A 222,633-nucleotide genomic window follows, 5' to 3' on the forward strand; every position below is an offset into this window, starting at 1 on the left:
TCTCGCAGCCCGGCGATGCGCGGCGCTTGGCCGGGCTTTACGAGATCATGCAGACGCTCGAGATCGTGCCGCCCGAGGGGGCGCGCGGGCTCGACGCGCGCAGCTTCGTGATCGAAGGCGCGGACGAGACCCGCGCCACCCATGTCGAGGCGACTTTGGAGGGTGGCGCGATCAAGGGTTTCGCCTTGGTCTGGCCTGCCGGTGACGAGGCGCGCCGCTCGCGCGTGGTCTCGCGCATGGCGGCGAGCTTCGAGAGCCTGCCCGAGGTGCTGGAGCCCGGCGAGGTTCCCGCCGACGAGGCGCAATCGGTCGATCTCGTCTCGGGGTTGCAGGTGCGTCGGCCGTTGCGCGAACGCGCGGGCGTCTTCGTCGATGAGGCGGGCAGCGTCGCCACCACGGTCGAGGCGATCGCGGAGTGCGGCGATATCGCGATCGACGGCATGCGCGGCGCGACCGTGGTGATGCAGGATGCGGGCTCGGGGCTGGCGCTGCTGCGCCCCGCTTCGCCGCTCGCGCCGCGCGGTGTCGCCACATTCCAGACCGGCGTGCCGCGGATCGACGACAAGATCGCCGTGGCGGGCTTTCCCTATGGCGGCGCGATCTCGGTCGCGGCGACCACCTTCGGCCGGCTGGCCGATATTCGCGGCCCGGGCGGCGAGGAGGATCTCAAGCGGCTCGCGCTGAGCGCGCAGCCCGGCGATGCGGGCGGGCCGGTGCTCGACATGGGCGGCGCGGTGCTGGGGCTCTTGCTGCCGGGCGACCGGCAGGAGGGGCGGATGCTGCCCCCCGGCGTCGCGCTCGCGCTCGAAAGCGAGGCGGTGGTCGCGGCGCTCGAAGCCGAAGGCATAGCGCCGCAACGCACCGAGGCGCGGGGCCAGAACACGGTCGAGGCCGTGGCGCGGCGCGCGGGCGAGATGACGGCGCTGGTGAGCTGCTGGGAGTGAGGCTCAGGCCAGATCCGGCGTGAGCCGGATCAGCGTCGGCGTCTGGGCGGCAAAGGCGCGCTCCAGCGCCGGGGCGATCGCATCGAGGCTCTCGGGCGTCTCGGCCCCCGCCCCCCAGGCGCGGGCCAGCGCGCAGAAATCGGGGTTGCGCTGATGCACCGCATGCGGCGCGATCTGCGCCGCGCGCATGCTGGCCTCGATCTCGCCCAGGCGCTCGTTGTCCCACACGATGAGCGGCAGCGGCAGGCCCAGCTCGACCGCGGTGCCCAGCTCCTGGATCGTGTATTGCACGCCGTAATCGCCCGCCAGCGCCACCACCGGCACGTCGGGCCGCCCCACCGCCGCGCCGATCGCGGCGGGCAGCGCATAGCCCAGCGTGCCGAAGCCCGATGGGTGATGCCACAGCCCCGGCGCGGGCGCGGGCCAGGCCTCGACCGCGGCATAGGCGATCTGGGTCATGTCCGAGAACACCATGGCCTCGGGCGGCAGCGCCTCGCGCAGCGCGTCGATCACCGCCAGAAGGCCCGGGCGCTCGGCGTCGATCTCCGCGAACCAGCGGCGGCGCGCGGCCTCGATCCGCTCGGGCCGCCAGCCCGCTGCCGGCGCGCCCGGCCCCAGCGCCTCGGTCAGCATCGCCATCCCCGCCGCCGCATCGCCCGCCAGCCGCAGCTCGGAGCGCGCATCGGCAGCAAGGATCGCGGGATCGAGATCGAGCCGGATCACCCGCGCCTGCTCGTCGAAACCGGGCGCGGCGCGCCACAGATCGGTCTCGGACAGGGCGCAGCCCGCCACCAGCACCACGTCGGCATGGGCGATCTCGCGGGCGCTGTCGGGCCGGGCGAGAAAGCTGCCGAAATGCAGCGGATCGCCGGGTGCTATGACACCCCGCCCGGCGGTGGTCACGAAGCTCGCCGCCCCCAGCCGCGCGGCCAGGGCGCGCGCCTCGCGCGCGGCCCCCGCGCAGCCGCCGCCGAGGATCATCAGCGGGCGGCGCGCCTCGGCCAGAAGCCGCGCGGCGCGGGTGACGAGGCCGGGATCGGGGGCGGAGGGGCTTTGCGGCCGCAGGGCGGGCGGCGGCTCGGGCGCGTCCCCCTCCAGCAGCGGGATCGGCAGCTGCAGATGCACCGGGCGCGGGCGCCGCTCGCCGAAGCCCGTGAAGGCCCGGTCGAGCAGCGCATAGGCGTGCTCGGCATCGCGCGCCTCCTCGGACCAGGCCGTGACCGCCGCCGCCGCGCCGCGCTGGTCGCGCATCTCGTGCAGCCGGTGATCGGCCGCACCGCCATTCGGCAGGCAAGAGGAAATGGCCAGCACCGAGACGCTGTCCGACCAGCTCTGCCCCAAGGGTGTCATCAGGTTGCACAGCCCCGGCCCCGAGATCACGCAGGCCACGCCCGGCCGCCCGGTGGCGCGGGCATAGCCGTCGGCCATGAAGCCCGCCCCCTGCTCGTGGCGCGCCAGCACGTGGCGCAGCCCGGCCGCATCGAGCCCGCGATAGATTTCCTGGTTGTGGACGCCCGGGATGCCGAACACCAGCTCGACGCCGCGCTCGGCCAGGGCCCGGGCCAGTTGCACCCCGAGGGGGCGGCGGATCTGCTGCATCACGATCTCCAGAATTCGCGGGTGACGACGACCAGAACCACCAGCAGTTCGAGCCGGCCGATGAACATGGCCATGATGAGAATCCACTTCGAAGCATCCGGCAGCGGCGCGAAATTGCCCGCCGGGCCGATGATCGGGCCGAGGCCGGGGCCGACATTGGCGATCGAGGTCGCCGCCCCCGAGACGCTGGTGATGAAATCGAGCCCGGTGAGCGACAACAGCACCGAGGTGATGCCGATCGAAACGATGAACACCACGAAGAAGGACATGACCGAGGAGAGCACGTCCACCGGCACGGGCCGGCCGTCATAGCGCGGGGTGAAGACGCCATGCGGCTGGTGGATCTTGCGGATCTGCGCCGCGATCGAGGCGAAGAGGATCTGGTAGCGGAAGATCTTGACCGAGCAGGCGGTCGAGCCGGCGCAACCGCCGATCAGCCCCAGAAAGAAGAACATCGCCACCGGGAACGGCCCCCAGCCCATGTAGTCGGCATTGGCGTAGCCGGTGCCGGACATGATCGAGATCACGTTGAACAGGGATTCGCGGAAGGCCGTCTCGGTGAAGCCGTGGCTGTAATCGGCCAGCGAGAGCGAGATCAGCAGCACGCTCGCCATGATCGTCAGGAAGAAGTCGCGCACCTGCGTGTCGCGCAGCAAGGGCCGCGCTTGGCCCGCGGCCAGCTGCACGTAGCGCACGAAGGGCAAGGCCGCGAGAAACATGAAGACCGAGGCCACGTAATGCACCCCGGCGCCGTAGCCCGAGAAGGAGGCGTCCGAATTGGCGAAGCCGCCGGTGGCGATGGTGGTCATCGCGTGCACCGCCGCGTCGAAGGGCTCCATCCCGGCGGTGATGTAGGCCAGCATGCAGGCCAGCGTCATGCCGACATAGATCCCCGCGATGCCGCTGGCGATCTCGGCGGCGCGCGGCAGGATCTTGCCCATCGTCTCGAAGGCCTCGGAGCGGAACACCTGCATGCCGCCGACCTTCAGCTCGGGCAGGAACACCATCGCCACGACGATGATGCCGATGCCGCCGAGCCATTGCAGGATGCCGCGCCACAGCAGGATGCCGCGCGGCAGATCGTCGAGCCCGTTGAGCACGGTGCCGCCCGTCGTGGTGATGCCCGACATCGCCTCGAACACCGCGTCTGTGACGCTGGCCCCGGTGGCGCCGAGGATGAAGGGCAGCGCCCCGAAGAAAGGCAGCGCGATCCAGACCGACGAGGTCAGCAGGAAGGTCTGGCGCAGGGTCAGCTTGGGCTTCACGCCGTTCTGGCACGACAGCGCCATCAGGATGCCGGTGAGCAGCGTCAGCACCGCGCTTTCGAGAAAGACCGGCCAATGGCCGTTCTGCGCCGCGATATCGGCCAGCATCGGGCCCAGCATGGTCAGGCCCAGCACTGCCAGAAGCAGGCCGTTCACATATCCGACGGGGCGCAGGTCGATCATGCCGGAGCGTTGGCCCAGCCCCCCTGCCCTGTCAAGCGAAGGGCGCGGCGAGGCCGCGGAACGTGGCGCGCCTGCCGCGTCGGCGGCAGGCGCGCGGCCTCAGCCGGCGTGCAGCAGGCTGGCGAAGAGCTGCGGGTCGAGGCTTTCCTGGGCGAAGGTCGGCCCCTCGGTCAGCAGGCTCACCGCGTCGTGGCTGTGCAGGCTTTCCTGGTGGCTGGCCATGATGCGGAAATCGCCGATGCGCGGATCGGCCATCAGCTGCTCGGCAAAGAGCCGCGCCGCATCCTCGACGAAGATCGGGTTGGCGGCGTTGAGTTCGGCAAAGGCCTGCTCGTCCTCGCGCTTGACCATCACCTGCGTCTCGGTCGGCACGGCGGCGCGCGCCATCTCGACGAGATCCTCGAACCACAGCACCGGACCGGGCTGGGCCACGACCGAAAGCCGCGCCACCGAGCGCTGCGAATGCGGCGTGGCAAGCTGGCCGCGGCTCTGGCGCGCATGCTCGGAAAGTTCGAGCGAACACGGGCAGGTCGAGGAATAGACATAATCGAGATGGATGATCTTCTTGGCCACACCGGCCTGTTCCACCAGCTCGAGCGTGAGGTCGTAATATTGATAGCCCGACAGGCCGGAGCGCAGCGAGGGGCGTAGCATCGGGAAGCGCACGCGCATCTGGATGCGCGCGTCGAAGCTCTCGAGATCGGTGATGTAATCGGCCAGCGCCGCCTCGATCACGTCGAAGGAGAAGGTCTTGTCGGCATGGCGGTAGAAGGACCGCATGATGCGCGACATGTTGATGCCCTTCTTCTCGGCCTCGAGGCTGACCGTGCCGGTCACGCTGGCCTCGAGCGCAAGATCGCCGCCGTCGCGGGTGTGGAACCTGATCGGCAGGCGGAAATTCGAGATCCCGACATGCTGGATCGCACGGGCCGCGCCGCGGATCAGGCTGGAGGGGCCGTTCTGCAGGTCGGGCAGCATCGCGCGGTAGGCCTCGTCGACGACGAAATCCTCCGGGTAGGCGCGGGCCAGCGCCGGGTAGTTCGACACGTCCTGCCCGGGCACCAGCCGCCCGACCATCGGGTCGAGCGCGGCGACTTCCTCGGGCGTGGCATGCGCCGCCCAGCTGCGCAGCAGGCGCAGCGCCGTGGCCGCGTCATCGCGGTCGGGAACGGGTTGAGAGGTCTGGGCGCGATGCAGATCGCGGGTGGCTTGCGTCACGAGGGAAATCCTCCGGTCGGGTCGACCCCCACCATATAGGAGGTCTGCGAGTGATGTTCAGGCCCCCGGCCATCCGCCCGGCCCGGTTCGTCCGGGCTCAGATGGCCGCGATGGCATGCCTCAGATCCTCGATCAGATCCTCGGCATCCTCGAGCCCGACAGACAACCGGATCAGACCCGGTGTGATTCCAAGTGCCGCTTTCTGAGGCTCCGGCAGCCTTTGATGCGTGGTCGAGGCCGGATGGGTGGCGATTGACTTGGCATCGCCAAGGTTGTTCGAAATGATCACGATGTCGAGAGAATTCAGAAGCTTGAACGCGGCTTCGCGCGAACCTGCGTCAAATACGACAACGGTGCCGCCCGCCCCCATCTGCCGCATCGCCAGATCGTGCTGCGGATGCGCGGGCAACCCCGGATAGGCGACATGGGCGAGCTTGTCTTCCTGCGACAGCGCCTCGGCGATGCGCTGCGCGCTCTCGGTCTGCGCCTTGACGCGCAGCTCGATCGTCTCGAGCCCCTTGAGCATCAGCCAGGCGCTGAAGGGCGAGAGCGAGCCGCCGGTGTGCTTCATGTAGGGCTCGACCGTGCCGCGGATATGCTCCTCGGTGCCCAGGATCACGCCGCCCAGCGCCCGGCCCTGGCCGTCGATATGCTTGGTGGCCGAATAGACCACCACGTCGGCCCCCTGGGCGATCGCGTCGGAATAGACCGGCGTGGCAAAGACGTTGTCGCAGACCACCTTGGCGCCGACCGCATGGGCCAGCTCGGCCACGGCGGCGATGTCGACCACCTCCAGCGCCGGGTTCGAGACGCTCTCGAAGAACACCGCGGCGGTGTCCTCGCGGATGGCGTCCTTCCATTCGTCGATGTTCTTGCCGTCGACGAAGGTGACCTCGACGCCGTAGCGCGGCAGGATCTCCTCGAGGATGTAGAGGCAGGAGCCGAACAGCGCGCGGGCCGAGACCACGTGATCGCCGGCCTTGAGCATCGAGGTCAGCGCGCCGTTGACGGCGGCCATGCCGGAGGCACAGGCAAAGGCGGCCTCGGCCCCTTCGAGGCTCGCCAGCCGGTCCTCGAACATCTTGACCGTCGGGTTGCCGTAGCGGGCATAGATGAACTCGTCGCCCTCGATCTTGAGAAAGCGCTGCTCGGCGGCCTCGGCGGTCTCGTAGACGAAGCCCTGCGTCATGAAGATCGCCTCGCTCACCTCGCCATACTGGCTGCGGCGCGAGCCTGCGTGAACGGCGCGGGTGCGTTTGCGATACTCGGTCATGTCTCGGCCTCCGGGCCCGGTTGTTGCGGCGCGCCCCCCGGGAAGAGACGCCCTGTCTGACGCCGCGATAGCCCCCGCCCCGGTTTCGGTCAAGCGGGCCATCCGCCGCCGAGCGCGCGCTTGCAATCGCGGCCTCAACTGCCAGTCTCGCCCCGTCACAGCAGGAGACCCGTCCATGCCCGCCCCCATCGATCTGCATTACTGGCCGACGCCGAACGGCTGGAAGGTCTCCATCGCGCTCGAGGAGATGGGCCTGCCCTATGCGGTGCATCTCGTCGATATCGGCGCGGGCGACCAGCGCCGGCCCGACTTCCTCGCGATCTCGCCCAATGGCCGCATGCCCGCGATCACCGATCCCGAGGGCCCCGATGGCGCGCCGGTCTCGCTCTTCGAGAGCGGCGCGATCCTGCAATATCTCGCCCGCAAGACCGGCCGTTTCTGCGGCGCGACCGAGCGGGAGCGCATCGCGGTGGACCAGTGGCTGATGTGGCAGATGGGGGGGCTGGGGCCGATGGCGGGACAGGCGCATCACTTCCTGCACTACGCCCCCGCCATGTCGCCGCCCCAGGACATCCCCTATGCCAAGGACCGCTACCGCGCCGAGGTCGCCCGGCTCTACGGTGTGCTCGACCGGCAGCTCGCGGCGAATGAATTCGTGGCCGGGGCGGAGTTCACCATCGCCGACATGGCCTGTTTCCCATGGGCGCGGCTCTGGGCACGGCAGGAGCAGAAGATCGAGGATTTCCCGCATATGCGCCGCTGGCTCGACACGCTGGAGGCCCGCCCCGCCTGCGCGCGCGGCGTCGCGCTGCATCTCGACAAGCGGCAGGGCACGGCCAGCCCCGACCAGCAGAAACACATGTTCGGGCAGCGTTAGACACGCGAAACGCCGGGCGCCATGGCGCCCGGCGGTCGATCGCTTTCGGAACGGCGCAGCCCGCGCGGCTACTCCTCGGGCTGGATCATGTAGCTCTGCAACGCCGCAATCTGCAGCCACAGGAAGACGAAGAGCACCGCCGGAAAGGCGAAGGTCTCGATCTTGACCCACATCTCCTCGGACTGGGTGCGCCAGACGAACTCGTTGGCCAGCGCCAGCGCCGCGAACATCGCCGCCAGCCTCCGGGTCAGCTTGAGCCAGCCCTCGTGGCGCATCGGCAGCGCCTCGCCCATCATCCATTCGAGCGGGCTGCGGCCCAGCGCCAGCCCGGCCCCGAGGATCGCGGCGAAGAGGCCGTAGACGATGGTGGTCTTCATCATGAAGAACCGCTCGTCGTTGAACCACGCGGTCAGCCCGCCGAAGAAGATCACCATGAAGGCGGTGAAGACCTGCATCCGGCTCAGCGCCCCGGTCAGCGCCCAGAGCGCCGCCATCGCGGCGAGCAGGATCGGGATGAAGATCAGCGTGGCGAGGATGAAGCCCGAATACTCGGTCCCCGCGATCACGAAGCTGTCCTCCTTGAGCCGCAGATAGACGAGGAAGAAGGCCAGCGTCGGGCCCAGTTCCAGCGCCTGCTTGAGCCAGGGGCTGATGTTGCGTTGCGCCATCCACGGTCTCCTTGGTCCTGCCGGCACCAGCGCGCCGATCGCGGCCAGACATAGGCATTCGCGCGCCCGGGGGCCAGTCTCAGGCACCGCGACGCGCCCGGAACGCGGCCCGGTGATCCGCCGTTGTCACACAAACGTCAGAGGAGTCCCGCCCCATGTTCGAAGCGTTGCAAGCCGATCTCGCCTCCGGTTTTAAGGCCACCGGCCCATGGGTGGCGGCAATGCGCCTGATGGCGGCGATCGTGCTGGCCGGGCTGATCGGCGTGGAGCGCGAATGGCGCGGCAAGCCCGCGGGCCTCAGGACCCACATCCTCGTGGGCCTCGCCGCCGCGCTCTTCGTGATGCTGGGACAGGAGGTCACGCAGCTCGATTTCGGCGGCACCGACGACAAGCGGATCGACCCGCTGCGCCTGATCGAGGCGGTGACCTCGGGCGTGGCCTTTCTCGCGGCGGGCATCATCTTCACCACCAAGGGCGAGGTGCGCAACATCACCACCGGCGCGTCACTGTGGCTCGCCGGCGCGGTGGGCCTGGGCTGCGGCGCGGGACAGATCCCGCTCGCCGCGATGGCGAGCGTGATGGTGGTGGTGGTGCTGATGCTCCTGCGCGAGGTCGAGCGGATGCTCGGCTGGCACGACTAGGCCAGATCGCCCTCCGCCCCGGTGAGCGCGCGGGCGAATTCCTCGGGGTCGAAGGGTGCCAGATCGTCGATCTGCTCGCCCACCCCGATCGCATGGATCGGCAGGCCGAAGCGGTCGGCCAGCGCCACGAGAACGCCGCCGCGCGCCGTGCCGTCGAGCTTGGTCATCACCAGCCCCGAGACATCGGCGATGTTGCGGAAGATCTCGACCTGCGAGAGCGCGTTCTGCCCCGTCGTGGCGTCGAGCACCAGCAGCGTGTTGTGCGGCGCGTCCGGGTCCTTCTTGCGGATCACCCGGACGATCTTCGACAGCTCCTCCATCAGGTCGGAGCGGTTCTGCAGGCGTCCGGCGGTGTCGATCAGCAGAAGATCCGCGCCATCGGCCTGCGCCTTGGCCATCGCGTCATAGGCGAGGCTGGCGGGGTCGGTGCCCTGTGGCGCGGTCATCACCGGCACGCCGGCGCGGTCGCCCCAGATCTGAAGCTGTTCGACGGCCGCCGCGCGGAAGGTATCGCCCGCGGCGATCACCACCGACTTGCCCGCCGCGCGGAACTGGCTCGCGAGCTTGCCGATCGTCGTGGTCTTGCCAGAGCCGTTGACGCCGACGACCAGCACCACCTGCGGCGTCTTGGCATAAAGCGGCATGGGGCGCGCCACCGGCTCCATGATCCGGGTGATCTCGCCCGCCAGAAGATCCTTGAGCTCGGGCACCGAGAGCTTCCGGCCCATCCGCCCCTCGGCGATGTTGGCGGTGACGCGCAGCGCCGTCTCGACGCCCATGTCGGACTGGATCAGCAGCTCTTCGAGCCGCTCCAGCATTGCGTCGTCGAGCTCCCGGCGCGGCGCGGCGGCGCTGCCCTTGCCGAAGAGGCGGCCCAGCAGGCCGGGCTTTTCGGGCTCGGGCGCTGCCGGAGCAGGCTCCGGTTCGGACGCGGGTTCAGATGCGGGTTCGGGCACAGGTTCCGGCGCGGGCGTCTCGGGCACCGCCGGTTCGGGCGGCGTCACCGGGGCGGCGGGCATGCCCGGCGTCACCGGCGGGGCGACGGGCGGCTCGGCATCCGGCGTCGCCGGGCGCGGCCCGGCGGGGGCGCTGGGCTCGGGGCGCGGATCGGGCTCCGGTTCGGCCGTCGTCTCGGGCGCGGGTGTGGGTGCGGCCTCCTGCCGGGGCGCCTCCGTCTCCGGCGCTTCGGCCTCGGCCCCCTCCTCGACGATTTCCTCGAGCCCGCGATCGAGCTTGGAGGAGGAGGTGAAGAGCCGGTCTTTGAGTTTTCCGAAAAAGGACATGCGCCGCCCGGTCCTGCTGTCTTTGGATATACGCTTTCCCACCTAACGCTTGCGGTGGGTCTTGGAAAGGGAGGCGCGCGCGGGCGAGACTGCCCGGTGTCGCCATATCGGATTCGCCATGCCGCTCGCCTTCGCCACGGCCACGCTTCTGCCGCTGCCGCTGATCGCGGCGGCGATGCTGTGGGGCGGCGCTTGGGCGCTTGCCGCCCCGCTGGCGCTGGCGCTGCTGACGGCGGCGCTCGACGAGATCGGCGCGCGGCTGGCGCCGCCGCGGCCGGGGGCCGAGTTTCCCGCCTCCGCCGCGCTCACCCTCGCGATCGGCCTGTCGCATTTCGCGCTGCTGGGCGGGGCGGTCTGGGCGCTGTCGGGCGGCTGGCTCACCCTTGGGGAAAAGGCCGGTCTCTTCGCCGCCGCCGGGCTCTGGCTCGGGCAGGTGAGCAACGCCAACGCCCATGAGCTGATCCACGCGCCTGCGCGCGGCCCCCGCCGTCTCGGCATCGCGGTCTATGTCTCCTTGCTGTTCGGCCATCACGCCTCGGCCCATCCGCTGGTGCATCATGTCCGGGTCGCCACGCGCGACGATCCGGCCACGGCCCGGCGCGGCGAAGGGTTCTGGCGCTATGCGCCGCGCGCCTGGCGCGGCGGGTTTCGCGAGGGGCTGCGTATGGAAAGCGCAAGGCGGCGCGGGCATCCGCGCTGGCGTCACCCTTATCTTCTTTACGCAGGCGGCGCGGCGCTGGCGCTCGGCCTTTCGGCGCTGCTGGCCGGCTGGCGCGGGGTGGCTGCGCATCTGGCATTGGCGGGCTTTGCCCAGCTTCAGCTGCTCCTGTCGGATTATGTCCAGCATTACGGGCTGGAGCGCGCGCGCGGCGAAGGTGGCCGGATCGAGCCGGTCGGGGCGCGGCACAGCTGGAACAGCCCGCATCCCGTCTCCTCATGGATGATGCTGAACGCGCCGCGCCATTCCGATCACCACGCCCGCCCCGCCCGGCCCTACCCGGCGCTCGATCTGCCCGAAGCCGCGCCGATGCTGCCGCGCAGCCTGCCGGTGATGGCCTGCCTCGCTTTGTGGCCGCGCTTCTGGCGGCGGGTGATGGACCCGCGCGTCGCGGCATGGCGCGCCGCCGGTCGCGAGGGGCTGGCGGCACGGGCCGCGGAATGAGACGATGCGGCATGAGCATCCGCCGAGTCAGCGCCCCCCTCCTGCTCGCGCTTTGCATGGCCCAGCCCGGCGCCGCGCAGGAGCGGCAGCCGCTCGACGCCGATGAGTTCGAGGCGCGGGTGGTCGGGCGCACCCTCACCTATCACAGCCGCGGCGCGCCCTACGGCATGGAGCGCTACGGCCCCGACCGGCAGGTGACGTGGTCCTTTCTCGACGGGCGCTGCCTCGACGGGACATGGTATCCCGAGGCCGATGCGATCTGTTTCGCCTATGAGGACGGGACCGGCCCGGAATGCTGGCGCTTCTTCGACGAGAACGGGCGGCTGAGCGCCGAATTCGTCAACGATCCCGAAATGCCGCAGCTCTACGAGATGCAGGACAGCGAGACGCCGCTGTCGTGCCAGCCGCGCGTCGGCGTCTGAAAGCGGCGCGGCGGAGCGCGCGGGCCTACTCCTCCAGCACCGAGATGGCGCCATTGCGCTCGATATAGGCGCAAGGCACGTCCTCGATGCGCGCATAGCCCTGCATGCGCAGCTTCTGCTCAAGGTCGCGCCGCCCCATATGGGCGTGCTTCAGCACCGCCTCGTCGAGCGTGCCGTCGCGGATCACCTCGAGCGGCCTTCCCTTCACGAGATTGGAGAACCCCTCGCTGCGTACCGCGAGCTGCCCCAGCAGGATCCAGAGCAGGCCGAGCACCACGCAAGCCGCCAGAACCGGGCCGATCGGCGCGTTGCCGGTCAGGGCCCGGCTCAGGCTGGAGCCGATCAGCAGGGTCAGGATCAGGTCGATCACCGTCGTGTCGGCGAGCGATTTGCGCGGCAGGCAACGAAACAGCGCCGTGGCAAAGACAAAGACCACGACCGCGCGCAGGCTCACCTGCAGCACGGTCAGGTCGGATGAGGCGTCGCCGAGTATGTTCGTGAGATCCATCTGCCCTGCCCCGTCTTGCGCCGCTACAGCAACGTGCCCTGCTCGGGCGGCGGTGGCGCGGGCTTGGAGCCGCGCTTGGGCCGCGCGGCCGCCCCGGCCTGCACCCGCCCGTCGGCGAACTCGATCTCGAGCACCGTCGCCGCCTGCGCCGCCGCGACGCCGGTGACCACCGCGCCGTCGCCGCGCACCACCGCGTAGCCGCGCGCCAGCGTCGCCTCGTAGCCCAGCGTGTCGCGCAGCCGCTCCAGCGCCATGAGACGCTCGCGCTGCCGCTCGATCCGGGTGGTGACGAGATCGGGGCGCAGCCGCGCCGCGAGCCGGTCGAAATCGCGCCGTTCGCGCCCGATCGCGGCATCGAGCGCCGTGGCGCTGAGCCGCAGCCCCTGCAGCCGCAGCCGCTTTTGCGCGAGGCCTGCGCGATGCGCGCCCGGCAGCCGCGCGGCGGAAGAGCCGAGCCGGTCGCGCCCGCGCTCCACGGCGCGGGCGACGAGACCGGGGCGCAGCGGATGGTCCGACAGCTCGATCCGCTTCTTCGCGATGGCCGCGCGCAGCGCGCCGGGCAGCCGCGTGTCGAGCGCGTCGAGCCGTTGCGCCGGCCCCATCAGCAGCGCATCGGGGCGCGGCAGGGCGCGCGACAGATCGCGCAGCCGCTCGGCCCGCCGGTCGAGCCCGGCGCGGGCGGACTGCGCCAGCCGCGCGCCGAACTGCGCCAGATCGGCCTGCAGCTCGGCGCGCACCGGCACCGCCATCTCGGCGGCGGCGGTGGGCGTCGGCGCGCGCCGGTCGCTGGCATGGTCGATCAGCGTGGTGTCGGTCTCGTGCCCCACCGCCGAGATCAGCGGGATCGCGCTTTCGGCGGCGGCGCGCACCACGATCTCCTCGTTGAAGCCCCACAGATCCTCGATCGAGCCGCCGCCGCGCGCGACGATCAGAAGGTCGGGGCGCGGCAGCGCGCCGCCCGGGGTCATCGCGTTGAAGCCGCGGATCGCGGCGGCGACCTCGGCGGCCGAGGCCTTGCCTTGCACCGCCACCGGCCAGACCAGCACCTTGCGCGGGAAGCGGTCGCGCAGCCGGTGCAGGATGTCGCGGATCACCGCGCCGGTGGGCGATGTCACCACGCCGATGATCTCGGGCAAATAGGGGATGGGCCGCTTGCGCCCCTCGTCGAACAGCCCCTCGGCGGCCAGCGCCTGACGCCGCTTTTCCAGCATCGCCATCAGCGCGCCCGCCCCCGCGGGCACCACCTCCTCGACATTGAGCTGGTAGCGCGATTGCGAGCCGAAAGTGGTCATCCGCCCGGTGGCGATGACCTCCATCCCCTCCTCGGGGCGATGCGCCAGCTTGGAGACCTGCCCCTTCCAGCTCACGGCGGAGAGCACGGAGCGGTCGTCCTTGAGGTCGAAATACATGTGCCCGGTGCGCGCCACGGTCACCCTTCCGACCTCGCCGCGCACGCGGACATGGCCGAATTCGCCCTCGATGGTCTTCTTCACCGCGCCCGAGATCTCGGACACGGTGAACTCATGCGCGTTACCGCCCGGCGCGGGGCCGTCATCTTCGAACAGGTCCATGCCCCTTACCTGCACCATGCCGCGCGGGGGGGCAACGGGTCAGAACCCGTCGCTGCCCTCACTGCCCTCGCCGTAGAGCCAAGCCGAGTATTCCCGCGCGGCGAGGCCGGTCATGAAGGTCTGCACGCCGCGCGCGGAGCTCAGATCCGGCTGGATGCGGCCGCGCGAATTCTGTTCGAGATATTGCGCGGCGGAGATCAGCCCGCGGCGCGTGCCCGGCCCCCAGGCCGCATCGATCGCGCTGTCGTAGAAGCCGCCGAAGCTCAGCTCTTCCTGCAAAGCGCGCCGGGTGCGGGGGGAGAGCTGCATGAAGATCGCGCCCAAAGGATCGTCCTGCGCCATCGCGGCGGTGGCACCCAGCCCGAGACCGAACGGGATCATGGCGAGAAAATGGCGTCTTTGCATAAGGTTACTCTCCCTGTTAAACCAAGAGTTGCATCCCATATCGCTGTTGCCCGCGCCAGTCGCGAGGGCCTTTGCGCGCCGGCCCCGGCCCGCGGCGTGTCCGATCGGCCACAGCGCATATGCGCCCCCCGCGCCATTGCCCCGAAGCGCGGGCGCGCCTAAAAGCGCCCCGACGGCAAGCTTGCGGGAGACGCGCCATGAACATCCTCATCCTCGGGTCCGGCGGGCGCGAACATTCCATCGCCTGGGCCGTGCTGCAGAACCCCAAATGCGACCGGCTGATCGTCGCACCCGGCAATGCCGGGATCGCGCGGATCGCCGAATGCGCCGATCTCGACATTCTCGATGGCGACGCGGTGGCGGGCTTTGCCGCCGAGAACGCGGTGGATCTGGTCATCATCGGCCCCGAAGCGCCGCTGGCCGTCGGCGTGGCCGATGCCTGCCGCGCCGCCGGGCTGAAGGTTTTCGGCCCCTCCGCCGCGGCCGCGCGGCTCGAAAGCTCGAAGAGCTTCACCAAGGCGATCTGCGACGCTGCGGGCGCGCCGACCGCGGGCCATGCGCATTTCACCGATCTGGCCACCGCGCGCACCTATCTCGAACGCCAGCCCATGCCGATCGTGATCAAGGCCGACGGGCTGGCCGCGGGCAAGGGCGTGGTCGTGGCGACCGAGCGCGATCAGGCGCAGGCCGCGCTCGATCACATGTTCGGCGGCGAATTCGGCGCCGCCGGCTCCGAGGTGGTGATCGAGGAGTTCATGGAAGGCGAGGAGGCGAGCTTCTTCGTCCTCGTCGATGGCGAGACCGTGCTGCCGATCGGCACGGCGCAGGACCACAAGCGCGTGGGCGATGGCGACACCGGCCCCAACACCGGCGGCATGGGCGCCTATTCCCCCGCGCCGATCCTCGATGAAAGCGTCGCGCAAAAGGCGCTCGACGAGATCATCCGCCCCACCATGCGCGAGATGGCGCGGCGCGGCACGCCCTATTCGGGCGTGCTCTATGCCGGGCTGATGATCCAGAACGGCCAGCCGCGCCTCGTCGAATACAATGCCCGCTTCGGCGATCCCGAATGCCAGGTGCTGATGATGCGGCTCGGCGGGCAGGCGCTCGACCTGATCCAGGCCTGCGCCGAGGGGCGGCTTGATGGCATGGAGGCGCATTGGGCCGATGATCACGCGCTGACCGTCGTGCTCGCGGCGAAAGGCTATCCGGGCAGCTACGACAAGGGCTCCGTGATCGGCGGGCTCGACGCGCTGGAGGGCAGCGCCTCGGCCATGGTGTTCCATGCCGGCACGGCGCTGCGCGAGGGCAAGGTCACGGCCAATGGCGGGCGGGTGCTCAACGTCACCGCGCGCGGCGAGACGCTGGCCGAGGCCCGCGCGGCGGCCTACCGCATGGTCGAGGCGATCGACTGGCCCGAGGGCTTCTGCCGAAGCGACATCGGCTGGCGGGCGCTGCCCGAGAGGGTCTGAACGCCCTCGCCCACGGCCGGACAGGCAACGAAAAGGGCCGCACCTTCAAGGTGCGGCCTTTTTCGCATCGGTCCCGACGCTTCGGCTCAGGCCCTTGACCTCAGGCGGCGGCGGCGCGGCTCACCAGAACGCCGTCGATCTCGCGCGCGGCGGCGGTCTCGTCGCTGCCGGAAACGGCGGCGATCTCGCGGATCAACCGCTCGAGCGCGGCCTCGTAGAGCTGGCGCTCGGAATAGGACTGCTCGCGCTGGTCATCGGCGCGGTGCAGGTCGCGGACCACCTCGGCGATGGCGATCAGGTCGCCCGAGTTGATCTTCTGCTCGTATTCCTGCGCCCGGCGCGACCACATCGCCTTCTTGACCTTGGCCTTGCCCTTGAGCGTCTTCATGGCATGGGCCACGACATCGGGCGAGGAGAGCGAGCGCAGCCCGGCTTCGGTGGCCTTGTGGGTGGGCACGCGCAGCGTCATCTTGTCCTTCTCGAAGGAGATCACGAAGAGCTCGAGCGACATGCCCGCCACTTCCTGCTCCTCGATCGAGACGATCTTGCCGACGCCATGCGCCGGGTAGACGACGAAGTCATCGGGACGGAATTCGTTCTTCTTCTTGCTCATGATGTCCTTCCTGGAAGATTCCACCGGGTGAAGGGCGCGCCGAATACCCGGCGAACCAAAAGGTTCGTCAGGGGCGCGGATGGCCGGCGGGATCTAGGTTTGCAGCAGCATTACCGGATCAATATAGCACAAGTTTCGCCTTCGAGGAAGCGTCATGCCGCAGCGCAAAGAAACGCCTTGTCGCCAAGGCGTTCGAGATCGTGTAATGCGCGGCCTCGGCGCGGGGCCGCGAATCAGCCGCCCTCGCCGGGGGCCTCGGAGAACAACTCCATCTTGCCCTCCTTGCCGTCCATCTCCTCCGCCTTGGGCAGCGGGTCCTTCTTGGTGACGATGACGGGCCAGATCTCGGAATATTTCCGATTGAACTCGACCCATTTCTCGACATCCGGCTCGGTGTCGGGGCGGATCGCGTCGGCCGGGCATTCGGGCTCGCAGACGCCGCAATCGATGCATTCGTCGGGATGGATGACGAGCATGTTCTCGCCTTCATAGAAGCAGTCGACGGGGCAGACCTCGACGCAATCCGTGTATTTGCAGGCGATGCAGTTGTCCTTGACGACATAGGTCATTGGCGGGCCCTCGATGCTTGTTGCGGCCTAGCTAGAGCAGAGCGCGGGGTCATTCAAGCGCTCGCCGGACCCTCCGCCTCGCCCTGCGCCCCCGGCGGGTCGAGATCGTCGTAGAGCCCCTGCGCCTCGCTGGCCGGGCCGCGCCGCTCTCCGAGGGCGCGTATCCGCACCACGCGGATCGCGCGGCCCTGCGGAAAGGTCAGCACGTCGCCCGCCCCCACCCCGCGCGAGGGGCGCGCGGCGGGTTGGCCGTTGACCCGCACCCGCCCCTTGGAGACGAGCGCGGCCGCCAGCGCGCGGGTCTTGAAGAACCGCGCCTGCCAGAGCCACTTGTCGAGGCGCAGCGTCTCGCGCCGCGCCTCGGCCGGGTTCGGCGCGCCCCGGCTCAATCGCGCTTGAAGCCCGCGAGCGCGGCGGCGAAGGGGTTGTCGGGATCGACCTTCTTCTCGCGCGGCGGCTGCGAGGAGAAGTTGCGCGGACGCTGATCGTCGCGCTCGCCCTTGCCGCGGCGCTTGCCGTCGCCCTTGGCCCCCGGCTTGCCCTTGGCACCGCGCGGCGCGCCGCCCTCCTTGCGCGCGCCATCGGGCTTGCCGCCCTGTCGGCGGCCCTTCTGGCCCTCACCGCCCCGGCGCTGCCCGCGCCCGGCCCAGGTGAAGGTGTAGAAGGTCTCCATCTCGGCCACTTCGGCCTCGGCGGTCTCCTGCGCCGTGGCGGGGGCGGTTTCGCCCACGGCGATGGTGCCCGGCGGGATCTCGGTCGGGGTGCCGGCGGGGATGCCCGTGGGCGGGTCGCTGTCGGGCATCTCGTCGGGCGCGGGCGCGGGGCCGCGATCGGGCGAGCCGCCCGGCACCTCGGCGGGCGCGTGATCGGGCTCGGTGCCCGGCACGTCCGTGGGGCTCGCGGGGGCGTTGTCCGGCTGCTCGGGCGCGTCTGGCGTCTCGTTCGGCAGATCGGGCTGCTCGGGCGCGTCGGGCGGCGTGATGCCGGGCGCGTCGGGCTGGTCGGGTGCCTCCTGCGGCGTGTTGCCGGGCACGTCCGGCCCTTCGGGCGCGGGCGGCGTGGTGTCGGGGGTCTCGCCCGGCACCTCCTCGGGCGCGGCGGCGGCCTTGGCGGGCTTGGCCTTGGGCCGCTCGCCCTTCTCGGCCTTGTAGCCCAGCCCCGACATCAGCTCGGCGAACTGCTCCAGCGTCAGCCCGGTGATCGACAGCATGTCGGGCACCGCCTCGAAGCCGCCCTTGCTGTCGCGGTCGCGCAGCATGTCGGCCAGTCGCTCCAGCATGTCGATGCGGATCGCCCGCTCGCCTGCGGCGCGGTAGCCCGCCATGGCGTAGTAGCCCGGCGCAGCACCCCGCGTGGCGGGCACGGTGACGAGGCCCGGCGGCGGCGTCTCGGGGAACTCCTGCAGCCCCTTCGACAGCGCCCAGAGCACGAGGCGGATGCGCGTCGGCGCGGGCTTCAAGAGCGCCGGCATGAAGATGGTGAACTGGCCGAAGCGGATGCCGTGCTTCCTGAGCGCGCCGCGCGCCTCCTGATCGAGCGCGCGCACCTCCTCGGCGACCTCGCCGCGCGGGATGATGCCGAAATTCTCGACCATGCGGTAGGCGAAACCCTTGGCCTGCCCGCTCAGCGTCTCGTCATTGCCCAGCGCCAGCAGCGGCTCCTGCGTCGAGGCGATCTTGCGGTCGATGAAATGCTGCAACCGCCGCTTCACCTTGTCGGTGATCTCGGTGCCCGCTTCCTCGTCCACGTAAGCCACGACCTGCGGCTTGAACGGATCGGCGCCGGAGACGAGCTTGCCCACCGCCGAAGCGCCCCACATCAGCCCGCCCTGCTCGGTCACGTCGATCTCGGTATCGGGCGCGTTGTAAAAGCGGTCCGCGCGCAGGTGGAACTGCGGCGCAAGCGCCTTGTCCGCCGCCTGCCGCAGCGTCTTTGCCTCGTCCGGGCCGCCCGCCTTGTCGGCGCGAAACCGGAATCCTTCCAGCCGTCCGACGAATTCGCCCTCGACCGTCACGTCGCCGTTGTCTGTCACTTCGGCCACCATGACCTCCTTCTGCTTGAGCCGCCGGGCCAGAACGCTGGTCCGCCGATCCACGAATCTTTGAGTCAGCGCGCCGTGAAGCGCATCCGACAGGCGATCTTCTACTCCGCGCGTCACGTCGCGCCAATGGCTTTCATCCCCGACCCAGCCCTTGCGCTGGGCCACGTAGGTCCAGGTGCGGATATAGGCCAGCCGTTTCGACAGCGCGTCGATGTCGCCATCGGTGCGGTCGATCCGCTCGATCCGCCGCGCGAACCAGTCATCGGGGATGCGGCCGCGATCCTGCAGATGCGAAAAGATCTGCCCGACCATCTCGGCATGCTCGCCCCGCCCGATGCCGCGAAAATCCGGCAGGCGGCAGACATCCCACAACAGCCGCACCGAGGAGCCGTCATGCGCGCGGCTGCGGATCACCGGATCGGCGGCGAGCGATTTGAGGGCTGCGAGATCGTCGCTTTCGCGCACACGGCCAAGCCAGGGGTTGTTGGTGCGGCTCTCCAGCGTCTGGATCAGCCGCTTGAGCGAGCCGAACTGCAGGTCGGAATTGCGCCAGAAAAGCCGCGTCACCGGGCGGAAGCGGTGATTCTCGATCGCCTCGACGACCTCCTCCTCCAATGGCGGCGCCTCGCCGGTCACGCCGAAGCTGCCATTGGTGCGGTGCCGCCCGGCGCGGCCCGCGATCTGCGCCAGCTCGTCGGGGGCAAGGTGGCGCATCTTGTGGCCGTCGAACTTGATCAGCGAGGAAAAGGCGACATGCGCCACGTCGAGATTGAGCCCCATGCCGATCGCGTCGGTGGCGACGAGATAATCGACATCGCCGTTCTGGTACATCTCGACCTGCGCGTTGCGGGTGCGGGGGCTGAGCGCCCCCATCACCACCGCCGCCCCGCCCTTCTGGCGGCGGATCAGCTCGGCGATGGCATAGACGCTGTCGACCGAAAAGCCGACGATGGCGGCGCGTTCGGGCATGCGGCTGAGCTTCTTGGAGCCCGCATAGCTCAGCGTCGAAAGCCGGTCGCGGCGCATGGTCTCGGCCTCGGGCACCAGCGCGCGAATCGCGGGCGCCATGGTCTCGGAGCCCAGAAACAGCGTCTCGTGCCGCCCGCGCGCATGCAGCAGCCGGTCGGTGAAGACATGGCCGCGCTCGGGATCGGCGCAAAGCTGGATCTCGTCGACGGCGAGGAAATCGGCATCCATCTCGGGCATCGCCTCGACGGTGCAGACCCAGTAGGCCGCGCGCGGCGGCACGATCCGCTCCTCGCCGGTGACCAGCGCCACGACCGAGGGGCCGCGCGCCTTGACGATGCGGTCATAGACCTCGCGGGCCAGAAGCCTGAGCGGCAGGCCGATGATGCCGGAGCGATAGGCCAGCATCCGCTCGATCGCGTAATGCGTCTTGCCGGTGTTGGTGGGGCCGAGCACGGCGCCGATGCGGGAGGGGGTCATGAAGGGTCCTGTGGTCGCGCCGGGACGGCGTGAAAATTCTACAGCGTGCGGCCGCCGAGCATGATGTCGAGACGGCGCGCGGCCTCTCGGGCCTGCGCGTCCTGCGGCATGAGCGCCAGCACCCGGCCCCAGACCTCGCGCGCGGCCTCGGGGCGCTCCATCTCCTCGAGCAGGGCGGCAAAGCCCTGCAGCGCGCCGAAATGGCGCGGCTCATGCGCCAGCGCCGCGCGCAGATCCTCGATGGCGGGGCCGGTGAGACCGGCGAGATAATAGGCATTGGCGCGCAGCACATGCGCCTCGGCCAGCCCGGGCGCATGGTCGATCGCGGCGGTCAGATGCTCGATCGCCTCCTGCCGATCGCCCGTGCCCAGCGCCTCGCGGCCCCGCTCCACGAGCAGGTCGATCGCGGCGGAGCCGCTGCGCGACCACGTCTCGCGGATCTCGGCGGCGAGCTGCGGCGTTTGCTCGGGGCTGGCCGATTGCAGCGCCTCGAACAGCGGGGCGACCGGATCCCCCTCCTGCGCCTGCGCGGGAAGCGACAGGGCAAGTGCCGCGGCCAGTGCCGTGAGGACAGGTTTGAAGGAAGGAAGTCTTGCACCCATAGTCCCTAGTGTAGGGGCGCGCCCGGGCCGAGACCAGAGGCGCCCCATCACAAGGACCAGATCGGCGGCCATCCCGGCCCGCCGCGAACGCGAAGGACGACAGGATGAGTGAACTGGTGAGCCAGGCAGTGACGGCGCTCAACGCCAAGATGGACGGCGACGGCCTCGAAGGCGGACCGGCCAAGTTCGTGATCTCGGACGAGGGCGCGATCATGATCGACGAGAGCGGCGCGCGCGCCGGCGACGAGCCGGCCGAGGTGACGCTGACCGCCGATGCCGAGACCTTCCAGTCCATCCTCGAAGGCGATCTCGATCCCACCGCCGCCTTCATGCAAGGCAAGCTCGCGGTCGATGGCGACATGGGGCTCGCCATGAAGCTGGCGGCGGTCCTTGGCTGACGGCACGGGCCGCCCGGCCGCGCCCTATTTCGCGGATGTGGCCGGGGGGCCCGCGGCGGCGCATTGGATCGCCGCCCCCGACGGCGTGCGGCTCAGGGCGGTGCATTGGCCCGGCCCGAGCCCTCGCGGCACGGTGCTGATCCTGACGGGCCGCACCGAATATGCCGAGAAATACGGCCGCGTCGCCGCCGATCTGGCGGCGCGCGGCCTTGGCTGCGCCACGATCGACTGGCGCGGACAGGGGCTGTCCGAGCGCGCCCATGACGACGCGCTGCGCGGCCATGTCGCGAGCTTCTCCGAGTATCAGCTCGATCTCGACGCGCTGATCGCCCATGCGCGGGCGCTAAGCCTGCCCGAACCCTACCACATGCTGGCCCATTCGATGGGCGGCTGCATCGGGCTGCGCGCCCTGATGCGCGGCGCGCCCTTCGCGCGCGCCTGCTTCACCGCGCCGATGTGGGGCGTGCTGATGCGGCCCACATTGCGCGTCGCGGCCTGGGGGCTGAGCAGCGCCTCGCGGCTCGTGGGCCTGTCGCACCTGCCCTCGCCGGGGCGCTCGGCGACGCTGGAGGACGCGGCCGAGGCGGCCGAGGCCAACATGCTCACCCGCGACGCGGAGAGCTTCGCCTGGGTGCGCCGACAGGTCGAGGCCCATCCCGAGCTGGGCCTCGCCGCGCCATCGCTGCACTGGGTGCACGAGGCCTTGCGCGAAACGCGGGCGCTGGCGCGGCTGCCCTCGCCCGACACGCCCTGCCTGACCCTGCTCGGCGACGAGGAATGGGTCGTCGATTCGGCCCGCGTGCATGACCGGATGCGGCGCTGGCCCGGCGCGGATTTCGAGATCGTCGAAGGCGGGCGGCACGAGCTGCTGATCGAGGATGCCGCGACGCGGGGCGCGCGGCTCGACCGCATCGCCGCGCATTTCGGCTGAAGGCCGACCCTACTCCGCCGCACCCAGATGCCCGACCCCGGGCAGGCGCGCGTCGCCCGTCGGCAGGCGCATCCGCGCCGGATGCCCGCCCGCCACCGTGTCGTGCAGCCGCTCGGAGGGATCGCGCCCGACGATGCGGCGCCTGCGCGACAAGAACAGCTTGTTCCAGCCGCGCCACGTGCCCACCGAAGGTGCCTCGGGGTCGCAGGGAAACCGCGCGCGCCAGCCCTCGGGCAGCGCCAGGTCGCAGTCTTCCAGCCGCTCCAGCATCCAGACCAGCGGGATGTTCGACAGCTTGCGGCTTTCCAGCAACCCGCCGAGCTGGCCGCCGATATCGCCATGGGTGCCGCGAAACCAGACCTGCTCGACATGGCCCGCGAAGCCCTGCGGCGTCGTCCACAGCACCGGCAGATAGGCGTTGCGCGTCTCGTCGAGCGCCAGCGCGTGAAAGCCGTGCCGCACATGGCGCCCGAGGCGGTGATCGTGGAACATGTGGTTGGGCTCGGACCAGCGCCACAGCACCGGCAGCCTGAGCCCGAGCGAGGCGACCGTGTCCCAGACCGCCACCGCCTCGATCTCGACCCGGTCGTGGCAATGCAGCCGCGAAAAGGCGCGCACCGTCTCGCCCGGTTCGGGCCCGCGGTGGCGGTAGTGGCGGTAGGCGTCGCGCACGTTGCGCTCGGTCGCCTCCTCGGCGCGCAACAGCCCCACCCGGCTGATCGCCCCCGCGAGCGAGCGCACCGCATAGGCGCCGCGCGAATAGCCCACGAGCATGATCCTGTCGCCGGGGCGAAAGCGCGAGGCGAGCACGCCGTAGGCGCGCTGGATCAGCCGGTTGATGCCGCGCCCCATCATCACGTCGGGCGTCTCGGCCCAGCTGCCCCACTGGATGCCCGCCTCGTAATGCACGGTCAGGTTGGCGCTGCGCCCGCTTTCGCGCAGAAGCTTGTAGGTCAGACCGGCATTGGTCTCGAATCCCGGCCTGAGCGTCGACATGGTGCCGTCGAGGATGATGACATGGGTCGCGGGGCCGCGCATGCGCGGCTGGCCCTCGGCCTGCCGCGGGCGGCGCCCGACGAGGCCCAGAAGCCAGTCACGAACGCCCATCGGCGCCTCTCATCCGTGCCCGCGCTCGTCCTGCCCGCCGCATCGCGTTCCTTTCCCTGCCCCTTCACCCTAGGGGGCGGGACGGGTCTGTCCAGAGCCGCGCCACCTCGCCGCGCTCATATGTGCCATATCCGTTGAAACAGGTGGTGACCCCGACGAGATAGGCCCCCGCCGAGCGAAACAGCAGCCAGTCGCCCTCCTCCGCGCAGCCCGGCAGCAGGGTCTCTCCGGGCAGCCGGTCGAGGCTGTCGCAGGTCGGCCCCCAGAGCGCGAAGGGCTGCGGCGCGGCGGTCTCGCGCGCGCCGTCGGTGACGAGATCGACCCGCGGCATCCCGATCGAGGGGCATTCCGACAGCCCGCCATAGATGCCGTCGCCAAGATAGAGCGCGGCCCCGCGCCGGGCCTTGACGCGCACCGCATAGGCCATCGCGTCGGCCACCAGCGCGCGGCCCGGCTCGCAGACCAGATCGGGGGCTTCGTCGAAGGCGGCCCTGCCCTCCGCGATCGCCGCGAAGATCGGCTCCAGCGCGGGCTCGCCCCCGTCGCGGCCCGAGGGAAAGCCGCCGCCGACATTGAGCCGCGCCAGCCGCACACCTGCCTCGCGCGCCGCCTTTGCGCAGGCCCGCATATAGGCGGTCCAGGCGGCCGGATCGCCGCATTGCGTGCCGACATGGAAGGTCATGGAGACGCGGAAGCCCTGCGCGGCGGCGCGCGCCAGCAGCGCCTGCGCGAGGTCGGGCTCGGCCCCGAACTTGGTCCCGAAATCATAGGCCGCCCCCGCCACCGGCAGCTTCAGCCGCACCGCGATCTCGGTGTCCGGCGCCACGCCGCAAGCCACGAGCTTGTCGAGTTCGCCCGCGTCATCGACCGACCACGAGGCCACCCCCGCCGCGATCCCGGCGGCGATCTCGGCGCGCGAGCGCACCGGGTTGTGGTAGTGCAGCGCGGCCCAGGGGCTGATGCCGCGCACCAGCGCCATCTCGGCGGGCGAGGCCACGTCGAAGGCGGTCATGCCGCTTTGCACCAACGCCGCGATCACCCCCGCATCCGGGTTGGCCTTGACCGCATAGGTCACCATGCCGGGAAAGCCGTCCCGGAACCGGGCGTGGCGCGCCGCCAGCGCGCCCGGGCAATGGAGCAGCACGGCGGTCTCGCCGCCATGGCGGGCGAGCCAGTCCTCGGGTGTGTCGGCGCGGGCGCAGTCGATCGGGGCTTGCAGCATGATGGTCCTCCTTGCCCCCATCTTGCGCCTGCCTGCCGCCGGTTCGAAGCGGCGATCCGGTCGATTTGTCTCGACCGACCGGCGAAACGCCGACAGGATCGGCGATATGACCGATGCCACCGATGCCCGCCTGATCGCGCTTCTGACCGAGAACGCCCGCGCGCCCGTGGCGCAGCTGGCGCAGAAGCTCGGCCTTGCCCGCTCGACCGTGCAGGCCCGGCTCGACCGGCTGGAGCGCGCAGGCGTGATCGCGGGCTACACGCTGCGCCTGTCGGACCGCGCCCGTGGCGGGATCTGCGCCACGGTGCTGGTGCAGATGGTCCCGGCGCGGCAGGCCATGGTGCTCGCAGGTCTGAGGCGGATCGCGGAGGTCGAGACGGTGCACACCACCTCCGGGCGCTTCGACCTTGCCTGCCGCCTGCGGGCCGGGACGACCGAGGCGCTCGATGACGCGCTCGACCGGATCGGCGCGCTCGACGGGGTGAAGGCCACCGAGGCGCTCATTCACCTGTCCACCCGCATCGACCGGGGCTGATCCCTTTTCCTCCCCTGCCCGCCGCGCTACAGACGGGACCGATTTCACCGAGGAGTCCGGGACATGGCGATGGAAAAGACGTTCGACGCGGCCGAGGCCGAGGCCCGGCTCTACGAGGCATGGGAAAAGGCGGGGGCCTTCCGCGCGGGCGCCGGCGCGCGCCGCGCCGAGACCTTCTCGATGATGATCCCGCCGCCCAACGTCACCGGCTCCCTGCATATGGGCCATGCCTTCAACAACACGCTGCAGGACATCCTCGTGCGCTGGCACCGGATGCGCGGCTTCGACACGCTGTGGCAGCCCGGCCAGGACCATGCGGGCATCGCCACGCAGATGGTCGTCGAGCGCGAGATGGCCAAGACCGGCGCGCCGAGCCGCCGCGAGATGGGCCGCGAGAAATTCCTCGAAAAGGTCTGGGAGTGGAAGGCGCAGTCGGGCGGGCAGATCGTGGGCCAGCTCAAGCGCTTGGGCGCCTCGCTCGACTGGGAGCGCAACGCCTTCACCATGTCGGGTGCGCCAGGCGCGCCCGAAAGCGAGCAGGGCAATTTCCACGACGCCGTGATCAAGGTCTTCGTCGACATGTACGAGAAGGGCCTGATCTACCGCGGCAAGCGGCTGGTGAACTGGGACCCGCATTTCGAGACGGCGATCTCGGATCTCGAGGTCGAGAACATCGAGCAGCCCGGCAACATGTGGCACTTCAAATACCCGCTCGCGGGCGGCGAGACCTACACCTATGTCGAGCGCGACGAGGACGGAAATGTCGTCTTCGAGGAGGAGCGCGACTACATCGCCATCGCCACCACCCGCCCCGAGACCATGCTCGGCGACGGCGCGGTCGCGGTGCATCCCGATGACGAACGCTACGCGCCGATCGTCGGCAAGCTGTGCGAGATCCCGGTCGGCCCCAAGGAGCAGCGCCGCCTGATCCCGATCATCACCGACGAATACCCGGAGATGGATTTCGGCTCGGGCGCGGTGAAGATCACCGGCGCGCATGACTTCAACGACTACGAGGTCGCCAAGCGCGGCGGCATCCCGATGTATCGCCTCATGGACACCAAGGGCGCGATGCGCGCCGATGGCGCGCCTTACGCCGAAGCCGCGGCACGGGCGCAGGAGGTGGCGCAGGGGGCCGAGATCTCCGTGATGGAGGCCGACGCGCTGAACCTCGTGCCCGAGAAATATCGCGGGCTGGATCGTTTCGAGGCGCGCGCCGCGGTGGTCGAGGACATCACCACCGAGGGCCTCGCCGTCATGGTGCCCGAATGGGACCCGCGGCTCGGCCCCAAGGCCGCCAAGCGCGAGGCCGCCGAGGAAGGCGCCGCCCCGCCCGAGACGCGGCTGGTGCCGCTCGTCGAGCACAAGCCGATCATGCAGCCCTTCGGCGACCGCTCCAAGGTGGTGATCGAGCCGATGCTGACCGACCAGTGGTTCGTCGACACCTCGAAGATCGTCGGCCCCGCGCTTGACGCGGTGCGGTCGGGCGAGACCAAGATCCTGCCCGAGCGCGACGCCAAGGTCTATTTCCACTGGCTTGAGAACATCGAGCCCTGGTGCATCTCGCGCCAGCTCTGGTGGGGCCACCAGATCCCGGTCTGGTACGGGCCGACCCTGACCGACGGGCAGGTCGATCTCGAGGCCGACTGGACGCCGTTCTGCGCCGCGACGCGCGAAGAGGCGCTCGAAAAGATGACCGCCTATTACGGCCATGACGAGATCCGCTTCGTCGAGGATCGCGGCGAGGCGGTCGCGCTGTTCGAGGCGGCGATCGGCAATGTCACCGACGAGGGCGCGATCCGCAGCCCCGACGCGCCGACCGCCATCCCCGTCTGGCGCGACCCCGACGTGCTCGACACCTGGTTCTCCTCCGGCCTCTGGCCGATCGGCACGCTGGGCTGGCCCGAAGAGACGCCGGAGCTGGAGAAGTACTTCCCCACCTCCACGCTGGTCACCGGCTTCGACATCATCTTCTTCTGGGTCGCCCGGATGATGATGATGCAATACGCCGTGGTGGATCAGAAGCCGTTCGACACCGTCTATGTCCACGCGCTGGTGCGCGACGAGAAGGGCAAGAAGATGTCGAAGAGCTTGGGCAACGTGCTCGATCCGCTCGACCTGATCGACCAGTACGGTGCCGATGCCGTGCGCTTCACCCTGACCGCCATGGCCGCGATGGGGCGCGATCTGAAGCTTTCGACCCAGCGCATCCAGGGCTACCGCAACTTCACCACCAAGCTGTGGAACGCCTGCCGCTTTGCCGAGATGAACGGCGCGCTCGCGCCCGAGCGCCACGCCGCCCCCGCCGTGCCGCCCAAGCCCACGGCGACGGTCAACCGCTGGATCGTGTCGGAGACCGCGAAGATCCGCGAGGAGACCGATGCCGCGCTCGAAGCCTACCGCTTCAACGATGCCGCGAACGGGCTCTACGCCTTCGTCTGGGGCAAGGTCTGCGACTGGTATGTGGAGTTCTCCAAGCCGCTTCTGCAGGGCGAGGACGACGCCGCGAAGGCCGAGACGCAGGCGGTGATGGCCTGGGTGCTCGATCAGTGCATGCTGCTGCTGCACCCGATCATGCCCTTCATCACCGAAGAGCTGTGGGGCAACACCGCCCGGCGCGACGGCATGCTCGTCCATGCCGCATGGCCCGAATACACGGCCGCCGAGCTGGCCGATGCGGAGGCCGAGGCGGAGGTGGAGATCGCCATCGCCATGGTCGAAGGGGTGCGCTCGGCGCGCGCGCAGATGAACGTGCCGGCGGGGCTTCAGGTGCCGGTGGTGCTGGTCGGCGCGAATGACGCTGCCCGCACGGCATGGGACCGCAACGCCGCGATGATCTCGCGGCTGGCGCGGATCGATCACCTGACCGAGGCCGAGGAGGCGCCCAAGGGCGCGATCAGCGTGCCGCTGACAGGGGCCACGCTGGCGCTGCCCTTGGCCGACATCATCGACGTCTCGGCCGAAAAGGCGCGGCTGTCCAAGGTGATGGGAAAGCTGGAAAAGGAGATCGGCGGGCTGAAGGGGCGGCTGAACAACCCCAAATTTGCCGAAAGCGCGCCCGATGAGGTGGTCGAGGAGACCCGCCAGAACCTCGCTGCGCGCGAAGCCGAGCAGGCGCAGCTTGCCGCGGCGCTCGACCGGCTGGCCGAAATCGGCTGAAAACAGGGGGTGCGCGGCCATGAAGGGCCGCGCACCGCCTTACGCTGGAAACAGCAGCTTGTAGGTCAGGATCAGCACGATGCCGATCCCCGATGCGAGCAGGATCACCCAGACATGGTCGAAGACCGTTCTTTCTTCGGCAATGGAGGGTAAAAATGCCCTCCGCACGGCGCGGATGGCATGACGCAGATATAAAAGCATTTTCCCCCTCAGGTTGTTGGCCCCACGCTAGCCCTCACGCATGGGCTTCGCAAGCGTTTGTCGCTTGCCGCGGCAACGCCCGCGCGGCATCTTGCAGCCATGACCGATCCGCGCCTCACCCCGCTCGCCGCCTCCCTGCCCGACACGGTGCCCTTTGTCGGGCCCGAGACCCAGCAACGCCGCATGGGGCGGGATTTCACCGCCCGGCTGGGCGCGAATGAAAGCGTCTTCGGCCCCTCGCCCCGCGCCGTCGAGGCGATGCAGGCCGCCGCGCAAAAAGTCTGGATGTATGGCGATCCCGAGGCGCATGAGCTGCGCGAGGCCATCGCGGCGCATCACGGTGTCGCGCCCGAACATATCCGCGTGGGCGAGGGCATCGACGGGCTTCTGGGCCTTCTGGTGCGGCTGACCATCACCCAGGGCGACTGGGTCGTGACCTCCGAGGGCGGCTATCCGACCTTCGACTATCACGTCACCGGCTTTGGCGGGCGCATCGAGCACGTGCCCTATGCGGGCGACCGCGTGGACACAGAGGGGCTGATCGATCGCGCAGGCTGGGCCGGGGCCAAGCTCGCCTACATCTCCAACCCCGACAACCCGATGGGCGGGCTGCACGATGCCGCGACGATCCGGGCCATGATCGAGGCGTTGCCCGCCGGCGCGCTGCTGGTGCTCGACGAAGCCTATGTCGAATTCGTGCCCGAGGCGCAGCTGCTGCCGATCGATGCGGAAGACGACCGGGTGATCCGGCTGCGCAGCTTTTCCAAGGCGCATGGGCTCGCCGGGGCGCGGGTCGGCTATGCGATCGGCCCCGCGCCGCTGATCGCGGCCTTCGACCGGGTGCGCAACCATTTCGGGCTTGGCCGCATCCCGCAGGCCGGGGCGCGCGCGGCGCTGGCGGATCGCGATCACCTCGACCACGTGGTGTCGCAGGTGGCGGCGGCGCGGGCGCGAATCGCGGCCATCGCGCATGACAACGGCCTCGCGCCCCTGCCCTCCTCGACCAACTTCGTCGCCATCGATTGCGGCGGCGACGGCGCCCTTGCCCGGCGCGTGATGACCGGCCTCGCCGCGCGGGGCGTCTTCGTGCGGATGCCCGGCGTCGCCCCGCTCGACCGCTGCATCCGCGTCACCGCCGGGCACGAGGCCGATCTCGACATCTTCGCGGCCGCGCTGCCCGAAGCGCTGGAAGAGGCGCGCGCCGCGCCCTAGATCCCGGGGCGAGGAGATGCGCCATGCGCCAGCCCGCCCCGGATTTCACCACCGCCTTTCTCGCCACGCTCGGCGTGCTGCTCTTCATGGGGCTGCTGACGGCGGCGGCGCTGTGGGGCTGGGCCGGGGTGGTCTTTGGCGCGCTGGGCTTCGACCGCATCGCGCAGCCCCTCGCCCGCCGCGCCCGGCGCTAGGCGCGGGCCGAGACCTCTGCCACGCTTGCCGCGATCAGGTCGAGGCAGTCGGGCGTCGAGAAGCGGTGATCGGCCCCGTCGACCAGCGTCAGCCGCATGTCCGGCCCCTCGGCATGCTCCAGAAGCCGCAGCGCCGTGGCTACCGAGACATCCTCATCCGCCGTGCCTTGCAAAAAGCGCACCGGGAATTTCAGCGCCAGCGGCGTGCGCAGCACGAGGTTGCCCCGCCCCTCCTCGATCAGCCGCCGGGTGATCCTGAGCGGCTCGCCGTAATCCGACGGGTAATCGAGATGGCCCTCCGCCTCGAAGCGCGCGCGCATCTCCCCGGTCATTTCCGCCCAGAACCCGTCTTCGGTGAAATCGGGCGCCGCGGCGATGGTGACGAGGCCCGCGATCTTCTCGGGCGCCGCGCGCGCCAGCAGGAGCGAGATCCAGCCGCCCATCGAGGAGCCGACGAGGATCTGCGGGCCGGTGGTCAGCGACAGCGCCGCCGCCGCATCCTCGGCCCAATCGCCGATCGCGCCCTCCTCGAATACGCCGCCGCTGCTGCCATGGCCGGAATAGTCGAATCGCAGGAAGGCGCGGCCCTCGCGCCTGGCCCAGTCTTCCAAGTGCAGCGCCTTGGTCCCCTCCTTGTCCGAGCGAAAGCCGCCGAGGAACACCACGCCCGGCCCCTCGCCCGGCAGCTGGTCATAGGCGATGCGGCGGCCCTGCGGGCTGGTGAAATCGGGCATGGTCGTCTCCGTCCTTGGTCGGCGCGCAGCATCGAAGCGCGCGGCGCCGATGACAAGCCCCGCGCTTGACAGCCCGGCCCCGCCCGATCATCAAGCCCCTCACGCATATAACCCGCAACCGGGCGTTCCGTGGGCGCCAGACCGACGAGGAGGCCGCATATGGCCCAGATCTCCCTCACCTTTCCCGATGGCAACAGCCGCGACTATCCCGCCGGGGTCACCGCCGCCGAGGTGGCGCAGTCGATCTCGCCGAGCCTCGCCAAGAAGGCCATCTCCGCCGATGTGAACGGCAATCACTGGGATCTCAGCTGGCCGATCCAGCATGACAGCAAGATCGCCATCCATTCGACCAAGGACGAAGCCCCCTCGATCGAGCTGATCCGCCACGCCTTCGCCCATGTCATGGCGCGCGCGGTGCAGGAGATCTGGCCCGACGTGAAGGTCACCATCGGCCCGGTCACCGAGCATGGCTGGTTCTACGATTTCGACCGCGAGGAGCCCTTCACCCCCGAAGATCTCGGCGCGATCGAAAAGAAGATGAAGGAGATCATCGCCAAGTCCGAGCCGATCCGCAACGAGGTGTGGGACCGGGCGCAGGCGCGCGCCTACTACCAGGAGCGCGGCGAGACCTTCAAGATCGAGCTTCTGGACCGCATCCCCGAGGACGCGCCCATCCGCATGTACTGGCATGGCGACTGGCAGGATCTCTGCCGCGGCCCGCATCTGCAGCACATGGGCCAGCTGCCCGCCGACGCGTTCAAGCTGATGGGCGTCTCGGGCGCCTACTGGTTCGGCGACGTCTCGCGCCCGCAGCTGCAGCGCATCTCGGGCGTCGGCTTCCGCAACCGCGCCGAGCTCAAGGCGCATCTGACCATGCTGGAGGAGGCCGCCAAGCGCGACCACCGCAAGCTGGGCCGCGAGATGGATCTCTACCACCTGCAGGAGGAAGCGCCGGGCATGGTGTTCTGGCACCCGAACGGCTGGACCGTCTACCGCGCGCTCGAAGACTACATGCGCCGCCGCCAGAACGCCGCCGGCTACCGCGAGATCCGCACGCCGCAGGTCGTCGACCGGGTGCTGTGGGAGAAGTCGGGCCACTGGGAAGCCTACCGCGAGAACATGTTCATCGTGGAGGTGGACGAGGAAGGCGCGAAGGAAAAGCGCACCAATGCGCTCAAGCCCATGAACTGCCCCTGCCACGTGCAGGTGTATAACCAGGGGCTCAAATCCTACCGCGACCTGCCGCTCAGGCTCGCCGAATTCGGCTCCTGCCACCGCTACGAATCCTCGGGCTCGATGCACGGGCTGATGCGCGTGCGCGGCTTCGTGCAGGACGACGCGCATATCTTCTGCACCGAGGACCAGCTCGAAGAGGAATGCGCCGACTTCATCACGCTCCTGGCCTCGGTCTACGAGGATCTCGGCTTCGAGAAGTTCGACATCAAGCTCTCCACCCGGCCCGAGACGCGCGTCGGCTCCGACGAGATCTGGGACAAGGCCGAGGCCGCGCTCGAAGGCGCGATCAACAAGGCGGGGGCGGATTACACCGTCGATCCCGGCGAGGGCGCGTTCTATGGCCCCAAGCTCGACTTCAAGCTTACCGACGCGATCGGGCGCGAGTGGCAGTGCGGCACCTTCCAGGCCGATTTCAACCTGCCCGACCGGCTGGATGCGGAGTTCGTCAACGAAAAGGGCGACAAGGCGCGGCCCGTCATGCTGCACCGCGCGATCCTCGGCTCCTTCGAGCGGTTCCTCGGCATCCTGATCGAGAACCATGCCGGCCGCCTGCCGCTGTGGCTGGCACCCCGTCAGGTCGTCGTGGCTTCGATCGTCTCGGATGCGGATGACTACGTGAACGAGGTCGTCGCCACGCTGCGCCGCGCCGGCATCCGCGCCGAGGCCGACACCCGCAACGAGAAGATCAACTACAAGGTCCGCGAGCATTCGGTCGGCAAGGTGCCGGTGATCCTCGCCATCGGTGGCCGCGAGGTCGAGGAGCGCACCGTCAGCCTGCGCCGTCTGGGCGAGAACCGCTCCGAGGTGCTGGGCCTCGACGCGGTGGTCGAGACCCTGAAGGACGAGGCGACGCCGCCGGATCTGCGCCGCGACGCCTGAGGCTCAGAGCCCCTGGCGGTAGACCCCGCCTTCTTCGATCACCGGGCGCTTCAGAAGCGCCGGGTGATCCTCCAGAAGCCCGGCCACAGGCCGGGCTTTTTCGTCCTCGCTGAGCCCGCGCCACGTGGTCGAGGACCGGTTGATCGCGCGGTCGCCAAAGGCCGCGACGATCGCCTCGCGCTCCTGCGTGCCCAGCGGCTCGGCGCGCACGTCGACCAGCACCGGCGCGTGGCCCCCGGCCTTCAGCGCCTTCATCGCGGCGCGTGTCTTGTCACAGGTCTTCAGCCCCAGAACCCGCATCCTGCCCTCCATAAGTGATTTGCCTTTCAGTGACGCGCGCTACTGTCCTTGGCAACCGCAAGGCGTGCGGTCGGACTTCAAGCGACGGGAGACAGTGCCATGCCGAAGGGCACCGTGAAATGGTTCAACACCACCAAGGGCTACGGCTTCATCGCGCCGGAGGATGGCGGCAAGGACATCTTCGTCCACATCTCGGCGGTGGAACGATCGGGCCTCACCGGGTTGGCCGATGACGAGCTGGTGGAGTTCGAGTTGATCGAAGGCCGGGATGGGCGCGAGATGGCGGGGAATTTGCGGAAGGTTTGAAAGTGGGCAGCCGAGGCTACCCACAAACACTCATTTATCTTTTTTTCCATTGTCGTCGTTATAAATCGACCTTCTCGTAGGTTTCCCAGACGGTGGTGGATTGCTAGCCTTATCGTCAGACATTACTTACTCCTTCGAGTATCAGAAAAATCCAAAGCGGCACCTGAAAAACAGCGGCAAATAACCCTCCTCCTAGTAACCAGCGAACGCGACCAATCTTTCTTTCGTTTTCGTCAAAAAATTCGTCCGCGTCTTTAGCGAGCTTTGCATGTAGGTCTGGCAACTTGGTTTCTGTCGTAATTGCGTGAAGTATAGCATCTGGGTTTAACTCAAATGTATACTCCCCCCTTCCTACCAAAACTAGGGAGGACAGGATTATGGAAACCAGCACCGAGCCAAATATAAGCCAGAATGCCAATGGCAGATGTATACCTTCACCTGCTTTCAAGGCAGAAAATTCTGGATATATTACTCGGAAGAACGACGCGAATATTGTCGCCACAAGTCCGGTTATTGCTGCACAATACGAAGCTTGATTTCGAAGCGACTTCAAGTCTTCTTTTTGCCCCCGCAGTTGCGAGTAACTAAGTTCGTAAGCGAACTTAGAGTATTCTGCTTTTAGGTTATCCATTGGCTATTAAACTCCCGCCATTCCCTGGCGCTCATCCCCGACGTCTCCTGAGTCACTTCCTCCCCAGCGAGCATCCGACGCAAGCACTCTACACCGGAAGCTGAAAGCGTCACCCCTCCAAGGCGATACTCCTCGAAGGCGCGGTAGGCGGCGGGGACCCAGTCCTTGACCATCTCGCAGATCGCGTCCGCATAGACCCGGATCTCGTATTGCGCATGGCTGTCCGCCCGGAGCCGCAGGAAGTGGAACAGGTTGTGCAGATCCACCTTCCAGTACCACTGCGTGTAGATGTTGGCGGGCAGGTTCATCCGCGCCAGCTCGCGCGCCACGCCCTGCTGGCCCTCATCCGAGATCATCTGCTCGTAATGATCATAGGCGCGGTGCGCGTCCTCGCGCAGCCAGTCGAGTACGCGGGCCGATTCCTCCGGGCCAAGCACGTCGCCCCGGCCCTGGTTGTTCTGGCTCGACTGCGCGGCGAGGTCTTCGGTGCGCGGGATGTAGAACTCCCGGTCGAGGATCGAGTAGCGGGCGGAGTATTCGTTGACGTTGGCGGTGCGGTGGCGGATCCACTGGCGGGCGACGAAAACGGGCAGCTTCACATGCAGCTTCAGCTCGCACATCTCGAAGGGCGTCGAATGCCAGTGCCGCATCAGGTAGCGGATCAGCCCCTCGTCGTTCTGCACCGACTTGGTGCCGCGCCCGTAGCTGACGCGCGCCGCCTGGCAGATCGCGGCGTCGTCGCCCATGTAGTCGATCATCCGCACGAAGCCGTGATCGAGCACGGGCTTCGGGACATAGAGATGCTGCTCCGCCCCTTCGGAGACGGCGCGCAGCGTGGTGCGGGGGGTGGCGCGCAGATCGGCGATCTCGGCGTCCTGCTCGGGCGTCAGCGGCATGGGGCTCTCCTTGGTCCGGGTGCTGGGGCCTCAATAGCTGCCGCGTGGCAGGAGGGGAACATCCCCTCTCCACGGTGGCGGCCCCGAAAGGCGGCGCGTTGACAGCCCCCTCTCCCGGCGGAACTGTCGGGCCGACACTGACCGAGGACGCCCCGATGACCCGCCTGCTCTCCACCGCCGCGCTCATGGCCCTGCTTACCGCCTGCGGCGACGGGCAGCCCTTCGTCTTCGATGAGGATGCGGTCGCGCAGCCCGGCGACGATGCGGGCGATCCGCCGGAGGACGCCTTCGACGACGAGGAGCCCCCGGCCGACGACGAGGGCTTCGAGGGCGATCTCGACGTGCCGCCCGGCACCGCCTCGCCCTCGCCCGACGCCTCGATCCGGCGGTTCGAGCCGCTGAACGAGACTGGCGGCGGCTTCGTGCGCAGCGTCAGCTACAATGCCGCCGAGGAAAGCTTCACCGTCGACAACCTCGCCTTCGACGGCATCACCCCCTACCGGCGCGACAGTGGCCTGCCGAGCATGGGCGGCTACGCGGTGTTCGAAAGCGACGAGACCGTGCGCGACCCCGTGAATGGCGACGAGATCGGCCAGCTCGACTACCGCGCGATCTATGGCGTCAGCCGCAACAGCACCACCGTCGACGGCGAGCGCATGCCGGTCTCGCGCTTTGCCATCGTGCGCAGCGGCGATTTCGTCGATTACGGCTTCGGCGGCTTTCTCTACGAGCGCAATGGCGGCGTGGAGCTGCCCGAGCGGCGCGACGGCCAGGCGGTGTTCATCGGCGATTATGCCGGCACGCGGGTCTTTTCGGGCCGCGGCGGGCAGGAGCTGACCGAGGCCGGATGCAGATCGCGGTGGATTTCACCGATTTCAACGAGTCCGAGGGCGTCGACGGGATGCTCTATGACCGCCGCGCCTATGATGTCGACAGCGGTGAGGAGGTCGATGCCACTCAAGGCGGCGTGCGGCGGGAGACGGCCGATGGCGTCTTGCTCGACCTGCCGACCGCGCGCTTCACCCTCGCCACCGGCTCGACCACCGCCGATGGCGAGATCCTGGGCAACATCAGCAGCAGCGTCATGGTGGACGGCACCCTCGAGGATTACGAGAGCGGCAGCTATTACGGCATCATCGGCGGCGATCTCGACACCGGCGGCGAGGTGGTCGGCGTGCTCGTCATGACCTCGGACGATCCGCGGTATGACGGTGTGACGGCGCAGGAGACCGGCGGCTTCATCCTCTACCGCGAGGCGCCGTGAGGCTTTTGCGGGCGGCCCTTGCGCCGGTCGCGCTGACGCTCGCGCTGGCCGCGCCGGCCCCGGCCCCGGCGCAGGTGCGGCTCGACGCGACGGAGCTGCGCTCCGTGGCGGTGGCGCGCATGGCGGCGGGCGATCTGGCGCAGGCCGAGGTGATGGCGCGCGCGCTGCTCGCCCGCGACCCCGACGACGCGACCGCGCTCAGCATTTCGGCCGAAGCAGCAACGGCGCGGCGCGACTGGCCTCTTGCGCGCCGCATGGCTGCGCGGGCGCATGGGCGGGTCGAAGGGCCGGCGCGGTTTCGCATGGCACGGCTCGCGGCCTATGCGCTGGCGCAGGAGGGCCGCTATACCCGCGCGCAGATCTGGCTGCGCCGCGCCGCGCCCGACGCCCCCGACGCGCGGGCCGAACGCGGCCTCGTGCGCGACTACCGTCTCGTGGCGGCGCGCAACCCGCTCACGCTGTGCTTCGGCCTCGGCATCGCCCCCTCCTCCAACATCAATGGCGGCAGCCGCGCCGAGACGCTGATCCTGCCCGGCCTGCCCTTCGAGTTCGAGCTGTCGGGCGATGCGCGGGCGCTCTCCGGGGTCACGACCACGGCCAGCTTTGACTTGAGCCACGCGCTGCCGCCCCTGCCGACCGGACCGCTGGTCTTCGATCTGCGGGCGAAGGGGCGCGCCCACCGGCTGAGCGACGCGGCGCGGCGGCAGGCCCCCGAGGCTCGTGGTGCGGATTATGCCCAAGCCGCGCTGAGCCTCGGGCTGCGCCACCGGCTGCGGCAGGCGGGCCTGCCACCGCTCGATCTTTCGGCCGAGCTGGGGCGCGACTGGTATGGCGGCGCGCCCTATTCGGACCGGCTCGGCCTCGGCCTTTCGCGCCTCATGCCGTTGGGGGCCGGGCGGAGGCTCTCCTTCGGCGTCACGCTCGACCGTGTCGCGCGGCGCGACATCGACGCGAGCTGGTGGGCCCCTGCCCTGCACGCGGCGCTGCGCCAGGATCTGGGGGCCGACCGGCTCACCCTCTCGGCGCATCTGCGCGAGACGCGCAGCGACCGGCCCGATACCGGGCATGACGCGCGGGTCGCGCGGCTCGACTACGACATCGGGCGGCGTGTCGGTCCTGCCCTGCTGGGTTTCGGCATCGAGGCGCAATGGCGCGACTACGACAGTTCGCGCTATGTCCGAGGCGGGCGCGAGGATCGCAGCCTCGGGATCGAGGCCCGGTTGGGCCTGCCGAAGGCCGGGCGCTATGGCTTCTACCCCGAGATCGGGCTGACGGGGCGCAGGGTCTGGTCGAATGCCGACCTGTTCGACGCGCAGACGCTGACGCTCGACATCGGGCTGCGCTCCAGCTTCTGAGGGCCGGTGCTGGCCATGGCCGCCGGGCGTGCTAGGCTCCGCGCCAACCGAATATTCACGGATGAGGGAGAGCCGCAATGGCGCTGAAATATCTGCACACCATGGTCCGGGTGAAGGATCTCGAAAAGAGCATGGCCTTCTACGAGCTGCTCGGGCTCAGGGAAACGCGCCGCAAGGAAAGCGAAGGCGGCCGCTTCACCCTCGTCTTCATGGCTCCTCCGGGCCAGGAAGAGTGCCCGGTCGAGCTGACCTGGAACTGGGATGGCGATGATGCGCTGCCCTCGGACAGCCGTCATTTCGGCCATCTCGCCTACAGCGTCGACGACATCTATGCCACCTGCCAGCACCTGCAGGACAACGGCGTGACCATCAACCGCCCCCCGCGCGACGGGCACATGGCCTTCGTGCGCTCGCCCGACAACATCTCGATCGAGTTGCTGCAGGCCGGAGATGCCCTGCCCCCGCAGGAGCCGTGGTCCAGCATGGAGAACACCGGTCACTGGTGACCCGGTATGGCCCCGCCGCCCAGGCGCGGCGGGGTCAGTAGATGTAGCGGATCTGGTCGGTCCAGTAGCGTTCGATCCGGCGCAATGACATGGTGATGTCGTCGATGCCGGACTGGTCGAGCACCCCGCGCGACAGCATGCCCGCGGCATGGCCCTCGAACAGCTTGTCGACGATGTCGCGGATGCGGCGGCCCTGATCGGTCAGCCGCACGCGGACCGAGCGCCGGTCGATCTGGCAGCGCTGGTGGTGCATGTAGCCCGCCTCGACCAGCTTCTTGAGATTGTAGCTGACATTGCTGCCCTGGTAGTAGCCGCGCGATTTCAGCTCGCCGGCCGTCACCTCGTTGTCGCCGACATTGAACAGCAAGAGCGCCTGAACGGCGTTGATCTCGATCACGCCGACGCGCTCGAATTCGTCCTTGATCACGTCGAGCAGAAGCCTGTGCAGCCGCTCCACCAGCGTCAGGCTGTCGAGATAGCTCATCATGAAGGCCACGTCACGCGCGCTGCGCGGTGCCAGCTCGAGAGAGGAATGCACACTCATTATAGGTTCTCCGTTCTGCGCGCCCATCAGGCAGCAATGGGGCAGAATGACGAAGAAACCGTTAAGTTGCGCGGATCCGCCTCAGCCGGGCCGCGTCACCCCGCGCGCGCCTTCGGCGATCTCGGCCACCAGCGCGCGATAGGGCTCGGGGGCCTGCCCGGCCCCGGCGACCCAGGCATAGAGGTCGTGATCGTTCTCCGACAAAAGCCGGTCGTAAAGCGCGAGGTCGGCATCGCTCATATCCGCGAGACGGCGCTGGGCGAAATCCTGCAGGATCAGGTCCATCTCCTTGATGCCGCGCCGCATGGAGCGCATCCGCAGCCGCCGCAGGCGGGTGTCGCGCGGCTCGTTGGCGGGGGCCGCGGGCTCGATCGGCAGCGCGCTCATGCGCCCGCCTCGAGGCTGCGCTTGAGCCGCTTTTCCAGCCGCGCCATGCGTTCGGCGGCCTGCATCATCTCGGTGCGCAGCACGCGCATCTCGGAGAGCACCTCCGACAGGGGCGGCGTCGTCTCGGCCTGCGGCGCCTCGGGGCCGTCGCCGCGCCCGGTCAGCAGCCAGCTGAGAGAGACGTTGAGCATGCCCGCCAGCATCTGCAGCCGGTTGGCGCGCGGCTCGTCCATGTCGTCCTCCCAGGCCTGCAGCGTCGAGATCTCGACCCCGAGCCGCGTCGCCAGCGCCTCCTGGTCGAGCCCCGCGCCCTCGCGCGCGCCCGCCAGCCTGTCGCCGAAGGTGGCGGCCGTCTCGCTGTAATAGCCTTCGTCCTGCATCGCGCGTTCCTCCTGCCCGTGGCGGCCGCTTGATGACGGCCTGCCCCCGCCATATGACATGGGCGGCGCCCCGTTTCCAGAACGGGCGCGACCAGTCCCGCGCAGCCAGCGACATCCCGGAGCCCGTCATGCCGTTTCTCTCCGACACCCTCTCGCGGGTGCAGCCCTCGCCCACCATCGCCATGACCAACAAGGCCGCCGAGCTGAAGGCCGAAGGGCGCGACATCATCGGGCTGTCGGCGGGCGAGCCCGATTTCGACACCCCCGCCCATATCGCCGAGGCCGGGCGCCGCGCCATCGCGGAAGGCAGGACACGCTACACCGCCGTCGACGGCATCCCCGAGCTCAAGCGCGCGATCCGCGCCAAGTTCGCGCGCGACAACGATCTCGACTACGCGCCATCCGAGATCAGCGTCGGCACCGGCGGCAAGCAGGTGCTCTACAACGCACTCATGGCGACGCTCAATCCCGGCGACGAGGTGATCATCCCCGCCCCCTACTGGGTGAGCTATCCCGACATGGTCCGTCTTGCCGGCGGCACGCCCGTCACCGTGGCCTGCGGACTCGATACCGGCTTCAAGATCACGCCCGCGCAGCTCGAAGCCGCGATCACGCCCGCGACCAAGTGGTTCGTGTTCAACTCCCCCTCGAACCCGACCGGCGCGGGCTATGGGTGGGAGGAGCTGGCGGCGCTCGCGCGGGTTCTGCTGCGCCACCCGCATGTCTGGGTGTTGACCGACGACATGTACGAGCATCTGACCTTCGGCGACTTCCGCTTCTGCACGCCCGCGCAGGTCGAGCCCGCCCTCAAGCCGCGCACGCTCACCGTCAACGGCGTCTCCAAGGCCTATGCGATGACCGGCTGGCGCATCGGCTATGCCGCAGGCCCCGAGCCACTGATCCGCGCCATGGCCAAGGTGCAGTCGCAATCGACCTCGAACCCCTCCTCGATCAGCCAATGGGCGGCGGTCGAGGCGCTCGATGGGCCGCAGGATTTCATCGCCGACAACAACGCCATCTTCGCGCGGCGGCGCGATCTGGTGGTCGAGGGGCTGAACGCCTGTCCGGGCGTCACCTGCCCGGTGCCCGACGGCGCCTTCTACGTCTATCCCGACATCTCGGGCTGCATCGGCAAGACGAGCGCGGGCGGCACCGCGATCGCAACGGACGAGGATTTCGCCACGGCGCTTCTGGAGGAGGAAGGCGTCGCGGTGGTGTTCGGCGCGGCCTTCGGCCTTTCGCCGAATTTCCGGGTGAGCTACGCTACATCCGATGCGATGCTGAGCGAGGCCTGCGTCCGAATTCGCCGCTTTTGCGAAGGGTTGCGCTGAACGAGGGGACCCGATGACCGACCTGTCCGGCTATTATTTCCGCGTGAAGGAAACGGGCGGCACCATGTACCGCATCGGCGACGAGACAAGGCACCGCCGGGTCGATCTCGAACAGGTCGCGGTGATCAACACCCGCAATGGCGACATTCGCGGCCCGGGCAACCGCCCCCTCGCGCCCGAGGATCAGGCCGCCGCCGAAAGCTGGCTCGCGCAGCGGCGCGAGATCCTCGCCGCGCGGCAGATCGACGACATCCACCGCGCCATCGACCACATGAACCTCACCGCGCAATGGGTGCAAAGCCAGGCCAGCCCCGAGGATCTCGAAGCGGTGACCGAGCCCCTGCTGCTGGCGATGCATGACCTGCGCACCATCCTCGTGCGCAAGAAGGCCGACCGGGTCGAGGCCGCGCGCGAAGCGGCGGCGCAGGGCTGAGCCTCAGCCCGTCCGCTTGCGCCCCTTGCCGCGAAACACCCGCCACAGGTAGAGCAGCACGATCACCGCGATGATGCCGTTGGTCACCGGGTTGAGCCAGCCCTGCACCCGCTCGTATTGCGATTCCAGCACATAGCCCGCCCCGAACAGCGCGCCGACCCAGATCACGCTGCCCGCGGTGGTATAGACGAGAAACCGGCCCAGCGGCATGTTCTGCAGCCCCGCCGGCACCGAGATCAGCGTGCGCACCGTCGGGATCATGCGCCCGAAGAACACCGCCGCCGCGCCGTGCCGGTCGAACCAGTCCAGCGCATGCTCGATGCTGTGCCGATCGAGGGTCAGCCAGCGCCCGTGCCTGTCGACCCAGTCCATGATGCGTTCGCGCCCGAGCCTGCGGCCGACCTCGTACCACAGCCAGGCGCCGGCGACCGAGCCTATGACCCCGCCGATGAAGGTCAGCACCGGGCCGGAGGAGCCGGTCGCGGCATTGTAGCCCGCAAGCGGCATGACCAGCTCGGAGGGAATCGGCGGAAACACGTTCTCGAGGAACATGAGCGCCGCGACGGCGAATGCGCCGCCCGCGGCGATCCAGGTGGTGATGAAATCGAACATGCCCGGCCAACGTCCGGCGGGCCGGGCGGTTCCTAGACCGCGCCGATCCGCACCGAACGCGACCAGAAGCGCCACAGCAGCATGACCGCCGCAAGGCCGAGACCCACCACGAGGCCGAGCCAGACCCCCGCCGCGCCGAGCCCGGCGGGAAAGCCCAGCAGGTAGCCCGCCGGCATGCCGATGAGCCAATAGCTGATCGCGGCGAGCACCATCGGCACGCCGGTGTCCTGCACCCCGCGAAGCAGGCCCAGCGCCATGACCTGCAGCGCATCGACGACCTGAAACAGCGCCGCCAGCATCAGCAGCGAAATGCCGGTGGCGACCACCGCCCCGCGCGCCGGATCGTCCGGATCGACGAAGGCCGAGACGAAGGGTTCGGGGATGGCGACGAAGACCAGGCCGATCAGCCCCGCCGACACCACGGAAAGCACCACCCCCGACTGGCCGATCATCCGCAGCGCCGTCTCGTCGCGCCGGCCCAGCGCCCGGCCCGCGCGCACCGTCGCCGCCTGGCTCAGGCCGACCTGGATCATGAAGGCGACCGAGGTCACCTGCAGCGCGATGCCATGCGCCGCGAGCGGCACCGCGCCGATCCAGCCGACCATGATGCCGGTCGCGGTGAACAGCCCGCCCTCGGCAAGGCTGGTGAGCCCGATCGGCGCGCCGAGCCGCGCCACCCGGCCCAGCTCCTCCCAATCGGGCCGCCACAGCCGCCGCACGAGATCGTATTCCGGCAGCTTGCGCAGCGCATAGGCCACGAGCGCCACCGCCTGCAGCGCCGCCATGGAGAGCGAGGCGATCGCAGCACCGCGGATGCCCAGCTCGGGCGCCCCCCAGTTGCCGAAGATCAGCGCGTAGTTCAGCAGCGTGTTGCAGACCGCCATGCCCAGCGTCGACCACAGCAGGATGGCGGTGTGCTCCAGCGCCGAAAGGAACGAGCGCATCACCATCGCCACCAGCCCCGGCACCATCGCCCAGGCCGCGATCCGCAGATAGGCCTCGCCCGCCGCGGCCACCTGCGGCTCCTGCCCCAGCGCGAGGAAGATCTCTTGGGTCCACATCAAGGGCGGCACGAAGACCGCGGCATAGATCATGCCCGCCCAGAGCCCCATCCGCGTGACCCGCCGCACCATCACCGCGTCCCCGGCCTCGGCCGCCGTCGCCACCACCGGCATCACCGCCCAGGCAAAGCCGGAACCCACGATGAAGATCAGGAAATAGAGCGAGGTCGCCAGCGTCGCCGCCGCCAGCGCGGTCACGTCGTACCAGCCGAGCATCACCGTGTCGGTGACGTTCATCGCCATCTGCGCGAGGTTCGAGCCGATCAGCGGCAGGGCCAGGGCGAAGAGCTTGCGGCCGTGCTGGGCACGGGTCAGCGCCTCGAAGGGCTTGGCCGGGGCGGTGGAGAGGTCTGCTTGCGTCATTCGATCTGACTACGCCGCCCGCCCCGCCCCCGTCCAGAACGAGATTGTACCCAAGGCGCGCCCGCGCCTTGTCATGAGGGGCGGAGTGTGCCCCCATCCCCGCGCAACCCGGAGGAGAGAGAATGACCAGGATCCTGCTCGCCGCCTCGGCGGCGCTCTGCGCCGCGCCCGCGCTGGCCGAGAACCGCATCGACTTCGTGCGCCCCGACGCGCCCGAACTGGCCGCCCATGGCGATCACGCGGTCGGCGTCACCACCATGCGCTTCACCCGCGAGGAGGTGCCCGACGTGGCCCGCGCCAGCGAGGACGGCGTCGAGAGCTACGACCGCGAGATCACCGTCGAAGTCTGGTATCCCGCGGCCCGAGGCACCGAACCCGGCGGCAGCTACACCGCGCTCCTGCGCGACGGCGTGACCGAGGTGCAGCTGCAGGGCCGCGCCGCGCGCGACGCCGATCCGGCGGCGGAGGGCGAGTTCCCGCTGGTCGTCGTCTCGCATGGCTACCCGGGCAACCGTTTCCTGATGAGCCACCTCGCCGAGAACATCGCCACCAAGGGCTATGTCGTGGCCTCGGTCGACCACCCGGATTCGACCTATGACGACATGGGCGCCTTCGGCTCGACGCTGGTGAACCGCCCGCGCGACCAGGCCTTCGTGCTGGACCGGATGGCCGGGCTCGAAGACGGGATCGGCGCGATCACCGATGGCGACACCGCCGCCGTCATCGGCTACTCCATGGGCGGCTACGGCGCGCTGATCTTCTCGGGCGCGGGGCTGACCGAAGACTTCCGCAGCTCGCGCTACGCGCCGCCGCAGGAGCTTCTGGAGATCAACGCGCATGGGGCCGACAGCATGGCCGATCTGCCCGACGACCGGGTCAGGGCCGTGGTCGCGATCGGCCCATGGGGCCGCAACCGCGACGCCTGGGATGCCGAGAGCCTCTCGGCCATCGACACGCCGCTGATGCTGATCGCGGGCGGGGTGGACGACGTGTCGGGCTACGACGCGATCCGCTCGATCTTCGAGGAGACCACCGGCACCGAGCGCCACCTGCTCACCTTCGAGAACGCCAATCACAACGCCGCCGCGCCGATGCCCGCGCCGATGGAAAGCTGGGAGGTCTCCGAGACGCTCGGTTACGCCCCCTTCGACCACTACGCCGACCCGGTCTGGGACACGACCCGGATGAACAACGTCACCCAGCACTTCGTCACCGCCTTTCTCGACCTGCACCTGAAGGGCGACGCGGCCAAGGCCGATTACCTCGATCTCGTGCCCGACAGCGCCGACGCCGTCTGGGACCGCGCCGAGGACGGCACGCCGAACGAGGCCGACAGCTACTGGACCGGTTTCCCGAACCGCACTGCCAAGGGGCTGCGCTTCGAGACCCTGCCCGCAGGGGAATGACCCAAGCGCCGCGCGTCACGGCGCGCGGCCGCCACCGGCAGAACCGGCACGAAAAGTGAACGCCATCGCCACGCGCCGGCGTTGCCCCCGGCCCCGCCTCCGGGTTATATGGCCGTCACCCCAGAACAAGAGCAGTGCCCATGCCCGACGATCTCCTCTCCGGCGCCGAGCCCGCCTATGACGCCTCCTCCATCGAAGTCCTCGAAGGGCTGGAGCCGGTCCGCAAGCGCCCCGGCATGTATATCGGCGGCACCGACGAGCGGGCGCTGCATCACCTCGTGGCCGAGGTGCTCGACAACTCCATGGACGAGGCCGTGGCGGGCCACGCCAACCGGATCGAGGTCGAGCTTCTGGCCGACTACTCCGTCGTGATCCGCGACAATGGCCGCGGCATCCCGATCGACCCTCACCCCAAGTTCCCCGGCAAGTCGGCGCTGGAGGTGATCCTCTGCACGCTGCATGCGGGCGGCAAGTTCTCAGGGAAAGCCTACCAGACCTCCGGCGGCCTGCACGGCGTCGGCGCCTCGGTCGTCAATGCGCTCTCCGACAGCATGGTCGTTCAGGTCGCGCGCAACCGCGAGCTTTACGAGCAGCGCTTCTCGCGCGGCAAGCCCGAGGGCCCGGTCGCCAAGATCGGCGCCGCCCCCAACCGGCGCGGCACCACCGTCACCTTCCACGCCGACGAGGAGATCTTCGGCCATCACCGCTTCAAGCCCGCGCGGCTGATGAAGATGGTGCGCTCCAAGGCCTATCTCTTCTCGGGCGTCGAGATCCGCTGGAAGTCCGAGATCGACGATGGCGAGACCCCGAAGGAGGCCACCTTCCACTTCCCCGGCGGCCTTGCCGACTACCTCGCCGAAACCTTGGGCAAATCCTCGACCTATGCCGACAAGCCCTTTGCCGGCACCGTCGAGTTCTCCGAGAAGTTCAACGTGCCCGGCAAGGTCGAATGGGCGGTGAACTGGACGCCCTCGCGCGACGGCTTCACCCAGTCCTACTGCAACACCGTGCCGACGCCCGAGGGCGGCACGCATGAGAGCGGCTTCTGGGCCGCGATCCTCAAGGGCATCCGCGCCTATGGTGAACTGGTCAACAACAAGAAGGCGGGCCAGATCACCCGCGAGGACCTGACCACGGGCGGCTGCGCGCTGGTCTCGTGCTTCATCCGCGAGCCGGAATTCGTGGGCCAGACCAAGGACCGGCTGGCCACCACCGAGGCGCAGCGCCTCGTCGAGAACTCGGTGCGCGATCATTTCGACAACTGGCTCGCCTCCGACACCAAGTCCGCGGGCGCGATCCTCGATTTCCTCGTGCTGCGCGCCGAGGAGCGGCTTCGGCGCAAGCAGGAGAAGGAGACGGCCCGCAAGACCGCGACCAAGAAGCTGCGCCTGCCGGGCAAGCTGGTCGACTGCTCCGCCAACAACCGCTCCGGCACCGAGCTTTTCATCGTCGAGGGCGACTCGGCGGGCGGCTCGGCCAAGATGGCGCGCGACCGCAAGACGCAGGCGCTGCTGCCGCTCCGCGGCAAGATCCTCAACGTGCTGGGCGCGGCCTCGTCGAAGCTCGGCTCCAACCAGGAAATCAACGATCTGACGCAGGCGCTGGGCGTCGGGCTCGGGCCGAAGTTCAACGTCGACGATCTGCGCTATGACAAGATCATCATCATGACCGACGCCGATGTCGACGGCGCGCATATCGCGGCGCTCCTGATGACCTTCTTCTTCAGCCAGATGCGCCCGATGATCGACCACGGCCACCTCTACCTCGCCTGCCCGCCGCTCTACCGGCTGACCCAAGGGGCCAGGCGCCTCTATGTCTCCGACGACGCGGAGAAGGACCTGATGATGCAGAAGGGTCTCGGCGGCAAAGGCAAGATCGATGTGCAGCGCTTCAAGGGTCTGGGCGAGATGGACGCCAAGGATCTGAAGGAGACGACGATGGACCCGAACTCGCGCAAGCTGATCCGGGTGTCGATCAGCGACGACGAGCCGGGCGAGACGGCGGATCTGGTCGAGCGGCTGATGGGCAAGAAACCGGAGCTGCGGTTTCAGTATATTCAGGAGAATGCACGATTTGTTGAGGAATTGGATGTCTGATCGGAGGCTATGGCCGATGATCTTGATGATCCCCTAGTCGAAACAGGTGCCTACCCGCGCCAAGACCTGACGCGGGATGGCTATTTTCGAGCAAGTGAGCCATGGAGCGAGGCCGAGGAACGGGTCTTGCTGCAGCTTCACATGGAGCTCCGCCTGTCCGATGAGGGCATGTCCCGGCATCTGGCCCGACCGCCCGGCTCGATTCGGTATCGTCTGCGGCGCTTGCTCGACCCCGATGGTGTTGGGCGCGCCCGGGAGAGGCTGAGGACCGAACACCCTTTGCGCCGTGTGCTGATGGGCAGACATCCGGTCACCGGCAAACCGCTCTCGCCTGATTCCGCGTGGCGGCACCCCGCGATCCTCAACGATCTGCCGATCATCCTGAAGTCATGCGAGGTCGCGGATGCGGCTTCGCATGATCGGGCGCCAATGCCCAATCCGCCAGCATGCAGGCCCACCCGGCGAACCTCCGCCACGCTCCACAGGATGGAGTTGGACGACGACGTTATTGAAGAGGGATGAACCTTGCGCTCAGGCCACCACCCCGTGATCCATCCGCACCACCCGATCCATCCGGCTCGCCAGTTCGAGATTATGCGTCGCGATCAACGCCGAGAGCCCCGTGCCGCGCACCAGTTCCATCAGCGCGCCGAAGACCCTGTCAGACGTGTCGGGATCGAGGTTGCCGGTCGGCTCGTCGGCCAGCAGCAGGCGCGGCGCATTGGCCAGTGCGCGGCAGAAGGCCACGCGCTGCTGCTCGCCCCCCGATAGCGCCGCCGGGCGGTGATCGGCGCGCGGCTCGACGCCGACCTGTGCCAGAAGCTCCCGCGCCCGCGCCTCCGCCTCGCGGCGCGAGACGCCCGCCGCAAGCTGCGGCAGCACGATGTTCTCCAGCGCCGTGAACTCGGGCAGAAGATGGTGGAACTGGTAGATGAAGCCGACATCGGCGCGGCGCACCTGTGTGCGGCGGCGATCCGAGAGCTTGGTCATCTCCTGCCCCGCGATCTCGACATGGCCCGCATCGGGCGTGTCGAGAAGCCCCGCGATGTGCAAAAGCGTCGACTTGCCCGCGCCCGAGGGTGCCACCAGCGCCACGACCTCGCCGGGGCGGATCACCAGATCCGCGCCGCGCAGCACCTGCACCTCGGAGGGCTTGCCCCGGTTGTAGGTCTTGGTGAGGCCCGAGAGCTTCAGGATCGGATCACTCATAGCGCAGCGCCTCGACCGGGTTCATCCGCGCCGCGCGGCGGGCGGGAAACAGGGTGATGACCCATGACAGGGTCAGCGACAGGGCCACGGCGGAGAGCACGTCGCCCAGCTCCAGCTTGGCGGGCAGCGCGTAGATGCCGCGGATCGACGGGTCCCAGACGCCGCCGCCCGAAAGATAGTTCACCGTGGCGAAGATCGGGTCGATCCAGATGGCGAAGGCACAGCCCAAGACCACGCCCGCGAGCGTGCCGATGGTGCCGATGCCCGCGCCGCAGATGAAGAACACCCTGAGCACCGAGCCTTCGGTCAGCCCCATGGTGCGCAATATGCCGATGTCGCGCCCCTTGTTCTTCACCAGCATGATCAGCCCGGAGATGATGTTCATGCTCGCGATCAGCACGAGGATCGACAGGATCACGAACATCACGTTGTCCTCGACCGTGAGCGCGCGCAAAAACGCGCCCGCGCTGTCGCGCCATGTCCAGAGAAACGCCGTCGGCCCCGCCGCTTCCATGATCTCGGGCACGAGATCCTGCACGTTGTCGGGGTCCTCGACCATCACCTCGATCTCGCCCGCGACGCCGTCGCGGTTGAAGAAGAGCTGCGCCTCCGACAGCGGCAGGTAGGCGCGCGTGCGGTCGATGTCGTAGCGCCCGGCGGTGAAGATATAGGTCACTTCATAGGCCGAGACGCGCGGGCTCTGCCCCATCGGGGTGCGCGCGCCGTTGGGCGACAATATCCGCACCTTGTCGCCGATCACCGCGCCCAGCTCGCGCGCCACGCCAGAACCCAGCGCGATCCCCTCCTCGAAGCGCGCGATGTCGCCGATGCCGGTCTCGGGGTCGGCGATGCGCGGCAGGGAGGCGAGATCCTCGGCCCGGATGCCGTAGACCTCGACGCCGGCATTGCCCGCATCGAAGCTCGCCATCACCTGCCCGCGCACCACGGGGGCGGCGCGGGTGACGCCGTCGATCTGCATCAGCCGCTCGGACAGACCCTCGTAATCCTCGATCACCCGGCGGGTGATCTCGGTGCCCTCGATCACGCTGTCCTGATAGACGGTGACATGGGCGTTGGCGCCGAGGATGGTATCGATGAATTCCTCGCGGAAGCCCGCCCGCACCGACAGCGTCGCGATCAGCGCGAAGACGGCAAGGGTGATGCCGACGAGGCTGATCCAGGTCATGACGCTCACCCCGCCCTCGGCGCGGCGGGCGCGGATGTAGCGCCAGGCGATCATCCACTCGAAGGCGGAAAACGGGGCGGTGCGGTTGGCCATGGAGGGTCCCTTGAAATGCGCGCGGACCTTGGGGGGAGGCGCGGGCGGGGTCAAGCCGCGACGCCGCCACCTCACGCCACGGTGCTTGACGAGAACGGCGGCGCCGGGTCAGCTTGGCCCTTGGGGGATGTCATGACCGGCGCGCCGCGCCCGCATGGCCGCATTTGGGGGGAGGAGCGCCGATGCGCGCCGTGATCTGCCGCGCCTATGGCGGCACCGAGCATCTCGAAATCGTCGAGCGCGCCCTGCCAGAGCCGGGGCCGGGCGAGATTCGCGTCGGGCTCTGCGCCGGAACGGTAAGCGCGGGCGACTGGCGCATCCGTTCGCTCAGCGTGCCGCCGGGCTACGGGCTGATGCTGCGCGCCGCCTTCGGCTGGACCGGGCCGCGCCAGCCGGTGCTGGGCACCGCCTTTTCCGGGGTGGTGGAGGCGGTCGGGCAGGACGTGACCCGCTTCGGCCCGGGCGACGAGGTGTTCGGCTCGACCGGCATGAAGATGGGCGCCCATGCCGAGGCGGTGGTGCTGCCCGAGGGGGGCGCGGTGGTCCACAAGCCGCATGTGCTGATCCATTCCCAGGCCGCCGCCCTGCCCTTCGGCGCGACCACGGCGCTGCAGTTCCTGCGCGATCGCGGGCGGCTCAAGCCCAAGCACAGGCTCTGCGTCGTCGGCGCCTCGGGCGCGGTCGGCACGGCGGCGGTGCAGATCGGCCGGGCGATGGGCGCGCATGTGACCGCCGTCTGCTCGGCCGCCAATGCCGATCTGGTGCGCGATCTGGGCGCGCGCGAGGTGATCGCCCATGACGAGGGCGAAGACCCCTTCGCCGAGGAAAACCGCTTCGACGTGATCCTCGACACGGTGGGTCAGGCACCCCTGAAGCGACGGATGCGGGCGCTGCGCCGCCGGGGGCGGCTGCTGCTGGTCTATGCGGGGCTCGGCACCGGGATCGCGTCGTGCTTCGTGGGCCGTGGCGGGCGACGGGCGCGGGGCGGCGTGGCAAATGAAAGCCGCGCCGACATGGAGGAGATCGCCCGGCTCATCGAGGCGGGCGATCTGCGCGCGGTGATCGACAGCCGCTACCGGCTGTCGCAGATCGCGCAGGCCTATGACCGGGTGGCGACGGGCCGCAAGCGCGGCGCCGTGGTGCTGCTGCCCGACGACATCTAGCCTTCAGAGATAGGCGTAGATCCGGGCGATCTTCTCGACCGCCTGCTCGGGCGGCAGCTCCTCGCTTTCGCCGGTGCGGCGCGAGACCAGCTCGACCACGCCGTTCTTGAGCCCCTTGGGCCCCACGGTGATCCGCCACGGCAGGCCGATCAGGTCCATCGTGGCGAACTTGGCGCCCGCCCGCTCGTTGCGGTCGTCATAAAGCGGGTCGAGGCCCAGCGCCTGCAGACCGGCATAGATGCCCGCGCAGGCGGCGTCGGTCTCGGCGTCGCCCTGGCGCAGGTTGACGATGCCCACGTGGAAGGGCGTGACGCCTTCGGGCCAGATGATGCCCTTCTCGTCGTGGCTGGCCTCAATGATCGCGCCGACGAGCCGGCTCACGCCGATGCCGTGGGAGCCCATCTCGACCGGCACGCGCTGGCCTTCGGCATTGGTCACGGTCGCGCCCAGCGCCTTGGAATACTTGGTGCCGAAATAGAAGATCTGGCCGACCTCGATCCCGCGCGAGGAGCGGCGGCGCTCTTCGGGCACCGCGTCGAACAGCGCCGCATCATGCGTCTCGTCGGTCCGCGCATAGGGCGTGGTCCATTCCGAAACGATCTGCTTGAGCTGGTTCGGGTCCTCGTAGTTCACCACCCGGTCGGACAACTCCAGATCGAGGATGGCGCTGTCGTAGAACACCTCGCTCTCGCCGGTGTCGGCCAGCACGAGGAACTCATGCGTGTTCTCGCCGCCGATCGGCCCGGAATCGGCGCGCATCGGGATCGCCTTGAGCCCCATCCGCTCATAGGTGCGCAGGTAGCTCACCATGTGGCGGTCATACGCCTCGAGCGCGCTTTCGCGGTCGACGTCGAAATTGTAGCCGTCCTTCATCAGGAACTCGCGGCCGCGCATCACGCCGAAGCGCGGGCGCATCTCGTCGCGGAACTTCCACTGGATGTGGTAGAGCGTCTTGGGCAGGTCGCGGTAGGAGGAGATGTAGCTGCGGAAGATGTCGGTGATCATCTCCTCGTTGGTGGGGCCATAGAGCAGATCGCGCCCGTGCCGGTCCTTGATGCGCAGCATCTCCTCGCCATACGCCTCGTAGCGCCCGCTTTCGCGCCACAGATCGGCCGATTGCAGCGTCGGCATCAGAAGCGGGATATGCCCGGCCTTCTGCTGCTCCTCGTCGACGATGCGCTCGATGTTCCTGAGCACCTTGAGCCCCAGCGGCAGCCAGGAATAGATGCCGACGGCGGCCTGCTTGATCAGGCCCGCGCGCAGCATGTAGCGGTGGCTGACGATCTGCGCCTCGGCGGGCGTTTCCTTGAGCACGGGCAGGAAATAGCGGGTCAGGCGCATCGAGGAATCCTATTGTCAGAGAGCCGGGTCAGCCGGGGAGCGGACGAATTCCCCTGTAGGGGAGTGCCGCGCACCTGACAAGCGCCGTCCCGCCCTGCCCGCGCGCCGGCTTCGGGGGGCCAAAAGGCTTGCGTGCCACCCGCCGGGCGGCGACATAGGTAGCGCACCCCCCGCAAGGAGCGAATTTCGTGGCACTTCCGATCCAGCAGCAGGCGCGCATCTGGGCCGTCATCGCCGCCGTGGCCTTCGTGCTTTTGTGGCTGTTGGGCGACGTGATCCTGCCCTTTTTGCTCGGCGGCGCGCTGGCCTATCTGCTCGATCCGCTGGCCGACCGGCTGGAGCGGCTGGGGCTGAGCCGGACATGGGCGGTGGCGGTGATCGCGCTCGGCGTGGTGCTGGGCTTCGTGGCCGCCGTGCTCTTGCTGATCCCGACGCTGATCCGGCAGACCAGCCAGCTGGTGCAGACCGCGCCCGAGCTGTTCACCGGGCTGCGCGACTGGCTCGCCGCCCGCTTTCCCGAGCTGATGGACGACAGCTCCACCATCCGCGGTCAGCTCGACGCGATCGGCGCGGGCGTGCAGGCGCGCGGCGGCGAGATCCTCGAAGGCTTGCTCTCTTCGGCGATGGGGCTCCTCAACCTGTTGATGCTGTTCGTGGTGGTCCCCGTCGTCGCGGTCTACCTGCTGGTCGACTGGGACCGGATGGTGGCGCGGATCGACGAGCTTTTGCCGCGCGAGCACGCGCCGACGATCCGCCAGCTCGCGCGCGAGGTCGACCGGACGCTCGCCTCCTTCGTGCGCGGACAGGGGCTCGTCTGCCTGATCCTCGGCACCTATTACGCGGTGGCGCTGGCGCTGGTAGGCTTGAATTTCGGCCTCGTGGTCGGCGCGGTGGCGGGGCTCGTCACCTTCATTCCTTATGTCGGCGCGCTGGTGGGCGGCGTGCTGGCGATCGGGCTGGCGCTGTTCCAGTTCTGGGGCGACTGGGTCTGGATCGGCGCGGTGGCGGGCATCTTCGTCGCGGGCCAGATGATCGAGGGCAACGTCCTGACGCCGCGTCTCGTCGGCGGCTCGGTCGGGCTGCACCCGGTCTGGCTGCTCTTCGCGCTGGCGGTGTTCGGCACGCTGTTCGGCTTCGTCGGCATGCTGGTGGCGGTGCCCTTCGCGGCGAGCCTCGGGGTCTTTGCCCGCTTTGCCGTCGCGCGCTACCAGCAAAGCGCGCTCTACAGCGGCGGCCCCACGGCGATGCCGCCGCCCGTGACGCCGCCCGCCCCGCCCGCGACCCCGCCGGAGCGCGCATGGCGTGGCAACTGAGCCTCGATCTGCCGCTGGCGGTGGCGCTGGGCTCCGAGGATTTCATCCTGTCCGACGCCAACCGCGCCGCGCACCGCATGGTGACGGCGATGGGCTGGCCCGAGGGCAAGCTCGCCCTCACAGGCCCGCCCGGCTCGGGCAAGAGCCACCTCGCCCGCCTCTGGCAGGCGACCAGCGAGGCGATCGTGGTCGAGGACATCCAGCGCCTCTCTCCCGCCGCCGAAGAGACGCTGTTTCACCTGCACAACCGGCTCGCCGCCTCGGGCGGGCGGCTGCTGCTCACCGCCGACCGCGCGCCCGCCCGGCTCGACATCGCGCTGCCCGATCTGGCGTCCCGGCTGCAGGCGACGGCGGTGGCGCGGATCGCCGACCCCGACGACCGGCTCTTGCGCGCCGTGCTGGCCAAGCATTTCGCCGATCGCCAGCTGGTGCCGATGGCCGACGTGATCCCGTTTCTCGCCGCCCGGATCGAGCGCAGCTTCTCGAGCGCCGCCGCCGTGGTCGCCCGGCTCGACCGGCTGGCGCTGGCCGAGGCCCGGCCGGTGAGCCGGGCGCTGGCCCGCCGGGCGCTGGGCACATCGCTGGACATTCCTGCCGGACGGGCGCGATAGTGGGGCGACCCTTCATCCCGACGTTGCAAGAATGCGCCAGACAGCACCCATGACACAGGCCGATTTCCTCACTGCGGGCTTTCCCGAACCGGTGGCGCTCGACGCCGATCTCACGGGGCCTGCGCGTTTCGTCAATCGCGAGCTGAGCTGGCTCGGCTTCAACTTCCGGGTGCTGGAAGAGGCCGAGAACCCCCGCGTGCCGCTGTTGGAGCGGCTGCGTTTCCTGTCGATCTCGGCCACCAATCTCGACGAGTTCTACACCGTGCGCGTAGCCGGGCTGCGCGAGCTGGCGCAGGCCGGCAACGCCACGCCCGCGATGGACGGGCTCACCCCGGCCGAGCAGCTGCGCCAGATCGACCGCGAGGCGCGCGCGCTGATGGCGCGCCAGCAGGAGATCTACAAGACGCTGTGCGACGAGATGGCGGCGCAGGGCATCACCATCCTGAAGCGCTCGGATGTGGCCAAGAAGGACATGGCCTTTCTTTCGGACGCCTTTCTCAACCGCGTCTTTCCGGTGCTCTCGCCGCTGGCGATCGACCCGGCGCACCCCTTCCCCTTCATCCCCAATGAAGGGCTGGCGCTGGCGCTCTCGCTCGAGCGCGCCTCCGACAAGAAGCCGCTGCGCGCGCTCCTGCCGGTGCCTGCGCAGATCGACCGCTTCATCCAGATGCCCTCCGAGGAGGGGCAGCGCTACCTGCCGCTCGAAGAGCTGCTGCTTCTGAATCTCGACCAGCTCTTTCCGGGCTACAGGATGAAGGGGCACTGCACCTTCCGCGTGCTGCGCGACAGCGATCTCGAGGTCGAGGAGGAGGCCGAGGACCTGGTGCGCGAGTTCGAGGTCGCGCTCAAGCGGCGCCGCCGCGGCGAGGTGGTGCGCATGAAGCTCTCGGCCGGCGCGCCGCCCGCGCTCAAGGCCACCATCATGGAGGAGCTGCACATCCGCGACGCGGAGGTGATGGAGGTCGAGGGGTTGATCGGCATCGGCAATCTCAAGGAGTTGGTCACCGATGCCCGGCCCGACCTGTTGTGGCCGCCCTTCACCCCGCGGGTGCCCGAGCGGGTGCAGGACCATGACGGCGACATGTTCGCCGCGATCCGCCAGAAGGACATGCTGCTGCACCACCCCTACGAGACCTTCGACATGGTCAACCGCTTCCTGCAGCAGGCGGCGACCGATCCCGACGTGGTGGCGATCAAGCAGACGCTCTACCGCACCTCGCGCAACTCGCCCATCGTCGAGGCGCTGTGCGAGGCGGCCGAGGACGGCAAGTCGGTCACCGCGCTGGTCGAGCTCAAGGCCCGCTTCGACGAGGCCGCCAACATCCGCCAGTCGCGCCGGCTGGAGCGGGCGGGCGCGCATGTCGTCTACGGCTTCACCCAGTACAAGACCCATGCCAAGATCAGCACCGTGGTCCGGCGCGAGGGCGACGGGCTCGTCACCTACACCCATTTCGGCACCGGCAACTACCATCCCATCACCGCGCGGATCTATACCGATCTCTCCTTCTTCACCTGCGACGCGGCGCTGGGGCGCGACGCGACCAAGGTGTTCAACTATATCGGCGGCTCGGCCGAGCCGCTGGGCCTCGAAAACCTCGCCATCTCGCCGCTGACGCTGAAGACGCGGCTTCTGGAGATGATCGCGGCCGAGGCCGAGCATGCGCGCGCGGGCCGTCCGGCCGAGATCTGGGCCAAGCTGAACTCCATCGTCGAGGCCGAGGTGATCGACGCGCTCTACGAGGCAAGCCGCACGGGCGTGAAGATCTCGCTCGTGGTGCGCGGCATCTGCGGGCTGCGCCCCGGCATCGAGGGGCTCTCGGAGAACATCCGGGTGAAATCCATCGTCGGGCGCTTTCTCGAACACAGCCGCATCGTCTGCTTCGGCAACGGGCGCGGCCTGCCCTCGAAGAAGGCGCGGGTCTTCGTCTCCTCGGCCGACTGGATGGGCCGCAACCTCAACCGCCGGGTCGAGACGCTGGCCGAGATCACCAACCCGACCGTCAAGGCGCAGATCACCGATCAGATCATGGCCGCCAACCTCGCCGATGTGGCGCAAAGCTGGGTCATGGGCCCCGACGGGCGCTTTGCCCGCGCCGACTGGCCCGAGGACGGGCGCGCCTTTTCCTGCCACCGTTTCTTCATGGAAAACCCCTCGCTTTCGGGCCGGGGCACGGCCGGCGCAAGCGACGTGCCGCAGCTGACCCATGCGCATGACGAGGTCGAGCGAACTCTTTCGTAGAGAATTCAAGGCGCCGTCCATTTTTCCTTTGCCCCCGCCGGACAGGCCGTTAAGACCGCGCCCGATGCGGAGCGTTGACTCCGCAAGAGGCCGGGCCACATGCTGCGGCAGGATCATGAGGGGGCTTCATGAACGAACACAGCGACGCGCAGGGCGGCGACTGGGGGCCTTTCGGCCGACCGCTGTTCGACGATCCTACATCCCGCGCGCTCAGCCGGGTCGGCGTGGTCGATGTGGGCTCGAACTCGGTCCGGCTGGTGGTGTTCGACGGCGCGGCCCGCTCGCCCGCTTATTTCTACAACGAAAAGATCATGTGCGCGCTGGGCGAGGGCCTCTCCGAAACGGGCCGCCTGTCGCCCCGGGGTCGCGAGCGGGCGCTCAAGGCGCTCAAGCGCTTTGCCACGCTGGCCGTGGGCATGAACATCACGCCGCTCACCGCCGTTGCCACCGCCGCCGTGCGCGAGGCCGAGGACGGGCCGGAGTTCTGCGAGGAGGTGCTGCGCGAGACCGGGATCGAGATCCACGTCATTTCGGGCGATGAGGAAGCGCGGCTCTCGGCGCAGGGCGTTCTTCTGGGCTGGCCCGGCTCCTACGGCATGGTCTGCGACATCGGCGGCTCCTCGATGGAGCTTGCAGACATCGACGACGGCAAGGTGGGCCGCCGCCTCACCTCGGCGCTGGGCCCATTGAAGCTCAAGGAGGTCAAGGGCGGGGACAAGGGCCTCGAAGACTACATCAGGACCACGATCGACGAGATCCACGCCGAGATGAAGGGCGAGACCGGCATGCGGCTGTTTCTCGTCGGCGGCTCCTGGCGGGCGATCGCGCGCTGCGACATGACGCGGCGCGACTATCCGCTCACCGTGCTGCACGAATACCGCATGACCACCGAGGCCGTGGCCGAGACGCGGGCCTATATCGACGCCGAGGACCCGGAGGATCTGCGCGGCCGCGCCGGGGTCTCGTCGGACCGGATGGCGCTGGTGCCGCTGGCGATCCGGGTGCTCGACCGGCTGGTGAAGGTGTTCCAGCCCAAGGACATCACCATCTCCTCCTATGGCATCCGCGAGGGCATGCTCTACGAGCAGATGCCCCCCGCCCTGCGCGATCGCGATCCGCTGATCGAGGCCTGCCGCTTTGCCGAGGCCAAGGATGCGCGGATGCCCGGCTTCGGGCCGATCCTGTTCGATTTCGTGCGCCCGCTCTTTCCGCATGCCGACTGGCAGCGCAAGCGGATCATCAAGGCCGCTTGCCTCTTGCACGATGTCAGCTGGCGCGCCCATCCCGACTACCGCCCGCAGGTCTGCTTCGACAACGCCACCCGCGCGAACCTTGGCGGGCTCAAGCATTCCGAGCGGATCTTCCTCGGGCTGGCCCTGATGCATCGCTACTCCAACAAGCGCGAGGGCGCGCGCTACAAGCAGATGTTCACGCTGGTCTCCGACGAGGACAAGCGCGAGGCCGCCGTGCTGGGCAAGGCGATGCGGCTGGGCGCGATGCTGTGGCTCGGGGCCGAGACGGTGCCGGGCAACCTCGCTTGGAACGCGGTGGACAAGACGCTGACGCTCGATCTCGATCCGCGCGCGCGCGCGCTTTACGGCGAGGTGGCCGAGCAGCGGTTCAAATCACTGGCCTCGACGCTCGACGCCACCGGCGAGGTGCGCATCCGCGACTAGGCCAGAAGATCCGACAGGCGCGACAGCGGCCGGCTCTCACCTTGCGAAAGCCGGCCCGGCGCGGCCCAGCCGACGCCGCGAAACGCCATGCCCGCCGCCTGCGCCGTCGCCTCGTCGACCTCTGTATCGCCGACATAGATCGCCTCGCGCACGCCCAGATCCCCGATCACCGCGCGCAGATGGCCCGGATCGGGCTTGCGCGCGGGCACCGCATCGGCGCCGCGCACCGCGTCGAAGAAATGGTCGAGGCCGAGCTTTGCCAGCACCGTTTCGGTGAGCGCCTGCGGCTTGTTGGTGCACAGCCCGAGCCGCCAGCCCGCCGCCCGCAGCGCGGCGAGATCCTCGGCGACATGCGGAAAGATCGTCGTGCGCGCGACCGGCGCGTCGGCATAGCTTTCGAGATAGGCCGCCGTCAGCACGTCGATATCCGAAGGTGCCGCGGGAATGCGCTGCCGCCACAGCAGATCGGCCACCAGCCGATGCGCGCCATTGCCGATCAGCCCGATCACCACCGCTTCGTCCGCGGGCTCCAGCCCATGCGCCACGAAGCTCCGGTTCACCGCATGGGCGATGTCCGGCCCGCTGTCGATCAGCGTGCCGTCAAGATCGAAGACAGCGGCGCGCGGGCCGCCTTGCGCTGGCGTCATGAGCGTGTTCCGTGTGGCATTGCAGCAGCTTAGGCGCTGCACCGGCCCCGGCACAAGTCAGATGTCGTATTCGGGCGCGTCCGGGTCGGGCGTGAAGTCGGGCGCCTCGCGCTTGCGGCGGATGATGATGTCGCCATTGTCGAGGATCTCGGGCGCCTCGTAATTGGAGATGTCATCGATCCGGTCGAGCACGCCCATCAGCGCCGGACCCATCTCCGACAAAAGCGCGCGCAGATGCGGCTCGGCCATCTCGGCGAAGCCGCGGAAATCCTCGATGGCGGGCTCCATCTCACCCATGATCCCCTCGAAGAACAGCTCCGCCCCGCGCTGCATCAGGCCAAAACCCTCATCTTCGGGCGGCTCCTCGATCTGGGCGGTGGCGGGGCCGGCGATGAGCGCGGCGGCGATGGCGGCGTGCAGGATCTGTTTCATGCCTCGCAAGCTAGTCGGCCTCGCGCCGCTTTCCAGCCGGGTCGAGATCGAGCGTGACGGGGAAGTGATCGGAGGCGGCGAGCAAAGCCTCGCGCAGATCGGCATCGGCATAGATCTCCGGGTCGTCGAAGGGGTGCCAGATGCGCCAGCGGGGGCCGCATGCGCACAGATCGGGCGAAATCATCGCATAATCGAGCAACGCCGAGAGAATGCGCCAGTCGGGCGGCACGGCAAAGCGCGCGGTGGCGGGCTGGGCCGCCACCGGATGCGCGAGCGCGAGCCGGGCATGCGGATCGAAGAGCCGGCGCTCGGGCGCGTCGTCCTCTCCCAGCACGATCTCGACGCCCGAGCGGCCGAACAGCCGCTCCTGCGCGTCGAGGCCGGGGCCATCGTTGAAATCGCCCATCACCACGAGGCTGTCGCCCGCGTCGAGATGATCCTCGATCCGCGCCCGCAGCCAGCCGCATTGCGCGAGCTGCTTGCGGCGGTTCTCCACCGCGATGCGCTGCATTTCGCGCGCGTCATCGGCCCCATGCGGGGCCTTGGACTTGGCATGCACGCCGATCAGCCGCAGCGTCAGACCCTCCGCCTCGACCATCAATTCCAGCGGCGGCTTGGACCAGGTGATCCGGCTTTCGCCCTTGCCTGCATGCAGATCGAACCGCGGGGCGCTTGCGCTGGCGCGCGGGTCGTGGCGGGGGCGCAGGCGGTCGGGATCGTAAAGGAAGGCGATCTCCTGCTGGGTGTGGCTGCGAAAGCCGATCAGCGCCGCGCGCGTCCCGAGCCCGGCTTCGGCGGCGAAGGTCTCCAGCGCACGGACCCCGTCGCGTTTGCCGCCCGTATCGGGGGCCTCGACCACCACGATCCCGTCGGCGTCGAGCGCGCGCATCACATGGGCGATGGCTTCGAGCCGCCGCGCGCGGATGACGCCGTGGCGGGCGGAATCGCCCGCGTCGTGCTGCGGTCGGCCCGCATCGTCGAACAGCCGGTCGAACCAGGCGACGTTCCACGTCGCCAGCCGCATCAGGCGCGGCCTTCGTCGCCGCCCGGCGCGGCGGTGACGACCCGGCCCGCCCCCTGCCCTTCGGAGATCCGCTCCCAGGCGCGGTTGGCGGCGATGAGACGGCTCTCGGCCATCTTCATCGCCTCTTCAGGCAGGCCGCGCGCGATGAGCCGGTCGGGATGGGTCTCGCGCACGATGCCGCGCCAGGCGTCGCGGATCTCGTCCATGTCGTCATCGGGCGAAACGCCCAGCACGTCGTAGGGGTCGGGCTCGGCATCGGGGACGAAGCGGGCGCGCAGCCGCGCGAAGCTGCGCGAGTCGATCTCGAAGATCTCGGCCACCCGCTGCAGGAAGGCGTTCTCGGCGGGGTGATAGTCGCCATCGGCGAGCGCGATGTGGAACAGCCCCTCCATCAGGTCGCACAAGGGGCCCTTGTCGGCACCGAACATCGCGGCGATCTTGGCGGCGTAATCCTCGAAACCCGCCACGTCGGTGCGCGCCATGTTGAAGACGCGCGCGGCGTTGGCCTCTTCCTCGGGCGGGATGGTGAAGACCTCGCGAAACGCCGCGACCTCGCCGCGCGTCACCCGCCCGTCGGCCTTGGCCATCTTCGCGCCGAGCGCGATGACGGCGATGGCGAAGGCCACCGAGCGTTCCGGCGGGGTGCGCAGCCGGTCGAAGATCGAGGCGAGGCTTTCGCCCTGCCTCAGCGCCGCGATGATCTCAGCTATGCGTGTCCAGATCGACATGGGCCCACCTTAGCGCCGCGTTGCGGCATTGTCAGAGTCGTTTCTGCAGGATGGCAAGATCGAGCCAACGGCCGAACTTGCGCCCGACCTGCGGCATGTATCCGCTCCGCTCGAAGCCCATCCGCTCGTGAAAGGCGATGCCGGCGGTATTCTCGGCCGTGACGCAGGCGACCATGACGTGTTTGTCGGCGGCGCGCGCCGTCTCGAACAGCCGCCCCATCATCGCCCGCCCCGCGCCGCGCCCGTGCAGGCCGGGGGCAAGCAGGATCGTGTGCTCGACCGTGTGGCGGTAACCATCGGTGCCGCGAAAGGGAAACCAGCGGGCAAAGCCCTGCACGCCGTCTTCGTCCCAGACGAAGAAGGGATCGCCATTGCCGATGATCTGCGCGATCTCCGCCTCGCTGCGCTCGGTGGCGTTGAAGATCGAGGTCGTCTCCCGGATCACGCGGTTCCAGATGGCGCCGAGCGCGGGCGCGTCGTCGGGCGTGGCGGGGCGGATCATGTCGGTCTCCGGAAACTGCGTCGGCGCCCGTGATGTCGCGTCCCGCCACGCGCCGCAAGGGTTCTTTGGGATGGGGCGCGAGCCCCGGCGCCGATGCGGGCCGAATGCGCCGGGAGAGGCGACGTTACGCAAGAGCGGGTACGGATTGTCGCGCCGCTCTTCGCGCGCGGGGCAATCATGCCTATGTTGAAGACATGAAACAGTTTCGCCCCCTGCTCGCGCTTATGGCTCTTTTCTGGGCCGCTCCCCTCGTTGCCGCGCAGGAGGCCCCGGACCTTCTCATGCGATGGGCCGAGGAGCCGCGCGCGGCCTATCCCGTGGGCGAGGCGGAGCTCGACGAGTTCGAGTTCGTCGCCCGCCCGATCGTGGTCTTTGCCGACGGGACCACGGACCCGCAATTTCAGCGGCAGATGGGCTTTCTGGCCGAGCGGATCGACGAGCTGGCCGCGCGCGACGTGATCGTGCTGATCGACACCGACCCGGAGGCGCGCAGCCCGATCCGCCGCAGCCTGCGCCCGCGCGGCTTCGCGGTGATCCTGATCGGCAAGGACGGGCGCATCGCGCAGCGCAAGCCCGCCCCTTTCACCGGACGCGAGCTGATCCACGCCATCGACAAGCTGCCGCTGCGCCAGCAGGAGATCCGCGACGCGAACCGCCCGCTCGACGGCGCGGGGGCCCAGGCGCTGCCCTTGCGCTGAGCCAAAGGCGCGCGCAATGCCCGAGACCGCTTCGACCTCATGCGAAAGGGCCGCCGGGGTTTCCCCCGACGGCCCGTCATTTTCCGTGCAACCGGCGAGATGCCGGCTGCGGGCGCGGCTCAGTAGCAGCCGTTCGCGTTCGGGTTGGTCACGCAAGGCGCGATGCCGCCGATCGCACCGCCGACCAGCGCGCCGGTCACGGCGTCTTCGCCGGTGACTTCGGCAGCGGCGGCGCCAGCAAGGGCGCCGGTCGCGGCACGCTCACCGGGGGTCGCGCCGCAGGCAGCGAGGATCGCGGCGACGCCGAGCGCGCCGAGGAGTTTGAACTTGGAAGTCATTTTCGGTCTCCAGAAGTGAAGAATGGTGCCCCAGATGCCTCGATCACTGCCATGCCGACCGGCGCGGCGCAAGAGAACAGGCCGCCATGTCCCCACCGCCCCGGCATCATTGCCACGGCATGGGCGGCAACCCGCCTCCGCGCGGGGCGTAAGGTTCACCAGTCCTCGTCCTCCTCGTCACCCTCCTGCGCGGCCCCGCCGAAGACATCCGGGAAGCTGTGCCGCGCCACCTCGACGTCGATGCGCAAAAGCGCGTCGTAATCCTGCGGGTCGAACGGCTCCTCGGCCGGCACCACCTCGCGCCCGAACAGCCAGCTCAGCCGGGCGGCGTCGAGATTGCCGCGCACGAAAGGCTCCTCGCCGAACTGCGCCCAGAGCGCGGCCATGAAGCCCTCATCGGCGCGGCGATCGGGCGGGCGACGGTCGCGGAAACGCTCGCGGCGGATGATCTTGGTCGGGCCGCCCTTGGCGGCGCGGCGAATGGTGAACTGGAAATCGGTGCCGGGCAGCCGGCTGGGAAATCCGCGATGCTTTTCCATGTCAGTCCTGTCCTCGGGCTGCGCCGCGAGATCCGCGGCAGCCCGTGTGATAGACGGCGCGGGCGCGACGCGCCATACCATCCGGCCCGAAGACGGTCGGCGATGCGGCCCATGCGCCGGGGCAAAACAGGAAGGTCAGCTTCCGGCGTGACGCCAGCCGGCGCGGCGCGCCTCCGCCTCGTTGCAAAACCAGCGCTCGCCCGAGGCGGTGTCGATCTTGGTGCGCCCGTAATAGGGATCGCCGGGCATGTGGTAGATCCGCCCGCCGCCGGAAACATTGCCCTTGATCGCGCAGCCGCCCGCCTCGACCCGCTCCTTCGGCGCGGCCGCGCTGCGTCCTTCGCGCTTGGCGCGCCGCCAGTCCCACGGCGCCTCGACCTCGCCGCGCCAGATGCCGCGCCCCGCCGCGCGGGCCTCGGCTTCGCTGTCGAGGTAATCCTCGGAGTAATCCACATAGGCCAGCGCCAGGCCTTCGGAGACCAGCGTCTCGCCGATATCGGCGCCCGCGACGGCGCAGCGCGCGACGATGCGCTCGTAGCGGTCGATATCGACCGTCTCGCAGACCGCATCCCGACCCGAAAAGCGCAGCGTGGTCTCCTGCGTCACCCAGTCGCCGCAGGCCCAGACCGCGCCGGTGCCCGTGCCGCAGCTTTGCGCCGTCTCGGGCGCATCGACGCCGTGCAGGCGCACCCGCGCCCCGCCGACATCGAGCGTGTCGCCGTCGATCACCGCCACCGGGCCCGCGGGGCCGGTGGGCGGGGCGGGCTCGGGGCTGCACAGGCCGAGAAAGGCGAGAAACGCGAAACAGGACATGACGGGGATGTCGGCGCTATTTCGCGGTTCGGCAAGTGTTGTCTTAACTTAAAGTTAAGGAATTCCTGCTTCCGGCGAGCGTCAGCGCTGCGCCACACGCCATGCGGGGTGAATCCACGGCTTTTCGTCGAGCGGGTCGAGACTGCGGCCGAGGATGTGATCCGAGGCCTTCTCGCCCACCATGATCGACGGCGCGTTGAGATTGCCATTGGTGATGCGCGGAAAGATCGAGCTGTCGGCCACGCGCAGCCCCTCGACCCCGATCACCCGGCATTCGGGATCGACCACCGCGCCCGCATCGTCGCGCGCGCCCATCCGGCAGGTGCCGCAGGGGTGGTAGGCGCTCTCGACATGCTCCTTGATCGCCTCGTCGAGCTCATCGTCGGTCTGGAATGCGTCGCCCGGCAGGATCTCGTGGCCGCGATAGGGGGCAAAGGCGGGCTGGCCGAAGATCTCGCGCGTCAGCCGGATGCAGGCCCGGAAATCGGCCCAGTCCTGCTCGGTCGACATGTAGTTGAACAGGATCTTCGGCGCTTCGGCCGGATCGGCGGAAGCCAGCGTCACATGCCCGCGCGAGCCCGAGCGCATCGGGCCGACATGCGCCTGGAAGCCATGCCCCTCGGCCGCGGCCTGCCCGTCATAGCGCACCGCCATGGGCAGGAAGTGATACTGGATGTCGGGGTATTCCACGCCCGCGCGCGAGCGGATGAAGCCCGCGCTCTCGAACTGGTTCGAAGCGCCGAGCCCGGTGCGCGACAGCATCCACTGCGTGCCGACCATGCCCTTGCCCCAGAGGTTCCAATGGCTGAAGAGCGACACCGGCTGCGTCGCGGCCATCTGGATGTACATCTCGAGGTGGTCCTGCAGGTTCTGGCCTACGCCCGCACGGTCGGCCACGACCTCGATTCCGTGCTCGGCCAGATGCGCGGCGGGGCCTACGCCTGACAGCATCAGAAGCTTGGGCGAGTTGATCGAGGAGGCCGCGACGATCACCTCGGCGCGCGCGCGGATCACCTCGGTCTTCGATCCGCGCACGACCTCGACGCCGGTCGCCCGGCCCTCCTCGATCACCACGCGCTGCGCCAGCGCCCGCACCAGCGTGCAGTTCTCGCGCTTGAGCGCGGGGCGCAGATAGGCATTGGCCGCGGACCAGCGCGTGCCTTGCCAGATCGTCGCCTCCATCGGGCCAAAGCCCTCCTGCTGCTCGCCGTTGTAGTCGTCGGTGAGCTGGTAGCCCGCCTGCCCGCCCGCCTCGACGAAGGCGCGGGTCAGCGGGTTGTCGCGCGGGCCGCGGGTGACATGCAGCGGCCCGTCATGGCCCCTGCGGGCCGGATCGCCGCCATGGCCGCCATCATGCCAGTTCTCCATCCGCTTGAAGTAGGGCAGCACGCCCGCATAGTCCCAGCCCGTCGCCCCCATATCGGACCATGTGTCGAAATCGCGCGCATGGCCGCGCACATAGACCATGCCGTTGATCGAGGACGAGCCGCCGATCACCTTGCCGCGCGGGGTGGCAAGGCGCCGCCCGCCCAGATGCGGCTCGGGCTCGGAGCGGTAGCCCCAATCGTAGCGCGCCATGTTCATCGGGTAGCTGAGCGCGCCCGGCATCTGGATGAACGGCCCCGCATCGGTACCGCCATGCTCGATGACGATGACGCTCTTGCCCGCCTCGGAGAGGCGATAGGCCATGGTACAGCCGGCGCTGCCGGCCCCGACGATCACGTAGTCCGCTTCCATCACACGCATCCCGATTCGTGGGGGGGCACGGCCACCCTCGGCCGCGCCCGGTCGTTACAGATCGCCCCGCGGGGGGCTCAGTAGGGCGCCTCGACCTCGCCCATGGCGACATAGACGGTCTTGAGCTGGCTCCAGTGCTCGATCGCCACCTGCCCGTTCTCGCGGCCCACGCCCGACATCTTCATGCCGCCGAAGGGCGCCTCGACGGGGGTCAGGTTGTAGGTGTTGATCCAGCAGGACCCCGCCTGCAGCTTGCCCACGAAGCGATGCGCGCGCGCCAGATCGCGGGTGAAGACGCCCGCCGACAGCCCGTAGATCGTGGCATTGGCGCGTTCGAGCGCCTCCTCCTCGGTCGCAAAGCCGAAGACCGACATCACGGGGCCGAAGATCTCCTCGCGCGCGATGGTCATCTCGTCGGTGACATCGGCAAAGACGGTGGGTTCGACCCAGTAGCCGTTCTCATCCGACATGCCCGTCGGACGACCGCCGCCCGCGACCAGCCGCGCGCCCTCCTCGCGGCCCCGGGCGATGAAGCCCTCGACGATCTCACGCTGGCGCGCGCTGACCATCGGGCCGAAATTCGTGGCCTCGTCGAGCGGATCGCCCATCTTCACGCCGCCCAGCCGCTCGGAGAGCCGCGCGAGGAACGCCTCGCGGATGCCGTCCTGCACGAAGACGCGGGTACCGTTCGAGCAGACCTGCCCGGTCGAGTAGAAATTGGCGTTGATCGCCGCCGAGACCGCATCCTCGACATTGGCGTCGTCGAAGATCACCAAGGGCGACTTGCCGCCAAGCTCCATCGTCACCGATTTCATGCCCGAGGCGGCGGCGGCATAGACGCGGCGGCCCGTCGGCACCGAGCCGGTGAGCGAGACCTTGGCGACGCGCTCGTCCTCGACCAGCCCGGCGCCGACCTCGCCATAGCCCTGCACCACGTTGAACACGCCATCGGGCAGACCGGCTTCCTTGAGGATCTCGGCCACCTTGAGCGCGCAGAGCGGCGTCGTCTCGGAGGGCTTGAACACCATGGTGTTGCCGCAGGCCAGCGCCGGGGCGGCCTTCCAGCAAGCGATCTGGGTGGGGTAGTTCCACGCGCCGATGCCGACCGTCACGCCCAGCGCCTCGCGGCGGGTGTAGATGAAATCATCGCCCAACTGGATGTGCTCGCCCGAAAGCGTCGCGGCGAGGCCACCGAAATATTCGAGCGCGTCGGCGCCCGATGTGGCGTCGGCCACCAGCGTCTCCTGCAGGGGTTTGCCGGTGTCCTTGGTTTCCAGCTCGGAGAGCGCGCGGTTGCGCTCGCGCATGATGTCGGCGGCGCGGCGCAGGATGCGGCCCCGCTCCGTGCCGGTCATTGCCGCCCATGCGGGCTGGGCGCGCTTTGCCGCCGCGAGTGCCCGGTCGATCAGGGCGGGCGTGGCGGCGTGCAGATCGGCGATGGTCTCGCCGGTGGCCGGGTAGATCACCGGGAGCGCGGCGCCGCTGTCATCCTCGACATAGGCGCCGTCGATGAAGTGGCTGGCCTCGGGCTGGGTCGGATAGGTCATGGCTGCGTACTTTCGGAAAGATGATGGGGGAGGCTCACTCTCCGCGCGGGAAGCGCTGGCTCTCCTCGAGAATGTTCAGGTCCATGTGGTTGCGCATGTAGCGTTCGGAGGCGGCGCGCAGCGGCTGGTAGTCCCACGGGTAGTAGCCGCCCTGCCTCAGCGCCTCGTAGACGACTAAGCGGCGGGCCTGGCTCGCACGGACCTGCGCATCGACCAGATCGAAGTTCCAGCGTTCGGCGGCCATGGCGCGAAACCGCTCCAGCGTCTCGGCATGGGCCGGGTCGGCGGCGAGGTTCGCCCGCTCGCCCGGATCGGCCTCGAGGTCGAAGAGCTGTTCGGGATCGACCGGGCAGGCGGTGTATTTGAATCGCCCCTCGCGCAGACAGATCATCGGCGCGATCGAGCCTTCGGCGGCGTATTCCACCGCCACCGGCGTCTCGCGCCGCGCACCCTGCCCCAAGGGCACGAGGCTTTCGCCGTCGGTCCAGGGCGTGACCTCGGACATGTCGACACCGGCAAGGTCGCACAGCGTCGGCGTCACGTCGATCGCCGAAACCGGATCGGTGACGAGGCCGGGCTCCATTCCATCGGCCGAGATCATCAGCGGCACCCGCGCGGAGCCCTCGTGGAAGCTCATCTTGAACCACAGCCCGCGCTCGCCCAGCATGTCGCCATGGTCCGAGACGAAGACCACGATCGCCTCCTGCCGGGTGTCGCGCAGCACCTGCAGGATCTCGCCCAGCTTGTCGTCGACATAGCTGATATTGGCGAAGTAGCCCTGCCGGGCGCGGCGGATCATCTCGGGCGTGATGTCGAACTTCTCATGATCGGCGGCGTCGAGCAGGCGCTTGGAATGCGGGTCCTGATCCTCATAGGGGATCGGGTCGCTCTCGGGGTCGAGATGCGCGCAATCCTCGTAGAGATCCCAGTATTTGCGCCGCGCGACGTAAGGGTCGTGCGGGTGGGTGAAGCTCACGGTGAGGCACCAGGGCCGCGCGTCATGGCCGCGGGCGAGGTCGTAGAGCTTGGTCTTGGCCTGGTGCGCCACGTCGTCGTCATATTCGAGCTGGTTGGTGATCTCGGCCACCCCGGCGCCGGTGACGGAGCCGAGATTGTGATACCACCAGTCGATCCGCTCGTCGGGCTTGCGCCAGTCCGGGGTCCAGCCGAAATCGGCGGGGTAGATGTCGGTGGTCAGCCGCTCCTCGAAGCCATGCATCTGGTCGGGGCCGACGAAATGCATCTTGCCCGAGAGGCAGGTCTGCCAGCCGGCGCGGCGCAGATGATGCGCGAAGGTCGGGATGTCGGAGGGAAACTCGGCGGCGTTGTCGTAGACGCCGGTGCGGAAGGGCAGCTGCCCCGACATGAACGAGGCCCGCCCGGGCGCGCAGAGCGGGCTGCCGGTATAGGCATTGGCAAAGCGGGTCGAGCGCGCCGCCAGCGCCTTGAGGTTGGGCGCGTGCAGCCAGTCGGCCGGGCCGTCGGGAAACAGCGTGCCGTTCAGCTGGTCGGCCATGACGATGAGAATGTTGCGGTTCGGTGTCATTTCAGCTCCAGTTCAAGCGCGGCGAGCAATTGCCGCGTGGCGGCGGGGCCGTCGGCCGGCCCGCCCGCGAGTCCCTGCTTGAGGTACATCCCGTCGATCAGCGCCGCGAGACGCTCCGCGGCATCCCTGGCCCCCGCCCCCAGAAGCGGCCGCAGATCATGCGCGAGGTTCGAGCGCAGCCTTTGGTGATAGATCCGCAAGAGCCGCGCCGCGGGCGCGGAGGTGCGGGCGAGAACGTAGAAATTCAGCCAGGCCGCCACCACCTCGGGCCGGAAGTTGGAGGGGCCGAAATTGGCGCGCAGGATCGCCGCGACGCGGGCGCGCGGATCGCCCTTGGCCGCGATGAGCGCCTCGCGCACCTCGGTGGAATACTCGGACAGCAGATGCCGCATCGCGGCGAGGAAGATCCTGTCCTTGTTGCCGAAATAGTGATGCGCCAGCGCCGAGGACATGCCCGCGCGCTTCGCGATCCGCGCCACCGTGACGTCGAGCGAGCCATGGGCGCCGATCTCCTCGATCGTCGCTTTGACCAGCGCGGCGCGCCGTATAGGTTCCATCCCGAGCTTGGGCATCAAGGGTCTCCAGATCCGCCCCGGCTCGTCGACCGGGTTGCAACCGCGACCCTAATAGGCTTTTTATTGACGCGTCAATCAAGAACCAGAACCCACAGGAAGGACGACCATGATGTTCCGCACCACGATCAGCGCGCTGGCGCTGACCACCGTCGCCACCGGCGCCCTCGCCCAGGATGCCGCCGAATGCCGCGACATCGTGATGTCCGATGTCGGCTGGACCGACATCACCGCGACAACCGCCACCACCGCCCTCGTGCTCGAGGGGCTGGGCTACGAGCCCGAGATCAAGGTGCTCTCGGTGCCGGTGACCTTCACCTCGATGTCGGATGGCGACATCGACGTCTTCCTTGGCAACTGGATGCCCACCCAGTCGTCCGAGATCGCGCCCTATACCGAGGATGGCAGCATCGAGACGGTGCACAAGAACCTCACCGGCGCGAAATACACGCTGGCCACCAACGCCGCCGGCGCGGCGCTGGGCATCGCGAACTATGCCGACATCGCCGAGCATGCCGATGCGCTCGACAGCACCATCTACGGCATCGAGCCGGGCAATGACGGCAACCAGCTGATCCTCGAGATGATCGAATCCGACGCCTTCGGCCTGTCGGATTTCGAGGTCAAGGAAAGCTCCGAGCAGGGCATGCTGGCGCAGGTCGACCGGGCGTCGAAGCGCGACGAGCCGGTGATCTTCCTCGGCTGGGAGCCGCATCCGATGAACGCCAATTACGAGATGACCTATCTCGAAGGCGGCGATGACTGGTTCGGCCCCAATCTCGGCGGCGCCGAGGTCTATACCGTGACCCGCAAGGGCCTCGTGGAGGACTGCCCGAACCTCGGCGCGTTCCTGCAGAATCTCGAATTCACGCTCGAGATGGAAAACGAGATCATGGGGTCGATCCTCAATGACAACATGGACCCGCGCGACGCCGCGCAGCAGTGGCTCGCGGCCAACCCCGAAGCCGTCGAGCCCTGGCTCGAAGGCGTGACCACGCTCGACGGCGGCGAGGCGCTGCCCGCGGTCAAGAGCGCCATCGAGGGCTGATCGCTCCTTGGGGCGCGCGCCGCGTCGCGCCCCCCTTCCCCGGCCCGCGCGGGCCGGGGTCCGGATTTCCGGTCGCCCCGCCCCGGGCCGCGGCCCCCGCCCATCCGATCCGCGGCAAGACGTGCCGCATCCCCCCAGACGGAGACCCCGATGAGCAGACCCGACCGAGGCGCCGCCCCATGGAGATGAGCATTCCCAAGATCCCCGTGGGCGCATGGGCCGCCAATGGCTTCGACTGGCTGGAGACCAATCTCGCCATCGTCTTCGACACGCTGTCATGGCTGCTCGAAGGCATGATCGACGGCATCCTGTGGCTCCTGCAGACCCCGCCCGAGCTTCTGGTGATCGCCGTCTTCGTCGGCCTCACCTATGCATTGCAACGCCGCTGGCAGCCGGCGCTCCTCGTGGCGCTGGGCTTTCTCTTCGTGCTGAACCAGGGCTACTGGGAGGAGACGAGCGAAAGCCTGACGCTGGTGCTTTCGGCCTGCGTCGTCTGCATGGGCGTCGGCGTGCCGATCGGCATCGCCGTGGCGCACCGCCCCAAGCTCTATGCCTGGGTCGCGCCCGTGCTCGACCTGATGCAGACGCTGCCGACCTTCGTCTATCTCATCCCCGCGATCGTCTTCTTCGGCATCGGCATGGTGCCGGGCCTGATCGCCACGGTGATCTTCGTGCTGCCCGCGCCGATCCGGCTGACCCAGCTCGGCATCTCCAACACGCCCACCGCCCTCGTCGAGGCCGCGCAGGCCTTCGGCGCCACGCCGCGGCAGCTTTTGTGGAAGGTCGAGCTGCCATCGGCCTTTCCGCAGATCATGACCGGGCTCAACCAGACCATCATGCTGTCGCTGTCGATGGTGGTGATCGCGGCCCTCGTCGGCGCCGACGGGCTCGGCGTGCCGGTGGTCCGCGCGCTCAATTCGGTCAACACCGCGCTCGGCTTCGAGAGCGGCTTCGTCATCGTCGTGGTCGCGATCATGCTCGACCGCGCGCTGCGCGTGAAGCGAGGGTAACGGCATGAACGACACGACCAAGCGCAACGCCGTCGAATTCGACGCCGTCAACATCGTCTTCGGCGACAAGCCGGAGACCGCCCTGCCGCTGATGGACGAAGGGCTGGAGCGGCCCGAGATCTCCGACAGGACCGATCAGGTGCTCGGCGTGCATGACTGCACGCTCGATGTCCCCGAGGGCGAGATCCTCGTGCTGATGGGGCTTTCGGGTTCGGGCAAGTCGACGCTGCTGCGCGCCGTCAACGGGCTCAACCCGGTGGTGCGCGGCGATGTGCGGGTGCGCATGAACGGCGAGATGACCTCGGTCACCCAGGCCGACAAGAAGACCCTGCGCGAGATCCGGCTGCACCATGTCGCCATGGTGTTCCAGCAATTCGGCCTGCTGCCCTGGCGCACGGTGCGCGACAATGTCGGGCTCGGGCTGGAGCTGGGCGGCATGAGCCGGGCCGAGCGCCGCGACCGGGTCGAGACCGAGCTGGAGATGGTGGGCCTCGCCGACCGCGCCGACGCGCTGGTGGGCGAGCTCTCGGGCGGCATGCAGCAGCGCGTGGGCCTCGCCCGCGCCTTTGCCACCGACGCGCCGATCCTCTTGATGGACGAGCCCTTCTCGGCGCTCGACCCGCTGATCCGCGCCCGGTTGCAGGACGAGCTTCTCGACCTGCAGGCGCGCAAGCAGCGCACCATCATCTTCGTCAGCCACGATCTTGACGAGGCGTTCAAGCTCGGCAACCGCATCGCCATCATGGAGGGCGGGCGGATCGTCCAGTCGGGCACCCCGCGCGAGATCTTCACCGATCCGGCGAATGGCTACGTGCGCGATTTCGTCGCCCACATGAACCCGCTCGGCGTGCTCTGCGCCCGCGACGTGATGGACCCGGACGCGACGCTCGCCGCCGAGGGACAGGTCGAGGCGACGACGCCGATCCTCGAGGTGATGGCGCGGATCCACGCCACCCCCGCCCCGCTCGACGTGCTCGAAGGGGGCCGGGTCATCGGACAGGTCAGCCCCGGCTCGATTCTCGAGCGTCTGGGCGAGCTTCCGACCGACTGACCGGCATGGCATCGGGCGCGACGGCGGTAGCCGCCCGTCGCGCCCGCGCCTCGCGCCAGGTGATGAACATCACCGCGCCCATGATGATCGCGCCGCCGAGCACGGTGAAGGGGTCTACCGGCTCGCCGAACAGCACCGCGCCGATCGCCACCGCCCAGACCAGCTGCAAAAAGGTCACCGGTTGGGTGACCGTGAGCGGGGCCGCGGCAAAGGCGCGCGTCATCGCGTAATGCGCCGCCGTCCCCAGCCCCGCAGCCCCGAAGAGATAGGCCAGCGCCTCCGCTCCGGGCGCCTGCCAGACCGGCAGCGCGAAGGGCAGAAGGCCCAAGGGCACCATCAGCGACAGCATCGCCACGATCACCTCCGCCGGCAGCTCTTCGGAGAGCCGCTTGACCACCAGATAGCCCGAGGCGATCAGCATCGCCGTCCCCATCATCGCGACATGGCCGGAATCGATCTCGCGCAGGCCGGGGCGCAGCACCACCAGCGCGCCGATGAAGGCCGCCACCACCGCCGCCACCCGGCGCGGCGGCAGCCGCTCGCCCATCAGGAGCGCCGCTCCCACCGTCACCCAGATCGGGTTGAGGTAGTTGATCGCCGTCACCTCGCCCAGGGGAATGCGCGCGATGGCATAGAACCACAGCCCCACGCCGCAGGCATGCAGCACCGCGCGCAGGCCCAGAAGCCGCCACAGCCGCGGCGTGATCCGCACCCGGCGCAAGGCGGGCAGCATCGGCAGCAGAAAGGGCAGGCCCAGCGCAAAGCGCAGCACCGCGGTCTGTGCGGCGGGCAGCGCCGCGCCCACCGCCTTGATCAGCACCGTCATGGAGACGAAGCACAGCCCCGCCGCCAGCATCCAGCCGACACCGATGAGAGGCGAGCCCTGAGGGCGCGAAACATATGCTGACGTCATGCAATTCTCCCGGCGGCTACAGGACGGCAAAGCGCGCGGGGATGCAAGCGCATCGAAAGCGCCTTCAGCCGCCCCAGACCAGACCGGCGGCGATGCTCCACATCACCAGCGCGATGAGGGCATCGAGCACGCGCCACGCGGCGGGACGGGCAAAGACCGGGCGCAACAGCCGCGCGCCATAGCCCAGCGCGAAGAAGAACAGGAAGGACGCCGCGACCGCGCCGCTGCCGAAGGCCCAGACCCGCCCCTCGAAGCGCGAGGCGACCGAGCCCAGCAGCACCAGCGTGTCGAGATAGACATGCGGGTTGAGCCATGTCAGCGCGAGGCAGGTCAGCACCGCCCGGCGCAGCCCCGCCGCGCCGTCATCGGCCGCCTTGAGCGCCTCGCCGCCGCGCCATGCGGCCAAGGCGGCCTTGGCGCCATAGACGATCAGGAAGGCCGCCCCGCCCCAGCGCAGAAGCGGCGCGATCCACGGCGCGGCCTCGGCCAGAGCGGCAAAGCCCGAGACACCGGCGGTGATCAGAAGCGCGTCCGACAGCGCGCAGGTCAGCACCACCGCGAAGACATGATCGCCCCTGAGCCCCTGCCGCAGCACGAAGGCGTTCTGCGCGCCGATGGCAAGGATCAGCGACAGGCCGAGCGCGAGACCGGCGGCGAAGGCGGAAAGTGAGGCGGCATCCATGCGCGAGGATTAGCGGCCGCCCCCCGCCCCCGCAATCTCAGAACGGCACGTCGTCGGCCGCGTCCGAGGCCACCACGAAGCGCGCCACCACCTTCTTCTGCCCAGCCTTGTCGAAGGCGATGTCGAGCTTGTCGCCCTCGACGGCCATGACCTCGCCATAGCCGAACTTCTGGTGGAACACCCGGTCCCCGGCGGTAAAGGAGGAGACCGCCGTCATGTCGATGGTGATGTTCTTGGCCTCGGCGGGCTGGCGCATCTGCCGCTGCTGGCCGCGCGCCTGCAGCCGCCGCCAGCCGGGGCTATTGTAGACATCGGCCTTGGCCGCGTTGTCGTGCAGCCGCGAGCCCTGCGCCTCCTGCACCGCGGGCGAGGCCTGCGACGACATGCCCGCCGCCCCGTAACCGCCGCCATAGAGGCCCGGCGGGGTCAGCACCTCGACATGCGCCTCGGGCAGCTCGTCGATGAAGCGCGAGGGCAGCTGGCTCTGCCACTGCCCATAGACCCGGCGGTTGGCGGCGAAGGAGATCGTGCAGACGGCTTCGGCGCGGGTGATGCCGACATAGGCGAGCCTGCGCTCCTCCTCCAAGCCGCGCAGCCCGCTTTCGTCCATCGAGCGTTGGCTCGGAAAAAGCCCGTCCTCCCAGCCCGGCAGGAACACCATCGGAAATTCGAGGCCCTTGGCGGCGTGCAGCGTCATGATCGACACCTTCTCGCCCTCCTCGGCCTGCTCGTTGTCCATGATCAGCGCGACGTGTTCGAGAAAGCCCTGCAGGCTGTCGAAGCTCTCCAGCGCCTTGACCAGCTCCTTGAGGTTCTCGAGCCGCCCCGGCGCCTCGGGCGTCTTGTCGTTCTGCCACATGCCGGTGTAGCCGCTCTCGTCGAGGATCATCTCGGCCAGCTCGACATGGGTGTCGCTCTCGTTCACCACCTGCCCGTGCCAGCGGTCGAGCGCCTCGACGAGGATCGTCAGCTCCCGAAGCCCCTTGCCGCCCAGAAGCTTCGACTGCACCACGATGCGCGCGCCCTCGACGAGGCTGACGCCATTGGAGCGGGCCGCGCGCTGGATCGTCTGCACCGCCTTGTTGCCAAGGCCCCGCTTGGGCGTGTTGACGATCCGCTCGAAGGCGAGGTCGTCGTCGAGCGACACGGCGAGGCGGAAATAGGCCATCGCGTCGCGGATCTCCAAACGCTCGTAGAAGCGCGGGCCGCCGATCACGCGGTAGGGCAGACCGATGGTCAGAAACCGGTCCTCGAAAGCGCGCATCTGGTGCGAGGCCCGCACGAGGATCGCCATGGAATCGAGCCCCACGGGCGCCATGCCGCGCGTGCCGCGCTGCGCCGCCTCGATCTCCTCGCCGACCCAGCGCGCCTCCTCGTCGCCGTCCCAATGGCCGATCAGGCGGAGCTTCTCGCCCTCCTCTTCCTCGGTCCAGAGCGTCTTGCCCAAGCGCCCCTTGTTGGCGGTGATGAGGCCGGAGGCCGCGCCGAGGATATGCGGGGTGGAGCGGTAGTTCTGCTCCAGCCGGATCACCTCCGCGCCCTCGAAATCCTTCTCGAAGCGCAGGATGTTGCCCACCTCGGCGCCGCGCCAGCCATAGATCGACTGGTCGTCATCGCCGACGCAGCAGATGTTCTTGTGCCCGCCCGCCAGGAGCCGCAGCCACAGATACTGCGCGGCGTTGGTGTCCTGATACTCGTCCACGAGGATGTAGCGGAACCAGCGGCGATACTGGTCGAGCACGTCGTCACGGGTCTGGAAGATCGTAACCATGTGCAAGAGCAGGTCGCCGAAATCGACGGCGTTCAGCTCCCTCAGCCGCAGCTGGTAGGCGGCGTAGAGCTTGACACCCTTGCCGTCATAGGCCGAGGCGTCGGCGGTCGGCACGTTCTCGGGCGTCAGCGCCCGGTTCTTCCAGTCGTCGATGATGCCCGCGAGCATCCGCGCGGGCCAGCGCTTGTCGTCGATGTTCTCGGCGGCGACGAGCTGCTTCAGAAGCCGGATCTGGTCGTCGGTGTCGAGGATGGTGAAGTTCGACTTCAGCCCCACCAGCTCGGCATGACGGCGCAGCAGCTTGACGCAGATCGCGTGGAAGGTGCCGAGCCAGGGCAGCCCCTCGACCGTCTCGCCGAGCATCCTGCCGATGCGCTCCTTCATCTCGCGCGCGGCCTTGTTGGTGAAGGTCACGGCGAGGATCTCGTTGGGGCGCGCGCGCCCCGTGCGCATCAGATGCACGATCCGCGCGGTGAGCGCGCGGGTCTTGCCGGTCCCGGCGCCGGCCAGCATCAGCACCGGGCCGTCCATCGTCTCGACCGCGAGGCGCTGCGCCGGGTTCAGCCCGTCGAGATAGGGGGCGGCACCGCCCGGCTGCGCCATGGCGCGGCGCGACAGGGGCTGTGAGGCGGCCTCGAAGGCCTCGTCGTCGGAAAAACTGCTCATGGCGCCAATCTAGCGATCCTGCCCCGCGATGAAAAGCGGCGTTCCGCCTATGTTCGCAATGCGGCGCAGATCGGGCAACTGCGCCGGAAGATCGGTATTTTCCGCGGGCCGTCACCGGCGTTTTCGGCCAGGCGTTAACGGCCCCGAAGCGGCAAAGTGGCACTCTGGCGCGGCACATACAGGACGGACGCCATGACCGAGACCCGCAAGTTTAGACGCCCCAGACTCAACATGCTGCTCATGCTCTTCCTCGGGCTGGCCACCACCGTGGCTTGGCTGTCGGTGGTCTATCTGCCGACGCCGCTCGTGAACCGCATGATGCGCGAGGATATCAGCCGCGAAGCCGAAAGCTGGCGCATGCGGGTGCTGCACGCGCTCGAGAATGGCAGTCTCACCTTCGAGACGGGCCAGCTCAGCCCGCAGGACACCGCATGGCTCGATGAGGTCACCACGCTGTCCGACATCTATCGCTTCAAGCTGTTCACCGCCGATGGGGAAGTGTTCTGGTCCTCGCGCCCCTCCGATATCGGCACGGTGAACAACAAGCCCTATTTCCAGTCGGTCGTCGCCATGGGCGAGAAATACTACAAGGCCGAAATGAAGCCGATGGACGAAGTCGACGGTCATCTTCATGCCGCGGTCGATCACCACCTGCCGGGCGACATGCTCTGCGTGGCCGAGATCTACACCCCGGTGATGCGCGATGGCCGTTTCATCGGCGCGATCGAGTTCTATACCGACCTGACCGCCATGGGGCACACCTTCACCGCCCGGCTGCGCAACATCTTCCTCGGCCTGTCGAGCATCTCGCTGATCCTGCTGGTGATGACGAGCGTGGTGATCCGCCGTTCGGGCCGCGCGCAGCTGCGCGTGATCCGCCAGCGCGCGGTGAAGGAGCGCGAGCTGATGGAAGACCAGATGCGGCTGGCGCGCGACGTGCGGCTTCTGGGCGAGCTGAACGAATGGCTGCAATCCTCCCGCTCGCTGGGAGAGCTGTTCGAGATGGTCGGCCGCTTCATGAGCCACATCCTTCCCGACAGCGAAGGCAGCGTCTATGTCTACTCCAACTCGCGCGACGTGCTGATGGGCTCGGCCAGCTGGAATGGCGGGCATCATTGCGACCACATCCGGGCCGAGGATTGCTGGGGCCTGCGCCGGGGCCGGACCTATACCTTCGGCAGCGCCGAGGTCGATTTTCCCTGCGGCCATTCCGAAACCCAGGACGAGCGCCCCTCCTTCTGCTTTCCGGTGCTGGCGCATGGCGAGACGGTGGGCCTCCTGCACCTCAAGGCCAAGGCCGGCGTGACGCTGGAGGATTTCCGCGCCAGCCAGAAGCTGGCCCAGATGTGCGCCGAGCAGATCAGCCTCGCCATCGCCAACGTGCAGATGCGCGACCAGCTGCACGACCGCTCGATCCGCGACCCGCTGACCGGGCTCTACAACCGCCGCCACCTGACCGAGACGCTGCGCCGCCAGCTCGACCGCGCCAGCCGCGAGGACCGGCCGCTGTCGATCCTCTCGATCGACGTGGATCACTTCAAGCGGTTCAACGACACGCATGGGCATGATGCGGGCGACATGGTGCTGCGCGCGGTGGGATCGGTGCTCGAACAGCTCTGCGACGGCGACGAGACGGCCTGCCGCATGGGCGGCGAGGAGTTCATGCTGCTGCTGCCCGACCTGAGCCTGCAAGCGGCGGCGCTGCGCGCCGAGGCGCTGCGCAGCGCGGTCGAGCGGATCACCGTGCGCTATGGCGAGAAGAACCTGCCGCGCATCACCGTCTCGATCGGCCTTGCCGTCTACCCCGAGGACGGCACCATGCCGCAACAGCTGATGAAGGCCGCCGACGACGCGCTTTACGACGCCAAGGGCCGGGGCCGCAATCAGGTGGCTCTCGCGGGAGAGGAAGACCCCGCCGCCGCACCGAACGCCACGCTGCTCGCGGCGCATCGCGACGGGGCCTCCGCCCCGGAAGACGACGCGGCCTGACCTTCCGTTAGCGCTATCAGTAGCGGCAAGGGCGATCATGTCCACAGCATCTCGGGGCTATACTGCACCGCAGAAACTCCTAGACTGCGCCTGACCATACGGAAGGGGTGAACATGGCCGAATTCGAGAAGATCCTGATCGCCAACCGCGGCGAGATCGCGATCCGCGTGATGCGGGCTGCCAACGAGATGGGCAAGAAGACAGTCGCGGTCTATGCCGAGGAGGACAAGCTCGGCCTGCACCGCTTCAAGGCGGACGAGGCCTACCGGATCGGCGAGGGTCTCGGGCCGGTGCAGGCCTATCTCTCGATCGAGGAGATCATCCGGGTTGCCAGGATGTCGGGCGCCGACGCGATCCATCCGGGCTATGGCCTGCTGTCGGAAAACCCCGATTTCGTCGATGCCTGCACCGAGGCCGGGATCACCTTCATCGGCCCCAGGGCGCAGACCATGCGCGAGCTGGGCGACAAGGCCAGCGCGCGCCGCGTGGCGATCGAGGCGGGCGTGCCGGTGATCCCCGCGACCGAGGTGCTGGGCGACGACATGGAGACGATCCGCCGCGAGGCGGCCGAGGTCGGCTATCCGCTGATGCTGAAGGCGAGCTGGGGCGGCGGCGGGCGCGGCATGCGCCCCATCCTTGATGAGAGCGAGCTCGAGGAGAAGGTCCGCGAGGGCCGGCGCGAGGCCGAGGCCGCCTTCGGCAATGGCGAGGGCTACCTCGAAAAGATGATCACCCGCGCGCGCCATGTCGAGGTGCAGATCCTCGGCGACTCCCATGGCCAGATCTACCACCTGTGGGAGCGCGACTGCTCGGTCCAGCGCCGCAACCAGAAGGTCGTCGAACGCGCCCCCGCCCCCTATCTCTCCGAAACCCAGCGCGAGCGCATCTGCAACCTTGGCCGCCAGATCTGCCAGCACGTGAACTACGAATGCGCCGGCACGGTCGAGTTCCTGATGGACATGGATTCGGGCGAATTCTACTTCATCGAGGTGAACCCCCGCGTGCAGGTCGAGCACACGGTGACCGAGGAGGTCACCGGCATCGACATCGTGCGCGCGCAGATCCTGATCGCCGAGGGCAAGTCGATCGTCGAGGCCACGGGCTGCGCCAGCCAGTACGACGTGCAGCTCGACGGCCATGCGCTGCAATGCCGGGTGACGACCGAAGACCCGCATAACAGCTTCATCCCCGATTACGGCCGGATCCAGACCTACCGCTCGGCCACCGGCCCGGGCATCCGGCTCGATGGCGGCACCGCCTATTCCGGCGCGGTGATCACCCGCTTTTACGATTCGCTGCTGACCAAGGTCACCGCGCGCGCCCAGACGCCCGAGATGGCGATCGCGCGCATGGACCGGGCGCTGCGCGAGTTCCGCATTCGCGGCGTCTCCACGAATATCGACTTCGTGATCAACCTGCTGAAGCACCCGACCTTCCTGTCGAACCAGTACACCACCAAGTTCATCGACACGACGCCCGAGCTGTTCGATTTCGACACGCGCCGCGACCGGGCGACGCGGCTTTTGACCTATGTGGCCGACATCACCGTCAACGGCCATCCCGAGACCGAGGGCCGCGTGCGCCCCGCCCGCGACGCCAAGCCGCCCCGCGCCCCCGCCCCGCGCGGGACGGAAGTCACCCCCGGCACGCGCCAGATCCTCGACGAGCAGGGCCCACAGGCCGTCGCCGACTGGATGAAGGCGCAAAAGCAGCTTCTCATCACCGACACCACGATGCGCGACGGTCACCAGTCGCTCTTGGCCACGCGGATGCGCTCGATCGACATGGTGCGCGTGGCGCCGAGCTATGCCGCCAACCTGCCCGGCCTGTTCTCGGTCGAATGCTGGGGCGGCGCCACCTTCGACGTGGCCTACCGCTTCTTGCAGGAATGCCCCTGGCAGCGGCTGCGCGACATCCGCGCCGCCATGCCCAACGTCATGACGCAGATGCTGCTTCGGGCCTCGAACGGGGTGGGCTACACCAACTATCCCGACAATGTGGTGCAGGGCTTCGTCAAGCAGGCCGCGGCCTCGGGCGTGGACGTGTTCCGCGTCTTCGACAGCCTGAACTGGACCGAGAACATGCGCGTCGCGATGGATGCGGTGATCGAGGCGGAGAAGGTCTGCGAGGGCACGATCTGCTACACCGGCAACATGCTCGACCCGGCGCGCGACAAGTACGACCTGAAATACTACGTCGCCATGGCCAAGGATCTGGAGAAGGCCGGCGCCCATGTGCTGGGCGTCAAGGACATGGCGGGTCTGCTGAAGGCCCCGGCGGCGACGCAGCTCTTCACCGCGCTGAAGGAAGAGGTCGGCCTGCCAATCCACTTCCACACGCATGACACCTCTGGCGCCGCGATCTCGACCGTTCTGGCGGCCTCGGCCGCCGGGGTCGACGCGATCGACGCGGCGATGGACAGCTTCTCGGGCAACACCTCGCAGCCGACGCTGGGCTCGATCGTCGAGGCGCTGAGCCAGACCGAGCGCGACACCGGGCTCGACATCGAGGCGATCCGCGAGATCTCGAACTATTTCGAGCAGGTCCGCGCGCATTACGCCGCCTTCGAGAGCGGGCTGCAAGCCCCGGCCTCCGAGGTCTATCTGCACGAGATGCCCGGCGGGCAGTTCACCAACCTCAAGGCGCAGGCGCGCAGCCTCGGGCTCGAGGAGCGCTGGCACGAGGTCGCCAAGACCTATGCCGAGGTGAACATGATGTTCGGCGACATCGTGAAGGTCACGCCATCCTCGAAGGTGGTGGGCGACATGGCGCTGATGATGGTGAGCCAGGGGCTCAGCCGCGCGCAGGTGGAGGATCCGAACCACGACGTCTCCTTTCCCGACAGCGTGATCGACATGATGAAGGGCAATCTCGGCCAGCCGCCGGGCGGCTGGCCCGGCGCGCTGCAGGCCAAGATCCTCAAGGGCGAAAAGCCGCTCAAGGATCGTCCGGGCAAGCATCTCAAGCCCGTCGATTTCGAGGCGGCGCGCGCCGAGGCGATCAAGGCCACCGGCGAGACCACGATCGACGACGAGGATCTCAACGCCTATCTGATGTATCCCAAGGTCTTCACCGACTACGCCAAGCGGCACCAGCAATACGGCCCCGTCCGCACCCTGCCGACGCGGACCTTCTTTTACGGCATGGAGCAGGGCGAGGAGATCTCGGCCGAGATCGACCCGGGCAAGACGCTGGAGATCCGGCTGCAGGCGGTGGGCGAGACCACCGACGAGGGCGAGGTCCGGGTGTTCTTCGAACTCAACGGCCAGCCGCGCACGATCCGCGTGCCGAACCGCAAGGTCGCGGCCAAGTCCGCCAAGCGCCCCAAGGCCGAGCCGGGCAATGCGGGCCATGTCGGCGCGCCGATGCCGGGCGTGGTCTCGACCGTGGCGGCGCAGGTCGGCATGAAGGTCAAGCAGGGCGACATGCTGCTGACCATCGAGGCGATGAAGATGGAGACCGGGCTGCATGCCGAGCACGAGGGCACGATCAAGGCGGTGCATGTGACCCCGGGCGCGCAGATCGACGCCAAGGACCTGCTGGTCGAGATCGAATGACGCGACTCGGCGCGGTCAGCCTCGTCGTGCCGGACTACGACGAGGCGATTGCCTTCTTCACCGGGCCGATGGGCTTCGACCTCGCCGAGGACGTGGCGATGGAGGGCAAGCGCTGGGTTCGGGTGGTGCCGCCATCGGGCGGCACCGGCCTTGTCCTCGCCCGTGCGGACGGCCCGGCGCAATATGCGGCGATCGGGGCGCAGGGCGGCGGGCGGGTCTGGCTGTTTCTCGAAACCGACGATTTCGCCCGCGACGCCGCGCGCATGAAGGCAGGCGGCGTCGTCTTCGAGGAGGCGCCGCGTCACGAACCCTACGGCGTCGTGGCGGTGTTCCGGGACCCGTGGGGCAACCGCTGGGATCTCATCGAACCGGCGGGCTGATCGGGGGCCATGGGCCGCCTCGCGCGGGCTTCCCCCGCCTCCCCCGCTTCGCCACGAAATTTCGCACGAGGCGACCGTTTTTCCGCTTGCACCCCCCGGCCCGCTTGGCTACATCCGCCCCACGAAACGGAAGCGGGTGTAGCTCAGGGGTAGAGCATTACCTTGCCAAGGTAAGGGTCGTGAGTTCGAATCTCATCACCCGCTCCAGTTTCGCCTCCCCCAAGGATCAGCCTACAGCCGCGCCGCAAGCGCGGCTTTTCGTTTTCGGAGGAGTCCTTCCGGCTTCCGCGAGGTCGCGCGAATTTTTCGTTTTGCCCCCTTGCACCCCCCCGCCCGCTTGGCTAAATCCGCCACACGAAACGGAAGCGGGTGTAGCTCAGGGGTAGAGCATTACCTTGCCAAGGTAAGGGTCGTGAGTTCGAATCTCATCACCCGCTCCAGTTTCGGCCTTCCCTCACATCGATGAAGCGGCCCTTGGCCCCGGCGACGTCGCCGCCTATAGGTGCGTCGCAACCAGCTGAGGGATGACATGCGGACCGCCAAGATCACCCGCACCACCGCCGAAACCGCGATCGAGGTCGAGATCGACCTCGACGGCACCGGCGCTTACGACAACCAGACCGGCGTCGGCTTCTTCGACCACATGCTCGACCAGCTGTCGCGCCATGCGCTGATCGACATGACGGTGCGCGCCAAGGGCGATCTGCATGTCGACGATCACCACACGGTCGAGGATACCGGCATCGCGCTGGGCCAAGCGCTGAAACAGGCGCTGGGCGACAAGACCGGCATCCGCCGCTACGGCGCGTGTCATCTCGCGATGGACGACGCGCAGGTGCGCTGCGCGCTCGATCTCTCGGCCCGGCCCTTCCTGATCTGCAACCTCGGCTTTCGGGCGGGCAAGATCGGCAGCTTCGACACGGATCTGGTACAGGAGTTCTTCCAGGCGCTGGCCACCCATGGCGGCATCACGCTGCATATCGACCGCCTCCACGGCCACAATGCGCATCACGTTGCCGAGGCCGCCTTCAAGGCCGTCGCCCGCGCGCTGCGCGAGGCGGTGGAGCCCGATCCGCGCCGCGCCGACGCGATCCCCTCGACCAAGGGGGCGCTATGAGCCTCACCGCGCTGATCGACTACGAAAGCGGCAACCTGCACTCGGCGCAGAAGGCCTTCGAGCGCATGGCGCGCGAGGGGGATGCGGGCGAGGTGATCGTCACCTCGCGCCCCGAGGACGTGGCCCGCGCCGACCGGATCGTGCTGCCCGGCGACGGGGCCTTTCCGCATTGCCGGGGCGCGCTCTCGGCCCAGCCCGGCCTTCACGAGGCGCTGGTCGAGGCGGTCGAGGTGAAGGGGCGGCCCTTTCTCGGCATCTGCGTCGGCATGCAGCTTCTGGCCGAGGTGGGACATGAATACGAGCGCACCGAGGGCTTGGGCTGGATTCCCGGCGAGATCGTCAGGATCGATCCCGCCGATGCCGCGCTCAAGGTCCCGCACATGGGCTGGAACGATCTGGTCATCGACCGCCCGCACCCGGTGCTGGAGGGGATCTCGACCGGCGACCACGCCTATTTCGTCCATAGCTGGCAGTTCCGGCCCAGCGAGGCCGACACGCTGCTCGCGCATGTCGATTACGGCGGGGCGGTGACGGCGGTGGTCGGGCGCGGCAATGTCGTCGGCGCGCAGTTCCACCCCGAAAAGAGCCAGGCGGCGGGGCTCCGGCTCATCGCCAATTTCCTGAACTGGACGCCCTGATCGCAAAAGGCCCGCGCAGGACGCGGGCCTTTCGTTTCACGCGAAGCGCTCACTTCAGGAAGGCGGCGAGATCCTCGTAAAAGCGGTCGGCATGGGTCGCGGTGAGCCCGTGCGGCGCGTCGTCATATTCCTTGAGCGTCGCCTTCTGCCCGATCAGCCTTGCCGCGCGGCGGCCCGAAGGGTCGGCGGGCACGGTCTCGTCCTTGGCGCCATGCACCACCAGCGCCGGCACACCGAAGGCGTTCATGTCATCGGTGAAATCGGTCTTGCCGAAAGCGTCGACGCAATCGAGCGTGGCCTTAGGGCTGGCCTGCATCGCCATCATCAACGACCAGTGCAGCACGCCCTCGCTGACCTTGTTGCCGTAGAAGCCCTTGAAGAACTCGCGCAGGAATTCGGGCCGGTCCTTGCGCAGCCCGTCCTTCATGCCTTCGAACACGTCGGCGGTGACGCCGTCGGGGTTCTTGTCGGATTTCAGCATGCCCGGCGCGACCGAGGCGATCAGCCCGGCGGCGCGCACGTTGCGCCCCTCATGGCGCGACATGTAGCGCGCGACCTCGCCGCCGCCCATCGAGAAGCCGACAATGGCCGCGTCCTTGAGATCCAGCTCGCGCATCACCGTGTCGAGATCGTCGGCCATGGTGTCGTAGTCGTAGCCCTGAAAGGGCTGGCCCGAACGGCCGAAGCCGCGCCGGTCATAGGCGACGACGCGGTGGCCGCTCTCGGCGAGGCGCACCGCCTGATATTCCCAGCTGTCGGAGTTGAGCGGCCAGCCGTGGATCAGCACGACGGGGCGGCCTTCTCCCCAGTCCTTCACATAGAGCTGGGTCTGGTCCTTGGTGGTGACGAGGGGCATGCGGTGTCCTTCCCTTGTGCGGTTGCGCGGGCAAAACCGGCAGGCCCCCCGTGCTGTTCCGGGTTACTGCTGCTTCTGCCAGACGCCGCCTTCGCGGCAGAAGCCCAGCACGCAACCCGAGACCGAGAGCCGGTTTCCGCTCAGCATCAGCTTGGAATTGTAGGTCTTGCCGGTATCGGGGGCAAAGACCTTGCCGCGATATTCGCCGCCGCCCCTGGCCACGGTCTCGGAGATGATGTTGCGCCCCAGATTGGGCGAGGCGATCTCCGCGCCGCCGGGGCCATAGGCCTTGACCAGCTGGCCGCAGAGCTGCGCGCCGCAGGGCGCGACCTGCACGAGGCCGCTGTTGCCGTTGTCGTCCGGCGCGGTGCGCCAGGTGCCGATGAGCGGCTCGGCCGAGGCCGTCCCCGCGAGGGCCACGAGCGCCAATGCGGCCCATGCCAGTCTCTTCATGATCGTCTCCTCCTCAATCACGAGGCGAAGCTGACGCGAAGGTCACCCCGCCTGGCAAGGCTGACGTGGCGTTGCATCCGCGCGCCCCGCATGCCACAGCGCGGACGCATCAGCTGCCTTCGGAGACCGCGCCATGATCCTCTACCCCGCCATCGACCTCAAGGACGGCCAGGCCGTGCGCCTGCTGCGCGGCGAGATGGACAAGGCCACGGTGTTCAACGACGATCCGGCCGCGCAGGCGCGCGCCTTCGTCGAGGCCGGCACCGAATGGCTGCACCTCGTCGATCTCAACGGCGCCTTCGCGGGCGAGCCGGTGAACGGCGCGGCGGTCGAGGCGATCCTTGCCGCCTGCCCCGGCGTGCCGGCGCAGCTCGGCGGCGGCATTCGCGACATGAAGACGATCGAGACATGGATCGAGAAGGGCCTCGCCCGGGTGATCCTCGGCACGGTGGCGGTGGAGAACCCCGACCTCGTGCGCGAGGCGGCCAAGGAGTTTCCGGGCAAGGTCGCCGTGGGCCTCGATGCGCGCGAAGGCCGCGTGGCGACGCGCGGCTGGGCCGAGGAGACCGACGTGATGGTCACCGATCTGGCGAAGAGCTTCGAGGATGCCGGGGTGGCCGCGATCATCTACACCGACATCGCCCGCGACGGCGCGATGGCGGGGCCGAACGTGGCCGCGACCGAGGATCTCGCCCGCGCGGTTTCGATCCCGGTGATCGCCTCCGGCGGCGTCTCGTCCCTCGACGATCTCAAGGCGCTGAAATCGACCGGCGTGATCGCGGGCGCGATCTCGGGCCGCGCGCTGTATGACGGCGCGATCGATCTCGCCGAGGCGCTGGCCCTGCTCAAGGGCTGACGCCTAGGGGCGCCGCCCGATCCCTCGCGCGGCACCCCTGGTTCATCTTTCTTCAAATACGCATGGCGCGCCGTTGGTCACGCGCGCCCCGGCGCGGGATCACTCCCCCGCCGCGGCCCTGGCGAATTTCTCGAGCGCGTTTTCCATCTTCTCGATGGCGTCGAGATCGTCATCGACGTCCAGATCGTCGAAGGTTTCCTCGACCTCCTCATAAGCGATGTGGACCTGCCCCGAGCCGTCATCATAGGCGAGGATCTTGAGCGGCAAATAGAGCCCGGCGAGCGGGTCTTCCTGCATCACCGGCGTGCCGAGCTGCGGGTTGCCGAAGATCAGAAGCTCGCTGTCGGCCAGCGTCATGCCCGCCTGTTCGGCCCCGCCCCCATGATCGACGCGCGCGAAGACGGTGGCGCCCGCCTCGGTGACGGCGGCTTCGAGCCGGTCCATCGCCTCGGCGACGGTGCCGGTGGCCTGCATGGTTTCGATGTCGGCCATGGCGGGCGCGGCGAGGCTGGTGGCCGCGAGGCCCGCGAGAATCATGCGTTTCATGTGAAATGCTCCCGTTGTGCTGCCGCCCCAACGAGGCGTGCGGGGTTTCCGTTCCGGCACTGGCCCCGCCGCGCCATGGGCGCTAGAAGGGCGGCGACAGCCCGGAGGCCGCTCATGCTCAAGACCCGCATCATCCCCTGTCTCGACGTGGCCGATGGCCGCGTGGTGAAGGGCGTCAACTTCGTCGACCTGCGCGACGCGGGCGACCCCGTGGACGCCGCCCGCGCCTATGACGCGGCCGGTGCCGACGAGCTGTGTTTCCTCGACATCCATGCCACGCACGAGAATCGCGGCACGATGTTCGACCTCGTCCGCCGCACCGCGGAGAGCTGCTACATCCCGCTGACCGTGGGCGGCGGGGTGCGCAGCCATCACGACGTGCGCGCGCTCCTGCTCGCCGGGGCCGACAAGGTGAGCTTCAACTCGGCCGCCGTGGCCGATCGCACGGTCGTCACCGAGGCGGCGCAGCGCTTCGGTGCGCAGTGCATCGTCGTGGCGATCGACGCGAAGACCGTGGAGCCGGGGCGCTGGGAGATCTTCACCCATGGCGGCCGCAAGCCGACCGGCATCGACGCGGTGGAGTTCGCGCGCGACATGGAGGCGCGCGGCGCGGGGGAGATCCTGCTCACTTCGATGGACCGCGACGGCACGCGCCAGGGCTTCAACCTGCCGCTCACCCGCGCCATTTCGGACGCGGTCGACATCCCCGTGATCGCGAGCGGCGGCGTCGGCACGCTCGACCACCTTGTCGAAGGGGTCACCGAGGGCGGCGCGAGCGCGGTGCTCGCGGCTTCGATCTTCCATTTCGGCACCCACAGCATCGCCGAGGCCAAGGCGCATATGCAGGCTGCCGGCATTCCGATGAGGATGGCATGAGCCTGAAAGCGTTGTCCGAGACGATCCTGTCGCGCCGGGACGCCGATCCCGAGACGAGCTGGACCGCGAAGCTGCTCGCCAAGGGCCCCGAGAAATGCGCCGAGAAGTTCGGCGAAGAGGCGATCGAGGCGGTGATCGAGGCTGTGAAGGGCGACCGCGAGAGGCTCACCTCCGAGGCCGCCGACGCGCTCTACCACCTCTTGGTGATGTGCGCCGCGCGCGATGTGAGCCTCGATGACATCGAGGCCGAGTTGGCCCGGCGCGAGGGCCGCTCCGGCATTGCCGAAAAGGCGGCGCGGTCGACATAAAAAAGCCCGGGCGGTGCCCGGGCTTCAAGGTGTGGAACGAGGGACAGTGAAATGAAACGCATATGTTCCAGATACGCGCTTCCATGAAACACGCTAAACTCGGAATGGTTCCATAGACAGACCCTTTCGCGCGTTCGTGAAGCCCGCGCGGATCAGGACATGCGCGGCGCGCGGGCGGCATAAAGCGCCACGGCCGCGGCATTCGAGACGTTGAGCGAGCCGAAGCCCCCCGCCGCGTCGATGCGCACCAGCGCGTCGCAGGTCTCGCGGGTGCGCTCGCGCAGCCCCGGCCCCTCGGCCCCCAGCACGAGCGCCACCGGGCGGTCGCGCCTGCCCTCGATGGCCTCCTCGATCGAAACCTCCGCCTCGCCGGCAAGCCCCAGCACGAGATAGCCCATCTCCTTGAGCCGCCCCATCGTGTCGGCGAGGTTGCGCACCCGCAGGTAGGGCTGGCGCTCCAGCGCGCCCGAGGCGGTCTTGGCCAGCGCCCCGGTTTCGGGCGCCGAATGGCGCTGCACCCCGATCACCGCGCGCGCGCCGAAGACCTCGGCCGAGCGCAGGATCGCGCCGACATTGTGCGGATCGGTCACCCGGTCGAGCAGCAAAAGCCGCGGCGGCCCCTCGCCCTCGCCGGCCAGGGCGACATCGTCGAGCGCGCCCCAATCGAGCGGCTTCACTTCGAGCGCCGCGCCCTGATGCACCGAATCCCGGTCGATCGGGGCGGCGAACTTGCGCGGGTCCGAGATCTCGGGCTCCATGCCGCTCTCTGCGATGGCATCGGCAAGCTTGGCCTGCGCGTTGAGCGTCACGACGAGGCGCAGCCGTTCGCGGCGCGGGTTCTGGAGCGCGTCGCGCACCGCGTGCAGGCCGAAGAGCCAGACCGTCTCGGCGGCCGAGGCGCGCTTGGACTGTTCCTTCTCGATCACCCATTTCGGCTTCTTCATGGCGCTCTCCGCTTGGCTCAGGCCCCGCCTGATTGCGCGTTCGCGCCCGCGAAGTCCAGCCATGGCGGCCCGGCCTCCGCCCCGTCACGCTGCCGTCACGACGCCGTCACGCCGCCGTCGGGGAAGCCCGATTTTGAGGTTGACGCCCCGCGGCGCAGCGCCTATTCCCGCTCTCGCACCGGGTCGAGGCCCGGCTGCGGGCGACGAGCTGCAAGGTGCGGCAGCGGACTGTAACTCCGCCGGGGAGACCCACGCCTGGTTCGATTCCAGGGTCGCCCACCACTCCCCCCCTTCCTTGCGCAAGATGCCGGTTTGACCGGGCCCGCCCCCCTTCCTAGGGTCGTCCCGCAAGGGGGGGCGCATGGCATCGTTCGACATCGTCATCATCGGCCAGTCGGGCCGGATCGAGGCCGAGGCGCTGCTTCTGGCCGCCTCGTTGCGCGCCCACGCACCGGGGTTTTCGAACCGCCTCCTCGTGGCCGAGCCGCAGCCCGGCCCGCTCTGGCCGGAGGATCCACGCATGAGCGCGGAGGGCCGTGCCATGCTCGGGGAGCTGGGGGCCGAGATCCTGCCCTTCGAGAGCCGCCATTTCGGCAGCGCCTACCCGCATGGCAACAAGATCGAGGCGCTTTCCGCCCTGCCCGCCTCCCCCTTTCTCTTTCTCGACAGCGACACGCTGATTCTCGGCGAGATCGGCGATCTGCCGATCGGCGCCCTGCCGCCCGCCGCCTCGATGCGGCGCGAGGGGACATGGCCCGTGGAGGAGGTTTACTGGCCCGGCTACACCGCCAGCTGGAAATCGCTCTACGACCGGTTCGGGCTCGATTTCGAAAGCTCGCTCGACCTGTCATGGCCCGACGAGTTCTGGAAGCGCTATCTCTATTTCAACGCGGGCTGGTTCTGCGGGCCCGATGCCCGCGCCTTCGGCGCGCTCTTCGCCGAATACGCCGTGGCGATCCGCGACGACCCGCCGCGCGAGGTGGCGTTGCAGCCCTTCGATCCCTGGCTCGACCAGGTGGCGCTGCCGCTGGTCATCCATGCGCTCGGCGGCGGCCGCCCCGGCCCGGCGCTCGACGGGCTCGACGGCGCGCTTACCTGCCACTACCGCACCTTTCCCCTGCTCTATGCGCGCGAAGCGGACCGGGTGGTCGAATCTCTCGAACGCGTCGCCGCGCCGAATCGGCTCAAGAAGCTGCTGAAACGGCACGAGCCGATCAGGCGCATGGTCTATCAGGGGCGGGGTGCCAAGGCGCGCGCCCTGTTCGACCGCGCGGCGCTGCCCGCCACCGAAAAGGAGATCCGAACCATTCTGCGCGCCCATGGGTTCTGGATGAGGTGACACCGCAAGGCAGGAGAGCGCGATGATCGAGGAGATGCTGTTTCAAAGCTGGAGCGGGATCATCCGCACCATCATCGTCGGTGCGCTGGCCTATGTGGGGCTCCTCGCCTTTCTGCGCATCTCGGGCAAGCGGACGCTGGCCAAGCTCAACGCCTTCGATCTCGTCGTCACCGTGGCGCTCGGCTCGACGCTGGCGACGATCCTTCTGTCGGAAAGCGTGGCGCTGGCCGAGGGGCTGACCGCCTTCGCCCTGCTGATCGGCCTGCAATATCTCGTGGCGAAAAGCTCCGTCGCCTCGGACCGCGTGGCGCGGCTGGTGCGCTCGGAGCCGCGGCTGGTGATGCACAAGGGCGAGATCCTCTACGACGCGCTGCACCGCGAGCGGGTCACCCATGAGGAGCTTCTCTCGGTGATCCGCAACAATGGCAGCGCGGCGCCCGAGGAGATCGCCGCCGTGGTGCTGGAGAGCGACGGCTCCTTCAGCGTGATCCCCAAGCCCGATGGCGGCGGGCCGGCGGATTTCGCCATGGCCGACCTGCCGGACCGGAGCTGAGCGGCTCAGTCGATCGCGAAGACGAGCGTCACCCCGGCCGAGACCTCCACCTCGCCCTGCGCGATCGGCACGCCTTCGGCGGCGGCCATGCGCATGTCCATCATCGGCCGCGGCCCCGAGGAGATGTTGCTCTCCGAGATCGACAGCACCTCGCCCAGCGTGACGCCCGCGCTTTCGGCATAGAGCGCGGCGCGAGCCTGCGCGTCGGCCACCGCGGCGCGGCGCGCCTCGTTGCGGGCCGCCGCCTGATCGGTCAGCATGAACTCGATCCCCTGAAGCCGGTTCGCCCCCTCGCCCACGGCGGCGTCGAGCACCTGTCCGAGCGAATCGATGTCCTGCACCCGAAGCTCCACCAGCGTGCTCGCGACGAAGCCCTCGGGCTCGGATTGCCCGTCGCGGGCGCGCGCGTAGTCGCGGTCGAGGTTGAGCTGGCCGGTCTGCACATCCTCGGGCGCGATGCCGGCTTGGTTCAGCTGGTCGAGCACGCGGGCCATGGCGGCGTTCATCGCGTCGAGCGCGGCGCGCGCCGTGTCGGCGGTCTCGCTCACGCCGAGGCGGATGCGCGCCATTTCGGGCGCGGCGCGCACATGCCCCTCGCCCGCCACGGTGATGCTGCGCGCAGGCGCGAGGGTCGATTGCGCCGTCTGGGCCATGGCGGGGGCGACGGGGGCGGCGAGGCCGGCCACGAGGGCAAGGGCGGCAAGGCGGGCGAATGTCATGGAATCCTCCTTTGGTCGCGCGCATCGAACGCCCGGCGGGAAGCTGACGCAAGGGGGCGCGATCACAACCTGAGGGGGGCGGGTTGCGCGCGCGGAAAGCTGCCTGCAAGATGCGGCCCGACTGGCGGGTCTGTTCCCGGACCCGGTCAGTGATGCTAAGGCCTGCCGCATGAAACCGAATTTCGCCCTGTCGCTCTCGTTCGAGGGTCTGAAACTTCTGCACCGCGCTCCCGACGGTTGGAGCCGCGTGGGCGAGGTGCCGCTCGACAGCCCCGATCTCGCGGGCGAGCTGGCGCGGCTGCGCGAGAGGGCGCTGTCGCTCGCGCCCGAGGGGATGCGCACCAAGCTGCTCATCCCCGACGACCAGATCCGCTACCTCGCGCTCGAGGGCACGCTCGACGACGCGCAGGTTGCCGCCGCGCTCGAGGGGACGACCCCCTACGCGGTCGAGGAGCTGGTGATCGACCACCTCGCGCGCGACGGGCGCACCCATGTTGCGGCGGTGGCGCGCGAGACGCTGGACGAGGCGGAGGGCTTCGCGCGCGAACACGCGCTCGGCCCCGTGGCCTTCGCGGCCACCCCGGCGCCGGACGGGTTTCCCGGTGAGCCATGGTTCGGCGCGGTGCCCGGCCTCGATGCCCCGGTCGCGCCCGATGATACGCCCGTGCAGGAGCGGCAGGACGAGACGCCTGATCCTGCGCCGGTGGAGGAAACGCCCCCCGAGGCAACCCCGGTTCCCGAGACGACCCCCCCATTCGATCCGGCCCCCGTCCCTGATCCGGCCCCAATCTCCGATCCGACGCCGGAGGCGACCATGCCCCCCGCCGCCCCGGATGCGGCGGACGCGCCGGACGCCGGGGATGACAGCGCCGTGCCGGCCCCCGATGCACCCGCCTCGCCTGCCGATCCCTCGCCCGCCATGGCAGAGACGCCACAGGACCCGGCGGCAGAGGCGACGCCTCGGGTGACCGAAACCGATCCGATGGGCGACGCGGACGAGGATCTGCTCGACACGCCGGCGGAGCCGGAGCGGGCCGACCCGCTGCCGCAGGCCGGCGCGCCGGTCATGCCCGACCTGCCGCAGCCCGCGGAGAACGACGAGGCGAGGCCGCGGCCCGCCTCGCAGACCGGCGCGCGCCCGGCGCCGCCCCCGCTCCACCCGCCGCTGCCGCCGCAGGGCGCGGACAGCTCGGAGGCCGAGCCCGGCCTTGAGGCCGAAGCCGACGCCGTGCAGACCGCGCGCCAGATCATGCCCCCCGCGATGCCGCGGCCGGGTGCGCCGCCGGCCGTCATGCCCGCCGTGCCACCGGCGCAGGCCGACGCGCCCGATGAGGCAGAGCCGCAGGACGCCGAAGCCGCGGCGCTGGCCGCCGGCGCCGCGCTGAGCGCCCCGGCGGGGGCCGTGCCTGCCGCTCCCCCCGCGCCCGCCACGCCAAAGTCGCGCACGACCACGCCGCGCCTCGATCGGGCAAGCGAGCGCGAGCGCATGACCGTCTTCGGGGCGCGGGGCGCGGAAAGCGCGCGCCGGACCGGCCGCTTGGGCTGGATCGGGGCGGCTGTCGCGCTGGTGCTGCTTGCCGTGCTGGCGGGTCTGTGGCTGGGCGCGTCGGAGCAGGAGCCGCAGGCGGGGCTGGTGCGCGACGCTTCTCCCGCAGCCTCCCTGCCGGTCGATGAGGCGCAGGTCGGGGCCGAAGCGGAAGCCGAAGCCGAAGCCGAAATGCAGCTCGCCGCCGCCGCGCCGCTTCCCGACTACACCGATTTCCCGCCGCCCGCGCCCGCCGCCGGCGCCGCCGTCAGCCCGGCCGAGGCCGAGCGCATCTATGCCGCCACCGGCGTCTGGCTGCGCGCGCCGCGGCTGCCGCTGACCCCGCGGGCCGAGCCCGTCGGCACGCCCGTTTCGGCAAGCGTCGCCCCGGTGCCGATGCGGGAAGCGGCGCCCGGCCCGCGGCTCGCGGTGGCCGTCCCCGATGGCGGCCTGCCGTTGCAGCCCGATCCGCCCGGGCCGGGCCGCGTCTTCGAACGCGACGAGCGCGGCTTCATCGCCGCGACGGCCGAAGGCACGGTGACGCCGCAGGGGCTGACGGTCTATGCCGGGCCGCCCACGGTGATACCGCCCAGCCGGCCGGGCACCGAAGCGCCGCCCGCCGCCGAAGCTGAGGCCGAAACGGAAACGGAGGCCGAGACCGGCGAGGAGATCACCATCGTGATCCCCGAGTTGCCCGCCCGGCCCGAGCCCGACGGGCTCGACCTTCGGCTCGGTTCGCTGCCGGTGGTGCCGCCCACCCGCCCCGGCACCGATCCGCCGGAGCCGGAGGCGGCCGACACCGCCGAAACCTCAGAAGAACCGCAGGAAGCCGCCGTGCAGATTTCGCCCGGCGGCGTTTCGCTTGACGGGCTGCGGCCCGCCGGACGCCCGGCGGACGCCGCGCCCGAGGCGGATCTGCCGGAGCTCGCGGCCTTCGAGGGCCCGCGCCCGCCGGCGCGGCCCGAGGGCCTCGTGCCCGATCCGCAGGGCCAGCTCGACGATGCGGCCCGCGCCCAGGCCGAGGCGCTGGCGCAGGCCGTGGGCGAAGCCCCCGAGGCGCCGCCTGCCCGCGCCTCTGTCTCCGACGCGCTCGCCTCGCTGATGGCCGATGCGCCCGATCCCTTGGCCAATGCCACGCCGCAGGCGGTGGCCACCGCGCGCCGCCCCGATACGCGGCCGCGCAATTTCGACCGGGTCGTGGCGCAAAGCCGCGCCCGCAGCACCCCCGCCGCCGCCGCGAGCGGCCGCGCGGCGCAGCCCGCCTCGAACGCCACGGTCGCCCCCGACGGGCCGGTGCCGGGCGGTGTCGCCCGCGCCGCGACGCAGGAGAATGCCATCGACCTGCACGACATCAACCTCATCGGCGTCTACGGCAAGCCCGGCGCGCGGCGCGCGCTGGTCCGTCTCGGCAATGGCCGCTACCTGCGCGTCGGCATCGGCGATACGCTGGATGGCGGCCGGGTCTCGGCGATCGGCGACGACGTGCTCAACTACGTCAAGCGCGGGCGCACGCAGGTCCTGAAGATCCCCGACTGACGCTCCGTCCCCGGGCGGACGGAGCCGCTGCCTTGCGTTGCCATTGGCGCGACGACAGGTGATAGCATGATCCCATGCAGGGATTTCTTCTTCAGGCCACGATCTATCTCGGCGCGGCGGTCATCGCCGTGCCGCTCGCCGCCCGCCTCGGGCTCGGCTCGGTGCTGGGCTACCTCGCCGCCGGGATCATCATAGGCCCCGCCACCGGCCTCGTCGGCGCCGAGACCGAGGATCTGCAGCATTTCGCGGAATTCGGCGTGGTGATGATGCTGTTCCTGATCGGGCTGGAGCTGGAACCGCGCGCCTTGTGGAACATGCGCCAAAGGCTGATCGGCCTTGGCGGCATGCAGGTGGTGCTGACCACTGCAGCGCTGTTCGGGGCGGGCAGCCTGCTCGGCCTCGATGCCAATGTCGCGCTGGCGACCGGGCTGATCTTCGCCCTCTCCTCGACCGCCATCGTGCTGCAGACCCTGTCGGAAAAGGGCCTGATGCGGACGCAGGGCGGACGCTCGGTCTTTTCGGTGCTGCTGACGCAGGACATCGCCGTCATCCCGATGCTGGCGCTGCTGCCGCTTCTGGCGGTGGGCGGCGGCCATGGCGATGGCGGCGGGGCGCATGCCGCCCCGGCCAACCCGGACGCGCCGGGCGTCAAGGAGGTCGAGGCGGCACGCACGCTGATCGAGAACCTGCCCGGCTGGGCGGTGACGCTGGTCACGCTGGGCGCCGTCGCGGTGGTGGTGCTGGCGGGGATCTACCTGACCCGGCCGGTGTTTCGCTACATCCACCACGCGCGGCTGCGCGAGCTCTACACCGCGCTCGGGCTCCTCATGGTCGTCTCGATCGCGGTGCTGATGGAGCTGGTGGGGCTGTCGCCCGCGCTGGGCACCTTCCTTGCCGGCGTGGTGCTGGCCAACTCCGAGTTCCGGCACGAGCTGGAAAGCGATCTCGAACCCTTCAAGGGGCTGTTGCTGGGCTTGTTCTTCATCACCGTCGGGGCGGGCATCGATTTCGGCGTGCTCTTGGGCAACCCGCTGCAGATCGCCGCGCTGACGCTGAGCGTGATCGTCCTCAAGGGCAGCGTCCTCTACCTGCTGGCCCGGCTGGCCCGCATGCACACGCGCGACCGCTGGCTGTTCACGCTGGCGCTGGCGCAGGCGGGCGAGTTCGGCTTCGTGCTGTCCTCCTTCTCCTTGCAGCAGGGCGTGCTGACGACCGAGACCGCCGGGGTCATCCGGCTGGTGATCGCCCTGTCGATGCTGGTGACGCCGCTGCTCTTCATCCTCTACGAGCAGCTCTCGGCCCGCGCCGACAAGGCCCCCGACCCCGACCCCGACGAGATCGACCGCGAGGCGCCGGTCATCATCGCCGGGATCGGGCGTTTCGGGCAGGTCGTCAGCCGCCTGGTGCAGGGGGCGGGCTTCGAGACGGTGGTGCTCGATCATGACATGGAGATGATCGACACGATGCGCCGCTTCGGCTTCGGCGGTTTCTTCGGCGATCCGACCCGCCCCGACATCCTGCACGCCGCGGGGCTGGAGCGCGCCAAGGTGCTGGTCGTGGCGCTCGACGACCGGCAGGCCGCGCTCAAGCTGGTGCATCATGCGCGCGCCATGCATCCCGAGCTGCATATCGTGGCCCGCGCCTATGACCGCGAGCATGTCTACCAGCTCTACCAGGCCGGGGCGAACGACATCGTGCGCGAGCTGTTCGATTCGAGCCTGCGCGCGGGGCGCTACGTGCTCGAACATATCGGCCTGTCGCGCTTCGAGGCCTCCGAGCTGGAGATGGCCTATTACCAGCAGGACCGCGCCGGGGTGCGCGAGCTGGCGCAGCTGTGGAAGCCCGGCGTGCCGGTCTCGCAGAACCCCGAATACGTGGCCCGCGCGCGCAGCCTGAACAAGGATCTCGAAACCTCGATCCTCGAGCGGCTGCACCCGCAGGGCGACGCGCAGGAGGTCGAGGCGGCCGAGGAGCCCGTCGGCTACCGCAGCAAGGACCGCAGCTAGCGCTCAGCCGTCGCTGACGCCTGCCTCCGCGAAGCTGGCCATGCCCGAATGGCAGGCCAGGGCGCCCTTGAGCACGCCGATCGCCAGCGCCCCGCCGGAGCCTTCGCCGAGCCGCAGGTCGAGCGCCAGCAAGGGCGCCTTGCCGAGCGCCTGCAACAACCGCGCATGGCCGCTTTCGATGCCCTGGTGCCCGGCCACGGCATGATCGAGCGCGCCGGGGGCCGCGCGGTGCAGCACCAGCGCCGCCGCGCAGCAGATGAAGCCGTCGAGCAGCACCGGGATGCGGTGATGGCGCGCCGCGAGGATCGCCCCGGCCATCGCCGCGATCTCGCGCCCGCCGAGCTGGCGCAGCACCTCGATCGGGTCGGGGTCCGGCCCGAGCCGGGCCGCGCCCTGTGCCACGGTCTCGGATTTGCGCGCCAGCCCCGCGGCATCGACCCCGGTGCCGCGCCCGGTCCAGTCCTGCGCCTGCCCGCCTTCGAGCGCCAGCGCGATGGCCGAGGCCGAGCAGGTGTTGCCGATCCCCATCTCCCCGGCCACCAGCAGGTCCGAGGCCGGGTCGACCGCCATCCAGCCGATGGCCATGGCCTCGATCAGCTCGGCCTCGGTCATGGCCGGGCCTTCGACGAAATCCCGCGTCGGCCGGTCGAGCGCGATGGAATGCACGGTCATCGTCGCGCCGAAGGCCTCGGCGAGCTGGTTCACCGCCGCGCCACCCGCCTCGAAATTGCTGACCATCTGCGCCGTCACCTCGGCCGGAAAGGCCGAGACGCCGCGCGCCACCACGCCGTGGTTTCCGGCAAAGATCGCCACCTGCGGCCGCTCCAGCCACGGCCGCGGCGTGCCGCGCCAGCCGGCATACCAGATCGCCAGCTCCTCGAGCCGCCCCAGCGCACCGGCGGGCTTGGTCAGCTGGGCATTGCGGGCCTGCGCTGCCGCGAAAGCGGCGGCATCGGGCGCGGGAAGTTCGTGCAGAAGGGCGCGCAGCCCCGCAAGGTCGGAGAATGGGGGTGTCATGCGTGTCCTCGTTGCATCGCGGCCTCGGTCTGCCTAACCGTATGGGAGTGGTTTTGAAAAGAGGCCCAGATGTTCAAAGCGCTTCGCGCCGCCTTCGGGCTGCTGACACGCCTGCCGGTGCGCCCGGCCCCGCTCGACCCCGAAGCGGTCTGGGCCTTTCCCCTTGCCGGGCTCGTCGTGGGCGCGATCGCCGCGCTGGTCCAGGGCGCGGCGCTGGCGCTCGGCCTGCCGGCCGGCCCGGCGGCGGCGCTGGCGCTGACGGTGCTGATCCTGCTGACGGGGGGGCTGCACGAGGACGGGCTGGCCGATTGCGCCGACGGGCTCTGGGGCGGGTTCGAGCGCGCCGGGCGGCTCGAGATCATGCGCGACAGCCGGGTCGGCAGCTACGGCGTGCTGGCGATCGGGACGATGCTGCTGATCCGCTGGTCCTGCCTCGTCGTGGCCGGGCCATGGGGTCTCGTGATCGCCGCGGTGCTGAGCCGGGCGACGATGGTCTGGCCGATGTCGCGGCTGCCGCATGCGCGCGAGGACGGGCTGGCGCGGCTCTCGGGGCGCCCTTCGGGCCGGGCCATGGCGCTGACGGCCGGGGTGGCGGTGCTGCTCGTTTTGCCGCTGGCGGGGTGGAGCCTGATCTGGCTCCTGCCCGCCGTGGCGCTGGCCGGGCATTGTGCCGCCATGATCGCGCGCGCCAAGATCGGCGGACAGACCGGCGACATCCTCGGCGGCACGCAGCAGCTGGCCGAGATGGCGGCGCTCCTGGTGCTGGCAACGCTGGTCTAGCCCGCGCAGTCCAGCGCCGGGGCAAAGCCGGCCTCGCCCAGAGCGCCGATATCGCGCGCGGCGAGACGGTCGTCCTCGAGCCGCACCGCCATGATCCTGCGCCAGCCCGCATCGGCCAGCACCCATTCGGGGCCATCGCCGCAATCGCGCAGGCCCCCTGAGATTTCGGGATCGCCGAAGCGGTGATTCGTCAGCCCCTCAAGCGCGGCGAGCTGCATCAGCTCCCCCGCCTCCAGCCGCCAGACCCGCAGCACGCGCGTCAGATGCGGACGATCGACATAGGCCAGCTCGATCCGACCGTCGCCATCGAGATCGGCAGGCGGCAGCGGCGCCAGCCAGCGATGGGCCGTGCCGATGAACGGCGTCGCCGCCACCAGCCCGCCGGGGCCATAGACGGCGAGCCGCGCGCCAAGCGCCGCGTCGGCCTCGACCACCACCGCCTCGCGTGCGCCGTCGCCATCGACATCGGCCAGCCTTGGCGCGGTATCCTCGAAGACCCGGGCTTCGGGCAGGCGGACCCGGTGCCGCGCGCCCGCCATGGTCGTCATTTCCAGCGCGCCCCATTCCTCGGTCTCGCCGAAGACCCCATGCGCATATCGCGTGGTCGGCTCGGCAAAGCGCGCCTCGGCCAGCCCCTGTGCATCGAAAAGCCCCTGCGCCCCGGCAGGCCCCGCCAGCGCGGCAAGGCAGGCCAGGACCGGGGCCGCCCGCATCAGATCTGGCGCTCGGGCATCTGCACCCGCAGCCCGTCGAGCGCGTCGGAGACCTTGATCTGGCAGGTCAGGCGCGAGCGCGTCTCGTCCGGCTCATAGGCGAATTCGAGCATGTCCTCTTCCATCGGGTCCTTTTCGGGCAGCTTCGCGACCCAGTCGGCATCGACATAGACATGGCAGGTCGAGCAGGCGCAGGCGCCGCCGCAATCGGCCTCGATGCCGGGGATGCCATTGTCGCGCGCGCCTTCCATCACGGTCAGGCCCGCGGCCACATCGACGACATGCTCGGTGCCATCGTGTTCGATATAGGTGATCTTCGCCATGCTCGGCTCCTTCATTCGCGGTCCTGCCCTGTCTAGGCGAGGCGCGCGGAGCGCACCAGAGCCTGAGGGCGGCGCGGCCCGGCTTGTGTTGCGTCTTGCCTGTCACGGTCCGGCCTTGCGCGCGCCTCGCGCTTTCCGGGGCGGCGCGCAGCGGCTAGGCTCGGGCGACAACGACCGCCGGTGACCGATGTTCCGCCTTCTGATCGCCCTTCCGCTGGCCCTGCCGCTCGCGGCCTGCACCCCCGCGCCGCCGGAGCTGCCCGCCTTCGTGGCGGCCGAGATCGAAACCGACGCCCAGGGGCGCTGCTTTGGCTACGACACCACCCCGGCGGTGATCGAGACCGTGCGCGAGCAGATCCGCGAGCCGGGCGACGGCCCCGCGCGCTACCGCAGCGTGATGCGCCAGGAGATCCTGCGCGAGCGGCGGGTGGTCAAGTTCCAGACGCTCTGCCCGCCCGAATTCACCCCCGCCTTCGTCGAGACCCTGCAACGCGCGCTGGTGACGCGGGGGTTTCATCCCGGCCCGGTGACCGGGCAGCTCGACGCGGTGACGCTCGATGCCGTGCAGGCGTTTCAGCGCGGCAGCGGCGGGCCGGACAGCCCGGTGCTGTCGCTGGCTTCGGCGCAGCGGCTGGGCATCCGCGCGCTGACACCCGATCAGCTCGAGCTGATGAACCGAAGCTGAGACGCGAAAAGGGCGCCCGAAGGCGCCCTTTTATGGCATGCATCCCGAAAAAGGCTCACTCGCCCTCTTCGAGCCCCAGCGCCACGAAGCGCGGATCGCCGCCGCGGCGCACCAGAAGCAGCAGCGACCTGCGACCGGCGTCGCGCGCCTCTTCGACGCGGGCCTCGAAATCGGCGACCGAGGTCACCTTCTGCTGGCCCGCCTCGGTGATCACGTCACCGGCGACGACGCCCTTCTCGGCGGCGTTCGAAGCGGGGTCCACATCGGTCACCACGAGGCCTTCGGCGCTCTCGGGCAGGTCCAGCTGCTGGCGCAGCTCGGGCGTCATTTCCGACAGGGTCAGGCCGAAGAGCTCGGTCTCGGCCGCGTCGCCCGATCCCTCGACAGAGGCGGGCACCGCGCCCTCGGCTTCCTCGCGGCGGCCCAGCGTCACCGCCAGCTCCACCGTCTCGCCGCCGCGCAGCACCTCGACCGGCACCTCTTCGCCCACCGGGGCGCGGCCGACCATGCGGACCAGTTCGCGGGTGTCGGGCACCTCGTTGCCGTCAAAGCTCAGGATCACGTCGCCGGCCTCCATGCCGGCCTCCATCGCCGGGCCCTCGGGCACGTCGGTGACAAGCGCGCCGGCCGTCCCCTCGAGCCCTTCGATCGCCTCGACCATGTCGGGGGTCACGTCCTGGATGCGGACGCCGAGCCAGCCGCGCCGGGTTTCGCCGAACTCCTGCAGCTGGTCGACCACCTCGGTCACCACGTCCGAGGACATGGCAAAGCCGATGCCGATCGAGCCGCCATTGGGCGACAGGATCGCGGTGTTCACGCCGATCACCTCGCCCGACATGTTGAACAGCGGACCGCCCGAATTGCCGCGGTTGATGGCGGCGTCGGTCTGGATGTAGTCGTCATAGGTGCCCGAAAGCGCCCGGCCGCGAGCCGAGACGATGCCGGCAGAGACCGAGAAGCCCTGCCCCAGCGGGTTGCCCATCGCCATGACCCAGTCGCCCACGCGCGCGCCCTGCCCGGTGCTGTCGCCGAATTCGACATGCGGCAGATCCTCGCCCTCGACCTTCAAGAGCGCGATGTCGGTCGAGGCGTCGGTGCCCACCACCTCGGCTTCGAGCGTCTTGCCCGAGAAGAACTCGATGTTGATCTCGTCGGCGCCCTCGATCACGTGGTTGTTGGTCACCACGTAGCCGTCGGACGAGATCACGAAGCCCGAGCCCAGCGCCGAGGAGCGGCGCGGCGCGCTGTCGCCGCGGTCCTGGAATTCGCGGAAGAACTCCTCGAAGGGCGAGCCCTCGGGCACGATGCCCTGCGGCCCGGCGGGCGCGGAAACCATGGTCGAGGTGGTGATGTTGACCACCGCCGGGCTCACCTGCTCGGCCAGGTCGGCAAAGGTCAGCGGGCGCGCGGCGTCGGGCGCGTCGGCGGTGCTCTGCGCTTCGGCATCGGGGGTGACGGCGGTATCCTGGGCGGCGAGCGGGGCCACCTGGCTCAACCCCAGGGCGGCACCCAGCGCCAGCACCGAAACGGCGCGGGCGGGGATGGCAAGGGACGTGGATCTGATCTTGGCGTTCACGGGCACACTCCTGTTTCGTCCTGTGCATCGAAGTTGCCCCAAGGGGGGCCGCTTCGGTCGGCGCAGACCATCAACCTAAGAGGCACGGGAAGCAACTCAACCCCCCGTCGCGCTCCGTCAAAGCGGTGTGACGGGCTGTAACATGGGGCGGCGGCGCAGGGGCCCGCCCCCTCAAAGCGTGGTCAGCCGCGCCATCCACAACAGCGCCACGCCGAGCGCCAGCGTGACGAGCCCCGCCATCCGCCGCTGCTCGGGCGGCATGGATTTCAGCGTTTCGAGCATCCTCACAAGCAGCGAAGGGGCCAGCGCCCAGGCCAGCCCCTCCACCACGAGCACCAGGCCGAGGCCCAGCAGGATCGGCGTCACTGCACGCTCACCGCATCATCCTCGGGCAGGGTCACCCGCGGCGTCAGCGTATCGGCCTGGCTTTCGGCCGCGGCCTCGGCATCGGCCTGCGCGTCGATCTCGCCCTCTTCGGTCGAGAAGACGACGGCGCCGTCCTCGCCCTGGCGCACCTGCAGGCTGTCGAGCCGGATGACGCCGGCATCGGCCGCGCCGGAGGCGGGCTCTTGCTCGATCCCGCCATCGAGCGGGCCGCGCTCGCGCGCAGGCGCGGGCACCACGCCCTCGGGCAGGTCGTCATTGTAGAGGTAGTCGAAGAAGGCGCTGTCGGGGGTCAGCACCATGGTCGAGTTCGAGCCCTGCAGCGCCCGCTCATAGGCCTGCAGCGAGCGGTAGAAGTCGAAGAACTCGGCATCGGCGCTGTAGGCGCCCGCGAAGATCGCGTTGGCCTCGGCGTCGGCCTCGCCTCGGGTCACCTGCGCCTCGCGCTCGGCTTCCGACAGGGTCTCGATCACGGTCCGGTCGGCCAGAGCGCGCACCCGCTGCGCGGCTTCGTTGCCGCGGGCGATCTCGTCGGCGGCCTCGCGCTCGCGCTCGGCCCGCATCCGGGCGAAGGTCGCGTCGAGGTTCTGGCTCGGCAGGTTGGTCTGCTTGAGCCGCACGTCGACCACGTCGATCCCGAGGCCCTGCGCCGAGCGCTGCGCCTGCTCGCGGATCCGGTTCATCAGCGTCCGGCGGTCCGAGGAGAGGATCGTGTCGGAGGTCACCTGGTCGGCACCGAGCACTTCGCGGATCTGGGCGTTGAGGATCGACGAAAGCCGGTCCTCGGCGGCGCGCACGCCGCCCACGCCGACGGCCTGGCGGAACTGCACCACGTCGGCGATGCGGTAGCGCGCGAAGGCGTCGACCACGAGGCGGCGGTCGTCCGAGGGCGTCACCTCGATCGTGTCGGTGTCGAGCGACAGGATCCGGTCGTCATAGGTCACGACCTCCTGGATCAGCGGGATCTTGAGCCCGAGGCCGGGCTCTTCCTTGACCTGGCGGATCTGGCCGAACTGCAGCACCAGCGCCTTTTCGCGTTCGTCCACCACGTAGATCGAGGAGAGGATCACCGCCACGGCGACGACCAGGGCGGGAAGCAGGAATGCGGTCTTTTTCATCTCAGTTCCCCTGCCCGTCGGTGGTGGAGGACGCGGCCGCGCCCTGCTGGCTGTTGCCCGAACGCTGGCCCAGCTCGTTCAGCGGCAGGAACGGCACGATGCCGGTGCCGCCGCCCTGCCCGCCATTCGCGATCGCGGGGTCGAGCACCATCTTGTCGACATCGCCCAGAACCCGCTCCATCGATTCGAGATAGAGCCTGCGGCGCGTGACCTCGGGCGCCTGGGCGTATTCGTCCTGCACCGCCGAGAAGCGGCTGGCCTGACCCAGCGCGTCGTTGATGGTCTGGGCGCGGTAGCCCTCGGCCTGCTCGACGGTCTGCGCGGCTTCACCGCGCGCCTCGGCGAGAACGCGGTTGGCATAGGCGTCGGCCTGGCGCTGCAGGCGGTCGCGCTCCTGCTCGGCGGCCTGCACGTCGCGGAAGGCGTCGATCACCTCCGAGGGCGGATCGGCGCGGTCGAGGTTGACCCGGACCACGTTGATGCCGCTCTCATAGGCGTCGAGCGTCGCCTGGATCGACTCCATCGCCGTGTCGGCGATGAGCCCGCGGTCGCGGTTGAGGATCGGGGCGAGGTTCGAGGCGGCGATGATCTCGCGCATCACCGATTCCGACACCGCCTGCACGGTGAGCTGCGGATCGCGGATGTTGAACAGGAATTTCGCCGGGTCGGAGACGTTCCAGACCACCTGGAAGCCGATATCGACGATATTGGCGTCGGTGGTGAGCATCAGCCCGTCATTGTCGCGCCCGATGCCGATGTTCTCGGTCCGCTCGGAGGTGACGTTGACGACCTCATGCGTGACCAGCGGCCAGGGCGCGAAGTTCAGACCCGGGCTGCCGGTGGAGGAGTAGGAGCCGAGGAACAGCTCGACCGACTGCTCTTCGGGCCGCACGGTGTAGAAGGACATCACGCCCCACAGCACCAGCGCGCCCGCCGCCACGAGGCCGATGGTGCCGCGCGACATGCGAAAGCCCGGCCCGCCATTGCCGCCCGACCCGGTGCCGCGGTTGTTGCCGCCGCCGCCCATGAGCACGCGAAGCTGCTCGCGGCCCTTGTTCATCAGCTCGTCGATCTGCGGGCTCTCGCCGGGCCTGCGCGGCCTTTGCGGGCCGCCGGGCCGCCTGTCGTCATCCCCGCCGCCGGTGGGCCCGCGCCCGCCGCCGCCGCCGCCCCAGGGGCCGCCGTTGTTTCCAGCCATGAAGCCACTGTTCCCTTGTTGGTTTCCCCCGTGCCGGTTTCACCCGCCACGTGTCGCATGTGTGGGCTGACGCCCGCTATTCAAGAACGCCGCACCGGCTCGCGCATGGTGACGATCTCCTCGGCCATGGTCGGATGCACCGCCACGGTCCGGTCGAAATCCTCTTTCGTCGCACCCATCTTGACCGCGATGCCCGCCAGCTGGATCAGCTCGCCCGCCTCGGGTGCGACGATATGACAGCCGAGAACCCTGCGGGTTTCGATCGAGACGATCAGCTTCATCAGCACCCGGTCGTTCGATCCGGCGAAGGAGGAGCGCATCGGCTTGAACGACGAGCAATAGACCTCGACCGGCTCGATCTCGCGCGCCGCCTCCTCGGTCAGGCCGATGGTGCCGAGCTCGGGCTGGGTGAAGACCGCCGAGGGGATCAGCGCGTGATCCACCGGGGTCGGGTTGCCCTTGAACACCGTCTCGACGAACTGCATCCCCTCGCGGATCGCCACGGGGGTGAGGTTCACCCGGTCGGTCACGTCGCCGATGGCATAGATCGAGGGGCAGGCCGTCTGGCTGTACTTGTCGACCTCGATCGCACCGCCGCGGGCAAGCTTGACCCCGGCCTCTTCCAGCCCGAGCCCTTCGGTATTGGGCTTGCGGCCGGTGGCGAAGAACACGGCGTCATAGACCGCCTCGTCGCCATTGGTCGCCTTGACCCAGACCGGCCCCTTGGTGCCGCGCTCGGCCTCGGGCAGGCTGGCGCCCGCGCCGGCGGCGTCGGAATTGGTGCCGTGCTGGCGCGCCGGGTCGCCCGCCTCGGCCTCGGGGCACATCTCGACCACGTTGGTCCCCAGATGCAGGTCGATGCCGCGCTCGCGCATCGAATCCGCGATCAGCCCGCGCGCCTCGTCGTCGAAGCCGCGCAGGATCTGCGCGCCGCGATAGAACTGCGTCACCTTCACGCCCAGACCGTGCAGGATGTTGGCGAATTCGCAGGCGATGTAGCCGCCGCCGACGATCAGGATCGATTTCGGCAGGGTCTCAAGATCGAAGATGTCGTCCGAGACCATGCCCAGATGCGCGTTCTTCATGTCGGGGCGCACCGGCCGGCCGCCGGTCGCCACGAGGATGTGCTTCGCGGTCTTGCGGCTGCCATCGGCCAGCTCGACCGTGTGCGGATCGACGACCTTGGCGCGCGCGTCGAACATCTCCACGCCGGAGCCGTCGAGCAGGCGGCGATAGACGCCTTCGAGACGGTCGAGCTCGGCATGCAGCTTCTCGCGGAAGGGCACCCAGTCGAACCGGCCCTCGCCGATCTCCCAGCCATAGGCGCGCGCCTCGTCGAGCACCTCGCCATAGCCCGAGGCATAGACCATGAGCTTTTTGGGAACGCAGCCGCGGATCACGCAGGTGCCGCCCATGCGGCTCTCCTCGGCCAGCGCCACGCTTGCCCCGGTGGCGGCGGCGGTGCGCGCGGCGCGCACCCCGCCCGAGCCGCCGCCGATCACGAAGAGATCATAGTCGAATGCCATAAGTCGGTCTGTCCTAGTCGGAAATGTCGGTGAAGATGTTGTCGGAGGCGAGGAAGTCGAACTGCGTCTCCTCGGCCTCTCCGTGCAGATCGTAGCTCTCGACGCGCCCGTCGCCATGCCCGATCACCAGCGCGTCGCAGATATCGACGAAGAGCCCGTTCTCGACCACGCCCGCGATCTGGTTGAGCGCGAGGCCGAGCTGGCGCGCATTGCCGATCCGGTTGAGATGCAGGTCGAGGATGTGGTTGTCCTCGTCGGTGCGCACCGCCTCGCCGTCCTTCATGCGCAGCGTCACCTCGCGCCCCAGCACGTCGAGCCCGACCAGCGTCTCCTCGACCAGAACCTTGGTCGCCTGCCAGCCGAAGGGGATGATCTCGACCGGCAGGGGAAAGGCGCCCAGCGTCTCGACCCGCTTGGCCGCATCGGCGATGACGACCATCCGGTCGGAGGCCGTCGCCACGATCTTTTCGTGCAAGAGCGCCGCGCCGCCACCCTTGATGAGGTTCAGCTCGCCATCGACCTCGTCGGCGCCGTCGATGGTCAGGTCGAGCCAGCCCGCCTCTTCGAGCGTGACCACCTCGATCCCCAGCTCGCGCGCCAGATCGGCGGTGCGGCGCGAGGTCGGCACGGCGCGAAAGCGCAGGCCTTCGTCGCGCACCATCTCTCCGAGGCAGCGCACCAGCCATTCGGCGGTCGAGCCGGTGCCAAGGCCGACGCGCATGCCGTCCTCGACGAGGCGGCTCGCCTGCTTGGCGGCGACGAACTTCGCCTTTTCAACGGGTGACAATGTTTTGGCCATCGGGCGCCTCCTCGCGGGTCTTCCCCCAGTTATGGGCCCGGTTATAGGAAAGAAGCCGCCCGCCTGCGAGGGGCAATCGACCCCCGCCGCGCCGCGCGCCGGGCCGGCTTTCGAAGCAGGAGACGGGATCAGGCGTCCCAGTCGCGCAGCCGCGCGACATAGCGCGCCATGGTGTCGATCTCGAGATTGATCGAGCGGCCCTGCGCGATCTCGCCCCAGTTCGTCACCTCGCGGGTGTGCGGGATCAGGTTGATGCCGAACTCCGCGCCCTCCACTTCGTTGACGGTGAGCGAGGTGCCGTTGAGCGCGACCGAGCCCTTGGGCGCGATGAACTTCGCCAGCGCGTCAGGCGCGCGAAGCCGCACCCGCAGGCTGTCGCCCTCGGCCTGGGTCGAGACCACCTCGGCCACACCGTCCACATGCCCCGAGACGATATGCCCGCCCAGCTCGTCGCCGACCTTGAGCGCGCGCTCGAGGTTGAGCCGCTTGCCCACATGCCAGCCGTCGCGGCCGATCGCGGTGCGCTCCACCGTCTCGGCCGAGATCTGCACGTCGAACCAGTTGCGCGGGCTCTGGCCCAGCGCCACCACCGTCAGGCAGACGCCGTCGCAGGCGATCGAGGCGCCGATATCGATGGTGTCGGGGTCGTAGCCCGTCGCGATGCGGGCGCGCAGATCGCCCTCCTGCACCACGTCGAGAATCTCTCCGACGTCGGTGATGATGCCTGTGAACATGGGTGCGCTCCTGTCTTGCCCGCCAAGACCTAGAGACGCCGGGCCCGCCATACAATACCGCGCCCTTCCCCGCGCCACCGCCGCGCCATAAAAGGGCCAGACGCCTTTGCGAAACGAAAGGGATCGCCCCGTCACAATGGTTCGCAACATGACCGATCCCGCCGACAGACGATTCCTGTTCCTGCAAGGGCCGCACGGGCCCTTCTTCCATCGGCTCGCGCGGATGCTGCGCGCGGCCGGGGCGCGGACCCTTCGCGTCGGCTTCAACGCGGGCGACGCGGCCTTCTGGCGCGACCGCGCGAGCTACATCCCCTATCGCGGCCGCGCCGAGGACTGGCCCGAGACGATCGCGGCGCTGATCGAGACCCATGGCATCACCGACATCGTGCTTTACGGCGACACGAGGCCCGTCCATGCCGCCGCCGTCGTGGCGGCGCGGGCGCGCGGGCTCACCGTGCATGTCTTCGAGGAAGGCTACCTGCGGCCCTGGTGGGTCACCTATGAGCGCGGCGGCACCAATGGCCATTCGCGGCTGATGCAGATCGGCATCGACGAGATGCGCGCCGCGCTGGAGCGGTCCGACCCCGAGATCGCCGAGGCGCCCGCGCATTGGGGCGACATGCGCCAGCATGTCTTCTATGGCGCGCTCTACCACTGGTTCGTGCTGTTCCGAAACCGCGGCTATGAGGGGTTTCGCGCCCATCGCGCGCTGCCGCTTGCCACCGAGGCGCGGCTCTACACGACGCGGCTTTTGCTGATGCCACTGATCGCGCTCGACCGGATCGTTGCCACCGGACGGATCCGCCGCGGCGGCTACCCCTACCACCTGGCGCTGCTGCAGCTCGAACACGATGCCAGCTTCCAGGCGCATTCGCCCTTCACGAAGATGTCGGAGTTTCTCGAACTGGTCATCGAGGGTTTCGCCCGCGGCGCGCCGCGGCACCACCACCTCGTGTTCAAGGCGCATCCTCTGGAAAACGGGCAGGCCCCGCTCAAGCGCATCATCCGCGAGGCGGCCCGCGCGCAGGGCGTGGCCGACCGGGTGCATTACCTGCGCGGCGGCAAGCTGGCGCGGCTTCTGGATGCGGCGCGCACCGCCGTCACGGTGAACTCCACCGCCGGGCAGCAGGTGCTGTGGCGCGGCATCCCGCTCAAGGCCTTCGGCCGCGCCGTCTATTCCAAGCCCGATCTCGCCTCGACCCAGCCGCTGGCCGAGTTCTTCGCCGCGCCGCAGCGCCCCGATCGGCGCGCCTATCGCGACTACCGCCGCTTCCTCCTTGAGACGAGCCAGGTGTCGGGCGGCTATTATTCCTCGGGCGGGCGAAGACGGCTGCTGCGGCAGGTGGCGGACATGATGCTTGCCGCTGAAGACCCTTATGACGCGCTGCGCACCGGCCGGGTCGCGCCGCGCCAGCCGCTGCGCGCGCTGCCCTGAGCGGCGCGGCCCGCAAGCCACACCGCGCCCGCCGCCACCGCCCGCCCGGCACGGGGCAACTGGTCACCGCATGCCCCGCGCGCTAGCCTTGCCCGCGACGGGCAGACCCTTGCCCCAGCTCAATCATGTCGGCCCGGACCAACGGGCCGCAGGCAGACCGGCCCCCGGCGCGGGGTCGCAGGCAGACAGGAACAGGTCGAGGAGACCGCGCAGTGACACCCCTTACCCACCGCCTCGCCCGCGGCGCGGCCCTCGCGGCCGCCATCGCCCTCGTCGCCGGCTGCGGGCTCACCCCGCGCTCGGGCCCCAGCAAGAACGAGATCTTCGCGGGCTCCGTGCTGCGCGAGGGCGATGCCTTCGTCGTCGCCGTGGACGACCGGGTCAACCGCATCGCCGGGGTCACCCCGGCGCTGGGCTTTGCCGCCGCCTTCGAATCCGCGGCCCTGCTGGGCTCCGACACGATCCAGCCCGGCGACGTGCTGGGGCTGACCATCTGGGAAAACGTCGATGACGGCCTGCTCGTCCCCTCGGGCCAGAACGCCACCGTGCTCGAAGAGGTGCAGGTCGACGGGGCGGGCTTCGTCTTCGTGCCCTATGCGGGCCGGATTCGCGCGGCGGGCAACACCCCCGAGGCGATCCGCCGGATCATCAGCGAAAAGCTCGAAGCCCAGACCCCCGATCCGCAGGTGCAGGTGCGCCGCCTCGCGGGCGACGGCTCGACCGTCTCGGTGGTGGGCGACGTCGGCGCGCAGGGCGTCTACCCGATCGAGCGGCCGACCCGCACGCTCTCGGCCATGCTCGCCGCCGCCGGCGGCGTCAGCGTGCGGCCCGAGCTCGCGCAGGTCACGGTCACCCGCGGCGGCACCACCGGCGAGATCTGGTTCCAGGACATCTACGAACACCCGCGCGCCGATATCGCGCTGCGCGGCGGCGACCGCATCCTCGTCGAGGCCGACACGCGCGACTTCACCGCGCTGGGCGCCACCGGGGCGCAGGAGCTGGTCGATTTCGAAAGCCGCAACATCTCGGCCATCGAGGCGATCGCCCGCGTCGGCGGTCTCAACCCGCAGCTCGCCGATCCGACCGGGGTCTTCGTCTTCCGCAACGAGCCCGCCGTGATCGCCAGCCAGATCACCGGCATCCCCGATCTCGTCGGCACGCAGCGGCTGGTCTACGTGCTCGACCTGACCCGGCCCAACGGCATGTTCCTCGCCCGCGACTTCGCGATCCGCGACGACGATACCGTCTATGTGACCGAAGCGCCGATCGTCGAGTTCAACCGGGTGATCAGCGGGCTGACCGGCTCGCTCACCGCGACGCGCGCCGCCGCCGAGTCCGTGCGCTGAGCTTGCCCGGCCCCGGCCCGCGCCGCCTTTACGTCTACAATGGCGGCCTTCTGGCGCGGCCGATGCGGGCGCGGCTGCGCGCGGCGGGCTACGCGGTGCGCAGCGGCCTGCCCGGCCGCCACGACCTCGTCGGGATCTGGGGGGCGAGCCCGACCGCCCAGCGCGGCATCGCCGTCGCCGCGCGGCGCGGCGCGGCGCTGGTGCGGATCGAGGACGCCTTCCTGCGCTCGGTGCGCCCCGGCCGGGCCGGCGCGCCGCCGCTGGGCCTGCTGATCGATCACGCGGGCGCGCATTTCGACCCCGCCCGCCCGAGCGATCTCGAAACCCTGCTGGCCACGCATCCGCTCGACGACACCGCCCTGCTCGACCGGGCGCGCGACGGCATCTCGCGGATGCGCGGCGCCGGGCTGACCAAATACAGCGGCTTCGACCCCGATCTCGAAGCGCCGCCGCCGGGCTATGTCCTCGTGGTCGACCAGACGGCGGGGGATGCGGCGGTGCGCGCCAGCCGGGGCGACCGCAACAGCTTTCTGGAGATGCTGTTCGAGGCGCGCGAGGCGCATCCCGGCGCGCGCATCCTCGTCAAGACCCATCCCGAGACGCAGCAGGGCTTTCGTGCCGGGCATCTGCGCGAAACGGATCTCGGGCCGAACATGCAGATCTGCGACGCGCCCCTTTCGCCATGGCGGCTTCTGGAGGGGGCCGTGGCGGTGCATGTCTTTTCCTCGCAGATGGGGTTCGAGGCGATCCTCGCCGGGCACAGGCCGGTGGTCCATGGCCAGCCCTTCTACGCGGGCTGGGGGCTCACGCAGGACCGCGCGCCGGTCGACCGGCGGCAGCGGCGGCTGACCCGCGCGCAGCTCTTCGCCGCGGCGATGATCCTCTACCCGCATTGGCACGACCCGCATGAGCGCCGCGCCTGCAGCTTCGAGACCGCGCTCGACGCCTTCGAGGCCGAGACCCGCGCCTGGCGCGAGGATCGGGCGGGCTGGGTCGCCAGCGGCATGCGGCTGTGGAAGCGACGCCATATCCAGAAGGGCTTTGGCACGCAGCGGGCGGTGCGCTTCGTCGATCCGCCGGAGCGGGCCGCCGCTCTGGCCGAAAAACAGGGGCGGCGGCTGATGGTCTGGGGCGACCGGCCGGCCCCCGAGGGCGCGGTGCGCATCGAGGACGGTTTCCTGCGCTCGCGCGGGCTGGGCGCGGCGCTGGTGCCGCCCGCCAGCCTCGGGCTCGACGATCTCGGCCTGCATTACGACCCCGCGCGCGAAAGCCGGATGGAGCGGCTGATCGCGGCCTCGCCCGCCCTGCCCGACGCCGAGCGCCGCCGCGCGCGGCGGCTGGTCGAAGGGCTGCGCGCGGCCGGGCTGTCGAAATACAACCTCGCGGGCACAGAGCTGCCGCCGCTGCCCGAGGGGCACCGCATCCTCGTGCCCGGGCAGGTCGAGGACGACGCCGCGATCCGGCTTGGCGCGGGCGCGGTGCGCAGCAATCTCGCCCTGTTGCAGGCGGTCCGCGCCGCGCATCCCGAGGCGGTGATCCTCTACAAGCCGCATCCCGACGTCGAGGCGGGGCTCAGGCCCGGCGCAGTGGCCGAGCCGCATCTCGCGGCGGATGTCGTGCTCATCGGCGTCGGCGCGGTGGAGGCGCTGGAGGTGGCCGACGAGGTCTGGACCATGACTTCGGGCATCGGCTTCGAGGCTCTGCTGCGCGAGCGGCCCGTCACCTGCCTCGGCACGCCCTTCTATGCGGGCTGGGGGCTGACCCGCGACCTCGGCCCGCCCTGCCCGCGCCGGCAAGCGCGCCCCGATCTTTGGAGCCTCGCCCATGCGGCGCTGATCGGCTGGCCGCGCTATTTCGACCCCGTGAGCGGCAGGCCCTGCCCGCCGGAACTGGTGCTCGAACGACTGGCATCAGGAGAGATCGCACGCCGCCCCGGCCTGCGCGCGCTGGCCAGGCTGCAAGGCGTCTTCGCCTCCGCCGCGCCGCTCTGGCGGCGGTGAGGCAGGCTCAGGGCCTGCGCCACAGGCTCAGAAGATCCGCGCCGATGCGCTCCTGATGCGCCAGCCGCAGGCGCGGCGCTTCGGCCAGCCGGTCGATCCCCATCGCCGCAAGCGCCGGCGTGCCCTCGGCCCCGATCGCGCAGCCGGCGGTGAACAGCGCCAGCTCGTCCACGAGACCGGCGGCAAGAAGCGAGGCGGCCAGCCCCGCCCCGCCTTCGCAAAACACCCGCGTCAGGCCCCTCTCCGCCAGCGCCGCCATCACCTGCGCGACATCGACCTGCCCGTTCGACAGGCCGCAAGGCAGGCTCACCGCGCCGCGCGCCGTCCATGGCGCGGGATCGACGGCCCGGTCGTGGCACAGCCAAAGCGGGATGTCCCCGGCGCTGCGCGCCAGCGCGCCCTCGGGCGGCAGGTCGAGCCTGCGCGACACCACCACCCGCACCGGCTGACGGTCGATGCCCAAGCCCCGCACGTTGAGCATCGGGTCGTCCGCCCGCGCCGTGCCGCCGCCGACCATGACCGCGTCGTGCCGGGCGCGCATCATGTGGACCCGCGCCCGCGCCTGCGGCCCGGTGATCCAGCGGCTCTCGCCGGTGCCGGTGGCGATGCGCCCGTCGAGGCTGGCGGCGAGCTTGAGGGTGACGAAGGGCCGGTCGCGCTCGATCCGGCTGAGGAACCCCGCGAGATCCCGCCGCGCCTTGGCCTCCATCAGCCCCGTCTCGACCGCGATCCCCGCCGCGCGCAGCCGCGCGATGCCGCGGCCCGCAACCCGGCGGTCGGGGTCCTGCGCCGCCACCACCACACGCGCCACGCCAGCCGCCACCAGCGCCTCGGCGCAGGGCGGCGTGCGGCCATGATGCGCGCAGGGCTCCAGCGTGACATAGGCCGTGGCCCCGCGCGCGGCCTCGCCCGCCTGCGCCAGCGCCTGCGTTTCGGCATGCGGCCTGCCGCCATCGGCGGTGCGGCCCCGCCCGACGATCCGAGCCCTCGCCACGATGACGCAGCCCACATTCGGGTTGGGCCAGACCCGCCCCATCCCGCGCCGCCCCAGGGACAGCGCCAGCGCCATGAAGCGCCGATCGCGCGCCATGCTCACTTGTTGGCCGGGTCGGGGCGAAGCTGGGACATGAAACGATCGAAATCGCCCACGGCCTGGAAATTCATGTAGACGCTGGCAAATCGCACATAGGCCACCGTGTCGATCCGGGCGAGCGACTCCATGACGATCTCGCCGATCTTGGCGGAGGGAATGTCGGTGTCGCCCATGCTTTCGAGCCGGCGCACGATGCCCGAAATCATCTGATCCATGCGCTCGGGCTCCACGGGGCGCTTTTGCAGCGCGATGCGGATCGAGCGTTCGAGCTTGTCGCGGTCGAACTCCTCGCGCCGTCCATTGGACTTGATCACCACCAGATCGCGCAGCTGCACGCGCTCATAAGTGGTGAAGCGCCCGCTGCAGGAGGGGCAAAAGCGCCTGCGCCGGATCGCGGCATGATCCTCGGCAGGGCGCGAGTCCTTGACCTGCGTGTCTAGATTTCCACAAAACGGGCAGCGCATCCGGGTCCTCGTCACATCTCTTGGGGGGCTTGGCCCGCCTTCCACCGCCAGTATAGGGAGATGCCCAAGAATTGGGTAGGGGTCGTGACGGACCCACCAGATAGCGAGGCGGCCTCAGCGCAGAAGGCCGATCACCTCGCGCCGATGCGGCGCCTGCCGATGCTCGAAGAGGTAGATCCCCTGCCAGGTGCCCAAGGCCATGCGCCCGCCGATCACCGGGATCTGCAGCGAGGTCGGCAAGAGCGCGGACTTGATATGCCCCGGCATGTCGTCCGGCCCCTCATAGGTGTGGGTCAGGTAGGACATCGCGGGGTCGTCGCCGGGCGGCACCAGCCGGTGGAAGAAGGCCGCGAGGTCGCCGCGCACCTCGGGGTCGGCGTTTTCCTGTATCAGCAGAGAGCAGGAGGTATGGCGCACGAAGAGGGTCAGCAGCGCCTCATCGGCAGAGGCGCTGTCGACAAAATCGGCGACGTCACGGGTGAATTCCGTCAGCCCCGGCCCGCGCGTCGCGATATCGAAGCGCCGGTGCAAGGCTCAGATCGCCACGCAGCGCACCGAAGGCGCGGCAGCATCTTCGGCCCCGCCGCCGATGAAGACCTGCTCCAGCGTGGCGCGGCAGTCTTCGATCTCGGCGGCGGCCACCGGGATCTCGATCACGCCGTCGAGGTCATAGCGGCTGGCGGGCTCGGTCATGTCGGCGAAGCCGGCGGCCGAGGACAGGATCGGCGCGACACCCATGAGCGGCATGGTCAGGGCGGCTGCGAGGGCGATGGCAATCGGCTTTTTCATGGCGGTGTCTCCCGTCTCGATCCTGCATGACCAACACGAAAGCACTCGGAAGGTTTCGTATTAGTTTACATGCGGCTGAAGACCAGTGGCGCGGGGGCAACACTCAGGCTCCATGAGGCTCACTCCGCGGGTTCACGCGCATCGAGCGCGAGCTTTCCGGGCGTCTCGTCCCCGGCATCGTCGAACTCCACGGCGAGGGTCTTTTGCGTGCGCGCGCCCATCGCCTTGAGCTTTTCGATCTGGCCCAGCACGTTGCCCCGCCCGGTCGAAAGCTGCCCCATCGCGTCGTCATGCGCGCGGCTCGCGGTGGCCAGCGCCCGGCCCACCTGATCCATGTTGGCGACGAAGCCCGCGACCTTGTCGTAGAGAAGCCCCGCCCGCTTGGCGATGTCCTCGGCGTTGCTCTCGCGCCGCTCGACCGTCCAGATGTGATCGACGGTGCGCAACGTCACCATCAGCGTCGTGGGCGTCATCACCCCCACCCCCTTGGAGACGGCATAAGCGGTCAGATCGCCCGTCTCCGACAGCGCCGCCGAAAGCGCGCCCTCGATCGGCATGAACATCAGCACGTAATCGACCGAGCCCTCCTGCATCGCGTGGTAGCCCTTGGCGGCGAGCTGGTCGATATGGCGCTTCACCGAAGCGACATGGTCGCGCAGGTGGCGTTTGCGCTCTTCCTCCGTCTCGGCATTGACCGCCGCCTCGTAGGCGACGAGGCTCACCTTGCTGTCGACCACGAGGCTCTTGCCGCGCGGCATCTTGATGACCACGTCGGGCCGCCAGCGCGCGCCCGCCTCGTCGGTATGGCTTTCCTGCACGGTGTAATGCGTGCCGCGCTCCAGCCCCGAGCTTTCGAGGATGCGTTCGAGGATCATCTCGCCCCAGGCGCCCTGCTTTTGCTTGTCGCCCTTGAGCGCGCGGGTGAGTGCCGCCGCCTCCGAACGGATCGTCTCGGACTGCGTCGTCAGCATCTCGATCTGCTGGCCCAGGCGCGCGCGCTCCTCGTCGGCCTTGCCATGCACCTGCCGCAGCTCGGTCTCGAAGCGCGAGACGTGGTCGCGGAAGGGCGTCAGAAGCTCGGTCAGCTTGGCGGTGTTGGCCTTGGAGAAATCCTCGCCGGTCTGGCGCAGGGTCTTGGTCGCCAGCTCCTCGAAGCGGCGCGACATCTCCTCGCGCAGCTCCTTGAGCTCGGCGATCCGCTTCTCCGCGCCCGCGATCTGGCCCGCGCTGTCGGCCTGCAGCGCGGCGTGGTCGGATTGCAGCTGCGCATGGCGCGCCTGAAGCTCGCGCATCTCCTGCGTGACCTTCTCCAGCTGTGCCTTCAACTCGTCGCGCGCCTGCTCCAGCCCGCGCCGGGCCTCCTCCAGCGCCGCCTTGGCCGAACGTGTCTCGCCATGCGCCGCGTCGCTTTCGAACTGGGCGCGGCGGGCCTCGGCCAGCTCCTGCTTCAGCGCCTTCAGCTCGCGTTCGCGCTCTTCGAGCCGCGTGCCCTGCCCTTCGGCCCGCGCCCGGCTCTCGTCGAGATCGCGCCGCCCGGCATCGAGATCGGCGCGCAACCCGGCCAGTGCCGTGCGCGCGCCCCTGAGCCCGGTCAGCACCGCGACGAGCGCGAGCAGGAGAAGAAGGGCCGCGCCGAGGCTGGCGAGAAGGAGGGGATCGGAGGGCATGGGAACATCCTGTCTGGAACTGCGCCGATGTTCACGGTTCGGCCCCGACCCGTCAACCCGGCGTTGTGAAAGCCGCAGAAACGCGAAACGGCGGCAGGATGTCCTGCCGCCGTTTCGTATAATTTCGCCTCGCGCTTACTGGTCGAGGAAGCTGCGCAGCTTGCGCGAGCGGCTCGGATGCTTGAGCTTGCGCAGCGCCTTGGCCTCGATCTGGCGGATCCGCTCGCGCGTCACCGAGAACTGCTGGCCGACCTCTTCGAGCGTGTGGTCGGTGTTCATGCCGATGCCGAAGCGCATCCTGAGCACCCGCTCCTCGCGCGGGGTGAGCGAGGCGAGAACGCGGGTCGTCGTCTCCTTCAGGTTTTCCTGAATGGCGGAATCCAGCGGCAGGATCGCGTTCTTGTCCTCGATGAAGTCGCCGAGCTGGCTGTCTTCCTCGTCGCCGATCGGCGTTTCGAGGGAGATCGGCTCCTTGGCGATCTTCATCACCTTGCGGACCTTCTCGAGCGGCATCTGCAGCTTTTCGGCCAACTCCTCGGGCGTGGGCTCTCGGCCGATCTCGTGCAGCATCTGGCGCCCCGTCCGCACCAGCTTGTTGATCGTCTCGATCATGTGCACGGGAATGCGGATGGTGCGCGCCTGATCGGCGATCGAGCGGGTGATCGCCTGCCGGATCCACCATGTCGCGTAGGTCGAGAACTTGTAACCGCGGCGATACTCGAACTTGTCGACGGCCTTCATCAGGCCGATATTGCCTTCCTGAATGAGGTCGAGGAACTGCAGACCGCGATTGGTGTATTTCTTGGCGATCGAGATCACGAGGCGCAGGTTGGCCTCGACCATCTCCTTCTTGGCGGCGCGCGCCTCCTTCTCGCCCTTCTGGACCTGCTGGACGATGCGGCGGAATTCGCCGATGTCGACGCCGACATACTGGCCGACCTGCGCCATCTCGCCGCGCAGCTCCTCGACCTTGCCCGAGGAACGCTCGAACAGCGCCTGCCAGCCCCGGCCCGGCTTTTCGGCCATGCGGTCCATCCAGGAGGGATCGAGCTCGGCGCCGCGATAGGCGTCGATAAACTCGCGGCGGTTGATGCGAGCCTGGTCGGCGAGCTTCACCATGCTCGAATCGATCGACATGATCCGGCGGTTGATGCCGTAGAGCTGGTCGATCAGCGCCTCGATGCGGTTGTTGTGCAGGTGCAGCGAGTTGACGAGGATCACCAGCTCGGAGCGCAGCGCCTGGTACTCGGCCTCGTTGGCCTTGGAGAAGCTCGCATCCTCGTTGAGGGTCGCGGACATGCGCGCGTCCTGCATCGCGGAGAGGCGGTCGAAATTCTCGGCGATGGTGTCGAGCGTTTCGAGCACGCGCGGCTTGAGCGCGGCCTCCATCGCGGCGAGCGACATGTTGTGCTGCTCGTCGTCGTCGTCGTCATCATCGTTGCTGCGGATCGGGTTGCCGTCGGCGTCGTATTCGGGCTTGTCGCCCGAGCCGCGCTCGGACTTCTCCGCCGGGGCGGCGGCGCCGGGCTCGACCACGGGCTCCTCGCCCTCCTCGTCGCCCATCTGGCCCGAGAAGGTGGTCTCGAGGTCGATCACGTCGCGCAGCAGGATGTCCTCGGACAGAAGCTCGTCGCGCCAGATCGTGATCGCCTGGAAGGTCAGCGGGCTTTCGCAGAGCCCGGCGATCATGGTGTTGCGGCCGGCCTCGATGCGCTTGGCGATGGCGATCTCGCCCTCGCGGCTCAGAAGCTCGACCGAGCCCATCTCGCGCAGATACATGCGCACCGGGTCGTCGGTGCGGTCGAGCTTCTCGGCCTCGGCGCCGCCCAGCGCGACCTCGCGGTTGCCGCTGACCGTGGCGACCTCGCGCGAGCCGCTCTCCTCGACCTCTTCGCTCTCCTCGGCCTCGGTCACCTGGATGCCCATTTCCGAGAGCATCGACATGACGTCCTCGATCTGGTCCGAGGAGACCTGATCGGGCGGCAGGACCTGGTTGAGCTGGTCGTAGGTGATGTAGCCGCGCTCGCGCGCTTCGGAGATCATCTTCTTGACCGCCGCCTGGCTCATGTCGAGCGTCATCGCCCCGTCCTGGTCGTCGTCCTTGCGGTCGTCGGTGTCTTTCGCGGCCATGAAGGGCTCCTCGTTCGGTGAACGTCCTGTCCAGCGCCGGGCAGTGATTCGGACTGCCCGAATCAACCCGCAAGGGCCGCGATTCGCAACCTCCCGGCGCCCGATTCTTTGATGCTTTTGCAACGTCCGCCGCCGAATCGGGTGCGGCGGGTCGCGGTTCAGCCGTCCCTGGGCCCCGCCTTGCCGAAGGCGATGGTCCCCAGAAGGGCGTCGAATTCGGACCTCTCGTCGCGCCGCATCGGTGCGCCGTTGGTGCCGTATTCGTATTCGGTCGTGTCCTCCCCGTCGCCGCGCCCCGCCTTGTCGAGCGCCTCGGCCGCGCGCGACAGGCGCCATGTCAGCCCCTCGTCGCTCAAGCCCGACTGGTCCTCGACCGCCTCGGCCAGCTCCCTCGCATGGCCGCGCCGCGCGTCGAGCTTGGCCAGCTCCTCGGCGAGGCACATGCGCGCCAGCTCGGCGTCGCCGGGTCGGCGGACGCCCGGGCTGATCGCCACATGGCGCTGGGAGAACAGGGTTTCAAGAGCCTGCGCGCCGAGCCGCGCCTCGAGCGCGCCGCGCAGGTCGGCCTCGTGGTGGCAGGCAAGGATGCCATGCGCCAATGCGGCGTGGTCGGGGTCGCGGCAATCCATCCGCTCCAGCGCCGGTTCGAACTCGTGCAGCACCTCGGGCGTGGCGATCAGCGTGGCGAGGATGACCGCCTCGCGCAGGTGATCCTCGACCACGCCGCCGGTGGCGAGCATGGAGGCGCGCGCGGAGGGGCTGGGGGCCAGCGGCAGCTGGCCGGGCTTGAAGAAGCCGCCCTTGCCGCCCCGGTCGATCCGGGTCGGGCCACCCTGGCGGCGCGGGTTGAACAGCTCCCATTTGAGGCGTTTCAGCTCGGCCTCGTAATGGCCGCGCAGATCCGGCTCGCGGATCTGGGCCACCGCCTCGCGCAGCCGCTTGTCGAGCGCGGCGCGCCGTTCGGGGCTGTCGAAGTCGTGGCCTTCGGTCTCGCGCCGCCACAGCAGCTGCACCATGGGCTGGGCCTGCGCCACCACCTCGCGCATCGCGGTCGCGCCCTTGGCGCGGATCAGGTCGTCGGGATCGAGCCCCTCGGGCATCAGCGCGAAGCGCAGCCCCTGCCCCGCGCCGATCAGCGGCAGCGCGAGGTCGATCACGCGGCGCGCCGCGCGCAGCCCCGCCGCATCGCCGTCGAGCGCGATCACCGGCTCGGGATGGACGCGCCACATCATCTGCAGCTGGCTTTCGGTGACGGCCGTTCCCAGCGGCGCCACCGCCGCCTTCAACCCGGCCTCCGACAGCGCGATCACATCCATGTAGCCTTCGGCCACGACCAGCGGCTCACCCTTGCCCGCCGCCTCGCGGGCCGGGCCGAGATTGTAGAGGTTGCGCCCCTTGTCGAAGAGCTCGGTCTCGGGGGAATTGAGGTATTTCGCCCGCGCATTGGGGTCCATCGCCCGCCCGCCCAGCGCGATGGCGCGGCCGCGCGCGTCGCGTATGGGAAAGATGATGCGCCCACGAAACCGGTCATAGGACGCGCCACCGCCTTCGGGCCTTGCGGCCAGACCGGCGGCGACGATCATCTCCTCGGGGATGCCCTTGCCCTTGAGCGCGCGGGTGAGCGCGGCGCGGTCGTCGGGGGCGAAGCCCAGCTCCCAGCGCGCCTGCGCCTCGCCGTCGAGCCCGCGCCCGGCGAGGTAGTCACGCGCCGCCGCTGCGCCATTGGTGCGCAGCTGCATGCGGAACCACTGCACCGCCTGCTCCATCACCTCGACCAGCTCGCTCCGCCGATCGGCCTTCTTTTGCGCCTGCGGATCGCGCTCGGGCATGGCCATGCCGGCCTCGCCCGCGAGGATCTTCACCGCCTCGATGAAGTCGACATTCTCGGTCTCGCGCACGAAGGAGATCGCGTCGCCCTTCGCGTGGCAGCCGAAGCAGTAGTAGAAGCCCTTGCGGTCGTCGACGTGGAAGCTTGCCGATTTTTCCTGATGAAAGGGGCACGGCGCCCAGAAGTCGCCCTTGGACTGGTTCGACTTCTTCATGTCCCACGCGACCTTGCGCCCGACCACCTGGCCGAGGCTGAGGCGCGTGCGCAATTCGTCGAGGAAACCGGGGGGCAGACTCATGGCGCCAATATCGGGCCGGGCGCGGGCCAAGTCCAGAACCCCCACCCCGCGCGGGCGATCAATTCTTTCGCGCCGCCCCCCGGTTCATCTTTCCTGAAATACGCATGGCGCATGGCCGGCCCCGCGCGCGGCCTCACCCATTTCGCAGCCCCGCGAAGAACCGGGCGAGCAGCGCTTGGGCTTCCCCTGCCGCGATCCCGTCGAAGATCTCGGGGCGATGGTGGCATTGCGGGTGCGAAAAGACGCGCGCGCCTTGCGCCACGCCGCCGGATTTGGGGTCCGCCGCGCCGTAATGCAGCCGCGCGATCCGGGCGTAGGAGATGGCGGCGGCGCACATCGGGCAAGGCTCCAGCGTTACCCATAGCGCGCAGCCCGTCAGCCGCTCGGAGCCAAGGCTGGCGCAGGCCTGCCGGATCGCCAGCATTTCGGCATGCGCCGTGGGATCGCTTCTCTCGCGCGTGCGGTTGCCCGCCTGCCCGATCACCCGGCCCGACGCATCCGCCACCACCGCGCCCACCGGCACCTCGCCGCGCGCGGCGGCGGCGCGCGCCTCGGTCAGCGCGAGGGTCATATGGGAGCGAAACCGCATGCGGCCTGATGCCCTGCCCGCCTGCGCTCTGGCAAGGGGGCGCGCGAGCGGCTATGGCGGGGGCATGGACAAGAACGACACCCCAGAGGGCGACCGGATCGCCAAGGTTCTCGCGCGTGCCGGCGTCGCCTCGCGCCGCGAGGCGGAGCGCATGATCGAGGATGGCCGCGTCAAGGTGAACGGCACGCGGATCTTTTCCCCGGCGCTGAACGTGACGCAAAAGGACCGCATCACCGTCGATGGCGCGCCGCTCGCCGCGCCCGAGCCCGCGCGGCTGTGGCTCTATCACAAGCCCGCGGGCCTCGTGACCTCCGCCTCGGACGAGAAGGGCCGCAAGACCGTCTTCGACGAGCTGCCGGACGACCTGCCGCGGGTGATGAGCGTGGGCCGTCTCGACCTCAACTCCGAGGGGCTGTTGCTGCTCACCAATGACGGCGAGCTGAAGCGTCGGCTGGAGCTGCCCTCCACGGGCTGGCTCAGGCGCTACCGGGTGCGGATCAACGGCTCGGTCAGCGAGGAAAAGCTCGACCGGCTGCGCAAGGGTATCTCGGTCGAGGGCGTCGATTACCAGCCGATGCAGGTGACCTTCGATCGCCAGCAGGGTGCCAATGCGTGGCTGACGATCGGGCTGCGCGAGGGCAAGAACCGCGAGATCCGCCGTGTCATGGCCGCGCTCGAGGTGACGGTGAACCGGCTGATCCGGGTCAGCTACGGCCCGTTCCAGATCGGCAATCTTCAGCCCGGCGAAGTCGAGGAGATCCGGCCCAAGGTGCTGCGCGAGCAGCTGGGCGAAAGCGACGGCCCCAAGGTGCAGCGCCGCCGCCCCGATGGCAGCCCCGGCGCCAGGCCCGCTGTGCGTGGTGGCGGCAAGGACGGCCCCAGGGGGCCGGGCGGCGCGCGCAAGCAGGCCGCGAAGGCGCAGCCGGGGCGCGGCGCGCCCTCCGGCGGGCGGGGGCCGAAACCGCCCAAACGCTGAGCGCCTCTCGAAAACGCGTGGCATGGCCCCTATTATCCAAGAGGACTGACCAAGGAATTCACGGGCCATGATGCGACTTGTCCTGCTGCTGCTCATCGCCGCCGCGCTGGTCTTTGCCGGCGGCCAGGCGCTCAAGGCGCTGCGCGGCCTGGCGCGACGGCGCGCCGCGCCGCCCGTCCCACAGGAGGATGCCATGCCTGCCCCGTTTCGGACGATCGCCTATATCGTGCTGTTGGCGCTGATGGCCGGCACCGCCACCGGCCTGCTGGGGGCCGGCTGATGGCGCGGCGCTTCGGCGGGCGCTACAGCCCCGGACAGAGCGATGACGGCACCGCCGCCCCCGCCCCCGATCCGCGCGATGCGCCGCGGATCGACCCGGCGGGCGCGCGGGTGAACCTGCTCTTCGTGCCGCCCGCCCTTCTGGCGCTGTTCTCGCTCGGCGCGGGGCCTGCCGGTCTCGTCGCGGGGCTCGCGGGCGCGGGCGTGCTCGCGGCGGCGGCGTTCCTCTTGCGCGACGGGCTTCGGGCCGAGGCCGAATGGCGTGCGCGCGCCGTGGCGCGCCGCCCGGCCTGGCCGCGCAAGATGATGGCCTCGGGGCTCACCGGCCTCGGCGTGGCACTCGCGGCATGGTCCGGCGATGGCGGGATCGTCGGTGCCGCGCTCTACGGGCTCGCGGCCTCGGGGCTGCATGTCGCCTCCTTCGGGATCGACCCGATGTCGGACAAGCGGATCGAGGGGGTGGACGACCACCAGCAGGACCGGGTGGCCAAGGTGGTCGACGAGGCCGAGAGCTATCTCGCGCAGATGCGCGAGGCGATCTCGGGCCTGCGCGACCGCCACCTCGACGAGCGCGTCACCGCCTTTCAGGCCCGCGCGCGCGAGATGATCCGCACCGTGGAGCGCGATCCGCGCGACCTGACGCAGGCGCGGCGCTATCTCGGCGTCTACCTGATGGGCGCGCGCGACGCTTCGGTGAAATTCGCGGAGCTTTGGCAGCGAAACCGCGACAGCGCGGCGCGGGCCGAGTATGAATCGCTCCTGACGGATCTCGACGCCAACTTCGCGGCCCGCACCGAGACGATGCTGCTTTCGGACCGGACCGACATGGATATCGAGATCCGGGTGTTGCGGGATCGCCTGGCGCGCGAGGGCGTTGTGGCGAAGTCTGAAGAAGGGAACGAGTGATGTCCGACAAGACCCGCGACGCGGCGGCCGCCCGCATGACCGAGATCGAGGTGCTGAACGACGCGCGCCTGCCCGACCCGGCGCCCGAGCTGACGCTGGAGGCGGCCGCGCCCGAGCAAAGCGCCGAGATCCGCAAGCGGATGACCGAGATCGACCTCGGCGACACCAATTCCATCGTGCGCTTCGGCTCGGGCGCGCAGGCCGAATTGCAGCAGATCAGCCAGTCGATGCTGCAGGGCGTGCAGAACAAGGATGTGGGCCCGGCGGGCGACAGCCTGCGCGACATCGTCGCCACGATCCGCGGCTTCGACGTGGGCGAGCTCGACCCGAACCGCAAACGCTCATTGTGGGACAGGCTGATGGGCCGCGCCAAGCCGCTGGCGAAGTTCACCGAGCGCTACCGCGAGGTGCAAGGCCAGATCGACCGCATCACCGACGAGCTTCTGCGCCACGAGCACGCGCTGATGAAGGACATCGAGAGCCTCGACGTGCTCTACGACAAGACGCTCGCCTTCTATGACGAGCTGGCGCTCTACATCGCCGCCGGCGAGGCGCGGCTGAGGGAGATCGACGAGAGCGAGATCCCGGCGCAGCAGGCCCGGGTCGAGGCCGCCCCCGAGGAGGAGCAGGTCATGGCCGCGCAGGAGCTGCGCGACATGCGCGCCGCGCGCGACGATCTGGAGCGCCGGGTGCACGACCTCAAGCTCACCCGGCAGGTGACGATGCAGTCCCTGCCCTCGATCCGTCTGGTGCAGGAGAACGACAAGAGCCTCGTCACCAAGATCAACTCGACCCTCGTGAACACCGTGCCGCTGTGGGAGACGCAGCTGGCGCAGGCGGTGACGATCCAGCGCGGCGCGGCGGCGGCGGGTGCCGTGCGCGAGGCCAATGATCTCACCAACGATCTTCTGCGCTCGAACGCCGAGAACCTGCGCTCGGCCAACAAGGCGATCCGCACCGAGATGGAGCGCGGCGTGTTCGACATCGAGGCGGTGAAGGCGGCCAATGCCAACCTCATCGCCACGATCGACGAAAGCCTCGACATCGCCGATGAGGGCAAGCGCAAGCGCGCCGAGGCCGAGGCCGAGCTGCGCCGCATGGAAGACGAGCTGAAATCGGCGCTGGGTGCCGCGCGCGGCCGGGCCGCCGCGCCCTCGCGGGGGTGAGCGGGGCATGGGGGTGCGGTCGCTCGGCATGATCCTCGGGGCATCGGTCCTGGCATTCGCGGCGGGCTGCGCGCCTGAGGTCGAGCTCGTGCCCGTGACACCGCCGCGCAACCAGCCGGTGGCCAAGGCGCCGACCCCCAGCGCCCCGGAGGCGACCCCGGCGCCGCAGCCGCGCCCCGCCGCCAGCCCCGACCCGGCGCGCTCGGCGGCGAGCAAGGCCCTGTCGCAGCATTACGCGCGGCTGCAATCCGACCTCGTGACCCAGGGCCTGTTGCGCGGCGATGGCGGCGGGCCGGACACGCCCTTCACCGACACGATGCTGGCGCGCAACTTCATCCGCATCGCGCTTTACGACGAATACGTGGCCGATGGCGCGAACCTGCGCGCCGAGGCGACGATGAGCCGCCTGCGCCGCTGGGAGACGCCGATCCGCATGGATGTGCAGTTCGGCGAGACCGTCCCCGCCAAGCAGCGCGCGCGCGACCGCAATGCCGTCGCGGCCTATGCCGCGCGGCTGTCGCGGCTCACCGGCGTGCCGATCGGCCAGACCGCGGGCGAGGGCAATTTCTCGGTGCTGATCCTCAACGAGGAGGACCGGCTCGGCTATGAGGCGAAGCTCAAGCAGATGGTGCCGGGCATCGCCGAAAGCTCGGTGCGCGCCTTCCTGAACCCGTCGCGCTCGACGCTGTGCCTCGTCATCGCCTTCTCGGAAGATGGCGGCAATACCTACAGCCGCGCCGTGGCGCTGATCCGGGGCGAGCATCCCGACATGCTGCGCCTTGCCTGCATCCACGAGGAGCTGGCCCAAGGCATGGGGCTGGCCAATGACAGCCCGCAGGCGCGCCCCTCGATCTTCAACGACGACGAGGAGTTCGGCCTGCTGACGCGGCATGACGAGCTCTTGCTGAAAATGCTCTACGACCCGCGGCTTCGCCCCGGGATGAGCGCCGTCGAGGCCGCGCCGATCGCGCGGCGGATCGCGGCGGAACTGGTCGGCGGCAACAGCTGACCCTCACGACAGGAGACGATTCATGGGCATTCTCGATTTCCTTTCCGGCCAGTTCATCGACGTCATCCACTGGACCGATGACAGCCGCGACACCATGGTCTGGCGCTTCGAGCGCGAGGGCCACGAGATCAAGTACGGCGCCAAGCTCACCGTGCGCGAGGGGCAGGCGGCGGTCTTCGTGCATGAGGGCCAGCTGGCGGATGTGTTCAAGCCCGGTCTCTACATGCTCGAGACCAACAACATGCCGATCATGACCTCGCTGCAGCATTGGGACCACGGCTTCCGCTCGCCGTTCAAGTCCGAGGTCTACTTCGTCAACACCACCCGGATCACCAACCAGAAATGGGGCACCAAGAACCCGGTGATGTGCCGCGATCCCGAATTCGGCCCCGTGCGGCTGCGCGCCTTCGGCTCCTACGCGATGCGGGTTGCGGACCCGGCGCTGTTCTTGCGCGAGATCGTCGGCACGGATGGCGAATTCACCACGCAGGAAATCTCCTACCAGATCCGCAACATCGTCGTGCAGGAGGCAAGCCGGGTGCTCGCGGGATCGGGCATCCCGGTGCTCGACATGGCGGCCAATACCGGCGATCTGGGCCGCGTGGTGCGCGAGGCCATCTCCCCGGTGATCGCGCAATACGGTCTGGAGATCCCCGAATTCTACGTCGAGAACATCTCCCTGCCCGATGCGGTCGAGCGCGCGCTCGACAAGCGGACCTCGATGGGGATCGTCGGCGATCTGAACCGTTTCGGCCAGTATTCCGCCGCCGAGGCGATGACCACCGCCGCCGCCAACCCCTCTGGCACGATGGGGGCCGGCATGGGCTTCGGCATGGGCATGGTCGCGGGGCAAGGCCCATGGGGGCCGATGCCCGGCGCGCAGCAGCAGCCGCAACAGCCGCAGCCCCCGCAGGCCGCGCCGCCCCCGCCACCGCCGCCCCCGGCCGAGCATGTCTGGCATCTGGCGGTGAATGGCGAGGTTTCGGGCCCGTTCTCCAAGGCCCGTCTGGGCCGCATGGTGACCGAGGGTGGCTTTGGCCGCGACACCCATGTCTGGACCGCCGGTCAGGACGGCTGGAAGCGGGCCGAGGATGTGGACGAGCTGGCGCAGCTCTTCACCGTGATGCCACCGCCGCCGCCGCCCGCCCCGTGAGCTTCGTCGTGCGCCGTCCCATGAGCCGCGCATGACCGGTCTGGCCGATCCCGCGCCCGCGCAGGTCGTCGAGGAGCACCGCTTTCCCTGCCCGGTCTGCGGCAGCGACATGCATTACGCCCCCGGCACCTCGGAGCTGGTCTGCACCCATTGCGGCCACCACGAGGCGATCGCGCCGCTGCGCGACCCCGAGGCCACGCGCGAGATCGACTTCGAAAGCGCCCGGCGCGGCGAGGTGCCGCTCTCCGAGATCGAGGAGACGCGCATCGCCGCCTGCCCCAATTGCGGCGCGCAGGTGGAGTTCGCGCCCGGCACCCATGCCACGCGCTGCCCCTATTGCGACACCGCCGTGGTCGCCGATACCGGCACACATCGTCATATCAAGCCGCGCGCGCTGCTGCCCTTCGAGGTCGACGAGGCGCATGCGCACGAGGCGCTGACGCGCTGGCTCGGCAGCCTGTGGTTCGCGCCGAACGGGCTCAGGGCATACGCCCGCAAGGGGCGGCGGATGAACGGCATCTACGTGCCGTTCTGGACCTTCGACGCGCAGACCGAGACCGCCTATCGCGGCCAGCGCGGCGACACCTATTACGTCACCCGCACGGTGATGCGCGACGGCAAGCCCACCCAGGTCAGCGAGCCGCGCATCCGCTGGCGGCGGGTGCGCGGCCGGGTCGCGCGCTTCTTCGACGACATCCTCGTGCTCGGCTCGACCTCCCTGCCCAAGGCCCATACCGACAGGCTCGGGCCCTGGGACCTTCCGGCGCTGACCCCCTACCGGCCCGAATACGTGGCGGGCTTCATGGCCGAGGGCTACCAGGTGGAACTCGACGCGGCCTATGAGGAGGCGCGCGGGATCATGGAGGACGTCATCCGCACGGATGTGCGCGCCGATATCGGCGGCGACCAGCAGCGGATCGAGGCGATGGAGACGCGGATCTCGGACGTCACCTTCAAGCATGTGCTGCTGCCGGTCTGGACCGCCGCCTATCGCTACCGCGGGCAAAGCTACGCCTTCGTGGTCAATGCCCGCTCGGGCAAGGTGCAGGGCGCGCGGCCCTATTCGAAGTGGAAGATCGCGCTCGCGGTGATCGCCGCTTTGATCGCGGCTGCAATCCTGGGCTATTTCGGCTATCTCAACCAGTGAGCCCGCTTGCACGACCCCGTGTCAGGCGGCATTGTCCGCGCCGATCCCGATGCCCCAAGATCCGGAAGGAAACGGAATGATCCTCGCCTGCGGCGAAGCCCTGATCGACATGCTGCCCCGTCGCACCGAAAGTGGCGAGACCGCCTTCGCGCCCTATGCGGGCGGCGCGGTGTTCAACACCGCCATCGCCATGGGCCGGATGGGCGCGCCCGCCGGTTTCTTCTCGGGCATCTCCTCGGACATGTTCGGCGACCTGCTGCGCGAATCGCTGGAGGCCTCGAAGGTCGACACCTTCCCGGCGCATATCTCCGACCGGCCGACCACGCTGGCCTTCGTGACGCTGGCCGACGGCCATGCCAGCTACAGCTTCTACGACGAGAACACCGCCGGGCGGATGCTGAGCGAGGACGACCTGCCCGAGCCGGGGGCGGATGCGCTGTTCTTCGGCGGCATCTCCCTCGTGGTCGAGCCCTGCGGCACCGCCTACGAGGCTTTGCAGGCGCGCGAGAGCGAGGCTCGCGTCACCATGATCGACCCCAATATCCGCCCCGGCTTCATCCGCGACGAAGCAAGCTACCGCGCCCGGCTCGACCGGATGATCGCGCGGGCCGACATCGTGAAGGTCTCGGACGAGGATCTGCACTGGCTCGAGGGCGAGGGCGAGACCGCCGATCTCGCGCGCAGGATGCTCGCCAAGGGCCCGGCGCTGGTCTGCATCACCGAAGGCGCCAAGGGCGCCACCGGCTATACCGACGACCACACCGTCAGCGTCGCCTCGCACAAGGTCGAGGTGGCCGACACGGTCGGCGCGGGCGACACCTTCAACGCCGGGGTGCTGGTCAGCCTGCACCGCGCGGGGCTGCTCACCAAGGAGGCGATCGACACGCTCACCGAGGCGCAGATTCGCGATGCGCTGGCGCTGGGCGCGCAGGCCGCCGCCATCACCGTCAGCCGCGCCGGCGCCAACCCGCCCTGGGCCGACGAGCTTTGAAGGCGCTGATCCAGCGCGTCTCGGAGGCCAGCGTCAGCGTCGATGGCGCGGTCGTGGGCCGCTGCGGGCCGGGCCTGCTGGTGCTGGCCTGCGCGATGCAGGGCGACAGCGACGCCCTGCCCGCGCGGATGGCCGCCAAGATCGCCAAGCTGCGCATCTTCCGCGACGATCAGGGCCGGATGAACCGCTCGCTCATCGACACCGGCGGCGCGGCTTTGGTGGTGAGCCAGTTCACGCTGGCCGCCGACACCCGCACCGGCAACCGCCCCGGCTTTTCCGCCGCGGCCGCGCCCGAGATCGGCGAGCGGCTCTATGCCGCGCTGGCCGAGGAGCTGGCGGCACTTGGCGTGCCGGTCGAGACCGGGCGTTTCGGCGCCGACATGAAGGTGGCGCTGGTCAATGACGGGCCGGTGACCATCCCGCTGGAGATCACCGGCTAGGGCGTCAGCAGGGCTGCGCCATCACCAGCACCCAGACCGGTCCCTTCGCGCCCTGCGCGATGCCGACGCCGAACTCCTGCGCGCGATCAAGCGCCATCACCTGCCTGTGGCCGGGCGAGCCCTGCCAGCCGGTGATGATCTGCTGCGCGCGCGGATAGCCCCAGGCGAGGTTCTCGGCGCTCACCCCGGCGCAGTAGCCGGTGCGCTCGACCCGGGCGCGGTGGTTCGAGCCGTCGCTGCCGCGATGGCTGAAACTGCCGCTGCTGGCCATGTCGCAGGCCTGGGTCTGCGCGGCGCGCGACAGTTCCCGGGCATGCGACACGGGGCGCAGCCCCTCGGAGGCGCGAAAGGCATTGAGGCCCGCGGCGATCCGCGTCGCCTTGGCATTGGCCTCCTCGGGCAGGACGCAGCCCGTGGTGGCGGCGCTGGCAGCGGTGGCGGCAAGGCCGGTGAAGCCGGGCACAAGCCCGAAGGCGGGCAGCGCGGCGACCGCCGCGGCCATCAAAGATCGTCTCATCTGCTATCCTCGAATGCGTTTGCGGCAATTCGCAGAATGAATGTGGCAAGCACAAGGCGCGGCGCCATGCACGGGCCGGCCTTGGCGATCCTCCGCGCGTTCGCGCCATGGGCCCGAGCGGCAGGCTGCCGATGAAGGGCGCCGACGCGAGACGGGCGATCCGGCCCCATTGTCCTACCGGATCACGGCACCCCCAGCATCGCCGCGGCCTAGGCCGCGCTCAGGCTGACGGTGACCCGGTTGCGGCCGGTTTCCTTCGCGGCATAGAGCGCCGCATCGGCGCGGCGCATCAGCGCCTCGGCCTCGGCCTCTGCCCCGGTCCCGGTGCCGATGCCGGTGCCGGTGCCGCGCGGCCCCAAGGCCACGCCGATCGAGACGGTGACCCGGCATGACAGCCCGCCGCCCATGGCGAAGGGCGCGTCGCGGATGCGGCGGCGCAGCCGTTCGGCGGCGGTGCGCGCCTGTTCGAGCGTGGTGTCGGGCATCGCCACGAGAAACTCCTCGCCGCCGATCCGCGCCAGCAGGTCGGCCGGGCGCAGCCCGTCGCGCAGCCGGCCCGCCACCTGCGCCAGCACCTCGTCGCCCGCCGCATGGCCATGCCGGTCATTGACCGCCTTGAACAGGTCAATGTCGAGCAGCATCACCGCGATCGAGCGGTCGCGGGCCTGCGCGCCCTCGATCAGCCGCACCAAATGCGGCCGCGCATAGCGCCGGTTCCACAGCCCGGTCAGCGGATCGGTCAGCGCCGCTTCGAGCCCGTAGCGCTCGGTCGCGCGCAGGCGGTCGGCCAGAAGCTTGCGGCGCAGCAGGCGGCGCGCGCGGTGGGCGATCTCGTCCGGCCCGACCGAGGCGGAGACGGTGTCGTCGGCGCCCAGGTCGAGCAGCATCGCCGCCTCGCGCGCCGCGTCGGGCAGCAGCACGAGCTGGGCCGCGCGCCGTGTCGCCGACCGGCTGCGCAGCTCCGCCACGATCCGGCGCAGCTCGCGCGCGGGCAGCGCGTCGCGGCCCGGTGCCGCGCCATCGATGACGAAGAGATCCTCCTCGTGATCGGCCGCCGCGAAGAAGGCGGTGGGGTCCACATGCCGCAGGGGGCCCGGCAGGCCGCAATGCGCGATCGCGCCCGCGCCGTCATGCGGCGCGATGACCGCGATGCGCTGGCGCGGCGCAAAGCCCGCCGCGCCTTCGGAAAACCCGAGCGCCTGGTGGGTCGCCTCGCGGCGCGCCAGCTCGGCCTCTGTATCGCGCGCGCGCAGCAGGTTGCGCAGCCGCGCCTGCAGCAGCACGGTCGGCACCGGCGGTACCATCACCTCGTCGGCCCCCGCCTCCAGCAGGGCGAGGCGCTGCCCCGCCCCGGAGGGGGGCGAGGAAATGATGACCGGAAGCCGCGCGCCCTCGGCCCCGATGCGCAGCCGGGCGAGAAAGGCCAGCACCGCGCCGATCCCGCCGGGCGCGCCCGCGCCGGTGGCCACGAAGACCAGGTCGAGCGCCGGATCGGGCAGCTGCGACAGCGCCGCGTCGAAGCCGTCGCAATGGCGGCAGTCGAAGCCGACGGCCCCGAGCGCGCCCTCGTCGAGAGCCCGTCCCGTTCCGGCATGATCGACGATAAGGATGCGACCCGACATGCAGATGTCCTTGTTCGGGCCCCATGCCCTCCGACCGGCCATCCGAACGAAGGACCGCCGATGACGAATTCAGGCTTGTGCCCACTCCCGGTTTCAAGGGTCGTCAAGAATGGTTAACAAATGCTTTCACGGGCCGGAAGGAGGCAAGGATGAAGCGGGAACGTGCCGAGGTGATCGCGCTGGGGGCGCTGGGCTGGCTGGCGGGAAACGACGAGCTCTGGCCGGTGTTTCTCGGCGCCACGGGTGCTGCCGCCGAGGATCTGCGTGACCGGGCGGCGGAGCCCGATTTCCAGGCCTCCGTGCTCGAATTCCTGACCAATGACGACGAATGGGTCACCGCATTCTGCGACATGGCGGGCTATGGCTATGACGAGCCGCATCTCGCCATGCTGGTGCTGGCGGGCCCGTCGCGCATGCATTGGACATGAGCCCCGCCGCGCTGATCTTCGACAAGGACGGCACGCTGTTCGACTTCCAGGCCACATGGGGCGGCTGGTCGCGCGGGATGATCGAGGCCGAGGCGGGCGGCGATGCGGCGCTGACCCATGCGCTCGCCGCGGCCCTTGGATATGACATGCAGGCCGGGCGCTTTTCGTCCGACAGCATCGTCATCGCCGCCACGCCCCCCGAGATCGCCGACCGGATGCTGCCGCTTCTGCCCGGGCAGGACCGCGCGGCGCTGATCGCGCGGATGAACGCGCGCGCGGCGCGCGCGCCGCAGGTGCCGGCGGTGCCGCTCGGCCCGCTCTTCGAGGATCTGGCGGCGCGGGGGCTGGCGCTCGGCCTCGTGACCAATGATGCGGAGGCCCCCGCCCGCGCCCATCTCGGCGCCGCCGGGCTCGGCGCGGCCTTCGGCTTCGTCGCCGGGGCCGATAGCGGTTTCGGCGGCAAGCCCGCGCCGGGCCAGCTTCTGGCCTGCGCGGCGGCTCTCGGCCTTGCCCCGGCCGATTGCGCGATGATCGGCGACAGCCTGCACGACCTGCACGCCGCCCGCGCCGCCGGGATGACCGCCATCGCCGTGCTGAGCGGCATCGCGGGGCGCGGGACGCTGGCGCCCCATGCCGATCTCGTGCTGGAGGACATCGGCGGCCTGCCCGGCTGGCTCGACGGCAAAGGCATCACGAAAGCGTGATGCGCGCCTTTGCAACCGGCCCTCTCCCGCCACCGTGTCTGGGGGCATCACGGAAGGCGCGCATGCCTTCCGGTCATGTCAGGGAGACGACAGCATGAACCTCAGGACCCTTTTCGCCGGCACCGCCATCGCCCTCACCTCGACGGCCGCGCTGGCCGAAACCCATGCCGAGACCGGCAACCCGATGGTCGGCGGCGCCGCCATGTTCCCCGAGAAGACCATCGTCGAGAACGCAGTGAACTCGGCCGATCACACCACGCTGGTCGCCGCCGTGAAGGCCGCGGGCCTCGTCGAGACGCTGTCGGGCGACGGCCCCTTCACCGTCTTCGCGCCGACCAACGCCGCCTTCGCCGCCCTGCCCGAAGGCTCGGTCGACGATCTGCTCAAGCCCGAGAACAAGGACCGCCTGACCGAGATCCTGACCTGCCACGTCGTCGCGGCCAACGCGATGTCGGATGCGATCCTTGGCATGATCGCGGATGACGGCGGCATGCATGATGTCGAGACGGTGGGCGGCTGCACCTTCACCGTCTCGGAAGGCGATGACGGCACCATCATGATCACCGATGGCCAGGACCGCACCGCCACTGTCACCGTGGCGGATGTCAGGCAGTCGAACGGCGTGATCCATGTGATCGACGGCGTGCTGCTGCCCGCGGTCGAGTAAGCCCTTCGAAAGATGGCCGGTTCTTGCACTCACGTACCGGCCACAGGCCCGTCGCGCAGGACGCGGCGGGCCGTTTTCGCGGGGGCCGCCCTCTCGGGCCGACACGCGGCATCGCGCCGCAACCCGGCCCTCCGGTCTTTCAATATGGCCGCGAAGCGCGCATGTGAAGGGGAGACGCCACCAGCCGAGGAGCCCCGGATGAGCGAGCCCGTCCACCAGCCAGACGCCGAAGCCGACGATCGCCCGTCGCGGCCCGCGATGCTGCGCGGCTTTCGCAGGCGCTGCCCGAACTGCGGCGAAGGCGGCCTGTTCCAGGGCTATCTCAAGGTGGTCGATCGCTGCCCGGTCTGCCGCGAGGAGCTGTGCCACCACCGCGCCGATGACGGGCCGGCCTATCTGACGATCCTGATCGTCGGGCATCTGCTGGCCCCGGTGATCCATGTGGGCTTCACCCGGTTCCGCCCCGATCCGCTGGTCATGGCCACGGTGCTGACCGTGGCGGCGGTGGCGTTGTCGCTCTATCTTCTGCCCCGGCTCAAGGGCGTGGTCGTGGGCATCCAGTGGGCGCGGCGGATGCACGGTTTCGGCAAGGTGCATTGATGCCCCCTCCCGCGCCGATCCGCGACGCGGCGACGGTGATCCTGCTGCGCGAGACGCCGCAGGGCCCGTCGGTGCTGATGGGGCGGCGCGGCGCGCGGGCGGCCTTCATGCCGTCGAAATACGTGTTTCCGGGCGGCGCGCTCGATCCGGTGGATGCCACCGTGCCCTTCGCAGCACCGCTGCCCGCGCATCACGCCGACCGCTTCGGGAACAAGACCGGGCCGCTGGCGGCCTGCGCCATCCGCGAGCTGTGGGAGGAAACCGGCCAGATCCTCGGTCGGCCAGCCGACTGGCCCGATGCGCCCCCCGGCTGGCGCGGCTTCGCGCGCAGCGGCCACCGCCCCGATGCGGCCGCGCTCGTGCCGGTGTTCCGGGCGGTGACGCCGCCGGGCCAGTCGCGCCGCTTCGATGCGCGGTTCTTCCTCGCCCCGGCCGAGCGCCTCGCCAGCGACCCCGACGATTTCACCCGCGCCGAGGACGAGCTGGCGCATCTGCACTGGGTGCCTCTGGCGCGCAGCGACGGGCTCGATCTGCCGCGGATCACGCAGCTGGCGCTGCAGGAGCTGCGCGCCCGGCTGGACGACCCAGACCCCGCGCGCCCGGTGCCGTTCTTTCACGGCACCATGGAGCAGGACACGCCGCTCTGATGCGGCAGGCTCATTCCGCCTCTTCGGCGCCCTTGCGCGAGATCGGCCGCCCGACCGCCGCCCCCGCCCCTTCGGGCGCGGGCAGATGGGCATGCGCCTTGGCCACGCGGCCCAGCCGCTCCTGCAGATCGGCGGGCGGGGCGGCGGCGCGGCGGCTTTCGAGATCGACATGCACCAGCATGTGCTCGGCCGTGGCCACCAGCCGCGAGGATTCCCACATCCGGTGAAATATCCGCGCCCGGCGCCCCTCGGCCAGCAGAAGCTGCGTGTCGATCGTGATCTGCCCGCCCGCGCGCACCTCGGCCAGGTGCCGGATATGGGTCTCGGCGGTAAAGAAGCTCTGGCCGCAGGCGATGTATTCGTCGTCGCAGCCGACCAGCGCCAGAAAGCGGTCGGTCGCGTCGCCGAAGGCCTGCAGGTAGCGATGCTCGGTCATGTGACCGTTGCGATCGGCCCAGTCGAGCGGCACGGCGCGCGCCCCTGTCGGCAGCGGCCCGGTGAGCGACATCGCGTCGAGCCCCTGTGGCGCACCGCCGATCCGCCGGTCGGTCGCGTTGAGAAGCCGCCCCGCGCCCCAGTCGCGCGCCTTGAGCCCGCGCAGGATCGCCACGAGATTGGCGTCGCGGATCCGCTCCAGCTCGGCGATGGCGCGGCGGCCCGACTGGCTGTCGGATTGCGCGGCGATGGTCTCGATCAGCTCCTCGGTCAGCTCCGGCACGTCGGTCAGCTTGCTCCACGGCCCCTTGAGCACCGCGCCGGCCTGCGACAGCGCCTGCCGCACGCCCGTCTCGCCGCTGGCGATGCGAAAGCTTTCGAACAGCCCCATCTGCGCCCAGCGCAACCCGAAGCCATAGCGGATCGCGTCGTCGATCTCGGCGGTTTCGGCCACCCCGTCGGAGACCAGCCAGAGCGCCTCGCGCCAGACCGCCTCGAGCAGCCGGTCGGCGACATGCGCGTCGATCTCGCGGCGCAGGAACAGCGGGTGGCTGCCGATGTCGCGCAGCGTGGTGCGGATGCGCTCGATCCGCGCATCGCCCGTGCCCGGCCCGGTGACGATCTCGACCAGCGGCAGAAGATAGACCGGGTCGAAGGGATGCGCGACGACGATCTGGCCGGGCCGGGCCGCGCCCTCGGCCAGCTCGGAAGGGCGAAAGCCGGAGGTGGAGGAGCCGATGATCGCGGCTTCGGTGCAGGCGGCCTGTATGGCGGCATAGACCTCGTGCTTGAGCTCGAGCCGCTCTGGCACGCTTTCCTGGATCCATTCGGCGCCGGTCACCGCCTCCGCCAGATCCTCGTGAAAGCTCACCTCCCCCTCTTCGGGAAGCGCCACGTCCCACAGCCCCGGCATGGCGGCGCGGGCGCGCGCCATCACCGCCTCGACCCGTGGCTGCGCGTCCTTGTCGGTGTCGTGGACGCGCACGTTCCAGCCCATCAGCGCGAACCGCGCGGCCCAGCCGCCGCCGATCACGCCCGCGCCGACCACCGCCGCCGTTCTCGCCCCCGATGCCACCATGGTTCAGCCTCCCCTGGCGGCCTCGAGCGCGCCGGTGTCGTATCCGTTGAAATCGAGCATCTCGCGCGCCGCCCGCGCCCGGTCCGCCGCGGCCTGTCCGGGGCGGTGCATGATCCAGCCATGCGCCCCGTCGGGCGCGCCGAACGCGGCGGTGCGAAACCCGTCATCGGCCCAGAGCAGCCACCACGGCGCGCCGCCCGCCTCGAAGCGCCCGCGCCCCTGCGCGACCACCGGCAGCAGCCGCGCCGCCCCGCCCCCCGTGATCCGCGCCACGCCGCCCCCGGCCTCCAGTTCGAGCGTCATGCGCTCGCCCGCCCGGACCGGGCCGCCCGGATAGGCGGCGGCGACCAGCCAGTCGCCGTTCAGATCCGGGGCCGCGCCGCGCAGGCTCGAAGCGATCGGCGCGGTCGTGTCGCGAAACGCGGGGCCTGCCGCCGGATCGGGCGCCTTTGCCCCGCCGCAGGCGGCGAGCCAAAGCAGCGCCGCGAAGGCGGGCATCGCGCTGCAGGAGCGCCGCAGGGAGGCGATGGCGGTCACGGGATCCTCCGAATTGTCGCATGGCCCTCGCAGCCGGTGCCCCGCCGGGCGGGCTGGAGGCGGAGCGCGAAGTCTGGCACGCGCTCCGCCATTGCCTCAATAGGGCATCGGGTGGCGCTTGTGCGCCGCGTCGATCTCGGAGACGACCTCGTCCGAAAGCACCACCTCGCGCCCCGCGAGGATGCGTGCCAGCTGATCGGTGTTGCTCGCGCCGAAGATCGGGCAGACCGGGAAGGGCCGCGTGCGCTGCCAGGCCAGCGCCATGTGCACCGGGTCGAGCCCGTGCTTTTCGGCGATGTCGAGATAGGCCTGCGTCGCGCCGATCACCCGGTCGGTCTTGCGCCCGCCCAGATCGCCGTTGATCGCCAGCCGCGAGCCTTCGGGGATGCCGTTTTGGTACTTGCCGGTGAGATAGCCGCAGGCGAGCGGCGAATAGGACAGCAGCAGCACGTCTTCGTTCACCGCCATCTCGGCCATGTCGGTGTCGTAGAGCCGCGACAGCAGCGAGTATTCGTTCTGGACCGAGGCGACGCGCGGGCCGCCCTGCGCCTCGGCGCGGTCGATCCAGCGGGTGGTGCCCCATGCGCTCTCGTTCGAAAGACCGAAGGCGCGGATCTTGCCCTCGGCGACGAGATCCTTGAGCGTCGCCAGCACCCCGTCCATGTGATCGCGGGTGCGCGCGGGGTCCTGCCCCGAAGGGTCGAAGCCCCAGTACTGGCGGAAGTGATAGGAGCCACGCTCGGGCCAGTGCAGCTGGTAGAGGTCGATCACATCGGTCTTCAGCCGCCTGAGCGAGCCTTCGACGATCTCGCGGATATTGCCGCCATCATAGCCCTTGCCGTCGCGCACGAAGCCGCCATTGGGCCCCGAGGCCTTGGTGGCGATCCGGTAGGCATCGCGCTTGCCGGTCTTTTCGATCCAGTTGCCGATGATCTCCTCGGTGCGGCCCACCGTCTCGGCCTTGACCGGGTTGACCGGATACATCTCGGCGGCGTCGAGAAAGTCGATCCCCGCTTCGAGCGCCATGTCGAGCTGGCGATGCGCGTCGTCCTGCGGCGTCTGGCTGCCATAGGTCATCGTGCCCAGGCACCATTCGCTGACCTCGATGCCGCTGCGGCCAAGGGGGATCTTCTTCATGTCGGGCCTTCCTGTGTTCGGGCCGGACGCATGGCCCGGCTGCGAGGCGCAGAGGTAGAGCGCGGCGGCCCGCTCGGCAAGCGCGCGCCTACTGGCCTAAGCCGGGCGGGATCGCTACACGGGGCCGCGGACGCAGCGAAGGACACCAGCAGCATGGCACGGCATCTCATCACCTCGGCCATCCCCTACATCAACGGGATCAAGCATCTGGGCAATCTGGTGGGCAGCCAGCTGCCCGCCGACCTCTTCGCGCGCTACCAGCGCGGACGCGGCCACGAGGTCATGTTTCTCTGCGCCACCGACGAGCACGGCACCCCCGCCGAGCTCGCCGCCGCCAAGGCGGGCAAGCCGGTGGCCGAATACTGCGCCGAGATGCACGAGACCCAAGCCGAGATCGCGCGCGGCTTCCGACTTTCCTTCGATCATTTCGGCCGCTCGTCGAGCCCGCAGAACCACAGGCTGACGCAGCATTTCGCGGCGCGGCTCGATCAGGCCGGGCTGATCGAGGAGCGGGTCGAGACGCAGATCTATTCGAAGGCCGATGGCCGCTACCTGCCCGACCGCTACATCGAGGGCACCTGCCCCAATTGCGGCTTCGAGAGCGCGCGCGGCGACCAGTGCGACAACTGCACCAAGCAGCTCGACCCCATCGACCTGATCGAGCCGCGCTCGGTGATCTCGGGCTCGACCGATCTGGAGCCGCGCGAAACCAAGCATCTCTATCTCAAGCAAAGCGGCATGCGCGGCCAGTTGCAGGACTGGATCGACAGCAAGGGCGACTGGCCGGTGCTGACCACCTCGATCGCCAAGAAGTGGCTCAATGACGGCGACGGGCTGCAGGACCGGGGCATCACCCGCGATCTCGACTGGGGCATCCCGGTGAAGAAGGGCGAGGAAGACTGGCCCGGCATGGAGGGCAAGGTCTTCTATGTCTGGTTCGACGCGCCGATCGAATACATCGCCTGCGCGCAGGAATGGGTCGATGCGGGCAAGGGGGATGATTGGGAGCGCTGGTGGCGCACCGATCGCGGCGCGGACGACGTGCGCTACACCCAGTTCATGGGCAAGGACAACGTGCCGTTCCACACGCTGAGCTTTCCTGCGACCATCCTCGGCTCGGGCGAGCCGTGGAAGCTCGTCGATTACATCAAGTCGTTCAACTACCTGAATTATGATGGCGGCCAGTTCTCGACCAGCCGCGGCCGCGGCGTGTTCATGGATCAGGCGCTCGAAGTGCTGCCCGCCGATTACTGGCGCTGGTGGCTCCTGTCGCACGCCCCCGAAAGCTCGGATGCCGAGTTCACCTGGGAGAATTTCCAGCAATCGGTGAACAAGGATCTCGCCGACGTGCTGGGCAACTTCGTCAGCCGCGTCACCAAGTTCTGCCGCTCCAAGTTCGGCGAGGAGGTTCCGGCGGGCGGCGCGCATGGCGAGCGCGAGACGGCGCTCATCGCCGATCTGGAGCGCCGGCTGCGGGCCTATGAGGGCCACATGGACGCGATCGAGGTGCGCAAGGCGGCGATGGAGCTGCGCGGCATCTGGGTGGCGGGCAACGAATACCTGCAGGACGCCGCCCCTTGGGCCACCTTCAAGACCGAGCCCGAGACGGCGGCGATGCAGATCCGCCTCGCGCTCAACCTGATCCGGCTCTACGCGGTGCTCTCGGCCCCCTTCATTCCCGACGCGTCGGCGCAGCTCATGCAGGCGATGAAGACCGAGGACGACGCCTGGCCCGGCGACGTGGCGCAGGCGCTGTCGGCCCTGCAAGCGGGGCACGGCTTCGCGGTGCCCGAGGTGAGTTTCCGCAAGATCACCGACGAGGAGCGCGAGGGCTGGCAGGTCCGTTTCGCGGGCAAGCGGGACTGAGCGCACGAAAAAATCGCGCGCAAGCGGGCTTGGGGGCTGGATCGGAGGGGCACAGTTCGGGCTAGTCTGTCCGTGCAGGACAGGAGCCCGAAATGAGCCAGCCCCTTAGACGAATGCCCACCACCCGCGGCACGCTTCTGATGACCGACGAGCCCGCCCCGCGCCTCGAACGCGCCGCCTGGGGCGCGATACTGGCGGGCGGGCTGGTCGGGGTGGCGCTGATGGTGCCCCTGGTGCTGATCTGGCGCGGCATGGAGGCGCGGTTGGCGGAGCATGGCGACCCGGCTCTCGCGCTGCTGCCGCTGCTGGCGCTGGCGGGCGGCGGCTGGAGCGCGGCCTCGCTCTCGGGGGCGGTGCGCCGCCGGGCCGCGGCGCTGCATGGCGTCGGGGTATGGGCGCTCTTGCTGGTGCCGGTGACCGGGCTCGCGATCTTTGCGCCAGAGGTGCTCGAACGGGCGGTGCCGGGGCTGGCCGAGATGGCGCGCGCCGCGAATGGCGAGCTTGTGCTCGGCGTGCTGGCGCTGGCGGGGCTCTTCGCGGCGATGCTCGGCGGGCGCCTGGCCGCGCCGCGCCTCTAGCGCCCTGCCAGCAGCTCGAGCGTGACCTCCCGGCTGCGGCCATTGCGCGACAGGGTCAGCGTGACGCTCTCGCCGGGCCGGCGCCGGTCGATCAGCCCCAGAAGATCGTCGAGCCCGGTGACTGCCATGCCATCGAGCGCCACCACCACGTCGCCGGGCAGGAGCCGCCCGCGCGCCACGCGCGCCGGCGCGATGCCCTTGCGCGCGGCCTCCGAGCCCGGCGCGACATCGAGCACCAGCGCCCCCGCAAGCCCCTGCCGGTTCACCGCCGCGTTGATCCGCGCGTCGAAGCCGAGCCCCAGCGAGGGCGGGCTGTAGCGGCCGGTCTCGATCAGCTGCGGCACCACCCGCGCCACGGTGGAGACCGGCACGGCGAAGCCGATGCCCGCGCTCGCGCCCGAAGGCGAGAAGATCGCCGTGTTGACCCCGACGAGCCGCCCGCGCGCATCGAGCAGCGGCCCGCCGGAATTGCCCGGGTTGATCGCGGCGTCGGTCTGGATCAGCCCGCGGATCGTGCGGCCCCGGTCGCCCGGCAGGTCGCGGTCGAGCGCGGAGACGATGCCGGTGGTCAGGGTCCAGTCGAGGCCGAAGGGATTGCCGATCGCCAGCACCGACTGCCCCACTTCGAGCGCGCCCTGCCCCGGTTCGGGGCGCGGCAGCGGGCCGGGCAGATCCTCCGCCGCGATGCGCAGCACCGCGAGATCATGGCTCGGGGCGCGGCCCACCACCCGCGCCTGAAGCGAGCGGCCATCGGCCAGCTGCACCGTGGCGCCGCTCGCCTCGCTGATCACGTGATCATTGGTGACGACATGGCCCGCCTCGTCCCACAGGAAGCCCGAGCCCGAGCCCAAGGGCCGCTCGCCCGCCCGACGGGTGAAGGGATCGACCACGCGGGCCGAGGTGGTGATCGCCACGACGCTGTCGCGCGCGGCGCGAAACACCGCGATGGTGCGCGATTCCTCGGGCTCGAGACTGGCCGGGCCCGGCGGCAGTGGCGCGGGCGCCGCCGTCTGGGGCGTGGTGACGTATCGCCCGGCCAGAAAGGCCGCGACGAGCATCAGGGCGAGAGCCGCTCCTGCAAGGCTGGCGCGCATGATCGTCTCTCCCCTTCACATTGCCGCTGCATTGGCCCGGGCTAGATGGAGCGAAAACCCCGGTCGCCCAGCGGCCGATGCCAATTTACGGGAGTTATCTCTTGAAACACGTGCTTTCCACCCTTCTCGCGCTGGGTCTCGGCGCAAGCTCCGCCGCCGCCGCCACCTGCGGCAACGACGCATCGGGCTTCGACCGCTGGAAGCAGGAATTCGCCACCGAGGCGGCGGCGCAGGGCGTGGGCCAGGCCGGGCTGAACGCGCTGGCCAATACCAGCTATGCCCAGCGCACGATCAATGCCGACCGCAACCAGAAGAGCTTCGACTACTCGCTCGACAAGTTCATGCAGGTGCGCGGCGCCGATACCATCGTGGCGCAGGGCCGTCAGAAGCTCGCCTCCAATCCCGGCTTCTGGCAGAGCCTCGAAAACCAGTATGGCGTGCCCGCGGGCGTTCTGATCGCGATCCATGGCATGGAGACCGGCTTTGGCGGTTTCATGGGCGATTCCAACGTGCTCTCCGCGATCTCGACGCTGGCCTATGACTGCCGCCGCTCCGAGTTCTTCTCGCGCCACGCGCTGGCGGCGCTCAAGCTCGTGGATCGCGGCGCCATCGCGCCCAATTCGATCGGCGCGATGCATGGCGAGCTGGGCCACACGCAGTTCCTGCCCGGCAACATCCTGCGCTACGGGGTGGACGGCAATGGCGATGGCCGGGTCGATCTCACCAACCTGACCGACGCCATGGCCTCGACCGCCAACTACCTGCGCCAGAAGGGCTGGCAGCCGGGGGCGGGCTTTCAGGAGGGGCAGCCCAACTTCCGGGTGATCCAGGAATGGAACGCCGCGGGCGTCTACCAGAAGGCGATCGCGCTGATGGCGGCGCGGATCGAGGGCTGATCCCCGCTTTGCCCCTTGTGCCGCAGGCGGTCGGTCAGGAGCCGACCGCCTCGGTCTCAAGTGCCGCGAGGCGGCGGCGCGCCACGTCGAGCGTGCGCGTGATCTGGCAATCGAGCCGGCCGATCTCGCCCCGCTCGAACAGCGCCGGCGCGCGGCGCTCCATCTCCCCCAGCGTTTCCACGGGCTTGCTCATGCCGAGCATCGCCGCGCCGCCGCGCAGCTTGTGGGCCAGCGCCGCGACGCTGTCCTCGGCCGGGGCATCGCCGACGAGCCGGGGCTCCGCCTCGCGCCACTCCGCTTCGAACCGCTCCAGCGCGCGGGCGAGCTGTTCGGCGCCGAGCATCTCGGCCATCTCGTCGAAATCGTCGATGTCGATAAGCCCCGCCTCGGGTTCGGCCCGCGCGGCCGGTTCGGGCCTTGGCGCGGCATGGCCCGCCTGCGCATCCGGCACCGCGGCGGAGCCTTCGAATTCGGCGAGCACACGGCGCAGCACCGGCAGGCGCAGCGGCTTGGCATAGACCTCCGACATGCCCGCCCCGAGACCGGCGGCGCGGGCGCTCACCGAACCATGGGCGGTCAGGCCGATGATCGGCGGCTGCCGGTCGGCGGGAAGCGTCTCGCGGATGGCGCGGGTGGCGTCGATCCCGCCCATGACCGGCATCTCGAAATCCATCAGCACCAGGTCGAAGCTCTCCGCCTTCAGCCGCTCCACCCCCTTCTGCCCGTTCTGCGCCTCGCTCACCGCATGGCCGAATTTCTGCAACATGCCGCGCAGCACCATGCGGTTGACCGCGTTGTCCTCGATCACGAGGATCGAGAGCCGCGCGGATTCGGTGACGGGAACAATCGCGTTGGGTTCGGGCGTATCGAGCGGCGGCGGCACGCGCTGCAGCGGCAGCTCCAGCCGGAAGACGCTGCCCTTGCCGGGGCTGCTCTGCACGATGATGTCGCCCCCCATCAGCCGCGCCAGCCGGCGCGAGATGGCCAGGCCCAGCCCGTCGCTGCGGCCCTGCCGCCCCTCGGGGCGCGCCCGGCTCACGAATTCGGCAAAGACCTTCTCGATGTCCTGCGGCGCGATGCCGATCCCGGTGTCACGCACCTCGATGTCGAGCCCTTCCGCCCCGAGCGTCAGCCTGACCGTGATCGATCCGCGCTCGGTGAACTTGATGGCGTTGCCGATCAGGTTGGTGATCACCTGGGCGACGCGGTTCGGATCGCCCGCATACCAGGTTCCCAGATCCGCCTCGTCGGCCTCCAGTTCGAGCGGCAGGTCCTTTTCGGCGGCGAGCGGGCGCAGCACCGACAGCAGACGCTGCAGCATCGGCCCCGGCGCGAAGGGCAGGGTCTCGACCTTTTCCTCGCCGGTCTCGATGCGGGTGATGTCGAGCGACTCGTTGACCAGCTGCAGGAGGATCTCGGCCGAGGCCAGCGCGACGCCGACCTGCCGGCGCTGATCCGCGTCCAGATCGGTGGTGTCCAGAAGATCGAGCACCCCCATGATGCCGTTGAGCGGGGTGCGCATCTCGTGGCTCATCACCGCGAGGAAGCGCGACTTGGCCCTGTCGGCGCGCTCGGCGGCGTCTCGCGCGTCGATCAGCCGGCTCTGGCTGGCCTTGAGATCGGTGATGTCGCGCATGTAGCCGATGAAGAGAGGCCCCTTCGGGCCGTCGACACTGGTCAGGACGGCCTCGATCGGAAACACCTCGCCATCGCGGCGCTGGGCGCTGAGTTCCAGCCGCCCCGCCCCGATCAGCTCGCCCTTGCCCAGCCGCAGGAAGTTGCGGATCCGCTCGGCGAAGGCCGCGCGCCGGTCGGTCGGCACGATGGTCTCGAAGACCGGGCGGCCCATCACCTCCTCCTTGCGCCAGCCGAAGATCTCCTCGGCCGCCGGGTTGAACTCGGTGATGGAGCCCTCGTGATCGACCACGACGATCGCGTCGAGCGAGGAGCCGATCACCGAGGCGAGCCGTTCGGCGGTCTGCGACAGCACCCGGTCGCGCTCCATCACCCGGCGGCGCTGCACGTCGATGAGCCGCAACAGCGCGCCGAGCAGGATCAGCAGCAGCCCGCCCGCCAGCGCCGTGAACTCGGCCTGCCGGCGCACCTCGTGGCGATGGGCCTCGGCCTCTTCGGCGAGGATGTCCAGGCCGTTGAGCGACAGGTCGCGCTTGTGCGCCTGCACCTCGAGCGTCGCCTCGTAGACCTCGCGCAGCGCCGCCCGGTCGACCTCACCGGCAAGCAGCCGGTCGACCTCCTCGACATAGGCGTCGATGAAGGTCAGGAGCCTCGGCACTTCGGGATGTTCGCGCAAGGAGCGCCCGATCTCGCCGCTGCGCACCAGCCCGAGACGGCTCACCATGATGTCGAAACGCAGCTTCAGCCCGTCGATGTCGGGGGTGTCGCTGGCGACCTCGGCCATGACATCGCGCGCGAAGATCGCGTTTTCGAGCTCGAGCTGCGCCAGGGTCCACTGGGTGTTGTCGGTCCAGGCGCTGTCGAGCATGTGGATCTGCCGGCCCAGCATCCAGCCCAGCGACAGCACCATCGTCAGGACGATCGCCGCCGCGATCCCGAGCCCGGTGCGGATGTTGAGCCGCCGCCGCCGGGCCTTTCCTTGCGCCGCGTCCGGCCTCACCACCGCGCGCTCATTCCAGCACGGTCATCTGCGCCAGCTGCCAGATGCTGCGGTGGTAGATTTCCTCGCGGCGGTAGCGCGCGTCGAGATCATAGGGGTAGACCAGCCAGTAAGGCCCCTTGTCGCGGACCGAGACCGTCTCGCCATCGATGCGGGTGGCGACGATCGGCAGCTCGGGCGTGATCTCGTCGAGCGGGATCTCGACCTTGTAATCGTTCAGCGCCGCCAGCTGCAGCACCCCGCCCTCCTGTCCGATCGCCTCGGACAGGCCGGCCTCGTCGAGAAGCACCGCCACCGGCACCCCGGAGAAGGACTGGATCTCGTCGGTCCAGACCGTCGCCGTCTCGAAGCTCACCTGCGGCAGGGCATCGAGGGCTTCGAGGTCGAACAGCATGTGCGCCTCGCCCTCGCGCCCGACCGAGAGCGTCCCCGGCGTCATCTCGGCCCGGGCCGCGCCCGCCATCGTCTGCGAGAGCATCAGCGCCGCCACGGCGCATCTCAGGGTCGCGTTCATCCGGTGGCCTCGTTGCTTGCCCGTCATCTCGCGGCAGAATGCACGATGAGGGCGGCAAAGACCAACGCCCTTCGCCACGACCGCCCGGATCGTGACGTCAGGGCCCCAATCCGGCACGAATGACCGCACCGGCCCGCGGAAGGTCATGGAATCGACCGTTTCCCGCATTATCGATTCTGCTATCATGGGCCGGGGGTTCGACATGGGGCCACGGCAGGACGACACCGAGAGGACTGAACATGCGTATCCTGATCGCAGACGACCACGACCTGGTACGCGAGATGATGGCCGGCTATCTTGAGCGCGATTGCGGCATGAAGGCGACGCAAAGCGCCAGCTTCGATGCCGCGATGACGCAGATCACCACCAATGGCCCGTTCGAGCTGGTGCTGCTCGATTACCGGATGCCGGGCATGAAGGGGCTCGAGGGGCTCAAGGCGGCGCTCGAGGTCAGCGGCGGCAACCCGGTGGCCCTGATCTCCGGCACCGCCGACAAGAGCGTCGCCGAGGAGGCGCTCGCCGCCGGCGCGGCGGGCTTTCTGCCCAAGACCATGTCGGCGCGCTCGATGGCCAATGCGGTCAAGTTCATGGTGATGGGCGAGACCTATGTGCCGGTCGATTTCATGACCGCCAAGGAGGCGGTGAACCCGGCGATGTCCCAGCTCACCCCGCGCGAGCGGCAGGTGCTCGAAGGCATCAGCAAAGGCAAGTCGAACAAGGAGATCGCGCTCGACCACGACATCCAGGAGGTGACGGTCAAGCTGCACGTCAAGACGCTGTGCCGCAAGATGGGCGCCAAGAACCGCACCCAGGCGGCGATGCTGGCCCGCGACCAGGAAATGGTCTGAGCTGTCGGGCCCCGGTCGCGACACGCGGCCGGGATTTGATCGGGTAGCTCAGCGCAGGTCTTCGGGCAAAAGCGCCATCAGGCAGCCCGCGCCAGCTCGGCGCCCTCGTGAAAGGCGCGGGCGATGCCGTCGGTCAGCATCACCTGCGGCGCGCACCGCGCGGTCGATGCGCGGGCCTTCTCTTGGGGTCGTCGCGCGGCGCGCCGCTGGCCGGGGCGGAGGCGAAGCTGTCGCCGCCCGCGGCGGGCTTACCCGCGAGGAGGTGGGGCTCCGGTCTTGTCGTCTTTTCTCAAAATTCGAAAGGGGCCACGGTCACCCGCCGCCCGAGCGTCATGGCGTCAGCCACGTGGATCATCGGCGCGAGATCGACATCGCTCTCGCCGCGCCCGACCAGCTCCGCCATGCGTGCATAGAGCGAAGGGTATTCGCCCGGATGGTCGAGCAGCTCCTGCTCGGCGCCGTCCACCTCCAGCCGCGCCCCGCCCTCGCGCAGCGCCAGCGGCCCCTTGTTCGTCTCGATCTCGATATCCCATGTCTGCGGCCCCTCCTGCCGCCAGTCGAACACGGCGCTGACATGGCCGCTGAATTCGAGCCGGGCGGCGATCGGCGTGTCGCGGTTCTCGGGAAACTCCAGATCGGCGGCGACGAGATGCACCGGTTCGGGCAGGATTTCGGTCAGGATCGACAGCGCGTTGATGCCCGGATCCATCACCCCCATGCCGCCGGGGGCAAAGACCCAGTCCTGGCCGGGATGCCATTTGCGCACGTCTTCCTTCCAGGTGATGCACACGCCCTGCACCACCCGCTCGACCAGCCGCGACCTGGCCGCCGCGACGCCCGCCGCCATGCGGCTGTGCCAGCTGGCATAGAGCGTGACGCCCTGCTTCGCCGCCAGCCGCTCCAGCTCATGCATCTCGGCCAGCGTCTGGCCGGGCGGCTTTTCCAGCATCACGTGCCGCCGCGCCAGAAGCGCCTTCTTCGCATAGTCGAAGCGCGGCTGCGGCGGCAGGCAAAGCGAGACCACCTCGATATCGGGCCGCGCTTCGAGAAAGGCGTCGAAATCCTCATGCGCCTCGATCCCCTCGACGCCCCCCTTCCGGCTCACCGTCGCGGCGAGATCCCAGTCGGGGCTGGCGGCCAGCGCGGGCACGTGCTGGTCGCGGGCGATCTTGCCGATGCCGACAAGGGCGATCTTGCGGGGCTCCTTCGCGTAGCTCATCAATGGCTCTCCTTGCCCACCGCGCTGCCGCGGCAGCCGACGAGGAAATCGAAATCCGCCCCGGTTTCCGGCCCCATCACCCGGTCATGGTAGAGGCTGGCATAGCCCGAGGCCGGGGCCTCCATGCGCGGGGTCCAATCCGCGAGACGTGCCGCCAGTTCCTCGTCGGAGATGTCGAGATGCAGCCGCCGCGCCTCGACGTCGAGCTCGATCATGTCGCCCGAGCGCACCACGGCGAGCGGCCCGCCCCGCGCCGCCTCGGGCGAGGTGTGCAGCACGACCGTGCCGTAGGCCGTGCCCGACATGCGCGCATCCGAGATCCGCACCATGTCGGTGATGCCCTTTCGCAGGATCTTCGGCGGCAGGCCCATATTGCCGACCTCGGCCATGCCCGGATAGCCGCGCGGGCCGCAGTTCTTGAGCACCATGACGCAGCTTTCGTCGATGTCGAGATCCTCGTCATTGATGCGCGCCTTGTAGTCGTCGATATCCTCGAACACGACCGCCCGGCCCCGGTGCTTCATCAGCGCGGGCGTCGCCGCCGAGGGCTTGAGCACCGCGCCCAGCGGCGCGAGATTGCCCTTCAGCACCGCGATGCCGCCCGACTTGGCCAGCGCGCGCTCCACCGGCAGGATCACCTCCTCGTTCCAGTTGCGGACGTCCCGAACCTCGTCCCAGAGGGTGCCGCCCGAAACCGTCAGCGCGTCCTTGTGCAACAGCCCCGCCTCGCCGAGCCGCTTGATCACCACCGGCAGCCCGCCCGCATGGAAGAACTCCTCCATCAGGTGCTGGCCCGAGGGCAGCAGGTTGACGATGGTCGGCACGTCGCGGCCGCAGCGGTCCCAGTCGTCGAGGGTCAGGTCGAGCCCGACCCGCCCGGCCATCGCCAGAAGGTGGATGACGGCGTTGGTCGAGCCGCCGATCGCGGCATTGGTGCGGATCGCGTTCTCGAAGGCCTCGCGGGTCATGATGTCGGAGGGCTTCAGGTCGTCCTTGACCATGTCGACGATGCGCCGTCCCGTGAGATGCGCCATGACGCGGCGGCGGCTGTCGACCGCCGGGATCGCGGCGTTGCCCGACAGCGCCATGCCGAGCGCCTCGGCCATGCTTGCCATCGTCGAGGCCGTGCCCATCGTGTTGCACGAGCCCGGCGAGCGGCTCATCGAGGCTTCGGCCTCGACGAACTCGGCCTCGGTCATCTCGCCCGCGCGCACGGCTTCGGAAAACCGCCACAGATGCGTGCCCGAGCCGACCTTCTCGCCCCTGAAATGCCCGTTGAGCATCGGCCCGCCGGAGACCACGATCGCCGGAAGATCGACGCTCGCCGCGCCCATAAGGAGCGCCGGCGTGGTCTTGTCGCAGCCCGCAAGAAGCACGACGCCGTCGATGCACTTGCCGCGGACCGCCTCCTCGACATCCATGGCGCACAGGTTGCGATACATCATCGCCGTGGGGCGCAAGGTGGACTCGGAGGGCGAGAACACCGGGAACTCCACCGGCAGGCCGCCCGCCTCGTAGATGCCGAACTTCACCCGCTCGGCGAGATCGCGCAGATGCGCGTTGCAGGGCGTCAGTTCGGACCATGTGTTGCAGATGCCGACCACCGGCCGCCCGTCGAAAAGATCGGCGGGCAGCCCTTGGTTCTTCATCCAGCTGCGGTGATAGATCGCGTCCTTCGAGGTGCCGCCGAACCATTCCTGCGAACGCAGCTTGCGGGGCCAGGGAGCGGGGGTGAAGCTCATGTCATGTCTTTCAAAGTGAGGTGACGCGCGCCATGCCCCGGTCGGGGGCCTTGGGCGAGCGGGTTGATCAGCGGCAGGCCGAAGGCCGCGGCCTCGATCTCGAAGACATCGCCCGATCGCGCGCGGATGCCGTCGCCGAAGCTCCGCGTCGCGGTGCCGGTTCCGGTCCTGATCTGCGACAACAGCATGGCACCCCCTCCCTGCAACGGTCCGGCAAGACCGGGCCCCTTGCCCCCGGTTCGGGCGGAGCTTGGCAAGCGCGCTCATATCAATCAAATAATCGGTCGTGATGATCTCATGACGAAACGGGTATGCATGGCCGAGACCTTCCTGCGCCGCGGCCTCAAGCTCAGCCATCTGCGGCTGCTGGCCCTGCTCACCCATGACGAAGGTCTGGGGGCCGCGGCGGCGACGCTCGGCATCGCCCAGCCCGCTGCCTCGCGGCTTTTGTCGGAGGCCGAGCGGATCACCGGATACAGCTTGCGCACGCGCGACGGGCGCGGCATCCGCCTCACCCCGGAGGGCCGGGCGCTGGCGCAGCGGGCCCGGCGGGTGCTCAACGAGCTGTCGGATGCCGAGCGCGAGCTGGGCGAGATCGGCGGCGGGCTGACGGGCGATCTGCGCGTCGGCGCGGTGACGGGGGCGGCCATGGAGCGCGTGCTGCCGGCGCTGCGCAGCGCCCGGCTGGAGATGCCGGGCTTGCGCGTTCATGTCGAGATCGCCAATTCCGAGGTGCTGGGCGAGGCGCTGGCCGAGGGGCGGATCGACCTCGCCCTTGCCCGGCTGCCGCGCGATCATCCGCCCGAGCTGTTCGACCTGCGGCCCGTCGGTGAGGAGCCGGTGGCGCTGGTGGTCCGGCGCGGGCACCGGCTTCTGGCCGAGGTGCCGCCCGCGCCCGAGGCGCTGATGGAGCATGACTGGGTGCTGCCCGAGGCGGGCACGATCCTGCACGACACGGTGATAGACCAGCTCGCCCGGCGCGGCCTTCGCGCGCCTGCGCGCTGCGTCACCACCTCCTCGGTGCTGCTGACGCTGGCGCTGGTGCAGCGCAGCAATGCCATCGCGCCGCTGGCCCGGGCCGTGGCCTCGGAATTCGCGGCGGGGGCCTGCGCGGTGCTGCCGCTGGATCTCGGCCTGTCGGTCGCGCCCTACGGGCTGATGACCCGCAAGGGTGCGGCGCCCACCATGGCCCTGCGCCGCTTCAGCGCGCTGCTGACCCGCGACCTTCCCGGCTGAGCGCCCCGCCCCGAGGACAGGCCCCGGGCCGCGCGGCGGGCCATGTGCCCAGCGCGGCGATCTCGTAGCCCTCGGGATAGCCCGCCCGCCACCGGGCCGTGACCAGCCGCGGCCGTCTGCGGCGGGGCAGCGCGCGCAGCACCAGACGCCGCAGCCGCATGGCCGCCGGAACGCCGATGCGCAGCGCCCGGGGCGGATGCGGCAGGCCCATCGCCTCGCGCAGCGGTGGATCGAGCAGCGCCAGCACCACCGGGCGGCCCGGCCCGAACAGCCCACGCGGCAGGTAGAAGCCCAGCAGCAGGTCGAGCGTGGCCTGCGCCACCTCCCGGTTGCTCGGCGCGAAGCGGCGGCGCTCTCGTTCGGCGCGGGCGTTGAAGGCCGCGAACCCGGCGAGATCGGCGGGGATGTCGCGGATGCCCAACCTTTCGCCCAGCGCGCGGTAGTAGTTGGTCCAGGCCCGTTGCTCATGCGGGGTCATGGCGCGGCGGCCGAAGCGGTCGAGCCAGCGGATCGGCTCCAGCACGAAGGTGCCCAGCACATAGATCATGTCGTCATTGGCGATCCGGTAATGCCCGTGCATCTCGTTGATCCGCGAGATCGCCGCGCGGCCCCGCGCGCTGTCGAGCCCGTTTTCCAGCGGCTCCGAGAGCAGCAGCTCCGTGTCGTCGTAGCGCTTGGCCGGTCGCGCGGCGAACTCGCCCGTGCGCGCCAGCAGCGAGGAGATCGAAGGCATCGCATAGGTGCGAAACAGCGCCAGTTCGAGCGCGCGCTCGATATCCCACGAAAAGGCATGGGTGGTCAGCAGCCGGGCGATCTGTTCGAAATCGGCTTCGGCGCAAAGCGCAGAGATCCGGTCCTCGGGGCGGGCTGAGAACATCCTGTCAAACTCCATGCCACCGCGCCCCCTTCGGGGCGCCACGGGGTGGGGTTGCAATATCATGCCATGGCGGGGCCGCCCAGCGCGCGACACGATACCGCGCATGGCCGCGCCATAGCCTGCCGCGAAGAGACCGCGCCGATACGCCCGAGCGGCCCTGACGGGCGCCCGACGGGGGGGCGACGGGGGGGCGGCGGGGGGGCGGCGGGGGGCCGTCCTGCCCCCTGCCCCGATGGCGGTCGGCGCGAATGCACGGCACATGCAGGGCCGAAGACGCCGGACCGGAGGCGGATGGAAACAATATCTCCACCCGGCGTTGACAGCCTTACGTGGCGTAACTACGCTCCATCACAAGCGGGTTGTTTCGTGGTTGACGAGTGTCCGCCGTGGTCTTGCGGCATTGCAGGTTTGCTCTTTCTGGAGGGATGAACCTCAGCCCGGCGGTCGGTTGCATTGCCACCGGCCGCCCCCGGCCTCATCCCGGATCTCCCCTCTCGCCATGCCACCCTCCCCCGGCGAGCCACCCGACATGTCTCGGCCCCGGTCGGGCGCCACGCCGTGGCGTGCCGGATCACGACAGGGTTCGCGCCCGTCGCTTCGCTTGCGGACAGGCTCCGCAGCGGCGGCAAGGGGGCGGCCATATCCAAGGGGGGAGCCGAAGATGCCAACGATCTCCATGACAGCTGAGAACACCGCCGAGAAGCTGAGTTTCCATACGGGGGAAAAGCCGTTTTCACGGTGAACCTCTCGGAGCCGGCCACCGAAGTGATTCAGGTCTCCTGTCGCACCATCGGCGGCGGCGATGATGCGCTGAGCGGCGGCGCGGGCCGCGACACGCTCAAGGGCGGCAAGGGCGGCGACGAGATCACCGGCGGGCGCGCGGGCGATACGATGGTCGGTGGCGGCGGTGCCGACCAGTTCATCTTCGGCGCGCGCGACGCCGGGGCGGGTCGGCGCAAGCAGGACGTGGTCAGGGATTTCGACCGCTCCGAGGGCGACAAGATCGACCTGTCCGACATCGACGGCAACAGTCACGGCGGCGGCAACCAGAAGCTCGACTGGATCGGCCGGAACGCCGATTTCACCGAAGCCGGCCAGGTCCGCTTCGACAGCGCCCGCGGGCGGCCCGAGATCAATACGGACAATGACGCGCGCGCGGAGATGCGGATCGTGCTCAATGGCGTCGACGCCTTCGGCGCCCAGGACCTCCTGCTTTGAGGCATGGCGCGGGCCGGAATCGCCCTCCCCCGTGATCGCGGCATCGCGGGGGAGGGTGTCTTTGGTCACTCGGGCAGGATCAGCACCGCCCGGAAGTCATTCACATTGGTCAGGGTCGGGCCGGTGACCACTTGCCCGCCGACCCGCCCGAAGAAGCCATGCGCGTCGTTCTCGGCCAGCGCCCGCGCCGCCGCTTCGCCGGTCGGGGTGCCGGGCCCGGCATAGGCCCCGGCGATCTCGTCCGCGCCGTCCACGCCATCCGTGTCGCAGGCCAGAAGGTGAATGCGCGGATCGCCCGCAAGCGCGCAGGCGGCGGCAAGGACGAATTCGGCATTCGGCCCGCCGCGCCCCTGCCCGCGGCGGGTCACCGTGCATTCGCCGCCCGAGAGCAGCAGCACCGGCGCCGCCCCCGGCGCGAGGCTCTGCGCGATCTCGCGCGCGGTGCGCGCCTGCGCCACCGCCAGCTCGCGCGCCTCGCCCTCGATCGCGTCGCCGAGCATCCGCACCTCGCAGCCCGCCGCGCGGGCGATCTCGGCGGCGGTGTCGAGCGACTGGGCGGGAGCGGCGATGATCCGCGTCTCGGCATGGGCGAGGCGCGGATCATCCGGGGCCACCCCGGCGGGTGCCGCGGCAAGCGCGGCGCGCACCGCATCGGGCAGCTCGATCGACCAGCGGTCGATGATCTCGAGCGCCTGCGCCGGCGTGCTGGTATCGCCCACGGTCGGGCCGGAGGCGATCTCGGACGGATCGTCGCCCGGCACGTCCGAGATCACCAGCGTCAACAGCCGCGCCGGGGCGCAGGCCGCGCCGAGCCGCCCGCCCTTCACGCGGCTGAGCTGCTTGCGCACCACGTTCATCGCCGAGATCGGCGCGCCCGAGGCCAGAAGTGCGGCGTTGACCGCCCTCTTGTCCTCGAGCGTCAGCCCCTCGATCGGCGCGCATAAGAGCGCCGAGCCGCCGCCCGAGATCAGCGCCAGCACGGTATCGTCCGGGCCGAGCCCCTCGACGAGGTCCAGGAGCCGCGCCGTCGCCTCGAGCCCGGCGCGGTCCGGCACCGGATGCGCCGCCTCGACGATCTCGATGCCCGCGCAGGGGCGCGCATAGCCATAGCGCGTCAGCACCAGCCCCTCGCAGGGGCCCCAAGCCGCCTCGACCGCCTCGGCCATGCGCGCGCTGGCCTTGCCCGCGCCGATCACCACCAGCCGCCCCTCGGGCCGGGGCGGCAGATGCGCGGCCAGAACCTGCATCGGATCGGCGCGCGCGACGGCGGCTTCGAACAGCGCTTCGAGAAAGCCGCGCGGGTCAGCCGCGGGCGGGGGAACGGATGTCATCGGGGCACCTCCTGGCCGACGAGGCCGACCGCCGCCGCGGCGGCCGGGCATTGCGCCGGGGGGATACAACGATATATCGAAACCGAATGAAAGAGACGCCCCGCGCGGCGGAACGGTGTGTCATGGCCCCAAGACCCAAGCTCGGCACCCTCTCGGCGCAGGCCGGCGTCTCCACCGCCACCGTGGGCCGGGTGCTGCGCGGCACCGGCCGGATCCCGGAGCGGACACGCGCGCGGGTGATCGCGGCGGCCGAGGCGGTGAACTCCCTGCCCGACCGGCGCGCGGCAGGGCTGCGCTCTGGCGAGAACCGCGAGATCGGGATGGTGCCGCACCCCCTCGCCAACCCGCTTGACGCCGGGCTGGTGAGCGGCGTCAGCGACCGGCTGGAGCGGGCGGGCCATCTCGTCTGCGTGCTCGATGCGCGCGACGATGCCGCGCCGCCCAGCACCCTTTTCGTCGCGCCCCACGATCTCGGCCAGGCCCTGGCCGAACGCCTGCTCGCCCGCCGCGCCGCCCCTTCGGCCCCGCCCGTCACGCTCGAGATCGAGGCGCGGCTGGTGCTGCGCGAGACCACCGCCCCACCCCTTCCTGCCTCTATCCCCGGAGACCGCCCATGACCCCAACCGCCCGCTGGACCGACCTGCCCGAGCATCGCCGCTGGCTCGCGCGCGAGGCCGATGACCTGCTGCGCCTGTTCGAGGCCGAAAGCCTCGATCCCGATGGCGGCTTCTTTGCGCTCGACGCAGAAGGCCGCGCGCTGCGCGACGCGCCGCTGCGCGAGATCCACGCCACGGCCCGCATGGTGCATTGCTACGCCATCGCCGCGCTGATGGGCCGCCCCGGCGCGATGGAGATCGTCGATCACGGCATGCGCTTTTTGTGGGAGCGCCACCGCCAGCCCGGCGGCGGCTATGCCTGGGGCGTGACCGCCAGCGAGACGCCGGACCCGCGGCTGACCGGCTATGGCCACGCCTTCGTGCTGCTCGCCGCAAGCAGCGCCGAGATGGCCGGGCATCCGCAGGCGCGGCGGATGATCGACGACGTGACAGAGGTGCTCCGCGCGCGGTTCTGGGAGGAGGCGCCCGGCGCGATCCGCGAGGGCTTCGATGCCGACTGGACCGAGACCGAGGCCTACCGGGGCCAGAACTGCAACATGCACCTGACCGAGGCGCTGATGGCCGCGCATGAGGCCACGGGCGATGCGCGGCATCTCGAAATGGCCGAGCGGATCGCCGATCTGATCGTCAACCGCCGCGCGCGCGAGAATGGCTGGCGGCTGGCCGAGCATTTCCACCCCGACTGGAGCGTGAACCCTGAGTACGAGGGCGACCCGATGTTCCGCCCGGCGGGGCTGACGCCGGGCCATGGCTTCGAATGGGCGCGGCTCTTGGTGCAGCTTTACGAGACGGGGGGCCGGCGGCTCGGCTGGGCGCCGGGGGCCGCGCGCGCGCTGTTCGACCGCGCCGCCGCCGATGGCTGGGACGAGGCGCGCGGCGGGCTTTACTACACGCTGGGCTGGGACGATCGCCCGGCCATCGCCGAGCGCTACTGGTGGCCCATCTGCGAGGCGATCGGGGCCGCGCATGCGCTGACCACGCTGCAGGAGGATGCGGTGCTGGAAAGCTGGTATCGCCGGTTCTGGGATTTTGCCGCCACGCGGCTGATCGACCGCGACCATGGCGGCTGGCATCCGCAGATCGACGCGGAGGGGCGCCCGTCGAGCGATCCCTTCTTCGGCAAGCCCGACATCTACCACGCGCTGCAGGCCTGCCTGATCCCGCTGCATCCCTGCACCGGCAGCCTTGCCGCGCTGTTGCGGGGGCGCTGAGCCTCCCGCCTGCGGGGCTTCGAAAACCGGCCCGGCGGCGCGCGATCCGGTGCCGCCGGGCCGAAAGGTCAGGAGGCGAGCGCCTCCTCGCCGCGCGAGGTCGGCACCAGAGCGCGCACCAGGTCGCGCATGTGCAGCACGCCGACCTGGCGGCCGTCGCGCATCACGCGGTAGTGCTTGTTGGTGTCGCCCTCGGCCATCGAGATCACCGATTCCAGCGTGTCGTCGTGATCGACCTCGCCGTCGAGCCCTTCGACGGGCTCTTCGGTCTTCTCCATCACCGAGCGGGTGCGCAGCACGCGGGCGCGGTTGATGTCGCCCACGAAGTCCTCGATGTAGGGGTCGGCCGGGTTCAGCAGGATGTGCTGCGGCTCGCCCTGCTGCACCACGAAGCCGTCCTTCAGGATCACCAGGTGATCGGCCAGCTTCAGCGCCTCGTCGAGATCGTGGGTGATGAAGACGATGGTCTTGTGCAGCTCCGCCTGCAGGTCGATCAGCAGGTTCTGCATGTCGGTGCGGATGAGCGGGTCGAGCGCCGAGAAGGCCTCGTCCATCAGCATGATGTCCGAGTTCGAGGTCAGCGCGCGGGCGATGCCGACGCGCTGCTGCATCCCGCCCGAAAGCTGGTGCGGATACTGGTCGCCCAGACCCTGCAGCCCGACCCGGTCGAGCCACTTGGTCGCCTCGTCGGCATAGGCGCGCGTCTTCTTGCCCTCGATCGAGGGCGCGAGCCCGGTGTTTTCCAGAACCGTGCGGTGCGGCAGCAGCGCGAATTTCTGGAACACCATCGACATGCGGTGCTGGCGCAGGTCGCGCAGCTGGCGCGGGTTGTAGTCGAGGATGTTCTCGCCATCGACCAGCACCTCGCCCGCCGTGGGCTCGATCAGCCGGTTGAGATGGCGGATCAGCGTCGACTTGCCCGAGCCCGACAGCCCCATGATCACCGTCGTCCTGCCCGCGGGCATGTCCACGTTGATGTCGTTGAGGCCGAGCACGTGGTTTTCCTGCTCCAGCAGGTCGGCCTTGCTCATCCCCTCATGGACATGGGCGAGCGCCGTCTCGGGCGCCTCGCCGAAGATCTTGTAGAGCTTGCGGATCGAGATCTTGATATCGTCGGTCATGCGGCTCTCCTCAGTGCTGCGACGCGTTGATGCGGGCCAGGGCGGCCTTGGTCACCCGGTCGAGGATGATCGCCAGAAGCACGATGCCGAAGCCCGAGACGAGGCCCACGCCCAGCTCAAGGCTGCGGATGCCGCGCAGAACCAGAACGCCAAGACCCGGCGCCGAGACCAGCGAGGCGATGACGACCATGGCGAGGCTCATCATGATGGTCTGGTTCACGCCCGCCATGATGTTCGGCAGCGCCAGCGGGATCTGCACGCCGAACAGCTTCTGCCGGTCGGTCATGCCGAAGGCGTCGGCGGCCTCGATCACCTCCTTGTCGACCATGCGGATGCCCAGATCGGTCAGGCGGACCACCGGCACGATGGCGTAGAGGATGATCGCGATGCCGTAGAGCTTGGGCTCGGTCACCGAGAACAGGAAGATGAGCGGAATGAGATAGACGAAGGGCGGCAGGGTCTGGAGCATGTCCAGCACCGGGATCATCGCGCGCTGCACCCTGTCGTTGCGGGCCATGGCGATGCCGATGGGCACGCCCAGGAGCACGCATATGAAGGCGCAGACGAAGATGATCGCCAGGGTCTGCATGGTGTAGTCGTAATAGTCGATGAAGGCGAGAAAGGCGAAGGACAGCCCCACCAGCCCCGCCAGCTTGAGCGAGCGGCCGACGAGATAGGTGATGATCATCAGGATCGGGATCATCAGCCACCACGGCGCCGCCTGCATGATCCACAGCGCGTTGGTCAGCGCCCAGCTCAGCGGCTGGGTCAGCGGATCGACCACCACCTGCAGACCATCCTTGATGGCGAGAAAGCCGTTCTCCAGCCCGGAGGTCAGGTCGCGCGATTGCGGCATGGCCGGACAGGCGGCGTTGAGCGCATCGAGCGAGGGAAAGGGCGTGTCCCAGGCCGAGACCTCGGCCCCGGAGCCGCTCGTTTCGCTCAGAAGCGCATCCATCGACATGAGGCCGCCGCCGCCGGCGTCGTCGCCTCCGCACCATTCGCGCAGGCCCAGCCCGTCGAACACGAAATCATAGGTTGCCATTGAGGCTCTCCCCGGCGGGTTACCGCCTTGTTATTGCTTCAAAGAACATGACAAGGGGCGGCTTTGGCCGCCCCTTGAGGTGATCGGGTGCGATCCCGGTCTCAGTCGAGCAGCACCGAGAGCTTCTCGCGGGCCTCGTCGCTCAGCCACTCCGACCAGACGTCGGGGTTGTTCTTGAGGAAGTAGACCGCGGCCTCCTCGTTCGAAGCGCCGTTCTCCTCGGCCCAGGCGAGCAGGCTGCTCATGGTGTCGGTCTCGAAGGACAGCTTGCTCATCAGCTCGGCGATCTCCGGCTCGCGCTCGCGGAAATCGGTGGTGATCACGGTGTAGACCGGGGCCGCCGGGTAGGAGCTGACGCCGGGATTCTCGGCGTCCTTGTTGGCGTTGCGCGCATGCGCCTCGGCGTCGTACTCGCCGATCTTCACCTCGGTCATGTCGAACTTGCCCAAGGGCACGGTCGGCCCCCAGTAATAGCCGAACCAGGGCTCTTCGCTCTGCACCGCCGAGGCCATGGAGGTGGCCAGCGTCTCGCCCGAGCCGTGGTTGAACACCTCGAGCCCCGAGCTTTCGAGGTCGAGCGCGCGGATCAGGTTGTCGTTGGTGACGCGGCAGCCCCAGCCATCGGGGCAGTTGTTGAAGCGCCCGTCGACCAGCTCGGGGTTGGCCATCACGCCTTCGATGGTGGTCAGCTCGGGATGCTCTTCGGCGAGATAGGTCGGAATCCACCAGCCCTCGACGCCGCCGGGCTCGAGCACCCGGCCCAGCTCCTCGACCTTGCCGGCCTCCTTCAGCTCCTTGTAGACATCGCCGGTGGAGTTGGTCCACATCTCGGTCAGGATGTCGGGCTCGCCGTTCTCGGCCACCGAGGTGACGGCCGGCACGGTGTCGGAGGGCACGGTCGCCACGTCGCAGCCATACCCTTGCTCCATCAGGAACTTGGCGACGGCGGTGACGATCTCGGAAGAGGCCCAGTTCATCTGGGTGATCGAGACCTCGCCGCAATCGGCGGCGGCGGCGCCCGGCAGGGCGATGGTCGCGAACAGCGCGCCGAGTATCTTCTTCTTCATTCCGTTCTCCTCATGTTGGTCCACTGGCCCGCACGGCCGGGTCCGTCGACCGGTCCATGCCCTGCTGGCGGGGATCTTTTGTCTTCTCTCGGCGCACGCGGCATCATGCCGGCACCGAGGGACGAATTGCGGCCAAAAACCGCGCTTCAGGGGCGCAACTTAGCGATCCAGAGGCGAGGAGCAAGTTGAATGCCCGGTCGGGCGTGGCTGACCCCCCGTCCCGCCCTGCCCCGGCCGGCCGATACGGCCCCGCGCGCGAAGGCGCCCGGAGCCGTGGTAGTGCAAGCTGAACGGGCCGCTTCAGGCGCCGGTGGCGCGGTCCAGCGCCCGGTCGAGATCGGCGATCAGATCCTCAGGGTCCTCGATCCCGATCGACAGGCGCACCAGGTCGGGCTCGGCCCCCGCGGCCATCTGCTGATCCACCGTGAGCTGGCGGTGCGTGGTCGAGGCGGGGTGAATGATCAGCGAGCGGGTATCGCCCAGATTGGCGACATGGCTGAACAACTCGAGGCTGTCCACGAGCTTGACGCAGGCCTCGTAGCCGCCCTTCACGCCGATGGTGAACAGCGCGCCCGCCCCCTTGGGCGTGACCTTGGCGACCCGGTGATGCCAGGGCGAGGAGGCCAGCCCGGCCCATGTCACGCGGTCGATGCGCGGATCGGCCTCGAGCCATGTCGCGACCTTCTCGGTGTTGGACACGTGGCGCGCCATGCGCAGGCTGAGCGTCTCGATCCCCATCAGCGCGTAATGCGCGGCCTGCGGGTTCAGCGTCATGCCCAGATCGCGCAGCCCCACGGCGATGGAGTGGAAGGTGAAGGCCATCGGGCCGAGCGCCTCGTGGAAGTTCAGCCCGTGATAGGCGGGCTCGGGGGCCGCCAGCGAGGGAAACTTGTCCGAGGCCGACCAGTCGAACCTGCCGCTGTCGACGACGATGCCGGCGGTGATCGTGCCGTTGCCGGTCAGATACTTGGTCGCCGAATGCACGACCAGCGTGGCACCTTGGGCGATCGGGTTGCACAGGTAGGGCGTGGCCAGCGTGTTGTCGACGATCAGCGGCAGGCCGACCCGGTCGGCAAGCCTGGCCACCTCGGGGATGTCGGTGATGTAGCCGCCGGGGTTCGAGATCGACTCGCAGAAGATGGCGCGGGTGTCGCCGTCCACCGCCGCCTCGATGGCGTCGAGATCGTCGAAATCGACGAAGCGGGCCGACCAGCCGAAGCGCTTGATGGTCTGGCTGAACTGGGTGACCGAGCCGCCATAAAGCCGGGTCGAGACGACGACATTGAGCCCCGGCCCCATCAGCGGGAACAGCGCCATGATCTGCGCCGCATGCCCCGAGGAGCAGCAGATCGCCCCCGCGCCGCCTTCGAGCGCCGCCACCCGGTCCGCCAGCGCCGAGACGGTCGGGTTGGTCAGGCGCGAATAGATGTAGCCGACCTCTTCGAGCCCGAACAGCCGCGCCGCGTGATCGGCATCCTTGAAGACGTAGGAGGTGGATTGATAGATCGGCACCTGCCGCGCGCCCGTCGCCGGATCGGGCGCCGTGCCCGCGTGGATCTGCATCGTGTCGAAGCCGAGGCTGCGTTGTTCGGTCATGTCCCTCTCCTTTTCGGTTTGGGCCAGAGGCTAGGGCGAGCCGGCGCGGGGCACAATATCGCATGAGACAGGCGGCCGGGGCCGCGCGCGGTGCTTCGTCCGCTCACCGGGCTTTGGCCACATGGCGGCAAGGCCCGCCCTGAAGCGTTCCTGCCCCGGGGCCGAAACCCTGCCCCGCTACTCGACCACCGGGGCCGCGCAATGCGCGCCCGTGGCAGCGAGGCCCGAGCCCAGCGCCAGCATCGGCGGCGCCTGGTAGGGGTTGAGCGGCGCGCTGCCCGCGAGATCCGCCGCGATCAGCGCCACGACGAGGCCGATCACCGAAAGCGCGATGGGAGTTCTCGTCATCCTCACACCTCCAGCCCAAGCTTCGGGCGCAGCTTCACGCCCCAGTAGGATCCGAAGAAGGCCGCCGCGAACCAGGCCCAGCCATGCAGGCTGCCGGTCGAGATGCCCGAAAAGAAGGCACCGACATTGCAGCCGAAGGCCAGCCGCGAGGAATAGCCCAGAAGGAACCCCGCGACCACGGCAGCACCCCAGGCGAGCGGCGACAGCCGCGGCAGCTTCGCGCCCAAGCCCCCGCGCCAGACGCTCACGAGAAAGGCCCCGCCGATCAGGCCGATATTGGTGAGCGAGGTGACATCGGTCAGGATGCTCTGCTGCAGCCGTTCGGCATTGGCCGGCGCGCTCCAGAAGGCCGAGCCGGACAGATCGCCGCCCACCGCCTGCGCGCCCTTCGCGGCCCACAGGCCAAGGCCGTAGACGATGCCCCAGGGCTGGCCGGAGACGACGAGGTTGAGGATCGCAAGGAGGGCGATCGCCACCGCCGCGATCCAGAGCCTGCGCGGCACGCGCCGCGCCTGCGCCGGGGCCAGCCACAACAGCAGCGCCGCGACGGCGGCAAGGCCCGCGAGCGTCGCCAGCAGGCCGCCGGTCCCCGACAGCGCCACCACCGGCGCGGTGCCCAGCGAGATCCACCAGTCGAGATTGTAGGCCCCGGCGAAGCTGCCCAGCGCAAAGAAGGGCAGCGCCACCGCGCCCACGACGTTGCCGCTCCCGGCATTGACCAGCGTGCCCGAGCCGCAGCCCATGACGAGCTGCATCGCCGCGCCGAAGACGAAGGCGCCGCCGATCATCGCCACGCCGATCGGCGCATGGGCGCCGAACAGCTCCGCGCCGTTGCTGGCCAGAAGCGGAAAGGCGGCGAGCGCCACCAGCGCGATCGCCGCAAGCTGCGCCAGCAGGCCCGCGGGCTCGCGCCGCAGGATCATCGCGCGCCATGGCCCGGCAAAGCCGAAGCGCAGCCCTTCGAGCGCCACGCCGAAGCCCAGCCCGATCAGCAGCAGCGCGCCGTAGCGCGCCCCCGCCATGGCCGCGACCGACAGCACCGCCGCCAGCGCCCCGAGGACCAGCAGGCCACGGGTGCCGAATGTGAAGCCGCCCCGCGGGGCGGCGATGCCGGTATCGGCCATGAAAGCCTCCTCAGAGCGCGCCGGTGATCTGGTTCAGCAGGTTCTGGAACACGCCGGGGGTGTTCTGCATCGGCAGCCCCGCCGCCGACCAGCCCACCATCGATTCCGGGTAGAGCTTCACGTCGTCGAGACCCGCAAGCTCGCTCAGCGCGAACCAGTTGGTCGCGGCCCAGTGCCCGGTGTTGCAAAACGAGATCAGCGTCTCGTCGCCGGTGAAGCCGCCCTCCTCGGCCAGCGCCAGCGCGGCCTCGGCGTCGATCAGCGTGGGGTCGTCGGAGAACCAGCTCGAATGGGTGAAATACTCCGACTGCGGCAGCGTGCCGGGCCGCGCGGCGGCGGGATGCGCCTCCTCGCCCGCCCAGAAGCTTTCGGGGCGCGCATCGACCAATGTCGCCTGCGCCTCGCCCTCGACCACCTGCAGCACGTCGGCTTCGGTGGCGAGCCACTCATCCGAGAAGCTCACGGTGATCGCGCTTTCCTCCGGCTCGACGGCTTCGGTCGACAGCGCGTTGCCCGCCGCCTGCCATGCGCCGACGCCGCCATTGAGGATCGCCAAATCGCTGACGCCGCTCGATTTCAGGGTCCAGTAGACCCGCGCGGCGGCGCCGAAATCGGTCTCGTCGCGGCCCTGATGGGTGATCACCACCGGGCGGTCGGCGGAAACGCCGAGATCGCGCAGCAGCTCGGTCAGCTCCTCTTCGGAGGGCAGCTGGCCGGGGTTGTCGGCCGGCCCGCGAAACAGGCCGTAGGGGGCGGAGACCGCGCCCTCGACATGGCCTTCGCCGTAAGCCTCGCCGCGGATGTCGAGCACCAACGGATCGGTCGTCTCGATCAGCCCGGCCAGCTCCTCGGCGCTGACCAGCGGGCCGAAGCCTTGGGCGTCTTGGGCATAAAGGGGGCTGGAAAGGGTCGTCGCGGCGACCGCGACTGCGATAAACCTGTTCATCGGATCGGCCTTTCGGGATGGGATATTTCCCTAGATCTGCCTCTTGGGGGCCGAGTTCAACCGACCGTTTCGGCCGGGCCGACCCGGTCTCGACCTTCTGTTCGCCTGCGGGATGATCAAAGGAACGCCGGTTCCGAAAACACCCCCGAAACGGCGACGGGCGTTCCATAAGGGGCCTGCGAAAAAGACCGGGCCGCGGGGCTTATTCCGGCAGGTAGCGCTGCACGAGGTTCCAGCCGCTCTCGCTTGTCAGCCGGGTCAGCAGGGCGCGGTTGAGCGGCTCGCGCAAGGGCGAGTCCTCGGGCAAGGCGATGCTGACATAATGCGGATCGAGCTCCGTGCGCCGGACCTGCGTGTCGAAGGCGCCGCTCTCGGAGATCGTGGTCTGCAGCACCGGCCCTGCCGCGGCAACGGTATCGACTTCGCCCGCCTGCATGGCGCGCAGCGCCTCGGCCACCGAAAGATAGCGGCGCAGATCCACCCCTTCGGCTTCGAGAAAGCTGGCGCTGGTGGTGCCCTCGACGACGCCGACCCTCTGCTCATGGAACCGCTCTGGCAGCTGCACCGACTGGCGCATGTCGGTGAGGCTGACCACGGCGGCCGTCAGCGCCGCGCTGATCGCAAGCCCCGACAGCATCCACAGCATCGCCACGACCCGCCCCGACAGGGTGATCGGGGCCTTGTCGCCATAGCCGATGGTGGTCAGCGTCACCCCCGCCCACCAGAACCCGTCGCCCAGGCCGCGCAGCGGGCTCCTGGAGAATTGCCCGTCATTGCGCCGCCGCTCCAAAAGCCACATCAGCGCGCCAACGGCCAGAAGCAGCACCGAGATCCCGAGCACCAGCCGCAGGAACTGCCAGGTCAGAAAGCCCTGCGCCACGTTCAGCACCATCGAGCGCTGCTGCGTCGCCACCCCCATCGTCGCGGTGTGCAGCGGGTGGGTGAAATCGAGCCGCGCCTCGGCTTCGGGCGTGGCATCGACCGCCAGCGCGGCATGGATGCGGTTTCGGGCCAGCGCATCGGCCACCTCCCCGCCTTCCACGTCGCGAAACTCGTAGGCCCAGCCCTCGGCCTCGGCGGTGAGCCGCCACAGATCGACGGCGAGGCCGAGCCAGGCGCCGTCATTGGTGCGCGTGGCATAGGGCGGCCGCTCGAAGACGCCGATCACCAGCGGGTCGGTCCGCGACGGGGCCTCCTGCGCTTGGGCGTTCCCGCCGATCACAAGAAGGAAGAGGAGGGCCGGAGCGAGGAACTTCATGGGGCTTCCTTCGGTGATGGGCATGGCCTTCACCCATCGTTCGAGGGGGCGGTCGGGTTCCGCCGCCCCCCTTCGGACCCTTCGCCTAGCGGTAGATCAGCGTCGGCAGCCACATGGTGATCGCCGGCATGAAGGTGATCAGCCCGAGCACGAGGACCAGCGGGATCAGGAAGGGCGCGGTGGCGACGACGCAGCGCTCGAACGGGATCCTGGCCACGCGCGCGAGCACGTAGAGCACCATGCCCACCGGCGGCGTGAGCAGGCCCAGCATCAGGTTCAGCACCATGATGACGCCGAAATGCACCGGGTCGATGCCCAGCTCGATCGCCACCGGCAGCAGCACCGGCACCAGGATGGTGATCGCGGCGACCGTCTCCATGAAGCAGCCGACGATCAGCAGGATGAGGTTGATCAGCAGCAAAATGACCCATGGCCGGTCCGAGGCCGAGAGCAGCATCCCCGCGACCGCCTCGGGCACCCGGTTCGAGGTCAGGATCCAGGCGAAGATCGCCGCCGCGCCGACCACGAACAGCACCACCGCCGTGGTCTCGATCGTGTCGAAGCTCACCCGCAAAAAGCGCCGCCAGGTCAGGGTGCGGTAGATCACGAGGCCGAGGAACATCGCCCAGGCGCAGGCGGCCACGGCGGCCTCGGTCGGGGTGAAGGCCCCCGACAGGATGCCGCCGACGATGATCACCGGGGTGAGCAGCGACAAGAAGGCCCGCCCGAAGGAGGCGGTCAGCAGCGCCATCTCGAAGGGCTGGTCGCGCGGAAAGCCCCGGCGGCGCGCGAAGAAGGCGATCATCAGCATCAGCGACACCGCCATGACGATGCCCGGCACGAAGCCCGCCGCGAAGAGCTGGCCGATCGAGGTGCCCGCGACCACGCCGTAGATCACCATCGGCAGCGAGGGCGGGATGATCGGCCCGATCGTCGATGAGGCGGCCGTCACCCCCACGGCGAAGCCCGGATCGTATTTCGCGTCGCGCATCGCCTTGATCTCGATCGCGCCGAGCCCGCCCGCATCGGCCACCGCGGCACCCGACATGCCGGCGAAGATGACCGAGGCGCCGACATTCACATGACCCAGCCCGCCGCGCATCCAGCCCACCAGCGCCAGCGCGAAATTGAAGATCCGCTCGGTGATCCCGGCGGTGTTCATCAGGTTGCCCGCGAGGATGAAGAAGGGCACCGCCAGCAGCGGGAAGCTGTCGACCCCGTTGATCATCCGGTGCGCCACCACCATCGGTGGCGGCATGCCGCTGGCGAGGATGAAGACCAGCGAGGAGCCCGCAAGCGCGATCGCCACCGGCACGCCGAAGAGCAGCAGCGCGAAGAGGATGGTGAAGAGAATGGCAATGTCCACGTCGGGCGCTCCTAGTCCATCGCGCGCACGGCATCCGCGTGCTGTTCGGGGTCGATGAGTTTGCTGGTGCCATGGCGCAGATGCAGCCAGGCGTTGCGGATGGCATAGAGGGCCATCGCGGCGAAGCAGGCGGCGACGAACCAGTAGACCACCGATTTGGGCACGTCGATCGAGACCATCATCTGCCGGGTCCGGCCCGCGAGCTGGCCCGAAAGATAGGCCAGAGTGGCGTAGAAGGAGATCGAGACGAGGTCGATCAGCGCCTGCGCGATCCGGCGCAAGGGGCGCGGCACCCAGCGATAGAGGAACTCGACCGCGATATGCGCGCTCTTGCGCACCGCCATGACCGAGCCGGTGAAGGTCACCGCGATCAGCAGGAACCGCGCGATCTCCTCGGTCCAGCCGAGCGAGTCGTTGAGCACGTAGCGGGTGAAGAACTGCAGGAAGACCACGAAGGCGAGCGCCCAGAAGATCACCATGACCAGCGCGTCGTCCCATCGCAGGTCCGACAGGTCGATCTCCTCTTCCTCGAGATGCAGCGCCGGGTGGATTTCTTCCGGCTCGGGATGTGTTTCGGCTGGCTTCATGGTCAGGCGTCCCCGGGGGCGTGAGGACCGGCCCCGCCTCGGGGGCCGGTCGGTCAGGTCATGCGGCGCGAACGGATCGCGCGGCTCAGCCGTCCTGGCCGATGGCCTGCAGCCGGTCGTAGGTTTGCTGGTCCCAGGTCGCCATGTCGCCCATGTGCATGGCCTTCACCGCCTCGATGAAGGGGCCGCGATCCACCTCGTTGACGGTGACGCCCTGCTCGCCGAACCATTCCACCAGCTCGGCCTCCTGATCGCGGATCGCCTCGGTGGCGCAGGCGGCGGCGTTGTCGATGGCGGTCGAGAGCGCCTCCCGGTCGGCCTCGTCCATGCTGCTCCAGGTCGGGCCGCCGACGATGGTCAGCAGCGCGTCGGTGATGTGGCCGGTGAGGTTGATGTCCGACTGCACCTCGTAGAACTTCTTGGCCTGGATCGTCGGCAGCGGGTTTTCCTGCGCGTCGACCGTGCCCTGCTGCAGCGCGAGATAGACCTCGGCAAAGGCGATCGGCGTCGGGTTGGCGCCGACGGCTTCGGGAAACATCATGTAGAGCGGCGCGTTCGGCACGCGGATCTTGAGCCCGTCCATGTCGCCGGGCGCGGTGACCGGCTTGTTCGAGGTCACGTGGCGGTTGCCGTAATAGGTCAGCGCCTCGATCTGGTTGCCGGTCGCATCGGCGTAGCCCTGGCTCAGCTCCTCGAACAGGTCCGAATTGCGGAAGGCGTCCCAATGCGCGTAGTCGCGGAACATGTAGGGCGCGCCACCGATGGCGATGGGGCCGTAGGCGCGGCCGGCGAAGAGCTGGCCGGTATAGATGATGTCGACGGTGCCGAGGCTCAGGCCCTCGTTGATGTCGACCTCCTTGCCCAGCGAGGAGGCCGGGAAGACCTCGATGCCGTAGCGGCCCTCGGTCGCGGCGACCAGATCCTCATGCGCGTCGACGGCGCAGCTGTGATAGGCCTCGCTCGCCTCGTAGACATGGGCCCATTTCAGCATGCGCTCGGCATCCTGCGCCATGGCCGGTGCGGCGGCGGCGAGTGCCGCGGCCGCGGTGGTGGCCAGCGCGATCGTCTGGGTCAGCTTCGGTGTCATCGGTCTTCCTCCCTGGTTGATGTCTGACGTGGCCCGTCACCGCCCTCCCGAACGGTGGACGAGCGGCGCGATCCCCTGCTCTTCGGCAAAGCGGTCCAGCGCCTCGACCGCGCTTCGGTCGAGCGTCATGCCCTGTTCGCGCCGCCGTTCGGCCTCGGCCCATTCGCGCGCGCCCGGCGCCATGACGCTCTCCCCCGGCGCAGCCGGCGAGGCGGCGATGGCGGCGAGGTAGCGGCGGACGACCCCTTCGAAGGCGGCGCGGCCGCCGAAGGCCTCGGGGTCGAGCGCCATGACGAAGGCGCCGAGCCTGCGCGGCGTCGCCATGTCGTCGCTGATCATCGGCGGCAGCTCGAAGCTGAGCGGCGCATCGGAAAAGGCGGTCGAGAAGATCTCGGCCAGCCCCGCGAGCCCCGCGCCCTTGTAGCCGAAGAGCGCGCCGCCAAGAGGGGCCAGCATCTCGACGACCGAAGGATCGGTGACGTTGACGCCCCGACCGTCCGAGGCCACGTCCTCGGGCAGCGACGCGCCCAAGCTGCGGTTGAGCTGCACGCGGTTGAAGGGAATGGCGCTCGTCGCCATGTCGAGCAGCCAGGGCCGCTCCCCCTCCCCCGCCGGGGCCGCGGCGGCGATCGGGTTGGTGCCGTGAAACCGCGCCGCGCCGCCATGCAGCCGCACGAAGCTGTCGGAATTGCAAAAGGCGAGCCCCATCATGCCGTGGCGCGCGATCTCCAGCGCATAGGCCCCGGCGGCCCCGAAATGCGATGAGCCGCGGATCGCCACCGCCGCCAGCCCATGCACGCGCGCCAGCTCCAGCGCCCGCTCCACCGCCGCGTAGCCCGCCCGCGCGCCATGGGCGTCATCGGCGTCGAGCACGCAGGCGCCGCCTGTTTCGCGCGCGAAACATAGCTTCGGCGCCTTGTTGAGCCGCCCCTCGGCGAGGCCATGCAGGTAATGCGGCAAGAGCCGGAAGCCATGCGTGTCCACCCCGTGGGCCGAGGCGTGCAGGAGGGCCCGGGTCACCGCCTCCACCGTCGGCGCATCCGCCCCCACCGCCGTCAGCGCCGCGCGCGAAAACCGCTCCATCTCCCCGAGCGCGACCCGCACCGGCGCCAGCGCCGCCTGTTTCCCCGGCTCCGCCTCGGCGGCGATCCGGGCGAGATAGGCCTCGATCGTGTCGCCGATATGAGAGGACAGAAGCGCGACCGCCGCCTCGCCCCGCCCCGCCGCCACGGCCCTGGCGATGGTGACATGTTCCCCGAGGGATTTGCGGTTCAGCGTCTCGTCGAGCGACAGGCGGTTGCGCAGGGCCTGCACCCGGAAGGACAGCCTGCGGAAATTGTCGCGCAGGAAGCTGTTGCCGCAATGGGCGAAAATCGCGTCGTGAAAATCGTGGTCGAGTAGCTTGTAGCTGTCGGAATCTCCGCGCGACAGCGCCTCCTGCATCCGGGCCGTGATGTCGTCGAGCGCCGATTGCAGCGGCGCGGGATTGCGCTCGATCGCCATCCGCACCGCCTGCAGCTCCAGCATCAGGCGCAGCTCGCCCAGCTCGGCGATCTCCTCCGCCCCCATCGTGAAGACCCGCGCGCTGCGGCCCGAGGCCATCTCGACCAGCCCCTCGCGTTCGAGTTGCAAAAGCGCCTCGCGGATCGGGCTCTTGCTCATCTTCAGCAGGCCGACCAGCTCCGCTTCGGGCAGCTTGCGCCCCAGCGGAAACTCTCCCCCCACGATCCGCTCGCGGATCGCCTCGCGCGCCTGCTCCGACAGCTTCTGCCGGTCCAGCCCCATGCCTGCCCCGATGTTGTCCGACATCGCGCATCCTCCCCATGAAAACGGTATACGATATATCAAACAACACAAGATTGCATGTGAGGCGCGTTGCAGATTCCTTTTTCGGGGCGGCGCGGCACGGATGGGAGCCCTCCTGCCCCCGTGCAGGAATGCTCCTGCGAAGGGTTTCTTGGTCGGCTGCGCTCCCGCAGGCAGCCGCCATTTGGCTGATGGAGCCTTGATGGGCTTTGCCCCAAGGCCCGCCGCCCGTGTTAGGCTGGGGCCTCCATGCGAAAGGCGGGATCATGGCAGGGCTGCGGGGCTGGCTGGATCGGATTTCGGATGACGGGGCGCGCCGGGCCTTCGGCGCCCGGCTCGAAACCGGCGTGAGCGAGGCCTTTACCGTGCTGCGCTGGGCCCTGCTCGTCGGGCTGGCGCGGCTGGCGGCGATGGAAACCGGGCTTTGGGGCTTCAGGGCGCTGCACTGGGCGCTCTCCGCCCTGCTCTTTGCCTATCTCGCCTCGATCTTCCTGCTGCGCCCCGAGATCGCGATCTTCGCCAATACCGACACGCGCCGCAAACGGCTGATCCAGACGGCGGTGAACCATGCGGTCTGCATGGCGGCCTTCATGGCGGCGATGATCGGCATCGACGCGCTGGCGGACGCCGCGGCCGAGATGCGCTTTGTCGAACGTCTCGGCCACGGCGCGGATTGAAACCTCTCGGGCCTCAGTCGGCGAGGGTCAGCCGCGCCAGCTGCCAGATGCTGCGCGCCTCGATCTCCTCGGTCCGGTAGGCTTCGTCGCTGTCATAGGGGTAGATGATCCAGTAGGGCCCCATCATGTCCGCATCGAGCGGCGCGCCATCCATCTCGTAGGCGACGATCGGGCCGCCCGGCACCGCGTCGCTCACCGGGATCTCGACCGAGTAGCCGTCGCGCGCCATGGCATGGATCACCGTGCCCTCCTCACCCAGATCCGCAAGAAGATCGCTCAGCGCGACGCCGGTGAAACGGGTCACGCCATCGGTCCAGACGGTGCTGGTCTCGATCTCGGTGACCGGCATGGCCTTCAGCGCATCCAGATCGAACGCGACGGGCGCCGCCGCGCCCGGGGCCTCCAGCGTCAGAAGGCCCACCTCTCCGGGCGCTTCCTGCGCTTCCTGCGCGAGCAGCGGGCTCGACATGGCGAGCGACAGGCAGAGGGCATTGAACAAGGACGATCTGAGCATGGCGGGACCTTTCGATGTCGGGTTTCGCGCGCATTGAACACCCTTGGCGCGGCGCGCGCCAATCCCAAGCTGCGGGCGGGTGACAAGGAGTGCCCGAGGCGTGTCCTGCGGGTGTCTCATGGCCACCTCGCGGCGCGTGGGCGATCCGCCGCGGGCGCGAAGGGTTATCGGGAAATTCCCCCCGGTTCGGAGCCAGACCGGACCCGCCGCGTTGACCTCCCTCATCGTGCCCACCGATTGCTACCGTGGAGGACTGACATGCGGCCTGCTTGCGCTTTCAGCCTGATCGCCACCATCCTGCTCGTGCCGAGCGGCGCTCTCGAGGCCCGGGAGGCCGAGCGGGCGCAGGGGCTTGATGCCCTGGCCGAAGAGCTGCTCGCCCAGGGCGACGGAGAGGTGCTGGTCGACGCGATCCTTGCCCCCGAGACCGGGGGTCTGCCCGAAATGCGCGATCGCGGCTATCTTCGCATGGCCGTGCCGCCCGACCCCCTGATGATCGCGTTCGACGGCGAGAACGCGGTCGGCGTCGCGATCGAGATCACGCGGGAGCTGGAGCTGTACCTCGCCGCCCAGGAAGGCGCGTCGCGCACCCCCACCGTGGTCGTGCCGACGCCCATGCCCCGGATCGAGATCATCCCGGGGCTCATCGACGGGCGCAGCGATTTCACGACCCTGACCGCCTCCCGCGCGGAGGAGATCGATGGGCTGAGCTACACCCAGCCGCTCATCGAGGATGTCAACGACGTGCCCGTCCTCGGCCCCGGTATCGACGGGGTGGAGACGCTGGAGGATCTGGCGGAAATTCCCCTTTATGTCGCGGAAGGCAGCCGCTACGCCGCCAATCTGCGCCGCCTCGACGAGAGGCTGGAGGCCGAGGGCGGACCCGAACTGGACCTGCGCTTCGTCGATGCCCGGCTCGATGACTACGACCTGATCGAGCTTGTCGAGATCGGGGTCATCCCGGCCACGGTCGCCAGCGATTTCAAGGCGCGGTTCTGGGCCACGGCCTATCCTTCGGTCGCCGTGCGCGAGGATATCGAGCTGAGCCCGGACGGGCGCATCGCCTGGGCGATGCGGGCCGAGAACCCGCAGCTTCGCGCCGCGCTCGACGGCTTCGTCGAGGTGGCCAAGCAGGGCACGCTGCTCGGCAATGTCGTGCTCGACCGCTACACCAGCTCGGCCGACTGGATCGAGAATCTCGGCACCGACACGGCGCAGCTGCGCATCGACGAGGTCGCCCCGGTGATCGAGCGCTATTCGGAGGAATACGACTTCGACCCCGATCTGGTGCTGGCCCAGGCCTATCAGGAATCGCGGCTCGACCAGGAGGCGCGAAGCCATGTCGGCGCCGTGGGCGTGATGCAGGTGATGCCCTCGACCGCGGCCGACCCAGTGGTCGACATTCCCGACATCTCGAGCCTCGATGCCAATGTGCATGCCGGGGTCCGCTACCTGCGCTGGCTGCGCGACACCTTCTTCGATGATCCCGAGATCACGCCGCTCGACCAGACGCTGCTGGCCTTCGCGGCCTACAATGCCGGGCCGGGCGGCGTGCAGCGCGCCCAGCGCCGGGCCGTGGAGATGGGGCTCGATCCGCAGGTCTGGTTCGAGAATGTCGAGATCGCGATCCAGTCGGCGGTCAGCCGCGAACCCGCGATCTACGTGCGCAACATCTTCAAGTACTACGTCTCCTATCGCCTGCTTGCCGATCTGGAGGCGGAAGCCGCGCTGGCGCGCGAAGAGTTCGAGACGCGCACGACCCAAGAGGCGCAATGAGGATCGTTCGCGCCGATGCGGCACCTTCCGGTCCGGTGACGCCCGGATGGTGGCCGGGGCTCGGGGCAAGCCTGCGTCACGGCCTGCCCCGCCGGGATCAGTCCGGCGCGCCCTCGATGATCATGATGTTGGCGATGCCCGCCCCCTCGCGGTGGCGCTTGGCGGCCTGGTAGGTGTCTGAGTTGTAGCAGGCGAGCGCGGCCTCCATCGTGTCGAACTCGATCACCACGTTGCGCGGATGGCTCTCGCCCTCCAGCGCCTCGATCCTTCCGCCGCGCGCCAGCACCCGCGCGCCATGCTCGCGGAAGGCTTGCGTCGCCCCTTCGGCATAGAGCTTGTAGGGTTCGGGGTCGGTGACCGTCACATGGGCGATCCAGTAGGCCTTGGGCATGTCGTCTTCTCCCGTGTGCGGACATGAAAGGGCCGGGGCGACCATCGCCGCCCCGGCCCGTCAGACGCATGGCGTCACTTGCCGAGGATCTTCGAAAGCACGAGATAGGCCGCGCCCGCCACGAACAGCCCGACGAACCACGCATAGGTGTAGATCGTGGCGAAGACCGGCGCGGTGCCCGCGGTCAGCCCGACGCCCGCGAGAAAGCCCGGCAGGTTCGGCAGGATGCCGATCACCAGCGCGCCGATCCCGGCCCAGTTGGTGCCGTTGCGCCCCGCATAGATGCCGTCGGCGCGAAACAGCTGGGTCACGTCCAGCCTGGTCTTCCGCAGCAGGTAGTAATCGGCCAGCATCACGCCCGCGATCGGACCCAGAAGCGCCGAATAGGCGATCAGCCAGCCGCCGATATGGTCGATCAGGATCCAGGGGAACATCGCCACGCCGATGCCCGCGGTGATGTAGCCGCCGCGCTTGAGGTTGATCCTGCTCGGCGCGAGGTTCGAGAAGCCGTGCGAGGGCGCCACCACGTTGGCCGCGAGGTTGGTGGTCAGCGTCGCCACGATCAGCGCGAAGAGCGCGATGATGATCGAGACCCCGCCCATCCGCTCGGCGAGCTGGATCGGGTCCCAGATCGCCTCGCCATAGATCACGATCGTCGCCGAGGTCACCGCCGAGGCGATGAAGGCAAACAGCGCCATCGGGATCGGCAGGCCGATCAGCTGGCCGAGGAACTGGTCCTTCTGGCTCTTGGCGTGGCGGGTGAAGTCGGGGATGTTGAGCGCCAGCGTCGCCCAGAAGCCGATCATGCCCGTGAGGCTCGGCCAGAACACCATCCAGAACTGCCCCTCCTGCGGCTGGCCCGGATCGAAGGCGCTCGGGTTCGACAGCATCGGGCCGAAGCCGCCGGCCGCGAACCAGGCCCATGCGAGAAGCGCGAGGCCCATCGCCAGCAGGAACGGCGCGGCGTAGGTCTCGAGCCAGCGGATCGATTCCGTGCCATGGGTGATGAAGTAGAGATGCAGGCCCCAGAAGGCGAGGAAGCAGACGAACTCGCCGAGGCTGATCCCGAGGATCGGCATCGCCTCGCCCGCCAGTGCGCCGCCCGTCAGGGTGTTGAGGATCACGAAGATCGCCGAGCCGCCGACCCATGTCTGGATGCCGAACCAGCCGCAGGCGACGATGCCGCGCGCCACGGCCGGGATCTTGGCGCCGGTGGGGCCGAAGGAGGAGCGCAGCAGCACCGGGAAGGGAATGCCGTATTTCGTCCCGGCATGGCCCAGAAGCACCATCGGGATCAGCACGATGGCGTTGGCGGCGAGTATGGTCAGCACCGCCTGGTCCCAGCTCATGCCGGAATTGATCAGGTAGGAGGCCAGAAGATAGGTCGGAATGCAGACCACCATGCCGACCCAAAGCGCGGCGATGGCGAGCCAGTCCCATGTCCGCTCGGCGGCGGTGGTCGGCAGCTGGTCCTCGTTGTAGAGCCTCGGGTCCATTCCGGCGGCATCGAGGCGCGCCTGCGCCCCGCCTTTTGCCGCGGGGGCCCCCGCAGTCATGTCCGTCATGTCTTGTCTCCTCCCTGTTATTGGTCTTGTGGCGCCCATCATTCTCTTCCCCGGGCGCTAAAGAAAATGCCCCCGAAAGTCTCGGGGGCATTTCATCTCAGACGCAGGCCGGCATGTTCTCGGGCTTGCGCTCGACCTTGCGCGGCGCGGTCACCTCCTTCCACTTCGACAGCGCCTTGTTCACCTCCGCGAAGGGCGGCCGCTTGACGAAGCGGCCATGGCCGGGCGTGGCGCAGACCGTCCCGTCATCGACCGCAAGCCTGCCGCGGCTCAGCACGTGGCGCGGCAGGCCGGTGACCTCGCGCCCCGCGAAGACGTTGTATTCCACGACCGATTGCTGGGTCTCGGGCGAGATCACCTTCGACTTCCTCGGATCCCACACCACGATGTCGGCGTCCGAGCCTTCGAGGATCGCGCCCTTCTGCGGGTAGATGTTGAGGATCTTGGCGATGTTGGTCGAGGTGACGGCGACGAACTCGTTCTTCGTGAGCCGCCCGGTGTTGACCCCTTCGGTCCACAAGACCGGCATCCGGTCCTCGAGCCCGCCGGTGCCGTTCGGGATCTTGGTGAAGTCGTCGATGCCGGTGCGCTTCTGCTCGGTGGTGAAGGCGCAGTGATCGGTCGCCACCACCTGCAGCGAGCCCGCCTGAAGACCCGCCCAGAGGCTGTCCTGGTTCGACTTGTCGCGGAAGGGCGGCGACATCACGCGCTGGGCGGCGTGGTCCCAGTCGGGGTTGCGATACTCGCTGTCATCCAGCACGAGGTGCTGGATCAGCGGCTCGCCGTAAACCCGCATCCCCTTTTGCCGCGCGCGGCGGATCGCCTCATGCGCCTGCTCGCAGGAGGTGTGGACGACATAGAGCGGCACGCCCGCCATGTCGGCGATCATGATCGCGCGGTTGGTGGCCTCGCCTTCGACCTCGGGCGGGCGCGACATGGCGTGACCCTCGGGGCCGCGGATGCCCTGCTCGAGCAGTTTCTGCTGCATGGTGGCGACGACGTCGCCGTTCTCGGCATGGACCATCGGCATCGCGCCGATCGCGGCGCAGCGGCGGAAGCTGTCGAACAGCTCGTCGTCATCCACCATCAGCGCGCCCTTGTAGGCCATGAAGTGCTTGAAGGAGTTGATGCCCAGATCGACGACCTGCTGCATCTCCTCGAACACCTGCTCGCCCCACCATGTCACCGCCATGTGAAAGGAGTAGTCGCCGCAGGCGCGCTGCGACTTGGCGTGCCAGCCCTCGAGCGCCTCGATCAGCGACTGGCCGGGGCTGGGCAGGCAGAAATCGACCACCATGGTGGTGCCGCCGGCGAGGCCCGCGCGGGTGCCGCTTTCGAAATCATCGGCCGAATGGGTGCCCATGAAGGGCATCTTCAGATGCACATGCGGGTCGATCCCGCCCGGCATCACGTAGCAGCCGGTGGCGTCGATCACCTCGTCGCCCGACAGGTCGGTGCCGATCTGCACGATGGTCTCGCCCTCGATGGCGATGTCTGCGGCGTAGCTGCGGTCGGCGGCGACGATGGTGCCACCCTTGATCACGGTTCTCTTGCTCATTTTCTCACTCTACGATTTCGGCGGTTTCCAGGACGGCGTGCAGCAGCACGTCGCAGCCGGCGGCGGCCCAGTCGCGGCTGATCTCCTCGTCCTCGTTGTGGCTCAGACCATCGACGCAGGGGCACATGATCATCGCCGTGGGCGCGACGCGGGCGATCCAGCAGGCGTCGTGACCGGCGCCCGAGATGATCTCGCGGTGGCTGTAGCCGAGCTTCTCGGCGGCGCGGCGCACCGCATCGACGCATCCCTCGTCGAAGGGCACGGGGTCGAAGCCGCCGACCTTCTCGAAGGCGATCTCCAACCCCATCTCATCGGCGATCTTTTGACCTTCCGTGCGCAGCCGCGCCTCCATGTCCTCGATCACCGAAAGCTCCGGCGAGCGGAAATCGACGGTGAAGACCGCCTTGCCGGGGATCACGTTGCGCGAGTTCGGGAAGACCTCGATGTGACCGGCCGCGCCCACGGCATGCGGCTTGTGGGACCAGGCGATCTCGTCGACCTTGTCGAGGATGCGCGCCATGCCGAGCCCGGCGTTGCGGCGCATCGGCATCGGGGTGGAGCCGGTGTGGCTCTCCTTGCCGGTGACGGTCACTTGCGTCCAGCTCAGCCCCTGCCCATGGGTGACGACGCCGATGTCGCGGCCTTCGGCCTCGAGGATCGGGCCCTGCTCGATATGCAGCTCGAACATGGCGTGCATCGGGCGTTGACCCACCGGCTCCTCGCCGACATAGCCGATCCGCGCCAGCTCGTCGCCGAAGCGCTTTCCTTCCGCGTCCTCGCGCGCATAGGCCCAGCCTTGGGTGTGCACGCCCGCGAAGACGCCGCTCGACAGCATGGCGGGGGCGAAGCGGGTGCCCTCCTCGTTGGTCCAGTTGACCACGACGATCGGGCGGCGCGGGGTGATCCCCCGATCGCGGATCGAGCGGACGACCTCGAGCCCGGCCAGCACGCCCAGCACGCCGTCATACTTGCCGCCCGTCGGCTGGGTATCGAGATGGCTGCCCATCATCACCGGGTCGAGATCGGGTTCGGCCCCTTCGAGCCGGGCGAACATGTTGCCCATGCTGTCGACGCCGACGCTCATGCCGGCCTCCTCGCACCAGCGCTTGAACAGGTCGCGCCCCTCGCGGTCGGCGTCGGTCAGCGTCTGGCGGTTGTTGCCGCCGCGCAGGCCGGGGCCGACCTTCGCCATCTCCATCAGCGAGTCCCACAGCCGGGCCCCGTCGATCCGGGTGTTGGTCTGGATGTCTTTCATGTGTCCTCCCATTGCTGGCGCGGGGTCCGGCCGCCCTCCCCGGCCGCCGGACCGCGCGCCCCTCTCAGGCGTCGAGCGCCGCGCCGAGCGTGCCGACCAGCTGGTCGATCTCGGATTTCTCGATGATCAGCGGTGGCGACATGGCGATGGTGTCGCCGGTGGTGCGCAGGTGCACGCCCTTGTCCCAGGCGCGCAGATAGGTGTCGAAGGCGCGCTTGGTGGGCTGGTCCGCGAAGGGCTCCAGCTCCACCGCGCCCACGAGGCCGACGACGCGGATGTCGATCACGCCGGGCTTGTCCCTGAGGCTGAACAGCGCGTCGGCCCAGTAATCCTCAAGCGAGGCGGCGCGCTCGAACAGCGCCTCCTCGCGGTAGGTGTCGAGGGCGGCGAGTGCGGCGGCGCAGGCCATCGGGTTGCCCGAATAGGTGTAGCCGTGGAACAGCTCGATCATGTGATCGGGGCCGGTCATGAAGGCGTCGTGGATCGCCTCGCTCGCCAACACCGCACCCATCGGGATGACGCCGTTGGTCAGCCCCTTGGCGGTGGTGATCATGTCCGGCTCGACGCCGTAGTAATCCGCGCCGAAGGCCCGGCCCATGCGGCCATAGGCGGTGATCACCTCGTCGAAGATCAGGAGGATGCCGTGCCTGCGGGTGATCTCGCGCAGCTTTTGCAGGTAGCCCTTGGGCGGCAGGATGACGCCCGCCGATCCGGCCATCGGCTCGACGATCACCGCGGCGATGGTCTCGGCCCCGTGCAGCGCGACCATCCGCTCCAGCTCGTCGGCCAGCTCCGCGCCATGCTCGGGCTGACCCTTTGTAAAGCCGTTGCGCGCGATGTCGTGGGTGTGCGGCAGGTGATCGACGCCGCTCAGGAGCGTGCCGAAGGCGCGGCGGTTGTTGACGAGGCCGCCGACCGAGATGCCGCCGAAATTGACGCCGTGATAGCCCTTTTCGCGGCCGATCAGCCGGGTGCGCCCCGCCTCGCCGCGGGCCTTGTGATAGGCCAGAGCGATCTTCAGCGCGGTCTCCACCGATTCCGAGCCGGAATTGGTGAAGAAGACGTGGTTGAGCTTGCCCGGCGCCAGCTCGGCGAGGCGCGAGGCCAGCTCGAAGGCCTTGGGGTGGCCCATCTGGAAGGCGGGCGCGTAGTCGAGCTCCTCGACCTGCCGCTGCACCGCTTCGGTGATGCGCGGCGCGCGGTGGCCCGCATTGACGCACCACAGACCGGCGGTGCCGTCCATGACCTTCCGGCCATCGGTGGTGGTGTAATACATCCCCTCGGCGCTCGCGATCATGCGCGGGTTGTCCTTGAACTGCCGGTTGGCGGTAAAGGGCATCCAGTAGGCGCCGAGGTCGTTGCGGATCCTGGTCTCTGCGTTCATCTCGTCATTCCCTTGAACGATGGCCTCGGGCGCGGGGCGGGCAGCCCGTCGCGCGATATGTGGGCGTCACCGCAAGCGGTGCGCCCGGTCGATCCTGAAGAAGGGGCGCGGCGCCGTGGCCATGCCCGACGGCGAGGCCCGCCGGGCCTGCCCGGGCCATGACCGCCAGCCAGCCGGCCACCGGTTTTTCCAGTGCTTGCATCATCACGGCCCTGTCCTCCCACTGCCTCCGGGCGCCCTCCCAAGCGCCGCGTGAAGCTAGGTCGACTATCCACGCCGTTTTATCTACTAGTCAATTATTTTGATGGAAGCGGATCCTACAATGCACCTAATACCATGTTTATAATACATATTTTTACTATATGAGCTGTTTTTTGACCTGATACTAAAAATAGTTTTGACAAGTCGCTGCCGGATCGCTCAGCCTTGAGGGCAGGAGGAGATCATGACCAGCCACTTGCCCAGCACCGGCGCCGCACTGGCCGAAACCGGGGATCTCGATGCCCTGATGGCCAGCGCCCGCCAGATCCGCGACGCGGCCTGGGGCCGCCGGATCACCTATTCGCGCAAGGCCTTCGTGCCGCTCACCAACATGTGCCGCGACACCTGCGGCTACTGCACCTTCGTCAAGCACCCCTCCTCGCCCGAGGCGCGGATCATGACGCCCGAGCAGGTGCTGGCCGAGGCGCGGCGCGGCGAGCGCGAGGGCTGCAAGGAGCTGCTGTTCAGCCTCGGCGAAAAGCCCGAGCTGCGCTACGAGGCGGCGCGCAAGGGGCTGGAACGGCTCGGCTATTCGCGGCTCACCGATTATTTGCGCGACATGTGCGAACTGGTGCTGCGCGAAACCAGCCTCTTGCCGCATGTCAACGCCGGCACGCTGACCGACGAGGAGATCGACGTGCTCAAGCCCGTCTCTGCCTCGATGGGCATGATGCTCGAGACCGTCAGCCGCCGCCTGACCCGCAAGGGCCAGCCGCATCACGCCTGCCCCGACAAGACGCCGGTGCAGCGGCTGCGCACGCTGGAGCGGGCGGGCGAAAAGCGCGTGCCCTTCACCACCGGCCTGCTGATCGGCATCGGCGAGACATGGGAGGAGCGGATCGAGGCGCTCCACGCGATCAACGCCGCCCATGCGCGCCATGGCCACGTGCAGGAGGTCATCATCCAGAACTTCCAGCGCAAGCCCGACATCGAGATGGCAAACCACCCCGAGCCCGGGCTCGAGGACATGCTGCGCACCATCGCCGCGGCGCGGGTGATCCTTTCGCCCGAGATCAGCCTGCAGGCGCCGCCCAACCTGAGCGCGCGGCACATCGCCTATCTCGACGCGGGCATCAACGACTGGGGCGGCATCTCGCCGGTCACCATCGATTTCATCAACCCGCAGCATGACTGGCCCGAGATCCGCAGCCTCGCGCGCTCCTGCGAGGCGGCGGGCTTCGAGCTGCGCGAGCGGCTCACCGTCTACCCGCGATACCTCACCGGGAATGCGGGCTTCATCAACCCTTCCGTGCGGACCCGCGCGCTCGGCATGGCCGGCGGCACGGGGCTGGCGCGCGAGCAGCGGCACATCGGAGAGACAGCATGACCTACCAGTCGAAGAGCCGGCAATTCGCCTGCGATCCCGCCGCCCTGGGCGGCGCCTCGCCCGCGATCCGCGCCATCCTCGAAAAGGCGCTGTCCGGCGGCGAGGTGAGCACGGAGGACGGCGTCGCCCTGTTCCGGGCCGACGCGGCGGATATCGACGCGGTCTACCGCACCGCCGACACGCTGCGCCGCCGCGCCAATGGTGACCGGGTCAGCTTCGTGGTGAACCGCAACATCAACTTCACCAACATCTGCTACATGGGCTGCAAGTTCTGCGGCTTTGCCAAGCGGAGCGAGGACAAATCCGCCGAGTGGCTGGAGCCCGCGCAGATCGTGGAGCGGGCGCAGCAGGCCTGGAATCGCGGCGCCACCGAGGTCTGCATCCAGGGCGGGCTGCACCCGAAGATGGAAGGCACCTATTACCGGGAGATCATCCGCGCCATCAAGACGGCGCTGCCCGGCATGCATATCCACGCCTTCTCGCCCTTCGAGATCTGGTACGGCGCGTCCAAGACCAAGATGTCCTACCGCGATTTCCTGACCGATCTGAAGGAGGCCGGTCTCGATTCGATGCCCGGCACCGCGGCCGAGATCCTCGACACCGAGGTCCGGATGCAGCTCACCACCAACAAGCTCTCGGCCGAGCGCTGGGTCGAGATCATCCGCACCGCCCACGAGGTCGGCATCCCCACCACCGCGACGATCATGTATGGCCATGTCGATGCGCCCGAGCACTGGGCCGCGCATATCGCGCTTTTGCGCGACATCCAGAAGGACACGGGCGGCTTCACCGAGCTGGTGCCGCTCTCCTTCGTGCACACGGATTCGCCGCTCTACGCCCAGAACCCCGACAAGGTCCGCCCCGGCCCGACGGCGCAGGAGGTCGACCTGATGCACGCGGTGTCGCGGATCATGCTGCATGGCTGGATCGACAACATCCAGGTGAGCTGGACCAAGCTCGGCGCCGCCCGCGCGCAACAGATGTTGTCGCGCGGGGTCAACGACCTCGGCGGCACGCTGATGAACGAGAGCATCTCGCGCGCCGCGGGCTCGGCGCATGGGCAGGAGATCACCGCGCGCGAGCTGGTGCGGATGATCCGCGCGGCAGGCCGCGTGCCGGTGCGCCGCAACACTGTCTACGAACTGCGCGAGGTGTTCGAGCACCACGACCCCGAGGAGCTGGCCCCGCTGGTGGACCGCAAGGGCCGCGACCCGCTCGCCTTCCTCGAGATGTTCCCCGAGCGCCCCGCCACGGTCGAGGCCGCGCAATGAGCCCGCGCAAGGTCTGCCTGCTCGCCGGCGGCGTCGGCGGCGCCAAGATGGCCGAGGGGCTCGCCGCGCAGGACGACGTGGCGCTGTCGGTGATCGGCAATATCGCCGATGACGAGAGCTTCCACGGGCTCTGGGTCTCGCCCGACATCGACACGCTGACCTACAGCCTCGCCGGGCGGATCGACCGCGGCCAGGGCTGGGGCGTCGCGGATGAGGGGCACCGGGCGCTGGAGACGCTGAACCTTCTGGGCGCGGAGACGTGGATGTCGCTGGGCGACCGCGATTTTGGCCTGCACATCCACCGCACGATGCGGCGCGCCAAGGGCGACCGGCCCTCGGATATCGCCCGCGACGTGGCCCGCGCCTTCGGCGTGACGACCGAGATCCTGCTGCCCACAGACGACGCGGTGCAGACCCGGCTGCGCACGACCGACGGGCGCTGGCTGAGCTTTCAGGAATATTTCGTGCGCGAACGCTGCGCCCCGGAGATTCGCGAGATCGCCTTTTCCGGTATGGACATGGCCCGCCCGACGCCCGAGGCGCTGGCGGCGATCGCCGGGGCCGAGCTGATCGTCATCGCGCCGTCGAACCCGCTGGTGAGCATCGCCCCGATTCTGGGCATCCCCGGCATCGGCGAGGCGCTGCGCGCCGCCGCCGCGCCCAAGATCGCGGTCAGCCCCTTCATCGCGGGCAAGGTGGTCAAGGGCCCGGCCGACCGGATGATGGCGGCGCTGGGGCTTCGCGCCGACGCGGTCGGCGTGGCCCGGCGCTATGCCGCGCTGGCGGACCGGCTGGTGATCGACCATGCCGATGCCGCGCTCGGGGAAGAGATCGCCGCCGAAGGCCCCGCCCCGCATTGCAGTGACATCCTGATGAAGACGCTGGCCGACAAGGCGCGGCTGGCGCGCGAGATCCTCGATCTCGCCTTCGCGCCGGCGGAGGCGGTGGCATGAGCGGCGCCAAGCGGCTCGTCGCGATCCCGATGAAGGACCCGCGCGACGCCAAGACCCGGCTTGGCCTCGCCCTCACCCCGGACCAGCGCGGCAAGCTGGCGCTGAGCCTGTTCCGGGCGACCGTCGCCCGGCTGCGCGAGGCCGTGGAGGGGCTCGAGACCCGGGTCGATCTCGCCGTGGTCAGCTCCAGCCCGATCATCCGCGACGTGGCCGAGACGATGGGGCTGTCCGTGATCGACGATGGCTGCGCGCCGACGCTGTCTCTGGCGGTGGAAGCGGCGGCGAACCGGGCCTTGGAGCAGGGCTACGAGGCCCTTTGCGTCCTGCCCGGCGATCTCGCCGATCCCGACCCGGTCGATCTCGCCTGGCTGCTGGATCAGCCGGTCGAAGGCGGCAGGGCGGTGATCTGCCCGGCCAAGGATCTCGGCACCAATGCGCTGATGGTGCCGCTCCCCTGCCCCTTCGCCTTTGCCTATGGCGCGAAATCGACGATCCGCCACCGCCGCGCCGCCGAGGCGGCGGGCCTGATGCCGGTGATGATGCCGCTAGGCAGCCTGCGCATCGACATCGACACCGTCGAGGATCTGCACCACCTGCCCTCGGGCCATTTGCGGCGTCCGCGCCGGGAGACCGCGCAATGAGCCTCTCCGTCTCGCTCACCGCCATCCCCGGCATCCCCGACATCCGGGACGGCGACGATCTCGCCGCGATCATCGGCGACCGGCTCGACGCGGCGGATCTCGGCCTGCGCCATGGCGACATCCTCTGCGTCGCGCAGAAGGTCTTTTCCAAGGCCGAGGGCTGCATCATCCCGCTCGACAGCGTGACGCCCTCCGACGAGGCGCTGCGCTACGCGGAGGAGCTGAACAAGGACGCCCGCAAGGTCGAGGTGGTGCTGCGCGAGAGCACCCGCGTGGTCCGTTCCTTCCGCCGCCCCGACCAGAACGAGGGCACGATGATCTGCGAGCATCGGCTCGGCTTCATCTCGGCCAACGCCGCCGTGGACGAAAGCAATTTCGGCGAGGAGAGCGCCGTGATGGTGCTGCCGCCCGACCCGGATGCCAGCTGCGACGCGCTGCGCGCGGCACTTCATGCCCGCTTCGGGGCCGAGATCGGCGTGGTGATGACCGACACTTTCGGCCGGCCCTGGCGGCTGGGCCAGGTCAATGTCGCGATCGGCCTGTCGAAGGTGCCCGCCACGATCCGCGAGCAGGGCAATACCGACGCATGGGGCCGCCCATTGCAGGTCACCGAACCGGCGCTGGCCGACGAGATCGCCGCCGCCTCGGGGCTGGTGGTGCGCAAGGACGGCAAGACCCCCGCGGTGCTGCTGCGCGGGCTCGACTGGACGCCCGCCGAGAGCCGCGGCGCCGACATCCTACGCAAGAAACAAGAGGACATGTTCAGATGACAATCGCGATCATTGGCGGCACCGGGCCGCAGGGCCAGGGCCTCGCGCTGCGCTTCGCGCGCGCCGGCGTCGAGGTGGTGCTGGGCGGCCGCGACGGTCCGCGCGCCGCCGCCATCGCCGAGGAGCTGCAGGCGCAGCTGCCCGAGGGCGCCGCGAAGATCCGTGGCCTCGACAACGAGGGCGCGACCGAGGCCGCCGGGGAAATGGTGATCCTCGCCGTCCCCTTCTCGGCCCATAACGCGACGCTGGAGGCGCTGAAGCCCGCCCTCGCCGGAAAGATCCTCGTCGACATCGTGGTGCCGCTCTCCGAGGGCGACCCCAAGAAGGTTTCCATGCCGCCCGAGGGCTCGGCCACCGAGGCGGCGCAGGCGCTGCTTGGCGATGAGATCCCGGTGATCGGCGCGCTGCACAACGTCTCGGCGGTGACGCTGAAGGCGCTCGACCAGTCGATCAACTGCGACATCCTCGTCTGCGGCAACAGCCTGGAGGCCCGCAAGAAGGTGATCGAGCTGGTGCGCAAGCTCGGCGTCGAGGCCTACAACGCCGGCGACGCGCAGTCCGCGCGCTGCATCGAGGCGATCACCCCGATCCTGATCCGGCTGAACATCTCGAAGGCCGTGCCCTTCAGCCATGCGGGCATCCGCATCTGCCCGCCCGATCACTGAACCCACAAGAAAAGCATCAATTCTCTAGGGAGGAGAAATCACATGGAATTCGGCATCTGCTTCAAGGGCTTCGTCGAGCCCGAACGCGCCAAGGCTCTGGTCCGTCAGGCCGAGAACGCGGGCTTCGACTATTGCTGGTTCTACGACAGCCACATCCTGTGGCGCGAAAGCTTCGTCGCCATGGCGATGTGCATGGAGCACACCACCCGCATGCGCTTCGGCCCTCTGGTGACCAACCCCAATTCGCGCGAATGGTCGGTCGCGGCCTCGCTCTTCGGCTCGCTCGCCAAGCAGTCAGGCGGCCGCTTCGACATCGGGCTGGGGCGTGGCGACAGCGCGGTGCGCGTCATGGGCAAGAAGCCGTCCACGCTGAAGCGCCTCGAGGAGTTCACCCATGTGGTGAAGGCGCTCATTCGTGGCGAGGAGGTGCAATACGGCGAATGCCCCGAGCCGGTGAAGTTCCCCTGGGCCGACGGCTACGAGCTGCCCGTCTGGATCGGCGCCTATGGCCCCAAGGCGCTGGCCTCCGCCGGCCGCGTCGGCGACGGCGTGGTGCTGCAGATCGCCGAGCCCAAGATCGTCAAGTGGCTGGCCGACCAGGCCAAGACCGCGGGTACCGAGGCCGGGCTCGACATGTCGAACTACAAGGTGATGGCCGCCGCCCCCGCCCATACCGGGCCGATCGACGAGGCGATCGAGAAGGTGAAGTGGTTCCCCGCCATGGTCGGCAACCACGTCGCCGACATCGTCGAGAAATACGGCAGCGACAGCGATCAGGTGCCCTCCTCGCTCACCTCCTACATCGAGAACCGCAAGGGCTACGACTACTCCAAGCACGGCCAGAGCGATAACCCCTATCTCGACTTCATCACCGAGGACATCATCAAGAGCTTCTGCGTGCTGGGCACGCCCGAGGAGCACATCACCAAGATCCGCGAGCTCGAAGAGGCGGGCACCACGCAGTTCAACATCTATCTCGACAGCGGCGACGAGGAGAAGATCATCGCCGATTACGGCGACACGGTGATCCCGGCCTTCCGCGAGAAGGCGGACAACGTCACCAAGCTGAAGGCCGTCTCCTAAAGCTCTCCCTGCGCAAAGACGCCCACCGGCGGGCAGCCCACCCTGCCCGCCGGAAAGGCCCGCCTCCGCTGGTCTCGCCTTTGCAGTTGTGCAATAGGGCGTGAAGATCGACCTATACGAGGGGCTCAACGGCTCATGGCACGCATGGCAGGCTCGAAGCCCAGGACCCGGATCCAGCGCAAGAACACCGAGCAGATCCTCGGCGCGGCGCTCGAGGTCTTTGCCCAGCACGGCTCGTCCGGCGCCTCGATCAACCTGATCGCCAAGACCGCCGGGCTCACCACGCCGAACCTTCTTTATTATTTCGAGAGCAAGGACGCGATCCGCCAGGAGCTTCTGGCGCGCACGCTTCAGCTTTGGATGGCACCCTTGAACATGCTCAGCCCGCATGGCGAGCCGGTCGAGGAGATCTGCCAGTACATCCGGCGCAAGCTCGACATCTCGAAGAACTTTTCCAAGGAAAGCAAGTTCTTCGCCAACGAGATCCTGAGCGGGCTGCCGCAGTCCAAGAACGAGATCTTCGGCCCGCTGAAGGAGCTCTACAGCGCCAAGATCGCGGTGCTGGAGGACTGGATCCGCGCGGGCCGCATCGCCCCCGTCGATCCGCATCACCTGCTCTACTCGATCTGGGCGACGACCCAGCACTATGCCGATTTCGACGTGCAGATCGAGCAGATCGCGCCGGAAAAGGCGAAAGACCGCTTTGCCGACGCCGAGGCCTTCCTGATCGAGATGTATCGAAAGCTGCTCGTCACTTGAGCGTTGCGGCGGCGGTCACGCCCCGCCGCAGGGTCCGAACCGACACGCGCTCGCGCCGCATCTCAACCGGTCGCGCTGGCCCCCCGGTAAAGGCGCACCGCCTCGTCCTCCACGATCGCCACATCCGCAAAGCACAGCGGCGCGCCGGCCCGCACGGGCCGCGCCAGTCGCACCCCTTGGGCGAGCCCGATGGGAAGAACGTCACGATCTCGGGCGTGCTCGGCGGGCATGACCTGCCCGTGGACGGTGTAGCCCCCCTCCCCGTCAAGGGTTTCGCCCACCGCCAGGTCCCGCTTGGCCACCGCCGCGACGCTGGCGGCGAAACGCCGCGTGGTGCCGGTCGGCTCATGGCGCAGCGCAGCCGACAGCACCGAAACCGACAGCTCCAACCCGATCATGTGGAAGGGCCGGTACATGGCGGCGAAACGTCCCGTCGCATCCGTCGGCAGGCCGTATTGGCGAAAGCAGGCCGCGGCATAATCGTTCGGCGCCTCGATCACCACATAGACGCCCCAGCGCAGATCGCGGAAGACGGGCCGCCCGTCGCGTTCGAGGCTCGAGACCACCTCGACCATGCCGCTCCGTTCCAGCACGCCGCCCAGCGCGCGGGGGCGCAGGACATGCGCGAGATCGTCCGCGCCGCAGGGCGGGAAGGCCAGTCCCTGTTCGGGAACCGCGAGGCCGGTGGCATTGGCGATGGCCGCGGCCTCGATCGCGCTCTTGGTGCCGTCGAGAAAGGAGTTGAACATCTGCGGGTTCATGCCCGCCCGGCGCGCCTCTTCGGCGGTGAGCCCGTAATGGTCCCAGACATCGTCGGGGGTCACCTGATGATAGCCCGGCAGATATTTCGTGCCCTTTCCGGCCGCGACGACCCCGAAGCCGCTGGCCCGCGCCCAATCGACCATCTCGCAGACCAGCGCAGGCTGATCGCCGTAAGCCATGGAGTAGACCACCCCCGCCTCGGCCGCGCGGTGCGCAAGCGCCGGCCCGGCCAACACGTCCGCCTCGACATTCACCATGACCACGTGCTTGCCGGCCGCGATGGCGGCAAGCGCATGGGCGATGCCGGCGCGCGGATGCCCCGTGGCCTCGATCACCACCTCGACCTCGTCCAGCGCCGCGAGGGCGCGGCCATCATCGACAAAGCGCGTCGCCGCGATGCGCGCCTCGTCCCAGCCGACCTCGGCGCAGGCCGACCTTGCCCGCCCAGGGTCGAGATCGGCGATCGCCGCCACCTCCAGCCCCTCGATGCCAGGCACTTGGCTGAGGAACATCGAACCGAACTTGCCCGCCCCGATCAGCCCGGCCCGCACCGGCCTGCCCTCCGCCGCGCGCGCGGCGCAAAGTGTCGTCAGATTCATGTCGGCCTCCCTCTCCTGCCCCGAAAGGAGCGGATCGGGCGGCGCGGGTCCAGAGGCATCGCGCCGGACCGGGCCAAAGGGCCGGGTTTTCAGGGCCGTCTTTTCAGGGCCGCCGTCACCTCGACCTCGACGACGAATTGCTGCCGGGCGAAGCCCGACACGATCATCAGCGTCAAGGCCGCAAGCCGGGGAGGCCGTCGTGATCGGAACACCGGCCGGGCCAAGACTGGCCACGTGGCCTGTCCGATCTGGGCGGCTAGATCATCAGCCCCCCGTGCCTTGTGAACGCCTTTTTCACCGATTGAGGCAAGGTGGCCATGATGAGCCGCAGGTTCAACGGCGCGCGGTCGCGCAGATCGCACAGCAGGGCCAACCGGTCAGAAAGGTGTCGCTCGGGGTCGGCCCGCATTCGATCGATGCCTGTCCGTCTTCGGGAACCTCGGCCAGCATGGGGTCGAAGTCATCCTCGTGAATGCGCGCCAGGCCGAGAACGTGCCGCCGGAAGACCGAACTGAGCGGCGCCGGCTGGTGGCGGCAACCGCGCGCCTACGGCCACTTGGGCGAAAGTTTCCGGCCCGAAGGCGGGATCGCCGCGGTGCGGTCCCCTCTCCGGCAGCATGTCCGGCAGTCCGATCATGCGCCTGCTGACGAAAGGAAAGCGCGGCCGGGACGTCCGGCGCCGCGCCTTCCCCGCGGCACGCGTGCCGCTTCAGCCTTCCTGCCCCTCGCCGGAGCCGCCGGTCGCCGCATCGTCGACCTGCTTGAGCCGCAGCGCCTGAGTCCGGCCATCCTTGGCCTCGCCGAAGAAGATCGTCTGGTGCGGGAAGGGAATCTCGATCCCGCGCGCGTCGAAGATGCGCTTGAGGATGCCGTTATAGGCGCGGCCCAGCCCCCATTGCGTGCCCGGCACGGTCTTGATCCGCGCCCGCACCACCACGGCGCTGTCGCCGAAGCTGTTGACGCCGAACCACTCCATCTCGCCCATGATGTTGGCGCGCTGCTCGGGATCGGCCTTCAGCTCGTCGAAGGCGTCGAACATCGCCTGCTTCGCCTCTTCCACGTCCTCGCGGTAGGCGATCCCCATGTCGCAGACGAAATACGAGAAATCGCGCATGAAGTTCGACACCATGTCGACGCTGGAGAAGGGGATGATGTGGAAGGTGCCCTGCACGTCGCGCAAGGACACCGAGCGCACGGTCAGCTTCTCGACCACGCCGGTCGTGCCGCCGACGGTGACCACGTCGCCCACGTTCATCGCGTTCTCGAACTGGATGAAGACGCCGGTGATGATGTCCTGCACCAGCTTTTGCGCACCAAAGCCGATGGCGAGGCCCAGCACACCGGCCGAGGCCAGAAGCGGGCCGATGTCGAGGCCGATCTCGGCCAGAGCGAACATCAGGGTGAAGATCAGCAGCGCGATGGCGAAGGCGTTGCGCAGCAGCGTCAGCAAGGTGGTCTCGCGCGAGGTCGGGATCTTGCCGACCTCGGGGTTGAGCCGGTAGTCGATCCAGCTGTTGACCGCGAGCCAGATCAGCGCCGCCACCAAGAGGATCAGCGCCACCGAGATAACGCGGCCCGAGGCTTCGAGCCCGACCGGCGAGGCGAACCAGCCGCCGAGATCGTAAAGCCCGATCACGTCGAGCGTGTAGATGACCACCGCCAGCGTCACCACGAGCCGCAGCGCGATCAGCACCTTGGGCACGATCGCGTTGAGGCGCGGCTCGAGCAGCGGCAGCTTGGTCCGCATCTCGGCGGGCAGCACGATGCCATGACGCAGCGCGCGGCCGATCGCGCCGATGATCAGAGATCCGATCAGCGCCGCGGCCAGCACCTTGCCCGAGGCGATCAGATGGCCCGCCACCACATCGGCGGAGCGCGAGATCACCATCACGAACATGAAGGCCAGGTAGGTCAGCGCGAACCAGTGCCATGTCCGGGTCAGCGTGCCCAGCGGGCCGCCGAGCTGCTGGCGCGCCGGCGCTGCGGGTGCTGCGGGCGCTGCGGGCGCTGCCGCATATGATGTGCCGGTGGCCGACACGGGCGCGCCCGGCAGGCCATCGGGGGCGTCCTGCTCGTCCTCGACCCTGTCGGCCATCAGGCGGCGGGCGATCCAGTTGGCGACATCGTCGCGATGCCGGAACACCAGCACCACCAGGTAGATCAGGATGAAGACCGAAAGCAGCGCCGAGACGCCGAGGCCCGCGGCGAAGGAGATGTTGCGGTTGACCAGCGGCAGCACCAGAAGCTGGCCATAGCCCAGCACGCTCACCACCACGTTCACGTGCCGGTTCAGCCGCAGCGCGGCGCTGTTGGACAGGTTGACCAGCCGCAGGCCACCGGTGGCGGGCGAGACGATGGCGCGGATCGCCACCTTGACCAGCTCGACCAGCAAGAAGGCGTTGAGATAGAGCGCCTGACGGAACCCGACCTCCGCATATTCCCCCAGCGCCATCAGCGATATGGCATACCCCAGCGCCCAGGCCGCGACGACCACCGCCGCGTCGAGCAGGGTCGAGCCCACGAAGATGAAGATCGTGCGCAGGAAATTGGCGTGCGCGGCGCGCTCGCCCATCCGCTGGAAGACCGGCTTCATCAGCGCCCGCAGCACCATCCAGACCGCCACCGTGATGACGATCACCAGGATCAGGCTCTGGAAGGTCTCCCACAGCACCGGCAGGTCGAGCCCGGCGAGACCGCCCAGAAGATTGCCATTGCCCGAAAAGCTGCGGATGACCTGATCGGTCTGCGCGGCCAGCCCTTCGGCGATGTCCTGGGTGATCTGGGCGATGCGCGTTCCGATCGATACGCGCGGTTCGATCGCCGGCACCGCTTCGGCGGTCGCCTCGATCTCGCCGAGCGGCCCCGCCTCGGTGGTCACGCGTTCCAGCTCCGCGATCAGCGCCTCCCGCGCGGTTTCATCGCGCAGCACCTCGAGCAGGCCGGTGAGCGGCCCCGCCCCGGCTTCCGCCGCGACCTCTTCGGAGGCCACCGATTGAGCAGGCAGGATCTGGGCCATGGCCTGCTGCGGCAGGCCGAGGATCAATCCCAGCAACAGAGCCGCAACTTGTATCAATTGAACAAAGGGTCGTGGCATCGACGGCCTTCCTTCTGGGCGTTCGAGCGGGCCCAGGCACCGTCAGGCGGCCGGGCGGCGGGCATTGCGATCGGATTGCCCGGATATCGGGCACCCCGGTTCCTCGTGCGCCCATAGCAGGAGCACGAGACCGTTTCGGAAACAGTGCCTATCGCGGCATCGGGGATGAAGGAAGGGGGATACAACGGTGAAATCCCTGTCACTTCACGACGCGGAATGCCTCTGCATGGCATCATCGGGCCTGGTCTTGGCAGGAATGAGCCAGCACCCCATGGATTTTCGGGCGGAACGCGGAGCTGTCGCGGGGCGGCATCCACACGACCGTCACGACCGCGTCAGACCGCCCGAGGCGCCGGGCGAACGCGCTTCGGAGCCGTTGATAGGCTCCTCATACTCCCGTTCTTCCATAGGCCGAAAGATGTGAGATTGGCCGCGAACGGCCAGAGGGCCGACCGAAGTGACGGCAACCGCTCTTTCCCCTTTTGCCGTCAGGTTCCAGCCAAGGCAACGTCACCTCGCAGCCGCCGAACGGTTTCGCGCAGTCCTTGCAGAACGCGCGCCATCGCGGCGATGTCGATATCACCCTCATCACGCAGCGCCGCGAGATCCGCATGCGCCCGTGCGGTTTGCTTGCGCGCAAGCGTACCGCGCAATTTCTGGCTGCAGGTGTCGATGCTGCGTGCCGTCCTATCGAGCGCGTGACGCACGCGCGACATGTCGTCCTGGCGGCGCAGCAGCGACAGCGCGGCATCCACGCCATCAACAAAGTTCCATGCATGCCGCGAGGTCAGCAAAAGCCTTAAGGTTTCCTTAAGGAATCGAGACGAACCGCACGGCTTTCACGACCGCGCCGATGCGCGGCCGGATTGAGGAGAACATCACTTGGTCTTTACCATCGGAACCTTGGTCCTCGTCAGCTTCGCGGTCTCACTGATGGCACTCGTGGTGCTGATCTGGGCGATTTCGCGCAGCGATCTGCAGCTCGATCAGCATGATGCCGACACCATCTTCGAGGCAGAGGCGCGCCCCGCCGGCTTCGACGATCCCAGCGAGCGCACCGAAGACACGCGCAGCCCGATCGGCATCGGGGGAGAGGATCTTCATCCGGCCGCCTCGCGACAGGCGGTCCTCTTTATGCTCGGCATGGCAACGCTGTGGCTCGTGATCGGTTCCGTCTTCGGGCTGATGGCCTCCTTCAAGCTGCACATGCCCGATTGGCTCAACGATTGGGCGCCGCTCACCTTCGGTCGGGTCCGCACCATGCACCTGAACCTCGTGGCCTATGGCTGGGCGACGGCGGGCGGCGTCGGGCTGGCGCTGTGGCTCATCCCGACGATCTTCGGCACGCATCTGCGCCTGCCGCGCCTCGCGCTCCTGGGTGGGGTGCTGCTCAACATCGCGGTCGCGGGCGGCGTCACGGCGATCGGCAGCGGCTGGACCGACGGGCTGGAATGGCTCGAGATCCCCTGGCAGTTCGACATCCTGTTCGCCATCGGCGCGCTGTGTCTCGTGGTGCCGCTCCTCGCCACGGCGCGCCACCGGCAGGTGCACCATATCTATGTCACGGGCTGGTACTATCTCGGCGCGATGATCTGGTTTCCGGTCCTGTTCGTCGTGGCGAACATCCCCGGGCTTCATGTCGGCGCGCAGCAGGCCGCGGTGAACTGGTGGTTCGCGCACAACGTGCTGGGGCTGTGGCTCACGCCTCTGGGCGTCGGCGCCGCCTATTACCTGCTGCCGCGAATCATCGGCAAGCCGATCTACTCCTACCGCCTGTCGCTCGTCGGGTTCTGGGCGCTGGCGCTGTTTTACAGCCAGGTCGGCATCCATCACCTGATCGGCGGCCCGATCCCCACCTGGGTGGTGACGCTGTCGGTGGTGCAATCGGTCATGATGTTCATTCCGGTCATCGCCGTGGCGATCAACCAGCACCCGCTGTGGATGGGCAACCTCTCCGCCTTCCGCGCCTCGGTGCCGCTGCGCTTCGTCGCGATCGGGGCGCTGCTCTACACCGCCGCCTCGTTCCAGGGTTCGCTGGAGGCGCTGCGCTCGATGAACTCGGTCACGCATTTCACCCATTACACGGTGGGCCACGCCCATCTGGGCGCCTATGGCTTCGTCTCCCTCGTGCTGTTCGGCGGCTTCTACTACGTGGTGCCGCGCCTGCTCGGGCGGGTCTGGCCCATGTCCTGGCTGATGCATGCGCATTTCTGGTTGGTGACGGTGGGCTTCGCGATCTACTTCGTCTCGCTGTCGATCGGCGGCTGGCTGCAGGGCCAGGCGATGCTCGATCCCGCGCGCGATTTCCTCGCCAGCATGGAGCTGACAATTCCCTATCTCACCGGACGCTCGATCGGCGGCACCCTGATGCTGCTGGGTCACTTCGCCTTTGCCATCAACCTCGTCGCGATCCTCGCCGGTCGCGGTGCCGAGCGCATGCCGCTGGCGGCCGCACCGCAGCCCGGCGAATGAGGAGACAGTCATGAACCGCGCCCTCCCGCTGATCCTGCTGGCCACCACCATCCTGGTCTTCGCCACCGTGTTTCTCGTGATCCTGCCGGCCGGCCAGATCCGCTCGGCGGCGATTCCCGAGGGGCTCGAGCCCTACGACGCCGCCGAGACGCGCGGACGCGCGCAATATGTGAGCCTGGGCTGCGTCTACTGCCATTCCCAGCAGCCCCGCGCGCCCGAACAGGCCCCCGACACGGCGCGCGGCTGGGGGCGGCCCTCGACCGCCTCGGACTATGCCTTCGACAGCCCGCACCTGCTCGGCACCATGCGGACCGGCCCGGACCTGCTCAACATCGGCGCCCGCATGCCCAGCCGCGCATGGCAGCTGACGCATCTCTACCAGCCGCGCGCGATCCACCCGACCTCGATCATGCCGAGCTACCCCTTCCTGTTCGAGACCAAGCCCGAGGCCGCGGCGGGCGACGTGCTGGTGCAGCTGCCCCCCGAGTACCGGCCCGAAGACGGCAGCGTGGTCGTGGCGCGCCCCGAGGCCCTCGATCTCGTGGCCTATCTCGTCGGGCTCGACCGGACCTACCCGGCGGCCACGCCCGACCTGCGCGACAATGGCTATGCCGAAGCACGCGAAGGAGAGGCCGAATGAGCGGCAAGAACGAGCACCCGGAAGATTTCGGCACCGGCGCGCGCGATCTCCAAGAGCATTTCGAGCCGCACGAGCTGAAGAACCCGATCCCGTGGCCCCTGATCGCGATCGCGGCGACGCTGGCGATCTGGGGCGGGGCGACGCTGCTGTTCGACGCCCGCGCGACCACAACGGGGCGGGATGCGCTGCTGGCCCAGGGGCGGCCCGAGATGACGCCGTCCCTCGTCGAGACCGCGGCGCAGGAGGGCGACGCGGCCGCCGCGCGAAGCGCCGCCCTCTATGACAGCTACTGCGCCACCTGCCACCAGACCAACGGCGCCGGGGTGCGCGGCGCGGTGCCGCCGCTCGACGGGTCGGAATACGTGCTGGCCGACGCCGCGCTGCCGGTATCGATCCTGCTGCGCGGCCTTTCGGGCCCGATCGTGGTCGATGGCGAGGTCTATGACGCGCGGATGCCGACCTGGCACGCCACGCTGGGGGACGAGGAGATCGCCGGCATCGTCACGCATGTGCGCGGCGCATGGTCGAACGATGCGGGCCCGGTATCCGCCGAGCAGGTCGCGGCCACCCGCGCGGCCCTCTCGGCCGAGCTCGATCGCCCCTGGGCCGGAGGCGCCGAGCTGTTCGACGCCTTCGGCGAGTTCTCCGAGACCATGGCCGATGACCAGCCCGAGGAGCCGCGCGCCCAATGACACGTTTCACCCCCCTACTCTTCGCACTCGCCGCCCTGGGCACCGCCGCGACGGCGCAGGAGCGCATCGAAACCGCCCCCGTCGAAACGGCCGACGCCTTCGCGCAGGCCGCCCGGTCGGCGACCGGCCTGCCCGACCCGCTGCCGCTGGTGGCCGGCATCGAGGCCGCCGACAATGGCGTCTGGGCCTGCGCCTCCTGCCATGGCGACCAGGGCCAGGGCACGCAGAACGTGCCGCGCCTCGCGGGGCTTCCGGCCGGCTACATCGCAAAGCAGCTGCATGATTACCGCGAGGGCACGCGCGAGGACGGCAACATGCGCTTCGTCGCCGACCAGCTTTCGGAAGACGAGATACTCGCCCTCGCGCTCTATTACGAAAAGCTCGACACCGCCCCCTCTTCGCGCGCCGAACTTGGCGGCGATCTCGAGCGCGGCCGGAAGCTGGCGCTGCGCGGCGACTGGGAAGTCGACCTGCCCTCCTGCTTTTCCTGCCATGGCGGGTCGGGCTGGGGCGTCGGCCAGTCCTTTCCGCCGATCGCCGGGCAACAGCCGGCCTATACCCATGAGCAACTCGCCGCGTGGCAGGGGGAAACCCGGCGCAACTCGCCGCTGGGGCTGATGCATTCGGTGGCCCGCTCGATGTCGGACGCCGACATGCGCGCGGTGGCCGACTACCTCGCCACGCTGCCGCCCCCGCAGCCCGCCGATACCTCGCGCTGACAGGAAGGTCCGCAATGTCCGACAAGCAGGAAGACACGAAAACCGGGCGCAGCGTCCACCGCTGGCTTTATGCCGGGCTCGGGGCGCTGGCGCTCACCTTGGGCGGAACCTATTTCTACCGGACCGAGCTGATGGACCGGATCATGGGTACGGCGGAGGTCACCGCCGAGGCCGACGAGGCCGCGGCCCTGATGCGCAGCGCGCGCGAGGCGCTGCTCGATACGGCGGCGCGGATGCGGACGGACGAGGCAGGGCTGGCCGACCTGGCCATACCCACTGATGCGAAGGGGGATTTCGCGCCGCCTCTCGAAAGCGAGATTCCAGACGGCCCCTATGGCGAATCCATCCGCCGGGGGCGGGAGATCTTTCTCAACCCCGGCTCCAACGCCGCCGAGTATGTCGGCAATTCCATGGCCTGCGCCAATTGCCATCTCGATGCCGGGCGTCGCGCCGATGCCGCACCGATGTGGGCGGCCGCGGTGAGCTATCCGGCCTGGCGCGGCAAGAACGAGATGATCAACACCATGGAGGACCGCATTCGCGGCTGCTTCACCTATTCGATGAATGCCGCCGCCAGCCCTGCCGGCACCCCGCCGCCCAGCGGCGATGCGATCTACAAGGATCTCGAGGCCTATTTCCACTGGCTCGCCACCGGCGCGCCGAACGGGGTCGAGCTGCCCGGCGCGGGCTACCCGGTGCCCGAAAAGCCCGAGGCCGGCTATGACAGGACCCGCGGCGCCGAGGTGTTCGAGGCGAAGTGCGCGGTCTGTCACGGCGATGACGGCCAGGGCCAGCAGGACCAGACCGGGCGCTACGTCTTTCCGCCCCTCTGGGGCCCGGACAGCTACAACTGGGGCGCCGGGATGCATCGCGTCAACACGGCGGCGGGCTTCATCTTCGCCAACATGCCGCTCGGCCAGCCCTTCTCGCTCACCCCGCAGGAGGCATGGGACGTCGCGGCCTATATCAACAGCCACGAGCGGCCGGCCGATCCGCGGCAGCCGCAGCAGGGCCTGAGCGTGGCCGAGGCGGACGAGAAGTACCACAATCACCCGGGCTATTACGGCGACGAGGTGGACGGTGAGGTGATCGGCGCCGGCGTGACGGGCGACCCCACGCTGACCCCGGCCGCCACCGGAACCGTGATCCCGCAGCGGTGACCTCGTGACCTCCGCCCGGCCCGCCGATTTCGATCCCGCCCGCGTCGCCGATGTCGATCGCGCCGTCCTGGGCATCGACGGGCTGTGGTGCCCCAGCTGCGCCGCCGCCGTGACGCGCGCGATCTCGGGCCTGCCGGGCATCCGGCAGGCCCAGGTCTCCTATGCCAGCGCCTCGGCGGCGCTGTCATGGGAGCCGGGGGCCGACCTGCGGGCGGTGGCGCGCCGGGTCGCGGCGATGGGCTACCGGCTGACCGCGCCCACCCAAGGCGACGAGATGGAGCAGCGCATCACCGCCGAGATGCGGCGCACCGCGGTGCGCCTCGCGGTCTGTGTGGGCCTCGGCATGTGGACCATGGCGTTCTCTATCCTGCTCTACGTCGATCCCGACGGCATCTCCTCCGGGCCGATCGGCCGGGCGCTCTCGCTCGCGGCGGGAGCGGCGGCGCTGCCGGTGGTGGCATGGGCCGGTGCGCCGATCCTGCTGGCGGGCTGGCGCACCGCGCGGGTCGGCGCCCCCGGCATGGACAGCCTGGTCGGGCTGGGCGTGATCGGGGCGATAGCCGCCTCCGTCTGGTCGCTGGCGACGGGCGGTCACCATGTCTGGTTCGACACGGCGGTGATGCTGGTGACCCTGCTGACCTTCGGCCGGCTGGTCGAGATGAACACGCTGCGGCAGGCCGGGCGGTCCATCGCGGCCCTGCGCAGCGCCCTGCCCGAGACCGCGCGCCCCGTCGGACCGGATGGGCAGGCCCGCGAAGTGAGGGCCGAGACGGTGGCGGCCGGAACGCGGATCCGCGTGGCCGCGGGCGAGCGGGTGCCGCTCGACGGCGTGCTGCTGACCGGGCCGAGCCGCTTCGACAGCGCGATCCTGACCGGCGAGGCCGCACCGCGCCGGATCGCCTCGGGCGAAATGGTGGAAGCGGGCTTCGTGAACCTGGCCCGCGTCGTGGAGATCGAGGTCACCGCCGAGATCGGCGCCCGGCGGATCGACCGGATGGGGCTGGACATCGCCACCGCGCTGCACGACCGCCCCGAGATGCATCGGCTGAGCGACCGCATGGCGCGGCTGATGGTGCCGCTGGCGCTGTCGCTGGCGATGCTCTCCCTCGCCGGCGCGCTTTTCGCCGGGCTCGGCTACGAAGAGGCAGGTCTCAGGGCGCTGTCCGTTCTCGTCATCGCCTGCCCCTGCGCCGTCGCCATAGCGGCGCCGCTGTCCCATCTGGCGGCGGTGCAGCTCGCCGCGAGCGAGAAGATACATTTCCGCAGCCCGACCGCCACCGAGGAGCTCGGTGCGGTCGGGCGCGTGCTGTTCGACAAGACCGGCACCCTGACCACGGGCCGACCGGTGCTGCGCGCGGTCACGCTGCGCCCCGGGCTGGACCGCGCGCGGGCGTTGGCGCTCGCCGCCGCCGCGGAGAACGAGGTCGTCCACCCGGTCGCGCGTGCCCTGCGCGAAGCGGCGCCGCACCATCTCCTGCCCGAGGCGAGCGAGCGCTTCGACGACGGCGTCGCGGCGCGGGTCGCGGGGCATGATGTCCTGCTCGGCAGCCAGGGCTTCTTCCGCGCACGCGGCATCGCGGTGCCCGAGGCCGAGGATCACGCGGAGGCGACGGTCGCGCATATGGCGCTGGACGGCGTCTGGGCCGCCCGCTTCGATCTCGGCGATGCGTTGCGGCCGGATGCGGCCGAGACGCTGGGCCAGCTGCGCGCGCAGGGGCTGGAGATCGGCATCCTGAGCGGCGACGCCGCAGCCCCCTGCGCCCGGATCGGCGCGCGGGTCGGCCTCGCCGCCTCGGAAATCCGCGCGGGCTGCACGCCCGAGGACAAGGCCGCCTTCGTGGCCGAAGGCGCGAAACCGACCGCCTTCATGGGCGACGGGGTCAATGATGCGCTCGCGATCACCCGCGCCGATGTCGGCATCGCGGCGGGAGACGCCTCCCCCGCCACCATCGCGCTTGCCGATGTGGTGATTGCCCGGGGCGGCATTCCGGCGGTGGCCCGCGCGATTGCGATCTCGCGCCGCGCGCGGGCGGTGCTACGCCAGAATCTCGTCTTCTCGGTGATCTACAACCTGCTGGGCCTCGGCCTGGCCGTGTTCGGCGCGGTCCCCCCGCTTGCAGCAGCCGTAGCGATGGCCGCCAGTTCACTGATGGTCATGGCCAATTCGGCGCGGCTTCGCCTGCAGGCCTAGGTGCCGTCAGGCGGACAAGAGCCGTCATACCGATCCGCCGTAATGGCCGCGCCTGGAAAGAAGACTGTCTCGCTGCTGCCGCGCGAAACGAGATCCTGCGGGCAACCCGGCGCTTGGGCCGAACGCTCTGGAAGACATGGACCGGCGATCACGTCGGAAGTCGGGTCGAGGCTGTGATGAACTGCATAAAGCTCTTCGGCGAAAGGATCATGTCACGAGATCCCGATCGCCAGACCGCCGAAATCCAGATCCGCATCGCCATCATGAACCACTTCTCGGCCCTCGGACGGGCCGAGATCGAAGCCGTTTGCTGAAGAATGACGGGTCAGGGTGCAGTCATGCTCGCGGCTGCTATGCGCAACAACGCCCACCGCGGAGCAGCTGCACCGTATCGCGCAGACCCTGCAGCACGCGCGCCAGCGTAGGGGCGTCAAGGCTGCTCCTCTCGCGGCGTAGCGCCACAAGATCGGCATGGGCCTGCGCCGTCTGCCTTCGCGCCAGAGAGCTGCGCACCTTCTGGCTGCAGGTGTCGATGCTGCGTGCCGCCGTATCGAGCGCGTGATGCACGCGCGACATGTCGTCCTGGCGGCGCAGCAGCGACAGCACCGCATCCACGTCGGCGATGCTGCGCGAGATGGTGAGATTGTCGTGTTGAATGATGGTCTTGTTGGTCATGGTCATGGTCATGGTCGTTTCCGGTTGGGAGGGGCCTCACATGGATCTCATGGGGCCGCGCTCCGGTAATGTCTGGATGCCCGACAGCGCATCTCGGCGGATGGCCGGCGCTGCGGGTGATGTTCGTGATGGAGAGCATTGCCCGCGGCCTGCCCCTGCCGGGCAGCCATGCGGCGCTGTCATCTCCTCAGGCGGGGCGCCGGGTGTGACATCAGATCGGGCGCCGATCTCGCGCCGGGATGGCGAAAGACGTCACGGCATTGACCCTGATGGAGCGAGGCCTTGCCCGCCCTTCCTGCGCATGCACATGGCGGCGGAATATCGGGACGGACAGAGTCCGAACCCGCGGTGAAACCCAGCATCTGATGAGACCGAGAGAATGGTGCCCGGGGGCGGAATCGAACCACCGACACGAGGATTTTCAATCCACTGCTCTACCCCTGAGCTACCCGGGCACGGGGATGAAGGCGAAGCCCTCATCGGGTGTGGGCGTTCTAGGCGAGGCGTCGGGGGGTGTCCAGAGGCATTCGTGCGAAAATCCGATCGCGTCAGTGCTTTCGCGACGGCAACTCTTCGGCGGCGCGCGCGGCCTCCTCGATAGCCCGCTCGGCATCCTCGGGATCGCGCGAGGGGACGGCGTAGCCGCCGCCCAGCCAGCGGCCGAGATCTATGTCCGCGCAGCGCTTCGAGCAGAAGGGGCGATAGGCCTGCACCGTTTCCTTGTTGCAGATCGGGCAGGCCATCACAGCCGCTCCAGAAGCCGCACGAGGCCCGGGCGCTCGCGCTTGCGCTGCAGCTCGAACAGCCCCATCGGGCTCCAGCCGACGAGCGAGGTCTCGACCGGGTCGTTGCGGAACGAGGCGCGCAGCGATTGTTCGAGCTGCTTGCGATGCGCCTTGGACATCGGCGCGAAATCGACCACGATCTGACCGCCAAGCCCCCGAAGACGCAGCGCGCGCGGCAGCGCGCGGGCGGCGGCGAGATTGGCCTTGAGCGCGGCGGCGGGGCTGGTGTCGCCGCCGGTGTTGACGTCGATGGCGACCAGCGCGCGGGTCGGCTCGACGAAGATCGACCCCTCGCCCGTCGCCACGCGCGCACTTTTCAAAGCCTCGACCTGATCGAGCACGCCCTCGCGCTCGAAGCCGCCGGGCTCGGTCGTCACGTCATCGGCCACCCAGTCGCGCCAGGCGAGCAGATGCGGCCCGTCGCCTTCGGTCAGCGCCTCGGGCTCGGCCCCCTCGGCATCCTCGCTCACCGCCTGGGCCAGGCCGCGCATGGAGGCGATGTCCTCGGCGATGTCATCCTCGGACGCTCCCTCGCAGACCGAGCGCAGGATCAGGCCGAAGCCCTCGGGCGCGCCCTCCATCCCCTCTTCGGCGAGGATGCGCAGGCGCGCGCGCTCTTCCTCATCGGCGATGCGGCGCGAGATGTTGAGCCCCGGCGCGCCGGGGGTGACGATGGCGTAGCGGCTCTTGAACAGGACCCGGTCGGTCAGCGGCACGGCCTTGCCGTCCTCGGCGATGCCGGTGACCTGCACCAGAAGCGCCTGGCCGGGGCGCAGCCCCTTGCCCTGGCGCAGGAAGCCGGTGCCGCCCTCGGGCAGGCGCACCATCATGCCGCCCTGCCCCTTCAGCGGCCGGTCGCAGATCGCGCGAAAGATCGCGCCGGGGCGCGGCGCGTCGCCCTCCTCGATCAGCAGGTCGTCGAGTTGCCCGTCGACCATGAGCGCGGCGGCCTCGCGGTCGCCGATATGGTCGAGGACGATGCGGCGTCCCTTCATGCGAAATCTCCGTGCAGGGGGTAACCGGCCGCCATCAGCAGCCCGGCGGTCTCCGAGAGCGGCAGGCCGACGACACCGGTGAAGGAGCCGTTGATCCACGGGATGAAAGCCCCCGCCGGCCCCTGAATGGCATAGCCGCCGGCCTTGCCCTGCCAATCACCCGTGGCGAGATAGGTGTTGACCTCGGGGTTCGACAGCCGCTTCATCCTGACCGCCGTCTCGACCTCGCGCGCCCAGATCCGGTCGCCGCGCCGCACGGCGACGGCGGTGATGACCGTGTGGCGGCGGCCCGACAGCAGGTGCAGGAAGCGCGCCGCCTCGGCGGCGTCGGCGGGCTTGCCCATGATGCGGCGGCCGAGCGCCACGGTGGTGTCGGCGCACAAAAGCACCTCGCCCCCGTCCAACGCGACGGCGCGCGATTTCTGTTCGGCGATGCGCCGCGCATAGGCGCGCGGCAGCTCGCCACGATGCGGGGTCTCGTCGATGTCGGGGGGGCGGACATCATCCGGCTTGACGCCGATCTGTGCCAGCAGGTCGCGGCGGCGCGGCGAGGCCGAGCCGAGGATCAGCCTCAGCCCGTTCTCGGGCGGCAGCGCGCTCATCGAAGCGTCAGCGGAAGCGATAGTTGATCCGACCCTTGGTCAGATCATAGGGGGTCATCTCGACCTGCACCTTGTCGCCGGCGAGGACGCGAATCCGGTTCTTGCGAAGCTTGCCTGCCGTATGCGCGATGATCTCATGGCCGTTTTCCAGCTCGACCCTGAACGTCGCATTCGGCAGGAGTTCCTTCACGACACCGGGAAATTCGAGCAGTTCTTCCTTGGCCATGGTCTCTCCGTACAGTGGTACCCGCGACACACGCGGGCCATGGCTGACAGATGCGCTTCCGCGACCGAAATTTCAAGTGCAAAGAGGCCGCGATCCGGCAAAGCCGCGCGACATCCGAAAGAGCGTCGCTGCGCAGGCCGGACGAGGCAATCAAAAATTCGTGGCTTTGACGGGGAACGCGGCGCGAGGTGCGCCGTTGTACCGCCGAAGAGATCTACAAACGGGAGACGATCCATGACCACGAGCATGAAAAAGCTGCTTCTGTCGACGGCGCTGACCTTTCCGATGGCCGCCGGCGTGCAGGCTCAGACCGCCGATGCGACCTGCTCCGACCTCGAACTGCTGCTGACGGATCGCATGGCCGAGGGCGTGCCCGCCGATGCGCCCATGACCGAGGACGAGATCGCCGCGCTGATCGAAGCGCAGGACGATGCTCAGTGCGCGGTCGCCTATGTCGAGCTTGAGCGCGTCGTCGCCGTCGAGGGCGAGGCCGCCACGGCCGAAGCCGAGGCCCAGCTGGCCGAAACCGAAACCGCCACGGTGCGCCTCGAGGACGAGGTGGTGATCGAAGGCATGGTCTATCTCGAGCAGGGCCAGCCCTCCGTCGCCGTCGAATCCGGCCAGACCGACGTGATGGTGGCGAACTCCACCCCCGACGTGACCGTGACCGAAGGCCAGCCCGAGATCCTGATCCGTCAGGCCCCGGCGACCATCTCCATGGACATGCCGCAGCCGACCATCCGCATCGAGCAGCCGGCACCCGAGATCATCGTCACCATGCCCGATCCGACCGTCGACGTGGCCAACACCCAGCCGCAGGTCGAGATCCGTCAGGCCGATCCGGTCGTGACCGTGACCCAGGCGCGCCCGCAGGTCGATCTCGAGCTGGGCCGTGCGCCCGAAGGCTCGGAAGGCGGCATCCAGGTGACCGACCGCGCCACCGGCGAGACCTTCGCCACCGGCACGCCCGGTGAGGCCCGCGCCGTCGAGAACGCCGAGGTGCAGCTGACCACCGTCGAGCCGACCGTGACCTACGAGGAAAGCCGCGACGGCCAGAACGCCAACGTCTCCGTGCAGCGCGCCGAGCCGAACATCCGCTTCGAGAACGCCGAGCCGGTGATCGAATTCAACCAGTCGGGCGAGCCGCAGATCGAGATGGTGCAGACCGGCGAGCCGGTGGTGACCATCAACGAAGCTACGATGGAAGCGCAGGACGAGGCCGCGCTCGAGACCGAGGCCGAGCCCGCCGCCGCGCTCGACACGGCGCAGCTGGAAGAGGAGCAGAGCCTCGAAGCCGAGGTCGAGGGTGAAGTCGCCGAAGGCGCGCTCGCCGTCGAGAACGCCGCCGACGCCGTCGAAGGCGAGGTCGCCGAGATCGGCAACGAGATCGGCACCGAGGTGGAGCAGGCCGAAACCGAGATGGAAGTTGTCGAGGCCGAGACCGCCGAGATGACCGAGACGGCCACCATCGGGCGCACCGGCCCCATGGTCGAGCGTGAAGGCTTCGCCATGGTTCCGGCCAACGAGATCGCCGTCACCGACCTCGAAGGGTCGACCGTCTATGGCATCAATGACGAGCGCATCGGCGACATCGGCGACATCATGATCGACGACCAGGGCAGCATCCAGCAGGTCATCGTCGAAGTCGGCGGTTTCCTCGGCATCGGCGAAAAGCCGGTCGCGATCCCCTTCGAGCAGATGAGCGTCCTGCGCTCGGAAGCCGGTGAGGTCCGCGTCTTCATCGAAGCCACCGAGGAGCAGCTCGAATCCATGCAGGAAGTCCCGCAGTAAGAGGTTCTCTCCCGAATACGAAGGCCGCCCCCCGGGGCGGCCTTTTCGTTTTGCGGACCCTGCCGCGGCGCAGGCTAGCGGCGCGGCGGCCCCCAGCGGCCGATCAGCCGCTCGACGATCATGTCGCGCGTCTGCCGGTAGCTCCTGAGCCGCTCCTCGCGCCCTTCCCCGAGGCCGGTCGGATCGAGCACGGGCCAGTATTCGACATCGAGGTGATAGCAGCTCGTCAGGTCGAGCGCGCGCCTCTGACTGGCCGGAGACAGCGCCAGCACGAGGTCGAAGGACGAGAGGTCGTCGCCCCAATCATGCATCTCGTCGAAGCTGCGCGAGCGGTGGCGGTGCAGCTCCACGCCGATCTCGGCGCAGACCGCGATGGCGAAGCCGTCGATCTCGAGATCGTTCTTCACGCCGACCGACTGGATGTAGCAGTCGGTGCCGTAGAACTTCTTCATGATCCCCTCCGCCATGGGCGAGCGGACGGCGTTGTGGTCGCAGCAGAACAGGACCGATTGCGGAAGTGGCTGCGCTGTTGCGGCCAATTCCACCTCAGGCCCCGAAATGCAGCACGCAGATGAGGGTGAAGAGCCGGCGCGCCGTATCGGTATCGACCTCGGCCTTGCCCTCGAGCCGCTCCTGCAGCACCCGCGCGCCCTCGTTGTGGATGCCGCGCCGCGCCATGTCGATCGTCTCGATCTGGCTCGGCGGCAGCGTCTTCACCGCGTCGTAATAGCTTTCGCAGATCTGGAAGTAATCCTTCACCACCTGCCGGAACGGCCCGAGCGAAAGGTGAAACTCAGCCGCGTGCTCCCCCTGCGCGGTCGCCACGTCGAAGACCAGCCGCCTTTCGCGGATCGCGAGGCCGAGATGATAGGGCCCGGCATCGCGGCCCGGCAGGCAGAAGCTGTTCTCCTCGAGCAGGTCGAACACCGCGACGCGGCGCTCCTGCTCGATCTCGGGCGTCGGCGCGGGCTGGCCCGCGTCGTCGAGGCGGATCTCGGCGATGCGGGTCATGCGTCCGCTCCGATTTGTTCCGCTTCCCAGTCGGCGTAACTTTGCCCAGTTTCAGATCGCTTCCATTTCGTGCGGCCGTTCGAAGGACGTCCCAAGACGACCGCCGCAGCTGCAGATGGACTGGAGAAAGCATAGTGCTCAGTAAATATGGCTTTGTCGCCTTCTACCTTCAAAATGCCCAACTGGCATAATTGAGCATGCAGCTTTGCATAAGACGCAACATGCCCACCTTGCCCAACCCAACGAGGTCGCGCTTCTGATCCTTGCCTTACAATAAATTCTGCACCCTCCAATCGGGCAGTGGCCACAATCCCCACTTGAGGTGCCGAAAGGGAGAAACATATTGGAGGTGTTGATGCGTCTGTGGTCTCGCTACCATAGCGCGCCGAACGCTTCTGAACTTGCAGCAAATCTATCCCCAGAGCGGGCAAAACCATACGTAAGGTTTCTATGAATTCTTCCATATTGGCTTGGCCTGCTTCCGACAGGCTTGAGCGGGGTGGCGTGTTCCCATTTTCGAGCCGTACCTGCGCGGCTTCACGGGCAATTTCCACCAATCTAGACTCAAGATACTTCACATGAGCTTTGTGAAGGCTATCAGAACTTGTGGTGATCATGACCACGTTGCTCCACCACTCCTTCTTTGCATCATGGCTTCTAATGCGCTCAGAGATGCTTTCGCCCTCTCCCACATAAGCAATTCTGCCATCCTCGTCGTCACCGAGGAGCAGATAAACTCCAGTATACTTTGCTTCCGGACGCTCCAAAGCCTCTCTCAACTGGATACGCGGAGCACTTAAGATATGACCAGTCCAGTTGAATACTTCGGCGGTTAGAAGGCCGTCCGGCCGCCCATCGACAAAATACAGTTCGAGAGAACGCCCTTGGCTCATGCCTCCCCCCGGTTCAGCTTTTCAAGCCGCGCGGTGAGCGACAGCCCGTGCGCCTCGAGGCTTTCGGCCCGCGCGAGCCGCGCGCCGGCGGGGCCGATCGCGGCCAGTGCCGCGGGCGTCATCTTCGACAATGTGGTGCGCTTCAGAAAATCCATCACCGAAAGCCCAGAGGAAAACCGCGCCGAGCGTGCCGTGGGCAGGACGTGGTTGGGTCCGGAAATGTAGTCACCGATCGCCTCCGGCGTCCAGTGCCCCAAAAAGATCGCGCCCGCATGGGTGATTTTCTCCGACAAGGCCTCGGGATCGGCGACGCAGAGCTCCAGATGCTCGGCGGCGACCCGGTCGGCGAGCCGCGCCGCCTCGTCGAGATCGCGCACCGTGACGATGGCGCCGAAATCGCGCCAGCTCGCCCCGGCGATGGCGCGGCGCTCCAGCGTCTCAAGCCGCGCCTCGACCGCCGCCGCCACCTTGTCGCCGAACGCCGCATCATCGGTGATCAGGATCGACTGCGCGCTCTCGTCATGCTCGGCCTGTGACAGAAGGTCGAGCGCGATCCAGTCGGGATCGTTGTCGGCATCGGCGATGACGAGGATCTCGGAAGGCCCCGCGATCATGTCGATGCCGACCCGGCCGAAGACCCGGCGCTTGGCGGCGGCGACGAAGGCGTTGCCCGGGCCGGTGATCTTGTCGACCGGCGCGACCGTTTCGGTGCCATAGGCCAGCGCCGCGATCGCCTGCGCGCCGCCCAGCCGGTAGATCTCATCCACCCCGGCGATGCGGCAGGCCATCAGCACCAGCGGGTTGGCGACACCGTCGGGTGTCGGCACGGTGACGGCAAGCCGCTCGACGCCGGCCACCTTGGCCGGCACCGCGTTCATCAGCACCGAGGAGGGATAGGAGGCAAGCCCGCCCGGCACGTAGAGCCCCGCCGCCGAGACGGGCGTCCAGCGCCAGCCGAGCATCGCGCCGGTCTCGTCGGTCCAGCTCTCGTCGCGGGGCATCTGCCGGGCGTGATAGGCGCGGATGCGTTCGGCGGCGAGTTCCAGCGCCGCGCGATCCTCCTCCGACACCTTAGCGCATTCCGCCTCGATCTCCTCAGGCGAAAACCGCAGCCGCTCCGCCGGAAGCGTCAGCCGGTCGAAGCGCGAGGTATAATCGACCAGCGCCAGATCGCCGCGCGCGCGCACATCCGCGATGATCGCGGCCACGGCGTCGTCCACATCGGGGCTGTCCTCGCGCTTCATGGTCAAAAGCGCGGAAAAGCGGGTCTCGAAATCGGTATCGGTGCTGGACAGGCGGTGCGGCATGGCGGTCTCCTTCGGGGATCGGGCATAGACCTGCCCGCCCCCCTGCTCAACCGTCCAGTTGCCGCAAGCCGCCCGCGCCGGTCACTCCGGGTGCTTCGGCGCCTTGCCCGAGGGCGCGCCGTAAGGCCGGGTCACGTCGCGCAGGATCACCTCCAGCGCCTCGACATCCACGGCGATCTCGCCATCGCCCGCGAGGATCAGCCGCAGCGTTCCGGCCCCGTCCTCGCCCGGCTCGAAGACCAGCGCGAGGATCGACAGCACCGTGTCGCGGTCCTTGGGGTCGAGCCCCTGGCTGCGCACCGCCATCACGTTCTCGATGCACAGCACCGCCTGCACGCGCTCGGCCTCGCGCGTGGTGGCGGGGTCTTCCCAGCGAAAGCGGTTGAGCAGCAGGCCGAAGCGCCGCTCGCTCTTGCGCCAGGACATCTCGGAGGCGGGCAGGACCGAATCCTGCACCAGCGCCGAGATCACCTGCACGTCGTCGCCGTCGAGCGCCTTGAGGCGCAAGGGGCGCTGCGCGCCCTCCTCGAATGTCGCGTCGCGCATCTCGCTCATTCCGTCACCCTCTCGATCTTCGCCCCCACCGCGCCGAGCTTTTCCTCGACATGCTCATAGCCGCGATCGAGGTGATAGACGCGGCTCACCATCGTCTCGCCCTCGGCCGCCAGCCCGGCGAGGATCAGCGACACGCTCGCCCGCAGGTCGGTCGCCATCACCCGCGCGCCCTTGAGCTTGTCGACGCCGGTGACGGTGGCATGGCCGCCCTGCACGTCGATCCGCGCGCCCATGCGCACCAGTTCGGGCGCATGCATGAAGCGGTTCTCGAAGATCTTCTCCTCGAGCCGCGAGGTGCCCTGCGCGGTGCAGAGCATCGCCATCATCTGCGCCTGCAGATCGGTCGGAAAGCCGGGGAAGGGCTCGGTCGTCACGTCGACCGCGCGCGGCCGGTCGCCGCGCAGCCGCACCTTGAGACCGGCTTCGGTCTCGGTCACGTCGATGCCCGCCGCGTCGAGCTTCTCGCAAAAGGCGCCGATCAGTTCGAGCTTGCCGCCGAGGCATTCGACCTCGCCGCCGGTGAAGGCCGGCGCCAGCATGTAGGTGCCAAGCTCGATCCGGTCGGTGACGACGCGGTGCGTCGCGGCGCCCAGCCGGTCGACGCCCTGCACCTCGATGGTCGATGTGCCCTCGCCCTCGATCTGCGCGCCCATCGCCCGCAGGCAGCGGGCGAGATCGACGATCTCGGGCTCGCGCGCGGCGTTCTCGATCACCGTGCCGCCGCGCGCCAGCGTCGCGGCCATCAGCACGTTCTCGGTCGCGCCCACGGAGGCAAAGCGCAGCGGCACGCGCCCGCCCCGAAGCCCGCCGCGCGCCAGCGCGTGCAGGTAGCCGTCCTTCAGCTCGATCTCCGCGCCCAGCGCGGTCAGCGCCTCGATGTGGATGTCCATGGGGCGCGCGCCGATGGCGCAGCCGCCCGGCAGCGAGACCTCCGCCTCATGCGCGCGCGCCAGGAGCGGCCCGAGCACGAGGTTCGAGGCGCGCATCTTGCGCACGATCTCGTAATCGGCCCGGGTCGAGGCGAGATCATGCGTCGACATGGCGATGACCTTGCCGCCCTGCATCGACGAGACCTCGGCCCCGAGCGATTCCAGCAGCTGCGTCATGGTGCGGATGTCCGACAGGCGCGGCGCGTTGGTGAGCGTCAGCGGCTCTTCGGAGAGCAGCGTGGCGGGCATCAGCGCGAGGCAGGCGTTCTTGGCGCCGGCGATCGGAATCTGGCCGCGCAGCTCGCTGCCGCCGCGTACGATGATCGAATCCATGCCTGCTACTCTTTCTCTTGCTCGTCATCGGCGTCCGCATCGCGCGCGCGGGCCTGAGCCTGCGCCTTGCGGCGGGCGATGTTGGCCTTGAGGGCCGCCTTGAGGCGGTCCTGGCGATCGGCCGCGCGGGGCGGGTCTTGACGGGGTGTCTTCATGCTAGCGCAGATAGCGTTCCCGCCCCATTGCGTCCAGTTCAAGGCGTTCGAAGTTCGGCTCTCGGCGGGCAATCGCAGGCCCTTGCGTCAATCTGCAGAATTTCCGCTTGCGCTCACCGCACAGACAAGTAAAAGCCCGCCCAGACGAGATGCTGCAGTAGCTCAGTGGTAGAGCACACCCTTGGTAAGGGTGAGGTCGAGAGTTCAATCCTCTCCTGCAGCACCATCTTCCCCCGACATCGAGCTTTCTGGCCCGCGCCCTCGCGCGGTGCATGCGCGCGGCCTTCGCGGAGGCCGGCGGCAGCCGAGGCCGTTTTCACCAGGAAAAAGGCCCCGCGCCAGTTGGGCGGGGGGCCTTTTCGTTCGTGGTGCCAGGCGCCGAAGGCTCAGCCCGCGTCGCCGATCCAGTCCCAGGGGCGGGTGAAGGCGCCCAGCGCCTTTGCGGCGTCGGCCTGTGTCGCTGTTCCGGTGCGGCGGATCTTGGCGACGAGGCCGCGGCGGCTGTCCTCGACCACCTCTGCCACCTCGGCGGCCACCCCGGCCGTGGCCAGGGCCTCGTCGTAGATGCGCGCGATCGCCAGCCTGCGCAGCGCCGGCTTGAAGATCTTGCCCACCGCCGTCTTCGGCAGCTCGGGCAGGATCTCGAGATGGCGCGGCCGCGCCGCCCGCTCGGGCACATGCTCGCGCGCGTAATCGAGCAGCGCCTCGTGGCTTACCTCGGCCCCCTCGACCAGTTCGACATAGACGCAAGGCACCTCGCCCGCATGGGCGTCGGGCTGGCCGATGGCGCCCGCGAAGGCGATGGCGGGATGGGCGGCGAGCGCCTCCTCGATCTCGGCGGGGTCGATGTTGTGGCCGCCGCGGATGATCAGGTCCTTGGCCCGGCCGGTGATCCAGACATAGCCGTCCGGGTCGATCCGCCCCAGATCGCCGGTGCGCAGGAATTCCTGCTCATGCTCGGCTCCGGGCCAGTAGAGATCCTTGTTCTTGGCCGGATCGGTATAGGTGCCGCCGCGCGACACGCCGGGGCTTGCCACGCAGATCTCGCCCACCGTGTCGGGCGGGCAGTCCTCGCCGCTGTTGGGATCGATGATGCGCACCCGCGTGTAGGGAAAGGGCACGCCCACGGAGCCCACCTTCTTTTCGCCGTCGGGCGGATTGATCGAGACGAGGCAGGTCGTCTCGGTCAGCCCGTAGCCCTCGCAGATGGTGACGCCCGCGGCCTCCTCGAAGCGCTTGTAAAGCTCCACCGGTAGCGGCGCCGAGCCCGAGAAGGCGAGGTTCAGCGTCGAGATGTCGGCATCGACGGGGCGCTGCATCAGCGCCGAGATCGCGGTCGGCACGGTGATCACGAAAGTGACCTTCCATCGCTCCACCAGCTTCCAGAAATTGTCGAACACCCCGTCGCCGCGATAGCCCGCAGGCGTGGGCAGGATCACATGCGCGCCCGAGGCCAGCGATGAGCCCATGATGACGATCGCGGCGAAGACGTGGAACATCGGCAAGGGGCAGATGATGTTGTCGCGGTCCGAGAACATCAGCCGCGCGCCGAGCCAGCCATTGTAGACGATGCCTGAATAGTAGTGCTGCGCCACCTTGGGCATGCCGGTGGTGCCGCCGGTATGGAACAGCGCCGCGACCCGGTCGCCTTCGCTGTCGGTAAAGGCGAGGCTGGTCGGGCGCTTGGCGATCTCGCGGTTGAAATCGAGCACGCGCGCCTTGTGGCGCACCTCGACCTTGGGCCGGATCAGCGGCACGATCAGCTTCTTCACCCCGGTCAGGTAGCGGTGCAGGTCGACCTCGAGCACCGTCTCGATATTGGGGGCAAGCGCCACCGCCTCGGCCGCCTTCTGCGCCACGTCGGTCTTGGGAAAGGCCTTGAGCGTGATCAACACCTTGGCGTTGGTCTGTCGCAGGATCGCGCCGATCTGGCCCGCATCGAGCAGCGGGTTGATCGGGTTGACCACGCCCGCGATCTGGCCGCCGAGATAGCTCAGGATCACCTCCGAGCAGTTGGGCAGAAGATAGGCCACCACGTCGGTCTCGCCGACGCCGAGCTCGCGCAGCAGGTTCGCGGTCTGGGCCGATTTCTCGTGCAGCTCGCGCCAGCTCAGCGTCTCGGCGCGGGCCTTGGGGTCCGACAGGAGCTGGAAGCTCAGCGCCGGGCGATCCGCAAACGCCTTGGCCGTCCGCTCCAGCAACCCATGGGTGGTCTTGGGCTGCCCCTGCGCCTCCCAGCTGCCCTCGGCCTCGATCGCCATGCAATCGACCTTGCCCGCAAAGCCCATTCCCGTTCCTCCCTGTCGGTTTCGTTCCTGTGCCGCGCGCGGCTCCATCCCTGCCCGGAGCATCGGGCCTGACCTTCGCGTCACGCAAGCATGACGCCGCGAAACCCCGGAGCGTGCAAGGGTTTTCCCGCCCAAGTGGTATTCCGGCTCTACTCCGCCGCCTCGGCCATCCCGTCGGTGAATTGCAGCCGCGCCAGCCGGGCATAGAGCCCGCCCCCGGCGACGAGGTCCTCATGGCTGCCCTCGGCCACGATCCGCCCGCCTTCGAAGACGAGGATGCGGTCGGCCTTCTTCACCGTGGCCAGCCGGTGCGCCACGATCAGCGTGGTGCGCCCGGTGGCCAGCCGGTCGACCGCGCGCTGCACCAGCCGCTCGCTTTCGGCGTCGAGCGCGCTCGTCGCCTCGTCGAGGAGCAGCACCGGCGCGTCGCGCAGGATCGCGCGGGCGATGGCGATGCGCTGCTTCTGCCCGCCCGAAAGCATCACGCCGCGTTCGCCCACCTGGCTGTCATAGCCCTGCGGCAGCGCCATGAGAAACTCGTGCGCGGCGGCGGCGCGGGCGGCGGCCTCGACCTCCTCGTCGCTGGCGTCGGGGCGGCCGAAGCGGATGTTCTCGCGCGCGGTGTCGGCAAAGATCACCGGGTCCTGCGGCACCAGCGCCATCTGGCGGCGGAAATCGGGGCGGGACATCTCGCGCAGATCGATGCCATCGAGCAGCACCCGCCCGGTGGCCGGCTCCCAGAACCGCAGCAAGAGCTGGATCATCGTCGTCTTGCCCGCCCCCGAGGGGCCGACCAGCGCCACCGTCTCGCCGGGGCGGATGGTGACGGAGACATGATCGAGCGCCGAGACATCGGGGCGCGAGGGGTAGGAAAAGGAGACATCCTCGAAGGCGATCTCGCCGCGTGCCTCGGGCAGCGGGCGCGGCTGCGCGGGTTCGGGCAGGCTGTCTTCTGCGTTCAGAAGCTCGACCAGCCGCTCGGTGGCGCCGGCGGCGCGCTGCAGCTCGCCCCAGATCTCGGTCAGCGCGCCGACCGCGCCCGCCACCATCACCGCGTAGATGACGAACTGCACCAGCGCGCCCACGGTCATCGCGCCCGCATTCACGTCGCGCGCGCCGATCCACAGCACGCCGACGATGCCCGCGAAGATGAGGAAGATGACGATCGCCGTCATCAGCGCCCGCGTGCCGATCCGGCGGCGCGCGGCGGCGAAGCTCTTCTCGGTCACCTCGTTGAAGCGCGCCCGGCTGCGCGCCTCGTGGCTGTAGGCCTGCACCGTCTGCACCGACAGAAGCGTCTCGGAGGCATTGCCCGAGGAGGCCGCGATCCAATCCTGGTTCTCGCGGGAAAGCTCGCGCAGCCGTCGGCCCAGCACCACGATCGGCACGATGATCGCCGGCACGATCAGGAGCACCAGACCGGTCAGCTTGGCCGAGGTCAGCAACAAGAGCACCAGCCCGCCCACGAGGATCAGCAGGTTCCTCAGCGCCACCGAAGCCGAGGAGCCGATCACCGACAGGATCAGCGTGGTGTCGGTGGTGATCCGGCTGAGCACCTCGCCGGTCATGATACGCTCGTAGAAGGCCGGGCTCATGCCGACCATCCGCGCGAAGACCGCCTTGCGGATGTCGGTCACCACCCGTTCGCCCAGCCGGGTGACGAGGTAGTAGCGCGCCGCCGTCCCCAGCGCGAGCAGCGCCGCCATGGCCAGTGCCACGGCGAAATAGCGATCGAGCAGCGTGCCGGTGTCGATCTCGAAATTGTCGACCACCCGGCGCACGGCGAGCGGCAGCGCAAGGCTGACGCAGGCGGTCAGCACCAGCGCCGCGATGGCAAGCGCCATGATCCCCTTGTAGGGCGCCAGAAAGGGCCAGAGCGCCTTGAGCGCCCCGACATCGCGCGACCTGGCGCGGTCCTCGTCACTGGTCTTGGGGGATCGGGCCATCGCCTGCCTCGCTGGAATTATTGCCAAGGCTGTCTAGACCCCGCGCTGCTGCATCACAAGCGATGCGCTTCAGGCGGGCGCGCGGGCCCTGGCCGAAACAAGGCCCGATCAGGGCCGACTCAGGCCCGGTCAGGCGGGCGCGGCGACCGGGGCGGCGGCCCGGCGGCGCAGCGCCATGACCGGCGGCAGGATCATCAGCAAGAGCAGCGCCACCGCGCCGAAGGCCGCACGCAGGCCGAGCGCCTGCGACAGCCCACCCATCAGCACCGGCGCGATCAGGAAGGCGCAGAACGCGATGACCGCGACGCGGGCGATCGCCTGCGCGCGCTGATGCGCCGCAACCATGCGGCCCGCCAGCGCCAGCCCCATCGGCCCGATCACCGAAATGCCCAGCCCCGTGATCGCAAAGCCCAGATAGGCCACCATCGGCACCGGGGCCATCGCCGCGAGGGCCGTGCCGAGGGCCGAGACCAGCGCCGCCATGCGGATCACCGCCGTCTCGCTGAGCCGCTCGGCCAGCGCCTGCCCGCCAAAGCGCCCCAGCGTCATGGTCAGGCCCAGAAGCGCGGGCCCCAGAGCGCCCTGCGCCGCGCCGCCGCCCAGCGTCCGTTCGATATGCAGCGCCGACCAGCTCTCGACCGTGGCCTCGCTCAGAAAGGCGATCATCACGATGAGCCCGCACAGCACCACCGGCCAGAGCGGCAGCCGCGCCGCAGCCCCCTCCTCCGGCACCACCGCCGGGGCGGGCGCGCGCGACAGAAGCGGCAGGAGAAGCAGCGTCACCGCCCCCATCCCGCCGAACACCGCGAGCATCGGCAGCCCCGCCTCGCGCGTCACGCCAGAGGCCAGCGCGGCGAGGCCGTAGGCCAGCGAGAACAGCCCGTGATTGGCGTTCATCAAGGAGCGGCCCGATTGCGCCTCGATCTGGCTCACCCGCGCGTTCATCACCACGTCGCACAGCCCCGAGGCGAGACCGACGCCGACCATGCCCGACGCGAAGACCAGCGGCGTCGTGGCCAGCGCGGGCGTGACCCAGGCCAGCGCCAGAAGCCCCGCCGCGACGGGAAGCGCGGCGCGCCGCAAGGCGCGGTCGAACAGCGGCGCGAGCCACATCGTCGGGATCAGCCCGACCGAAGAGCCGAGCAGCAAGAGGCCGAAGGTCGCGTCCTCCACCCCGAGCCTGTCGCGGAACACCGGGACATGCGCGGCGAAGACGCCCCAGTAGAGCCCCATGACGAGGAAGGCGGCGCCCGGCGCGCGGGTCAGGAAAAGGGCGGAACGGATCGACATGGCACGGAGGTGACATGGCGCGCGCACAAGGTCCAGAGACGCGGCGTCCATGCGCCGTTTTCTGCCCATGCAGGCCTTTCCAAGCGGGGGATTCGGCGCTAAGGGCACAGGTTCTGAATCGGGCCATACACCCTTGGAGGATGGCCCATCACCTGAAAGGACTTACCAATGGCCAAAGAGATTCCGGATCTCGTCGCCACGGCACGCACGGGGACAGGCAAGGGGGCCGCTCGTCAGGCACGTCGCGAGAACCTCGTTCCGGGCATCGTGTATGGCGGCGGCGTCGATCCGCTGCCCATCAACCTGCCCTACAACGCGCTGATCAAGAAGCTGAAGGCGGGCCGCTTCCTGTCGACGCTGTTCAACCTCAAGGTCGAGGGCCAGGACGACGTGCGCGTCATCGCGCGCTCGGTGCAGCGCGACGTGGTCAAGGACCTGCCGACCCATGTGGACCTGCTGCGCCTGCGCCGCACCACGCGGATCAGCCTGTTCATCCATGTCGAGTTCGAGAACCACAAGGAAGCGCCCGGCATCAAGCGCGGCGGCGTGCTCACCGTGGTCCGCCCCGAGGTCGAGCTCAACGTGCTCGCCGGCGAGATCCCCGAGCAGATCGTGGTCGACCTGACCGGCAAGCAGATCGGCGACGTGATCCACATCAGCGATGTCGAGCTGCCCGCCGGCGCCAAGCCGACGATCGACCGCGATTTCGTGATCGCCAACATCTCCGCCCCCTCGAAGCTGGCCGCGGCCGCCGAAGAGGAAGAGGCCGCCGACGAGGTCGAGGCGACCGAGCAGAACGACGCCTGATCGCCTTTGCGACCATGCCGATGAAACGGGGCCCTTCGGGGCCCCGTTTTGCGTCCGGCCCCACTGGTCCCGCCCGGCGCCGCGCGCTAGCTTGCGGGCCATGAAACTCTTCGTCGGACTTGGAAACCCGGGCGGCAAATACGCCCAGAACCGTCACAATATCGGCTTCATGGCCGTGGACCGGATCGCCGCCGATCACGGCTTTGCGCCGTGGCGCGCGAAGTTCCAGGGCGAGATCGCCGAGGGGCGGCTCGGCTCCGAAAAGGTGCTGCTTCTCAAGCCCATGACCTTCATGAACCTCTCGGGCCAGTCGGTCGGCGAGGCCGCGCGCTTTCACAAGATCGACAGCACCGACATCACCGTCTTTCACGACGAGATCGACCTCGCGCCGGGGCGGCTCAAGACCAAGGCGGGCGGCGGCCATGCGGGCCATAACGGGCTGCGCTCGATCCACCAGCATCTCGGCCCGCATTACGACCGGGTGCGCATGGGCGTGGGCCATCCCGGCCACAAGGACGCGGTGCCGGGCTACGTGCTCAAGGATTTCGCCAAGGCCGACGAGGCCTGGCTCGACGACATGCTGCGCGGCATCTCCGACGGTGCCGCGTCGCTGGCGGCGGGCGATGATGCGCGGTTTCTCAACGCCGTGGCGCTCCGGCTGAACCCGCCCCGCTCGGGGGGCGGGTCGAAGGGCGGAGGCGCGAAGGATGTCGAGCCGAAAGGCGCGGCGACAAAGACCGCCCCGTCGCCTGCCGCGGCAGAGGAAGCTGACGACCGCTCACCGTTGCAAAAGCTGGCGGACCGTTTCAGATGAGCCGGAGGCGTCACGGCGAGATCGTGGCGGACCGGCACCGGCCCATGACGATCAGGCGCACGTCGCCCCGTGGAGACCCGCATGAAGATGGATGAGAAAATCAATGTCCTGGGCGGCGCGCTGGCGCCCTGCTCCACCGACCCCCTGACCGGCTTTTTCCGCGACGGCCATTGCAACACCTGCGATGAGGATGCGGGCAGCCATACGGTCTGCGCGGTGATGACCGCGGAGTTCCTCGCTTATTCGAAATATGTCGGCAACGACCTGAGCACGCCGCGACCCGAATTCGGCTTTGCCGGGCTCAAGCCCGGGGATCGCTGGTGCCTGTGCGCGGGCCGCTTTGCGCAGGCGCATGACGAAGGCTGCGCGCCGCGCGTCCATCTTGCTGCCACCCATGCCCGTGCGCTGGAGATCGTCCCGATCGAGGTGCTCAAGGCGCAGGCGGAATGACACGAAAGGGCCCCGGTCGGAATGGGTCCGACCGGGGCCGATCATGCGATAGAGCGCCTGGCAACCGGCGGCTTACTGGCCGTCATCCTCGTCGCCTGCGCCGTCCGTGTCTTCGCCTTCCTCGATGAAGCCCTCGGTCTCGGTGTCGTTCGGCTGAAGGGTCCGCTCGTTGGAGTCGCGATAATCCGGGTCTTCGGCATCGTCGGATTCAGCACGCGCCTCGGGCGACGCCACCATGCCATCCATGTCATCGGCCGAATGCATCACCAGGCCCTCGGGCACGGTGAACATCGCCGTCACCGGCGCGCCATTCGCCATGACCGGCGTATCGACATCGGTCATCCCCGGTCCGAAATCATAGACGCCGTTGCCGTTGCTTTCGACATGCAGCATCGCGACCAGCTCGGTTCCAGCAGCGAGCGCCGCGGGGATCGTCACGGTGACATCGGCGTTCTCACCCGCCATCACCATGGTGTGGGCCAGAGATTCGGGCACGACCGGCGCGCCATCATCTACGGCGTGCAGCACGATGTAGCCGTCCTGGCGCGTCGCGATGCGCGGGAAGGTTACGTTGGTCTGCCCGTCCATCATCGACATCTGCATCGTGTCGTCGACCATGATCATCGTGTCGTCCTGCGCCATGGCACCACCGGCCATGAGAGCGGTCAGTGCAGCGGCACCGGTAAAGATCTTGAGCATGTTGGTCTCCAATATGAATTCGGAGGGGCAACACGCTCAAGTCATTCAGGTTCGTTACATTGCAACACATGGGTGTGTCTCTCGCGTGATCGGAAATCAGGACCGGCCAAACACGAAAAAGCCGGCCGGACTGCTGTCCGGCCGGCTTTCGCACGAAGCGAGGAGAGGTCTTACTGACCGTCGTCTTCGTCGCCCTCACCCATCGGGTCTTCGCCCTCTTCGAGGAAGCCCTCGGTCTCGGTGTCGTTCGGCTGAAGGGTCGTTTCGGTCGAATCGCGGTAGTCCGGATCCTCGGCATCGTCGGATTCGGCGCGCGCTTCGGGCGAAGCGACATCGTCCTGCATGCTCATATCCGTCGCGATGCGAATCTCCTGCACGCTCAGCATCATGTCGCCGTCGGTGTCATCCTCCATGAGGATCGCCGCACCATCGGCGCCGAAGGCCGCGACCAGCTCGTCATTCGAGAGCATCATGTCGCCGTCGGTGTCGACTTCGGCGAAGGGAATGCTCTGGGCGACGGCGGTCGAAGCGCCGAGGACGAATGCGGTCGTGGCGGCGGCAGCAGTCAGTTTGTTCAGCATCTCGTATCCTCTCAGATTGTGAGTTCGCTGCCCAACGTGTCATCCGACAACTCCGTTCACCGCGCCGGGATCACATAAACGTGATCGGCGGGCTCAGGTCGCGATGTCGACGCCCAGATGCTTGGCCACGGTGAAGATATCCTTGTCGCCGCGGCCGCACATGTTCATCACCAGAAGGTGATCCTTCGGCAGGCCGGGGGCGGTCTTCATGACCTGCGCCAGCGCATGGCTCGGCTCCAGCGCGGGAATGATCCCTTCGAGCGCGCAGGAAAGCTTGAACGCCTCCAGGGCCTCGTCATCGGTGATCGCCACGTATTGCGCGCGGCCGATCTCGTGCAGCCAGGCGTGCTCGGGGCCGATGCCGGGATAGTCGAGCCCGGCCGAGATCGAATGGCCTTCGAGGATCTGCCCGTCATCATCCTGCAGAAGATAGGTCTTGTTGCCATGCAGCACGCCGGGGCGGCCGCCGACCAGCGAGGCGCAATGCTCCATCTTCGCGGAGACGCCCTTGCCGCCCGCCTCGACGCCGATGATGTTCACCTCGCGGTCGTCGAGAAACGGAAAGAACAGCCCCATCGCGTTCGAGCCGCCGCCGATCGCGGCGACCAGCGTATCGGGAAGACGGCCCTCGGCAGCCTGCATCTGGTCGCGCACCTCCTTGCCGATGATCGACTGGAAGTCGCGCACCATCGCCGGATAGGGGTGCGGGCCGGCCACGGTGCCGATGCAGTAGAAGGTGTCGCGCACATTGGTGACCCAATCGCGCAGCGCGTCGTTCATCGCATCCTTGAGCGTGCCGCGCCCGGAGGTGACGGGCACCACCTCGGCCCCCAGAAGCCGCATGCGGAACACGTTGGGCGCCTGCCGCTCGACATCATGCGCGCCCATGTAGACCACGCATTTCAGGCCGAACTTGGCGCAGACCGTCGCGGTGGCGACGCCGTGCTGGCCGGCGCCGGTCTCGGCGATGATCCGGGTCTTGCCCATCCGGCGGGCGAGGATGATCTGGCCCAGCACGTTGTTGATCTTGTGCGCGCCGGTGTGGTTCAGCTCGTCGCGCTTGAGGTAGATCTTCGCGCCGCCCAGATGCTCGGTCAGCCGCTCGGCAAAGTAGAGCGGGCTGGGGCGACCGACGTAATGGGTCCACAGATCGTCCATCTCGGCCCAGAAGGTCGGATCGGTCTTGGCCTTTTCGTATTCGGCCTCGAGCGACAGGATCAGCGGCATCAGCGTCTCGGAGACGAAGCGCCCGCCGAAATCGCCGAAGCGGCCGCCCTCGTCGGGCCCGGCCATGAAGCTGTTGATGAGATCGTCCGCCATGCGCTGGGCCTCCTCGTGTTCGGCCCCCGGAGTATCCTTGCCGCGCGAGGCGGTAAAGGGCTCAGTCGTTGCGGTCGCGCCAGCGGCGCAGCATGCCGCCGCTCCAGCGGCGTCCGCGGATGAGCGCGGTGTTGACCCCCGGCCGCAGCATCGGCAGGTCCACCGCCAGCAGCGCGAGGCCGATGGGCAGCATCCACAGCCCGAAGATCGGCAGGATCGCGGCAAAACCGCCCAGGATGAGCAGAACCCCCGCCGGAATGCGGATCCAGCGCGCCCGGTCGGCCATCAGCCGCTCGGTCAGCCCATGCAGCTTGGGCGAGCCGCCGGTCATCGCCCGCATCTGTCGACGCAGCCTGGCCTTCTCACGCTCGTGGTCGACGGATTTGTTCATGGACGGCATGTAGGACAGCCCGCGCGCCGGGGCAATCGCCCTCGCGCGCGGTTCAGCCGCGCGCGGCGTCGAGAAACGCGGCGACGAGCGCCGCGTCCTTGGCGCCCGGCGCGCTTTCCACGCCTGAGGAGACATCGACCTGCCGCGCGCCGGTCTTTTCGATCGCCTCGGCGAGATTGCCGGGCGTCAGCCCGCCCGCGAGCATCCATGGCACCGGCCAGCGCCGCCCGGCGATCAGCCGCCAGTCGAAGGCCAGCCCGTTGCCGCCCGGAAGCGCCGCTCCGGCGGGCGCCTTGGCATCGACGAGAATCTGGTCGGCCACGGCGGCATAGCTGTCGAGCGCGGCCAGATCGGCCTTGGAAGCCACGCCCACCGCCTTCATCACCGGCAGGCCGTAGCGCGCGCGGATCTCGGCCACCCGCTCGGGGGTCTCGCGGCCATGCAGCTGCAGCATGTCGAGCGGCACGGCGCCGACGATCTCGTCGAGCGTCGCGTCATCGGCATCGACCACGAGCGCGACCTTGGCGATGCCCATCGGCACCTCGAGCGCCAGCGCGGCCGCCTGCTCGACCGTCACCGCGCGCGGCGATTTCGGAAAGAAGACGAAGCCGACATAGCGCGCGCCCGCCGCCACGGCGGCCTCGAGCCCGGCCTTGTCGGACAGGCCGCAGATCTTGACGGAGACAGGCATCGTCAGGCGCGCGCGGGCGTGGCCGGCGCATCGACGAGGGCGAGCACGTCGTCGCCGCCTTCGTGCTTTTCATGGCGCAGCCGGTCGACCTCGCGCTCGAGCCGGTTCACCTCGCGGGCGCGCTTGCGCGCCTCCGAGCGGTGCTTGTGCTCGCGCAGCCATTCCCAGATGAAGCCGATCAGCAGGCCGAGCGCCACGCCGATCAGGATTACCGCGTAAAGCGGCATGTCGAGATCGGGCGAGACGCCGAACAGCCCGCTCAGCCCCTCGGGCAGAACGCGCAAGGTGACCATGCCGCGATTGGCGAGGCCGAGGATGACGAGGCCGATGGCCACGATGCCCCAGAAGGCGGTACGAAGAGCTCTCATGACGTGGTTCTATTTCCCATTGAGCCGGTCGCGCAACAGCTTGCCGGTCTTGAAGAAGGGGACGTGTTTTTCCTCGACCTCGACCGCCTCGCCGGTGCGGGGGTTCCGGCCCAGCCGCTGGTCGCGTTTCTTGACCGAAAAGGCCCCGAAACCGCGCAGCTCGACCCGGTTGCCTTCGGCCATGGCCTGGGTGATCCGGTCGAATATGGTGTTCACGATCTTTTCCACATCGCGTTGATAGAGATGCGGGTTCTCATCCGCGATCTTCTGGATCAGTTCGGATCGAATCATCTGCGCCCCCTCTCGCCCGGCCGACGCCCCTGAAATCGGAGCGTCACGGACCTGTGACAGGAAGACTATAGGCCCTCCGGGGGTTCCGTTAAATAGTGCAGTCAAATCAAAGGGGACGGTTTTCGCACTTCGTTCACGAAAAGGCCCCGCCCTCCGATTCCGGAAGGCGGGGCCGATCTCGTGACCGGGGCCTGGAGCAGCCCCGGCCGTTATCAGCGGTCGCCCTTGAGGGCGGCGCCGAGAATGTCGCCCAGCGAGGCGCCCGAATCGGAGGAGCCGTACTGCTCGACCGCTTCCTTCTCTTCGGCGATCTCGCGCGCCTTGATCGACAGGCCCAGCTTGCGGGTCTTGCTGTCGACATTGGTCACGCGCACGTCGATCTTGTCGCCGACGCCGAAGCGCTCAGGGCGCTGCTCGGCGCGGTCGCGCGACAGGTCGGAGCGACGGATGAAGGACTTCATGCCCTCATAGGTCACCTCGATGCCGCCATCCTCGATCTTGGTCACCTCGACGGTGATGATCGAGCCGCGCTTCACGCCGCCGATGGCGTCAGCGAACGGGTCGCCGTCCATCGCCTTGATCGAGAGCGAGATGCGCTCCTTCTCGATGTCGACCTCGGTGACCTTGGCCTTCACGACGTCGCCCTTGCGGAAGTCGCCGATCACGTCCTCGCCCCGGCCTTCCCAGGTCAGGTCGGAGAGGTGGACCATGCCGTCGATGTCGCCCGGCAGGCCGACGAACAGGCCGAACTCGGTGATGTTCTTCACCTCGCCCTCGACCTCGGTGCCCTCGGGGTGGGTCTCGGCGAAGACTTCCCACGGGTTGCGCTGGGTCTGCTTCAGGCCGAGCGAGACGCGGCGCTTGGCGCTGTCGATCTCGAGCACCATCACTTCCACTTCCTGCGAGGTGGAGACGATCTTGCCGGGGTGCACGTTCTTCTTGGTCCAGCTCATTTCGGAGACGTGGACCAGACCCTCGACGCCCGGCTCCAGCTCCACGAAGGCGCCGTAGTCGGTGATGTTGGTCACGCGGCCGGTGTGCACGCTCTCGATCGGGAACTTGGCTTCCACCGAATCCCACGGATCGTCCTGCAGCTGCTTCATGCCGAGGCTGATGCGGTGGGTTTCCTTGTTGATCTTGATGACCTGGACCTTGACGGTCTCGCCGATCGACAGGATCTCCGAGGGGTGGTTCACGCGGCGCCACGCCATGTCGGTGACGTGCAGCAGGCCGTCGACGCCGCCGAGATCAACGAAAGCACCGTATTCGGTGATGTTCTTGACCACGCCGTCGACCGTCTGGCCTTCGTGCAGGTTGGCGATGACCTCGGCGCGCTGCTCGGCGCGGCTCTCTTCGAGGATCGCGCGGCGCGAGACCACGATGTTGCCGCGGCGGCGATCCATCTTGAGGATCTGGAACGGCTGCTTGAGACCCATGAGCGGGCCCGCGTCGCGCACGGGGCGCACATCGACCTGGGAGCCGGGCAGGAAGGCCACGGCGCCGCCGAGATCGACGGTGAAGCCACCCTTGACGCGGCCGAAGATGGCGCCCTCGACGCGCTCCTCGTCGGCATAGGCCTTCTCGAGACGGTCCCACGCCTCTTCACGGCGGGCCATCTCGCGCGAGATGACGGCTTCGCCGCGGGCGTTCTCGACCTGGCGGAGGAAGACCTCGACCTCGTCGCCGGGCTTGAGATCGGCCTGCTCGCCGGGGTTGGCGAATTCCTTGAGATCGATGCGGCCTTCCATCTTGTAGCCGACATCGATGATGGCCTGGCCCGCCTCGATGGCGAGAACGCGGCCCTTGACGACGCTGCCCTCGGACGGCGTGTCGATTTCGAAGCTTTCGTTCAGGAGGGCTTCGAATTCCTCCATGGATGCTTTAGCGCACATGCGGTCAGTTTTTCCTTTGTAAGTCGCTATACGGGCCAGGCGGTTGTCTCCGCCGGTCTTTGGATTCGATTCCGCCGAAAGGAACGGACCAACGCGACGAGGGCCGGTGATGCCGACCCTGCCTCGTCCTGCTCGCGCGCGTGACGCGCGCCGCCCTTCGACGCCTGCGTCTATAGTGCGATCGGCGCCACGGATCAAGCCGCAGGCGCGCGGCATGCAAGCGGGGCGAGGTAACTAGGATTTGACAATCCTCAACCTGCCGGGGATTTTCAACCTGCCGGAGATTTTCGGCCCAATGCCCCCTTCCGAGATCCCGGGACCAACAGCCAGTCAGGAATTGCGTGGATTACGACTACTCTCTGCTCTTGAACGGCTTCATTGGCGCGAACCCGACGGTTGATCTCATAATCCTGCAATTGATGGGCAACACCCTGCTCAAGGGCGTGCCGGTCATGCTGGTGATCTGGCGGCTCTGGATGATTCCCGGAAGCGACATGGCCCGGCGCCGGGCCGGCCTCGCCGGCGTGCTGACGGCCTCCATCATCAGCCTTGCGCTGGGGCGGATACTGGCCCTGACCCTGCCCTACAGCGCGCGGCCCATCCATACACGCGGCCATGACGTGACCCTCGCGACGGGGCTCGAGGCCGATGTGCTCGACGGGTGGAGCTCCATGCCCAGCGATCACGCGGTGATGTATTTCGCCCTGGGGGTGGGCATTTTGCTGGTGCACCGGGGATGGGGGATCGCGGCGCTGTTTCACGCGCTCGTCCTGATCAGCCTTCCCCGGATCGTGCTCGGTTTTCACTGGCCGAGCGACATCCTCGTCGGCGCCACGATCGGCACGGCCACGGCGCTGATCCTCGTGCCGCTGCTGCGCCGGGTCTTTCTGGAAGGCGGTCTGCTGGCGTGGCTCGAGGCACGGCCGGGGCTGAGCTACCCGCTGCTGTTCCTGGCCACGCAGCAGCTTGCCACCATGTTCGACACCTCGCGCGCGCTGCTGAGCTTCGTCAAGGACATCACGATCGGCTAGGCCGATCAGTCAGGCGGGCCGCCGCGCCGCCACCCGCGCCACCGCCTTTGCCACCGCGTCCTCGATGCTGAGATCCGAAGTGTCGAGCACATAGGCGTCCTCGGCGGGCCTCATCGGTGCTTCGGCGCGCTCGGAATCGCGCCTGTCGCGCGCGCGCACATCCGCCAGGACGCCATCGAAGCTGGCGTCGAGCCCCGCCTCGATGAGCTCGGCCAGCCGCCGCCCGGCCCGCGCCTCGGCGCTGGCGGTGACGAAGAGCTTGGCCTCGGCCTCGGGGCAGATCACCGTGCCGATGTCGCGCCCGTCGAGCACCGCGCCGCCCTCGCGCCGGGCAAAGCCACGCTGGAAATCCAGAAGCGCCGCGCGCACCTCCGGGATCACCGCGACCTCGCTGGCGGCCTGCGCCACCTCGGGGCTTCTGAGGCCCGGCTGCTCCAGCG

General features: G+C 69.1%; 217 protein-coding genes, 5 tRNA genes and 1 pseudogene (2 of these 223 running past the window's edge). 96 read left to right on the forward strand and 127 right to left on the reverse strand.

Translation table 11 applies throughout. From position 1 onward, the window contains the following. A protein-coding gene (locus CJ301_RS03470) for a peptidoglycan-binding protein (RefSeq protein WP_099274335.1) crosses the window boundary here: on the forward strand, positions 1-944 show its 3' portion. The gene continues 817 nt to the left of window position 1, outside the view; the window shows 944 of its 1,761 coding nt (coding positions 818-1,761); the start codon falls outside the window, past its left edge; its stop codon occupies positions 942-944. A 3-nt stretch (positions 945-947) separates the two neighbouring features. Here the strand turns inward: CJ301_RS03470 and CJ301_RS03475 are convergent, their stop codons facing one another. The 4 genes from CJ301_RS03475 to metZ form a co-directional block, all read right to left on the reverse strand. After that, positions 948-2,543 (reverse strand): 5-guanidino-2-oxopentanoate decarboxylase, encoded by a 1,596-nt coding sequence (locus CJ301_RS03475; protein ID WP_099274338.1) that lies wholly within the window; start codon positions 2,541-2,543, stop codon positions 948-950. After that, on the reverse strand, positions 2,543-3,991 hold the full coding sequence (locus CJ301_RS03480) for a TrkH family potassium uptake protein (RefSeq protein WP_099274340.1): 1,449 nt from the start codon (positions 3,989-3,991) through the stop codon (positions 2,543-2,545). Before CJ301_RS03480 ends, CJ301_RS03475 begins: the two co-directional genes overlap by 1 nt. 99 nt (positions 3,992-4,090) lie before the next feature. After that, positions 4,091-5,209 (reverse strand): GTP cyclohydrolase FolE2, encoded by a 1,119-nt coding sequence (folE2, locus tag CJ301_RS03485; protein ID WP_099274342.1) that lies wholly within the window; start codon positions 5,207-5,209, stop codon positions 4,091-4,093. Positions 5,210-5,306: 97 nt separating this feature from the next. Beyond that, positions 5,307-6,482, reverse strand: a complete 1,176-nt coding sequence (gene metZ / locus CJ301_RS03490) for an O-succinylhomoserine sulfhydrylase (protein WP_099274345.1) — start codon at positions 6,480-6,482, stop codon at positions 5,307-5,309. A gap of 175 nt (positions 6,483-6,657) precedes the next feature. Here metZ and CJ301_RS03495 point away from each other — a divergent pair, with 175 nt between their 5' ends. Beyond that, the gene (locus tag CJ301_RS03495) at positions 6,658-7,359 is read left to right on the forward strand and encodes a glutathione S-transferase N-terminal domain-containing protein (protein ID WP_099274348.1); all 702 of its coding nucleotides are present in this window, start codon (positions 6,658-6,660) and stop codon (positions 7,357-7,359) included. A gap of 68 nt (positions 7,360-7,427) precedes the next feature. Here the strand turns inward: CJ301_RS03495 and CJ301_RS03500 are convergent, their stop codons facing one another. Next, positions 7,428-8,027, reverse strand: a complete 600-nt coding sequence (locus tag CJ301_RS03500) for an inner membrane-spanning protein YciB (protein ID WP_099274350.1) — start codon at positions 8,025-8,027, stop codon at positions 7,428-7,430. A 155-nt stretch (positions 8,028-8,182) separates the two neighbouring features. On the opposite strand from CJ301_RS03500, the gene CJ301_RS03505 reads away from it, so the two are divergent. Further along, a complete protein-coding gene (locus CJ301_RS03505) occupies positions 8,183-8,668 on the forward strand; it encodes an MgtC/SapB family protein (protein WP_099274353.1) in 486 nt (161 codons plus the stop codon). On the opposite strand, the gene ftsY is transcribed toward CJ301_RS03505, so the two are convergent. Further along, complete coding sequence (gene ftsY, locus CJ301_RS03510; RefSeq protein WP_099274355.1) at positions 8,665-9,951, reverse strand: signal recognition particle-docking protein FtsY; 1,287 nt, start codon at positions 9,949-9,951, stop codon at positions 8,665-8,667. The genes CJ301_RS03505 and ftsY overlap by 4 nt on opposite strands. Positions 9,952-10,069: 118 nt before the next feature. Between ftsY and CJ301_RS03515 the strand changes: the two genes are divergently transcribed. After that, on the forward strand, positions 10,070-11,113 hold the full coding sequence (locus tag CJ301_RS03515; protein ID WP_099274357.1) for an alkane 1-monooxygenase: 1,044 nt from the start codon (positions 10,070-10,072) through the stop codon (positions 11,111-11,113). 11 nt (positions 11,114-11,124) lie between these two features. Then, positions 11,125-11,535 carry a hypothetical protein gene (locus CJ301_RS03520; RefSeq protein WP_099274360.1) on the forward strand — a complete coding sequence of 137 codons (411 nt, stop codon included), beginning with the start codon at positions 11,125-11,127 and terminating at the stop codon, positions 11,533-11,535. Positions 11,536-11,560: 25 nt separating this feature from the next. Here the strand turns inward: CJ301_RS03520 and CJ301_RS03525 are convergent, their stop codons facing one another. From CJ301_RS03525 to CJ301_RS03535, 3 genes are read right to left on the reverse strand one after another with little or no spacing between them, the layout of a single operon-like run. After that, entirely contained in the window at positions 11,561-12,043 is a 483-nt protein-coding gene (locus tag CJ301_RS03525; RefSeq protein ID WP_099274362.1) for a DUF421 domain-containing protein, read from the reverse strand. A gap of 23 nt (positions 12,044-12,066) precedes the next feature. Beyond that, complete coding sequence (xseA, locus tag CJ301_RS03530; protein WP_099274365.1) at positions 12,067-13,614, reverse strand: exodeoxyribonuclease VII large subunit; 1,548 nt, start codon at positions 13,612-13,614, stop codon at positions 12,067-12,069. A gap of 39 nt (positions 13,615-13,653) precedes the next feature. Further along, positions 13,654-14,019 carry a hypothetical protein gene (locus tag CJ301_RS03535; protein ID WP_099274367.1) on the reverse strand — a complete coding sequence of 122 codons (366 nt, stop codon included), beginning with the start codon at positions 14,017-14,019 and terminating at the stop codon, positions 13,654-13,656. A gap of 197 nt (positions 14,020-14,216) precedes the next feature. Here CJ301_RS03535 and purD point away from each other — a divergent pair, with 197 nt between their 5' ends. Next, positions 14,217-15,491, forward strand: coding sequence for a phosphoribosylamine--glycine ligase (purD, locus tag CJ301_RS03540; RefSeq protein ID WP_099274370.1), 1,275 nt, complete (start codon positions 14,217-14,219; stop codon positions 15,489-15,491). 100 nt (positions 15,492-15,591) lie between these two features. Here purD and CJ301_RS03545 read toward each other — a convergent pair whose 3' ends face one another. The 5 genes from CJ301_RS03545 to CJ301_RS03565 all read right to left on the reverse strand — a co-directional run bounded on the left by CJ301_RS03545 (position 15,592) and on the right by CJ301_RS03565 (position 20,762). Beyond that, positions 15,592-16,104, reverse strand: a complete 513-nt coding sequence (locus CJ301_RS03545; RefSeq protein WP_099274372.1) for a CarD family transcriptional regulator — start codon at positions 16,102-16,104, stop codon at positions 15,592-15,594. A gap of 233 nt (positions 16,105-16,337) precedes the next feature. Beyond that, positions 16,338-16,673 carry a ferredoxin FdxA gene (gene fdxA, locus CJ301_RS03550; RefSeq protein WP_099274374.1) on the reverse strand — a complete coding sequence of 112 codons (336 nt, stop codon included), beginning with the start codon at positions 16,671-16,673 and terminating at the stop codon, positions 16,338-16,340. A 53-nt stretch (positions 16,674-16,726) separates the two neighbouring features. Further along, positions 16,727-17,062, reverse strand: coding sequence for an RNA-binding S4 domain-containing protein (locus CJ301_RS03555; protein ID WP_099274377.1), 336 nt, complete (start codon positions 17,060-17,062; stop codon positions 16,727-16,729). Beyond that, the gene (locus tag CJ301_RS03560) at positions 17,059-20,160 is read right to left on the reverse strand and encodes a helicase-related protein (protein WP_099274379.1); all 3,102 of its coding nucleotides are present in this window, start codon (positions 20,158-20,160) and stop codon (positions 17,059-17,061) included. Before CJ301_RS03560 ends, CJ301_RS03555 begins: the two co-directional genes overlap by 4 nt. Positions 20,161-20,198: 38 nt before the next feature. After that, positions 20,199-20,762, reverse strand: coding sequence for a tetratricopeptide repeat protein (locus CJ301_RS03565; RefSeq protein ID WP_254050059.1), 564 nt, complete (start codon positions 20,760-20,762; stop codon positions 20,199-20,201). Positions 20,763-20,866: 104 nt separating this feature from the next. Between CJ301_RS03565 and CJ301_RS03570 the strand changes: the two genes are divergently transcribed. After that, positions 20,867-21,160, forward strand: coding sequence for an SCP2 sterol-binding domain-containing protein (locus CJ301_RS03570; RefSeq protein WP_099274382.1), 294 nt, complete (start codon positions 20,867-20,869; stop codon positions 21,158-21,160). After that, on the forward strand, positions 21,153-22,091 hold the full coding sequence (locus tag CJ301_RS03575; protein WP_099274385.1) for an alpha/beta fold hydrolase: 939 nt from the start codon (positions 21,153-21,155) through the stop codon (positions 22,089-22,091). Before CJ301_RS03570 ends, CJ301_RS03575 begins: the two co-directional genes overlap by 8 nt. Before the next feature lie 9 nt (positions 22,092-22,100). Here CJ301_RS03575 and CJ301_RS03580 read toward each other — a convergent pair whose 3' ends face one another. Both CJ301_RS03580 and CJ301_RS03585 read right to left on the reverse strand, forming a co-directional pair. Then, positions 22,101-23,198, reverse strand: a complete 1,098-nt coding sequence (locus tag CJ301_RS03580; RefSeq protein WP_099274387.1) for a DUF2235 domain-containing protein — start codon at positions 23,196-23,198, stop codon at positions 22,101-22,103. Between the two features lie 64 nt (positions 23,199-23,262). After that, on the reverse strand, positions 23,263-24,420 hold the full coding sequence (locus tag CJ301_RS03585; RefSeq protein WP_099274389.1) for an ornithine decarboxylase: 1,158 nt from the start codon (positions 24,418-24,420) through the stop codon (positions 23,263-23,265). A gap of 106 nt (positions 24,421-24,526) precedes the next feature. Here CJ301_RS03585 and CJ301_RS03590 point away from each other — a divergent pair, with 106 nt between their 5' ends. Both CJ301_RS03590 and CJ301_RS03595 read left to right on the forward strand, forming a co-directional pair. Continuing rightward, complete coding sequence (locus CJ301_RS03590; RefSeq protein ID WP_254050060.1) at positions 24,527-24,955, forward strand: Lrp/AsnC family transcriptional regulator; 429 nt, start codon at positions 24,527-24,529, stop codon at positions 24,953-24,955. Positions 24,956-25,018: 63 nt separating this feature from the next. After that, positions 25,019-28,114: a valine--tRNA ligase gene (locus tag CJ301_RS03595; protein ID WP_099274391.1), complete on the forward strand. Its 3,096-nt coding sequence runs from the start codon at positions 25,019-25,021 to the stop codon at positions 28,112-28,114. Between the two features lie 39 nt (positions 28,115-28,153). Here CJ301_RS03595 and CJ301_RS18595 read toward each other — a convergent pair whose 3' ends face one another. Beyond that, positions 28,154-28,315, reverse strand: coding sequence for a hypothetical protein (locus tag CJ301_RS18595; protein WP_162620405.1), 162 nt, complete (start codon positions 28,313-28,315; stop codon positions 28,154-28,156). Between the two features lie 99 nt (positions 28,316-28,414). Between CJ301_RS18595 and CJ301_RS03600 the strand changes: the two genes are divergently transcribed. After that, the gene (locus CJ301_RS03600; RefSeq protein WP_099274393.1) at positions 28,415-29,527 is read left to right on the forward strand and encodes a pyridoxal phosphate-dependent aminotransferase; all 1,113 of its coding nucleotides are present in this window, start codon (positions 28,415-28,417) and stop codon (positions 29,525-29,527) included. A gap of 23 nt (positions 29,528-29,550) precedes the next feature. Continuing rightward, positions 29,551-29,721, forward strand: coding sequence for a hypothetical protein (locus CJ301_RS18600; protein ID WP_162620406.1), 171 nt, complete (start codon positions 29,551-29,553; stop codon positions 29,719-29,721). Here CJ301_RS18600 and CJ301_RS03605 read toward each other — a convergent pair. Further along, the gene (locus CJ301_RS03605; protein ID WP_099274395.1) at positions 29,718-30,455 is read right to left on the reverse strand and encodes an alpha/beta hydrolase; all 738 of its coding nucleotides are present in this window, start codon (positions 30,453-30,455) and stop codon (positions 29,718-29,720) included. The two genes, CJ301_RS18600 and CJ301_RS03605, sit on opposite strands and share 4 nt — an antisense overlap. A gap of 159 nt (positions 30,456-30,614) precedes the next feature. Between CJ301_RS03605 and thrS the strand changes: the two genes are divergently transcribed. Then, the gene (gene thrS / locus CJ301_RS03610; protein WP_099274397.1) at positions 30,615-32,570 is read left to right on the forward strand and encodes a threonine--tRNA ligase; all 1,956 of its coding nucleotides are present in this window, start codon (positions 30,615-30,617) and stop codon (positions 32,568-32,570) included. A gap of 3 nt (positions 32,571-32,573) precedes the next feature. Here thrS and CJ301_RS03615 read toward each other — a convergent pair whose 3' ends face one another. Then, complete coding sequence (locus CJ301_RS03615) at positions 32,574-32,870, reverse strand: arsenate reductase family protein (RefSeq protein ID WP_367869635.1); 297 nt, start codon at positions 32,868-32,870, stop codon at positions 32,574-32,576. 99 nt (positions 32,871-32,969) lie between these two features. Between CJ301_RS03615 and CJ301_RS03620 the strand changes: the two genes are divergently transcribed. Beyond that, a complete protein-coding gene (locus tag CJ301_RS03620) occupies positions 32,970-33,176 on the forward strand; it encodes a cold-shock protein (protein ID WP_099274401.1) in 207 nt (68 codons plus the stop codon). Positions 33,177-33,291: 115 nt separating this feature from the next. On the opposite strand, the gene CJ301_RS18605 is transcribed toward CJ301_RS03620, so the two are convergent. Together CJ301_RS18605 and thyX are read right to left on the reverse strand one after the other, a co-directional pair. Continuing rightward, positions 33,292-33,807: a hypothetical protein gene (locus CJ301_RS18605; RefSeq protein WP_162620407.1), complete on the reverse strand. Its 516-nt coding sequence runs from the start codon at positions 33,805-33,807 to the stop codon at positions 33,292-33,294. Beyond that, positions 33,795-34,703 carry an FAD-dependent thymidylate synthase gene (thyX, locus tag CJ301_RS03625; RefSeq protein ID WP_099274403.1) on the reverse strand — a complete coding sequence of 303 codons (909 nt, stop codon included), beginning with the start codon at positions 34,701-34,703 and terminating at the stop codon, positions 33,795-33,797. The genes CJ301_RS18605 and thyX overlap by 13 nt, the downstream gene beginning before the upstream one ends. A 155-nt stretch (positions 34,704-34,858) precedes the next feature. Here thyX and CJ301_RS18610 point away from each other — a divergent pair, with 155 nt between their 5' ends. From CJ301_RS18610 to CJ301_RS03640, 3 genes are all read left to right on the forward strand, one after another. Then, positions 34,859-35,890, forward strand: a complete 1,032-nt coding sequence (locus CJ301_RS18610) for a hypothetical protein (RefSeq protein WP_162620408.1) — start codon at positions 34,859-34,861, stop codon at positions 35,888-35,890. Between the two features lie 73 nt (positions 35,891-35,963). Then, the gene (locus CJ301_RS03635) at positions 35,964-37,322 is read left to right on the forward strand and encodes a tetratricopeptide repeat protein (RefSeq protein WP_099274407.1); all 1,359 of its coding nucleotides are present in this window, start codon (positions 35,964-35,966) and stop codon (positions 37,320-37,322) included. Positions 37,323-37,399: 77 nt separating this feature from the next. Continuing rightward, positions 37,400-37,828 (forward strand): VOC family protein, encoded by a 429-nt coding sequence (locus CJ301_RS03640; RefSeq protein WP_099274409.1) that lies wholly within the window; start codon positions 37,400-37,402, stop codon positions 37,826-37,828. Between the two features lie 34 nt (positions 37,829-37,862). Here CJ301_RS03640 and CJ301_RS03645 read toward each other — a convergent pair whose 3' ends face one another. The 3 genes from CJ301_RS03645 to CJ301_RS03655 all read right to left on the reverse strand — a co-directional run bounded on the left by CJ301_RS03645 (position 37,863) and on the right by CJ301_RS03655 (position 39,139). Further along, positions 37,863-38,372, reverse strand: coding sequence for a MarR family winged helix-turn-helix transcriptional regulator (locus CJ301_RS03645; RefSeq protein WP_099274411.1), 510 nt, complete (start codon positions 38,370-38,372; stop codon positions 37,863-37,865). Between the two features lie 81 nt (positions 38,373-38,453). Then, the gene (locus CJ301_RS03650; RefSeq protein ID WP_099274413.1) at positions 38,454-38,759 is read right to left on the reverse strand and encodes a succinate dehydrogenase assembly factor 2; all 306 of its coding nucleotides are present in this window, start codon (positions 38,757-38,759) and stop codon (positions 38,454-38,456) included. Further along, the gene (locus CJ301_RS03655; RefSeq protein WP_099274415.1) at positions 38,756-39,139 is read right to left on the reverse strand and encodes a helix-turn-helix domain-containing protein; all 384 of its coding nucleotides are present in this window, start codon (positions 39,137-39,139) and stop codon (positions 38,756-38,758) included. Before CJ301_RS03655 ends, CJ301_RS03650 begins: the two co-directional genes overlap by 4 nt. 128 nt (positions 39,140-39,267) lie before the next feature. On the opposite strand from CJ301_RS03655, the gene CJ301_RS03660 reads away from it, so the two are divergent. Both CJ301_RS03660 and CJ301_RS03665 read left to right on the forward strand, forming a co-directional pair. Further along, entirely contained in the window at positions 39,268-40,470 is a 1,203-nt protein-coding gene (locus tag CJ301_RS03660; protein WP_099274417.1) for a pyridoxal phosphate-dependent aminotransferase, read from the forward strand. Positions 40,471-40,483: 13 nt separating this feature from the next. Further along, positions 40,484-40,903 carry a hypothetical protein gene (locus CJ301_RS03665; protein WP_099274419.1) on the forward strand — a complete coding sequence of 140 codons (420 nt, stop codon included), beginning with the start codon at positions 40,484-40,486 and terminating at the stop codon, positions 40,901-40,903. A 3-nt stretch (positions 40,904-40,906) separates the two neighbouring features. Here CJ301_RS03665 and CJ301_RS03670 read toward each other — a convergent pair whose 3' ends face one another. Next, positions 40,907-41,515 carry a DedA family protein gene (locus CJ301_RS03670; protein WP_099274421.1) on the reverse strand — a complete coding sequence of 203 codons (609 nt, stop codon included), beginning with the start codon at positions 41,513-41,515 and terminating at the stop codon, positions 40,907-40,909. Between the two features lie 32 nt (positions 41,516-41,547). Beyond that, positions 41,548-42,939, reverse strand: coding sequence for an MATE family efflux transporter (locus CJ301_RS03675; protein WP_099274423.1), 1,392 nt, complete (start codon positions 42,937-42,939; stop codon positions 41,548-41,550). Between the two features lie 122 nt (positions 42,940-43,061). Here CJ301_RS03675 and CJ301_RS03680 point away from each other — a divergent pair, with 122 nt between their 5' ends. The 3 genes from CJ301_RS03680 (at position 43,062) to CJ301_RS03690 (ending at position 46,963) form a co-directional block, all read left to right on the forward strand. Continuing rightward, the gene (locus CJ301_RS03680; protein ID WP_099274425.1) at positions 43,062-44,345 is read left to right on the forward strand and encodes an alpha/beta hydrolase family protein; all 1,284 of its coding nucleotides are present in this window, start codon (positions 43,062-43,064) and stop codon (positions 44,343-44,345) included. 140 nt (positions 44,346-44,485) lie between these two features. Next, complete coding sequence (gene parE, locus CJ301_RS03685; RefSeq protein ID WP_099274427.1) at positions 44,486-46,441, forward strand: DNA topoisomerase IV subunit B; 1,956 nt, start codon at positions 44,486-44,488, stop codon at positions 46,439-46,441. 9 nt (positions 46,442-46,450) lie between these two features. After that, positions 46,451-46,963, forward strand: a complete 513-nt coding sequence (locus CJ301_RS03690; RefSeq protein WP_099274429.1) for a hypothetical protein — start codon at positions 46,451-46,453, stop codon at positions 46,961-46,963. A gap of 9 nt (positions 46,964-46,972) precedes the next feature. Here the strand turns inward: CJ301_RS03690 and CJ301_RS03695 are convergent, their stop codons facing one another. Then, on the reverse strand, positions 46,973-47,650 hold the full coding sequence (locus tag CJ301_RS03695) for an ABC transporter ATP-binding protein (RefSeq protein WP_099274431.1): 678 nt from the start codon (positions 47,648-47,650) through the stop codon (positions 46,973-46,975). Further along, positions 47,643-48,929 (reverse strand): lipoprotein-releasing ABC transporter permease subunit, encoded by a 1,287-nt coding sequence (locus CJ301_RS03700; RefSeq protein WP_099274433.1) that lies wholly within the window; start codon positions 48,927-48,929, stop codon positions 47,643-47,645. The genes CJ301_RS03695 and CJ301_RS03700 overlap by 8 nt, the downstream gene beginning before the upstream one ends. Positions 48,930-49,111: 182 nt before the next feature. On the opposite strand from CJ301_RS03700, the gene CJ301_RS03705 reads away from it, so the two are divergent. Beyond that, positions 49,112-50,092: an NAD(P)-dependent alcohol dehydrogenase gene (locus CJ301_RS03705; RefSeq protein WP_099274435.1), complete on the forward strand. Its 981-nt coding sequence runs from the start codon at positions 49,112-49,114 to the stop codon at positions 50,090-50,092. A 3-nt stretch (positions 50,093-50,095) separates the two neighbouring features. Here CJ301_RS03705 and proS read toward each other — a convergent pair whose 3' ends face one another. Continuing rightward, on the reverse strand, positions 50,096-51,433 hold the full coding sequence (gene proS / locus CJ301_RS03710) for a proline--tRNA ligase (RefSeq protein WP_099274437.1): 1,338 nt from the start codon (positions 51,431-51,433) through the stop codon (positions 50,096-50,098). Between the two features lie 188 nt (positions 51,434-51,621). Between proS and CJ301_RS03715 the strand changes: the two genes are divergently transcribed. From CJ301_RS03715 to CJ301_RS03730, 4 genes are all read left to right on the forward strand, one after another. Continuing rightward, positions 51,622-52,746, forward strand: coding sequence for an AI-2E family transporter (locus CJ301_RS03715; protein WP_099274438.1), 1,125 nt, complete (start codon positions 51,622-51,624; stop codon positions 52,744-52,746). Then, entirely contained in the window at positions 52,731-53,357 is a 627-nt protein-coding gene (locus CJ301_RS03720; protein ID WP_099274439.1) for a DnaA/Hda family protein, read from the forward strand. Before CJ301_RS03715 ends, CJ301_RS03720 begins: the two co-directional genes overlap by 16 nt. A 49-nt stretch (positions 53,358-53,406) precedes the next feature. Next, positions 53,407-55,596 (forward strand): RNA degradosome polyphosphate kinase, encoded by a 2,190-nt coding sequence (locus tag CJ301_RS03725; protein ID WP_099274440.1) that lies wholly within the window; start codon positions 53,407-53,409, stop codon positions 55,594-55,596. Positions 55,597-55,724: 128 nt separating this feature from the next. Then, positions 55,725-57,272, forward strand: a complete 1,548-nt coding sequence (locus CJ301_RS03730; RefSeq protein WP_099274441.1) for a Ppx/GppA family phosphatase — start codon at positions 55,725-55,727, stop codon at positions 57,270-57,272. Here CJ301_RS03730 and CJ301_RS03735 read toward each other — a convergent pair. Genes CJ301_RS03735 through CJ301_RS03755 form a run of 5 tightly spaced genes read right to left on the reverse strand, consistent with a single transcriptional unit; the run spans position 57,269 to position 60,605 of the window. Next, on the reverse strand, positions 57,269-57,919 hold the full coding sequence (locus tag CJ301_RS03735) for an HAD-IA family hydrolase (protein WP_099274442.1): 651 nt from the start codon (positions 57,917-57,919) through the stop codon (positions 57,269-57,271). The two genes, CJ301_RS03730 and CJ301_RS03735, sit on opposite strands and share 4 nt — an antisense overlap. Positions 57,920-57,976: 57 nt before the next feature. After that, positions 57,977-58,351, reverse strand: a complete 375-nt coding sequence (locus CJ301_RS03740; protein WP_099274443.1) for a hypothetical protein — start codon at positions 58,349-58,351, stop codon at positions 57,977-57,979. A gap of 10 nt (positions 58,352-58,361) precedes the next feature. Further along, on the reverse strand, positions 58,362-59,375 hold the full coding sequence (locus CJ301_RS03745) for an endonuclease/exonuclease/phosphatase family protein (protein WP_099274444.1): 1,014 nt from the start codon (positions 59,373-59,375) through the stop codon (positions 58,362-58,364). Beyond that, complete coding sequence (locus CJ301_RS03750; RefSeq protein ID WP_099274445.1) at positions 59,375-60,103, reverse strand: molecular chaperone DjiA; 729 nt, start codon at positions 60,101-60,103, stop codon at positions 59,375-59,377. The genes CJ301_RS03745 and CJ301_RS03750 overlap by 1 nt, the downstream gene beginning before the upstream one ends. 31 nt (positions 60,104-60,134) lie before the next feature. Beyond that, positions 60,135-60,605: a GNAT family N-acetyltransferase gene (locus tag CJ301_RS03755; RefSeq protein ID WP_099274446.1), complete on the reverse strand. Its 471-nt coding sequence runs from the start codon at positions 60,603-60,605 to the stop codon at positions 60,135-60,137. A 224-nt stretch (positions 60,606-60,829) separates the two neighbouring features. On the opposite strand from CJ301_RS03755, the gene CJ301_RS03760 reads away from it, so the two are divergent. Beyond that, a complete protein-coding gene (locus CJ301_RS03760; RefSeq protein ID WP_254050061.1) occupies positions 60,830-61,303 on the forward strand; it encodes a DUF4174 domain-containing protein in 474 nt (157 codons plus the stop codon). Positions 61,304-61,422: 119 nt separating this feature from the next. Here the strand turns inward: CJ301_RS03760 and CJ301_RS03765 are convergent, their stop codons facing one another. The 7 genes from CJ301_RS03765 to betI form a co-directional block, all read right to left on the reverse strand. After that, a complete protein-coding gene (locus tag CJ301_RS03765; RefSeq protein ID WP_099274448.1) occupies positions 61,423-61,641 on the reverse strand; it encodes a hypothetical protein in 219 nt (72 codons plus the stop codon). Between the two features lie 155 nt (positions 61,642-61,796). Beyond that, complete coding sequence (locus tag CJ301_RS03770) at positions 61,797-62,180, reverse strand: hypothetical protein (protein ID WP_099274449.1); 384 nt, start codon at positions 62,178-62,180, stop codon at positions 61,797-61,799. A 135-nt stretch (positions 62,181-62,315) separates the two neighbouring features. Next, positions 62,316-62,993, reverse strand: a complete 678-nt coding sequence (locus tag CJ301_RS03775) for a thermonuclease family protein (protein ID WP_099274450.1) — start codon at positions 62,991-62,993, stop codon at positions 62,316-62,318. Positions 62,994-63,074: 81 nt separating this feature from the next. Beyond that, positions 63,075-64,730, reverse strand: a complete 1,656-nt coding sequence (betA, locus tag CJ301_RS03780) for a choline dehydrogenase (protein WP_099274452.1) — start codon at positions 64,728-64,730, stop codon at positions 63,075-63,077. A 77-nt stretch (positions 64,731-64,807) separates the two neighbouring features. Then, the gene (gene betB / locus CJ301_RS03785; protein ID WP_099274454.1) at positions 64,808-66,277 is read right to left on the reverse strand and encodes a betaine-aldehyde dehydrogenase; all 1,470 of its coding nucleotides are present in this window, start codon (positions 66,275-66,277) and stop codon (positions 64,808-64,810) included. A gap of 34 nt (positions 66,278-66,311) precedes the next feature. Then, positions 66,312-67,823, reverse strand: a complete 1,512-nt coding sequence (betC, locus tag CJ301_RS03790; RefSeq protein ID WP_099274456.1) for a choline-sulfatase — start codon at positions 67,821-67,823, stop codon at positions 66,312-66,314. Next, the gene (gene betI / locus CJ301_RS03795) at positions 67,820-68,395 is read right to left on the reverse strand and encodes a choline-binding transcriptional repressor BetI (protein WP_099274458.1); all 576 of its coding nucleotides are present in this window, start codon (positions 68,393-68,395) and stop codon (positions 67,820-67,822) included. Before betI ends, betC begins: the two co-directional genes overlap by 4 nt. Positions 68,396-68,504: 109 nt before the next feature. On the opposite strand from betI, the gene choX reads away from it, so the two are divergent. The 3 genes from choX to choV all read left to right on the forward strand — a co-directional run bounded on the left by choX (position 68,505) and on the right by choV (position 71,504). Next, a complete protein-coding gene (gene choX, locus CJ301_RS03800) occupies positions 68,505-69,443 on the forward strand; it encodes a choline ABC transporter substrate-binding protein (protein ID WP_099274460.1) in 939 nt (312 codons plus the stop codon). A 179-nt stretch (positions 69,444-69,622) separates the two neighbouring features. Continuing rightward, the gene (gene choW, locus CJ301_RS03805) at positions 69,623-70,453 is read left to right on the forward strand and encodes a choline ABC transporter permease subunit (protein WP_099274462.1); all 831 of its coding nucleotides are present in this window, start codon (positions 69,623-69,625) and stop codon (positions 70,451-70,453) included. Positions 70,454-70,457: 4 nt separating this feature from the next. Beyond that, on the forward strand, positions 70,458-71,504 hold the full coding sequence (gene choV / locus CJ301_RS03810; protein ID WP_099274464.1) for a choline ABC transporter ATP-binding protein: 1,047 nt from the start codon (positions 70,458-70,460) through the stop codon (positions 71,502-71,504). On the opposite strand, the gene CJ301_RS03815 is transcribed toward choV, so the two are convergent. The 3 genes from CJ301_RS03815 to CJ301_RS03825 all read right to left on the reverse strand — a co-directional run bounded on the left by CJ301_RS03815 (position 71,455) and on the right by CJ301_RS03825 (position 75,536). Next, positions 71,455-72,417 carry a DMT family transporter gene (locus tag CJ301_RS03815; protein ID WP_099274466.1) on the reverse strand — a complete coding sequence of 321 codons (963 nt, stop codon included), beginning with the start codon at positions 72,415-72,417 and terminating at the stop codon, positions 71,455-71,457. The genes choV and CJ301_RS03815 overlap by 50 nt on opposite strands. Before the next feature lie 64 nt (positions 72,418-72,481). Then, complete coding sequence (locus CJ301_RS03820; RefSeq protein ID WP_099274468.1) at positions 72,482-73,099, reverse strand: LysE/ArgO family amino acid transporter; 618 nt, start codon at positions 73,097-73,099, stop codon at positions 72,482-72,484. A gap of 37 nt (positions 73,100-73,136) precedes the next feature. Further along, positions 73,137-75,536, reverse strand: coding sequence for an ATP-dependent helicase (locus tag CJ301_RS03825; protein WP_099274470.1), 2,400 nt, complete (start codon positions 75,534-75,536; stop codon positions 73,137-73,139). A 192-nt stretch (positions 75,537-75,728) separates the two neighbouring features. On the opposite strand from CJ301_RS03825, the gene CJ301_RS03830 reads away from it, so the two are divergent. From CJ301_RS03830 to hisH, 7 genes are all read left to right on the forward strand, one after another. Continuing rightward, positions 75,729-77,525: a sensor domain-containing diguanylate cyclase gene (locus CJ301_RS03830; RefSeq protein WP_099274472.1), complete on the forward strand. Its 1,797-nt coding sequence runs from the start codon at positions 75,729-75,731 to the stop codon at positions 77,523-77,525. Positions 77,526-77,638: 113 nt separating this feature from the next. Next, positions 77,639-81,082: a pyruvate carboxylase gene (locus CJ301_RS03835; RefSeq protein ID WP_099274474.1), complete on the forward strand. Its 3,444-nt coding sequence runs from the start codon at positions 77,639-77,641 to the stop codon at positions 81,080-81,082. Then, entirely contained in the window at positions 81,079-81,462 is a 384-nt protein-coding gene (locus CJ301_RS03840; protein ID WP_099274476.1) for a VOC family protein, read from the forward strand. Before CJ301_RS03835 ends, CJ301_RS03840 begins: the two co-directional genes overlap by 4 nt. Positions 81,463-81,594: 132 nt before the next feature. After that, a tRNA-Gly gene (locus CJ301_RS03845) sits at positions 81,595-81,669 on the forward strand. Between the two features lie 158 nt (positions 81,670-81,827). Then, positions 81,828-81,902 (forward strand) — tRNA-Gly (locus CJ301_RS03850). An 89-nt stretch (positions 81,903-81,991) separates the two neighbouring features. Then, positions 81,992-82,579 carry an imidazoleglycerol-phosphate dehydratase HisB gene (gene hisB / locus CJ301_RS03855; RefSeq protein WP_099274478.1) on the forward strand — a complete coding sequence of 196 codons (588 nt, stop codon included), beginning with the start codon at positions 81,992-81,994 and terminating at the stop codon, positions 82,577-82,579. Continuing rightward, positions 82,576-83,217, forward strand: a complete 642-nt coding sequence (hisH, locus tag CJ301_RS03860) for an imidazole glycerol phosphate synthase subunit HisH (protein WP_099274480.1) — start codon at positions 82,576-82,578, stop codon at positions 83,215-83,217. Before hisB ends, hisH begins: the two co-directional genes overlap by 4 nt. A gap of 49 nt (positions 83,218-83,266) precedes the next feature. On the opposite strand, the gene CJ301_RS03865 is transcribed toward hisH, so the two are convergent. Together CJ301_RS03865 and CJ301_RS03870 are read right to left on the reverse strand one after the other, a co-directional pair. Continuing rightward, entirely contained in the window at positions 83,267-84,073 is an 807-nt protein-coding gene (locus CJ301_RS03865) for an alpha/beta fold hydrolase (RefSeq protein WP_099274482.1), read from the reverse strand. A 63-nt stretch (positions 84,074-84,136) separates the two neighbouring features. Then, entirely contained in the window at positions 84,137-84,526 is a 390-nt protein-coding gene (locus CJ301_RS03870; protein ID WP_099274484.1) for a DUF2147 domain-containing protein, read from the reverse strand. A 133-nt stretch (positions 84,527-84,659) separates the two neighbouring features. On the opposite strand from CJ301_RS03870, the gene hisA reads away from it, so the two are divergent. Further along, entirely contained in the window at positions 84,660-85,382 is a 723-nt protein-coding gene (gene hisA / locus CJ301_RS03875) for a 1-(5-phosphoribosyl)-5-[(5-phosphoribosylamino)methylideneamino]imidazole-4-carboxamide isomerase (protein WP_099274486.1), read from the forward strand. A 99-nt stretch (positions 85,383-85,481) separates the two neighbouring features. Here hisA and CJ301_RS03880 read toward each other — a convergent pair whose 3' ends face one another. Next, positions 85,482-85,928, reverse strand: coding sequence for a DUF302 domain-containing protein (locus CJ301_RS03880; RefSeq protein WP_173812319.1), 447 nt, complete (start codon positions 85,926-85,928; stop codon positions 85,482-85,484). Positions 85,929-86,042: 114 nt separating this feature from the next. Here CJ301_RS03880 and hisF point away from each other — a divergent pair, with 114 nt between their 5' ends. Both hisF and CJ301_RS03890 read left to right on the forward strand, forming a co-directional pair. Further along, the gene (hisF, locus tag CJ301_RS03885) at positions 86,043-86,804 is read left to right on the forward strand and encodes an imidazole glycerol phosphate synthase subunit HisF (protein ID WP_099274488.1); all 762 of its coding nucleotides are present in this window, start codon (positions 86,043-86,045) and stop codon (positions 86,802-86,804) included. Next, complete coding sequence (locus tag CJ301_RS03890; RefSeq protein WP_099274490.1) at positions 86,801-87,112, forward strand: phosphoribosyl-ATP diphosphatase; 312 nt, start codon at positions 86,801-86,803, stop codon at positions 87,110-87,112. The genes hisF and CJ301_RS03890 overlap by 4 nt, the downstream gene beginning before the upstream one ends. Positions 87,113-87,264: 152 nt before the next feature. On the opposite strand, the gene rlmB is transcribed toward CJ301_RS03890, so the two are convergent. Beyond that, positions 87,265-88,056, reverse strand: a complete 792-nt coding sequence (rlmB, locus tag CJ301_RS03895) for a 23S rRNA (guanosine(2251)-2'-O)-methyltransferase RlmB (protein ID WP_099274492.1) — start codon at positions 88,054-88,056, stop codon at positions 87,265-87,267. Between the two features lie 198 nt (positions 88,057-88,254). Between rlmB and CJ301_RS18615 the strand changes: the two genes are divergently transcribed. The 3 genes from CJ301_RS18615 (at position 88,255) to CJ301_RS03905 (ending at position 89,948) form a co-directional block, all read left to right on the forward strand. Further along, positions 88,255-88,338 (forward strand) — tRNA-Tyr (locus tag CJ301_RS18615). A gap of 79 nt (positions 88,339-88,417) precedes the next feature. Further along, the gene (locus CJ301_RS03900) at positions 88,418-89,395 is read left to right on the forward strand and encodes a hypothetical protein (RefSeq protein ID WP_099274494.1); all 978 of its coding nucleotides are present in this window, start codon (positions 88,418-88,420) and stop codon (positions 89,393-89,395) included. A 22-nt stretch (positions 89,396-89,417) separates the two neighbouring features. Beyond that, positions 89,418-89,948 (forward strand): DUF421 domain-containing protein, encoded by a 531-nt coding sequence (locus tag CJ301_RS03905; RefSeq protein WP_099274496.1) that lies wholly within the window; start codon positions 89,418-89,420, stop codon positions 89,946-89,948. 5 nt (positions 89,949-89,953) lie between these two features. Here CJ301_RS03905 and CJ301_RS03910 read toward each other — a convergent pair whose 3' ends face one another. Continuing rightward, complete coding sequence (locus CJ301_RS03910) at positions 89,954-90,667, reverse strand: SIMPL domain-containing protein (RefSeq protein WP_162620409.1); 714 nt, start codon at positions 90,665-90,667, stop codon at positions 89,954-89,956. A 169-nt stretch (positions 90,668-90,836) separates the two neighbouring features. Between CJ301_RS03910 and CJ301_RS03915 the strand changes: the two genes are divergently transcribed. Both CJ301_RS03915 and CJ301_RS03920 read left to right on the forward strand, forming a co-directional pair. Continuing rightward, entirely contained in the window at positions 90,837-93,728 is a 2,892-nt protein-coding gene (locus CJ301_RS03915; protein ID WP_162620410.1) for a hypothetical protein, read from the forward strand. A gap of 74 nt (positions 93,729-93,802) precedes the next feature. Then, positions 93,803-95,734 carry a monovalent cation:proton antiporter-2 (CPA2) family protein gene (locus tag CJ301_RS03920; RefSeq protein WP_099274502.1) on the forward strand — a complete coding sequence of 644 codons (1,932 nt, stop codon included), beginning with the start codon at positions 93,803-93,805 and terminating at the stop codon, positions 95,732-95,734. Positions 95,735-95,737: 3 nt separating this feature from the next. Here the strand turns inward: CJ301_RS03920 and cobT are convergent, their stop codons facing one another. Beyond that, complete coding sequence (gene cobT, locus CJ301_RS03925) at positions 95,738-96,751, reverse strand: nicotinate-nucleotide--dimethylbenzimidazole phosphoribosyltransferase (protein ID WP_099274504.1); 1,014 nt, start codon at positions 96,749-96,751, stop codon at positions 95,738-95,740. A 69-nt stretch (positions 96,752-96,820) separates the two neighbouring features. On the opposite strand from cobT, the gene cobS reads away from it, so the two are divergent. After that, on the forward strand, positions 96,821-97,531 hold the full coding sequence (gene cobS / locus CJ301_RS03930) for an adenosylcobinamide-GDP ribazoletransferase (RefSeq protein ID WP_099274506.1): 711 nt from the start codon (positions 96,821-96,823) through the stop codon (positions 97,529-97,531). Here cobS and CJ301_RS03935 read toward each other — a convergent pair. Both CJ301_RS03935 and CJ301_RS03940 read right to left on the reverse strand, forming a co-directional pair. After that, entirely contained in the window at positions 97,528-98,244 is a 717-nt protein-coding gene (locus tag CJ301_RS03935) for an FG-GAP repeat domain-containing protein (RefSeq protein ID WP_099274509.1), read from the reverse strand. The genes cobS and CJ301_RS03935 overlap by 4 nt on opposite strands. Next, positions 98,244-98,567 carry a 2Fe-2S iron-sulfur cluster-binding protein gene (locus CJ301_RS03940; protein WP_099274511.1) on the reverse strand — a complete coding sequence of 108 codons (324 nt, stop codon included), beginning with the start codon at positions 98,565-98,567 and terminating at the stop codon, positions 98,244-98,246. Before CJ301_RS03940 ends, CJ301_RS03935 begins: the two co-directional genes overlap by 1 nt. Before the next feature lie 187 nt (positions 98,568-98,754). Here CJ301_RS03940 and CJ301_RS03945 point away from each other — a divergent pair, with 187 nt between their 5' ends. Beyond that, a complete protein-coding gene (locus CJ301_RS03945; protein WP_099274513.1) occupies positions 98,755-99,252 on the forward strand; it encodes a peptidoglycan-binding domain-containing protein in 498 nt (165 codons plus the stop codon). A gap of 55 nt (positions 99,253-99,307) precedes the next feature. Here CJ301_RS03945 and CJ301_RS03950 read toward each other — a convergent pair whose 3' ends face one another. The 7 genes from CJ301_RS03950 to CJ301_RS03980 all read right to left on the reverse strand — a co-directional run bounded on the left by CJ301_RS03950 (position 99,308) and on the right by CJ301_RS03980 (position 106,587). Beyond that, complete coding sequence (locus CJ301_RS03950) at positions 99,308-100,828, reverse strand: Do family serine endopeptidase (RefSeq protein ID WP_099274515.1); 1,521 nt, start codon at positions 100,826-100,828, stop codon at positions 99,308-99,310. A gap of 171 nt (positions 100,829-100,999) precedes the next feature. Further along, complete coding sequence (locus CJ301_RS03955; protein ID WP_099274517.1) at positions 101,000-101,194, reverse strand: DUF2065 family protein; 195 nt, start codon at positions 101,192-101,194, stop codon at positions 101,000-101,002. Next, positions 101,191-102,330 carry a protease modulator HflC gene (gene hflC / locus CJ301_RS03960; protein ID WP_099274519.1) on the reverse strand — a complete coding sequence of 380 codons (1,140 nt, stop codon included), beginning with the start codon at positions 102,328-102,330 and terminating at the stop codon, positions 101,191-101,193. Before hflC ends, CJ301_RS03955 begins: the two co-directional genes overlap by 4 nt. A 1-nt stretch (position 102,331) precedes the next feature. After that, the gene (gene hflK / locus CJ301_RS03965; RefSeq protein WP_099274521.1) at positions 102,332-103,528 is read right to left on the reverse strand and encodes an FtsH protease activity modulator HflK; all 1,197 of its coding nucleotides are present in this window, start codon (positions 103,526-103,528) and stop codon (positions 102,332-102,334) included. An 80-nt stretch (positions 103,529-103,608) separates the two neighbouring features. After that, positions 103,609-105,054 (reverse strand): FAD-dependent oxidoreductase, encoded by a 1,446-nt coding sequence (locus tag CJ301_RS03970; RefSeq protein WP_099274523.1) that lies wholly within the window; start codon positions 105,052-105,054, stop codon positions 103,609-103,611. 13 nt (positions 105,055-105,067) lie between these two features. Then, entirely contained in the window at positions 105,068-105,853 is a 786-nt protein-coding gene (gene rpiA, locus CJ301_RS03975; protein WP_099274525.1) for a ribose-5-phosphate isomerase RpiA, read from the reverse strand. A gap of 128 nt (positions 105,854-105,981) precedes the next feature. Next, on the reverse strand, positions 105,982-106,587 hold the full coding sequence (locus CJ301_RS03980; RefSeq protein ID WP_099274528.1) for a riboflavin synthase: 606 nt from the start codon (positions 106,585-106,587) through the stop codon (positions 105,982-105,984). Between the two features lie 148 nt (positions 106,588-106,735). Between CJ301_RS03980 and CJ301_RS03985 the strand changes: the two genes are divergently transcribed. The 3 genes from CJ301_RS03985 to CJ301_RS03995 all read left to right on the forward strand — a co-directional run bounded on the left by CJ301_RS03985 (position 106,736) and on the right by CJ301_RS03995 (position 111,368). Continuing rightward, entirely contained in the window at positions 106,736-108,022 is a 1,287-nt protein-coding gene (locus tag CJ301_RS03985; RefSeq protein WP_254050062.1) for a capsule biosynthesis protein, read from the forward strand. 212 nt (positions 108,023-108,234) lie between these two features. After that, a complete protein-coding gene (locus tag CJ301_RS03990) occupies positions 108,235-109,368 on the forward strand; it encodes a polysaccharide biosynthesis/export family protein (RefSeq protein WP_254050063.1) in 1,134 nt (377 codons plus the stop codon). Positions 109,369-109,370: 2 nt separating this feature from the next. After that, entirely contained in the window at positions 109,371-111,368 is a 1,998-nt protein-coding gene (locus tag CJ301_RS03995; RefSeq protein WP_099274534.1) for a capsular polysaccharide biosynthesis protein, read from the forward strand. Between the two features lie 7 nt (positions 111,369-111,375). Here CJ301_RS03995 and ribD read toward each other — a convergent pair whose 3' ends face one another. The 8 genes from ribD to CJ301_RS04035 all read right to left on the reverse strand — a co-directional run bounded on the left by ribD (position 111,376) and on the right by CJ301_RS04035 (position 120,226). Beyond that, the gene (gene ribD, locus CJ301_RS04000) at positions 111,376-112,458 is read right to left on the reverse strand and encodes a bifunctional diaminohydroxyphosphoribosylaminopyrimidine deaminase/5-amino-6-(5-phosphoribosylamino)uracil reductase RibD (protein ID WP_099274536.1); all 1,083 of its coding nucleotides are present in this window, start codon (positions 112,456-112,458) and stop codon (positions 111,376-111,378) included. A gap of 2 nt (positions 112,459-112,460) precedes the next feature. After that, positions 112,461-112,925, reverse strand: a complete 465-nt coding sequence (gene nrdR / locus CJ301_RS04005) for a transcriptional regulator NrdR (protein ID WP_099274538.1) — start codon at positions 112,923-112,925, stop codon at positions 112,461-112,463. A gap of 114 nt (positions 112,926-113,039) precedes the next feature. Next, a complete protein-coding gene (locus CJ301_RS04010) occupies positions 113,040-113,456 on the reverse strand; it encodes a secondary thiamine-phosphate synthase enzyme YjbQ (protein WP_099274540.1) in 417 nt (138 codons plus the stop codon). Between the two features lie 3 nt (positions 113,457-113,459). Beyond that, entirely contained in the window at positions 113,460-113,714 is a 255-nt protein-coding gene (locus CJ301_RS04015) for a hypothetical protein (RefSeq protein ID WP_099274542.1), read from the reverse strand. A gap of 119 nt (positions 113,715-113,833) precedes the next feature. Then, a complete protein-coding gene (rmuC, locus tag CJ301_RS04020) occupies positions 113,834-115,381 on the reverse strand; it encodes a DNA recombination protein RmuC (protein WP_099274544.1) in 1,548 nt (515 codons plus the stop codon). A 135-nt stretch (positions 115,382-115,516) separates the two neighbouring features. Further along, the gene (rpoD, locus tag CJ301_RS04025) at positions 115,517-117,511 is read right to left on the reverse strand and encodes an RNA polymerase sigma factor RpoD (RefSeq protein ID WP_099274546.1); all 1,995 of its coding nucleotides are present in this window, start codon (positions 117,509-117,511) and stop codon (positions 115,517-115,519) included. 158 nt (positions 117,512-117,669) lie between these two features. Then, positions 117,670-119,637, reverse strand: a complete 1,968-nt coding sequence (dnaG, locus tag CJ301_RS04030; RefSeq protein WP_099274548.1) for a DNA primase — start codon at positions 119,635-119,637, stop codon at positions 117,670-117,672. Between the two features lie 133 nt (positions 119,638-119,770). After that, positions 119,771-120,226 (reverse strand): nucleoside deaminase, encoded by a 456-nt coding sequence (locus CJ301_RS04035; protein ID WP_099274550.1) that lies wholly within the window; start codon positions 120,224-120,226, stop codon positions 119,771-119,773. 64 nt (positions 120,227-120,290) lie between these two features. On the opposite strand from CJ301_RS04035, the gene CJ301_RS04040 reads away from it, so the two are divergent. The 9 genes from CJ301_RS04040 (at position 120,291) to dtd (ending at position 128,293) form a co-directional block, all read left to right on the forward strand. Further along, positions 120,291-121,202 carry a pseudouridine synthase gene (locus tag CJ301_RS04040; RefSeq protein ID WP_099274552.1) on the forward strand — a complete coding sequence of 304 codons (912 nt, stop codon included), beginning with the start codon at positions 120,291-120,293 and terminating at the stop codon, positions 121,200-121,202. Between the two features lie 67 nt (positions 121,203-121,269). Then, positions 121,270-121,482 (forward strand): hypothetical protein, encoded by a 213-nt coding sequence (locus CJ301_RS04045; protein ID WP_099274554.1) that lies wholly within the window; start codon positions 121,270-121,272, stop codon positions 121,480-121,482. After that, positions 121,482-122,387, forward strand: coding sequence for a 5-bromo-4-chloroindolyl phosphate hydrolysis family protein (locus CJ301_RS04050; RefSeq protein WP_099274556.1), 906 nt, complete (start codon positions 121,482-121,484; stop codon positions 122,385-122,387). Before CJ301_RS04045 ends, CJ301_RS04050 begins: the two co-directional genes overlap by 1 nt. Next, positions 122,387-123,553, forward strand: a complete 1,167-nt coding sequence (locus tag CJ301_RS04055) for a toxic anion resistance protein (RefSeq protein ID WP_099274558.1) — start codon at positions 122,387-122,389, stop codon at positions 123,551-123,553. The genes CJ301_RS04050 and CJ301_RS04055 overlap by 1 nt, the downstream gene beginning before the upstream one ends. A gap of 7 nt (positions 123,554-123,560) precedes the next feature. Beyond that, entirely contained in the window at positions 123,561-124,562 is a 1,002-nt protein-coding gene (locus CJ301_RS04060) for a DUF2927 domain-containing protein (protein WP_437438406.1), read from the forward strand. Positions 124,563-124,584: 22 nt separating this feature from the next. Beyond that, positions 124,585-125,715 carry an SPFH domain-containing protein gene (locus CJ301_RS04065; protein ID WP_099274560.1) on the forward strand — a complete coding sequence of 377 codons (1,131 nt, stop codon included), beginning with the start codon at positions 124,585-124,587 and terminating at the stop codon, positions 125,713-125,715. A gap of 31 nt (positions 125,716-125,746) precedes the next feature. Beyond that, a complete protein-coding gene (locus tag CJ301_RS04070) occupies positions 125,747-126,862 on the forward strand; it encodes a primosomal protein N' (replication factor Y) - superfamily II helicase (protein WP_099274562.1) in 1,116 nt (371 codons plus the stop codon). A gap of 76 nt (positions 126,863-126,938) precedes the next feature. Then, positions 126,939-127,853 carry a carbohydrate kinase family protein gene (locus tag CJ301_RS04075; RefSeq protein WP_099274564.1) on the forward strand — a complete coding sequence of 305 codons (915 nt, stop codon included), beginning with the start codon at positions 126,939-126,941 and terminating at the stop codon, positions 127,851-127,853. Further along, positions 127,850-128,293, forward strand: a complete 444-nt coding sequence (dtd, locus tag CJ301_RS04080; RefSeq protein ID WP_099274566.1) for a D-aminoacyl-tRNA deacylase — start codon at positions 127,850-127,852, stop codon at positions 128,291-128,293. The genes CJ301_RS04075 and dtd overlap by 4 nt, the downstream gene beginning before the upstream one ends. A 4-nt stretch (positions 128,294-128,297) precedes the next feature. On the opposite strand, the gene CJ301_RS04085 is transcribed toward dtd, so the two are convergent. Together CJ301_RS04085 and CJ301_RS04090 are read right to left on the reverse strand one after the other, a co-directional pair. Beyond that, positions 128,298-128,810 (reverse strand): CAP domain-containing protein, encoded by a 513-nt coding sequence (locus CJ301_RS04085; RefSeq protein ID WP_254050064.1) that lies wholly within the window; start codon positions 128,808-128,810, stop codon positions 128,298-128,300. Between the two features lie 209 nt (positions 128,811-129,019). Beyond that, complete coding sequence (locus tag CJ301_RS04090) at positions 129,020-130,432, reverse strand: diguanylate cyclase (RefSeq protein WP_099274570.1); 1,413 nt, start codon at positions 130,430-130,432, stop codon at positions 129,020-129,022. Between the two features lie 149 nt (positions 130,433-130,581). Between CJ301_RS04090 and CJ301_RS04095 the strand changes: the two genes are divergently transcribed. The 5 genes from CJ301_RS04095 (at position 130,582) to CJ301_RS04115 (ending at position 133,478) form a co-directional block, all read left to right on the forward strand. After that, entirely contained in the window at positions 130,582-130,860 is a 279-nt protein-coding gene (locus tag CJ301_RS04095) for a DUF3572 domain-containing protein (protein ID WP_099274572.1), read from the forward strand. Beyond that, complete coding sequence (locus CJ301_RS04100) at positions 130,857-131,564, forward strand: HAD family hydrolase (RefSeq protein ID WP_099274574.1); 708 nt, start codon at positions 130,857-130,859, stop codon at positions 131,562-131,564. Before CJ301_RS04095 ends, CJ301_RS04100 begins: the two co-directional genes overlap by 4 nt. A 94-nt stretch (positions 131,565-131,658) precedes the next feature. Then, positions 131,659-132,231: a fasciclin domain-containing protein gene (locus CJ301_RS04105; RefSeq protein WP_099274576.1), complete on the forward strand. Its 573-nt coding sequence runs from the start codon at positions 131,659-131,661 to the stop codon at positions 132,229-132,231. 198 nt (positions 132,232-132,429) lie between these two features. Further along, the gene (locus tag CJ301_RS04110; RefSeq protein WP_099274578.1) at positions 132,430-132,831 is read left to right on the forward strand and encodes a DUF983 domain-containing protein; all 402 of its coding nucleotides are present in this window, start codon (positions 132,430-132,432) and stop codon (positions 132,829-132,831) included. Next, positions 132,831-133,478 (forward strand): NUDIX hydrolase, encoded by a 648-nt coding sequence (locus tag CJ301_RS04115; protein ID WP_099274580.1) that lies wholly within the window; start codon positions 132,831-132,833, stop codon positions 133,476-133,478. Before CJ301_RS04110 ends, CJ301_RS04115 begins: the two co-directional genes overlap by 1 nt. Positions 133,479-133,488: 10 nt before the next feature. Here the strand turns inward: CJ301_RS04115 and CJ301_RS04120 are convergent, their stop codons facing one another. The 3 genes from CJ301_RS04120 to CJ301_RS04130 form a co-directional block, all read right to left on the reverse strand. Next, positions 133,489-134,991, reverse strand: coding sequence for a carnitine 3-dehydrogenase (locus tag CJ301_RS04120; RefSeq protein ID WP_099274582.1), 1,503 nt, complete (start codon positions 134,989-134,991; stop codon positions 133,489-133,491). A 3-nt stretch (positions 134,992-134,994) separates the two neighbouring features. Next, positions 134,995-135,528 (reverse strand): lipocalin family protein, encoded by a 534-nt coding sequence (locus CJ301_RS04125; RefSeq protein ID WP_099274584.1) that lies wholly within the window; start codon positions 135,526-135,528, stop codon positions 134,995-134,997. A gap of 96 nt (positions 135,529-135,624) precedes the next feature. After that, positions 135,625-136,665, reverse strand: a complete 1,041-nt coding sequence (locus CJ301_RS04130) for an aldo/keto reductase (RefSeq protein ID WP_099274587.1) — start codon at positions 136,663-136,665, stop codon at positions 135,625-135,627. 153 nt (positions 136,666-136,818) lie between these two features. Between CJ301_RS04130 and metG the strand changes: the two genes are divergently transcribed. After that, positions 136,819-138,531 carry a methionine--tRNA ligase gene (gene metG / locus CJ301_RS04135; protein WP_099274589.1) on the forward strand — a complete coding sequence of 571 codons (1,713 nt, stop codon included), beginning with the start codon at positions 136,819-136,821 and terminating at the stop codon, positions 138,529-138,531. Between the two features lie 92 nt (positions 138,532-138,623). Next, positions 138,624-139,109 (forward strand): hypothetical protein, encoded by a 486-nt coding sequence (locus tag CJ301_RS04140; protein ID WP_162620411.1) that lies wholly within the window; start codon positions 138,624-138,626, stop codon positions 139,107-139,109. Here CJ301_RS04140 and CJ301_RS04145 read toward each other — a convergent pair. Further along, entirely contained in the window at positions 139,106-140,203 is a 1,098-nt protein-coding gene (locus CJ301_RS04145; protein ID WP_099274594.1) for a S1C family serine protease, read from the reverse strand. The genes CJ301_RS04140 and CJ301_RS04145 overlap by 4 nt on opposite strands. Positions 140,204-140,280: 77 nt before the next feature. Between CJ301_RS04145 and CJ301_RS04150 the strand changes: the two genes are divergently transcribed. Next, positions 140,281-141,099 carry a lytic murein transglycosylase gene (locus CJ301_RS04150; RefSeq protein ID WP_099274596.1) on the forward strand — a complete coding sequence of 273 codons (819 nt, stop codon included), beginning with the start codon at positions 140,281-140,283 and terminating at the stop codon, positions 141,097-141,099. Positions 141,100-141,133: 34 nt separating this feature from the next. Here the strand turns inward: CJ301_RS04150 and CJ301_RS04155 are convergent, their stop codons facing one another. Together CJ301_RS04155 and CJ301_RS04160 are read right to left on the reverse strand one after the other, a co-directional pair. Further along, positions 141,134-143,734, reverse strand: coding sequence for a hybrid sensor histidine kinase/response regulator (locus CJ301_RS04155; RefSeq protein WP_162620412.1), 2,601 nt, complete (start codon positions 143,732-143,734; stop codon positions 141,134-141,136). A gap of 10 nt (positions 143,735-143,744) precedes the next feature. Further along, on the reverse strand, positions 143,745-144,248 hold the full coding sequence (locus CJ301_RS04160; protein ID WP_099274600.1) for an oxidoreductase: 504 nt from the start codon (positions 144,246-144,248) through the stop codon (positions 143,745-143,747). 239 nt (positions 144,249-144,487) lie between these two features. Here CJ301_RS04160 and CJ301_RS04165 point away from each other — a divergent pair, with 239 nt between their 5' ends. Then, on the forward strand, positions 144,488-145,096 hold the full coding sequence (locus CJ301_RS04165) for a response regulator transcription factor (protein ID WP_099274602.1): 609 nt from the start codon (positions 144,488-144,490) through the stop codon (positions 145,094-145,096). A 289-nt stretch (positions 145,097-145,385) separates the two neighbouring features. Here the strand turns inward: CJ301_RS04165 and CJ301_RS04170 are convergent, their stop codons facing one another. Genes CJ301_RS04170 through CJ301_RS18620 form a run of 3 tightly spaced genes read right to left on the reverse strand, consistent with a single transcriptional unit; the run spans position 145,386 to position 148,245 of the window. Beyond that, positions 145,386-146,315, reverse strand: a complete 930-nt coding sequence (locus CJ301_RS04170) for a Gfo/Idh/MocA family protein (RefSeq protein ID WP_099274604.1) — start codon at positions 146,313-146,315, stop codon at positions 145,386-145,388. Next, positions 146,315-148,057: an L-arabinonate dehydratase gene (araD, locus tag CJ301_RS04175; protein ID WP_099274606.1), complete on the reverse strand. Its 1,743-nt coding sequence runs from the start codon at positions 148,055-148,057 to the stop codon at positions 146,315-146,317. Before araD ends, CJ301_RS04170 begins: the two co-directional genes overlap by 1 nt. Then, positions 148,054-148,245, reverse strand: coding sequence for a hypothetical protein (locus tag CJ301_RS18620; RefSeq protein WP_162620402.1), 192 nt, complete (start codon positions 148,243-148,245; stop codon positions 148,054-148,056). Before CJ301_RS18620 ends, araD begins: the two co-directional genes overlap by 4 nt. 127 nt (positions 148,246-148,372) lie before the next feature. On the opposite strand from CJ301_RS18620, the gene CJ301_RS04180 reads away from it, so the two are divergent. Next, on the forward strand, positions 148,373-149,293 hold the full coding sequence (locus tag CJ301_RS04180; protein ID WP_162620413.1) for a LysR family transcriptional regulator: 921 nt from the start codon (positions 148,373-148,375) through the stop codon (positions 149,291-149,293). Here the strand turns inward: CJ301_RS04180 and CJ301_RS04185 are convergent. Next, positions 149,259-150,170, reverse strand: coding sequence for an oxygenase MpaB family protein (locus CJ301_RS04185; protein WP_099274610.1), 912 nt, complete (start codon positions 150,168-150,170; stop codon positions 149,259-149,261). The genes CJ301_RS04180 and CJ301_RS04185 overlap by 35 nt on opposite strands. 738 nt (positions 150,171-150,908) lie before the next feature. On the opposite strand from CJ301_RS04185, the gene CJ301_RS04195 reads away from it, so the two are divergent. Continuing rightward, the gene (locus CJ301_RS04195) at positions 150,909-151,388 is read left to right on the forward strand and encodes a type I secretion C-terminal target domain-containing protein (protein ID WP_099274612.1); all 480 of its coding nucleotides are present in this window, start codon (positions 150,909-150,911) and stop codon (positions 151,386-151,388) included. 65 nt (positions 151,389-151,453) lie between these two features. On the opposite strand, the gene CJ301_RS04200 is transcribed toward CJ301_RS04195, so the two are convergent. After that, on the reverse strand, positions 151,454-152,719 hold the full coding sequence (locus tag CJ301_RS04200) for a glycerate kinase type-2 family protein (protein WP_099274614.1): 1,266 nt from the start codon (positions 152,717-152,719) through the stop codon (positions 151,454-151,456). A gap of 122 nt (positions 152,720-152,841) precedes the next feature. Between CJ301_RS04200 and CJ301_RS04205 the strand changes: the two genes are divergently transcribed. Both CJ301_RS04205 and CJ301_RS04210 read left to right on the forward strand, forming a co-directional pair. Further along, positions 152,842-153,336 carry a LacI family DNA-binding transcriptional regulator gene (locus CJ301_RS04205; protein WP_254050065.1) on the forward strand — a complete coding sequence of 165 codons (495 nt, stop codon included), beginning with the start codon at positions 152,842-152,844 and terminating at the stop codon, positions 153,334-153,336. Then, positions 153,333-154,547 carry an AGE family epimerase/isomerase gene (locus CJ301_RS04210; protein WP_099274619.1) on the forward strand — a complete coding sequence of 405 codons (1,215 nt, stop codon included), beginning with the start codon at positions 153,333-153,335 and terminating at the stop codon, positions 154,545-154,547. The genes CJ301_RS04205 and CJ301_RS04210 overlap by 4 nt, the downstream gene beginning before the upstream one ends. Positions 154,548-154,615: 68 nt before the next feature. Here CJ301_RS04210 and CJ301_RS04215 read toward each other — a convergent pair whose 3' ends face one another. From CJ301_RS04215 to CJ301_RS04270, 12 genes are all read right to left on the reverse strand, one after another. After that, entirely contained in the window at positions 154,616-155,668 is a 1,053-nt protein-coding gene (locus CJ301_RS04215) for a quaternary amine ABC transporter ATP-binding protein (RefSeq protein ID WP_099274621.1), read from the reverse strand. 10 nt (positions 155,669-155,678) lie between these two features. Then, entirely contained in the window at positions 155,679-156,713 is a 1,035-nt protein-coding gene (locus CJ301_RS04220) for an ABC transporter permease (RefSeq protein ID WP_099274623.1), read from the reverse strand. Positions 156,714-156,814: 101 nt separating this feature from the next. After that, a complete protein-coding gene (locus CJ301_RS04225) occupies positions 156,815-157,780 on the reverse strand; it encodes an ABC transporter substrate-binding protein (RefSeq protein WP_099274625.1) in 966 nt (321 codons plus the stop codon). A gap of 300 nt (positions 157,781-158,080) precedes the next feature. After that, positions 158,081-159,376, reverse strand: coding sequence for an O-acetylhomoserine aminocarboxypropyltransferase/cysteine synthase family protein (locus CJ301_RS04230; RefSeq protein ID WP_099274627.1), 1,296 nt, complete (start codon positions 159,374-159,376; stop codon positions 158,081-158,083). Between the two features lie 177 nt (positions 159,377-159,553). After that, the gene (locus CJ301_RS18955; protein WP_173812320.1) at positions 159,554-159,724 is read right to left on the reverse strand and encodes a hypothetical protein; all 171 of its coding nucleotides are present in this window, start codon (positions 159,722-159,724) and stop codon (positions 159,554-159,556) included. A 2-nt stretch (positions 159,725-159,726) separates the two neighbouring features. Continuing rightward, positions 159,727-160,848 carry a YeeE/YedE thiosulfate transporter family protein gene (locus CJ301_RS04240; protein WP_099274629.1) on the reverse strand — a complete coding sequence of 374 codons (1,122 nt, stop codon included), beginning with the start codon at positions 160,846-160,848 and terminating at the stop codon, positions 159,727-159,729. Positions 160,849-160,858: 10 nt separating this feature from the next. Then, positions 160,859-161,794, reverse strand: coding sequence for a sulfurtransferase (locus CJ301_RS04245; RefSeq protein ID WP_099274631.1), 936 nt, complete (start codon positions 161,792-161,794; stop codon positions 160,859-160,861). Between the two features lie 202 nt (positions 161,795-161,996). Then, positions 161,997-163,052, reverse strand: a complete 1,056-nt coding sequence (locus CJ301_RS04250) for an ion channel (RefSeq protein ID WP_162620414.1) — start codon at positions 163,050-163,052, stop codon at positions 161,997-161,999. An 85-nt stretch (positions 163,053-163,137) separates the two neighbouring features. Next, positions 163,138-164,418 carry a TRAP transporter large permease gene (locus tag CJ301_RS04255; RefSeq protein WP_099274635.1) on the reverse strand — a complete coding sequence of 427 codons (1,281 nt, stop codon included), beginning with the start codon at positions 164,416-164,418 and terminating at the stop codon, positions 163,138-163,140. An 11-nt stretch (positions 164,419-164,429) separates the two neighbouring features. Beyond that, positions 164,430-165,005 carry a TRAP transporter small permease gene (locus CJ301_RS04260; RefSeq protein WP_099274637.1) on the reverse strand — a complete coding sequence of 192 codons (576 nt, stop codon included), beginning with the start codon at positions 165,003-165,005 and terminating at the stop codon, positions 164,430-164,432. An 85-nt stretch (positions 165,006-165,090) separates the two neighbouring features. After that, positions 165,091-166,092, reverse strand: a complete 1,002-nt coding sequence (locus CJ301_RS04265; RefSeq protein ID WP_099274639.1) for a sialic acid TRAP transporter substrate-binding protein SiaP — start codon at positions 166,090-166,092, stop codon at positions 165,091-165,093. 36 nt (positions 166,093-166,128) lie between these two features. Further along, positions 166,129-167,901 (reverse strand): Ldh family oxidoreductase, encoded by a 1,773-nt coding sequence (locus CJ301_RS04270; protein ID WP_099274642.1) that lies wholly within the window; start codon positions 167,899-167,901, stop codon positions 166,129-166,131. 263 nt (positions 167,902-168,164) lie between these two features. Here CJ301_RS04270 and CJ301_RS04275 point away from each other — a divergent pair, with 263 nt between their 5' ends. Further along, positions 168,165-168,575 (forward strand): hypothetical protein, encoded by a 411-nt coding sequence (locus CJ301_RS04275; RefSeq protein WP_099274644.1) that lies wholly within the window; start codon positions 168,165-168,167, stop codon positions 168,573-168,575. A 13-nt stretch (positions 168,576-168,588) separates the two neighbouring features. Here CJ301_RS04275 and CJ301_RS04280 read toward each other — a convergent pair whose 3' ends face one another. Further along, positions 168,589-169,089, reverse strand: coding sequence for a molybdopterin-dependent oxidoreductase (locus CJ301_RS04280; RefSeq protein WP_254050066.1), 501 nt, complete (start codon positions 169,087-169,089; stop codon positions 168,589-168,591). A 258-nt stretch (positions 169,090-169,347) separates the two neighbouring features. Between CJ301_RS04280 and CJ301_RS04285 the strand changes: the two genes are divergently transcribed. Beyond that, complete coding sequence (locus CJ301_RS04285) at positions 169,348-170,865, forward strand: transglycosylase SLT domain-containing protein (protein ID WP_099274646.1); 1,518 nt, start codon at positions 169,348-169,350, stop codon at positions 170,863-170,865. A 97-nt stretch (positions 170,866-170,962) separates the two neighbouring features. Here CJ301_RS04285 and CJ301_RS04290 read toward each other — a convergent pair whose 3' ends face one another. From CJ301_RS04290 to CJ301_RS04310, 5 genes are all read right to left on the reverse strand, one after another. Continuing rightward, entirely contained in the window at positions 170,963-171,256 is a 294-nt protein-coding gene (locus tag CJ301_RS04290) for a DUF1330 domain-containing protein (RefSeq protein WP_099274648.1), read from the reverse strand. 74 nt (positions 171,257-171,330) lie between these two features. Next, positions 171,331-172,821 (reverse strand): NCS1 family nucleobase:cation symporter-1, encoded by a 1,491-nt coding sequence (locus CJ301_RS04295; RefSeq protein WP_099274650.1) that lies wholly within the window; start codon positions 172,819-172,821, stop codon positions 171,331-171,333. A 97-nt stretch (positions 172,822-172,918) separates the two neighbouring features. After that, positions 172,919-174,379 (reverse strand): dihydropyrimidinase, encoded by a 1,461-nt coding sequence (gene hydA, locus CJ301_RS04300; protein WP_099274652.1) that lies wholly within the window; start codon positions 174,377-174,379, stop codon positions 172,919-172,921. A 4-nt stretch (positions 174,380-174,383) separates the two neighbouring features. Next, positions 174,384-175,634, reverse strand: coding sequence for a Zn-dependent hydrolase (locus tag CJ301_RS04305; RefSeq protein WP_099274654.1), 1,251 nt, complete (start codon positions 175,632-175,634; stop codon positions 174,384-174,386). Positions 175,635-175,698: 64 nt separating this feature from the next. Beyond that, positions 175,699-177,018: an aspartate aminotransferase family protein gene (locus tag CJ301_RS04310; RefSeq protein WP_099274656.1), complete on the reverse strand. Its 1,320-nt coding sequence runs from the start codon at positions 177,016-177,018 to the stop codon at positions 175,699-175,701. A 445-nt stretch (positions 177,019-177,463) separates the two neighbouring features. Here CJ301_RS04310 and cofG point away from each other — a divergent pair, with 445 nt between their 5' ends. The 8 genes from cofG to CJ301_RS04350 all read left to right on the forward strand — a co-directional run bounded on the left by cofG (position 177,464) and on the right by CJ301_RS04350 (position 184,748). Then, a complete protein-coding gene (cofG, locus tag CJ301_RS04315; protein WP_099274658.1) occupies positions 177,464-178,606 on the forward strand; it encodes a 7,8-didemethyl-8-hydroxy-5-deazariboflavin synthase CofG in 1,143 nt (380 codons plus the stop codon). Beyond that, positions 178,603-179,877: a 5-amino-6-(D-ribitylamino)uracil--L-tyrosine 4-hydroxyphenyl transferase CofH gene (gene cofH / locus CJ301_RS04320; protein ID WP_099274660.1), complete on the forward strand. Its 1,275-nt coding sequence runs from the start codon at positions 178,603-178,605 to the stop codon at positions 179,875-179,877. Before cofG ends, cofH begins: the two co-directional genes overlap by 4 nt. Then, on the forward strand, positions 179,874-180,830 hold the full coding sequence (cofD, locus tag CJ301_RS04325; protein ID WP_099274662.1) for a 2-phospho-L-lactate transferase: 957 nt from the start codon (positions 179,874-179,876) through the stop codon (positions 180,828-180,830). Before cofH ends, cofD begins: the two co-directional genes overlap by 4 nt. Then, the gene (cofC, locus tag CJ301_RS04330; protein WP_099274664.1) at positions 180,827-181,471 is read left to right on the forward strand and encodes a 2-phospho-L-lactate guanylyltransferase; all 645 of its coding nucleotides are present in this window, start codon (positions 180,827-180,829) and stop codon (positions 181,469-181,471) included. The genes cofD and cofC overlap by 4 nt, the downstream gene beginning before the upstream one ends. Continuing rightward, entirely contained in the window at positions 181,468-182,241 is a 774-nt protein-coding gene (gene cofE, locus CJ301_RS04335; RefSeq protein WP_099274666.1) for a coenzyme F420-0:L-glutamate ligase, read from the forward strand. Before cofC ends, cofE begins: the two co-directional genes overlap by 4 nt. Beyond that, positions 182,238-182,906, forward strand: a complete 669-nt coding sequence (npdG, locus tag CJ301_RS04340) for an NADPH-dependent F420 reductase (protein ID WP_099274668.1) — start codon at positions 182,238-182,240, stop codon at positions 182,904-182,906. Before cofE ends, npdG begins: the two co-directional genes overlap by 4 nt. Before the next feature lie 42 nt (positions 182,907-182,948). Then, on the forward strand, positions 182,949-183,989 hold the full coding sequence (locus tag CJ301_RS04345; protein ID WP_099274670.1) for a TIGR03842 family LLM class F420-dependent oxidoreductase: 1,041 nt from the start codon (positions 182,949-182,951) through the stop codon (positions 183,987-183,989). A 135-nt stretch (positions 183,990-184,124) separates the two neighbouring features. Beyond that, a complete protein-coding gene (locus CJ301_RS04350) occupies positions 184,125-184,748 on the forward strand; it encodes a TetR family transcriptional regulator C-terminal domain-containing protein (protein WP_099274672.1) in 624 nt (207 codons plus the stop codon). 62 nt (positions 184,749-184,810) lie between these two features. On the opposite strand, the gene CJ301_RS04355 is transcribed toward CJ301_RS04350, so the two are convergent. The 4 genes from CJ301_RS04355 to CJ301_RS04370 form a co-directional block, all read right to left on the reverse strand. Continuing rightward, positions 184,811-186,109, reverse strand: coding sequence for an NAD(P)H-dependent oxidoreductase (locus CJ301_RS04355; RefSeq protein ID WP_099274674.1), 1,299 nt, complete (start codon positions 186,107-186,109; stop codon positions 184,811-184,813). Between the two features lie 256 nt (positions 186,110-186,365). After that, entirely contained in the window at positions 186,366-186,518 is a 153-nt protein-coding gene (locus CJ301_RS18625) for a hypothetical protein (protein ID WP_162620415.1), read from the reverse strand. A 300-nt stretch (positions 186,519-186,818) separates the two neighbouring features. Further along, positions 186,819-189,203: a mechanosensitive ion channel domain-containing protein gene (locus tag CJ301_RS04365; RefSeq protein ID WP_099274676.1), complete on the reverse strand. Its 2,385-nt coding sequence runs from the start codon at positions 189,201-189,203 to the stop codon at positions 186,819-186,821. Positions 189,204-189,691: 488 nt separating this feature from the next. Beyond that, positions 189,692-189,997, reverse strand: a complete 306-nt coding sequence (locus tag CJ301_RS04370; protein ID WP_099274678.1) for a hypothetical protein — start codon at positions 189,995-189,997, stop codon at positions 189,692-189,694. 88 nt (positions 189,998-190,085) lie between these two features. Between CJ301_RS04370 and CJ301_RS04375 the strand changes: the two genes are divergently transcribed. From CJ301_RS04375 to CJ301_RS04405, 7 genes and pseudogenes are all read left to right on the forward strand, one after another. Beyond that, positions 190,086-191,675 carry a cbb3-type cytochrome c oxidase subunit I gene (locus tag CJ301_RS04375; RefSeq protein ID WP_099274680.1) on the forward strand — a complete coding sequence of 530 codons (1,590 nt, stop codon included), beginning with the start codon at positions 190,086-190,088 and terminating at the stop codon, positions 191,673-191,675. A 10-nt stretch (positions 191,676-191,685) separates the two neighbouring features. Further along, the gene (locus CJ301_RS04380) at positions 191,686-192,315 is read left to right on the forward strand and encodes a cbb3-type cytochrome c oxidase subunit II (RefSeq protein ID WP_099274682.1); all 630 of its coding nucleotides are present in this window, start codon (positions 191,686-191,688) and stop codon (positions 192,313-192,315) included. Further along, positions 192,312-193,007, forward strand: a complete 696-nt coding sequence (locus CJ301_RS04385) for a c-type cytochrome (protein WP_099274684.1) — start codon at positions 192,312-192,314, stop codon at positions 193,005-193,007. The genes CJ301_RS04380 and CJ301_RS04385 overlap by 4 nt, the downstream gene beginning before the upstream one ends. Further along, complete coding sequence (locus CJ301_RS04390) at positions 193,004-193,726, forward strand: c-type cytochrome (RefSeq protein WP_099274686.1); 723 nt, start codon at positions 193,004-193,006, stop codon at positions 193,724-193,726. Before CJ301_RS04385 ends, CJ301_RS04390 begins: the two co-directional genes overlap by 4 nt. Positions 193,727-193,740: 14 nt before the next feature. Then, positions 193,741-194,886: a c-type cytochrome gene (locus CJ301_RS04395; RefSeq protein WP_216823242.1), complete on the forward strand. Its 1,146-nt coding sequence runs from the start codon at positions 193,741-193,743 to the stop codon at positions 194,884-194,886. A gap of 4 nt (positions 194,887-194,890) precedes the next feature. Further along, entirely contained in the window at positions 194,891-197,077 is a 2,187-nt protein-coding gene (locus CJ301_RS04400) for a heavy metal translocating P-type ATPase (protein WP_099274688.1), read from the forward strand. Positions 197,078-197,097: 20 nt separating this feature from the next. Further along, positions 197,098-197,391: pseudogene (locus CJ301_RS04405) on the forward strand (IS5/IS1182 family transposase); the annotation flags it as partial. Between the two features lie 37 nt (positions 197,392-197,428). Here the strand turns inward: CJ301_RS04405 and CJ301_RS04410 are convergent. The 6 genes from CJ301_RS04410 to infA form a co-directional block, all read right to left on the reverse strand. Next, positions 197,429-197,764 (reverse strand): hypothetical protein, encoded by a 336-nt coding sequence (locus tag CJ301_RS04410; protein WP_099274690.1) that lies wholly within the window; start codon positions 197,762-197,764, stop codon positions 197,429-197,431. A 368-nt stretch (positions 197,765-198,132) separates the two neighbouring features. Beyond that, positions 198,133-198,207, reverse strand: a tRNA-Phe gene (locus tag CJ301_RS04415). A gap of 93 nt (positions 198,208-198,300) precedes the next feature. Then, a complete protein-coding gene (locus tag CJ301_RS04420; RefSeq protein WP_099274692.1) occupies positions 198,301-198,495 on the reverse strand; it encodes a DNA gyrase inhibitor YacG in 195 nt (64 codons plus the stop codon). After that, positions 198,495-199,532, reverse strand: coding sequence for a ribonuclease E/G (locus tag CJ301_RS04425; protein ID WP_099274694.1), 1,038 nt, complete (start codon positions 199,530-199,532; stop codon positions 198,495-198,497). The genes CJ301_RS04420 and CJ301_RS04425 overlap by 1 nt, the downstream gene beginning before the upstream one ends. Beyond that, on the reverse strand, positions 199,529-200,134 hold the full coding sequence (locus tag CJ301_RS04430) for a Maf family protein (RefSeq protein WP_099274696.1): 606 nt from the start codon (positions 200,132-200,134) through the stop codon (positions 199,529-199,531). The genes CJ301_RS04425 and CJ301_RS04430 overlap by 4 nt, the downstream gene beginning before the upstream one ends. Before the next feature lie 7 nt (positions 200,135-200,141). After that, positions 200,142-200,360: a translation initiation factor IF-1 gene (gene infA / locus CJ301_RS04435; protein ID WP_013384801.1), complete on the reverse strand. Its 219-nt coding sequence runs from the start codon at positions 200,358-200,360 to the stop codon at positions 200,142-200,144. 246 nt (positions 200,361-200,606) lie between these two features. On the opposite strand from infA, the gene CJ301_RS04440 reads away from it, so the two are divergent. Next, positions 200,607-202,151, forward strand: a complete 1,545-nt coding sequence (locus CJ301_RS04440) for a PRC-barrel domain-containing protein (protein WP_162620416.1) — start codon at positions 200,607-200,609, stop codon at positions 202,149-202,151. 74 nt (positions 202,152-202,225) lie between these two features. Here the strand turns inward: CJ301_RS04440 and CJ301_RS04445 are convergent, their stop codons facing one another. From CJ301_RS04445 to CJ301_RS18960, 7 genes are all read right to left on the reverse strand, one after another. Continuing rightward, positions 202,226-202,696, reverse strand: a complete 471-nt coding sequence (locus tag CJ301_RS04445; protein ID WP_099274700.1) for a low molecular weight phosphatase family protein — start codon at positions 202,694-202,696, stop codon at positions 202,226-202,228. Between the two features lies 1 nt (position 202,697). Next, entirely contained in the window at positions 202,698-203,162 is a 465-nt protein-coding gene (locus tag CJ301_RS04450) for a UPF0262 family protein (protein WP_099274702.1), read from the reverse strand. Continuing rightward, on the reverse strand, positions 203,159-204,055 hold the full coding sequence (locus tag CJ301_RS04455; protein WP_099274704.1) for a GIY-YIG nuclease family protein: 897 nt from the start codon (positions 204,053-204,055) through the stop codon (positions 203,159-203,161). The genes CJ301_RS04450 and CJ301_RS04455 overlap by 4 nt, the downstream gene beginning before the upstream one ends. Then, complete coding sequence (gene hisD / locus CJ301_RS04460; protein WP_099274706.1) at positions 204,052-205,362, reverse strand: histidinol dehydrogenase; 1,311 nt, start codon at positions 205,360-205,362, stop codon at positions 204,052-204,054. The genes CJ301_RS04455 and hisD overlap by 4 nt, the downstream gene beginning before the upstream one ends. Before the next feature lie 81 nt (positions 205,363-205,443). Then, the gene (locus CJ301_RS04465) at positions 205,444-205,917 is read right to left on the reverse strand and encodes a DUF2948 family protein (protein WP_099274708.1); all 474 of its coding nucleotides are present in this window, start codon (positions 205,915-205,917) and stop codon (positions 205,444-205,446) included. Then, positions 205,914-207,179, reverse strand: coding sequence for a UDP-N-acetylglucosamine 1-carboxyvinyltransferase (gene murA, locus CJ301_RS04470; RefSeq protein ID WP_099274710.1), 1,266 nt, complete (start codon positions 207,177-207,179; stop codon positions 205,914-205,916). The genes CJ301_RS04465 and murA overlap by 4 nt, the downstream gene beginning before the upstream one ends. 5 nt (positions 207,180-207,184) lie before the next feature. After that, positions 207,185-207,334 (reverse strand): hypothetical protein, encoded by a 150-nt coding sequence (locus CJ301_RS18960; protein WP_173812321.1) that lies wholly within the window; start codon positions 207,332-207,334, stop codon positions 207,185-207,187. Positions 207,335-207,485: 151 nt separating this feature from the next. Here CJ301_RS18960 and CJ301_RS04475 point away from each other — a divergent pair. Further along, positions 207,486-207,560 (forward strand) — tRNA-Thr (locus CJ301_RS04475). A gap of 160 nt (positions 207,561-207,720) precedes the next feature. Here CJ301_RS04475 and CJ301_RS04480 read toward each other — a convergent pair. The 3 genes from CJ301_RS04480 to CJ301_RS04490 form a co-directional block, all read right to left on the reverse strand. Further along, positions 207,721-209,622, reverse strand: coding sequence for an acyl-CoA synthetase (locus tag CJ301_RS04480; protein WP_099274712.1), 1,902 nt, complete (start codon positions 209,620-209,622; stop codon positions 207,721-207,723). Positions 209,623-209,771: 149 nt separating this feature from the next. Continuing rightward, positions 209,772-211,568, reverse strand: a complete 1,797-nt coding sequence (locus tag CJ301_RS04485; protein WP_099274714.1) for an ABC transporter transmembrane domain-containing protein — start codon at positions 211,566-211,568, stop codon at positions 209,772-209,774. Positions 211,569-211,697: 129 nt separating this feature from the next. Continuing rightward, a complete protein-coding gene (locus CJ301_RS04490; protein WP_254050068.1) occupies positions 211,698-212,858 on the reverse strand; it encodes an MFS transporter in 1,161 nt (386 codons plus the stop codon). A 168-nt stretch (positions 212,859-213,026) separates the two neighbouring features. Here CJ301_RS04490 and CJ301_RS04495 point away from each other — a divergent pair, with 168 nt between their 5' ends. The 3 genes from CJ301_RS04495 (at position 213,027) to CJ301_RS04505 (ending at position 214,929) form a co-directional block, all read left to right on the forward strand. Further along, positions 213,027-213,665 carry a 50S ribosomal protein L25/general stress protein Ctc gene (locus CJ301_RS04495; RefSeq protein ID WP_099274716.1) on the forward strand — a complete coding sequence of 213 codons (639 nt, stop codon included), beginning with the start codon at positions 213,027-213,029 and terminating at the stop codon, positions 213,663-213,665. A 100-nt stretch (positions 213,666-213,765) separates the two neighbouring features. Then, a complete protein-coding gene (pth, locus tag CJ301_RS04500) occupies positions 213,766-214,479 on the forward strand; it encodes an aminoacyl-tRNA hydrolase (protein ID WP_099274718.1) in 714 nt (237 codons plus the stop codon). A gap of 81 nt (positions 214,480-214,560) precedes the next feature. After that, positions 214,561-214,929 (forward strand): DUF2237 family protein, encoded by a 369-nt coding sequence (locus CJ301_RS04505; RefSeq protein ID WP_099274720.1) that lies wholly within the window; start codon positions 214,561-214,563, stop codon positions 214,927-214,929. Positions 214,930-215,001: 72 nt separating this feature from the next. Here CJ301_RS04505 and CJ301_RS04510 read toward each other — a convergent pair whose 3' ends face one another. From CJ301_RS04510 to rpsA, 8 genes are all read right to left on the reverse strand, one after another. Continuing rightward, on the reverse strand, positions 215,002-215,628 hold the full coding sequence (locus CJ301_RS04510; protein ID WP_162620417.1) for a DUF7282 domain-containing protein: 627 nt from the start codon (positions 215,626-215,628) through the stop codon (positions 215,002-215,004). 170 nt (positions 215,629-215,798) lie between these two features. Then, the gene (locus CJ301_RS04515; protein ID WP_099274724.1) at positions 215,799-216,209 is read right to left on the reverse strand and encodes a hypothetical protein; all 411 of its coding nucleotides are present in this window, start codon (positions 216,207-216,209) and stop codon (positions 215,799-215,801) included. Positions 216,210-216,302: 93 nt separating this feature from the next. After that, the gene (gene trpB, locus CJ301_RS04520; protein WP_099274726.1) at positions 216,303-217,529 is read right to left on the reverse strand and encodes a tryptophan synthase subunit beta; all 1,227 of its coding nucleotides are present in this window, start codon (positions 217,527-217,529) and stop codon (positions 216,303-216,305) included. A 61-nt stretch (positions 217,530-217,590) separates the two neighbouring features. Next, entirely contained in the window at positions 217,591-217,920 is a 330-nt protein-coding gene (locus CJ301_RS04525; RefSeq protein WP_099274728.1) for a tryptophan synthase subunit beta, read from the reverse strand. 52 nt (positions 217,921-217,972) lie between these two features. Continuing rightward, the gene (locus tag CJ301_RS04530; RefSeq protein WP_099274730.1) at positions 217,973-218,611 is read right to left on the reverse strand and encodes a phosphoribosylanthranilate isomerase; all 639 of its coding nucleotides are present in this window, start codon (positions 218,609-218,611) and stop codon (positions 217,973-217,975) included. A 2-nt stretch (positions 218,612-218,613) separates the two neighbouring features. Beyond that, a complete protein-coding gene (locus tag CJ301_RS04535; protein WP_099274732.1) occupies positions 218,614-218,979 on the reverse strand; it encodes a lipopolysaccharide assembly protein LapA domain-containing protein in 366 nt (121 codons plus the stop codon). A 9-nt stretch (positions 218,980-218,988) separates the two neighbouring features. Beyond that, entirely contained in the window at positions 218,989-219,270 is a 282-nt protein-coding gene (gene ihfB / locus CJ301_RS04540) for an integration host factor subunit beta (protein ID WP_085897095.1), read from the reverse strand. A gap of 212 nt (positions 219,271-219,482) precedes the next feature. Beyond that, positions 219,483-221,162, reverse strand: a complete 1,680-nt coding sequence (gene rpsA / locus CJ301_RS04545; RefSeq protein ID WP_085897096.1) for a 30S ribosomal protein S1 — start codon at positions 221,160-221,162, stop codon at positions 219,483-219,485. Between the two features lie 341 nt (positions 221,163-221,503). On the opposite strand from rpsA, the gene CJ301_RS04550 reads away from it, so the two are divergent. After that, the gene (locus tag CJ301_RS04550) at positions 221,504-222,193 is read left to right on the forward strand and encodes a phosphatase PAP2 family protein (protein WP_099274734.1); all 690 of its coding nucleotides are present in this window, start codon (positions 221,504-221,506) and stop codon (positions 222,191-222,193) included. Between the two features lie 9 nt (positions 222,194-222,202). On the opposite strand, the gene CJ301_RS04555 is transcribed toward CJ301_RS04550, so the two are convergent. Further along, positions 222,203-222,633, reverse strand: partial view of a (d)CMP kinase gene (locus tag CJ301_RS04555; RefSeq protein ID WP_099274736.1) — the 3' portion only. Its footprint extends 181 nt past the window's final position; only the last 431 of its 612 coding nucleotides appear in the window; the start codon falls outside the window, past its right edge; the stop codon is at positions 222,203-222,205.

This window comes from Limimaricola cinnabarinus (genome assembly GCF_002723615.1).
GTDB lineage: Bacteria > Pseudomonadota > Alphaproteobacteria > Rhodobacterales > Rhodobacteraceae > Limimaricola > Limimaricola cinnabarinus_B.

Bases quoted from the DNA above. Each gene is read 5' to 3' on its own strand.
- CJ301_RS03750 (WP_099274445.1), bottom strand. From the start codon at position 60,103: ATGTCGATCTGGACACGCATAGCTGAGATCATCGCGGCGCTGAGGCAG.
- CJ301_RS04455 (WP_099274704.1), bottom strand. From the start codon at position 204,055: ATGAGCCAAGGGCGTTCTCTCGAACTGTATTTTGTCGATGGGCGGCCG.
- CJ301_RS03720 (WP_099274439.1), top strand. From the start codon at position 52,731: ATGGCGTGGCAACTGAGCCTCGATCTGCCGCTGGCGGTGGCGCTGGGC.
- CJ301_RS03620 (WP_099274401.1), top strand. From the start codon at position 32,970: ATGCCGAAGGGCACCGTGAAATGGTTCAACACCACCAAGGGCTACGGC.
- CJ301_RS03940 (WP_099274511.1), bottom strand. From the start codon at position 98,567: ATGGCGAAGATCACCTATATCGAACACGATGGCACCGAGCATGTCGTC.
- cobS (WP_099274506.1), top strand. From the start codon at position 96,821: ATGTTCAAAGCGCTTCGCGCCGCCTTCGGGCTGCTGACACGCCTGCCG.
- rlmB (WP_099274492.1), bottom strand. From the start codon at position 88,056: ATGAAGAAGCCGAAATGGGTGATCGAGAAGGAACAGTCCAAGCGCGCC.
- CJ301_RS04270 (WP_099274642.1), bottom strand. From the start codon at position 167,901: ATGTCGGACAACATCGGGGCAGGCATGGGGCTGGACCGGCAGAAGCTG.
- cofD (WP_099274662.1), top strand. From the start codon at position 179,874: ATGAGCCCGCGCAAGGTCTGCCTGCTCGCCGGCGGCGTCGGCGGCGCC.
- CJ301_RS03825 (WP_099274470.1), bottom strand. From the start codon at position 75,536: ATGAGCAGTTTTTCCGACGACGAGGCCTTCGAGGCCGCCTCACAGCCC.
- CJ301_RS03545 (WP_099274372.1), bottom strand. From the start codon at position 16,104: ATGAGCAAGAAGAAGAACGAATTCCGTCCCGATGACTTCGTCGTCTAC.
- CJ301_RS04045 (WP_099274554.1), top strand. From the start codon at position 121,270: ATGATGCGACTTGTCCTGCTGCTGCTCATCGCCGCCGCGCTGGTCTTT.
- CJ301_RS04305 (WP_099274654.1), bottom strand. From the start codon at position 175,634: ATGAAAGACATCCAGACCAACACCCGGATCGACGGGGCCCGGCTGTGG.
- trpB (WP_099274726.1), bottom strand. From the start codon at position 217,529: ATGGCGGACGATCTCATCAACAGCTTCATGGCCGGGCCCGACGAGGGC.
- CJ301_RS04180 (WP_162620413.1), top strand. From the start codon at position 148,373: ATGGCCGAGACCTTCCTGCGCCGCGGCCTCAAGCTCAGCCATCTGCGG.
- CJ301_RS04145 (WP_099274594.1), bottom strand. From the start codon at position 140,203: ATGCGCGCCAGCCTTGCAGGAGCGGCTCTCGCCCTGATGCTCGTCGCG.
- CJ301_RS03945 (WP_099274513.1), top strand. From the start codon at position 98,755: ATGTTCCGCCTTCTGATCGCCCTTCCGCTGGCCCTGCCGCTCGCGGCC.
- cobT (WP_099274504.1), bottom strand. From the start codon at position 96,751: ATGACACCCCCATTCTCCGACCTTGCGGGGCTGCGCGCCCTTCTGCAC.
- CJ301_RS04355 (WP_099274674.1), bottom strand. From the start codon at position 186,109: ATGAATCTGACGACACTTTGCGCCGCGCGCGCGGCGGAGGGCAGGCCG.
- fdxA (WP_099274374.1), bottom strand. From the start codon at position 16,673: ATGACCTATGTCGTCAAGGACAACTGCATCGCCTGCAAATACACGGAT.
- CJ301_RS03680 (WP_099274425.1), top strand. From the start codon at position 43,062: ATGACCAGGATCCTGCTCGCCGCCTCGGCGGCGCTCTGCGCCGCGCCC.
- betB (WP_099274454.1), bottom strand. From the start codon at position 66,277: ATGACCTATCCGACCCAGCCCGAGGCCAGCCACTTCATCGACGGCGCC.
- CJ301_RS04275 (WP_099274644.1), top strand. From the start codon at position 168,165: ATGGCAGGGCTGCGGGGCTGGCTGGATCGGATTTCGGATGACGGGGCG.
- CJ301_RS03570 (WP_099274382.1), top strand. From the start codon at position 20,867: ATGAGTGAACTGGTGAGCCAGGCAGTGACGGCGCTCAACGCCAAGATG.
- CJ301_RS04420 (WP_099274692.1), bottom strand. From the start codon at position 198,495: ATGGCCTGCCCGATCTGCAACAAGGAAACGGTGCAGGCCTATCGCCCC.
- ribD (WP_099274536.1), bottom strand. From the start codon at position 112,458: ATGGCGCGCGATCGGCGCTTCATGGCGCTGGCGCTGTCCCTGGGGCGG.
- thrS (WP_099274397.1), top strand. From the start codon at position 30,615: ATGGCCCAGATCTCCCTCACCTTTCCCGATGGCAACAGCCGCGACTAT.
- CJ301_RS03700 (WP_099274433.1), bottom strand. From the start codon at position 48,929: ATGGCCAACCGCACCGCCCCGTTTTCCGCCTTCGAGTGGATGATCGCC.
- CJ301_RS18960 (WP_173812321.1), bottom strand. From the start codon at position 207,334: ATGAAGACACCCCGTCAAGACCCGCCCCGCGCGGCCGATCGCCAGGAC.
- CJ301_RS04210 (WP_099274619.1), top strand. From the start codon at position 153,333: ATGACCCCAACCGCCCGCTGGACCGACCTGCCCGAGCATCGCCGCTGG.
- CJ301_RS03560 (WP_099274379.1), bottom strand. From the start codon at position 20,160: ATGACCCCCTCCCGCATCGGCGCCGTGCTCGGCCCCACCAACACCGGC.
- CJ301_RS04050 (WP_099274556.1), top strand. From the start codon at position 121,482: ATGGCGCGGCGCTTCGGCGGGCGCTACAGCCCCGGACAGAGCGATGAC.
- CJ301_RS04165 (WP_099274602.1), top strand. From the start codon at position 144,488: ATGCGTATCCTGATCGCAGACGACCACGACCTGGTACGCGAGATGATG.
- proS (WP_099274437.1), bottom strand. From the start codon at position 51,433: ATGCGCCTGACCCGCTATTTCCTGCCCGTGCTCAAGGAAACGCCCGCC.
- CJ301_RS03475 (WP_099274338.1), bottom strand. From the start codon at position 2,543: ATGCAGCAGATCCGCCGCCCCCTCGGGGTGCAACTGGCCCGGGCCCTG.
- CJ301_RS04240 (WP_099274629.1), bottom strand. From the start codon at position 160,848: ATGGCCGATACCGGCATCGCCGCCCCGCGGGGCGGCTTCACATTCGGC.
- CJ301_RS04525 (WP_099274728.1), bottom strand. From the start codon at position 217,920: ATGAACAAATCCGTCGACCACGAGCGTGAGAAGGCCAGGCTGCGTCGA.
- CJ301_RS03705 (WP_099274435.1), top strand. From the start codon at position 49,112: ATGCGCGCCGTGATCTGCCGCGCCTATGGCGGCACCGAGCATCTCGAA.
- CJ301_RS03840 (WP_099274476.1), top strand. From the start codon at position 81,079: ATGACGCGACTCGGCGCGGTCAGCCTCGTCGTGCCGGACTACGACGAG.
- CJ301_RS03980 (WP_099274528.1), bottom strand. From the start codon at position 106,587: ATGTTCACAGGCATCATCACCGACGTCGGAGAGATTCTCGACGTGGTG.
- CJ301_RS04065 (WP_099274560.1), top strand. From the start codon at position 124,585: ATGGGCATTCTCGATTTCCTTTCCGGCCAGTTCATCGACGTCATCCAC.
- CJ301_RS04365 (WP_099274676.1), bottom strand. From the start codon at position 189,203: ATGCCACGACCCTTTGTTCAATTGATACAAGTTGCGGCTCTGTTGCTG.
- CJ301_RS04345 (WP_099274670.1), top strand. From the start codon at position 182,949: ATGGAATTCGGCATCTGCTTCAAGGGCTTCGTCGAGCCCGAACGCGCC.
- CJ301_RS04295 (WP_099274650.1), bottom strand. From the start codon at position 172,821: ATGACGGACATGACTGCGGGGGCCCCCGCGGCAAAAGGCGGGGCGCAG.
- CJ301_RS03605 (WP_099274395.1), bottom strand. From the start codon at position 30,455: ATGCCCGATTTCACCAGCCCGCAGGGCCGCCGCATCGCCTATGACCAG.
- CJ301_RS04170 (WP_099274604.1), bottom strand. From the start codon at position 146,315: ATGAGCTACGCGAAGGAGCCCCGCAAGATCGCCCTTGTCGGCATCGGC.
- purD (WP_099274370.1), top strand. From the start codon at position 14,217: ATGAACATCCTCATCCTCGGGTCCGGCGGGCGCGAACATTCCATCGCC.
- hisH (WP_099274480.1), top strand. From the start codon at position 82,576: ATGAGCCTCACCGCGCTGATCGACTACGAAAGCGGCAACCTGCACTCG.
- CJ301_RS04310 (WP_099274656.1), bottom strand. From the start codon at position 177,018: ATGAACGCAGAGACCAGGATCCGCAACGACCTCGGCGCCTACTGGATG.
- CJ301_RS03650 (WP_099274413.1), bottom strand. From the start codon at position 38,759: ATGAGCGCGCTGCCGATCGAGCCCGCGGCCCCCGCCAACGAGCCGCGC.
- CJ301_RS04215 (WP_099274621.1), bottom strand. From the start codon at position 155,668: ATGACCGACGATATCAAGATCTCGATCCGCAAGCTCTACAAGATCTTC.
- CJ301_RS03970 (WP_099274523.1), bottom strand. From the start codon at position 105,054: ATGGCATTCGACTATGATCTCTTCGTGATCGGCGGCGGCTCGGGCGGG.
- CJ301_RS04385 (WP_099274684.1), top strand. From the start codon at position 192,312: ATGAGCGGCAAGAACGAGCACCCGGAAGATTTCGGCACCGGCGCGCGC.
- CJ301_RS04115 (WP_099274580.1), top strand. From the start codon at position 132,831: ATGCCCCCTCCCGCGCCGATCCGCGACGCGGCGACGGTGATCCTGCTG.
- CJ301_RS03835 (WP_099274474.1), top strand. From the start codon at position 77,639: ATGGCCGAATTCGAGAAGATCCTGATCGCCAACCGCGGCGAGATCGCG.
- CJ301_RS03655 (WP_099274415.1), bottom strand. From the start codon at position 39,139: ATGCAGGACGAAGGCTATTACAGCGAGACGGCCGCCACCTTCGGCGAC.
- hisA (WP_099274486.1), top strand. From the start codon at position 84,660: ATGATCCTCTACCCCGCCATCGACCTCAAGGACGGCCAGGCCGTGCGC.
- cofH (WP_099274660.1), top strand. From the start codon at position 178,603: ATGACCTACCAGTCGAAGAGCCGGCAATTCGCCTGCGATCCCGCCGCC.
- CJ301_RS03915 (WP_162620410.1), top strand. From the start codon at position 90,837: ATGAAACCGAATTTCGCCCTGTCGCTCTCGTTCGAGGGTCTGAAACTT.
- CJ301_RS03910 (WP_162620409.1), bottom strand. From the start codon at position 90,667: ATGACATTCGCCCGCCTTGCCGCCCTTGCCCTCGTGGCCGGCCTCGCC.
- murA (WP_099274710.1), bottom strand. From the start codon at position 207,179: ATGGATTCGATCATCGTACGCGGCGGCAGCGAGCTGCGCGGCCAGATT.
- CJ301_RS04055 (WP_099274558.1), top strand. From the start codon at position 122,387: ATGTCCGACAAGACCCGCGACGCGGCGGCCGCCCGCATGACCGAGATC.
- CJ301_RS04130 (WP_099274587.1), bottom strand. From the start codon at position 136,665: ATGAAGAAGATCCCCCTTGGCCGCAGCGGCATCGAGGTCAGCGAATGG.
- CJ301_RS03665 (WP_099274419.1), top strand. From the start codon at position 40,484: ATGACCGACCTGTCCGGCTATTATTTCCGCGTGAAGGAAACGGGCGGC.
- CJ301_RS04095 (WP_099274572.1), top strand. From the start codon at position 130,582: ATGAAGCGGGAACGTGCCGAGGTGATCGCGCTGGGGGCGCTGGGCTGG.
- hisB (WP_099274478.1), top strand. From the start codon at position 81,992: ATGCGGACCGCCAAGATCACCCGCACCACCGCCGAAACCGCGATCGAG.
- CJ301_RS04060 (WP_437438406.1), top strand. From the start codon at position 123,561: ATGGGGGTGCGGTCGCTCGGCATGATCCTCGGGGCATCGGTCCTGGCA.
- CJ301_RS04085 (WP_254050064.1), bottom strand. From the start codon at position 128,810: ATGAGACGATCTTTGATGGCCGCGGCGGTCGCCGCGCTGCCCGCCTTC.
- araD (WP_099274606.1), bottom strand. From the start codon at position 148,057: ATGAGCTTCACCCCCGCTCCCTGGCCCCGCAAGCTGCGTTCGCAGGAA.
- CJ301_RS03515 (WP_099274357.1), top strand. From the start codon at position 10,070: ATGCCGCTCGCCTTCGCCACGGCCACGCTTCTGCCGCTGCCGCTGATC.
- hflK (WP_099274521.1), bottom strand. From the start codon at position 103,528: ATGGCTGGAAACAACGGCGGCCCCTGGGGCGGCGGCGGCGGCGGGCGC.
- CJ301_RS03565 (WP_254050059.1), bottom strand. From the start codon at position 20,762: ATGGGTGCAAGACTTCCTTCCTTCAAACCTGTCCTCACGGCACTGGCC.
- cofG (WP_099274658.1), top strand. From the start codon at position 177,464: ATGACCAGCCACTTGCCCAGCACCGGCGCCGCACTGGCCGAAACCGGG.
- CJ301_RS04205 (WP_254050065.1), top strand. From the start codon at position 152,842: ATGGCCCCAAGACCCAAGCTCGGCACCCTCTCGGCGCAGGCCGGCGTC.
- CJ301_RS04440 (WP_162620416.1), top strand. From the start codon at position 200,607: ATGAAAAAGCTGCTTCTGTCGACGGCGCTGACCTTTCCGATGGCCGCC.
- CJ301_RS18610 (WP_162620408.1), top strand. From the start codon at position 34,859: ATGACCCGCCTGCTCTCCACCGCCGCGCTCATGGCCCTGCTTACCGCC.
- CJ301_RS04245 (WP_099274631.1), bottom strand. From the start codon at position 161,794: ATGAACAGGTTTATCGCAGTCGCGGTCGCCGCGACGACCCTTTCCAGC.
- CJ301_RS03765 (WP_099274448.1), bottom strand. From the start codon at position 61,641: ATGACTTCCAAGTTCAAACTCCTCGGCGCGCTCGGCGTCGCCGCGATC.
- CJ301_RS04225 (WP_099274625.1), bottom strand. From the start codon at position 157,780: ATGAAGAAGAAGATACTCGGCGCGCTGTTCGCGACCATCGCCCTGCCG.
- CJ301_RS03870 (WP_099274484.1), bottom strand. From the start codon at position 84,526: ATGAAGAGACTGGCATGGGCCGCATTGGCGCTCGTGGCCCTCGCGGGG.
- CJ301_RS03590 (WP_254050060.1), top strand. From the start codon at position 24,527: ATGACCGATGCCACCGATGCCCGCCTGATCGCGCTTCTGACCGAGAAC.
- CJ301_RS03730 (WP_099274441.1), top strand. From the start codon at position 55,725: ATGAACGAACACAGCGACGCGCAGGGCGGCGACTGGGGGCCTTTCGGC.
- betI (WP_099274458.1), bottom strand. From the start codon at position 68,395: ATGCCCAAGCTCGGGATGGAACCTATACGGCGCGCCGCGCTGGTCAAA.
- CJ301_RS04480 (WP_099274712.1), bottom strand. From the start codon at position 209,622: ATGGGCTTTGCGGGCAAGGTCGATTGCATGGCGATCGAGGCCGAGGGC.
- choV (WP_099274464.1), top strand. From the start codon at position 70,458: ATGAACGACACGACCAAGCGCAACGCCGTCGAATTCGACGCCGTCAAC.
- betC (WP_099274456.1), bottom strand. From the start codon at position 67,823: ATGACACCGAACCGCAACATTCTCATCGTCATGGCCGACCAGCTGAAC.
- rmuC (WP_099274544.1), bottom strand. From the start codon at position 115,381: ATGCCCTCCGATCCCCTCCTTCTCGCCAGCCTCGGCGCGGCCCTTCTT.
- CJ301_RS18605 (WP_162620407.1), bottom strand. From the start codon at position 33,807: ATGGATAACCTAAAAGCAGAATACTCTAAGTTCGCTTACGAACTTAGT.
- CJ301_RS04260 (WP_099274637.1), bottom strand. From the start codon at position 165,005: ATGAAGCCAGCCGAAACACATCCCGAGCCGGAAGAAATCCACCCGGCG.
- CJ301_RS03690 (WP_099274429.1), top strand. From the start codon at position 46,451: ATGGCCGATGATCTTGATGATCCCCTAGTCGAAACAGGTGCCTACCCG.
- CJ301_RS03760 (WP_254050061.1), top strand. From the start codon at position 60,830: ATGGCTCTTTTCTGGGCCGCTCCCCTCGTTGCCGCGCAGGAGGCCCCG.
- CJ301_RS04465 (WP_099274708.1), bottom strand. From the start codon at position 205,917: ATGAGCGAGATGCGCGACGCGACATTCGAGGAGGGCGCGCAGCGCCCC.
- CJ301_RS03880 (WP_173812319.1), bottom strand. From the start codon at position 85,928: ATGAAACGCATGATTCTCGCGGGCCTCGCGGCCACCAGCCTCGCCGCG.
- CJ301_RS03595 (WP_099274391.1), top strand. From the start codon at position 25,019: ATGGCGATGGAAAAGACGTTCGACGCGGCCGAGGCCGAGGCCCGGCTC.
- CJ301_RS03525 (WP_099274362.1), bottom strand. From the start codon at position 12,043: ATGGATCTCACGAACATACTCGGCGACGCCTCATCCGACCTGACCGTG.
- ihfB (WP_085897095.1), bottom strand. From the start codon at position 219,270: ATGATTCGATCCGAACTGATCCAGAAGATCGCGGATGAGAACCCGCAT.
- choW (WP_099274462.1), top strand. From the start codon at position 69,623: ATGGAGATGAGCATTCCCAAGATCCCCGTGGGCGCATGGGCCGCCAAT.
- CJ301_RS18600 (WP_162620406.1), top strand. From the start codon at position 29,551: ATGCGCCAGCCCGCCCCGGATTTCACCACCGCCTTTCTCGCCACGCTC.
- CJ301_RS04105 (WP_099274576.1), top strand. From the start codon at position 131,659: ATGAACCTCAGGACCCTTTTCGCCGGCACCGCCATCGCCCTCACCTCG.
- cofE (WP_099274666.1), top strand. From the start codon at position 181,468: ATGAGCCTCTCCGTCTCGCTCACCGCCATCCCCGGCATCCCCGACATC.
- CJ301_RS03495 (WP_099274348.1), top strand. From the start codon at position 6,658: ATGCCCGCCCCCATCGATCTGCATTACTGGCCGACGCCGAACGGCTGG.
- CJ301_RS04160 (WP_099274600.1), bottom strand. From the start codon at position 144,248: ATGAACGCGACCCTGAGATGCGCCGTGGCGGCGCTGATGCTCTCGCAG.
- cofC (WP_099274664.1), top strand. From the start codon at position 180,827: ATGAGCGGCGCCAAGCGGCTCGTCGCGATCCCGATGAAGGACCCGCGC.
- CJ301_RS04185 (WP_099274610.1), bottom strand. From the start codon at position 150,170: ATGTTCTCAGCCCGCCCCGAGGACCGGATCTCTGCGCTTTGCGCCGAA.
- rpoD (WP_099274546.1), bottom strand. From the start codon at position 117,511: ATGGCCGCGAAAGACACCGACGACCGCAAGGACGACGACCAGGACGGG.
- CJ301_RS04505 (WP_099274720.1), top strand. From the start codon at position 214,561: ATGAAGATGGATGAGAAAATCAATGTCCTGGGCGGCGCGCTGGCGCCC.
- infA (WP_013384801.1), bottom strand. From the start codon at position 200,360: ATGGCCAAGGAAGAACTGCTCGAATTTCCCGGTGTCGTGAAGGAACTC.
- CJ301_RS04515 (WP_099274724.1), bottom strand. From the start codon at position 216,209: ATGCTGAACAAACTGACTGCTGCCGCCGCCACGACCGCATTCGTCCTC.
- CJ301_RS03920 (WP_099274502.1), top strand. From the start codon at position 93,803: ATGCAGGGATTTCTTCTTCAGGCCACGATCTATCTCGGCGCGGCGGTC.
- CJ301_RS03640 (WP_099274409.1), top strand. From the start codon at position 37,400: ATGGCGCTGAAATATCTGCACACCATGGTCCGGGTGAAGGATCTCGAA.
- CJ301_RS04090 (WP_099274570.1), bottom strand. From the start codon at position 130,432: ATGTCGGGTCGCATCCTTATCGTCGATCATGCCGGAACGGGACGGGCT.
- CJ301_RS03755 (WP_099274446.1), bottom strand. From the start codon at position 60,605: ATGATCCGCCCCGCCACGCCCGACGACGCGCCCGCGCTCGGCGCCATC.
- CJ301_RS03535 (WP_099274367.1), bottom strand. From the start codon at position 14,019: ATGCAAAGACGCCATTTTCTCGCCATGATCCCGTTCGGTCTCGGGCTG.
- CJ301_RS04220 (WP_099274623.1), bottom strand. From the start codon at position 156,713: ATGGCAACCTATGATTTCGTGTTCGACGGGCTGGGCCTGCGCGAATGG.
- CJ301_RS04100 (WP_099274574.1), top strand. From the start codon at position 130,857: ATGAGCCCCGCCGCGCTGATCTTCGACAAGGACGGCACGCTGTTCGAC.
- CJ301_RS04425 (WP_099274694.1), bottom strand. From the start codon at position 199,532: ATGAAGGGACGCCGCATCGTCCTCGACCATATCGGCGACCGCGAGGCC.
- metG (WP_099274589.1), top strand. From the start codon at position 136,819: ATGGCACGGCATCTCATCACCTCGGCCATCCCCTACATCAACGGGATC.
- CJ301_RS03905 (WP_099274496.1), top strand. From the start codon at position 89,418: ATGATCGAGGAGATGCTGTTTCAAAGCTGGAGCGGGATCATCCGCACC.
- CJ301_RS18620 (WP_162620402.1), bottom strand. From the start codon at position 148,245: ATGCTGTTGTCGCAGATCAGGACCGGAACCGGCACCGCGACGCGGAGC.
- CJ301_RS04150 (WP_099274596.1), top strand. From the start codon at position 140,281: ATGCCAATTTACGGGAGTTATCTCTTGAAACACGTGCTTTCCACCCTT.
- CJ301_RS03580 (WP_099274387.1), bottom strand. From the start codon at position 23,198: ATGGGCGTTCGTGACTGGCTTCTGGGCCTCGTCGGGCGCCGCCCGCGG.
- CJ301_RS04120 (WP_099274582.1), bottom strand. From the start codon at position 134,991: ATGGTGGCATCGGGGGCGAGAACGGCGGCGGTGGTCGGCGCGGGCGTG.
- hisD (WP_099274706.1), bottom strand. From the start codon at position 205,362: ATGCCGCACCGCCTGTCCAGCACCGATACCGATTTCGAGACCCGCTTT.
- CJ301_RS03725 (WP_099274440.1), top strand. From the start codon at position 53,407: ATGACACAGGCCGATTTCCTCACTGCGGGCTTTCCCGAACCGGTGGCG.
- CJ301_RS03900 (WP_099274494.1), top strand. From the start codon at position 88,418: ATGGCATCGTTCGACATCGTCATCATCGGCCAGTCGGGCCGGATCGAG.
- CJ301_RS18955 (WP_173812320.1), bottom strand. From the start codon at position 159,724: ATGACGAGAACTCCCATCGCGCTTTCGGTGATCGGCCTCGTCGTGGCG.
- CJ301_RS03675 (WP_099274423.1), bottom strand. From the start codon at position 42,939: ATGACGCAAGCAGACCTCTCCACCGCCCCGGCCAAGCCCTTCGAGGCG.
- CJ301_RS04390 (WP_099274686.1), top strand. From the start codon at position 193,004: ATGACACGTTTCACCCCCCTACTCTTCGCACTCGCCGCCCTGGGCACC.
- CJ301_RS18625 (WP_162620415.1), bottom strand. From the start codon at position 186,518: ATGCGGGCCGACCCCGAGCGACACCTTTCTGACCGGTTGGCCCTGCTG.
- CJ301_RS03500 (WP_099274350.1), bottom strand. From the start codon at position 8,027: ATGGCGCAACGCAACATCAGCCCCTGGCTCAAGCAGGCGCTGGAACTG.
- CJ301_RS04350 (WP_099274672.1), top strand. From the start codon at position 184,125: ATGGCACGCATGGCAGGCTCGAAGCCCAGGACCCGGATCCAGCGCAAG.
- CJ301_RS04015 (WP_099274542.1), bottom strand. From the start codon at position 113,714: ATGAAAAAGCCGATTGCCATCGCCCTCGCAGCCGCCCTGACCATGCCG.
- CJ301_RS03935 (WP_099274509.1), bottom strand. From the start codon at position 98,244: ATGCGGGCGGCCCCGGTCCTGGCCTGCCTTGCCGCGCTGGCGGGGCCT.
- CJ301_RS03820 (WP_099274468.1), bottom strand. From the start codon at position 73,099: ATGGATGCCGCCTCACTTTCCGCCTTCGCCGCCGGTCTCGCGCTCGGC.
- rpiA (WP_099274525.1), bottom strand. From the start codon at position 105,853: ATGGCCAAAACATTGTCACCCGTTGAAAAGGCGAAGTTCGTCGCCGCC.
- CJ301_RS03770 (WP_099274449.1), bottom strand. From the start codon at position 62,180: ATGGAAAAGCATCGCGGATTTCCCAGCCGGCTGCCCGGCACCGATTTC.
- CJ301_RS03660 (WP_099274417.1), top strand. From the start codon at position 39,268: ATGCCGTTTCTCTCCGACACCCTCTCGCGGGTGCAGCCCTCGCCCACC.
- CJ301_RS04430 (WP_099274696.1), bottom strand. From the start codon at position 200,134: ATGAGCGCGCTGCCGCCCGAGAACGGGCTGAGGCTGATCCTCGGCTCG.
- rpsA (WP_085897096.1), bottom strand. From the start codon at position 221,162: ATGTGCGCTAAAGCATCCATGGAGGAATTCGAAGCCCTCCTGAACGAA.
- CJ301_RS03520 (WP_099274360.1), top strand. From the start codon at position 11,125: ATGAGCATCCGCCGAGTCAGCGCCCCCCTCCTGCTCGCGCTTTGCATG.
- hydA (WP_099274652.1), bottom strand. From the start codon at position 174,379: ATGAGCAAGAGAACCGTGATCAAGGGTGGCACCATCGTCGCCGCCGAC.
- CJ301_RS03670 (WP_099274421.1), bottom strand. From the start codon at position 41,515: ATGTTCGATTTCATCACCACCTGGATCGCCGCGGGCGGCGCATTCGCC.
- CJ301_RS04110 (WP_099274578.1), top strand. From the start codon at position 132,430: ATGAGCGAGCCCGTCCACCAGCCAGACGCCGAAGCCGACGATCGCCCG.
- CJ301_RS04395 (WP_216823242.1), top strand. From the start codon at position 193,741: ATGTCCGACAAGCAGGAAGACACGAAAACCGGGCGCAGCGTCCACCGC.
- CJ301_RS03585 (WP_099274389.1), bottom strand. From the start codon at position 24,420: ATGCTGCAAGCCCCGATCGACTGCGCCCGCGCCGACACACCCGAGGAC.
- CJ301_RS04070 (WP_099274562.1), top strand. From the start codon at position 125,747: ATGACCGGTCTGGCCGATCCCGCGCCCGCGCAGGTCGTCGAGGAGCAC.
- CJ301_RS04490 (WP_254050068.1), bottom strand. From the start codon at position 212,858: ATGTCGATCCGTTCCGCCCTTTTCCTGACCCGCGCGCCGGGCGCCGCC.
- CJ301_RS03480 (WP_099274340.1), bottom strand. From the start codon at position 3,991: ATGATCGACCTGCGCCCCGTCGGATATGTGAACGGCCTGCTTCTGGCA.
- CJ301_RS04285 (WP_099274646.1), top strand. From the start codon at position 169,348: ATGCGGCCTGCTTGCGCTTTCAGCCTGATCGCCACCATCCTGCTCGTG.
- CJ301_RS03745 (WP_099274444.1), bottom strand. From the start codon at position 59,375: ATGCGGCTGGCGACGTGGAACGTCGCCTGGTTCGACCGGCTGTTCGAC.
- choX (WP_099274460.1), top strand. From the start codon at position 68,505: ATGATGTTCCGCACCACGATCAGCGCGCTGGCGCTGACCACCGTCGCC.
- CJ301_RS04040 (WP_099274552.1), top strand. From the start codon at position 120,291: ATGGACAAGAACGACACCCCAGAGGGCGACCGGATCGCCAAGGTTCTC.
- betA (WP_099274452.1), bottom strand. From the start codon at position 64,730: ATGGAAGCGGACTACGTGATCGTCGGGGCCGGCAGCGCCGGCTGTACC.
- CJ301_RS04530 (WP_099274730.1), bottom strand. From the start codon at position 218,611: ATGCCTGTCTCCGTCAAGATCTGCGGCCTGTCCGACAAGGCCGGGCTC.
- CJ301_RS03740 (WP_099274443.1), bottom strand. From the start codon at position 58,351: ATGAAACAGATCCTGCACGCCGCCATCGCCGCCGCGCTCATCGCCGGC.
- CJ301_RS03775 (WP_099274450.1), bottom strand. From the start codon at position 62,993: ATGTCCTGTTTCGCGTTTCTCGCCTTTCTCGGCCTGTGCAGCCCCGAG.
- CJ301_RS03615 (WP_367869635.1), bottom strand. From the start codon at position 32,870: ATGCGGGTTCTGGGGCTGAAGACCTGTGACAAGACACGCGCCGCGATG.
- CJ301_RS03890 (WP_099274490.1), top strand. From the start codon at position 86,801: ATGAGCCTGAAAGCGTTGTCCGAGACGATCCTGTCGCGCCGGGACGCC.
- CJ301_RS04265 (WP_099274639.1), bottom strand. From the start codon at position 166,092: ATGACACCGAAGCTGACCCAGACGATCGCGCTGGCCACCACCGCGGCC.
- CJ301_RS04140 (WP_162620411.1), top strand. From the start codon at position 138,624: ATGAGCCAGCCCCTTAGACGAATGCCCACCACCCGCGGCACGCTTCTG.
- CJ301_RS04495 (WP_099274716.1), top strand. From the start codon at position 213,027: ATGGCCAAAGAGATTCCGGATCTCGTCGCCACGGCACGCACGGGGACA.
- CJ301_RS03600 (WP_099274393.1), top strand. From the start codon at position 28,415: ATGACCGATCCGCGCCTCACCCCGCTCGCCGCCTCCCTGCCCGACACG.
- CJ301_RS03645 (WP_099274411.1), bottom strand. From the start codon at position 38,372: ATGAGTGTGCATTCCTCTCTCGAGCTGGCACCGCGCAGCGCGCGTGAC.
- nrdR (WP_099274538.1), bottom strand. From the start codon at position 112,925: ATGCGCTGCCCGTTTTGTGGAAATCTAGACACGCAGGTCAAGGACTCG.
- hflC (WP_099274519.1), bottom strand. From the start codon at position 102,330: ATGAAAAAGACCGCATTCCTGCTTCCCGCCCTGGTCGTCGCCGTGGCG.
- CJ301_RS18595 (WP_162620405.1), bottom strand. From the start codon at position 28,315: ATGCTTTTATATCTGCGTCATGCCATCCGCGCCGTGCGGAGGGCATTT.
- CJ301_RS04290 (WP_099274648.1), bottom strand. From the start codon at position 171,256: ATGCCCAAGGCCTACTGGATCGCCCATGTGACGGTCACCGACCCCGAA.
- CJ301_RS03735 (WP_099274442.1), bottom strand. From the start codon at position 57,919: ATGACGCCAGCGCAAGGCGGCCCGCGCGCCGCTGTCTTCGATCTTGAC.
- CJ301_RS04035 (WP_099274550.1), bottom strand. From the start codon at position 120,226: ATGCGGTTTCGCTCCCATATGACCCTCGCGCTGACCGAGGCGCGCGCC.
- CJ301_RS04450 (WP_099274702.1), bottom strand. From the start codon at position 203,162: ATGACCCGCATCGCCGAGATCCGCCTCGACGACGCGGGCCAGCCCGCG.
- CJ301_RS04230 (WP_099274627.1), bottom strand. From the start codon at position 159,376: ATGACCGAACAACGCAGCCTCGGCTTCGACACGATGCAGATCCACGCG.
- CJ301_RS04485 (WP_099274714.1), bottom strand. From the start codon at position 211,568: ATGGCCCGATCCCCCAAGACCAGTGACGAGGACCGCGCCAGGTCGCGC.
- CJ301_RS03815 (WP_099274466.1), bottom strand. From the start codon at position 72,417: ATGACGTCAGCATATGTTTCGCGCCCTCAGGGCTCGCCTCTCATCGGT.
- CJ301_RS03695 (WP_099274431.1), bottom strand. From the start codon at position 47,650: ATGAGTGATCCGATCCTGAAGCTCTCGGGCCTCACCAAGACCTACAAC.
- CJ301_RS03985 (WP_254050062.1), top strand. From the start codon at position 106,736: ATGACCGATCCCGCCGACAGACGATTCCTGTTCCTGCAAGGGCCGCAC.
- CJ301_RS04380 (WP_099274682.1), top strand. From the start codon at position 191,686: ATGAACCGCGCCCTCCCGCTGATCCTGCTGGCCACCACCATCCTGGTC.
- CJ301_RS04535 (WP_099274732.1), bottom strand. From the start codon at position 218,979: ATGAGAGCTCTTCGTACCGCCTTCTGGGGCATCGTGGCCATCGGCCTC.
- CJ301_RS04510 (WP_162620417.1), bottom strand. From the start codon at position 215,628: ATGCTCAAGATCTTTACCGGTGCCGCTGCACTGACCGCTCTCATGGCC.
- CJ301_RS04200 (WP_099274614.1), bottom strand. From the start codon at position 152,719: ATGACATCCGTTCCCCCGCCCGCGGCTGACCCGCGCGGCTTTCTCGAA.
- hisF (WP_099274488.1), top strand. From the start codon at position 86,043: ATGCTCAAGACCCGCATCATCCCCTGTCTCGACGTGGCCGATGGCCGC.
- ftsY (WP_099274355.1), bottom strand. From the start codon at position 9,951: ATGTCCTTTTTCGGAAAACTCAAAGACCGGCTCTTCACCTCCTCCTCC.
- CJ301_RS03865 (WP_099274482.1), bottom strand. From the start codon at position 84,073: ATGCCCCTCGTCACCACCAAGGACCAGACCCAGCTCTATGTGAAGGAC.
- CJ301_RS03505 (WP_099274353.1), top strand. From the start codon at position 8,183: ATGTTCGAAGCGTTGCAAGCCGATCTCGCCTCCGGTTTTAAGGCCACC.
- dnaG (WP_099274548.1), bottom strand. From the start codon at position 119,637: ATGAGTCTGCCCCCCGGTTTCCTCGACGAATTGCGCACGCGCCTCAGC.
- pth (WP_099274718.1), top strand. From the start codon at position 213,766: ATGAAACTCTTCGTCGGACTTGGAAACCCGGGCGGCAAATACGCCCAG.
- CJ301_RS03830 (WP_099274472.1), top strand. From the start codon at position 75,729: ATGACCGAGACCCGCAAGTTTAGACGCCCCAGACTCAACATGCTGCTC.
- npdG (WP_099274668.1), top strand. From the start codon at position 182,238: ATGACAATCGCGATCATTGGCGGCACCGGGCCGCAGGGCCAGGGCCTC.
- metZ (WP_099274345.1), bottom strand. From the start codon at position 6,482: ATGACCGAGTATCGCAAACGCACCCGCGCCGTTCACGCAGGCTCGCGC.
- thyX (WP_099274403.1), bottom strand. From the start codon at position 34,703: ATGCCGCTGACGCCCGAGCAGGACGCCGAGATCGCCGATCTGCGCGCC.
- CJ301_RS04280 (WP_254050066.1), bottom strand. From the start codon at position 169,089: ATGCTCAGATCGTCCTTGTTCAATGCCCTCTGCCTGTCGCTCGCCATG.
- CJ301_RS04410 (WP_099274690.1), bottom strand. From the start codon at position 197,764: ATGACCATGACCATGACCAACAAGACCATCATTCAACACGACAATCTC.
- parE (WP_099274427.1), top strand. From the start codon at position 44,486: ATGCCCGACGATCTCCTCTCCGGCGCCGAGCCCGCCTATGACGCCTCC.
- xseA (WP_099274365.1), bottom strand. From the start codon at position 13,614: ATGGACCTGTTCGAAGATGACGGCCCCGCGCCGGGCGGTAACGCGCAT.
- CJ301_RS04075 (WP_099274564.1), top strand. From the start codon at position 126,939: ATGATCCTCGCCTGCGGCGAAGCCCTGATCGACATGCTGCCCCGTCGC.
- CJ301_RS04250 (WP_162620414.1), bottom strand. From the start codon at position 163,052: ATGAAGTTCCTCGCTCCGGCCCTCCTCTTCCTTCTTGTGATCGGCGGG.